Origin of the sequence: Micromonospora sp. HUAS YX12 (assembly GCF_040215685.1) — a bacterium.
Classification (GTDB): Bacteria; Actinomycetota; Actinomycetes; order Mycobacteriales; family Micromonosporaceae; genus Micromonospora; species Micromonospora tulbaghiae.
The window spans coordinates 960,182-1,182,595 of sequence record NZ_CP157974.1 but is presented as its reverse complement, the minus strand read 5'-3'; the positions used below and the strand labels follow the sequence as shown (position 1 = coordinate 1,182,595).

Annotated in this window: 226 protein-coding genes, 2 tRNA genes, 5 pseudogenes and 1 riboswitch (2 of these 234 only partly in view); of the genes and pseudogenes, 133 read left to right on the top strand and 100 right to left on the bottom strand. The window is 72.0% G+C overall.

Translation table 11 applies throughout. The features are described from left to right. A protein-coding gene (locus ABIH81_RS05910) for an amino acid deaminase/aldolase (protein WP_349879387.1) crosses the window boundary here: on the bottom strand, positions 1-80 show its beginning. Its footprint begins 1,129 nt before the window's first position; the window shows 80 of its 1,209 coding nt (coding positions 1-80); the start codon lies at positions 78-80; its stop codon lies off the left edge, out of view. A gap of 307 nt (positions 81-387) precedes the next feature. Here ABIH81_RS05910 and tmk point away from each other — a divergent pair, with 307 nt between their 5' ends. The 6 genes from tmk to ricT all read left to right on the top strand — a co-directional run bounded on the left by tmk (position 388) and on the right by ricT (position 6,259). Then, positions 388-2,454, top strand: a complete 2,067-nt coding sequence (gene tmk / locus ABIH81_RS05905; RefSeq protein ID WP_349881018.1) for a dTMP kinase — start codon at positions 388-390, stop codon at positions 2,452-2,454. Beyond that, positions 2,451-3,719, top strand: coding sequence for a DNA polymerase III subunit delta' (locus tag ABIH81_RS05900; protein WP_349879386.1), 1,269 nt, complete (start codon positions 2,451-2,453; stop codon positions 3,717-3,719). The genes tmk and ABIH81_RS05900 overlap by 4 nt, the downstream gene beginning before the upstream one ends. A gap of 132 nt (positions 3,720-3,851) precedes the next feature. Next, positions 3,852-4,181 (top strand): YbaB/EbfC family nucleoid-associated protein, encoded by a 330-nt coding sequence (locus ABIH81_RS05895; RefSeq protein ID WP_013473591.1) that lies wholly within the window; start codon positions 3,852-3,854, stop codon positions 4,179-4,181. Between the two features lies 1 nt (position 4,182). Then, positions 4,183-4,488 carry a hypothetical protein gene (locus tag ABIH81_RS05890; protein ID WP_349879385.1) on the top strand — a complete coding sequence of 102 codons (306 nt, stop codon included), beginning with the start codon at positions 4,183-4,185 and terminating at the stop codon, positions 4,486-4,488. After that, positions 4,488-5,156 carry a hypothetical protein gene (locus tag ABIH81_RS05885; protein ID WP_349879384.1) on the top strand — a complete coding sequence of 223 codons (669 nt, stop codon included), beginning with the start codon at positions 4,488-4,490 and terminating at the stop codon, positions 5,154-5,156. Before ABIH81_RS05890 ends, ABIH81_RS05885 begins: the two co-directional genes overlap by 1 nt. A 260-nt stretch (positions 5,157-5,416) precedes the next feature. Next, the gene (gene ricT / locus ABIH81_RS05880; protein ID WP_349879383.1) at positions 5,417-6,259 is read left to right on the top strand and encodes a regulatory iron-sulfur-containing complex subunit RicT; all 843 of its coding nucleotides are present in this window, start codon (positions 5,417-5,419) and stop codon (positions 6,257-6,259) included. Between the two features lie 106 nt (positions 6,260-6,365). Here the strand turns inward: ricT and ABIH81_RS05875 are convergent, their stop codons facing one another. After that, complete coding sequence (locus ABIH81_RS05875; protein ID WP_349879382.1) at positions 6,366-8,096, bottom strand: metallophosphoesterase; 1,731 nt, start codon at positions 8,094-8,096, stop codon at positions 6,366-6,368. A gap of 133 nt (positions 8,097-8,229) precedes the next feature. Here ABIH81_RS05875 and ABIH81_RS05870 point away from each other — a divergent pair. Further along, a tRNA-Thr gene (locus ABIH81_RS05870) sits at positions 8,230-8,306 on the top strand. 92 nt (positions 8,307-8,398) lie between these two features. Here ABIH81_RS05870 and ABIH81_RS05865 read toward each other — a convergent pair. Together ABIH81_RS05865 and ABIH81_RS05860 are read right to left on the bottom strand one after the other, a co-directional pair. Beyond that, the gene (locus tag ABIH81_RS05865) at positions 8,399-8,902 is read right to left on the bottom strand and encodes a site-specific integrase (protein WP_349879381.1); all 504 of its coding nucleotides are present in this window, start codon (positions 8,900-8,902) and stop codon (positions 8,399-8,401) included. A 56-nt stretch (positions 8,903-8,958) separates the two neighbouring features. Next, on the bottom strand, positions 8,959-9,375 hold the full coding sequence (locus ABIH81_RS05860; protein WP_349879380.1) for a GyrI-like domain-containing protein: 417 nt from the start codon (positions 9,373-9,375) through the stop codon (positions 8,959-8,961). Positions 9,376-9,862: 487 nt separating this feature from the next. Between ABIH81_RS05860 and ABIH81_RS05855 the strand changes: the two genes are divergently transcribed. Then, positions 9,863-10,537: an HAD-IA family hydrolase gene (locus tag ABIH81_RS05855; protein WP_349879379.1), complete on the top strand. Its 675-nt coding sequence runs from the start codon at positions 9,863-9,865 to the stop codon at positions 10,535-10,537. A 204-nt stretch (positions 10,538-10,741) separates the two neighbouring features. After that, positions 10,742-11,125, top strand: a complete 384-nt coding sequence (locus ABIH81_RS05850; protein WP_349879378.1) for a hypothetical protein — start codon at positions 10,742-10,744, stop codon at positions 11,123-11,125. A gap of 215 nt (positions 11,126-11,340) precedes the next feature. Here the strand turns inward: ABIH81_RS05850 and ABIH81_RS05845 are convergent, their stop codons facing one another. The 5 genes from ABIH81_RS05845 to ABIH81_RS05825 all read right to left on the bottom strand — a co-directional run bounded on the left by ABIH81_RS05845 (position 11,341) and on the right by ABIH81_RS05825 (position 15,280). Further along, entirely contained in the window at positions 11,341-11,502 is a 162-nt protein-coding gene (locus ABIH81_RS05845) for a hypothetical protein (protein ID WP_349879377.1), read from the bottom strand. 217 nt (positions 11,503-11,719) lie between these two features. After that, positions 11,720-12,646 (bottom strand): carbon-nitrogen hydrolase family protein, encoded by a 927-nt coding sequence (locus ABIH81_RS05840; protein WP_349879376.1) that lies wholly within the window; start codon positions 12,644-12,646, stop codon positions 11,720-11,722. 30 nt (positions 12,647-12,676) lie between these two features. Next, positions 12,677-13,441 carry an alpha/beta hydrolase gene (locus ABIH81_RS05835; RefSeq protein WP_349879375.1) on the bottom strand — a complete coding sequence of 255 codons (765 nt, stop codon included), beginning with the start codon at positions 13,439-13,441 and terminating at the stop codon, positions 12,677-12,679. A gap of 145 nt (positions 13,442-13,586) precedes the next feature. After that, positions 13,587-14,318, bottom strand: coding sequence for an LPXTG cell wall anchor domain-containing protein (locus ABIH81_RS05830; protein ID WP_349879374.1), 732 nt, complete (start codon positions 14,316-14,318; stop codon positions 13,587-13,589). Positions 14,319-14,452: 134 nt separating this feature from the next. Continuing rightward, complete coding sequence (locus ABIH81_RS05825; RefSeq protein ID WP_349879373.1) at positions 14,453-15,280, bottom strand: TrmH family RNA methyltransferase; 828 nt, start codon at positions 15,278-15,280, stop codon at positions 14,453-14,455. A gap of 128 nt (positions 15,281-15,408) precedes the next feature. Between ABIH81_RS05825 and ABIH81_RS05820 the strand changes: the two genes are divergently transcribed. Both ABIH81_RS05820 and ABIH81_RS05815 read left to right on the top strand, forming a co-directional pair. After that, positions 15,409-17,583 (top strand): acyltransferase family protein, encoded by a 2,175-nt coding sequence (locus ABIH81_RS05820; protein WP_349879372.1) that lies wholly within the window; start codon positions 15,409-15,411, stop codon positions 17,581-17,583. Positions 17,584-17,626: 43 nt separating this feature from the next. Next, positions 17,627-18,127: a DUF3592 domain-containing protein gene (locus ABIH81_RS05815; RefSeq protein WP_349881017.1), complete on the top strand. Its 501-nt coding sequence runs from the start codon at positions 17,627-17,629 to the stop codon at positions 18,125-18,127. On the opposite strand, the gene ABIH81_RS05810 is transcribed toward ABIH81_RS05815, so the two are convergent. After that, positions 18,118-18,681, bottom strand: a complete 564-nt coding sequence (locus ABIH81_RS05810) for a pyridoxamine 5'-phosphate oxidase family protein (RefSeq protein WP_349881016.1) — start codon at positions 18,679-18,681, stop codon at positions 18,118-18,120. The two genes, ABIH81_RS05815 and ABIH81_RS05810, sit on opposite strands and share 10 nt — an antisense overlap. A gap of 224 nt (positions 18,682-18,905) precedes the next feature. Here ABIH81_RS05810 and ABIH81_RS05805 point away from each other — a divergent pair, with 224 nt between their 5' ends. From ABIH81_RS05805 to ABIH81_RS05795, 3 genes are read left to right on the top strand one after another with little or no spacing between them, the layout of a single operon-like run. After that, complete coding sequence (locus ABIH81_RS05805; protein ID WP_349879371.1) at positions 18,906-19,412, top strand: DUF2231 domain-containing protein; 507 nt, start codon at positions 18,906-18,908, stop codon at positions 19,410-19,412. Then, the gene (locus ABIH81_RS05800) at positions 19,409-19,945 is read left to right on the top strand and encodes an Hsp20/alpha crystallin family protein (protein WP_349879370.1); all 537 of its coding nucleotides are present in this window, start codon (positions 19,409-19,411) and stop codon (positions 19,943-19,945) included. Before ABIH81_RS05805 ends, ABIH81_RS05800 begins: the two co-directional genes overlap by 4 nt. A gap of 7 nt (positions 19,946-19,952) precedes the next feature. Then, positions 19,953-21,074 carry a glycosyltransferase family 9 protein gene (locus ABIH81_RS05795; RefSeq protein ID WP_349879369.1) on the top strand — a complete coding sequence of 374 codons (1,122 nt, stop codon included), beginning with the start codon at positions 19,953-19,955 and terminating at the stop codon, positions 21,072-21,074. On the opposite strand, the gene ABIH81_RS05790 is transcribed toward ABIH81_RS05795, so the two are convergent. Together ABIH81_RS05790 and rfaE2 are read right to left on the bottom strand one after the other, a co-directional pair. After that, a complete protein-coding gene (locus ABIH81_RS05790; protein WP_349879368.1) occupies positions 21,049-21,921 on the bottom strand; it encodes a glycosyltransferase family A protein in 873 nt (290 codons plus the stop codon). The two genes, ABIH81_RS05795 and ABIH81_RS05790, sit on opposite strands and share 26 nt — an antisense overlap. Next, positions 21,918-23,789, bottom strand: a complete 1,872-nt coding sequence (gene rfaE2, locus ABIH81_RS05785) for a D-glycero-beta-D-manno-heptose 1-phosphate adenylyltransferase (RefSeq protein WP_349879367.1) — start codon at positions 23,787-23,789, stop codon at positions 21,918-21,920. Before rfaE2 ends, ABIH81_RS05790 begins: the two co-directional genes overlap by 4 nt. A 118-nt stretch (positions 23,790-23,907) precedes the next feature. Here rfaE2 and ABIH81_RS05780 point away from each other — a divergent pair, with 118 nt between their 5' ends. Then, complete coding sequence (locus tag ABIH81_RS05780) at positions 23,908-24,465, top strand: type 1 glutamine amidotransferase domain-containing protein (RefSeq protein ID WP_121685807.1); 558 nt, start codon at positions 23,908-23,910, stop codon at positions 24,463-24,465. Positions 24,466-24,518: 53 nt separating this feature from the next. Then, positions 24,519-26,186 carry an MDR family MFS transporter gene (locus tag ABIH81_RS05775; protein WP_349879366.1) on the top strand — a complete coding sequence of 556 codons (1,668 nt, stop codon included), beginning with the start codon at positions 24,519-24,521 and terminating at the stop codon, positions 26,184-26,186. Between the two features lie 7 nt (positions 26,187-26,193). Here the strand turns inward: ABIH81_RS05775 and ABIH81_RS05770 are convergent, their stop codons facing one another. Continuing rightward, positions 26,194-26,685 (bottom strand): NUDIX domain-containing protein, encoded by a 492-nt coding sequence (locus ABIH81_RS05770; protein WP_349879365.1) that lies wholly within the window; start codon positions 26,683-26,685, stop codon positions 26,194-26,196. 85 nt (positions 26,686-26,770) lie between these two features. On the opposite strand from ABIH81_RS05770, the gene ABIH81_RS05765 reads away from it, so the two are divergent. Then, positions 26,771-28,420 (top strand): fatty acid--CoA ligase, encoded by a 1,650-nt coding sequence (locus tag ABIH81_RS05765; protein WP_349879364.1) that lies wholly within the window; start codon positions 26,771-26,773, stop codon positions 28,418-28,420. A gap of 180 nt (positions 28,421-28,600) precedes the next feature. On the opposite strand, the gene ABIH81_RS05760 is transcribed toward ABIH81_RS05765, so the two are convergent. The 5 genes from ABIH81_RS05760 to ABIH81_RS05740 form a co-directional block, all read right to left on the bottom strand. Next, the gene (locus ABIH81_RS05760) at positions 28,601-29,614 is read right to left on the bottom strand and encodes an NADPH:quinone reductase (RefSeq protein WP_349879363.1); all 1,014 of its coding nucleotides are present in this window, start codon (positions 29,612-29,614) and stop codon (positions 28,601-28,603) included. A gap of 90 nt (positions 29,615-29,704) precedes the next feature. Continuing rightward, a complete protein-coding gene (locus tag ABIH81_RS05755; protein WP_349879362.1) occupies positions 29,705-30,841 on the bottom strand; it encodes a glutathione-independent formaldehyde dehydrogenase in 1,137 nt (378 codons plus the stop codon). A 41-nt stretch (positions 30,842-30,882) separates the two neighbouring features. Further along, positions 30,883-31,536: an HAD family phosphatase gene (locus tag ABIH81_RS05750; protein ID WP_349879361.1), complete on the bottom strand. Its 654-nt coding sequence runs from the start codon at positions 31,534-31,536 to the stop codon at positions 30,883-30,885. A gap of 31 nt (positions 31,537-31,567) precedes the next feature. Further along, a complete protein-coding gene (locus tag ABIH81_RS05745) occupies positions 31,568-32,416 on the bottom strand; it encodes a hypothetical protein (RefSeq protein ID WP_349881015.1) in 849 nt (282 codons plus the stop codon). 139 nt (positions 32,417-32,555) lie between these two features. Then, positions 32,556-33,215, bottom strand: coding sequence for an FKBP-type peptidyl-prolyl cis-trans isomerase (locus ABIH81_RS05740; RefSeq protein ID WP_349879360.1), 660 nt, complete (start codon positions 33,213-33,215; stop codon positions 32,556-32,558). Between the two features lie 157 nt (positions 33,216-33,372). On the opposite strand from ABIH81_RS05740, the gene ABIH81_RS05735 reads away from it, so the two are divergent. Further along, positions 33,373-33,765 carry a PPOX class F420-dependent oxidoreductase gene (locus ABIH81_RS05735; RefSeq protein WP_349879359.1) on the top strand — a complete coding sequence of 131 codons (393 nt, stop codon included), beginning with the start codon at positions 33,373-33,375 and terminating at the stop codon, positions 33,763-33,765. Between the two features lie 49 nt (positions 33,766-33,814). On the opposite strand, the gene ABIH81_RS05730 is transcribed toward ABIH81_RS05735, so the two are convergent. Continuing rightward, entirely contained in the window at positions 33,815-34,834 is a 1,020-nt protein-coding gene (locus ABIH81_RS05730; RefSeq protein WP_349879358.1) for a Ku protein, read from the bottom strand. 87 nt (positions 34,835-34,921) lie between these two features. Between ABIH81_RS05730 and ligD (ABIH81_RS05725) the strand changes: the two genes are divergently transcribed. Together ligD (ABIH81_RS05725) and ligD (ABIH81_RS05720) are read left to right on the top strand one after the other, a co-directional pair. Further along, complete coding sequence (gene ligD, locus ABIH81_RS05725; protein WP_349879357.1) at positions 34,922-35,860, top strand: non-homologous end-joining DNA ligase; 939 nt, start codon at positions 34,922-34,924, stop codon at positions 35,858-35,860. Continuing rightward, complete coding sequence (gene ligD, locus ABIH81_RS05720; protein WP_349879356.1) at positions 35,850-36,764, top strand: non-homologous end-joining DNA ligase; 915 nt, start codon at positions 35,850-35,852, stop codon at positions 36,762-36,764. Before ligD (ABIH81_RS05725) ends, ligD (ABIH81_RS05720) begins: the two co-directional genes overlap by 11 nt. Here ligD (ABIH81_RS05720) and ABIH81_RS05715 read toward each other — a convergent pair. Beyond that, positions 36,691-37,206, bottom strand: coding sequence for a hypothetical protein (locus ABIH81_RS05715; protein ID WP_349879355.1), 516 nt, complete (start codon positions 37,204-37,206; stop codon positions 36,691-36,693). The genes ligD (ABIH81_RS05720) and ABIH81_RS05715 overlap by 74 nt on opposite strands. Before the next feature lie 186 nt (positions 37,207-37,392). Between ABIH81_RS05715 and ABIH81_RS05710 the strand changes: the two genes are divergently transcribed. From ABIH81_RS05710 to ABIH81_RS05685, 6 genes are all read left to right on the top strand, one after another. Beyond that, positions 37,393-38,088, top strand: coding sequence for a TIGR03089 family protein (locus tag ABIH81_RS05710; RefSeq protein WP_349879354.1), 696 nt, complete (start codon positions 37,393-37,395; stop codon positions 38,086-38,088). Positions 38,089-38,380: 292 nt separating this feature from the next. After that, positions 38,381-39,238 carry a GNAT family N-acetyltransferase gene (locus ABIH81_RS05705; RefSeq protein ID WP_349879353.1) on the top strand — a complete coding sequence of 286 codons (858 nt, stop codon included), beginning with the start codon at positions 38,381-38,383 and terminating at the stop codon, positions 39,236-39,238. Continuing rightward, complete coding sequence (locus tag ABIH81_RS05700) at positions 39,231-39,527, top strand: hypothetical protein (protein ID WP_349879352.1); 297 nt, start codon at positions 39,231-39,233, stop codon at positions 39,525-39,527. Before ABIH81_RS05705 ends, ABIH81_RS05700 begins: the two co-directional genes overlap by 8 nt. A 332-nt stretch (positions 39,528-39,859) precedes the next feature. Next, positions 39,860-40,684 (top strand): transposase family protein, encoded by an 825-nt coding sequence (locus ABIH81_RS05695; protein WP_349881014.1) that lies wholly within the window; start codon positions 39,860-39,862, stop codon positions 40,682-40,684. A 169-nt stretch (positions 40,685-40,853) separates the two neighbouring features. After that, entirely contained in the window at positions 40,854-41,195 is a 342-nt protein-coding gene (locus ABIH81_RS05690; protein ID WP_349879351.1) for a toxin-antitoxin system HicB family antitoxin, read from the top strand. Positions 41,196-41,338: 143 nt separating this feature from the next. Continuing rightward, on the top strand, positions 41,339-42,292 hold the full coding sequence (locus tag ABIH81_RS05685; RefSeq protein WP_349879350.1) for a zinc metalloprotease: 954 nt from the start codon (positions 41,339-41,341) through the stop codon (positions 42,290-42,292). 73 nt (positions 42,293-42,365) lie between these two features. Here ABIH81_RS05685 and ABIH81_RS05680 read toward each other — a convergent pair whose 3' ends face one another. Continuing rightward, positions 42,366-43,841, bottom strand: a complete 1,476-nt coding sequence (locus ABIH81_RS05680; RefSeq protein WP_349879349.1) for a pentapeptide repeat-containing protein — start codon at positions 43,839-43,841, stop codon at positions 42,366-42,368. 39 nt (positions 43,842-43,880) lie between these two features. Further along, on the bottom strand, positions 43,881-45,560 hold the full coding sequence (locus ABIH81_RS05675) for a DNA repair helicase XPB (RefSeq protein WP_349879348.1): 1,680 nt from the start codon (positions 45,558-45,560) through the stop codon (positions 43,881-43,883). 188 nt (positions 45,561-45,748) lie between these two features. Here ABIH81_RS05675 and ABIH81_RS05670 point away from each other — a divergent pair, with 188 nt between their 5' ends. Further along, the gene (locus ABIH81_RS05670) at positions 45,749-46,624 is read left to right on the top strand and encodes a L,D-transpeptidase family protein (protein ID WP_349879347.1); all 876 of its coding nucleotides are present in this window, start codon (positions 45,749-45,751) and stop codon (positions 46,622-46,624) included. 134 nt (positions 46,625-46,758) lie between these two features. Then, entirely contained in the window at positions 46,759-46,995 is a 237-nt protein-coding gene (locus ABIH81_RS05665; RefSeq protein ID WP_349879346.1) for a hypothetical protein, read from the top strand. A 1-nt stretch (position 46,996) separates the two neighbouring features. Here ABIH81_RS05665 and ABIH81_RS05660 read toward each other — a convergent pair whose 3' ends face one another. Beyond that, positions 46,997-49,462, bottom strand: coding sequence for a helicase-associated domain-containing protein (locus ABIH81_RS05660; protein WP_349879345.1), 2,466 nt, complete (start codon positions 49,460-49,462; stop codon positions 46,997-46,999). Between the two features lie 37 nt (positions 49,463-49,499). On the opposite strand from ABIH81_RS05660, the gene ABIH81_RS05655 reads away from it, so the two are divergent. Further along, a complete protein-coding gene (locus tag ABIH81_RS05655) occupies positions 49,500-50,123 on the top strand; it encodes a haloacid dehalogenase-like hydrolase (RefSeq protein ID WP_349879344.1) in 624 nt (207 codons plus the stop codon). A 28-nt stretch (positions 50,124-50,151) separates the two neighbouring features. After that, positions 50,152-50,538, top strand: a complete 387-nt coding sequence (locus ABIH81_RS05650) for a cold shock domain-containing protein (RefSeq protein WP_026267952.1) — start codon at positions 50,152-50,154, stop codon at positions 50,536-50,538. Here ABIH81_RS05650 and ABIH81_RS05645 read toward each other — a convergent pair. Beyond that, on the bottom strand, positions 50,499-51,329 hold the full coding sequence (locus ABIH81_RS05645; protein WP_349879343.1) for a 1,4-dihydroxy-6-naphthoate synthase: 831 nt from the start codon (positions 51,327-51,329) through the stop codon (positions 50,499-50,501). The genes ABIH81_RS05650 and ABIH81_RS05645 overlap by 40 nt on opposite strands. Before the next feature lie 34 nt (positions 51,330-51,363). Then, positions 51,364-52,074, bottom strand: coding sequence for a TetR/AcrR family transcriptional regulator C-terminal domain-containing protein (locus tag ABIH81_RS05640; protein ID WP_349879342.1), 711 nt, complete (start codon positions 52,072-52,074; stop codon positions 51,364-51,366). 118 nt (positions 52,075-52,192) lie between these two features. On the opposite strand from ABIH81_RS05640, the gene ABIH81_RS05635 reads away from it, so the two are divergent. Further along, the gene (locus ABIH81_RS05635) at positions 52,193-53,176 is read left to right on the top strand and encodes an NAD(P)-dependent alcohol dehydrogenase (RefSeq protein ID WP_349879341.1); all 984 of its coding nucleotides are present in this window, start codon (positions 52,193-52,195) and stop codon (positions 53,174-53,176) included. A gap of 56 nt (positions 53,177-53,232) precedes the next feature. Here the strand turns inward: ABIH81_RS05635 and ABIH81_RS05630 are convergent, their stop codons facing one another. Then, a complete protein-coding gene (locus ABIH81_RS05630) occupies positions 53,233-53,916 on the bottom strand; it encodes a futalosine hydrolase (protein WP_349879340.1) in 684 nt (227 codons plus the stop codon). Next, positions 53,913-55,526 carry an MFS transporter gene (locus tag ABIH81_RS05625; RefSeq protein ID WP_349879339.1) on the bottom strand — a complete coding sequence of 538 codons (1,614 nt, stop codon included), beginning with the start codon at positions 55,524-55,526 and terminating at the stop codon, positions 53,913-53,915. Before ABIH81_RS05625 ends, ABIH81_RS05630 begins: the two co-directional genes overlap by 4 nt. 87 nt (positions 55,527-55,613) lie before the next feature. Between ABIH81_RS05625 and ABIH81_RS05620 the strand changes: the two genes are divergently transcribed. Then, positions 55,614-56,453, top strand: a complete 840-nt coding sequence (locus ABIH81_RS05620) for a DUF3027 domain-containing protein (RefSeq protein ID WP_349879338.1) — start codon at positions 55,614-55,616, stop codon at positions 56,451-56,453. A gap of 4 nt (positions 56,454-56,457) precedes the next feature. Here ABIH81_RS05620 and ABIH81_RS05615 read toward each other — a convergent pair whose 3' ends face one another. Continuing rightward, the gene (locus ABIH81_RS05615) at positions 56,458-56,721 is read right to left on the bottom strand and encodes a DUF2530 domain-containing protein (RefSeq protein ID WP_135242968.1); all 264 of its coding nucleotides are present in this window, start codon (positions 56,719-56,721) and stop codon (positions 56,458-56,460) included. 94 nt (positions 56,722-56,815) lie between these two features. On the opposite strand from ABIH81_RS05615, the gene ABIH81_RS05610 reads away from it, so the two are divergent. The 5 genes from ABIH81_RS05610 (at position 56,816) to thpR (ending at position 61,316) form a co-directional block, all read left to right on the top strand. Continuing rightward, positions 56,816-58,297 carry an NCS2 family permease gene (locus ABIH81_RS05610; RefSeq protein WP_349879337.1) on the top strand — a complete coding sequence of 494 codons (1,482 nt, stop codon included), beginning with the start codon at positions 56,816-56,818 and terminating at the stop codon, positions 58,295-58,297. Positions 58,298-58,358: 61 nt separating this feature from the next. Next, entirely contained in the window at positions 58,359-58,808 is a 450-nt protein-coding gene (locus tag ABIH81_RS05605; RefSeq protein ID WP_349879336.1) for a MarR family transcriptional regulator, read from the top strand. 68 nt (positions 58,809-58,876) lie between these two features. Continuing rightward, positions 58,877-60,163 (top strand): MFS transporter, encoded by a 1,287-nt coding sequence (locus ABIH81_RS05600; RefSeq protein WP_349879335.1) that lies wholly within the window; start codon positions 58,877-58,879, stop codon positions 60,161-60,163. Positions 60,164-60,238: 75 nt separating this feature from the next. Further along, a complete protein-coding gene (locus ABIH81_RS05595) occupies positions 60,239-60,748 on the top strand; it encodes a hypothetical protein (RefSeq protein WP_349879334.1) in 510 nt (169 codons plus the stop codon). 4 nt (positions 60,749-60,752) lie between these two features. After that, positions 60,753-61,316, top strand: coding sequence for an RNA 2',3'-cyclic phosphodiesterase (gene thpR, locus ABIH81_RS05590; RefSeq protein ID WP_349879332.1), 564 nt, complete (start codon positions 60,753-60,755; stop codon positions 61,314-61,316). A 72-nt stretch (positions 61,317-61,388) separates the two neighbouring features. Here the strand turns inward: thpR and ABIH81_RS05585 are convergent, their stop codons facing one another. The 3 genes from ABIH81_RS05585 to serC form a co-directional block, all read right to left on the bottom strand. Next, a complete protein-coding gene (locus ABIH81_RS05585) occupies positions 61,389-62,375 on the bottom strand; it encodes an aldo/keto reductase (protein WP_349879331.1) in 987 nt (328 codons plus the stop codon). Between the two features lie 63 nt (positions 62,376-62,438). Continuing rightward, positions 62,439-63,518: a septation protein SepH gene (gene sepH / locus ABIH81_RS05580; RefSeq protein WP_349879330.1), complete on the bottom strand. Its 1,080-nt coding sequence runs from the start codon at positions 63,516-63,518 to the stop codon at positions 62,439-62,441. Positions 63,519-63,709: 191 nt separating this feature from the next. After that, on the bottom strand, positions 63,710-64,837 hold the full coding sequence (gene serC, locus ABIH81_RS05575; protein ID WP_349879329.1) for a phosphoserine transaminase: 1,128 nt from the start codon (positions 64,835-64,837) through the stop codon (positions 63,710-63,712). A 234-nt stretch (positions 64,838-65,071) separates the two neighbouring features. On the opposite strand from serC, the gene ABIH81_RS05570 reads away from it, so the two are divergent. Next, the gene (locus ABIH81_RS05570) at positions 65,072-65,473 is read left to right on the top strand and encodes a DUF3592 domain-containing protein (RefSeq protein ID WP_349879328.1); all 402 of its coding nucleotides are present in this window, start codon (positions 65,072-65,074) and stop codon (positions 65,471-65,473) included. A gap of 67 nt (positions 65,474-65,540) precedes the next feature. On the opposite strand, the gene ABIH81_RS05565 is transcribed toward ABIH81_RS05570, so the two are convergent. Then, positions 65,541-66,647, bottom strand: a complete 1,107-nt coding sequence (locus ABIH81_RS05565; RefSeq protein WP_013283721.1) for a citrate synthase 2 — start codon at positions 66,645-66,647, stop codon at positions 65,541-65,543. Positions 66,648-66,920: 273 nt separating this feature from the next. On the opposite strand from ABIH81_RS05565, the gene pdxH reads away from it, so the two are divergent. From pdxH to ABIH81_RS05530, 7 genes are all read left to right on the top strand, one after another. Further along, on the top strand, positions 66,921-67,550 hold the full coding sequence (pdxH, locus tag ABIH81_RS05560) for a pyridoxamine 5'-phosphate oxidase (protein ID WP_349881013.1): 630 nt from the start codon (positions 66,921-66,923) through the stop codon (positions 67,548-67,550). Further along, positions 67,547-68,839, top strand: coding sequence for an MFS transporter (locus ABIH81_RS05555; RefSeq protein ID WP_349879327.1), 1,293 nt, complete (start codon positions 67,547-67,549; stop codon positions 68,837-68,839). The genes pdxH and ABIH81_RS05555 overlap by 4 nt, the downstream gene beginning before the upstream one ends. 16 nt (positions 68,840-68,855) lie before the next feature. Then, positions 68,856-69,782: an aldose 1-epimerase family protein gene (locus ABIH81_RS05550; RefSeq protein WP_349879326.1), complete on the top strand. Its 927-nt coding sequence runs from the start codon at positions 68,856-68,858 to the stop codon at positions 69,780-69,782. A 2-nt stretch (positions 69,783-69,784) separates the two neighbouring features. Further along, complete coding sequence (locus ABIH81_RS05545; RefSeq protein WP_349879325.1) at positions 69,785-70,387, top strand: nitroreductase family protein; 603 nt, start codon at positions 69,785-69,787, stop codon at positions 70,385-70,387. Between the two features lie 53 nt (positions 70,388-70,440). Then, positions 70,441-70,746 carry a type II toxin-antitoxin system VapB family antitoxin gene (locus ABIH81_RS05540; protein WP_349879324.1) on the top strand — a complete coding sequence of 102 codons (306 nt, stop codon included), beginning with the start codon at positions 70,441-70,443 and terminating at the stop codon, positions 70,744-70,746. 31 nt (positions 70,747-70,777) lie between these two features. Next, the gene (locus tag ABIH81_RS05535; RefSeq protein ID WP_349879322.1) at positions 70,778-71,938 is read left to right on the top strand and encodes an acyl-CoA dehydrogenase family protein; all 1,161 of its coding nucleotides are present in this window, start codon (positions 70,778-70,780) and stop codon (positions 71,936-71,938) included. A 115-nt stretch (positions 71,939-72,053) separates the two neighbouring features. After that, entirely contained in the window at positions 72,054-72,830 is a 777-nt protein-coding gene (locus tag ABIH81_RS05530; protein WP_349879321.1) for a DUF4230 domain-containing protein, read from the top strand. An 80-nt stretch (positions 72,831-72,910) separates the two neighbouring features. Here ABIH81_RS05530 and ABIH81_RS05525 read toward each other — a convergent pair whose 3' ends face one another. Next, positions 72,911-73,114, bottom strand: coding sequence for a PspC domain-containing protein (locus tag ABIH81_RS05525; protein WP_349879320.1), 204 nt, complete (start codon positions 73,112-73,114; stop codon positions 72,911-72,913). Positions 73,115-73,989: 875 nt separating this feature from the next. Here ABIH81_RS05525 and ABIH81_RS05520 point away from each other — a divergent pair. The 6 genes from ABIH81_RS05520 to ABIH81_RS05495 all read left to right on the top strand — a co-directional run bounded on the left by ABIH81_RS05520 (position 73,990) and on the right by ABIH81_RS05495 (position 82,637). After that, positions 73,990-75,360 (top strand): L-serine ammonia-lyase, encoded by a 1,371-nt coding sequence (locus tag ABIH81_RS05520; protein ID WP_349879319.1) that lies wholly within the window; start codon positions 73,990-73,992, stop codon positions 75,358-75,360. A gap of 64 nt (positions 75,361-75,424) precedes the next feature. Further along, a complete protein-coding gene (locus ABIH81_RS05515) occupies positions 75,425-76,252 on the top strand; it encodes an ABC transporter permease (protein ID WP_349879318.1) in 828 nt (275 codons plus the stop codon). Beyond that, positions 76,253-76,996: an ABC transporter ATP-binding protein gene (locus tag ABIH81_RS05510; protein WP_018785720.1), complete on the top strand. Its 744-nt coding sequence runs from the start codon at positions 76,253-76,255 to the stop codon at positions 76,994-76,996. It begins immediately after the preceding gene. Further along, a complete protein-coding gene (locus ABIH81_RS05505) occupies positions 76,993-78,978 on the top strand; it encodes a DUF5941 domain-containing protein (RefSeq protein ID WP_349879317.1) in 1,986 nt (661 codons plus the stop codon). The genes ABIH81_RS05510 and ABIH81_RS05505 overlap by 4 nt, the downstream gene beginning before the upstream one ends. A 16-nt stretch (positions 78,979-78,994) precedes the next feature. Then, entirely contained in the window at positions 78,995-81,166 is a 2,172-nt protein-coding gene (locus ABIH81_RS05500) for a bifunctional glycosyltransferase family 2 protein/CDP-glycerol:glycerophosphate glycerophosphotransferase (RefSeq protein WP_349879315.1), read from the top strand. 157 nt (positions 81,167-81,323) lie between these two features. Next, entirely contained in the window at positions 81,324-82,637 is a 1,314-nt protein-coding gene (locus ABIH81_RS05495) for an ABC transporter ATP-binding protein (RefSeq protein ID WP_349879314.1), read from the top strand. A 47-nt stretch (positions 82,638-82,684) separates the two neighbouring features. On the opposite strand, the gene ABIH81_RS05490 is transcribed toward ABIH81_RS05495, so the two are convergent. Next, positions 82,685-83,032 carry a hypothetical protein gene (locus ABIH81_RS05490; protein WP_349879313.1) on the bottom strand — a complete coding sequence of 116 codons (348 nt, stop codon included), beginning with the start codon at positions 83,030-83,032 and terminating at the stop codon, positions 82,685-82,687. Continuing rightward, positions 83,029-83,313, bottom strand: coding sequence for a hypothetical protein (locus tag ABIH81_RS05485; protein WP_349879312.1), 285 nt, complete (start codon positions 83,311-83,313; stop codon positions 83,029-83,031). The genes ABIH81_RS05490 and ABIH81_RS05485 overlap by 4 nt, the downstream gene beginning before the upstream one ends. A 158-nt stretch (positions 83,314-83,471) precedes the next feature. On the opposite strand from ABIH81_RS05485, the gene ABIH81_RS05480 reads away from it, so the two are divergent. Genes ABIH81_RS05480 through ABIH81_RS05465 form a run of 4 tightly spaced genes read left to right on the top strand, consistent with a single transcriptional unit; the run spans position 83,472 to position 85,605 of the window. Further along, positions 83,472-84,272 carry a helix-turn-helix transcriptional regulator gene (locus tag ABIH81_RS05480; protein ID WP_349879311.1) on the top strand — a complete coding sequence of 267 codons (801 nt, stop codon included), beginning with the start codon at positions 83,472-83,474 and terminating at the stop codon, positions 84,270-84,272. Continuing rightward, the gene (locus ABIH81_RS05475; RefSeq protein ID WP_349879310.1) at positions 84,263-84,451 is read left to right on the top strand and encodes a DUF397 domain-containing protein; all 189 of its coding nucleotides are present in this window, start codon (positions 84,263-84,265) and stop codon (positions 84,449-84,451) included. The genes ABIH81_RS05480 and ABIH81_RS05475 overlap by 10 nt, the downstream gene beginning before the upstream one ends. Before the next feature lie 57 nt (positions 84,452-84,508). Beyond that, on the top strand, positions 84,509-84,697 hold the full coding sequence (locus ABIH81_RS05470; RefSeq protein ID WP_349879309.1) for a DUF397 domain-containing protein: 189 nt from the start codon (positions 84,509-84,511) through the stop codon (positions 84,695-84,697). Then, positions 84,694-85,605: an aminoglycoside phosphotransferase family protein gene (locus ABIH81_RS05465; protein WP_349879308.1), complete on the top strand. Its 912-nt coding sequence runs from the start codon at positions 84,694-84,696 to the stop codon at positions 85,603-85,605. Before ABIH81_RS05470 ends, ABIH81_RS05465 begins: the two co-directional genes overlap by 4 nt. A gap of 12 nt (positions 85,606-85,617) precedes the next feature. On the opposite strand, the gene ABIH81_RS05460 is transcribed toward ABIH81_RS05465, so the two are convergent. The 4 genes and pseudogenes from ABIH81_RS05460 to ABIH81_RS05445 form a co-directional block, all read right to left on the bottom strand. Further along, positions 85,618-86,001: a nuclear transport factor 2 family protein gene (locus tag ABIH81_RS05460; protein ID WP_349881012.1), complete on the bottom strand. Its 384-nt coding sequence runs from the start codon at positions 85,999-86,001 to the stop codon at positions 85,618-85,620. Positions 86,002-86,034: 33 nt separating this feature from the next. Then, positions 86,035-86,721: pseudogene (locus ABIH81_RS05455) on the bottom strand (AAA family ATPase); the annotation flags it as partial. A gap of 34 nt (positions 86,722-86,755) precedes the next feature. After that, a complete protein-coding gene (locus tag ABIH81_RS05450) occupies positions 86,756-88,291 on the bottom strand; it encodes a DUF6297 family protein (protein WP_349879307.1) in 1,536 nt (511 codons plus the stop codon). A 1-nt stretch (position 88,292) separates the two neighbouring features. Beyond that, on the bottom strand, positions 88,293-88,925 hold the full coding sequence (locus ABIH81_RS05445) for an ABC transporter ATP-binding protein (RefSeq protein ID WP_349879306.1): 633 nt from the start codon (positions 88,923-88,925) through the stop codon (positions 88,293-88,295). 149 nt (positions 88,926-89,074) lie between these two features. Between ABIH81_RS05445 and ABIH81_RS05440 the strand changes: the two genes are divergently transcribed. Genes ABIH81_RS05440 through ABIH81_RS05430 form a run of 3 tightly spaced genes read left to right on the top strand, consistent with a single transcriptional unit; the run spans position 89,075 to position 92,711 of the window. Beyond that, a complete protein-coding gene (locus tag ABIH81_RS05440) occupies positions 89,075-89,542 on the top strand; it encodes a DUF4442 domain-containing protein (RefSeq protein ID WP_349879305.1) in 468 nt (155 codons plus the stop codon). 47 nt (positions 89,543-89,589) lie between these two features. Then, positions 89,590-90,342, top strand: a complete 753-nt coding sequence (locus tag ABIH81_RS05435; protein ID WP_349879304.1) for a beta-phosphoglucomutase family hydrolase — start codon at positions 89,590-89,592, stop codon at positions 90,340-90,342. Continuing rightward, the gene (locus ABIH81_RS05430) at positions 90,339-92,711 is read left to right on the top strand and encodes a glycoside hydrolase family 65 protein (protein ID WP_349879303.1); all 2,373 of its coding nucleotides are present in this window, start codon (positions 90,339-90,341) and stop codon (positions 92,709-92,711) included. Before ABIH81_RS05435 ends, ABIH81_RS05430 begins: the two co-directional genes overlap by 4 nt. A gap of 42 nt (positions 92,712-92,753) precedes the next feature. On the opposite strand, the gene ABIH81_RS05425 is transcribed toward ABIH81_RS05430, so the two are convergent. The 3 genes from ABIH81_RS05425 to ABIH81_RS05415 form a co-directional block, all read right to left on the bottom strand. Further along, positions 92,754-92,933: a hypothetical protein gene (locus ABIH81_RS05425; RefSeq protein WP_349879302.1), complete on the bottom strand. Its 180-nt coding sequence runs from the start codon at positions 92,931-92,933 to the stop codon at positions 92,754-92,756. A gap of 61 nt (positions 92,934-92,994) precedes the next feature. Continuing rightward, on the bottom strand, positions 92,995-93,342 hold the full coding sequence (gene trxA / locus ABIH81_RS05420; protein WP_349879301.1) for a thioredoxin: 348 nt from the start codon (positions 93,340-93,342) through the stop codon (positions 92,995-92,997). Further along, positions 93,312-93,704, bottom strand: a complete 393-nt coding sequence (locus ABIH81_RS05415; protein ID WP_349879300.1) for a MerR family transcriptional regulator — start codon at positions 93,702-93,704, stop codon at positions 93,312-93,314. Before ABIH81_RS05415 ends, trxA begins: the two co-directional genes overlap by 31 nt. A 244-nt stretch (positions 93,705-93,948) precedes the next feature. On the opposite strand from ABIH81_RS05415, the gene ABIH81_RS05410 reads away from it, so the two are divergent. Next, the gene (locus tag ABIH81_RS05410) at positions 93,949-94,602 is read left to right on the top strand and encodes a dienelactone hydrolase family protein (RefSeq protein ID WP_349879298.1); all 654 of its coding nucleotides are present in this window, start codon (positions 93,949-93,951) and stop codon (positions 94,600-94,602) included. 9 nt (positions 94,603-94,611) lie between these two features. On the opposite strand, the gene ABIH81_RS05405 is transcribed toward ABIH81_RS05410, so the two are convergent. The 9 genes from ABIH81_RS05405 to eccB all read right to left on the bottom strand — a co-directional run bounded on the left by ABIH81_RS05405 (position 94,612) and on the right by eccB (position 102,521). Beyond that, positions 94,612-95,763, bottom strand: a complete 1,152-nt coding sequence (locus ABIH81_RS05405; RefSeq protein ID WP_349879297.1) for an AI-2E family transporter — start codon at positions 95,761-95,763, stop codon at positions 94,612-94,614. A 246-nt stretch (positions 95,764-96,009) separates the two neighbouring features. Continuing rightward, positions 96,010-96,621, bottom strand: a complete 612-nt coding sequence (locus tag ABIH81_RS05400; protein WP_349879296.1) for a C39 family peptidase — start codon at positions 96,619-96,621, stop codon at positions 96,010-96,012. Positions 96,622-96,767: 146 nt separating this feature from the next. After that, a complete protein-coding gene (locus ABIH81_RS05395) occupies positions 96,768-97,181 on the bottom strand; it encodes a pyridoxamine 5'-phosphate oxidase family protein (RefSeq protein WP_349879295.1) in 414 nt (137 codons plus the stop codon). Between the two features lie 31 nt (positions 97,182-97,212). Beyond that, complete coding sequence (locus tag ABIH81_RS05390; RefSeq protein ID WP_349879294.1) at positions 97,213-97,548, bottom strand: YkvA family protein; 336 nt, start codon at positions 97,546-97,548, stop codon at positions 97,213-97,215. A gap of 189 nt (positions 97,549-97,737) precedes the next feature. Then, positions 97,738-98,568 carry a hypothetical protein gene (locus ABIH81_RS05385; protein ID WP_349879293.1) on the bottom strand — a complete coding sequence of 277 codons (831 nt, stop codon included), beginning with the start codon at positions 98,566-98,568 and terminating at the stop codon, positions 97,738-97,740. 157 nt (positions 98,569-98,725) lie between these two features. Further along, positions 98,726-99,124 carry a hypothetical protein gene (locus tag ABIH81_RS05380; RefSeq protein WP_349879292.1) on the bottom strand — a complete coding sequence of 133 codons (399 nt, stop codon included), beginning with the start codon at positions 99,122-99,124 and terminating at the stop codon, positions 98,726-98,728. Positions 99,125-99,284: 160 nt separating this feature from the next. Continuing rightward, positions 99,285-100,571: a WXG100 family type VII secretion target gene (locus ABIH81_RS05375; RefSeq protein ID WP_349879291.1), complete on the bottom strand. Its 1,287-nt coding sequence runs from the start codon at positions 100,569-100,571 to the stop codon at positions 99,285-99,287. Then, positions 100,564-100,902 (bottom strand): hypothetical protein, encoded by a 339-nt coding sequence (locus tag ABIH81_RS05370; RefSeq protein WP_230651192.1) that lies wholly within the window; start codon positions 100,900-100,902, stop codon positions 100,564-100,566. Before ABIH81_RS05370 ends, ABIH81_RS05375 begins: the two co-directional genes overlap by 8 nt. Positions 100,903-101,051: 149 nt before the next feature. Then, entirely contained in the window at positions 101,052-102,521 is a 1,470-nt protein-coding gene (gene eccB / locus ABIH81_RS05365; RefSeq protein ID WP_349879290.1) for a type VII secretion protein EccB, read from the bottom strand. Positions 102,522-102,683: 162 nt separating this feature from the next. On the opposite strand from eccB, the gene ABIH81_RS05360 reads away from it, so the two are divergent. Beyond that, a complete protein-coding gene (locus ABIH81_RS05360) occupies positions 102,684-103,856 on the top strand; it encodes a type VII secretion protein EccE (RefSeq protein ID WP_349879289.1) in 1,173 nt (390 codons plus the stop codon). On the opposite strand, the gene eccD is transcribed toward ABIH81_RS05360, so the two are convergent. Further along, positions 103,840-105,237 (bottom strand): type VII secretion integral membrane protein EccD, encoded by a 1,398-nt coding sequence (eccD, locus tag ABIH81_RS05355; protein ID WP_349879288.1) that lies wholly within the window; start codon positions 105,235-105,237, stop codon positions 103,840-103,842. The genes ABIH81_RS05360 and eccD overlap by 17 nt on opposite strands. A gap of 169 nt (positions 105,238-105,406) precedes the next feature. Between eccD and eccCa the strand changes: the two genes are divergently transcribed. From eccCa to ABIH81_RS05320, 7 genes are all read left to right on the top strand, one after another. Further along, positions 105,407-109,372, top strand: coding sequence for a type VII secretion protein EccCa (gene eccCa, locus ABIH81_RS05350; RefSeq protein WP_349879287.1), 3,966 nt, complete (start codon positions 105,407-105,409; stop codon positions 109,370-109,372). Positions 109,373-109,446: 74 nt separating this feature from the next. Continuing rightward, complete coding sequence (locus tag ABIH81_RS05345; protein ID WP_349879286.1) at positions 109,447-109,857, top strand: YbaB/EbfC family nucleoid-associated protein; 411 nt, start codon at positions 109,447-109,449, stop codon at positions 109,855-109,857. 18 nt (positions 109,858-109,875) lie between these two features. Then, on the top strand, positions 109,876-110,169 hold the full coding sequence (locus tag ABIH81_RS05340) for a hypothetical protein (protein WP_349879285.1): 294 nt from the start codon (positions 109,876-109,878) through the stop codon (positions 110,167-110,169). Between the two features lie 31 nt (positions 110,170-110,200). Beyond that, positions 110,201-110,929 (top strand): hypothetical protein, encoded by a 729-nt coding sequence (locus ABIH81_RS05335; RefSeq protein ID WP_349879284.1) that lies wholly within the window; start codon positions 110,201-110,203, stop codon positions 110,927-110,929. A gap of 12 nt (positions 110,930-110,941) precedes the next feature. Beyond that, positions 110,942-111,211, top strand: a complete 270-nt coding sequence (locus ABIH81_RS05330; protein WP_128137804.1) for a hypothetical protein — start codon at positions 110,942-110,944, stop codon at positions 111,209-111,211. A gap of 212 nt (positions 111,212-111,423) precedes the next feature. Further along, entirely contained in the window at positions 111,424-111,732 is a 309-nt protein-coding gene (locus ABIH81_RS05325) for a WXG100 family type VII secretion target (RefSeq protein ID WP_349879283.1), read from the top strand. Positions 111,733-111,760: 28 nt separating this feature from the next. Beyond that, positions 111,761-112,042, top strand: a complete 282-nt coding sequence (locus tag ABIH81_RS05320) for a WXG100 family type VII secretion target (RefSeq protein WP_018785753.1) — start codon at positions 111,761-111,763, stop codon at positions 112,040-112,042. A 61-nt stretch (positions 112,043-112,103) separates the two neighbouring features. Here ABIH81_RS05320 and mycP read toward each other — a convergent pair whose 3' ends face one another. Together mycP and ABIH81_RS05310 are read right to left on the bottom strand one after the other, a co-directional pair. After that, positions 112,104-113,342 (bottom strand): type VII secretion-associated serine protease mycosin, encoded by a 1,239-nt coding sequence (gene mycP, locus ABIH81_RS05315; RefSeq protein WP_349879282.1) that lies wholly within the window; start codon positions 113,340-113,342, stop codon positions 112,104-112,106. 56 nt (positions 113,343-113,398) lie between these two features. Further along, on the bottom strand, positions 113,399-113,740 hold the full coding sequence (locus ABIH81_RS05310) for a MarR family winged helix-turn-helix transcriptional regulator (RefSeq protein ID WP_349879281.1): 342 nt from the start codon (positions 113,738-113,740) through the stop codon (positions 113,399-113,401). Between the two features lie 156 nt (positions 113,741-113,896). Between ABIH81_RS05310 and ABIH81_RS05305 the strand changes: the two genes are divergently transcribed. After that, positions 113,897-114,550 (top strand): carbonic anhydrase, encoded by a 654-nt coding sequence (locus ABIH81_RS05305; protein ID WP_349879280.1) that lies wholly within the window; start codon positions 113,897-113,899, stop codon positions 114,548-114,550. A gap of 56 nt (positions 114,551-114,606) precedes the next feature. Here the strand turns inward: ABIH81_RS05305 and ABIH81_RS05300 are convergent, their stop codons facing one another. The 3 genes from ABIH81_RS05300 to ABIH81_RS05290 form a co-directional block, all read right to left on the bottom strand. Further along, on the bottom strand, positions 114,607-115,635 hold the full coding sequence (locus ABIH81_RS05300; RefSeq protein ID WP_349879279.1) for a hypothetical protein: 1,029 nt from the start codon (positions 115,633-115,635) through the stop codon (positions 114,607-114,609). A gap of 3 nt (positions 115,636-115,638) precedes the next feature. Continuing rightward, positions 115,639-115,770, bottom strand: a riboswitch (cyclic di-AMP (ydaO/yuaA leader). Between the two features lie 154 nt (positions 115,771-115,924). Then, positions 115,925-117,199 carry a YibE/F family protein gene (locus tag ABIH81_RS05295; RefSeq protein WP_349879278.1) on the bottom strand — a complete coding sequence of 425 codons (1,275 nt, stop codon included), beginning with the start codon at positions 117,197-117,199 and terminating at the stop codon, positions 115,925-115,927. 131 nt (positions 117,200-117,330) lie between these two features. Beyond that, positions 117,331-117,630: a metal-sensitive transcriptional regulator gene (locus ABIH81_RS05290; RefSeq protein ID WP_013283780.1), complete on the bottom strand. Its 300-nt coding sequence runs from the start codon at positions 117,628-117,630 to the stop codon at positions 117,331-117,333. An 80-nt stretch (positions 117,631-117,710) separates the two neighbouring features. Here ABIH81_RS05290 and ABIH81_RS05285 point away from each other — a divergent pair, with 80 nt between their 5' ends. From ABIH81_RS05285 to ABIH81_RS05240, 10 genes and pseudogenes are all read left to right on the top strand, one after another. Then, a complete protein-coding gene (locus tag ABIH81_RS05285) occupies positions 117,711-117,917 on the top strand; it encodes a heavy-metal-associated domain-containing protein (protein ID WP_349879277.1) in 207 nt (68 codons plus the stop codon). Positions 117,918-117,954: 37 nt separating this feature from the next. After that, complete coding sequence (locus ABIH81_RS05280; protein ID WP_349879276.1) at positions 117,955-118,929, top strand: hypothetical protein; 975 nt, start codon at positions 117,955-117,957, stop codon at positions 118,927-118,929. Positions 118,930-118,946: 17 nt separating this feature from the next. Further along, positions 118,947-121,202 (top strand): heavy metal translocating P-type ATPase, encoded by a 2,256-nt coding sequence (locus ABIH81_RS05275; RefSeq protein ID WP_349879275.1) that lies wholly within the window; start codon positions 118,947-118,949, stop codon positions 121,200-121,202. Positions 121,203-121,269: 67 nt separating this feature from the next. Next, positions 121,270-121,443: a CsbD family protein gene (locus ABIH81_RS05270; RefSeq protein WP_349879274.1), complete on the top strand. Its 174-nt coding sequence runs from the start codon at positions 121,270-121,272 to the stop codon at positions 121,441-121,443. A 173-nt stretch (positions 121,444-121,616) separates the two neighbouring features. Further along, a complete protein-coding gene (locus ABIH81_RS05265) occupies positions 121,617-122,033 on the top strand; it encodes a YbaB/EbfC family nucleoid-associated protein (protein ID WP_349879273.1) in 417 nt (138 codons plus the stop codon). After that, positions 122,033-122,356 carry a hypothetical protein gene (locus ABIH81_RS05260; RefSeq protein WP_349879272.1) on the top strand — a complete coding sequence of 108 codons (324 nt, stop codon included), beginning with the start codon at positions 122,033-122,035 and terminating at the stop codon, positions 122,354-122,356. Before ABIH81_RS05265 ends, ABIH81_RS05260 begins: the two co-directional genes overlap by 1 nt. A gap of 2 nt (positions 122,357-122,358) precedes the next feature. After that, a pseudogene (locus ABIH81_RS05255) lies at positions 122,359-122,853 on the top strand (hypothetical protein). A 6-nt stretch (positions 122,854-122,859) separates the two neighbouring features. Further along, positions 122,860-123,384 (top strand): EndoU domain-containing protein, encoded by a 525-nt coding sequence (locus ABIH81_RS05250; RefSeq protein ID WP_349879271.1) that lies wholly within the window; start codon positions 122,860-122,862, stop codon positions 123,382-123,384. Between the two features lie 5 nt (positions 123,385-123,389). After that, positions 123,390-123,824, top strand: a complete 435-nt coding sequence (locus tag ABIH81_RS05245) for a hypothetical protein (protein ID WP_349879270.1) — start codon at positions 123,390-123,392, stop codon at positions 123,822-123,824. A gap of 31 nt (positions 123,825-123,855) precedes the next feature. After that, positions 123,856-124,299, top strand: a complete 444-nt coding sequence (locus ABIH81_RS05240) for a hypothetical protein (RefSeq protein ID WP_349879269.1) — start codon at positions 123,856-123,858, stop codon at positions 124,297-124,299. A gap of 22 nt (positions 124,300-124,321) precedes the next feature. Here ABIH81_RS05240 and ABIH81_RS05235 read toward each other — a convergent pair whose 3' ends face one another. From ABIH81_RS05235 to ABIH81_RS05225, 3 genes are all read right to left on the bottom strand, one after another. Next, on the bottom strand, positions 124,322-125,563 hold the full coding sequence (locus ABIH81_RS05235) for a sigma-70 family RNA polymerase sigma factor (protein WP_349879268.1): 1,242 nt from the start codon (positions 125,561-125,563) through the stop codon (positions 124,322-124,324). Next, the gene (locus ABIH81_RS05230) at positions 125,560-125,919 is read right to left on the bottom strand and encodes a YciI family protein (RefSeq protein ID WP_258545409.1); all 360 of its coding nucleotides are present in this window, start codon (positions 125,917-125,919) and stop codon (positions 125,560-125,562) included. The genes ABIH81_RS05235 and ABIH81_RS05230 overlap by 4 nt, the downstream gene beginning before the upstream one ends. A gap of 101 nt (positions 125,920-126,020) precedes the next feature. Continuing rightward, positions 126,021-127,211 (bottom strand): DUF2786 domain-containing protein, encoded by a 1,191-nt coding sequence (locus ABIH81_RS05225; RefSeq protein WP_349879267.1) that lies wholly within the window; start codon positions 127,209-127,211, stop codon positions 126,021-126,023. Between the two features lie 126 nt (positions 127,212-127,337). On the opposite strand from ABIH81_RS05225, the gene ABIH81_RS05220 reads away from it, so the two are divergent. Further along, positions 127,338-128,198 carry a DUF3152 domain-containing protein gene (locus ABIH81_RS05220; protein WP_349879266.1) on the top strand — a complete coding sequence of 287 codons (861 nt, stop codon included), beginning with the start codon at positions 127,338-127,340 and terminating at the stop codon, positions 128,196-128,198. 42 nt (positions 128,199-128,240) lie between these two features. Here the strand turns inward: ABIH81_RS05220 and ABIH81_RS05215 are convergent, their stop codons facing one another. Both ABIH81_RS05215 and ABIH81_RS05210 read right to left on the bottom strand, forming a co-directional pair. Next, a complete protein-coding gene (locus tag ABIH81_RS05215) occupies positions 128,241-128,666 on the bottom strand; it encodes an ATP-binding protein (RefSeq protein WP_349879265.1) in 426 nt (141 codons plus the stop codon). Between the two features lie 38 nt (positions 128,667-128,704). Further along, positions 128,705-129,460, bottom strand: coding sequence for a class I SAM-dependent methyltransferase (locus tag ABIH81_RS05210; protein WP_349879264.1), 756 nt, complete (start codon positions 129,458-129,460; stop codon positions 128,705-128,707). Positions 129,461-129,545: 85 nt separating this feature from the next. On the opposite strand from ABIH81_RS05210, the gene ABIH81_RS05205 reads away from it, so the two are divergent. Then, positions 129,546-129,764, top strand: a complete 219-nt coding sequence (locus ABIH81_RS05205) for a hypothetical protein (protein WP_349879263.1) — start codon at positions 129,546-129,548, stop codon at positions 129,762-129,764. A 157-nt stretch (positions 129,765-129,921) separates the two neighbouring features. Here ABIH81_RS05205 and ABIH81_RS05200 read toward each other — a convergent pair whose 3' ends face one another. Beyond that, positions 129,922-130,371: an STAS domain-containing protein gene (locus tag ABIH81_RS05200; protein ID WP_349879262.1), complete on the bottom strand. Its 450-nt coding sequence runs from the start codon at positions 130,369-130,371 to the stop codon at positions 129,922-129,924. A gap of 194 nt (positions 130,372-130,565) precedes the next feature. On the opposite strand from ABIH81_RS05200, the gene ABIH81_RS05195 reads away from it, so the two are divergent. The 11 genes from ABIH81_RS05195 (at position 130,566) to ABIH81_RS05145 (ending at position 142,777) form a co-directional block, all read left to right on the top strand. Next, complete coding sequence (locus tag ABIH81_RS05195) at positions 130,566-131,270, top strand: GAF and ANTAR domain-containing protein (protein WP_349879261.1); 705 nt, start codon at positions 130,566-130,568, stop codon at positions 131,268-131,270. A gap of 211 nt (positions 131,271-131,481) precedes the next feature. Next, on the top strand, positions 131,482-131,862 hold the full coding sequence (locus ABIH81_RS05190; RefSeq protein ID WP_349879260.1) for a hypothetical protein: 381 nt from the start codon (positions 131,482-131,484) through the stop codon (positions 131,860-131,862). A 184-nt stretch (positions 131,863-132,046) separates the two neighbouring features. Further along, positions 132,047-132,136, top strand: a complete 90-nt coding sequence (kdpF, locus tag ABIH81_RS05185) for a K(+)-transporting ATPase subunit F (RefSeq protein ID WP_036343797.1) — start codon at positions 132,047-132,049, stop codon at positions 132,134-132,136. Further along, positions 132,136-133,791 (top strand): potassium-transporting ATPase subunit KdpA, encoded by a 1,656-nt coding sequence (gene kdpA / locus ABIH81_RS05180; RefSeq protein ID WP_349879259.1) that lies wholly within the window; start codon positions 132,136-132,138, stop codon positions 133,789-133,791. The genes kdpF and kdpA overlap by 1 nt, the downstream gene beginning before the upstream one ends. A 20-nt stretch (positions 133,792-133,811) precedes the next feature. Next, positions 133,812-135,986, top strand: coding sequence for a potassium-transporting ATPase subunit KdpB (gene kdpB, locus ABIH81_RS05175; protein ID WP_349879258.1), 2,175 nt, complete (start codon positions 133,812-133,814; stop codon positions 135,984-135,986). After that, positions 135,986-136,867 carry a potassium-transporting ATPase subunit C gene (locus tag ABIH81_RS05170; protein ID WP_349879257.1) on the top strand — a complete coding sequence of 294 codons (882 nt, stop codon included), beginning with the start codon at positions 135,986-135,988 and terminating at the stop codon, positions 136,865-136,867. The genes kdpB and ABIH81_RS05170 overlap by 1 nt, the downstream gene beginning before the upstream one ends. 81 nt (positions 136,868-136,948) lie before the next feature. Next, positions 136,949-139,495: a DUF4118 domain-containing protein gene (locus ABIH81_RS05165; protein ID WP_349879256.1), complete on the top strand. Its 2,547-nt coding sequence runs from the start codon at positions 136,949-136,951 to the stop codon at positions 139,493-139,495. Beyond that, entirely contained in the window at positions 139,492-140,172 is a 681-nt protein-coding gene (locus ABIH81_RS05160; RefSeq protein WP_349879255.1) for a response regulator, read from the top strand. The genes ABIH81_RS05165 and ABIH81_RS05160 overlap by 4 nt, the downstream gene beginning before the upstream one ends. A gap of 58 nt (positions 140,173-140,230) precedes the next feature. Beyond that, positions 140,231-141,337, top strand: a complete 1,107-nt coding sequence (locus ABIH81_RS05155) for a magnesium and cobalt transport protein CorA (protein ID WP_349879254.1) — start codon at positions 140,231-140,233, stop codon at positions 141,335-141,337. A gap of 234 nt (positions 141,338-141,571) precedes the next feature. Continuing rightward, positions 141,572-142,396, top strand: coding sequence for an ion transporter (locus ABIH81_RS05150; RefSeq protein WP_349879253.1), 825 nt, complete (start codon positions 141,572-141,574; stop codon positions 142,394-142,396). A gap of 111 nt (positions 142,397-142,507) precedes the next feature. After that, positions 142,508-142,777 (top strand): GlsB/YeaQ/YmgE family stress response membrane protein, encoded by a 270-nt coding sequence (locus tag ABIH81_RS05145; RefSeq protein WP_349879252.1) that lies wholly within the window; start codon positions 142,508-142,510, stop codon positions 142,775-142,777. Between the two features lie 63 nt (positions 142,778-142,840). On the opposite strand, the gene ABIH81_RS05140 is transcribed toward ABIH81_RS05145, so the two are convergent. Continuing rightward, on the bottom strand, positions 142,841-144,424 hold the full coding sequence (locus ABIH81_RS05140) for a DUF4139 domain-containing protein (protein WP_349879251.1): 1,584 nt from the start codon (positions 144,422-144,424) through the stop codon (positions 142,841-142,843). Positions 144,425-144,561: 137 nt separating this feature from the next. Between ABIH81_RS05140 and ABIH81_RS05135 the strand changes: the two genes are divergently transcribed. Further along, a complete protein-coding gene (locus tag ABIH81_RS05135) occupies positions 144,562-144,903 on the top strand; it encodes an STAS domain-containing protein (RefSeq protein WP_349879250.1) in 342 nt (113 codons plus the stop codon). Here ABIH81_RS05135 and ABIH81_RS05130 read toward each other — a convergent pair. Then, positions 144,883-145,494, bottom strand: a complete 612-nt coding sequence (locus tag ABIH81_RS05130) for a PP2C family protein-serine/threonine phosphatase (protein WP_349879249.1) — start codon at positions 145,492-145,494, stop codon at positions 144,883-144,885. The two genes, ABIH81_RS05135 and ABIH81_RS05130, sit on opposite strands and share 21 nt — an antisense overlap. A 52-nt stretch (positions 145,495-145,546) precedes the next feature. On the opposite strand from ABIH81_RS05130, the gene ABIH81_RS05125 reads away from it, so the two are divergent. The 6 genes from ABIH81_RS05125 to ABIH81_RS05100 all read left to right on the top strand — a co-directional run bounded on the left by ABIH81_RS05125 (position 145,547) and on the right by ABIH81_RS05100 (position 151,484). After that, the gene (locus ABIH81_RS05125) at positions 145,547-146,248 is read left to right on the top strand and encodes a hypothetical protein (RefSeq protein WP_349879248.1); all 702 of its coding nucleotides are present in this window, start codon (positions 145,547-145,549) and stop codon (positions 146,246-146,248) included. Positions 146,249-146,356: 108 nt separating this feature from the next. After that, positions 146,357-147,952: an ABC transporter substrate-binding protein gene (locus ABIH81_RS05120; RefSeq protein ID WP_349879247.1), complete on the top strand. Its 1,596-nt coding sequence runs from the start codon at positions 146,357-146,359 to the stop codon at positions 147,950-147,952. Further along, positions 147,949-148,953: an ABC transporter permease gene (locus ABIH81_RS05115; RefSeq protein ID WP_349879246.1), complete on the top strand. Its 1,005-nt coding sequence runs from the start codon at positions 147,949-147,951 to the stop codon at positions 148,951-148,953. Before ABIH81_RS05120 ends, ABIH81_RS05115 begins: the two co-directional genes overlap by 4 nt. Then, complete coding sequence (locus ABIH81_RS05110; protein ID WP_349879245.1) at positions 148,946-149,812, top strand: ABC transporter permease; 867 nt, start codon at positions 148,946-148,948, stop codon at positions 149,810-149,812. The genes ABIH81_RS05115 and ABIH81_RS05110 overlap by 8 nt, the downstream gene beginning before the upstream one ends. Continuing rightward, complete coding sequence (locus ABIH81_RS05105; RefSeq protein ID WP_349879244.1) at positions 149,809-150,777, top strand: ABC transporter ATP-binding protein; 969 nt, start codon at positions 149,809-149,811, stop codon at positions 150,775-150,777. Before ABIH81_RS05110 ends, ABIH81_RS05105 begins: the two co-directional genes overlap by 4 nt. Next, complete coding sequence (locus ABIH81_RS05100; RefSeq protein ID WP_349879243.1) at positions 150,774-151,484, top strand: dipeptide/oligopeptide/nickel ABC transporter ATP-binding protein; 711 nt, start codon at positions 150,774-150,776, stop codon at positions 151,482-151,484. The genes ABIH81_RS05105 and ABIH81_RS05100 overlap by 4 nt, the downstream gene beginning before the upstream one ends. 115 nt (positions 151,485-151,599) lie before the next feature. Here the strand turns inward: ABIH81_RS05100 and ABIH81_RS05095 are convergent, their stop codons facing one another. Then, a complete protein-coding gene (locus ABIH81_RS05095; RefSeq protein ID WP_349879242.1) occupies positions 151,600-152,397 on the bottom strand; it encodes a serine protease in 798 nt (265 codons plus the stop codon). A gap of 199 nt (positions 152,398-152,596) precedes the next feature. Here ABIH81_RS05095 and ABIH81_RS05090 point away from each other — a divergent pair, with 199 nt between their 5' ends. After that, positions 152,597-153,664: a DUF2855 family protein gene (locus ABIH81_RS05090; protein ID WP_349879241.1), complete on the top strand. Its 1,068-nt coding sequence runs from the start codon at positions 152,597-152,599 to the stop codon at positions 153,662-153,664. A 116-nt stretch (positions 153,665-153,780) separates the two neighbouring features. Further along, positions 153,781-153,999: a hypothetical protein gene (locus tag ABIH81_RS05085; protein WP_349879240.1), complete on the top strand. Its 219-nt coding sequence runs from the start codon at positions 153,781-153,783 to the stop codon at positions 153,997-153,999. Between the two features lie 76 nt (positions 154,000-154,075). Here ABIH81_RS05085 and ABIH81_RS05080 read toward each other — a convergent pair whose 3' ends face one another. Continuing rightward, positions 154,076-154,303, bottom strand: coding sequence for a hypothetical protein (locus ABIH81_RS05080; RefSeq protein ID WP_349879239.1), 228 nt, complete (start codon positions 154,301-154,303; stop codon positions 154,076-154,078). Between the two features lie 180 nt (positions 154,304-154,483). Here ABIH81_RS05080 and ABIH81_RS05075 point away from each other — a divergent pair, with 180 nt between their 5' ends. The 5 genes and pseudogenes from ABIH81_RS05075 to ABIH81_RS05055 all read left to right on the top strand — a co-directional run bounded on the left by ABIH81_RS05075 (position 154,484) and on the right by ABIH81_RS05055 (position 158,350). Continuing rightward, the gene (locus ABIH81_RS05075) at positions 154,484-155,854 is read left to right on the top strand and encodes a glycoside hydrolase family 6 protein (protein ID WP_349879238.1); all 1,371 of its coding nucleotides are present in this window, start codon (positions 154,484-154,486) and stop codon (positions 155,852-155,854) included. 31 nt (positions 155,855-155,885) lie between these two features. Further along, positions 155,886-156,317 (top strand): annotated as a pseudogene (locus ABIH81_RS05070) (sporulation protein); the annotation flags it as partial. 679 nt (positions 156,318-156,996) lie between these two features. Further along, a complete protein-coding gene (locus ABIH81_RS05065; protein ID WP_349879237.1) occupies positions 156,997-157,293 on the top strand; it encodes a helix-turn-helix domain-containing protein in 297 nt (98 codons plus the stop codon). A gap of 248 nt (positions 157,294-157,541) precedes the next feature. Continuing rightward, positions 157,542-158,006, top strand: a complete 465-nt coding sequence (locus tag ABIH81_RS05060) for an ATP-binding protein (RefSeq protein ID WP_123109932.1) — start codon at positions 157,542-157,544, stop codon at positions 158,004-158,006. 2 nt (positions 158,007-158,008) lie between these two features. Then, positions 158,009-158,350, top strand: coding sequence for an STAS domain-containing protein (locus ABIH81_RS05055; RefSeq protein ID WP_349879236.1), 342 nt, complete (start codon positions 158,009-158,011; stop codon positions 158,348-158,350). A gap of 71 nt (positions 158,351-158,421) precedes the next feature. On the opposite strand, the gene ABIH81_RS05050 is transcribed toward ABIH81_RS05055, so the two are convergent. Next, positions 158,422-159,615, bottom strand: coding sequence for a PP2C family protein-serine/threonine phosphatase (locus ABIH81_RS05050; protein ID WP_349879235.1), 1,194 nt, complete (start codon positions 159,613-159,615; stop codon positions 158,422-158,424). A 334-nt stretch (positions 159,616-159,949) separates the two neighbouring features. Here ABIH81_RS05050 and ABIH81_RS05045 point away from each other — a divergent pair, with 334 nt between their 5' ends. Continuing rightward, positions 159,950-160,153 carry a cold-shock protein gene (locus ABIH81_RS05045; protein WP_007074326.1) on the top strand — a complete coding sequence of 68 codons (204 nt, stop codon included), beginning with the start codon at positions 159,950-159,952 and terminating at the stop codon, positions 160,151-160,153. Positions 160,154-160,340: 187 nt separating this feature from the next. Here the strand turns inward: ABIH81_RS05045 and ABIH81_RS05040 are convergent, their stop codons facing one another. Next, complete coding sequence (locus ABIH81_RS05040; protein WP_091330282.1) at positions 160,341-161,186, bottom strand: SDR family oxidoreductase; 846 nt, start codon at positions 161,184-161,186, stop codon at positions 160,341-160,343. A 120-nt stretch (positions 161,187-161,306) separates the two neighbouring features. On the opposite strand from ABIH81_RS05040, the gene ABIH81_RS05035 reads away from it, so the two are divergent. After that, on the top strand, positions 161,307-161,663 hold the full coding sequence (locus ABIH81_RS05035) for a helix-turn-helix domain-containing protein (RefSeq protein WP_349879234.1): 357 nt from the start codon (positions 161,307-161,309) through the stop codon (positions 161,661-161,663). A gap of 443 nt (positions 161,664-162,106) precedes the next feature. On the opposite strand, the pseudogene ABIH81_RS05030 reads toward ABIH81_RS05035, so the two are convergent. The 6 genes and pseudogenes from ABIH81_RS05030 to ABIH81_RS05005 all read right to left on the bottom strand — a co-directional run. Next, a pseudogene (locus ABIH81_RS05030) lies at positions 162,107-162,745 on the bottom strand (nucleotidyl transferase AbiEii/AbiGii toxin family protein); the annotation flags it as partial. A 10-nt stretch (positions 162,746-162,755) separates the two neighbouring features. After that, positions 162,756-163,322: a hypothetical protein gene (locus ABIH81_RS05025; RefSeq protein ID WP_349879233.1), complete on the bottom strand. Its 567-nt coding sequence runs from the start codon at positions 163,320-163,322 to the stop codon at positions 162,756-162,758. Positions 163,323-163,578: 256 nt separating this feature from the next. Next, the gene (locus ABIH81_RS05020; RefSeq protein WP_349879232.1) at positions 163,579-164,808 is read right to left on the bottom strand and encodes a TIGR02679 family protein; all 1,230 of its coding nucleotides are present in this window, start codon (positions 164,806-164,808) and stop codon (positions 163,579-163,581) included. A gap of 53 nt (positions 164,809-164,861) precedes the next feature. Beyond that, positions 164,862-168,989, bottom strand: a complete 4,128-nt coding sequence (locus ABIH81_RS05015; RefSeq protein WP_349879231.1) for a TIGR02680 family protein — start codon at positions 168,987-168,989, stop codon at positions 164,862-164,864. Positions 168,990-169,001: 12 nt separating this feature from the next. After that, positions 169,002-170,393, bottom strand: coding sequence for a DUF2398 family protein (locus ABIH81_RS05010; protein WP_349879230.1), 1,392 nt, complete (start codon positions 170,391-170,393; stop codon positions 169,002-169,004). Next, positions 170,390-171,958, bottom strand: coding sequence for a TIGR02677 family protein (locus ABIH81_RS05005; protein ID WP_349879229.1), 1,569 nt, complete (start codon positions 171,956-171,958; stop codon positions 170,390-170,392). The genes ABIH81_RS05010 and ABIH81_RS05005 overlap by 4 nt, the downstream gene beginning before the upstream one ends. Positions 171,959-172,319: 361 nt before the next feature. Between ABIH81_RS05005 and ABIH81_RS05000 the strand changes: the two genes are divergently transcribed. The 4 genes from ABIH81_RS05000 to ABIH81_RS04985 all read left to right on the top strand — a co-directional run bounded on the left by ABIH81_RS05000 (position 172,320) and on the right by ABIH81_RS04985 (position 175,405). Beyond that, the gene (locus tag ABIH81_RS05000; RefSeq protein ID WP_349881011.1) at positions 172,320-172,694 is read left to right on the top strand and encodes a hypothetical protein; all 375 of its coding nucleotides are present in this window, start codon (positions 172,320-172,322) and stop codon (positions 172,692-172,694) included. Positions 172,695-172,700: 6 nt separating this feature from the next. Next, positions 172,701-173,852, top strand: coding sequence for a hypothetical protein (locus tag ABIH81_RS04995; protein WP_349879228.1), 1,152 nt, complete (start codon positions 172,701-172,703; stop codon positions 173,850-173,852). A 129-nt stretch (positions 173,853-173,981) separates the two neighbouring features. Continuing rightward, entirely contained in the window at positions 173,982-174,563 is a 582-nt protein-coding gene (locus ABIH81_RS04990) for an RNA polymerase sigma factor (protein WP_349879227.1), read from the top strand. After that, complete coding sequence (locus ABIH81_RS04985) at positions 174,560-175,405, top strand: hypothetical protein (protein ID WP_349879226.1); 846 nt, start codon at positions 174,560-174,562, stop codon at positions 175,403-175,405. The genes ABIH81_RS04990 and ABIH81_RS04985 overlap by 4 nt, the downstream gene beginning before the upstream one ends. A gap of 39 nt (positions 175,406-175,444) precedes the next feature. Here ABIH81_RS04985 and ABIH81_RS04980 read toward each other — a convergent pair whose 3' ends face one another. Continuing rightward, complete coding sequence (locus ABIH81_RS04980) at positions 175,445-176,005, bottom strand: hypothetical protein (RefSeq protein WP_349879225.1); 561 nt, start codon at positions 176,003-176,005, stop codon at positions 175,445-175,447. 549 nt (positions 176,006-176,554) lie between these two features. Here ABIH81_RS04980 and ABIH81_RS04975 point away from each other — a divergent pair. Continuing rightward, positions 176,555-176,974: pseudogene (locus tag ABIH81_RS04975) on the top strand (IS110 family transposase); the annotation flags it as partial. Between the two features lie 289 nt (positions 176,975-177,263). Further along, positions 177,264-177,746 (top strand): transposase, encoded by a 483-nt coding sequence (locus ABIH81_RS04970; RefSeq protein ID WP_349879224.1) that lies wholly within the window; start codon positions 177,264-177,266, stop codon positions 177,744-177,746. A gap of 332 nt (positions 177,747-178,078) precedes the next feature. On the opposite strand, the gene ABIH81_RS04965 is transcribed toward ABIH81_RS04970, so the two are convergent. Genes ABIH81_RS04965 through ABIH81_RS04950 form a run of 4 tightly spaced genes read right to left on the bottom strand, consistent with a single transcriptional unit; the run spans position 178,079 to position 181,418 of the window. After that, on the bottom strand, positions 178,079-178,384 hold the full coding sequence (locus tag ABIH81_RS04965) for an acyl carrier protein (protein ID WP_349879223.1): 306 nt from the start codon (positions 178,382-178,384) through the stop codon (positions 178,079-178,081). Position 178,385: 1 nt separating this feature from the next. Continuing rightward, positions 178,386-179,585 (bottom strand): aminotransferase class I/II-fold pyridoxal phosphate-dependent enzyme, encoded by a 1,200-nt coding sequence (locus ABIH81_RS04960; protein WP_349879222.1) that lies wholly within the window; start codon positions 179,583-179,585, stop codon positions 178,386-178,388. After that, a complete protein-coding gene (locus ABIH81_RS04955) occupies positions 179,578-181,146 on the bottom strand; it encodes an AMP-binding protein (protein WP_349879221.1) in 1,569 nt (522 codons plus the stop codon). Before ABIH81_RS04955 ends, ABIH81_RS04960 begins: the two co-directional genes overlap by 8 nt. Before the next feature lie 2 nt (positions 181,147-181,148). Next, complete coding sequence (locus ABIH81_RS04950) at positions 181,149-181,418, bottom strand: phosphopantetheine-binding protein (RefSeq protein ID WP_349879220.1); 270 nt, start codon at positions 181,416-181,418, stop codon at positions 181,149-181,151. 581 nt (positions 181,419-181,999) lie between these two features. Between ABIH81_RS04950 and ABIH81_RS04945 the strand changes: the two genes are divergently transcribed. From ABIH81_RS04945 to ABIH81_RS04900, 10 genes are all read left to right on the top strand, one after another. Continuing rightward, entirely contained in the window at positions 182,000-183,649 is a 1,650-nt protein-coding gene (locus ABIH81_RS04945) for a carbamoyltransferase C-terminal domain-containing protein (protein ID WP_349879219.1), read from the top strand. Beyond that, on the top strand, positions 183,646-184,431 hold the full coding sequence (locus ABIH81_RS04940) for a sugar phosphate nucleotidyltransferase (RefSeq protein WP_349879218.1): 786 nt from the start codon (positions 183,646-183,648) through the stop codon (positions 184,429-184,431). The genes ABIH81_RS04945 and ABIH81_RS04940 overlap by 4 nt, the downstream gene beginning before the upstream one ends. After that, positions 184,413-185,543: a CDP-glucose 4,6-dehydratase gene (gene rfbG, locus ABIH81_RS04935; protein WP_349879217.1), complete on the top strand. Its 1,131-nt coding sequence runs from the start codon at positions 184,413-184,415 to the stop codon at positions 185,541-185,543. The genes ABIH81_RS04940 and rfbG overlap by 19 nt, the downstream gene beginning before the upstream one ends. Beyond that, entirely contained in the window at positions 185,540-186,826 is a 1,287-nt protein-coding gene (locus tag ABIH81_RS04930; protein WP_349879216.1) for a glycosyltransferase family 4 protein, read from the top strand. The genes rfbG and ABIH81_RS04930 overlap by 4 nt, the downstream gene beginning before the upstream one ends. Continuing rightward, a complete protein-coding gene (locus ABIH81_RS04925) occupies positions 186,819-187,913 on the top strand; it encodes a nicotinate-nucleotide--dimethylbenzimidazole phosphoribosyltransferase (protein ID WP_349879215.1) in 1,095 nt (364 codons plus the stop codon). The genes ABIH81_RS04930 and ABIH81_RS04925 overlap by 8 nt, the downstream gene beginning before the upstream one ends. Then, entirely contained in the window at positions 187,910-188,560 is a 651-nt protein-coding gene (locus ABIH81_RS04920) for an HAD family phosphatase (protein ID WP_349879214.1), read from the top strand. Before ABIH81_RS04925 ends, ABIH81_RS04920 begins: the two co-directional genes overlap by 4 nt. Next, the gene (locus ABIH81_RS04915) at positions 188,557-190,038 is read left to right on the top strand and encodes a fatty acid--CoA ligase family protein (protein WP_349879213.1); all 1,482 of its coding nucleotides are present in this window, start codon (positions 188,557-188,559) and stop codon (positions 190,036-190,038) included. Before ABIH81_RS04920 ends, ABIH81_RS04915 begins: the two co-directional genes overlap by 4 nt. Further along, positions 190,035-190,637: a chorismate pyruvate-lyase family protein gene (locus ABIH81_RS04910; RefSeq protein WP_349879212.1), complete on the top strand. Its 603-nt coding sequence runs from the start codon at positions 190,035-190,037 to the stop codon at positions 190,635-190,637. The genes ABIH81_RS04915 and ABIH81_RS04910 overlap by 4 nt, the downstream gene beginning before the upstream one ends. Next, positions 190,631-191,944, top strand: coding sequence for a daptide-type RiPP biosynthesis aminotransferase (mpaD, locus tag ABIH81_RS04905; protein WP_349879211.1), 1,314 nt, complete (start codon positions 190,631-190,633; stop codon positions 191,942-191,944). Before ABIH81_RS04910 ends, mpaD begins: the two co-directional genes overlap by 7 nt. 233 nt (positions 191,945-192,177) lie before the next feature. Continuing rightward, entirely contained in the window at positions 192,178-193,134 is a 957-nt protein-coding gene (locus ABIH81_RS04900; RefSeq protein WP_349879210.1) for a cytochrome P450, read from the top strand. A gap of 40 nt (positions 193,135-193,174) precedes the next feature. Here the strand turns inward: ABIH81_RS04900 and ABIH81_RS04895 are convergent, their stop codons facing one another. Then, the gene (locus tag ABIH81_RS04895; protein ID WP_349881285.1) at positions 193,175-193,360 is read right to left on the bottom strand and encodes a hypothetical protein; all 186 of its coding nucleotides are present in this window, start codon (positions 193,358-193,360) and stop codon (positions 193,175-193,177) included. Between ABIH81_RS04895 and ABIH81_RS04890 the strand changes: the two genes are divergently transcribed. The 3 genes from ABIH81_RS04890 to ABIH81_RS04880 all read left to right on the top strand — a co-directional run bounded on the left by ABIH81_RS04890 (position 193,301) and on the right by ABIH81_RS04880 (position 196,413). Continuing rightward, a complete protein-coding gene (locus ABIH81_RS04890; protein ID WP_349879209.1) occupies positions 193,301-194,260 on the top strand; it encodes a 2OG-Fe(II) oxygenase family protein in 960 nt (319 codons plus the stop codon). The two genes, ABIH81_RS04895 and ABIH81_RS04890, sit on opposite strands and share 60 nt — an antisense overlap. A 13-nt stretch (positions 194,261-194,273) precedes the next feature. Then, a complete protein-coding gene (locus ABIH81_RS04885; protein WP_349879208.1) occupies positions 194,274-195,290 on the top strand; it encodes a 3-oxoacyl-[acyl-carrier-protein] synthase III C-terminal domain-containing protein in 1,017 nt (338 codons plus the stop codon). 94 nt (positions 195,291-195,384) lie between these two features. Further along, positions 195,385-196,413 (top strand): MupA/Atu3671 family FMN-dependent luciferase-like monooxygenase, encoded by a 1,029-nt coding sequence (locus tag ABIH81_RS04880; protein WP_349879207.1) that lies wholly within the window; start codon positions 195,385-195,387, stop codon positions 196,411-196,413. Between the two features lie 88 nt (positions 196,414-196,501). Here the strand turns inward: ABIH81_RS04880 and ABIH81_RS04875 are convergent, their stop codons facing one another. Then, positions 196,502-198,310: an ABC transporter ATP-binding protein gene (locus tag ABIH81_RS04875; protein WP_349879206.1), complete on the bottom strand. Its 1,809-nt coding sequence runs from the start codon at positions 198,308-198,310 to the stop codon at positions 196,502-196,504. Then, on the bottom strand, positions 198,291-200,087 hold the full coding sequence (locus ABIH81_RS04870) for an ABC transporter ATP-binding protein (protein ID WP_349879205.1): 1,797 nt from the start codon (positions 200,085-200,087) through the stop codon (positions 198,291-198,293). The genes ABIH81_RS04875 and ABIH81_RS04870 overlap by 20 nt, the downstream gene beginning before the upstream one ends. Before the next feature lie 357 nt (positions 200,088-200,444). Here ABIH81_RS04870 and ABIH81_RS04865 point away from each other — a divergent pair, with 357 nt between their 5' ends. The 3 genes from ABIH81_RS04865 to ABIH81_RS04855 all read left to right on the top strand — a co-directional run bounded on the left by ABIH81_RS04865 (position 200,445) and on the right by ABIH81_RS04855 (position 204,544). Next, positions 200,445-201,512, top strand: coding sequence for a hypothetical protein (locus ABIH81_RS04865; RefSeq protein WP_349879204.1), 1,068 nt, complete (start codon positions 200,445-200,447; stop codon positions 201,510-201,512). A 400-nt stretch (positions 201,513-201,912) separates the two neighbouring features. Beyond that, positions 201,913-202,695 carry a transposase family protein gene (locus tag ABIH81_RS04860; protein WP_349879203.1) on the top strand — a complete coding sequence of 261 codons (783 nt, stop codon included), beginning with the start codon at positions 201,913-201,915 and terminating at the stop codon, positions 202,693-202,695. Positions 202,696-203,338: 643 nt separating this feature from the next. Next, positions 203,339-204,544 carry an IS110 family transposase gene (locus ABIH81_RS04855; RefSeq protein ID WP_349879202.1) on the top strand — a complete coding sequence of 402 codons (1,206 nt, stop codon included), beginning with the start codon at positions 203,339-203,341 and terminating at the stop codon, positions 204,542-204,544. A 112-nt stretch (positions 204,545-204,656) separates the two neighbouring features. Here ABIH81_RS04855 and ABIH81_RS04850 read toward each other — a convergent pair whose 3' ends face one another. The 4 genes from ABIH81_RS04850 to ABIH81_RS04835 form a co-directional block, all read right to left on the bottom strand. Further along, the gene (locus tag ABIH81_RS04850) at positions 204,657-205,970 is read right to left on the bottom strand and encodes a reverse transcriptase family protein (RefSeq protein WP_349879201.1); all 1,314 of its coding nucleotides are present in this window, start codon (positions 205,968-205,970) and stop codon (positions 204,657-204,659) included. 325 nt (positions 205,971-206,295) lie between these two features. Further along, positions 206,296-208,560, bottom strand: coding sequence for a hypothetical protein (locus ABIH81_RS04845; protein WP_349879200.1), 2,265 nt, complete (start codon positions 208,558-208,560; stop codon positions 206,296-206,298). A 5-nt stretch (positions 208,561-208,565) separates the two neighbouring features. Then, entirely contained in the window at positions 208,566-209,147 is a 582-nt protein-coding gene (locus tag ABIH81_RS04840; protein ID WP_349879199.1) for an ATP-binding cassette domain-containing protein, read from the bottom strand. Between the two features lie 208 nt (positions 209,148-209,355). Continuing rightward, entirely contained in the window at positions 209,356-209,742 is a 387-nt protein-coding gene (locus ABIH81_RS04835; protein WP_349879198.1) for a peptidase inhibitor family I36 protein, read from the bottom strand. A 559-nt stretch (positions 209,743-210,301) separates the two neighbouring features. Between ABIH81_RS04835 and ABIH81_RS04830 the strand changes: the two genes are divergently transcribed. Together ABIH81_RS04830 and ABIH81_RS04825 are read left to right on the top strand one after the other, a co-directional pair. After that, positions 210,302-210,820 (top strand): RNA polymerase sigma factor, encoded by a 519-nt coding sequence (locus ABIH81_RS04830; protein ID WP_349879197.1) that lies wholly within the window; start codon positions 210,302-210,304, stop codon positions 210,818-210,820. Positions 210,821-210,878: 58 nt separating this feature from the next. Beyond that, positions 210,879-211,730: a hypothetical protein gene (locus ABIH81_RS04825; RefSeq protein WP_349879196.1), complete on the top strand. Its 852-nt coding sequence runs from the start codon at positions 210,879-210,881 to the stop codon at positions 211,728-211,730. 34 nt (positions 211,731-211,764) lie between these two features. Here the strand turns inward: ABIH81_RS04825 and ABIH81_RS04820 are convergent, their stop codons facing one another. Continuing rightward, positions 211,765-212,325, bottom strand: coding sequence for a hypothetical protein (locus tag ABIH81_RS04820; protein ID WP_349879195.1), 561 nt, complete (start codon positions 212,323-212,325; stop codon positions 211,765-211,767). A 542-nt stretch (positions 212,326-212,867) separates the two neighbouring features. Here ABIH81_RS04820 and ABIH81_RS04815 point away from each other — a divergent pair. Next, a complete protein-coding gene (locus ABIH81_RS04815) occupies positions 212,868-214,058 on the top strand; it encodes an IS110 family transposase (RefSeq protein WP_349879194.1) in 1,191 nt (396 codons plus the stop codon). A 195-nt stretch (positions 214,059-214,253) separates the two neighbouring features. Next, positions 214,254-214,326: transfer RNA gene (locus ABIH81_RS04810), tRNA-Arg, on the top strand. 134 nt (positions 214,327-214,460) lie between these two features. Here the strand turns inward: ABIH81_RS04810 and ABIH81_RS04805 are convergent. From ABIH81_RS04805 to ABIH81_RS04750, 12 genes are all read right to left on the bottom strand, one after another. After that, positions 214,461-215,924 (bottom strand): tyrosine-type recombinase/integrase, encoded by a 1,464-nt coding sequence (locus ABIH81_RS04805; RefSeq protein ID WP_349879193.1) that lies wholly within the window; start codon positions 215,922-215,924, stop codon positions 214,461-214,463. Further along, positions 215,921-216,109 carry a helix-turn-helix domain-containing protein gene (locus ABIH81_RS04800; RefSeq protein ID WP_151010809.1) on the bottom strand — a complete coding sequence of 63 codons (189 nt, stop codon included), beginning with the start codon at positions 216,107-216,109 and terminating at the stop codon, positions 215,921-215,923. The genes ABIH81_RS04805 and ABIH81_RS04800 overlap by 4 nt, the downstream gene beginning before the upstream one ends. 24 nt (positions 216,110-216,133) lie before the next feature. Beyond that, positions 216,134-217,918 (bottom strand): replication initiator, encoded by a 1,785-nt coding sequence (locus ABIH81_RS04795; protein ID WP_349879192.1) that lies wholly within the window; start codon positions 217,916-217,918, stop codon positions 216,134-216,136. Beyond that, entirely contained in the window at positions 217,918-218,184 is a 267-nt protein-coding gene (locus ABIH81_RS04790; RefSeq protein ID WP_349879191.1) for a hypothetical protein, read from the bottom strand. Before ABIH81_RS04790 ends, ABIH81_RS04795 begins: the two co-directional genes overlap by 1 nt. Then, positions 218,181-219,017 carry a DUF2637 domain-containing protein gene (locus tag ABIH81_RS04785; protein WP_349879190.1) on the bottom strand — a complete coding sequence of 279 codons (837 nt, stop codon included), beginning with the start codon at positions 219,015-219,017 and terminating at the stop codon, positions 218,181-218,183. Before ABIH81_RS04785 ends, ABIH81_RS04790 begins: the two co-directional genes overlap by 4 nt. Further along, positions 219,004-219,300, bottom strand: coding sequence for a hypothetical protein (locus ABIH81_RS04780; protein WP_349879189.1), 297 nt, complete (start codon positions 219,298-219,300; stop codon positions 219,004-219,006). The genes ABIH81_RS04785 and ABIH81_RS04780 overlap by 14 nt, the downstream gene beginning before the upstream one ends. A gap of 70 nt (positions 219,301-219,370) precedes the next feature. Next, the gene (locus tag ABIH81_RS04775; protein ID WP_349881010.1) at positions 219,371-219,766 is read right to left on the bottom strand and encodes an RRQRL motif-containing zinc-binding protein; all 396 of its coding nucleotides are present in this window, start codon (positions 219,764-219,766) and stop codon (positions 219,371-219,373) included. 5 nt (positions 219,767-219,771) lie between these two features. Then, positions 219,772-220,074: a hypothetical protein gene (locus ABIH81_RS04770; protein WP_210895680.1), complete on the bottom strand. Its 303-nt coding sequence runs from the start codon at positions 220,072-220,074 to the stop codon at positions 219,772-219,774. Then, entirely contained in the window at positions 220,071-220,514 is a 444-nt protein-coding gene (locus ABIH81_RS04765; protein ID WP_210895679.1) for a hypothetical protein, read from the bottom strand. Before ABIH81_RS04765 ends, ABIH81_RS04770 begins: the two co-directional genes overlap by 4 nt. Positions 220,515-220,600: 86 nt before the next feature. Further along, entirely contained in the window at positions 220,601-220,810 is a 210-nt protein-coding gene (locus ABIH81_RS04760) for a hypothetical protein (RefSeq protein ID WP_210895678.1), read from the bottom strand. Next, positions 220,807-221,682 carry an FtsK/SpoIIIE domain-containing protein gene (locus ABIH81_RS04755; RefSeq protein WP_349879188.1) on the bottom strand — a complete coding sequence of 292 codons (876 nt, stop codon included), beginning with the start codon at positions 221,680-221,682 and terminating at the stop codon, positions 220,807-220,809. Before ABIH81_RS04755 ends, ABIH81_RS04760 begins: the two co-directional genes overlap by 4 nt. Before the next feature lie 84 nt (positions 221,683-221,766). After that, positions 221,767-222,414, bottom strand: the 3' portion of a protein-coding gene (locus ABIH81_RS04750) for a hypothetical protein (protein WP_349881009.1). Its footprint extends 246 nt past the window's final position; the window shows 648 of its 894 coding nt (coding positions 247-894); its start codon lies beyond the right edge, outside the window — the gene reads right to left on this strand; the stop codon is at positions 221,767-221,769.

Here is a 222,414-nt window from a genome sequence, read left to right as displayed (position 1 = left end):
TCGACCACGGCGTACGGCGGGTCGAGGTGAGCGGTCGCCCGGTCGAGACGATCGCGAGTTTTGTCACGGTCGATGGCCACGTCTGCACGCTAACTGTCTGGACGGCAATGCGAAATACCCTCGCGTCTGTCCGGGCTGCGGGCGGTGGTCCCGGCGGCCTAGGCTCGGCGAGCAGGTGAATGTCGCAGGGGACGACCCCTCCTGCGCGACTAGAGTGTTCCACCGGGGATGCCCAGACCTGGGCCGGCACGTGGAGGTACGGCCATCGAAAGCCAGAACAACGGCGAGTCGCCCGGCGTGTCGTCGCCCGGGACAGCCGCCGACCACTCCGGTGTCGCCGCCATCCGGTCGGTGCTGCGCATCCGGCCGTTCCGCAGGCTGTGGATCGTGCTCAGCGCCGCATCCTTCGGCGACTGGCTCGGCCTGCTCGCCACCGCGCTGTTCGCCGCCTCCCAGGTCTCCGGCAGCACCGCCCAGGGCGCCGCGTTCGGTGGCGTGACAGCGATCCGGCTGCTCCCGGCGCTGGTGCTCGGCCCGGTGGCGGGCGTGTTCGCCGACCGGTTCGACCGCCGGTGGACGATGGTCATCTGCGACCTGCTGCGCTTCGTGCTGTTCGCCTCGATCCCGCTGTACGCGCTCACCGGCGCCGCGGGCGGGCTGGTGGTCGGCTGGGCGCTGATCGCCACGTTCCTGATCGAGTCGCTCACCCTGCTGTGGATCCCGGCCAAGGAGGCGGCGGTCCCCAACCTCATCCCGCGCACCCGGCTGGAGGCGGCGAACCAGCTCACGCTGATCACGACGTACGGCCTGACGCCGGTGGCCGCGGCCATCGCCCTGGCCGTGCTGGACCGGGGCGTACGCGGCGCGGTCGGCGGCGACCTGCCCGACTGGGCCGAGCCGGCCCAGCTCGCGCTCTGGTTCAACGCCTTCTCCCGGCTGGCCACCGCGCTCGTGGTGGCGTTCGGGATCAAGGAGATCAGCCACGCCCAGCGCGGCGAGGCCGAGCGCTCCGAGCAGAGCATGTTCCGGCAGTTCTCCGAGGGCTGGAAATACATCGGCCAGACCCCGCTCGTCCGCGGCCTGGTGCTGGGCATCTTCGGCGCGTTCGCCGGCGGCGGCATCGTGGTCGGCACGGCCAAGTTCTTCGCCAACTCGCTCGGCGCCGGTGACGCCGCGTTCTCGCTGCTGTTCGGCGCGATCTTCGTCGGCCTGGCGCTCGGCATCGGTCTCGGGCCGATGATCGTGCGGGACATGTCCCGCCGCCGCTGGTTCGGCATGAGCATCGTGCTCGCCAGCGCCTCCGTGCTGGTGCTCGCGTTCGCCATCCACCTGTCGATGGCCATCCTCGGCGCGATCCTGGTCGGCGCCGGCGCCGGCATGGCGTTCCTGGCCGGCACCACGCTGCTCGGCGGCGAGGTCGCCGACGAGGTACGCGGCCGGGTCTTCGCGGTGGTGCAGATCGGCACCCGGCTGGTGCTGATCCTGGCCATCGCGCTCAGCAGCCTCCTGGTCGGCGTCGGCGGCTCCCGCCAGCTCACCATCGCCGACCTGGGCATCTCCATCTCCTCGACCCGGCTGCTGCTGCTGGCCGCCGGCGCGGCCGGCATCATCGCCGGGATCAGCGCGTTCGGCCAGATGGACGACAAGAAGGGCGTACCGGTCCTCGCCGACCTGTGGGGCTCGATCCGGGGCCGCCCGCTGATGCCGGCCGAGCCGTTCGTCTCCAGCGGCCTGTTCGTGGTCTTCGAGGGCGGCGAGGGCGCCGGCAAGTCCACCCAGCTCGCCGAGCTGGCCGAGCGGCTGCGCGCGCAGGGCCGCGACGTGGTGGTCACCCGCGAGCCGGGCGCCACGCCGGTCGGCGAGCGGATCCGCTCCCTGGTGCTCGGCACCGCCCCCGGCGAGGCGCCGTCGCCGCGCGCCGAGGCGCTGCTCTACGCCGCCGACCGGGCGCACCACGTGGCCACTGTCGTCCGTCCGGCGCTGGTGCGCGGCGCGGTGGTGATCAGCGACCGGTACGTCGACTCGTCGCTCGCCTACCAGGGCGCCGGCCGGACGCTGCCGGTGGACGAGGTCTCCTGGCTCTCCTCCTGGGCCACCGGCGGTCTCAAGCCCGACCTGGTGGTGCTGCTCGACGTCGAGCCGCGGACCGGCCTGAGCCGGGTCGAGGACCGCAACGAGGGCACCGACCGGCTGGAGGCCGAGTCGCTGACGTTCCACGAGCGGGTCCGGTACGCCTTCCTCGACCTCGCCGCCGGCGACCCGAAGCGCTACCTGGTGCTCGACGCGTCCCGCCCGGTCGAGGAGACTGCCGACGCGGTCGCCCGCCGGGTGGGCGAGCTGCTGGCCGATCCGGGCGGCATCGTGCATCCCCGTCCGGCGCAGGGCCCGGACACCTCGGTCCAGCCCGAGTTATCCGACGCGGAGCTGGTGACGATGGAGCAACCCCGACGATGACCGACGTCTTCGGCGATCTGGTCGGGCAGGACGAGGCGGTGGCCATGCTGCGGCGGGCCGCCGCCTCGGCCGCCGCGCAGCTGCGCGCGCCGGTGACGGCCACCGCGGGCGGGCACGACGACCTCGACGCGCTCGCCGAGGAGTACGACGGCGACCCGGGTCCGGCGCCGGCCGATCCGGGCGCCGGCATGACCCACGCCTGGATCTTCACCGGCCCGCCCGGATCGGGCCGCTCGGTGGCCGCCCGCGCGTTCGCCGCCGCCCTGGAGTGCGTGCACGGCACCGGGTGCGGTAGCTGCCCCGGCTGCCACACCACGCTCACCGGCACCCACGCGGACGTACGCCTCGTGGTGCCCGAGGGCCTGTCCATCGGCGTCAACGAGATGCGCGCGCTGGTGCTGCGGGCGGCCAGCGCGCCCTCCGGCGGCCGGTGGCAGATCGTGATCATCGAGGACGCCGACCGGCTCACCGAGGCCGCCGGCAACGCGCTGCTCAAGGCGATCGAGGAGCCGCCGCCGCGTACCGTCTTCCTGCTCTGCGCCCCGTCCACCCACCCGGACGACATCTCCGTGACCATCCGGTCGCGGTGCCGGGTCGTACCGCTGCGGCAGCCGCCGCCCACCGCGGTGGCCGAGGTGCTGGTCCGCCGCGACGGCATCGCGCCGGACGTGGCCGAGTGGGCCGCCGCGGCGGCGCAGGGGCACGTGGGCCGGGCCCGGCGGCTGGCCCGCGACCCGGAGGCCCGGCAGCGGCGTGACGCGGTGCTCGCCGTACCGCGCCGGCTGACCGGCGTGGGCGCGGCGTTCGACGCGGCCTCGGCGCTGATCGAGGCCGCCGAGGCGGAGGCCGCCGCCTCCGTCGCGGAGATCGACGAGGCGGAACGTACGGCGTTGCAGACAGCGCTCGGCGCGGGCGGCACCGGCCGGGGCGCGGCCGGTGCCATGCGCGGCGCTGCGGGCCAGCTCAAGGATCTGGAGAAGCGGCAGAAGTCGCGGGCCACCCGCGCCCAGCGGGACGCGCTGGACCGCGCCCTGGTCGACCTGGCCGGGTTCTACCGGGACGCGCTCATCATGGCGTTGCGGGCGCCCGTGGCCCCGGTGCACACCGACACCGCGTCGCTCGCCGCGGCGGGCGCGCAGAAGTGGGACGCCGAGGGCTCGCTGCGCCGCCTGGAGGCGGTGCTGGAGTGCCGCGCGGCGATCGAGGCGAACGTCAAGCCGCGGATCGCTGTGGAGGCGATGATGCTGGCCCTCTGGCGCGGCTGAGCCGGGCCCTTCCGCACTGTCCACAGGGCATCGACACGCGCGATTGACGTGCGGTACGGTCCGGTGATGCCGTGGTGACCGAGGCGGCACGCTCAGTGAGGGTCGGGCCGACCGGCCGGGAGGAGTCCGCCGATGCCGCGGGGTGAGATCGACGAGGCCTGGATCGAGGAGGCGGTGCGGCGCTACCGCCGGATCGAGAACCTGCAGGCCGAGTTCGACCAGGCGGTCGCGACGGTCGAGGTCACCGTCCGCTCACCCGACGGGCTCGTCGAGGTGGTGGTGACCGCCGGCGGGCGGATCACCGACGTGCGTTTCCTCGGCCCGCTGCACCACCGCAGCCCGCGCGACGTGGCCGGTTCGGTGCAGGCCGCGGTCACGGCCGCCGCCGACGCGGCGCAGTGGGCGCGGGAGAAGCTGCACAACGAGACGTTCGCGGCCTACCGGCCGCTGGCGGGGGCCTGACATGGAGACGCTGCGTGCCCTGGCCGCCCGTCTGGACGAGGCCGGCGCGACCCTCGCCACGCTCGCCCGCACGGTGACCGCCACCGACCCGCCGCATCCCGCGTTCGGCGCGCACGCCACCGGCCGCCCCGGCGAGGTGGGCCGCGCGCTGCACCGCCAGTGGACCCTTGCCACCGCCGACCGGGCGCGCGAGGCGCAGGCCGCCGCCGCCCGGATGGCCGCCGCCGCGGCGGCGCTGCGCAGCGCCGCCGACCGCTACGCCGCCGCCGACGACGCGGTCGCCCGGCGGCTGGCCCGGGAGGCCTGATGGACGCGCTCGACCGCCTCGCCGAGCCGGGCCTCGACCTGCTCGCCCGCGTCGACACGCTGCTGGCCGCCGGTGCGCCCGAGGGGCACCGGCTCTGGCCGCTGCTGCGCCGCATGCAGGTGCTTCCCGGCGGGGCCGTGCGCGAGTTCCTCGACCTGCATCCGGCGCCGCTGACCGGCGCCGGCCACGTGGTGCGCCGGCTCGTCCGGGGGTACGACGACACCTCCGCCCTGCTGGCCGACCAGGTCGCCTGGTCCGGCGCCGCCGCGTCGGCGTACGACGAGGCACGTGCCGCCCTGCTGCGGCACCTGGACGAGGGGCCGGAGAGCCTGGTCGGGCGGCTGGAGTCGACGGCGGGCTACGCCGACGCGCTGGCCGGCTGGGTGGAGGGCAGCCGGGCCGCGCTGGCCCGGGCGCTGGCCGAGGTGCTTGGCTCGGCCGAGGCGGTCGCGGTGCACGCCGCGACCCGGCCCGGCGCCGAGGCCGGACGGGCCGGGGCGTCGGCCGCGGCGGAGATCGCCACGAGGATCCTGGGCGTGCTCGGGGTGGCCTACGACGGTGCCGAGACGCTGCTGCGCCAGTGGGGGCCGAGCCTGGCCGAGACGCCGTGGCGGGATCGCGCCACCACCGCCCCGCGCTACGGCGGCACCACCCGGATCGGCTACTGACGGTCCACGGCGCCGCGCGCCGGACCGGCCGTGGCCGGTGACGGCGGCGGCGCCGTGGCCTTCCCCTGCACCCCCCGCAGGTATGCCTTCACTCAACGCGCCCGGACCGGTGTTTGTCAGGGGCCCGCCGCAGATTCAGCCGTCCGGGCGAGGCGATGGGGCCGGTTCGGCCGGATCGACGACGATGATCGCTGCGGTGGGTGACGGTGCGGCGACCGGTGCGCGGTGCGGCGGGCGCCGATCCGCGTAGGGTGGGGCGCATGGGCATGCTCTGCGCGGTCAGCTTCAACCGGTACGGGCGCCTCTACTACCTCGATCCGGGCGAGCTGCGCCCGCAGGTGGGTGACCGGGTGCTGGTGCCCACCGACGAGGGGCCCGAGGTGGCCGAGTGCGTCTGGGCCGCGCAGTGGGTCAGCGAGGACACCGACAGCTTCCCGAAACTCGCCGGGATCGCCGGTGACGACGACCTGCGCCGCGACGAGATGCTGCGCCGGCGCAAGGCCGAGGCGAAGGTGGCCGCCAAGCGGCTGATCCGCGAACACGGCCTGCCGATGAAGGTGGTCGCCGTCGACCACGTCCTCGCCACGCCGGAGAACGGCAGCGACCGCACCACCATCTACTTCACCGCGCCGCACCGCGTCGACTTCCGCTCCCTGGTCCGCGACCTCGGCGCGACGCTGCACTGCCGGGTCGAGCTGCGGCAACTCTCCGCCCGGGACTCCGCCCGCGTGCAGGGCGGCATCGGCTCCTGCGGGCGCGACCTGTGCTGCGCCACGTTCCTCACCGACTTCGAGCCGGTGACCATCCGGATGGCGAAGGACCAGGATCTGCCGCTCAACCCGCTGCGCATCTCCGGGGCGTGCGGGCGGCTGATGTGCTGCCTCAAGTACGAACATCCGCTGTATCAGAAGTTCCAGGAGACCGCCCCGGCGGTCGGCAGCCGGGTGTCCACGCCGCAGGGCGAGGGCAAGGTGGTCGGCCACAGCGTCCCGCGCGACGCGGTCACGGTCCGCCTGGACGCCGACGGCTCCCGCTCGATGTGCTCCCGAGCGTCGGTCTGTGGCCCGAGGCAGGCCCACGACGAGCACTACCCCCAGCCCTGACCCTCCCGCTCCCCGCCCGCGTTTTCCCCGGTGATCAAGGAGTTTGTGTCTCCGATCGCGCCCGGACAGGACACGAACTCCTTGATCACGGGGGTGATCGGTGGGGTCAGCGGATGACGATCGGGGGTTCGGCGAGGCGCGGGGTCAGCGGGGTCTTCGGGGTCAGCCAGGGGGCGGTGGGGGACTGGTCGGGGTTCAGCTGCCAGTCGTGGGACACCTTGTCCACGGCGATCGGGTAGATCGTCAGCGTGCCGTCCGGGTCGATCCGGAACCGCAGGAACGCCTTCGAGTCCTCGATGCCCTGCCCCGCGAACAGCTCGTTCAGGTTCACCCCGAACGCGCCCGCCACCAGCAGATAGAGCGCCACGAGCTGGCTGGCGACCAGCCCGCTCACCGGCCCGTAGAGCACCACGGCGGCGACCGCCGGCAGCGGCCACGGCCAGTCGTAGAACGGCAGCTGCAACCAGACCCACGTGCCCCCGGCGGCGAGCGCCACCTGGGCCAGCCCGTGCGCCACCCCGAGGATCCAGTGCCGGGCGTGCCGTTTCCCGCCCGCCGTGGGCGGCTTGGCGAAGAACACCGCGCCCATCATCGCCACCACCAGCATGATCGCCAGCGGCACGCTGAACAGCCGTTGCTCGGTGGTGCCCACCCGCTGCACCGCCACCCCGGCCATGGCCAGCATCAGCAGCGTGTGCAGCGTGCCGAGCAGCGTGGTGAAGCCCGGGTTGCGGAACGGCAGCCGGGCGAAGATCCCCCAGCCGTACCGGCGGGAGCGCGCCTTGTCCGGATAGCGCGCGGCCAGGTCGTACTCCCGGGTGTTGCTGGCCCGCCGGGTCAGCGTGTCACGCGGCGGCACCTCCAGCTTCTCCGGCAGCCGGTGCGTGGGGTACAGGTAGGCGCCGCCACCACCGCACGTGATGAGCTGCCGGTCCGGCCCGGCGTAACGGGCGTAGTGGTGCAGGTCGCCGGAGACCAGCACCCGTACCTGCGCCCCGGTCGGCGCCACGAGGGTGCGGATGAAGTAGTCGATCGAGTCGTACGCGTTGGGGTGGTCGACGGCCTTGACCCACGTCGGCGCCGGCACCGCCAGGATCACCTTGGATTCCGGAGTGAGCCTGCGGGCCACCTCGTCGAAGTAGGTGAGCTGCGGGTCGTCCAGGTACGACCCGGACTGGTCGTCGAGGCCGAGCAGCCACCAGCCGGCCGGCAGCTCGACAGCGAAGTACGAGCGGGACTGGCCGGTGCCCCAGCCGGCGAAGTGCCGGTCCCGGGTGCGCACGAACAGCCGCAGGAACGCGGTCAGCCCGTCGTACCAGTCATGGTTGCCCGGCACCGCGAACAGCGTCGGGCGCTCCGGCGGGGCGACCGGCAGCGCCGCCTGGTACGGGCCCTTGCAGCGATCCTCGTACGCCTCGTAGCCCGCCGCCGGGTAGACCTGGTCGCCGCCCATCACCAGCGTCTGCGCACGGGGAAGCCGGTGCCCGTCCACGGTCAGCTCCGGCTGGGCGAGCAGGTACGCCACCGAGTACGTGGCGTCGAAGCCGTCACCCAGGTCGGCCACGTAGTCGAGCCAGAGCCCACCGTCCGGCCCGACCTGCCGGAACGTGCCGTCGCTGAACGCGTTCTGCAACTCGCGCTTGTCCAGGTACGCCCCGAACAGCATGGCCAGCAACGTACGCAGGCCGGTGCTGATCAGCAGCAGTGGCGCGAGCCAGGGAACCGGCCGGCGCGGGGTGAAACCCAGCTCCCGGGGGTCGATGCTGCGGGGGCGGCGGGTGGCCCGCTCGCCGGGATGCGCCTCGGGAGCCGGTGGTCGCGGCGGTTCGTCGGTCACCCGCCGCAGGGTAGTCCGGAGCGGGCGCGAAGTCTCTCCCGTGACGGGGTGGATGTGGTCCGGTGTCCGGGTTCCGGGGCGGGGGGATCCGGTTCGGCTTCCGGCGGGGTGTGCCGTACACTTGACGATCGTTGCCGCCTTAGCTCAGTCGGCTAGAGCGACGCACTCGTAATGCGTAGGTCGACGGTTCGATTCCGTCAGGCGGCTCCACGGAAAGGCCCAGGTCACCGGCTTGATCGCCGATCATGACCTGGGCCTTTTGCCTGCCCTCGCGAGGCCGGGCAGCCGAGCGAGCAGCCAACCTACTCACCCGACCACAGCGCCCCCTCCAACCGCGAAGCCGCTTCCCGCGCGATCTCTCGAGCTACGTGGGCGTAGATGTTGAGGGTGACGCTGATCTGCGAGTGGCCGAGGATCTCCATGACCACGCGGGCGGGCACGCCCTGGGCGAGTAGGACGCTTGCCGCTGTGTGCCGCAAGTCGTGAAGGCGGACCTGCCGTAGGCCCGCCCGCCGGATGATCTCCCGGAACGACCGGTAGTCGTTGCGCGGATGGATGGGCGTGCCAACGGCCGTCGCGAAGACCAGAGCCGGATCAGCCCAGCTGTCAGCGTCGAACCGTTCCGCTGCCTGGCGTTCCTGGTGGCGACGAAGTGCCTCCAGCACAGTGGGCGGCAGCGGGAGAGTTCGACGAGACCGGGCAGTCTTCGTCTCCACGAAGTCCAAGTTCCCCGTGTCGGGATTGCGCTGCAGTTGCCCCCGCACACGCAGCGTCCCAGAAACCAGGTCGACGTCATCCCACCGCAATCCAAGGACTTCACCTTGGCGGAGCCCGAGGGGGTCCGCTGTAGCGGCCGGTCGATTCAGGCTCTGCCTCGTATGGGCATCAGCAGGTCGATGCGGTCGTGGCGGCGGTAGTGCTCGATGCTGGGGCGAGTGTCGTCTCGGTCTCCCGAGCGCCGCAACCTTTCAAAGGTCGGGGTTAGCAGAGCATAGGCGGCGGGTTGGGGACCACGCACGGTTGCGCTCAGGTATTGGCCTCCTGGCACGACGCCTGATTGCAGGCCGAGTTGGTCAGGGTCGTCGCCGACTCGGATTTGGACGCAGCAGCGGTAGATGCCGGAGCCGTCGAACACGCCGAGGAATTTGCGCCCGCGCAGCGACCCGAGCAGCGTCTCCAGGCGGTCCCAGGCTGGCCCGATCTCGTCTGATCCGTCTTTGGCGGCCACGAACATGACCGGCGTCTCGGTGCGCTCGACTCGCCTGAGCGGTAGTTCCATCTGTGGCCTTTCTCCGGCGTGTGGTCCGTGTTGCATAGAAGCTACTCACCGCCTCTGACACGGCGTGTCCCGCGAATCAGGTTCCTGTGGTCCGGCCGGCGCTTCCACGCCGAGGCAGCCGCACGCCCTCTGCAGGATTCCGCAAGCGGGCCGCGCCGGACGCGCTCGGCCTGCTGGCGGCGCAAGCGCCGGCATCGGCCGACGCGCCGGCCAATTAAGGACATGCCTCCGGCGGGGGCCAGACGACTCCGAGATGGAGTTGCCGAACGGTTCCGGTTCGTGGGTGGTGGGATGCCATCCCGCCAGCCACCGACCCAGGCAGAGCCGAGCAGACCAGGGCCAGGGCGACAAGGTCGTTCGGTAGGGCGCTCCACCTTGTCGCCCTGGCCCTGGCCCGCTCCACGGTGTGTGGGTCGGCGGCAGACAGGGATGGCGAGCAAGGTGAGAGCGGTTACGATCTCAGTAGGATGCTGAGATGTCTCGACCAGTGATCTTCGACCTCTTCCATACCTTGATCCACGGGGCTGACGAGGAGCGTGACCGGGTAGTCGGCGAAATGGCGGTCATGGTCGGCGTGGCTCCTGCCGAGCTGGTCGCCGCGTACCACGCCACCTGGCGGGACCGGCTGGTCCGGTGGGACGTGGAGGAGACCATCCGCATCCTCGCCGCACGCCTCGGCGGCACGCCGACCGACGCACAGGTGGCACGGGCCGGTCAGCATCGGCGAGCCCTCGGACGCCGGGTGCTGGACAGCGTCTCGCCCGCCACCCTCGACGTGCTCGACGCGCTACGCGCCGATGGTCATCCGCTGGCCCTCATCAGCAACGCCACCTCGGACACCTCCGAGCCGTGGCCCCAGAGTCCGCTTGCCCGACGGTTCGATGTCGCGATCTTCTCCTGCGATGTCGGGCTGGCCAAGCCCGATCCGGCGATCTATCACCTTGCTGCCGAGCGCCTGGGGGTCGAGCCGGCGGAGTGCTTCTTCGTCGGTGACGGCTCAGACGGGGAGCTGCCCGGGGCGGCAGCGGTGGGTATGACCGTCTTCCGGACCACGGAACACAACGACACCGACCCGAGCTGGGGCGGGCCTGTTATCCGTGCCTTGGGTGAGCTGCTCGCCAAACTCCGAGAGCCGTCCAAGGTCATGGAGCCGGCCGAGTAGAGCGGTCAGTACAGCCAGTCGTACAGCCAAGACCCCGGCTAACGCCGACGCCATCCGACAACGGCGGACGGGCTGACCAGGTGCGCAACCACCCGACCAGCCTTCCGCGGCCTTCTTCTAGTCCCAAGGCCGCAGGTTCGACTCCTGCCAGGCACACAGGTACTTCCCTTCGGACATCAAGGGCGGTTGATGCACTCCGCGCCCGTGGAGAAGCGCTACGCAGCAGCCGCCCTGTCCCTCGCGGCACTTCTCACCGCCTGCACCAGCGGTGCGTCGCATGACGAGCAGATGGAGTACCTGCGCAAGATGGCTCAGCGTGGGGCCGAAGTGCATGCCGTGGAGAAGAGCCGGCCATCGGGATCCCCCGGCGACTCGGAAATGTGCTATGACGCCTACGATCATTTCTACGGTGGACCGAACGGCCACGATGCGCCCCACGTCGGGAACTACGACGAAAAAGTCGCCTTGCTGAAAGAAGGCGAGGGGTTGTTCATAGAGAGCTGCATGAACGGCACGCCGTCGCCGGTATCCGCGCGGAGTGAGCCCGCCAGCCCTTCCGCCCCACCGGCATCCCGGGCGACTACGTAAGCATCCCGTCGGCTGATGCCAGCGCCCCGACCGGTGGGCAGTCCGCATCTGGTCCGCAAGAGACTCACAGACGGCAGGGGAGTGGTGAGAGATGTCGAGAGGCGTTTCCGCTGCTAGAAGCCAATTCGCGGAGCCTGCGGGGTCGCCAGTTTTGATCTCGTAATGCGTAGGCCGACGGTTCGATTCCGTCAGCCGGCTCGGCACCGGAGCCCAGGTCATTGGCCTGGGCTTCGCCGCTTTCCCAGGTCCACGACAGCACCGCCGGCCGTGCCAGTCCGCAAATAGTCCGCATCCCGCGCCGCGACCGCCTCGTCCAGCCGGTTGGCAACGGCGTCCAGGTCGTCACCGAACAGTCCGGCGTTCACGTCCAGCGTCATCGACGCCGAGGCCGACCGCACACGCCGGAGTCATGGCCCTGCGTCACGCGGGCAGCAACCTCGGACGACACCTCTTCGAAGACGGCATCATGTACGCCAGCAGCGAGCCGGCACGCATTTCTCGCCTGATCTTCGGAGCCACCAGCACGATGTAGCCACCTACGGATTCGAAGACCTCCAGTTCTACCGCGAGGTCGCTCAACCGACCGAGCGCCGTTCACTGCGCGAAGAGGTTGCCGAAGGAGCCCTCCTGGACCGGGCCGTCGACGTGTTGCCCAAGTGGGTCGACCTGCGTCTCGGATATCTCATTTCCCTGGTATGCGAGGGAGAGCAGGTCCTGACGGCGTTGCCCGAGGTACCAGCTTGCGACCTGGTCCAGGTCGATGGTCTGCCGGAGTACGTCGGAGTGCCCGGGACGAAGTTCTCCGAGCACTTCGCCTCGCGGCGATACCACCATGCTGGGACAGTGCTGGTCGGGGTGGGCGATGTTGGCGGAGGCGAGGAAGCGCTGGTTCTCGGCAGCCCGGCTGATCAGGTGGCTACGCCAGACGCCATTGACCTCGCGGGTGTTGGCGGCATTGGTGAGATAGAAGAACACCTGGGCTCCCGCCGAAGCCAGGTACTGCCACTGCTCCGGGAAGCGGATCTCACGGCAGAGCTGGACGCCCACGGTCACCTCCCCGTCTGGCTGCCTGAGGTCGATGGTCGGCAGGCGATCGCCGGGGCGCAGGCGACCACGTTCGTTCATCGCGAGGTTGATCTTCCGGTAGACCTGATGGTCTCCGTGGGGCGGGAAGAACAGGCCGGCGTTGCACCACCCGCCCTGCCACGGCAGTAGCGATCCGCAGAAGATCTGAACCTGCTTCTGCTGGGCAAGCTGGGCCACTTGTGCGACGGCCTGGTTCACCGCGGCGGGCTCCACAGTGGCCAGCGGCGCCAGATCCTCGCCGTAGCCGGACAGCATTCCTTCGGGCAGGAGGACAACGTCACCCGCGCGCGTCTCGCTGAGGACCTCCCGCACGGTGATCAGATTGGCGTCTACGTTCCAGGCGGGTGAGACCTGGGCAATCACGATCGACATGTGCACCCGGCAATCCTGAACGACTGCCAGATGTCCATGCCTGCGGGGTTCGATCAGCGGCATGGCCGGCGCATCTCCGAAAACTCCCCTGGCTCAGCCGGATCCGGACAAGAAGGCGCGAACGGCGGCGGCGAACTGTGTTCGAGCGTCGTGATGCACCACGTGACCGGCGGGCAGCTCGGCAAGGCGAGCGTGGCCGCCGCGACGGGCGATCATCTCGCGAGCGTGGCCCGCATCCAGTTCATCGCTACGCGTTCCACGAATCAGGAGAGTCGGGCAGCTCACCGAAACCCAGTCCTTCCAGTGGTCACCGTTGAGTGCCTTCTGGGACACCACCGTGTCGTCGATGTCGAATGAGAAGCCCCAGCCGTCGTTGGACCGGCGGACGGAACATTCCAGGTAGGGTGCCGCCGCGCCCAGGGCCGCGGCCAGCGCGTCGTGGGTCGGCGCGTGGCGGGGGAGGCTGGTCGTGAACGACCAATCGACGTCTACGACCGCGCCGGCGTCCTCGACGATGAGCGCGGTGACCCGGTCGGGGTGCCGCCCGGCGTACTGGTAGGCGTTCACGCCGCCGAGCGAGTGGCCCAGCACCACCGCAGGGCCGACGTTCAGATGCTGGTGGAACGCGGCGACGTCGGATACGTAGTCGTCACGCTCGTAGCTCTCGGCACGGTCCGACGCTCCGTGGCCGCGCTGATCGAGTGCGATCACTCGCCAGCGGGGTGCCAACGCCTCGGCCAGTGGTGCGAATGCCGACGCTTCGTTGTAGTGCCCGTGAAGAGCCAGGAGCGGGGCGCCCGAACCACCGAAGTCCAGATAGGAGAGCTTACGACTCTCAACCGCGAAGAACCCACGCACGACCTGGGATGCTAGACCCCACCGTTGTCGGCGGTCGGGCAGCGCCGAGCGGTCGGTCGCACGATCGGCTCAGACGAGACTCGCCAAGCACACCGCTGATCGCGCCCAGCTCGACGAAGCGTCGAGCTGGGCGCGGCGGGTCGAGCTATGCCACGAAGCGGGAACGGCGGCGGCGTCCGAGCAGGTAGCCCGCGCCGCCGAGGAGCAGAAGCGCACTGCCGATGCCGGCCACGGTCGCGGTGTCGTCGCCGGTCACGGGCAGCCCACCGCCCTCGCCGCCACCGGGAGCGGCCGGGCTGGCGGAGGGAGCAGGCGGCGGTGCGACGGTCGTCGTGGCGCTGGGCGTGGCGCTCGGTGCCGACGTGGGCTGCGACGTCGCCGTCGGAGTGGGCGAAGCCGCGCAGTCAAGTGCTCGTGCGGCGTACACGCCCTTGTTCAGGTAAGCCAGGTAGGCATCGACGGACGGGTCGTCGAGCACCTTCTGTGCGGCCTCTCGTACGTTGGTGCCGGCGCCCGTCATCGTCTGGCCCACCTTGATTCGCAGAGCCGTCGCCCAGATGTCCTGCACGTCCTCCTTGAGGAACGCGTGGAGGTCTTCCGCGCTGCCGTTCAGCCGTTCCTGAATCGCGCCGGGCAGGACGGGCAACGAGTCGGCCTCCGCCGCGGCCAGGATCTGGTAGGCCAGCAGGCGCACCTGGCCGTCGGTGGCGGCATCCAGGTCGATGGTGACGAGTTCGCGGATGTCCTTGTAGACCTTGCGCTCGACCGTCTGGCAGGCCTCGTTGAGCACTGGCGGCTCAGTCTGAGCCGTCGCCGGCGCCGCCGGGAACAGAAAGACCAGCGCCACTAAAGCGCCGGCCGGGATCTTCCACCGCATTTGGTACTTCCTCCCCGTGTAGATCAAAACACGCAGATGTTACCGGCGGTGGGCGGAAAGCAATGTGGTATCGATTCCGGTGTTCGTGGCGACGAATTCGGTGAGGCACCGGACGGCGGAGCGACTCCGCCCGCCTACCGGCGCCCGGCGCGCTGCCGGGCGGCCTCGTACAGCGCCACCGTCCCGGCTGCCGCCGCGTTCAGCGAACTCGCCGCCCCCACGATGGGGATGCGCACCATCCGGTCACTGGCCTCCTGCCAGCCCTTGCTGAGCCCGTGCGTCTCGTTGCCGACCAGCAGGAGAGTGGGGCCGGTCAGGTCGTGCTCGGCGACGTCGACGTCCCCGTGCTCGTCCGTACCGATGATCTGGACCTGCGGAAGTCCGTCCGCACGCACCGCGGCGACCCAGTCCAGGACGTCGCGGTGGCCGGCGGCGCGCACCACCGGTACGGCGAACAGCGAGCCGGTGCTGGCCCGGACCGCCTTCGGGTCGTACGGGTCGGCGGCGTGGCCCGTGATGATCACGCCGGAGGCGCCGAAGGCGTCAGCGGAACGGATCAGCGTGCCGATGTTGCCCGGGGTCTTGGGGCGGTCGAAGACCACCACGAGCATCGCCGGCCCGACCGGGATGCGCGCCAGGTCGTCATCGGGCTGCGCCACGACGGCCAGCAGCTCGGGTGACTCCTCGTCCTTGCCGCTGAGTTCCCGCATCAGTTCCGGCGCGAGCGCGACGCGCCTGGCGTCGGTGCGGTCGAGCAGGTCACGGCACCAGCGGGACAGCGGCTGCCGGTCCGGGTACAGGAGCGCGCGGATCTCCCAGCCCTGCTCCAGGGCCACCGTGATCGGGCGGACCCCCTGCACCAGGAACTCCCCGGCACGCTGCCGCTTGGTGCGGTTGGTCAGCAGCGCCTGCCACTGCTGGAAGCTCGCGTTGCGGGTGGTGATCGTCAGGGTCTTCGCCACGCAGCCGATTCAACCGCATCGGGGTTCGAGGCCACGCGCCGGTGAGGTGCCGACGCGGCGTGATTGTCCAGGCGAGCGACCAGCCGCTATCGTTCCCTCGCCCCCAGCCGCAGAGTTTGAGGATCGCGATGACTTCCCCGCCGTTGACGAAGGTTGCCGATCGGGAAGGTTCACCAGCCGAGGAACCGGGCGGTACGGCGACCGCGCGCGAGCCGGGCCGGGAGGCGACGCCGAGCCGGTTCCGGGCCGACGTCGCCGGGCTCCGGGCCGTCGCCGTGGGGCTGGTGCTGCTCTACCACGCCGGGCTGCCGTTCATCCCCGGTGGCTTCGTCGGCGTCGACGTCTTCTTCGTGATCTCCGGCTTCCTCATCACCGGGCAGCTCATCTCCGAGATCGAGCGCAGCGGGCGGGTCTCGCTCACCGGTTTCTACGCGCGCCGGGCCAAGCGGATCCTGCCCGCGGCCACCGTGGTGCTGGCGGCCACCGCCGTTGCGGTCCGGCTGTTCGTACCCCGGGGTGAGTGGCAGGTCGTCGGCGGCGACATCGCCGCCGCGGCGACCTACGTCGTCAACTGGCGGTTCGCCGACCGCGCGGTCGACTACCTGGCCGAGGACGTCGCGCCGTCGCCGGTGCAGCACTTCTGGTCACTCGCCGTGGAGGAGCAGTTCTACCTGCTCTGGCCCCTGCTGATCGTGCTGGCCATCCTCGCCGCGCGCCGGCTCCGGCGGGCCGACGTACGGCCGGTCCTGTGGGTCGGTCTCGCGGTGCTGGCGGTGCCGTCGTTCGTCTGGTCGATCGTCGAGACGGCGAACTCGCCGGAGCGCGCGTTCTTCGTCTCCACCACGCGGCTGTGGGAGCTCGCGGTCGGCGCGGCGGTCGCGCTGCTGGCGGTCCGCGCCGCGCGGATGCCCCGGTCGGTGGCGGTCGTCCTCGGGTGGCTCGGCCTCGCCGCGATCGTGGCGGCGGCGCTGCTGGTGAGCGGGAAGACCGCATGGCCGGGGTACGCGGCGGCGCTGCCCACGCTCGGCGCGGCGGCGGTGATCGCGGCCGGTGCGGCGGCCGGCTCCCGGGGGCCGGTGATGGTGCTCGGCCTGCGTCCGTTCCAGTGGATCGGTGACCTGTCGTACTCGCTGTACCTGTGGCACTGGCCGATGCTCGTGGTGGCCGCCGCGCACTTCGGTGACCTGTCGGTGACCGAGGGCCTGGTGGTGGCGCTCGCCTCGGTGATCCCGGCCTGGCTCACGTTCCGGCTGGTGGAGAACCCGCTTCGCTACTCGCGGAAGATCTCCACGTCGCCGCGCCTGGCGTTGAGCCTGGGCGGCAACTTCACACTCGCCGGCATCTGCGCCGGGATGGTCCTGGTGCTGATGGGCGCGTGGGCCGCCGCCGCGACCACGACCAAGGGCCGGTACGCCCCGGGCGCCGCGCTGCTGTCGACCGCGCCCGGTACGGCGCCGATCGGTCCGGTCCCGGAGCGGTTCGACGTGATCACGCCGGACCCGCTGCAGATCCGGCAGGGCTTCATGGACGTGCCCGACACCAACCGGGACAAGTGCTTCCAGCAGGTCGAGGGCGCCGAGGTGCTGTCCTGCACGTACGGCAACCCGAACGCGTCCACCACGGTCGCGCTCGTCGGTGACTCGAAGATGGACCAGTGGCTGCCCGCGTTCCAGGTGCTCGCCGCGCAGAACGACTGGAAGCTGCTGATCATGGCGAAGGCGGGATGCGCCTTCACCAGCGCCCAGGTGCTCAAGGGCGACGGGTCCGGCAAGCCCTACACCGACTGCATCGAGTGGAACCGCGCGCTGCTGGACCGCCTGGTGCAGGAGCGCCCCGACTATGTGGTCACCTCGCAGTCGGCGTCGACGGCCCTGGACAGCGGGGGCAAGCGCGCCACCGTCGCCGCGATGGTGTCCGGCGTACGGGCCTCGTGGAAGAAGCTCGACTCGGTGGGGACCAAGGTCGTCGTCCTCGCCAACAACCCGCATCCGGGCGCGGCGGTGGCCTGCGCCGACAAGAACCGCAAGCGCCTGTCGGCCTGCGCGTTCGACCGGGAGAAGCACGACCAGGACCCGGGCTACCGGATGCAGCGGCAGGCGGTCGCGGGCGCGCCGAAGGTCAAGATGATCGACCTGTTCGACGCCGTCTGCCCGACCGACAGGTGCCCGGTGGTGTTCGGCAACGTGCTCATCTACCGGGGTGGCTCGCACATCGGCGCGGCGTACGTGAAGACGACCGCACCGCACCTCGCCCGCGCCCTGTCCGACGTCGGCGTACCGGCGCGTTTCACCCCGGCCGGATAGCTCGCCTCGGGTTGCGGCGCCCGGCCACGATGGCGGCGTGATCATGCGTCGGCCGTCCTGGCTCAGCCTCGCGTACGTGCTGCTGGCGGTCGCCGGTGGCGCCCTGCTCTGGCTGCCGTTCCACACCCAGACGGCGCTCGACGACTGGGGGGTGACGCTGCGCGAGCGGGGTACGCCCGCACAGGCGGTGGTGGTCGACCAGGTGACGGAGAGCGGCGGAAACCGGAGTTCCTCGTCGAGCACCATGTACTTCAGCTACGTGGTCGACGGCCGCACGCACTCGCAGGAGGTGCCCTGCTTCGAGGTGTGCCGGGCGGCGGGCACCGAGGTGCCGATCTGGGTCAACCCGGCGGACCCGGGCGACTTCGTCACCGACTTCGGGCAGCTCAGCGGGCACCGCGGGCGCGTGCAGGGCGTACTCGGCGTGGTCGGGCTGGTCGCCCTGGGCGCCGGGGTGGTGCTGACGCTGTCCCGCATCGGACGCCGGCGGCGCACCGGTCGGCCCGGCCACGACGGCGCCCGCCGGCGACGGGGTCAGCGGTAGAGCGTCTCCAGGTAGGCCGGGCCGTAGTGGCGTTCCAGGTCGGCCAGGCTCTCCGCCGGGGCCTCCACCTCCTTGATCAGCCGGGCCCGGGTCGGCAGTACGTCCGGCTGCCACGTCTCCGGCTGCCACAGCTCCGAGCGCAGGAACGCCTTCGCGCAGTGGTAGAAGATCTGCTCGATCGCGACCTCGACGGCCAGCACCGGCCGGTGGCCCTTGACCTCCATGTCGGCGAACCACGGTGCGTCGGCGATCAGCCGGGCCCGGCCGTTGATCCGCAGTGTGTCGGTGCGGCCGGGGATCAGGAAGATCAACCCGACGTGCGGGTTGGCCAGGATGTTGCGGTAGCCGTCGGCCCGCCGGTTGCCGGGCCGCTCCGGAATCGCGATCGTGGTGTCGTCGAGCACCAGCGCGAAGCCCGGCGGGTCACCCTTGGGGGAGACGTCGCAGGTGCCGTCCGCGCCGGCGGTGGCGATCAGGCAGAACGGCGCGGCGGCGAGCCACTCCCGGTCGCGTTCGTGCAGCGTACGACGGTCCTTGGCGGCCGCCCGCGGCATCGGTGTGCCGATCAGCTCGCGTAGTTCGGCCTCGCTGGTGATCTCCCGGGTCGTCACGTCTTCCTCCCCCGTCCGTTGACCTCGACGGCGGTTCCGCCCCGCGACGGGCCGTGATCCGCCACTGTCAGCCTAGGAGAGTGCGTCGAGCGCCGGGTTTGCCCCCGGGGCCGGCGGGTAGGGACCGGTTCGCAGCGTGCGTCCGGACGCGACGGATGGAGGCCGAGATGGAGAGCCGGCTCAAGGTGCTCGGCCATCCCGTGCACCCGATGCTCGTGATGTTCCCGGTGGCGCTCCTCGTGACCGCCGTGATCTTCGATGTGGTGGACACCGTGGGCGGGCCCGGCTTCCTGGCCGAGGTCGCGTACTGGAACATCACGGTCGGTCTGATCGGCGGCCTGCTGGCCGCGGCGGCCGGGGCGTTCGACCTGCTCGCCCTGCCGGCCGGCACCCGCGCCAAGCGGGTCGGGCTCACCCACGCCGCCGCCAACGTGGCGGTCATCCTGCTGTTCGCCGCGGTCTGGGCGGTCCGGCTCAACGCCGACTCCCGCGCGGCCGGTGGCGCGCTGATCGCCATCGAGGTGGTCGCCGTGGCGATCCTCGGCGTCAGCGCCTGGCTCGGCGGCGAACTGGTGGACCGGCTCGGCGTCGGCGTCGACCCGGAGCACGATCTGAACGCGCCCAGCTCGCTGCGACCCCCCTCGGCGACACAGCGGATCGGAGACGTGCGATGACCGAACAGAGCGGCGGACGGGGCTGGCGTGGCCGCCAGCAGGGCTGGGATCCGATGGGCGAGCTGCAGTCGCTGCGCTCCGAGCTGAGCCGGCTGGTCGGCGGACGGTCCGGCAGCCCGGACGTGGAACTGGCCGAGACGGCCGACGGCTGGGAGGTCGTCGTCCGGCTTCCCGGCGTGGCGCCGGAGGAGGTCGCCGTCGAGCTGGACGACCGGGAGCTGTGCGTCCGCGCCCGGTCGGAGGCCGAGGTGAACGCCGACCACGGCATCCCGGGCGGGTTCACCACCCGGGGCTTCGAGTACCGCGTGGACCTGCCGTCCCGCGTGGACCCGGACCGGATCGACGCGGTGATGGACCACGGCCTGCTCCGGGTGCGCCTGCCCCGGGCGTCCCGGCCCGCGCCGCGCACCATCACCGTCGGCCGTACCGGCCCGCGACCGGGCGCCGACCGTACGCCGATGCCCGCCGACCCGGCCGCGGACCGGGAGCTGCACCACCCGGACACCGCGCTCGACGAGATCGACAGGCCGTAGGGGCCGCGTGACAAGAGCAGCGGTGCTCGGCCCGGTCGGCGAGCGCGTCCCGGACGTCGAACGGATCGCCGTGCTGCGCGCCAACGCGCTCGGTGACTTCATCTTCGTGCTGCCGGCGCTGGACGCGCTGCGGTCCGCGTACCCGTCGGCCGAGATCGTGCTGCTCGGCGCGCCGTGGCACGCGGCGCTCTGGCGCGACCGGCCCGGCCCGGTGGACCGGGTGCTGGTGGTGCCGGCGGCGCCGGGCATCCGCGATCCGGGGCCCGGCGAGTCGCCCGGTGACGTACCGGCGTTCCTGGCCACCGCCCGCGCCGAACGGTTCGACCTGGCGTTGCAGGTGCACGGCGGCGGCGGCAACTCGAACCCGTTCGTGGCCGGGCTGGGCGCCCGGGTCACCGCCGGCCTGCGGGCCGAGGGCGCGCCGCCGCTGGACCGGTGGCTGCGCTACGTCTACTACCAGCACGAGGTGATCCGCTACCTGGAGGTGGCCGCCCTGGTCGGAGCGCCGGCCACCACGATCACCCCGGCGCTCGCGGTCACCGCCGCCGACCGGGCGGAGGCCGCCGCCGTGCTCGGCGAACCCACCCGGCCCAGGGTCGCGTTGCACCCGGGCGCCACCGACACGCGGCGCCGCTGGCCGCCGGAACGCTTCGCCGAGGTCGCCCGCGAGCTGACCGGAGACGGGTACGAGGTGCTGGTCACCGGCACCCCCGCCGAGCAGGAGACGGTCGACGCGGTGGTGGCGGCGGCCGGAGTGCCGGTGCGCCCACAGGTCGGCACGCTCGGTCTGGGCGCGCTCGCCGCCGCGTACGCGGACTGCGCGCTCGTGGTCTCCAACGACACCGGCCCGCTGCACCTGGCCGCCGCCGTGGGCGCGCCGACGGTCGGCGTGTTCTGGGTCGGCAACCTGATCAACGGGGCGTCGCCGCTGCGCGGGCGGCACCGCCCGATCGCCGCCTGGACCACCAACTGCCCGGTCTGCGGCGTGGACTGCACACCCGGGATCTACCCGCACCGGCCGGGCGACGGCGAGTGCCCGCACCGGGTGTCGTTCGTGGCCGACGTGCCCGTCGCCGAGGTGGTCGAGGCGGCCCGCGAGCTGCTCACACCTCCGCCGGCGACTCGCTGAGCACCACTTCCCACGCCTCCACGTCGCGTTCGGTGACAGTGGTCGGCGACTCCAGGTGATAGGCCCCGCTGGGCAGCACACCGGCGCCGCCGTGGCGCTCCAGCACGGCGAGCTGGGCGGCGACGTCCTCGCCCTGGTGCCGCTCGGGCAGCCGCTCCCAGAAGTCGAAGCCGCCGGAGTCGACCAGCTTGGCCCGGTCGTAGAGCACGCACCCGCCGATCCAGGAGATCTTGTACGCCCGCCACTCGTCCGCCGCCAGGTCCAGCTTCTCGGTGACGTGCAGCAGGTTCGCCGCCGGGTGGATGGACGCCCGGTGCCATTCCGGCGTGCCGGGCTGGATGCGTTCCGGCACTGGTGGACCGGTCCACTCCTCGTAGTGCCGGTGCGTCTCCGGGCGCACGTCGTCGGTGTAGGAGAGGCCGTGCACCGCGTTGCCGACGAACCCGCAGCCCAGTTCGTCCAGCGCGATGACCAGCCGGGACAGCGCGCCCGGCTCCAGCCACACGTCGTCGTCGAGGCAGAGCACGGCGTCGGCCGCCGACTGGGCCAGCAGGTAGGACCGGTGCTCGGCCAGGCCGCGCCGGGGCAGCCGCCGGGTCAGCAGCACCGGGTGCCCCCGGTGCCGCAGCGCCCGGACCATCGTGGCGGCGGCCGGGTGGGCGTACGCGGGCTCGCCGTCGGACTGGTCGCTGACCACCACCCCGAACCCGGGTACACCCTCCTGGGCGGCCAGCCCGGACAGCGTGACCGCCAGTTCGGCGGGCCGGTTGCGGGTGGGGATCAGCACGTCGAGCCGCCGGTGGTGCCGGAACCGTTCGGGCGTGCCCGGGTCGAGCGGACGGGTCACGCCGGCCTGCCCTCGCCCACGGCGGGGCTGTGCTGCTGGTCGGGCACGGCCTCACGGCCCTCGCTCATGCTGTGCGACTGGGCGCGGATCCGGTCGATGATCGCCGAGGTGGAGCGGTCCGGCACGTACCCGAGCGTGCGCACCTGCCCGCCCAGCCGCCGTACCAGCGGCGCCTCCGGCACCATCTCCGGCGGGTAGTCGCCGCCCTTGACGTAGACGTCGGGGCGGACCGCCTCGATCAGCCGGGCCGGCGAGTCCTCCTCGAAGACGACCACGTGGTCGACGCAGGCCAGTGCCGCCAGCAGGGCGATCCGGTCCTCGACCGGGTTGACCGGCCGGTCCGGGCCCTTGAGCCGCCGTACGCTGCCGTCCGAGTTGACCGCCACGATCAGCAGGTCGCCGAGCGCGCGGGCCTGGGTCAGGTAGCGGACGTGCCCCGGGTGCAGCACGTCGAAGCACCCGTTGGTGAACACCACCGACCGCCCGGCCTGCCGGTGCTCGTCCACCAGCGCGGCCAGCTCGTCGGCGCCGACCAGGGCCGGGTGCCCGCCCTCGTCCGCGCCGGTGCCGAGCGCGGCCAGCAGATCCTGCCGCCGGCACACGCAGGTGCCGGTGTCGGCGACCGTGATGGTGGCGGCGAGCTGGGCGAGCTGGGCGGCGGTGGGCAGGCCCGCGTCGGCGGCGAGCGCCAGCGTCATGGCCGCCAGGTACGCGTCCCCGGCGCCCACCGCGTGACTGGCCGGGACGGGGGTGCTGTGGCTGCGCCGGGGTGCGCCCTCGGCGCCGCCGACCACCGCGCCCTCGGTGTCCAGGGTCACCGCCACCACGTCGGCGCCGGTGTGCGCGCGCAGCTCGGGCAGGCGGGACTCGGCCAGCACCGCCCGGTCCACTCCGGTGCCGGCCGCCGCGCTCACCGTCACGCCGGTCCCGGTGACGCTCAGCCCGTCGCCGGTCAGCGCCACCCGCTCCTCGCCCGGCATCGGCTCGCCGGTCGGGCCGGTCGGGGCCTCGGCCGCCGGTGTGCCGGAGGCCGGGTGCGGGCTGCCGGGTACGCGGTCACCGGACCCGCCGGGCGCGGCGCCCACCATCAGCTCGGACGGGCCGTCCGTCTCCGCCGGGTGGTTCAGGTGCAGGTCGTCGCCGCCGGGGACGGCATCCCGTTCGGCGTGCGCGAACCCGGCGGCGGCGCGGGCCAGCAGCCGGGTCGCCTCGGCGAAGCTCGGCGTCACCACCGTCGGGTTCAGTCCCCGCCAGTCGGCCAGGTCGTGCGCGTCGAGCGCCACGGTGCCGTACCGGTCGCGGTTGGCGACCAGCCAGGCGCGTACCGCCGAGGGCAGCGCGCCCAGGCCGTAGTCGCACACCACGAGCGTGAGCGGCTGACCGGCGGCCACCGCGCGCAGCTCCTCGGTGGCGCAGTGCAGCGCGGTCAGCAGGCGGGCCACGCCGTCGGCGTCCAGCCCGTCCTCCGGACCGCCGGAGTCCTCGCGGAGCAGGATCTGGTTGCCGGCGAGCATCCGCCGCTTGACCGGCGTGGGCCGGCCCGGCTGGCTCACCGTACGGTCCCAGACCGCCGCCCGGTCCAGGCAGTCGTGCAGTTCGTCGCCGGCCACGTCGGCACCGACCGGGGCGACGAGCGCGGCCCGGCCGCCGAGCGCTGCGACGTTCACCGCCGTGTTGGCGGCGCCCCCGGCCGCGGAGATCCGCCGCCGCAGGGTGAGGACCGGTGCGGGCGCCTCACGGCAGAGCCGCTCCGACTCGGCGAATCGCCACTCGTCCAGCATGGCGTCCCCGACGACCAGCACGGGACGCTGCTGCCAGCTCGCCACGACTGTGGCGAGCCGGCGCTCTTCCGCTGCTGCTCCTGCCATGCCTCTGCGGATCCCCTCGGGCCGTCGGGCCAAACGCGACGCGGGCCACCCGATGCGTCCGGTTTCGCGGCATCGGGCGGGGGAACCGTGCAGACGTACCCCGGAGAGGAGAAGCAGCATGGCAGCGACACTTCAGGGCAAGCGCATCGCCTTCCTGGCCGCCGACGGCGTCGAGGAGGTCGAGTACACCAAGCCCCGGGAGGCGGTGGAGAACGCCGGCGCCCAGGTCGAGCTGGTCTCCATCGAGTCCGGCACGATCCAGGCGTTCAACCACCTCGACCACGGCAAGCAGTACCAGGTCGACGTCACCACCAAGGAGGCGGACGCCGGGGCGTACGACGGCCTGGTTCTGCCCGGTGGCGTGGCGAACCCCGACTTCCTGCGGACGGACCCGGAGGCGGTCCGGTTCGTCAAGGCGTTCTTCGACGCCGGCAAGCCGGTCGGCGTGATCTGCCACGGCCCGTGGACGCTCGTCGAGGCGGACGTGGTGCGGGGCCGCACCATCACCTCCTGGCCGAGTCTGCGCACCGACCTCACCAACGCCGGCGCGAACTGGGTCGACCAGGAGGTCGTCACCGACAACGGGCTGGTCAGCAGCCGCAAGCCGGACGACCTGCCGGCGTTCTGCGCGAAGATCGTCGAGGAGTTCGCCGAGGGGCGGCACACGGCCCGCTGAAACTCGTCCGCCCACCGGGGGCATGATCCGCCCCCGGTGGGATAGGAAGCGGGATGACCGCCCAGGCCGCCCCGCCCGCGTTGCCCGCCCGCCAGATCCGCCTGCTGATGTTCGGTCTGATGACCGGCATGCTGCTGGCGGCGCTGGACCAGACGATCGTCGGCACCGCGTTGCCGACGATCGTCGGCGAACTGGGCGGCATCAACCACTACTCGTGGGTGGTCACCGCGTACCTGCTGGCCTCGACCGCCTCGACGCCGCTGTACGGCAAGATGGCCGACCTGTACGGGCGCCGGCCGGTCTTCCTGTTCTCCATCGGGATGTTCCTGCTCGGCTCGTTGCTGGCCGGGCTGTCGCAGAACATGACCCAGCTGATCGTCACGCGGGGCGTGCAGGGTCTGGGCGCGGGTGGCCTGATGACGCTGGCGTTCACCATCATCTCGGACGTGGTGTCGCCCCGGGAGCGTGGCCGCTACCAGGGGTTGTTCGGCGCGGTGTTCGGCGTGTCGTCGGTGGCCGGGCCGCTCGTCGGCGGTTACTTCGCGGAGACCAACTGGCGGTGGATCTTCTACATCAACGTGCCGCTGGCGATCCTCGCCATCGTGGTCTGCTGGCACGTGATGCGGCTGGTGCCGTTCGAGCGGCGGGAGCACACAGTCGACTGGATCGGCGCGGCGCTGCTGGTCGCCGGCGTGAGCTGCCTGCTGCTGGCGCTGAGCTGGGGCGGGGCCGAGTACTCCTGGGATTCCGGCGTGATCGTCGGGCTGTTCGCCGCAGGCGCGGTGCTGGGTGTGCTGTTCGTCGTCCAGGAGGCCCGGACCAAGGAGCCGATCCTGCCGCTGCGGCTGTTCCGCAGCGCCACGTTCGCGCTCGCCAACGGGGCGGGTTTCGTGCTCGGCCTGGTGATGTTCGGGTCGATCATCTTCATCCCGCTCTACCTGCAGATCGTCAAGGGTGCCTCGCCGACCCGCAGCGGCCTGCTGATGCTGCCGATGATGGCCGGCGTCATCGTCACCTCGGTGCTCACCGGCCGGGCGATGAGCCGGATCGGCCGGTACAAGTGGTTCCCGGTGGCCGGCGCGGCCGTGCTGGTGGTCGGCATGCTGCTGTTCCAGCAGCTCCGGGTGGCCACCTCGCTCTGGGCCGCGTTCGGCTACATGGTGGTGATCGGCGTCGGGCTGGGCCTGTGCATGCAGTCGCTGATCCTGGCCGTGCAGAACGCGGTGAGCCCCCGCGACCTGGGCGCGGGCACCTCGTCGGCGACGTTCTTCCGGTCGCTCGGCGGCTCGTTCGGCGTGGCCATCCTCGGCGCGGTGCTGTCGTCCCGGCTCACCGCCGAGATGTCCGCGCGGCTGCCGGGCGCGCTGGCGCAGCTTCCGCCGGAGCAGCGGGCCGCGGTGACGGCCGGCGGAGACTTCTCGATCAACGACCCGGCGGCGATCCTCGCGCTGCCCGCCCCGGTACGCGCCGCCGTCCAGGCCGCGTTCGTCGAGTCGCTGCACCTGGTCTTCCTGACCACCGGGCTGATCGCCGTGATCGCCGTGCTGGTCACCCTGGCCATGCCGAACCTCCAGCTGCGCGGCACCGGCCCGCAGGGCGCCACCGGCGGCGCCGACCCGCTCGGCGGGAAGGCGCCCGCGCCCGGCGGCAAGCCGCTGACGAAGGAGTCGAAGGAGGAGGCCGCCGCCGACATGGAGGCGAAGTCGCAGACGATGCTGTGACCTGGGGCTACTTGAGGATCAGCCGGTTGGTCTGCTCGAACACGTCCAGGTCGGCGAGCGTCTCGTGCACGCTCGACGACAGCGGATGCGGGAAGTCCTCCGGGTGGAAGAAACCGGAGTCGGTGGTCTCGTCGGTGAACCGGGCCAGTTCGCCGTCCCACTCGTCGACCCGGAAGGCCGTGGTGAAGACCTGGTACGTGTGCCCGTACATGTTGGTGTGGGTGCGGTCCGGGCCGGTGTAGAGCGCGAACGCGCTGACCCGCAGCGCCCGCAGCCCGGTCTCCTCCCGGACCTCCCGGACCGCGCAGTCGGCGATCGACTCGCCGAGTTCCATGGCGCCGGCCGGCAGGGCCCACTGGCCGTTGTCGGAACGCTGGATCAGCAGCACCCGGGCGGCGTTGTCGCGGACCACGGCGCGGGCACCGACGAACATCAGGGTGCGGTCACCGGCCAGGGCGCGGAGTTGCCCCACGTACGAGTCGGCCCACGAGATGCTCACCCGGACAATCTACGCATCATCCGTGATCACCTCCGCGATTCCGGGGGGTTCCGCAGATGTGACCGCCGCCACTACGTTGTTACCCATGCGTAGCACGATGATGGATGCCCCTCTCCAGGTAGCCCGGATCCTCGAACACGGCTCCACCGTGCACGGCGCGGCGGAGGTGGTCACCTGGACCGGCGCCGAGCCTCGCCGGATGACGTACGCGGAGGTCGGCCGCACCGCCGCCCGGCTGGCCCACGCGCTGCGCGACGAGTGCGGGGTGACCGGCGACGAGCGGGTCGGCACGTTCATGTGGAACAACAACGAGCACCTGGTGGCGTACTTCGCCGTCCCGAGCATGGGCGCGGTGCTGCACACGCTCAACATCCGGCTCTTCCCCGACCAGGTCGTCTACATCGCCAACCATGCGCAGGACCGGGTGGTGCTCGTCGACAGCACGCTCATCCCGCTGCTCGCCCGGGTGATCGGCGAGATGACCACTGTCACCCACGTGGTGGTGGCCGGCGGCGGCGACCCGGCCCCGCTGCTGGCCGCGGCCGGCGACCGGATCACCGTGCACCACTGGGACGCGCTGCTGGCCGGCCGCCCCGACCACTTCGACTGGCCGGAGGTGGACGAGCGCGACGCCGCCGCCCTCTGCTACACCTCCGGGACCACCGGCAACCCCAAGGGCGTCGCCTACTCGCACCGCTCGATCTACCTGCACTCGCTCCAGGTGTGCATGCCGGAGGGCTTCGGGCTCGGCCCGAACGACAGGGAGCTGGCGATCGTGCCGATGTTCCACGCGATGTCGTGGGGCCTGCCGTACGCGGCGTTCCTCTCCGGCGCCTCACTGATCATGCCGGACCGGTTCCTCCAGGCCGAGCCGATCGCCGCGATGATCGCCGCCGAGCGGCCCACGCTCGCCGGTGCGGTGCCGACCATCTGGACCGACCTGCTGGCCTACGTGGACGCGCACGAGGTGGATCTCTCCTCGCTGAAGGAGGTGATCGTCGGCGGGTCGGCCTGCCCGCCGTCGCTGATGCACGCGTTCCACGACCGCTACGGCATCGACGTCATCCACGCCTGGGGCATGACCGAGATGTCGCCGCTGGGCTCGGTCTCCCGGGCGCCGGCCGGCGCGACCGGCGACGACGCCTGGCGCTACCGCTACACGCAGGGCCGCGTCCCGGCGGGCGTGACCGCGCGGATCGTCGGCCCGCTGGGCGAGCCGCTGCCCGCCGACGGGACGTCGGTGGGCGAGCTGGAGGTACGCGGGCCGTGGGTGACCGCCCGGTACATCGGCGACGACGCCCCGGAGGAGGAGAAGTTCCGGGACGGCTGGCTGCGTACCGGTGACGTCGGCACGCTCTCGCCGGACGGCTACATCACGCTCACCGACCGCGCCAAGGACGTGATCAAGTCGGGCGGGGAGTGGATCTCCTCGGTCGAGCTGGAGAACGCCCTGATGGCTCACCCGGCGGTGCTGGAGGCGTGCGTGGTGGGCGTACCGGACGAGCGCTGGGACGAGCGGCCGCTGGCCACTGTGGTGGTCCGCGAGGGCGCCTCGGTGACCGCCGAGGAGCTGCGGGACTTCCTCGCCGGGTCGGTGGCCCGCTGGCAGTTGCCGGAGCGCTGGGCGTTCGTCGACGCGGTGCCGAAGACCAGCGTCGGCAAGTTCGACAAGAAGGTGGTGCGCTCGCGGTACGCCGACGGCGGGCTCGACGTGCGCGAACTGACCGCGTCGTAACGTTTCGCGGCGTACCGTCGCCTACACGGGCAGGAACACGTTTCCAACGGGCATTCCTCCCAGAGGGCGGCCCCGGCGTTCGCACCGCGCCGGGGCCGCCCGTCCGTTACGGGATGACCCGCACCGTCATTGTTGCGAAACTTGTTCGCGTCTGTCCGGCTGTCGGGGAAATCCGGTCGCCTACTCGTCGGCGGTGCTCACCAGCACCTTGCCCACCACGTTGTCCTGCACCGCCTGCTGCGCGGCGGCGGCCTCCGCCAGCGGATACCGGTGCAGCGGCAGCCCCGCCTCCTCGCCGACCCGGATCGCGCCCTGCGCCACCGCCGCCGCGATGTCGGTGACCGCCTGTGCCTTCGCCACCTTCGGCGCGGTGTAGATCAGCACGAACTGCCAGCGCGCGTTCGGACCCATCAGCGGCCGGATCGGCAACGTCACCTCGGCTCCGCCGTCGTCGGCGTACACGCAGACGGCCCCACCGGTGCGCAGCATCCGTACGTCGGCGGCGGCGTTGCGGGCGGCGGACACCTCGACGATCGTGTGCACCCCGTCGGGCGCGACCTTGCGGACCTCCTCGACCACGTCCTGCTCGCGATAGTTGATCACGAAGCTGGCCCCGGCCGCCGCCGCGAGCTGCGCCTTCTCCGGGCTGCTCACCGTGGTGATCACGCACGCGTCGGCCCAGCGGGCGAGCTGGATCGCCGCGTTGCCCACCGCGCCCGCGCCGCCCTGCACCAGCACCACGTGGTCGCTCAACGCGCCCGCGTGCAGTTTGTCCGGCATGAACTCACCGGCGGTCAGGCAGCGGTGCGCGGTCATGAACGGGATACCGAGCGCCGCACCCAGGTCGAACGAGGCCGGACCGAGCGGCACCGCGTGCCGGACCGGGACCAGCGTGTACTCGGCAGCCGTGCCCCACGGGCGCTGCCACGCCGCCTCCCACACCCAGACCCGCTCACCGATGAGCGTCTGGTCCACGCCCTCGCCGACCGCCTCGATCACCCCGGCACCGTCCTGATGCGGGATCTGCCAGCCGGCCGGCAGCGGCCACGCCTGGCGAGCCTTCCAGTCGGTCGGGTTCACCCCCGACACGGCCATCCGGACCAGTACCTCGCCCGGTCCGGGTTCCGGCACCGGCCACTCGACCACCTGGAGCACCGAGGCGTCCCCGGTGCGCTCGTACACGATCGCCTTCATCGCCGTCCCTCCGCCGTCCTCCCGGGTGCGCTACCCGGCCGCCGCCCGAACATTCGGCCCGGGCACACCCGGCCACCGTACGACGGGCCGTCAGGCGGCCGGCTTGAGCACGACCTTCGAATAGCCCGGCTCGCGGCGGTCGAAGTGCTCGTACGCCTCCGGCGCCGCGTCCAGCGGCAGCTCCTTGCTCACCACGAAGCTCGGGGTGGCCCGCCCCGCCATGATCAGGTTGCGCAGGTACGCGTTGTAGGTCTTCACGTTCGCCTGCCCGGTGCCGAGCCGCAGGCCCTTCTCGAACAGCTTGCCCACCTTCAACAACAGCTCACCCCGGGCGGAGTGCTCGTCCGGGGCGCCCGGGTCCGCCGAGAGGTAGAGCCCGACCACGCCGATCGCGCCGGTCGCGCGCACCACCTCCACGAGCGTGTCGAGTATCAGCGCCGGCTGCTCCTCGCCGGTGGGCGCGGTCGCCTGGTATCCCACCGCGTCCACGCCGTGATCGGTCCCCACCCCGGCGGTCCGGTCCCGGATCTGCTCGACCGGGTCACCCGCGCTGAAGTCGATCGGGGTGGCCCCGATCGACTCGGCCAGCCGCAGCCGGTCCGGCACCCGGTCCACCACGAACACCTCAGACGCCCCGATCAGCACCGCCGAGTACGCGGCCATCAGCCCGACCGGCCCGCCGCCCATCACGGTGAGGTTCTCGCCCGGCCGCAGCCCGGTCATCGCCACCCCGTGGTAGCCGGTCGGGAAGACGTCGGCGAGCATCGCGTAGTCGTTCTCGTGCTCGGTGCCCGGAGGCAGCTTCAGGCAGTTGAAGTCGGCGAACGGCACCCGCAGGTACTCCGCCTGCCCACCCCGGTACGGCCCCATCGACACGTAGCCGTACGCGCCGCCGGCGAAGCCCGGGTTCACCGTCAGGCAGAAACCGGTGCGCTGCTCCCGGCAGTTGCGGCAGAACCCGCACGCCACGTTGAACGGCATCGAGACCCGGTCGCCCACGCGAAGGCTCGCCACACCCGGCCCGGTCTCGACGATCACGCCCATGTTCTCGTGGCCGAACACGATGCCCGGCTCGGCGGCCGTCCGTCCCTCGTACATGTGCAGGTCCGAACCGCAGATGGCGGTCGTCGTGACCTGGACGACCACGTCGTTCGGATCCTCGATCCGCGGGTCGTCGACCTCGTTGACGGCCACGTTGTGCGGCCCCTCGTACACCACAGCCCTCATGTCACCGACCGTAGGCCGGGTGGTGGCGGCAGGTGGGTGGTTCAGTCAATCCCCGCCACCACCTCGGGGGTGAGCGCGCCGATCGAGGGCAGCAGCACGGCCGCGAGCGCCTCCGCGTCCGGGTCGAGCGGGTACGACCGGTGCGGCACCGCCACCACCCGGCACCCGGCGGCGGCCGCCGAGCGGACCCCGTTCGACGAGTCCTCCACCGCCACGCACCGGGCCGGGTCGACGCCCAGCCGCTGCGCCACCGCGAGCCACACGTCGGGCGAAGGCTTGCCCCGGGCGGTCTCCTCGGTCGACAGCGTCGCGCCGAACGCGCCGGCCAGGCCCGTCGCGTCCAGCGCCGCCGCGATCAGCCGGGTCGGTGAGGAACTGGCCAGCCCCAGCGGCCACCGCGCGGCCATGCGGCGCACGACCGCGTCGGCGCCGTCGATCAGCGGTACGCGCTGCGCGTACCGCCGGGCCATCTCGGTCACCACCTCGGTGGCGACCTGCTCGGCCGGCCTGTCGACGCCCAGCTCACCGCTCAGGTAGCCGGCCCACTCGGCGGTGCTCATGCCCATCAGCCGACGCTGGGTGTCCGGCTGCCAGACGCCACCGTGCTCGGCCACGTACGCCCGCCGGACCTCCTCCCAGACCGGCTCCGAGTCCACGATCACGCCGTCCAGGTCGAAGAGCACCGCGTCCACCACGAGACCATCCTGCCCCAGCCGGCGGCCGGACTCACCGCGGCAGCGCCGCTCCGGCCGAACGCTGCGCCGGAAGACCGATCGGGGCCTGGGCCGGGATGATCGTGCGGCAGCGCATCGCGATCGGTTCCAGCAGTTCCCGCAGCCGGGCGGTACGCTCCGCGCCCAGCGCCCGCCACGGGCCCGACGCGGCCCGGTCGGTGGCCTCCTCGACCGCGCGGAACGTCTCGGTGGCGTACGGCGTGGGACTCAGGTCGGCGGTCAGCCAGCCCTTGTCCACCAGGCGCTGCTCGGCAGCGGTCCACTGCTCGTCGGTCCAGCCCCGGGCCGGCTGGTGGAACTCGCGGGACTGGTCTACCCGGCACCGCCAGGCCACCACCTCGACCGGTTCCAGCCCGGTCGTGACCAGCGCCGCCACGTGGCCGTCGCCGCGGTGCTCGCGCAGCGTGGTGGCGGCCTGCCAGAGCCGGGCCAGCGGGTACTCGCCCCGGGGCAGCGCGGCGTTGACCGCGCCGAGCACCCGGCCGGCGACGTCCACCCGGCCGGCCGCCTCCTCCAGCAGGTCGGCGGCCTCGACCAGGTGCGACTCGGGCAGCTCGTAGGTGAACTCGGCGAGCGCCTGCACGCCACCGGTGAGCCGGGCCCGCAGCGCCTCCTCCGGGGTGGCCAGGCGCCACACCGAGGGCAGCGCGCGGGCCACCATGGCCGGCGCGAAGCTGAAGAACGCACCCGTGACCGTCGGCGCGTCGACCGGCCCGAGCGGCGCGGCCCGGCCGGCGAAGTAGCCGCGCCAGTAGCCCCGCAGCCCGACCGCCTCGAACGCGGCCCGGGCACGGGGGTGGAAGTAGGTCACCGCGTGGACCGGCTCGTAGAGCGTCCACATCTGCCGGGTCGCCCCGGCCTCGTCCAGCGCCGCCACGTGCACCTCCGCGTCGGTGGGCAGATCACCACGGGCGGACGTGCCGCCCGTGGTGACCATGAACCTACTGCCGCTGGGTGACCGGACGGAAGCCCGGAGTGATCTACTGCGCAGCCAGCACGTCGACGACGAAGCGCAGCGGCCCGGCCGGGCGACCGCCCGCGGCGTCGTTGCCGTACGCCAGCTCGGCCGGGAGGTCCAGCTGGACCCGGCTGCCCACCGGCACGCCGACCAGGCCCTGGTCCCAGCCCTTGATGACCTGGCCCACGCCGATCTGGAAGGTGGCCGGCTGGCCGTTGTCCCAGGACGCGTCGAACTGCTTGCCATCCTTGTAGAACACGCCCACGTAGTTCGTGGTGATGTTCTGGCCGGCCTTCACCGCCGGGCCGGTGCCCTTGACGAGCGTGGTGACTGTGAGCTTCTTCAGCTCACCGGTGCCGGCCTGCACGGTCGGCTTGGTCTTCAGCGCCGGGTCGATGCCGGCGGGCAGCTCCGGAGCGGGCATCGCGGTCGGCTCGGCCGGCGAGGTGGGGCTGGCCGAGGAGCCGGCGGTGGACGCCTTGTCGTCGTCCCCGCTGTTCAGCCAGACCAGGCCGCCGACCAGGGCCACCACCGCGAGCACGCCGACCGCCGCGCCGAGCATCGACTGCCGGCGGCGACGCGCCTCGGCTGCCTTCTTCTCGGCCAGCTGGGCGGCCAGCCGCCGCTGTGCCTTGGTGGCCGGGGCCTGGCCCGCCGACCGGTTCTCCACTCGCTCGCTCACGTCGACTCCCTGCAGGGTGGGTGGGTGCGCCCCCGGCGGGCCGCCGCCGAGGCCAGCGCACACGGTACCCGCCCGGAGCCCCAGCGTGCCCGTACGGCCGCCACGAACCGGACTCGAAGCCCGATACGAGGGCGCCGCGCGAGGTACGTTTCCGACCATGGCGATCCTCAGCGAAGAAGACCTGGCCCTGCTCGGCGAGCCGCAGCTCGCGCACGTGGCGACGGTCGAATCCGACGGCACCCCGCACGTCACCCCGGTCTGGGTGGACACCGACGGCGAGCACATCGTGTTCAACACGGCCAAGGGCCGGCAGAAGTACCTGAACATGTCCCGCAACCCGGTGGTCGCGGTGTCGGTGGCGGACAAGGCCGACGACTTCCGCACGCTCTGGGTGAAGGGCACCGTCGAGTTCGTCACCGAAGGCGCCGACGAGCACATCGACCGGCTGGCGAAGAAGTACCTCGGCCAGGACACCTACCCCTGGCGCCGCCCCGGCGAGGAGCGCGTCATCGTCCGCATCACGCCCACCGAGAAGCTCGGCCGCGGCTGAGCGGCACGGGCCCCGCCCTCCACCGGGGGCGGGGCTCACGCCGTACGCGTCAGGCGCTCTTCTTCGCGGCCGTCTTCTTCGCCGGTGCCTTCTTGGCGGCGGTCTTCCTGGCCGGTTCGGCCTTCTTCTCCGCCGTCTTCTTCGCGGGCGTCTTCTTGGCGGCCGTCTTCTTCGCCGGTTCGGCCTTCTTCTCCGCCGTCTTCTTCGCCGGCGCCTTCTTCGCGGCCTTCTTCGCCGAGCGGGCCGACGAGATCGGCGTCGGCTCGGCACCGCCACCGGACGGCGCCTCACCCCGGGCCGCCCGGGCCCGCTCGACCGACGCCTTCAGCGCTGCCATCAGGTCCACCGCGGCGGCCGGCGCCGCCTCTTCCTCCTCCGGCTGCACCACCTCGCGGCCCTCGACCTTGGCGTCGATGACCTCCTGCAACGCCGCCCGGTAGTCGTCGGTGAACGCGTCCGGCTCGAACTCCCCGGCCATCGAGTCGATGAGCGAGCTGGCCATCGCCAGCTCGGGCGGGCGGACCTTCAGATCCTCGTCCAGGAAACCGAAGTCCGGCCGGCGGATCTCGTCCGGCCACAGCATGGTGTTGAGCAGCAGCACGCCCTCGCGTACCCGCAGCGTGGCGAGCTGCTCGCGCTGGCGCAGCGCCACCTTGACGATCGCCACCCGCTCCGAGTCGGACAGCGCGTCGCGCAGCAGCACGTACGGCTTGGTCGCCGAGCCCTCCGGCTCCAGGAAGTACGCCTTGTTGTAGAGGATCGGGTCGACCTGCTCGGCCGGTACGAACTCCAGCACGTCGATCGCGTGCGAGGTGCTCAACGGAAGTTCGGCGAAGTCCTCGTCGGTGAGGATGACCATCTCGCCGCCGCCGATGTCGTACCCCTTGGCGATGTCGTCGTAGGTGACCTCCTCGCCGCAGACCGAGCAGGTGCGCTTGTAGCGGATCCGGCCGCCGTCCTCACGGTGCACCTGGTGGAAACGGATGTCCTTCTCCTCGGTGGCCGAGTAGACCTTCACCCCGATCGACACCAGGCCGAACGACACCGCTCCTTTCCAGATCGCCCGCATTCCCGCGCTCCTCTCCCCGGTTGAAGACCAGAATCGCAAACGATCGAACGGGACGCACGCGCTTCAGTGCGCAACTACAGTCAGGAGGTGCCCGGCGCGCCGTTGAAGCCGATGCTCGCGACGACCGGGCAGCTCCCGGCCGGCGCCGCCTGGTCGTACGAGTTCAAGTGGGACGGCGTACGCGCGCTCGCCGACATCTCCCGCGGCGACCGGCACTTCTACGCCCGCTCCGGCGTCGAGATCACCACCGCGTACCCGGAACTGCTCAACCTGGCCGAGCAGGTCGACGACGCGCTGCTCGACGGCGAGGTGGTCCTCTTCACCGACGGGCAGCCCTCGTTCACGGCGCTCGCCGAGCGGATGCACGTCCGCAACCCGGCCAAGGCGGCGCGGCTGGCGGCGACAGTACCCGTCACGTACATGATCTTCGATCTGTTGCGGCTCGACGGCGTCGACCTGACCGCCCGGCCGTGGCGGGAGCGGCGGGCGGCGCTGGAGTCGCTCGGGCTCGGCGCCGCCCGGTGGGCGGTGCCGCCGGTCTTCGGCGACGGCCCGGCCACCTACGCGGCGGCCGGCGAGCACGGGCTGGAGGGGGTGATGGCCAAGCGGGCCGACTCGCTCTACCGGCCCGGCGTGCGCTCGCCGGACTGGGTGAAGGTCAAGCTGGAGGTCACCGCCGACTTCGTGGTCGGCGGCTGGCGACCCGGCGCGCGGCGCGTCGGCGGCCTGCTGGTCGGCGTGCCCGGCCCGGACGGGCGGCTGATCTACCGGGGGCGGGTCGGCGGCGGGATCGGGGCGGCGATCGAACGGGAACTGCTGCGCGAGCTGGAACCGCTGCGCGCCACCGACTCGCCGTTCGCCGCCGGGGTGCCGCGCGAGGATGCCCGGGGCGCGATCTGGGTAACTCCCCGGATCGTGGTGGAGGTCAAGTACGGCCAGCGCACGCCGGACGGCCGGCTGCGCTTCCCGCGCATCCTGCGCCTGCGCCCGGACAAGCCGCCCGAGGAGGTCGACGATGCCGTCTGACCGGCTCAAGGTCGAGGTCGAGGGACGCTCACTGGAGTTGTCCAACCTGGACAAGGTGCTGTTCCCGAAGGCCGGCTTCACCAAGGGCGAGGTGATCGACTACTACACCCGGATCGCCCCCGTGCTGCTGCCGCACCTGCGCGACCGCCCGCTGACCCGGATCCGGTTCCCGAACGGCGTCGACGGCGGCTCGTTCTTCGAGAAGAACGCACCCGCCGCGACCCCCGGTTGGGTACGCACCGAGAACCTGCCCGCCCCCGGGTCGACGAAGGGGCGGGAGACCATCGACTACGTGGTCTGCGACGACCTGCCCACGCTCGTGTGGCTGGCCAACCTGGCCGCGCTGGAGCTGCACACTCCGCAGTGGAAGATCGGCGCGCACCCGGACATGATGGTCGTCGACCTGGACCCGGGTGCCCCGGCCACGCTCAAGCAGTGCTGCCGGGTGGCGCTGCTGATGCGCGACCGGCTCACCGACGACGGGATCTCCTCGTTCCCGAAGACGTCGGGCAAGAAGGGCATGCAGCTCTGCTGCCCGATCGCCGGCAGGCAGGACGCCGAAATCGTCTCCGACTACGCCAAGCGCATCGCGCAGGAGCTGGAGCAGGCACACCCGAAGCTGATCGTGTCGAAGATGGCGAAGAACCTGCGCCCCGGCAAGGTCTTCATCGACTGGAGCCAGAACAACGCGGCGAAGACGACGGTGGCGCCGTACTCCCTGCGGGCCCAGCCGGTGCCGGCCGTGTCGACGCCGCTGACCTGGGACGAGGTGGAGGCCGGGGCGGCGGGGAAACGGCCGTCGACGCGGCCGTACACAGCGGGCGAGGTGCTCAAGCGGGTGGAGAAGCAGGGCGACCTGCTGGCCCCGCTGCTCGACGGCGGTCCCGAACTGCCGGCCCGCTGACCCGCCACCATGCGCCGCCGACCAGCAGCAGCACGATCACGCTGATCGCCACATCACCGACCAGGTCCGCGGCCGGGCTCGACGGGGAGTAGGTCGGCACCTCGTACGCGAACGCGGCCGCGACGAGCACGCTGGCCGAGCCGGCGGCGAGCACCTGCCGCTGTCCCCAGCCGGGCCGCCGGGACCAGCGCGTCAGCAGGACGGCGGTGGCCGCGGCGAGCGCGAGCGCGAGCCCGATACCCGGCCAGCCCGGCACGATGCCGGCCCCCACGTAGGTGACCAGCACGACCAGCCCCGCCCAGACCGGGCGTGGCGCGGTCGATGTGTCGGCGGCGGGGGCGTTCTGCGCGACGTCGTCTCCGGGAACCGGTGCCGGTCCGTCGTGCCCGTCGGCGGCGCGTCCGCTGCGCCGCAGGGCGATGGCGACCAGGGCCAGCGCCACGCCGGCCGCGACCGCGAGCTGAACCGGCGAGGCCAGGAAGCCCTTGCGGCCGCTGTCGTCGCTGAAGATCAGCAGGCTATCGCACGAGCACGACTCAAAACCGCAGCCTGAAAACCTGACTCAGCTGTTCAGATTCTCGAACCCAAGGATCTAGGGTGAGCTGACCGCCAGGGAGGAGCACATCCGATGGCCACCCGCGCACCCGCCGCCGTCGCGTCCGACGTGCCGCTGCTGACCTACCTCGACGACGCCACGGGCGAGCGCACCGAGCTGACCGGGCCGCAGCTGGGCCAGTGGGCGGCCCGCAGCGCCGGGCTGCTCCGGGACGGGTGCGGGCTGCGCCCCGGTGACCGGGTGGCGGTGCTGCTGCCGCCGCACTGGCGTACCGCGGCCGTGCTCATCGGCGCCTGGTCGGTCGGGCTGACGGTTTCCTTCCGGCCCCGCGCGCTGGCCGGGCTGCCGGTGCTCGAACCGGGCGCGGACCGGCCGTACGACGCGGTGTTCGTGACCCCGGAACGCCTTGACGACTGGCTGGAGGACGTTCCCGAGGGGACGCACCGCTATCTGGTGGGCACCGGGCCGGGCCCGCTCGCCGAGGTGCCGCCGGGCTGGCTGGACTGGTCGGCAGAGGTGCTGCGGCACCCCACCGACCCGCCGGACTACACGGCGGTCGACCCGGCCGGCCCGGCCACACCGGACGGCACCAGCTTCGGCGCGTGGCGGCGCCTGGCCGCCGAGATCGCCACCCAGCTCGACTTGCACCCCGGTGACCGCCTGGTGATCGACCCGACCGAGGAGCAGCCCGTGAAGTGGCTCCTGGCCCCCCTCTCCGCCGGAGCCACGGTCCTGATCCACGCCAACCCCGCCCCTTCACCTCGCTGATCTTGCAGTTGCGGCCCTTTCGGTGCCGGATTTGCGGCTCTTGTCGGGGCGGCAACTACATGATCAGCGGGGCGTGTCGTTTGACCCGCCTATCCCGCCCCGCCTTTTCGTTGATCATGGAGTTGTGGCACCTCGCGTAAGCCGCGAAGCGGGCATCTGAGGCGCCATAACTCCAAGATCGGCGCAGGCTGGGCGGGCGAGCGGGCGGGGAATGTGGTTGACCTCGGGGGGCGGGTGGGGCCTACTGCCTCGGTGAGCCGGACCGTGGGTCGGGCGGGTGACGGGAGTGGGCGTGAGCGGGACGGGTGCGCTGGTCTGGCGGGAGTTCGGCGACGACGACCTGCCCGCGTTGACCGGCCTGGCGCAGGCGTGCCTCGCCACTGACGGCGGGTTGCCGCTGTTCGGGCGTACCCCGTTGGCGCGGGCGCGGCTGCTGCAGACGCGTACCCACGGCGCCTGGTCGGGCGGCGACCTGGTCGCGGCCGTCGGAGTCGGCACCGGGCGGACGCCGGCCACCGCCACCGGGGTGGTGCACCCGGCGTGGCGCGGGCGCGGGCTCGGCGGCGCGCTGCTGGACTGGGCGGAGAAGCAGGCGGGCGACGCTGGTCTGCTGGTCACCACCGAGACGTGGAACGCGGGCGCGGAGGAGTTGTTCGTGGCGCGCGGCTACACGCGGACGTTCCTCGAGTGGGTGCTGCGGCACGACCTCGACGCGCTGCCCGAGGTCACGGCGCCGGACGGCGTGACTGTGGAACGGGCCACGCTGGGGCCGGAGCTGTTCGCCACCTACCGCGCGTCGTTCGCCGACCGGCCCGGCTTCGTGGAGCCCGAGGCCGACGAGTGGCTGGGCGACCTGCGTGACGACGACGACTTCCGCCCGGAACTGACGCTGCTGGCGCGCGGCCCGGACGGTGAGGCGGCCGGCTTCGTCACCGTGCTCGACGACTGGATCGACCAGGTCGGCGTCGTGCCCGGGTGGCGCGGCCAGCGGGTCGGCGCGTACCTGGTGGCGCGCGTGCTGCGCGGCCTCGCCGGCGCGGGCGCGGACGCCGCGTGGCTCTGCGTCAACGACGACAACCCGGCGGCCGGCCTGTACCGGCGGCTCGGCTTCCGCGACTTCGGCCGCCGCGCCCGCTACCTCCGTGACTGACCCGACCCGGGCGGCGATCGTGCGGGCCCTCGCCGACCTGTGGGCGAAGGGCTGCCCGGTGCCCGCGCCCGAGCACCAGGAACGGCTCGCCGACGTCGGCATGCGCCGCTGGCGCAGCGTCGCGCGCCGGCACCGGGGGCGGCGGCTCAGCCCGGACCAGCGGGTCCAGGATCTGGTACGCGGCCTGGTCGCCGCGTTCGAGCCGGACCGTGCGCTGGTCGGGCCGCTGGTACGCGACTACGAGTGCGTGGCGCGCGCCATCGCCGACGTCATGACGTCGACCGATTAGCGCCCTCGTCTCCTGCCGAGCCGGTCGGCGCTTTCGCTTGTTGCACTGACTGGCTGGGAAATGGTACTGCTTGCGGTACCATGTGTTGTGCCCTCCATAGCCAGGATCGTCGAAGCGATGCGGAAGACCCAGCAGAACGTGGCGTACAACGATCTTTACCGGGTCTGTGAGCACTGAGCTGATCTCAGCAACGCGAATGTGTTGATTGGTGCGACACGGATGAAGGCGCTCAGACCGGACAGCGCTGGAAGTGGACGTGAGGTCCTCGGTAGGTAGTTCTCACCACAAGATCACCCACACGGTGAGGACCCCACGTGATCGCATATCGTGCCATGGTCGACGTCCCGAGGGAACTCGTGCAGTACCTCGGCCGGCTGCTCGCCGCGGAACGCCGAGCCAAGGGGACACGGCGCGGCACCCGCGCGTTGACCTGCTTCTACCAGGCACTGCTGGTGCTGGTCTGGTTCCGCAAGGCCGAGGACATCACCCTGCTCGGTGCCGGGTTCGGCATCTCCCGGGCGACCGCGTACCGCTACCGCGACGAGGGCATCGCCGTGCTCGCCGCGCAGGCGCAGGACCTGCACACCGCGCTGCGCCGAGTCGCCGACGACGGCTGGTCCCATGTGATCCTCGACGGCAAGCTGTTCGACTGCGACCGGCTCACCGAGACCACCCTGTCGGTCAAGGGCGAGACCATCGACGCCTGGTACTCCGGAAAGCACCGAGACTTCGGCGCGAACATCCAAGCGATCATCCGTCCGGACGGACTGCCGATCTGGACATCGACGGCGATGCCCGGGCACCTGCACGACACCAGCTGTGCCCGCGAACTTGGGGTGACCGCTGCGCTGAACTGGTCCGCCGCCGAACTGGACCTGCCCGCCCTGGCCGACTCCGGCTACGAAAGCGCAGGTCATGGCATCAAGACTCCGGTCAAGCAGCCTGCTGACGGCAGCCGTCTCGCACCCGACAACCGCGCCTACAACCGGCTGCTGCGCGGGCTGCGCTGGCAAGGCGAACGCGGCTTCGCCATCCTGATCGGACGCTGGAAAACGCTACGCCACACCACCGCCAGCCCACGCCGGATCGGCGACATCGTCGCAGCCGCGCTGCACCTGACTCATTTCGAATACAAATACCTACCGCAAAGTCGCTGAGATTACTTCACTACTTCGGTAAGCCCAGGCAGTCTGGAACATCCCATGCGGTGTTCAAGATGCCCTGGGCTGGCGACCCGCGCGTCAACATCCAGGACGACAAGGGCAAGGCCAAGGCTTACCAGGTACGGCAGGTGCTCAAGGCGATCGACAAGAAGGAGGCCATGTGATGTCCGATTCCCGTCCGGAGATCTCGCACTACACCTACCGCGTCACGTGGTCCGCCGACGATCAGGAGTTCGTCGCCACCTGCGCCGAGTTTCCGTCTCTGTCGTGGCTCGCGACCTCGCAGATCGAGGCGCTGCACGGGCTCCAGGAGATGCTGCGTGAGGTGATCGGCGACATGGCGGAACAGGGCGAGCAGATCCCGGAGCCGCTGTCCGAGCGCAGTTACTCGGGCAAGTTCAACCTTCGGGTCGGCGAGAGCCTGCACCGCGAGCTGGCCATCCATGCCGCCGAGGAAGGCATGAGCCTCAACCAGTACGTGCTGCGGAAGCTCAGTGCCGCCTGACCTGTCCCAAGGCCGCGTCCCCCGCCGGGGTCTGTTGCGGACGGCCGTTGACGTGGTCTTATGGCGGGACGACGACGTCATCGATCCGCAGCTTTGACAACCCCGCGTCGGTACTCCTTTCATGCCTCTCGAAAGGTGCAACGATGCACAGGAAACCGACGATCCACCTGGCAGTACTCGTCGCTGCCGCCGCCACCTTCCTGACCGCCGGAGGCGCCTCCGCCACCACCGCACCCGTGGCCGCCTCTCCCGCCCTCGCCGAATGCGAGCCGGGCGCCGACAACCACAGCGCCGCCCGGGTACGCGAGGGCGCCACCGCCCAGGAGCCGGCGCTCTACTCGACGAACGAGGCCAAGGCGTACGGCGTCATCAAGGACTCGCCGCGCCTGGCGAACGGCAGCGTCACAGTGCCGACGATCTTCCACATGATCTCGGACCACGAGCTGAGCGCGGCCGAGAAGGCCCGCTGGAACACGCTCATCGCGGCGCAGATGACAGTGCTCAACGACTCGTTCGCGGGCCGTACGGCTGCGGACGCGTCGGACACGCCGTTCCGCTTCTCGCTCGTCGACACCACCTGGACCGTGAACAGTGCCTGGTACACGGTGGTGCCGGGCAAGAACGAGCGGGACATGAAGAAGGCGCTCTACACCGGCGACTCCCGCACGCTGAACGTCTACGCGGCGAACATCGGTGGCGGGCTGCTCGGCTGGGCGTACTTCCCGAAGGGCTACAACAACGGCCGCGACTACATCGACGGCGTGGTGATGCTCGACGAGTCGATGCCGGGTGGCACGGCCGGCAAGTACGCGCTCGGCGACACGCTCACGCACGAGGTCGGGCACTGGCTGATGCTGGAGCACACGTTCGCGCACGGCTGCTCCGCGTCCGGCGACTTCGTGGCCGACACGCCACGTGAGGCGGCGCCGCAGTTCAACTGCCCGATCGGCGCGGACACCTGCACCGCGCCAGGGCTCGACCCGATCCACAACTTCATGGACTACACGCAGGACTCCTGCATGAACATGTTCACCCCGGGCCAGGCCGACCGGATGAGCGACGCCTGGGTCGCGTTCCGCGCCAGCGGCAACGGCTAGACCCGAAAGCGACTACCGGATGGGCGGACATCCGACCCCGTGTGGGGTCCGCCCATCCGGCCCGTCGAGTGGTTCACCAACGCTCGTCGGCTCCGGCTTGCAGTCGAGGGGGAAGCCTCGTGCTGTGGTCGGTCCTGGCAGTTGCGAGATCATTCGCGTCCAGCCCTTCGACGGGATTCTTGCCGCCGGCGTCGCAGAGCCGAGCCATCCGCAGGTCGGCGCCCCTGATGTCCGCGCCCGACAAGTTCGCCCCGGCCAGATCGGCGCCGATGAGAGCAGCGCCCCGGAGGTCCGCCTTGCCCAGGTCGACCCGTCTCATCTGGGCTCCCACGAGACGCGCGTCGCGCAGATCGGCCGATTCGAGAACCGCCTGGTTCAGACGAGAGAAGCCGAAGTTCGCCTTCGCCGCCGAGATGTGGGCCATGTTGGCGCCGTCGAAGTGGGAATCACGTGCCTCCGCCTGCCGGAGAGAGGCGAAGCTCAGGTTTGCGTTGTGCAGGCGGCAACGGTTCAGACGCGCGTGGCTCAGGTCTGCCCGGGTCAGATTCGCCAACTGCAGGTCGGAGAAGGAGAGATACGCGCCGTTCAGTCTGCATTCGGACAGGCAGGCGTCGAGCAGCAGCGCGTGAGAGACATTCGCACCCGTCAAGCTGGACATGGAGAGGTCCGCGCCGCTGAGCGACACCGCGAACAGATCGGCGTGATCGATCAAGGCCAAGTGCAGTGTGGCGTGCTTCAGGCTGCTCCGGTTGAGTTCAGCGCCTCGCAGGTCAGCTCTGCTCAACTCGGCGTAGTCCAGCATCGCCCGGTGCAGACGGGCTTCCCGCAGTCTGCATCCGGAGAAGTCAGAGTTCTGGAGTCGTCCGTACGGGGCATGCAGGTGGTCGAGCCTCAGGTCGTGCAGGTCCAGGCCCGCGCGCTCGGCGGCACGTCGCCGTGGCCGGTAGGCAAGCGCAGTGACGGTTGCCTGGACGTCTTCCGGTAGTTCCTGGGGCAGGTCCTCAGGCGGCTGATCCGCCGAACCGGGACTAGGTGCGCTGCGGTCACGCAAGAAGGCGATGAGCACGTCGACCGTGTCGTTGTGGTGAGACGGCGAATCCTGTAGCACCCGAGCAAGCGCGTGGACGCCGCCGATCCGGATATGGGCTTTCGTGGAGTCCAGCCGCTCGAGCGCCTTGGTGAAGCGATCGGTGACCTGACCTCGATTGGCCAGCCGGTAATTGCGGGCGGTGTACAACAGGCCGATGGCGACGACGATCGCCCCGCCGAGCGACGTCACCAGTAGCCGGGCATTGTGATGAGCGCTGAGGCGGGCATCTGGGCTCGCCTGGCGCACCGAATTGCTGTCCAGCATCCGTGGTGCTTCGGCAATCGCCCAGCCGTAGGCTACGAACGCCGCGCCGACGAGGAGCGCTGTCAGCAGCAGCACCCACCGCCGGTTGACGTCCCGGACGACGATGGGCCGGCGCGGTCTGCCCCAACCGAGGTCCCGGGCGAACAGACGGACTGCTGCTTTGATCCGCCACCAACGCGCCCGGAGTCTCGCCATGACACAGTTCTAACGCACCACCGCTAGAACCTAGAACCGTCAGTCGACAGTGGGCAGCTTCGGCCCGAGCACGTCGTCGGCGTCCACGATGGTGTACGCGTACCCCTGCTCGGCCAGGAACCGCTGCCGGTGCGCGGCGTACTCGGTGTCGATGGTGTCCCGGGAGACCACCGTGTAGAAGTGCGCCTGCCGGCCGTCGGCCTTCGGGCGCAGCACCCGCCCGAGCCGCTGCGCCTCCTCCTGCCGCGAGCCGAACGTGCCGGACACCTGGATCGCCACCGCCGCCTCCGGCAGGTCGATGGAGAAGTTCCCGACCTTGGAGATCACCAGCGTCCGCACCTCGCCGGAGCGGAACGCGTCGAACAGCCGCTCGCGCTCCTTGTTCGTGGTGGAGCCCTGCACGATCGGCGCGTCCAGGTATTCGCCGAGCTGGTGCAACTGGTCGAGGAACCCACCGATGACGAGGACCTGCTCGGACGGGTGCCGGTCCACCAGGGCCCGCACCACCGGCAGCTTGGTGCGTGCGGTCGCCGCCATCCGGTAGCGCTCCTCGGCCTCCGCCGTCGCGTACGCCAGCCGCTCGGCGTCGGTGAGCGTCACCCGTACCTCGGTGCACTCCGCCGGGGCGATCCAGCCCTGCTGCTCGATGTCCTTCCACGGCGCGTCGTACCGCTTCGGGCCGATCAGGCTGAACACGTCGCCCTCGCGGCCGTCCTCGCGTACCAGGGTCGCGGTGAGGCCGAGCCGGCGGCGGGCCTGGAGGTCCGCCGTGAAGCGGAAGATCGGCGCGGGCAGCAGGTGCACCTCGTCGTAGACGACCAGGCCCCAGTCGCGGGCGCCGAACAGGTCCAGGTGGGTGAACGCGCCGCCGCGCCGCGAGGTGAGCACCTGGTACGTGGCGATGGTGACCGGGCGGATCTCCTTGCGCTCGCCCGAGTACTCGCCGATCTCCTCCTCGGTCAGCGACGTGCGCGCGATCAGCTCCCGCTTCCACTGCCGTCCCGCCACCGTGTTGGTGACCAGGATCAGCGTGGTCGCCTTCGCCTCGGCCATCGCCGCCGCGCCGACCAGCGTCTTGCCGGCGCCGCAGGGCAGCACCACCACGCCGGACCCGCCGGCCCAGAACGCCTCCACCGCCTCCCGCTGGTACGACCGCAGCGTCCACGGCTTGCCGCCGTCCTTGCCGGACTCGGCCAGCTCGATCGGGTGCGCCTCGCCGTCCACGTACCCGGCCAGGTCCTCGGCCGGCCAGCCCAGCTTGAGCAGCGCCTGCTTGAGCCGTCCCCGCTCGGACGGGTGCACCGCGATCGTGTCGTCGTCGAGCTTCGCGCCGAGCATGCCGGCGAGCTTCTTGCTCTTGGCGACCTCGATCAGCACCACCCGGTCCAGGGCGCGCAGCACCAGGCCGTGCACCGGGTCGTTGGCGAGCTGGAGCCGGCCGTACCGGTCCATCGTCTCGGCCACGTCGACGAGCAGCCCGTGCGGTACCGGGTAGCGCGAGTACTTGATCAGCGAGTCGACCACGCCCTCGGCGTCGTGGCCGGCGGCCCGCGCGTTCCACAGGCCCAGCGGCGTGAGCCGGTAGGTGTGCACGTGCTCGGGGGAGCGTTCCAGCTCGGCGAAGGGCGCGATCGCCATCCGGCACGCCTGCGCGTCTGGGTGATCCACCTCCAGCAGCAGCGTCTTGTCCGACTGCACGATCAGTGGTCCACCGCTCACGCCAGCGTCCTCTCGCATCGCCCGGAACCCCGCCGCCCGGTACCCCCGTCGCCACCCCGGCTGACCTGCCGCAGGCCGACCATCCAGTGTTGCACGCCGGCGGGCGCCGCAAAAAAGTCTCGGTGGACAGGCAACGTCATACTCGTCCCACACGTCTAGCAATCGGGACGACTGTCCAGGGAGGGCCCATGCAGCGTGTCCGGTTTATCGCCCGGGTCACCGCCCTGGCGGTGGTCGTGCTGGTCGGTGTCGGCGCCTGTGCGCTCGATCCGCAGGCGGAAGGCGCCGGGGGGAGCACCCCCGGCCCGGTCGGGCTGACGGAGGGAGCATCGGGGGCGAGCGCGTCGCCCACGCCGGAACAGCCGGCCACGTCCCCGTCGGCGCAGCCGAGCCGGACGGCCTCGCCGAAACCCTCCCGGTCGCCCGAGGCGGCAAAGACGACGAAGCCCAAGCCGAAGCCCAGCGCGTCCGCCGGGTGCCCGCAGGGGGAGCACCAGCGGGCCGTGGAGACGTACCTGACCCGGCTGGGCGGCTTCGGGACGCTGACCGTGGACGGCGAGCAGTCCACCGCCGACTGCGCCGCGATCAAGAAGTTCCAGATCCGGTACGGGATCAGCCCGTCCTCCGGCCGCGCCGGCCCCACCACGTACGACGTGGCGAAGCGGCTCGCCGCCACCGACACCACCCGGTGCAAGGCCGGTTCCCGGCTCACCTTCTGCGTCGACCTGACCCGGCAGACGGTCTGGGCGATGCGCGGCGGCACTGTGGTGATGGGTCCGACCGTCACCCGCACCGGCATGTCCGGCTACGCCACCCCGGCCGGCACGTACTCGGTGGGCCGGAAGAACCCGCGCGAGTGGTCCAACCCGTACGAGGTGTGGCTGCCGTACTGGCAGCAGTTCAACGGCGGGATCGGCTTCCACGAGACCACCACCTACCTGCACAACGGCGCGATCGGCTCGCACGGCTGCGTCAACCTGCTGCACCGCGACGCGGTACGCCTGTGGGAGTTGGGCTCGGTCGGCACCCGCGTGGTGGTGATCGGCCGCCGCCCGGGCACCTGAACCGGCCGGCCCGGCCGGAACCCGGCCCCTACCCGTGACCGGAGCGCCCGGATCAGGGTTTTAACCCCTGTCCGCGCGCTCCGGTTGGTGTAACCCTGGAAGCCGGGTCCATGCCGGGACGGGGAGGGACTGCCATGACCGTTGACCGGGACGTGCTTCCCGAGGACGAACGGACGCGGCAGCAGGAGGTGCCCACGGCAGTAGTGCTCGCCTACGCGGCCGCCGCCGCGGGGGTGTTCGGCTGGTTCCTGTTCGGGCTGCTGGTGCAGCAGCAGGGCTTCGTCGACTCGGTGGGCGAGTCGGCCGGCGCCGCGTTCGCGTTGCTGCTGGCCGTGTCGGTGATCGGCACGCTGCGCCGCAACGGGGAGTAGCTCACTCCTCCAGCACGGCGGCCGTGATCCGGTGCAGCGCGAACGTGTGCAGCATCTCCGTCCGGTCGTCCTCGGCGCGCAGGTAGCCGGCGCCGATCGACACCGGCCGGACCAGCCGGGACGCGGTCGCCCCGTGCGCGTCGACGTAGCCCACCCAGACCAGCGCCTTGTCCCGTACCGCCTGCTGGAGCACCGCCAGGGCGTCGCCGTGCCCGGACACGGGTGTGGGACCACCCGCCGCCGCCGGGGCGCCGCGGACCACCGCCGGGGCCCGCCGTGCCGCCCGGGCCGCCGCCTCGCCCCGGCGGATCTGCTCCACCACGCCGAGCAGGCGGGGCATCGGCAGCTTCGGCGTGGCGAGCGGATCCACCGCACGGCCGATCGCGGTACGGGCCGGCGCCCGCCGGGTCTTCGGCCGCGCCAGCACCGTCGCTCCGCTGGCGTCCTCGGGCACCGGGGCGTACCCGGCGTCGCGCAGCGCGGTCAGCATCCGGTTGACCTGGTACGGGGTGACCAGCACGGTGGGCGCGAGCCGGCGGAACGCCAGCGGCTCCAGTCGCCGGTCCGCCTGCACCTCGCTGAGCAGCGCCTCGTCGTCGCTGCGCACGTACGCCCCGGCCGAGCCGACGCGCAGCCCGCCGTGCTTGCGGGCCACGTCGTCGACGAGATAGGTCAGGCCCTGCGGCACCGGGGTACGCGACCGGCGGCGGAACAGCGCATGCAGGTCGTCGGCGGTGTACCCGGCGTCGAGCGCCCGCCGGATGCTCGCCGTGGTGACCCGGTGCACGCTGGCTCCGCCCGCCGACTCGTGCTCGGCCACCACGTCCAGCTCGGCGGCGAGCGCCGGGTCGGGCGGGCCGGGCACCACCACTGTCAGGTCGGCCTGCACCAGCACGTGGTCGACCGGGGCGGGCAGCAGCCCGTCCAGCGCCCGTACGGTCGTCGACGCGTCGCCCGACTCGGCGTCGGAGCGCAGCCCGAGCGGGTCGTCACCGCGCTCGTCGGCCTCGGTCAGCTCGGCGAGCAGCAGCCGCCCGTACGAGGTGAGCGCGCCGAGCCCGGTCACGCCCAGCGTGGCGGCCTCGGCCAGCACCTCCCGGTGCGCCGCCTCCCGCCCCCGGGCCCGCCGGGGCGCGCGCCAGTCCAGCAGTTCCAGCACCTCGTCGGTGGTCGGCGCGGTACCGGGCGGCAGATCGGCCAGCACGGCCAGCACCGCACGCCGGGCGGCGGGCGCGCCGGCCCGTTCCGCCTCGGCGGAGAGCACCGAGATGGGCCGGTCCCGGTCGTCGCGCTGCCCGATCAGGCCGGCCTGGCGGGGCATCGACGTCCAGGCACGGGCGAGCTGCTCCCAGCGCTGGGCCAGCGACACCGCGCGCCACACCTCGTACCCGCCGGTGGGCAGGATCTGCTGGTCGCCGCCGTAGCGGGTGGTGGCCGCGCCGGTCAGCTCCATCTCCCCGGTCAGCCCCGCCGCGTACGCCACCTCGAACAGCAGCGCCGTGGTCGGCTCGTCCAGCCCGAGGCCACGGGCGAGCCGCCGCAGGTCGCGTACGCCGACGCCGCCGGAACGCAGCACCGGTGCCGGTTCCGCGGTCAGCGCCTCCAGCATCGCCTCGGTGTGCCGGACCACCTCCATGGCCTGCCCGGCCCCGGCCGAGTCGACGGACTTGACCTCGCGCGGCGGCCCGGACACCACCGGCGGGCTGGTGCGCAGCGGGCCGAGCGGACCGGCGTCGCGGCGCAGCACCAGCCCCACCTCGCGGGGCAGCTCGACGGTGCCGTTGCGGCCGCCGGACATCCGGACCAGGAGCCGGTGCTCGACCAGCCAGCGGATCGGGGAGCCGGTCGGCGCGCCGCCGTTGACCAGGTCGGGCGGGAGCACGTCCTCGGCGCCGGTGGCGGGGGCCTCCAGCGCGCCGGGGGCCACGGTCCCGACCGGCGGCCCGGCGGCGAGCCGGTCCAGGACCGCCCGGGCCGAGGGCGGCGCGGACAGCAGCGTCCGCCGCAGCTTCGCCGGATCCGCGCAGAGCGCCGCCGCGCGCGGGTCCAGCTCCGCCGCCGGTCGGCCCAGCCCCGCCGGGTACGGGGACACCTCGTCGATGCCGCCGGCCACGCACAGGTCGTGCTCGGGGCCGTACAGCAGGAACCGGGCCCGGAGCCGGTCGACGGCGACGCGGACCGCTGTCGGTGCGGGCGGCTGCGGCCCGGCGGTGGCCATGGCCAGGATCTGGTCGGTGGAGGTGGCGCCCTCGGGGCCCCGGGTGAGCCGGGCGGCGTCGAGGATCTGGAGGGTGAACTGGTCCAGCCCGTCGAGCGCCCGGGCCACGGAGACCCGGGACTGGGCGCGCAGGGCGAGGGCGGACATGTCGGCCGGCACCGGCACGACGAGGTCCGGCCGCAGTTGGAGCAGCGCGGCGAGGGACTCGTCGGGGAGGGCCCGCAGGTGGTCGGCGAGTGAGGTGGTCATCGTCGTACCACGCTAGCCCGCTGGGTAGGTTCTCGGCATGTCTCCGCTGATGGTCGGCTTCGACCTCGACATGACCCTGGTCGACTCCCGCCCCGGGATCGCGGCCGCGTTCCGGGCGCTGACCGCGCGCACGGGCGTGCACGTGGACGGGGAACTGGCCGTCTCCCGGCTGGGCCCGCCGCTGCGTACCGAGCTGGCGCACTGGTTCCCGCCGGAGCGCCTGGAGGAGGCGGTGACGCTCTACCGGGAGCTGTATCCGGCGTACGCGATCACCCCGACCGTGCCGATGCCGGGTGCGGAGGCCGCGTTGCGCGCGGTGCACGCGCGCGGCGGCCGGACGATGGTGGTGACCGCGAAGATCGGCCGGCTGGCGAAGCTGCACCTGGACCACCTCGGGCTGCCGGTGGACGAGCTGGCCGGGGACGTGTTCGCCGAGCAGAAGGCGGTCGCGTTGCGCGAGCACGGCGCCACGTTGTACGTGGGCGACCACGTGGCCGACATGGCCGCCGCGCGAGCCGCGGGAATCCCGGGCGTGGCAGTGGCGACCGGCCCGTGCCCGGCCGACGAACTGACCGAGGCCGGGGCGTACCTGGTGCTTGATGATCTCGTCGAATTCCCGAGGGCGCTGGACCGGATCATCGGGCTAGCCTTGGAGGGGTAGACGGTTCGAGTGGAGCGGGGTTCAACAGGTGCCGACGGGTCGAGTGAAGTGGTACGACGCCGCCAAGGGGTACGGGTTCGTCACCAGTGACGAGGGTGGCGACGTGTTCCTGCCGAAGGGCGCGCTACCGGCGGGTGTCGCCGACCTGAAGGGTGGCCAGCGGGTCGATTTCAGCGTGGTCGACAGCCGGCGGGGCGCCCAGGCGATGGGGGTCAAGCTGCTGGAGGCGCCGCCGTCGGTGGCGGAGCTGCGCCGCCGGCCGGCCGAGGAACTCCACGGCCTGGTGGAAGACATGATCAAGGTGCTGGAGGCGAAGGTCCAGCCGGACCTGCGCCGGGGGCGCTTCCCGGATCGGAAGACCGCCCAGAAGATCGCTCAGCTGGTCCACGCGGTGGCGCGCGAGCTGGAGGTCTGAGGGACGAGCCCGGCGTCGGCGGCCCGGCCCAGCAGCGCCTCCACGGCGGCGAAGCCGGCCTCTCCCAGGTCGGCGGTGAACTCGTTGACGTAGAGGCCGATGTGCCGGTCCACCACGTCGGGCTCCATCTCCTGCGCGTGCGCGAGGACGTACTCGCGGCTGGCCTCCGGGTCGGCCCACGCCTGGCGTACCGACTCGCGGATCCAGGCGGTGGCCTCGACCGGGTCGACAGCGCCCCGGCGGGCCAGGATCGCGCCGAGCGGGATCGGCAGCCCGGTGTCGCCCTCCCACCACTCGCCCAGGTCGACCAGTGCGGTCAGCCCGTGCCGCGGGTAGGTGAAGCGCGCCTCGTGGATGACCAGGCCCGCGTCGTACCGGCCGGCGGCCACGCCCGGCATGATCTCGTGGAACGGCACCACCTCGATGCGCGCCGGGGCCTGGCCGGCCGCCCAGAGCCGGAACAGCAGGTACGCGGTGGTCCGCTCGCCGGGCACCGCCACCGTCGCGCCGGACAGGTCGGTCCGGTCACCCCGGGTCAGCACCAGCGGGCCGCAGCCCCGGCCCAGCGCGCCGCCGCAGGGCAGCAGGTGGTAGTCGTCGAGCAGCCACGGCAGCGCGGCGTAGCTGACCTTCACCAGGTCGAACGCCCCCCGCTCGGCGGCGGTGTTGGTGACGTCGACGTCCGCGTAGGTCACCTCGACCGGCGGTGCGCCGGGCACCCGGCCGTGCACCAGGGCGTCGAAGACGAACGTGTCGTTGGGGCAGGGGGAGATCGCCAGGGAGAGCGCCACGCTCCCACCGTAACCCCGGCGCCCGGCCCGCCCGTCACCCCGTCCGGTGTGACGTCCAGCCGTCCCGGTGCAGCCGCTCGATGCCGTCCAGCAGCAGGTCCAGCGCGAACTCGAACTCGAACTGGTCGTCGCAGCCCGGCCCGACGACCGAGTCGCCGTCGTGGGACGCCGCGGTGGCGATGGCCGCGAGGTTCGGGAACCGGGCGGCCATCTCCGGCGGCAGGTCGGCCGGCGCCTCGGGCACCGTCGCGCCGGACCGGCCGGCCTGCCGGGAGGCGTCGAACAGTTCCTGGCTGAAGCCCAGCACCCGGCTGCCCAGCGCGTGCATGACGTGGTGGGCCAGGTCGGCGGAGAATCCGCTCGCCCGCAACGCGCCGACGGTCGAGTCGAGGTAGGCGAGCACGGCGGGTGTGGCCATGGTCCGGGACTCGATCGCCAGCGAGGCCCAGGGGTGGCGGAGCAGCACCTGTCGCGCCGACAGGACGCGCCGGCGGATCACCTGCTTCCAGTCGCCGGCCGCCGGCGGGTCGATCTCCCCGACGACGATGTCGATCATGCCGTCGAGTAGTTCGTCCTTGTTGGCGACGTGCTTGTAGAGGGCCATCGGCACGACGCCCAGATCCTGCGCGAGGTTGCGCATGCTGAGCGACTCGATCCCGGTCCGGTCGGCGAGCGCGACGGCGGCACGCAGGACGCGGTCCCTGGTCAGGGGCGCCCGGCGCACCGTCTCCACCTGCTCAGCCATGTCGTCCCCAGTCCTTCCGGTGGCCGTTGACACAGTAACCGCCTTGACTGGTGTACGGCGTACACCTAACCTGGTGGGCATGAAGGTGTACGCCGTACACTTGGGAGGGAGTGGCGACATGAAGGCGATCGTCCAGGACCGGTACGGCCCGCCCGAGACACTCACGCTCGCCGACGTCGAGACGCCCGAGCCCGGCCCCGGCGACGTCCTCGTCCGGGTCGAGGCCGCCGCGTTGAACGCGTGGGACTGGCATGCCATGCGCGGTGACCCCCGGCTGTCACGGCTGGCGTTCGGCCTCGGGCGGCCCCGGGCCCGCGTCCGTGGCCGCGACTTCGCCGGCCGGGTCGAGGCCGTCGGCGCCCAGGTGCGGCAGGTACGCCCCGGCGACGCCGTCTTCGGCGACCTCGGCGAGGCCGACGGCGCGTTCGCCGAGTACGTGCGCGTACCCGAGCACCTGGTCGCGCCGCGGCCGGCGAACCTGACGCCGGGGCAGGCGGCAGCCCTGCCGCTGGCAGGAGTCACCGCGCTCCAGGGGCTGCGCGACGCCGGGCAGGTCCGGCCCGGTCACCGCGTTCTGATCAACGGGGCTTCCGGCGGCGTCGGCACGCTCGCCGTCCAGCTCGCGAAGGCGCTCGGCGCGACGGTGACCGGCGTGTGCAGCACCCGCAACGTCGCACTGGTCCGCTCGCTCGGCGCGGACCACGTGGTCGACTACACCCGCGACGACTTCACCCGCGCGGGAGACCGCCACGACGTGGTGTTCGACCTGGTCGGCAACCGCTCCCTGGCCGCGCTGCGGCGGGCGCTGACGCCTTCCGGGACGCTCGTGCTCTCCGGCGGCGGCGTCTACCGCGGCGGCAGCCTGCTCGGCCCGATCGGGCTGGTGGCGCGGGGACGGCTGCTCGCGCCCTTCGTCCGGCAGCGCGTCGTCGTCCTCGCCACGTCACCCGGCCGGGCGCACCTCGACGTGCTGCGTGAGCACGCCGAGGCCGGCCGCCTCACGCCGGTCGTCGACCGGACGTACCCGCTGCACGAGGTGCCCGAGGCCATCCGGTACCTCGAAGCCGAGCACGCGCGAGCCAAGGTCGTCATCACGATCTGACCCCGCCGTCCCCAGCCCGACGGGTTGTCCACAGGGTTGTCCACAGGTGGACAAGATCAGTGGAGGGCGGCCGCGGCGGCGGTGAGCGCGGCGAACGCCTCCCGCATGCGCCACGCACTGCGGTCGCGCGGGCCGATCGGGTTGGAGACGGTACGCAGCTCGGCGAAGGGCACACCGGCCTGGGCGGCGGCGACCGCCACGCCGTACCCCTCCATGGCCTCGGCCACCGCGTCCGGGTGCCGTTCGGCGAGCGCCGCGGTGCTGGCGGCGGTGCCGGTCACCGTGCTGACGGTGAGCACCGTGCCGACTGTGGCCCCGGGCAGCGCGGCGCGCAGACGGGCCAGCAGGCCCGGATCGGCGAGCACGGTCCGGCCGCCGCCCAGCAGCTCGGGGGGCATGCCCAGCTCCTCGACCGGGATGAAACCGGCCGGTGACTCGGCACCGAGGTCGGCGGCGACGCTGCGATCGGCGAGCACCGTGCCGCCCACAGCGACCCGGCCGGCGAAACCCCCGGCGATGCCGGCGCTGACCACCGCCCGGTACGGCCGCCCGGCCGCCTCGGCCAGCGCCAGCAGCCGTGCCGTGGCGGCCCCGGCGACGGCCGGGCCGACCCCGACCGGCAGCACTGTCACGTCCGGCGCCGTCCGGTCCGGCGGCGTCGGCGCGGCTGACGCGGTGAGGCCGGCACGGATCGCCTCGGCCTCGGCCGGCACGGCCGTGACCACGAGCAGGCCGGTCACGCCACCGGCCCCCGGGGATCGCGCCGTTCGGTGTCCTCGACGCCGCCGGGCCCGCCCACCGAGGAGGACGGCCGGTAGATGTGGAAACCGGGCGGCGCCAGCCCGTCGTCGTCCGGCGGGCCGGAGCGCTGGGGCGCCGGTGACGTGGGCGCCGGGTCGTCGAACGAGGTGACGGCCGGTTCCTCGGCCCGGGTGGCCTGTTCCGTCGCCAGCTCCTCGTCACCGAGCGGCCGGCCGGCCAGGTGCTCACCGCGTAGCTTGCCGGCGACCAGCACCCCGCGTACGGCCACCAGCGCGGCCACCACGGCGGCGACTGTCACCCCGATCAGGCCGGTGAACGGCACCAGCCCGAGCCCGCCCCCGGCCACGAACGCGAGCATCAGCGCGGTCTCCGAGTGCGCGAACGAGCTGGCCCGCAGCCGCTCCGGGATGCGTTCCTGGATCGAGGCGTCCACCGCGAGCTTGGCGATCCCGCTCATCATCGCGGCCACCAGGCAGAGCAGCGCCACCATGGGCAGCGAGAACTTCAGCGCGGCGAGCACCGCCACACCGGCCACCACGATCGTGCCGCTGGACTGGAGCGCTGTCGGCCGGTGGATGCGCAGACGGGTGCCGATCGCGGTGGCCAGGAACGTGCCGACCGCCAGCGCGCCGCCGACCAGGCCCAGCGCGCCCTGTGCGCCGAGGTCGCGGCCGAAGAAGTCGGTGGTCAGGTCACCGGCCTTGATCGCGAAGGCCAGGAACAGCAGCAGGAAACCGTAGAGCCCGCGTAGCGCCGCCGCGCCGATCAGCGTGGCGATCACCAGCCGGCCGCTCGGGCGGCCCCGGCCCAGCGGGCGTTCGCCGTCGCGGCGGCGCATCGCGCGCAGCGGGTGCGGCATCCGCTCCGGCGGCTCGGAGTCGGCCTTCGGCGGCAGCCGGAGCGAGATCACCATGCCGATCAGGAAGATCACCGAGGCGACCCGCAGCGGCCACTGCGGCCCGAACCAGAACGCGGCCAGCCCGATCGGCGCGACGAGCGCACCGGCCACCGTGCCGTAGACGCTCGCGCGCGCCCCGACCTGGGACAGCCCCAGCCCCTCGGGGAGCAGCCGGGGGACCGCCGCCGAGCGGGCCACCCCGTACGCCCGGGAGAGCGCGAGCACACCGAACGCCGCCGGGTAGAGCCCGAAGCCGCCGATGTAGTCGGAGATCAGCCAGGCCAGGAACGCCCGGCCGAGCATGGTGGTGGCCAGCGCGTACCGCCGGCCGTGGCGGAAGTGGTCGAGCAGCGGACCGACCACCGGGGCGAGCATGGCGAACGGGACCATGGTCACCAGCAGGTAGAGGGCCACCTTGTTGCGCGCCTCGCCCAGCGGCACGTCGAAGAAGATCGTCCCGGCCAGGCCGATCGCGATGAGCGTGTCACCGGCGCAGGAGAGCGCGTGCAGGTCGAACAGGCGGACCATGCCCACCTCGTTGCCGGCACTGCGGGCCCGGGCGGTGCCGGCCCGCCGGGTCATCCAGCGCCCGCCGTGCAGCGACCCCCGCAGCAGCAGCCGGGTGGCGCGGATGCCGGTGCCGACGGTCCGCCCGAGGAAGGAGCGGCCGGAGCGGGAGGACAGCGCCATGCGTCCCATCCTCGCCCATCCGCTCCGCGTGTGCCGCATCACCCGGAGAGAATGACTCCGGGGAGTGCCTGTCGCCCGTGGACGGGCATGGGGAACAATGGTCCGGTGACCAGGCCCGCCTCCGCCCGCGCTCCCCGGCTCGACCAGGTCTGCGCCGCCGCCGTCGAGGTGGCCCGCGACGCGATCACCGAGGTGGAGCCCACCGACATCGGCGATCATCTCCAGGCGGTCGCCGAGGGCGACCGGCTCGTCACCCACTACTTCGAATGCCGGATGGCCGGTTACCGCGGCTGGCGCTGGGCCGTCACGGTGACCCGGGTGCCGCGCAGCCGGCACGTCACCATCTGCGAGACGGTGCTGCTGCCCGGCCCGGACGCGCTGCTCGCTCCCGGCTGGTTGCCCTGGCAGGAGCGGCTCAAGCCGGGCGACCTGGGCCCGGGCGACCTGCTGCCCACCCCGGCCGACGACGAGCGGCTCGCCCCCGGCTACCTGCTCTCCGACGACCCGGCCGTGGAGGAGACCGCCTGGGAGCTGGGCCTGGGCCGGCCCCGGGTGCTGTCCCGGGAGGGCCGCACCGAGGCCGCCCAGCGCTGGTACGACGGCGACCACGGCCCGGACGCCGCGATCTCGGTCGCCGCGCCGGCCGCCGCCCGCTGCGGCACCTGCGGTTTCTACCTTCCGCTCGCCGGTGCGCTGCGCCTGGCGTTCGGCGCCTGCGGCAACTTCTACGCCCCGGACGACGGCCGGGTGGTGAGCGCCGACCACGGGTGTGGCGCGCACTCGGAGACGCTGGTCGAGTCGGCCGAGACGCCCGTCGACGAGCTGCCCACCGTGTACGACGACAGCGCGGTCGAGGCCATGACGGTCAGCCGGGCCCCGGGTTCGGTGGAGGCGGCCGAGCCGGCGGAGCCGTACGGCCACCCCTGACGGGTCAGCGCTGTCGCTGCGCGGCGGCCGCGCGCCGGCGACGCCGGTTGGCGTCGTGCCGCATCATCACCGCGAGGCCGGGAAAGCCCCACAGGAAACCGGCGAGGCAGGTCCAGAGCCAGTTCTGACGCCCGGATTCGGTGAGCCAGTCCCGGAAGAAGATCAGCAGCACCAGGCCGGCCACCGCCCAGGCGATCAGCCCGGCGACGGCGAACGGCACCATCGGCGGGTCGAGCGGCTCCGGCCGCGGCTGTTGCTCCTGTGACACCGGCCCAGCGTACGTGATCGTTCTTCCCTGTCTGCCAGGTGATCTGGGACGATGCGCGCGACAAAGCCCGGCCGATGACCTAGATGAGGACCCGATGTCCATTGCTCCGCCGCCGGATCACGGCACACCGCCCGATCCCGCGCATCCACGAAACGCCTTCGACCGCTTCTTCGAGATCTCGGCGCGCCGGTCGACGCTGAGCCGGGAGCTGCGAGGCGGCTTCGCCACGTTCTTCACGATGGCGTACATCGTGGTGTTGAACCCGCTGATCCTGGGCAGCGCGAAGGACGGCGACGACCGTTCGCTGGCCATTCCGGCGCTCGCCGCGGCGACCGCGCTCGTCGCCGGCCTGATGACCATCCTGATGGGCGTGGTGGCCCGGTTCCCGATCGCGCTCGCGGCCGGCCTGGGCGTGAACGCGCTCGTCGCCTACGAGATCGCGCCGCAGATGACCTGGGCGGACGCGATGGGCCTGGTGGTCATCGAGGGTGTGCTGATCGGCATCCTGGTGCTCACCGGGCTGCGTACCGCGGTGTTCCGCTCGGTGCCGACGCAGCTCAAGACCGCGATCGGCGTCGGCATCGGTCTGTTCCTGACCATCATCGGCCTGGTCGACGCCGGTTTCGTCCGGCGGGTGCCGGACGCGGCGAACTCCACGGTGCCGGTCGGGCTGGGCATCAACGGCAAGATCGTCAGCTGGCCGATGCTCGTCTTCGTGGTCGGCCTCCTGATCACCCTGGTCCTGGTGGTACGCCGGGTCCGGGGCGCGATCCTGATCGGCATCCTGGCCTCCACCGTGCTGGCCATCGTGGTCGAGGCGATCGCCAACGTCGGCCCGTCGTTCGTCGACGGCAAGCCGAACCCGAAGGGCTGGGCGCTGAACGTGCCCGAGCTGCCCAAACAGATCGTGGACCTGCCCGACCTGTCGTTGCTGGGTCAGTTCAACGTGCTGAACTCGTGGAGCCGGGTCGGCTGGCTGGTGCCGCTGATGTTCATCTTCACGCTGCTGATCACGGACTTCTTCGACACCATGGGCACGATGGTCGCGATCGGCCAGGAAGGGGACATGCTCGACGAGACGGGCACCCCGCCGAAGGCGAAGGAGATCCTGCTCGTCGACTCGATCGCCGCCGCCGCGGGTGGCGCCGCCTCGGTGTCCAGCAACACCTCGTACATCGAGAGCGCCGCAGGTGTCGCGGAGGGTGCCCGGACCGGCGTGGCCAACCTGGTCACCGGCGCGTTGTTCCTGTTCGCCATGTTCCTGGCGCCGCTGTCGCTGATCGTGCCGTTCGAGGCCGCCTCGACGGCGCTGGTGGTGGTCGGCTTCCTGATGATGACGGCGGTCCGCACGATCGACTGGACCGACTACGAGATCGCCATCCCGGCGTTCCTCACCATCGCGCTGATGCCGTTCACCTACTCGATCTCGAACGGCATCGGGGCCGGCGTGATCAGCTTCGTACTGCTGAAGGTGGCCAAGGGTAAGGCCCGGGAGATCCACCCGCTGCTGTACGCGGTCGCCGCGCTGTTCATCCTGTACTTCCTGCGCGGGCCGGTCGAGTCCGTGGTGCTCTGACGCTGGTGAGCCTGGTCATAACGCATGTCGTTAGCCAGGCTCATTAGTTAAGCTAACTAGTGTGACGGAGCGGACGGTGACGGCGAAACGCGTGCCACCGGCGCAGCTGGCTCCTCAGCTGCGAGATGCGATCACCCGGCTCAACCGGCGGGTCCGACAGGCCCGGCCGGTCGGCGACCTCACGGTCACCCAGCTGTCGGCGCTCACCAGCCTCAAGCTGGCGGGCGCCCTCACGCCACGGGAACTGGCTGACGTCGAACGGGTGCAGCCGCCCACGATGACGAAGATCGTCGCGAAGTTGGAGGAGCGCGGCCTCGTGCAGCGCACCCCCCATCCGACCGACGGACGGCAGGTCATCCTGGCGGCGACCGAAGGGGGAAGGGCCGTACTCGACCAGTTCGAGCGGGCCCGTAACGAGTGGCTGGCCACCCGGCTGGCCGCGCTGACCGAGGACGAACGCGAAACGCTACGGCGGGCCGCGGAGATCCTCCAGGGCATCGCTCGCGCCTGACACCGCCGCCCGCGGTTCGCTTCGTCAGCTGTGGATGAAGCGTACCGACGCGAGGAGGCGCACCTAGAGTGCAGGCCAAGCTGAGCACGATGTTCCAGTCCCTACGAGTCCGTAACTACCGGCTCTTCGCCACCGGACAGCTGATCAAACTGATCGGCGTCTGGATGATGTTCATCGCCCAGGACTGGCTCGTCCTCGAGCTCAGCGACAACTCCGCGACCGCGCTCGGCGTGGTCACCGCGTTGCAGTTCACGCCCGTACTCCTGCTCACGCTGCTGTCCGGCCGGCTCGCCGACCGCTACGACAAGCGGATGCTGCTCTTCGTCGCCAACGCGTTCTGGACCGTGCTGTCGCTCGCCATGAGCGTCCTGGTCCTCACCGGCCTGGTGCAGCTCTGGCACGTCTTCGCGTTCGCCGCCCTGCTCGGCGTCTCCAACGCGGTCGAGACGCCGGTCCGCCAGGCGTTCGTCTCCGAACTGGTCGGCATGCCGCTGCTGCCGAACGCGCTCTCGCTCAACGCGGCCGTGTTCAACTCCGCCCGGATCGTCGGCCCGGCCGTCGCCGGCCTGGCCATCGCCGTCGTCGACGTCGGCCCGGTCTTCCTGGTCACCGCGCTCAGCTCGATCGCCCCGCTGGTGAACGTGGTCCGGATGCGTACCGGCGAGCTGCACCGCACGGACCTGCCGCCGGCCGGCGAGCGGGACCAGGCCCGGGTGGTCGACGGCCTCCGGTACGTGGCGCGACGGCCCGACATCCTGCTGCCGATGGTCCTCATGTCGGTGATCGGGATGAGCCTGTTCAACTTCCAGCTCACCCTGGCCGCGCTCGCGAAGACCGTGTTCAACACCGGCGCCGCCTCGTTCGGCCTGTTCAGCACCGCACTCGCGGCCGGCGCGCTGGTCGGGGCGCTGGCCGGCACCGGCCGGCGCAGCCGGCCCTCGGTCTGGCTCGTGCTCGGTGCCGCGATCGGCTGCGCGGTCTTCGGCACGCTCGTCGGGCTCGCCCCGGCGTACTGGCTGGTCGTGACGCTGCTGCTGCCCGCCGGGTTCTTCATGGTCTACTTCGCCCAGGCGGCCAACCAGCGGGTGCAGCTCGGTGTCGACGCCTCCTTCCGGGGACGGGTGATGGCCCTGTGGGTGCTGGTGTTCCTGGGCACCAACCCGGTCGGCGCGCCGCTGATCGGCTGGGTCGCCGAGACGTACGGCGCGGGCGCGAGCATCTGGGCCGGCGGCCTGATCTCGCTGACCGCCGCGCTGCTGGCGCTCACCTGGCAGCTTCGCCGCTCCGGCGCCCGGCTGCGGATGCGGGTGCTGCCGATGCCCCGTTTCTACGTGGTTTCGCCCGGAGCCAAGTAGCCCCGATAGCCGGTCGTACCGGCCCGATTACCCAAACGGGTGGCGGGCCGGTGCGGCAGGGCTTAGCGTCGATGTGTGGAAGTGGGGCAGGGGCTGCTGCTGGCGCTGGCGATCCTCGCCGTCTGCTGCCTGCCTGCCCTGTTCGCGCTGCTGTTCTGCGCCGACGAGATCATCGATCGGGTCGCCTGCGGATGGGCCGAGTGGCGGGAGCAGCGCCGGGAACGCCGTACCATCGCGCGGCTCGACCGGGCCATCGAGGCCGAGGCGCTGACCCGCGACATCGACCTCACCGAGTTCGACAAGGACGGCCGCCGCCCGTTGGAACAGCTCGCCACCGACCTGCGCCGGCTCGGCGGCCACCGGCTCGCCGCCGCCGACCGCAGCGTGGTGTGGCACGGCGCGGTCATCATGGCGTACGACGAACGGCTGCGCGCCGCCTGCCACGCGCTCGGCATCGCCGAGCACCTGGCCGAGCTGGAGGGCGTCGACCGGGAGATCGAACGGGTACGCGTCGAAGGGCTGCTGCACGCCGCCGGGCTGACCCTGCCGGCCGCCCGCGCCGCGCACCACCAGCGGCACCGCTGACCGGGTGCGTCTCTTCGCGGCGATCTACCCCCCTGCCGTGGCCGTCGCGGAGCTGACCGCCCGGATCAAGGGCCTGCGGATCGCGGCCGCCCGCCACGCCCGGCTCACCGATCCGGCGAACCTGCACCTCACGCTCGCGTTCCTCGGCGAGGTGCCGGACGTCCGGCTGCCCGACGTGGAGTGGGCGCTCGCCTCGGCCGCCCGGACGGCTCGCGCACCTCGGCTACGCCTCGCCGGTGGCGGCAGTTTCGGTCAGGACCGGTCCACAGTGCTCTGGATCGACGTACGCGGCGAGGTCGAGGCGCTCGACGCGCTCGCCCGGTCGATCCGCGACGGGCTGCGCGAGGCCGGGCTGCCCTGCGACGACAAGCCGTTCCGGCCACACCTGACCATCGCCCGCCCCGGCGACCGGGTACCCGAGGCCGACCTCCGCACCGACCTGGAGACCCTGGACGACTACGCCGGGCCGCAGTGGGCGGCCGGCGAGTTGCTCCTGATCCGCAGCCACCCGGGCCGTACGCCGCGCTACACCCGCGTCGCCGCGTGGGCGCTGGCGGCGGGGCGTTGATTCGGGCAGGCGGGGCGTTAAGAAGGGGCCCCTCCTCTACCGGAGGCGTTAAGAAGGGGCCCTTCCTTACACCTACCAGGCCCAGGCCTCGGGGCCGGGGCCGCCGTTGCCCACGGGCGGGAACAGCTCGTCCAGGCGGGTGAGGGTGGGCTCGTCCAGGTGGACTTCGAGGGCGCCCAGGTTGCGGTCGAGCTGGTCCACGGTGCGGGGGCCGACGATCGGGGCGGTCACGCCCGGCCGGGACAGCAGCCACGCCAGCGCCACGTCGGCCGGGTCGTGGCCGAGGTCGGCACAGAGCTTCTCGTACGCCTCGATGGTGTTCCGGTGCTCGGCCAGCGCGTCGGCCGAGCGGCCGGTGGTGCCACGCGCCGCGCTGCCGTCGGCCATCTTGCGGATGATGCCGGAGAGCAGCCCGCCGTGCAGCGGCGACCAGGGGATGATGCCCAGCCCGTATTGCTGGGCGGCGGGCACGACCTCCAGTTCGACGTACCGGGTCAGCAGGTTGTAGATGCACTGCTCGGAGACGAGGCCGAGGAAGTTGCGCTTGCCGGCCGCGGCCTGCGCCTGCGCGATGTGCCACCCGGCGAAGTTGGACGAGCCGACGTAGAGCACCTTGCCCTGGGCGACGAGCGTCTCCATCGCCTGCCAGATCTCCTCCCACGGCGTGGTCCGGGAGATGTGGTGCATCTGGTACAGGTCGATCGTGTCGGTCTGGAGCCGGCGCAGCGAGTCCTCGCAGGCCCGGATGATGTGCCGGGCGCTCAGGCCCTGCTCGTTGGGCCACTCGCCCATCTTGCCGTACACCTTGGTGGCGAGGACGACCTTGTCGCGGCGCCCGTCGCCCTGCGCGAACCAGCGGCCGACGATGTGCTCGGTGACGCCCTCACCGAGCTTCCAGCCGTAGACGTTCGCGGTGTCGAAGAAGTTGATCCCGTGTTCGAGCGCGCGGTCCATGATGGCGAAGCTGTCCGGCTCGTCGGTCTGCGGACCGAAGTTCATCGTGCCGAGGCAGAGTCGGCTCACGGACAGACCGGTGCGTCCCAGGTTCGTGTACTCCATGCCTCCACCCTGGCACGCCGGCACTTCGAGTGCCTCGCCGACGAGCCAGGGGGGAGCGATGGATTAGGATGATTCGCGGGCCGCCGGACCGGTGCCGAACAGCACGTCGTCCCAGCTCGGCAGCCGCTTGCGCGGCTTGCCGCCGGCCTCGGCGGACTCTGCGGCCGCACCGCCGGTCGCCGCCGCGGGGCCGGTGCGGCGGGGCCGCAGCACGGCAAGCGAGGGTACGGCGGGGATCTCCTTCGGCGCGTCCGAGTCGTCGTCGAAGGCCGAACCCTGCCCACCACCGAGCAACGCGGCGGCACCACCGGCGACGGCTCGCTGCCGGGGCGCCTCCTGCGCGGCCGGGGACCGGGTGTCGAGACCCCGCCCGGACGTGCCGCCGAGCGGCCGGTCCAGCGAGGCGAGCAGCGCGTCCCGGCCGGCGCGGATCGGGTCACGCCCCGGACGGGCGTGCTCGGCCGCGGCCGGCAGGCCGTGCCCACCCCGGCTCGGCTCACCGCGCGACGGGCCGGGCAGCGCGTGGCCGCCCCGCTCCGGCGCCGGCTCCTGGCCGAGGATCGGCGTGGGCCGCTCGGCGCACAGGTATTGCGCCATGTCGTCGTGCGGGGCGACGTTCTGCCGGGTCTTGTCCAGATCCCATACCGCCTGCGCGGTGGCCTTGCCGGACGGCCAGGTCGCGATGATCCGCCAGGTGCCGTCGTCGCGGCGGTAGGCGTCCCACGAGATCTTCTCGGTGTCGATGCCGTGCTGGGCCAGCCGGCCGTTGACGACCTCGGCCAGCGGGGTCGGCTTCTCCGCGCCCTTGAGCCGGGTGCGGCGGGCGTGCTGGGCGAGCATGGCCCGCTCCTGGAGCACCGGGCCGGCGTAGCGCAGCACCCGGTCGACGGGGACGCCGGCGATGCGGGCGACGTCCTCCGCGGACTCGCCGGACCGGATCCGGGCCTGGATGTCACGCGGGGACAGCGACGGCGTCAGGTCGGTGGCGCTCGGCACCACCGCGAGCGGCGGGGCGCCCGGCTCGGCGTGCAGCGCCGACGCGATCCGCTCGTCGATGGGCAGCGCCAGCAGGCGCCCCACCTCGTCGGCGAGCACCAGGGCCTGGCCGTCCTCGGAGAGGGCGACGAAGCGTACTGGGCGCATGGGCTTGCCTCCGTCCCGCTTCGCTGGCCGTCACGCCACGGGAGCCGGCCACCCGGGCGTCTCGCACCACCGTACGCTCATCTACCCGCCGATGGGGATTGCGACACCCCGGCATGTCGTGACTGAGCTGCGGTAATGATCACGGTGGGTGGCCGCCGGAGCCCCGACGGCCACGCACCGTGACCAAGTGATCAGAGTCGCTCGACCACGTAGTCGATGGACGCGGTGAGCGCCTCGACGTCGGCCGGCTCGACGGCCGGGAACAGCGCCACCCGCAGCTGGTTGCGGCCCAGCTTGCGGTACGGCTCGGTGTCGACGATGCCGTTGGCGCGCAGCGCCTTGGCGATCGCCGTCGCGTCCACCCCGTCGGCGAAGTCGACGGTGGCGACCACGTTGGACCGCAGCGCCGGGTCCGACACGAACGGCGTGGCGAACGACGAGCGCTCGGCCCAGCCGTACACGATGCCGGCGCTCTCGGCGGTGCGCTTGGCCGCCCAGGCCAGCCCGCCCTGGGAGTTCATCCAGTCGGTCTGCTCCGCGGCCAGGAAGATGGTCGCCAGCGCCGGGGTGTTGTACGTCTGCTCCAGCCGCGAGTTGTCGATCGCGGTGACCAGGTCGAGGAAGGCCGGGATGTAGCGGCCCGACTCCTTGACCTCGGTGGCCCGGGCCAGGGCGGCCGGCGACATCAGGGCCAGCCAGAGCCCGCCGTCGGAGCCGAAGCACTTCTGCGGGGCGAAGTAGTAGACGTCGGTCTGGGCGACGTCCACGTCCAGCCCGCCCGCGCCGGAGGTGGCGTCGACCAGCAGCAGCGAGCCCTCGTCGGCGCCCGCCACCCGGCTGATCGGCACCGCGACACCGGTGGAGGTCTCGTTGTGCGGAGTGGCGTAGACGTCCACGCCGGCCTCGGCCACCAGCGCGGGGGCGCTGCCCGCGTCGGACTTGCGGACGGTCGGCGCACCGAGGAACGGCGCGTCGGAGACCGACTTGGCGAACTTGGCGCCGAACTCGCCGAAGCTGGCGAACTGGGCCCGGTCGCGGATCAGGCCGAACGTGGCGACCTCCCAGAACGCGGTGGTGCCGCCGTTGCCGAGCACCACCTCGTACCCCTCGGGCAGGGAGAAGAACTCGGCCAGGCCGCGGCGCAGCCGGGCCACCTGGTCGCGGACCGTCTTCTGCCGGTGCGACGTGCCCAGGTAGCTGGTGGCGACGTCGGAGAGGGCGGAGACCGCGGCCGGACGGACCTTGGACGGGCCGCAGCCGAATCGTCCGTCGGCGGGCCTGATCTCGTCGGGAATCCGGATGGTCGGTGCGTCAGCCACGGTCTTGAAGATCCTTCCGCATGGGCGAGAGGTGAGCTGGCAGGGCGCGGACGGTGGCCTGCCGCGTGGCGGCGGGCGGCGTCCGAGCCCGTTCCGGCGACACTGCCACGGCCATCCTCGCACCTGCCCGGGCACGTCCGGCGGGCTGTCCCACCCCGGTCGGTGAGGCGTCCGCCACACGCCCGGCGACCGCGGGTTGCCCGCGTCCGCGAGCATGGGCGACGGAGGTGACGGATGGGCCGAGGACACCGCCGTGCGTTCGGGGAGTGGCTGGCGCTGATGTTCGGCGTCGTGGCGGCGACGGTCTTCCTGACGGTCGCCGTCGTCCAGGCGGACCAGGACGCGCGCCTGCTCGGCGCGGAGGACACGGCCACCGGCACGGTTCTGGGGTTCACGGGCGATCCGGCGCGGGTGGCCTTCGTGACCGCCGAGGGCCGGGAGGTGGCCGCCGAGATCGACGTCTACTCCGGTACCCGGATCGGCGACGAGGTGCCCGTGCGCTATCACCCGGACGATCCGACCTGGTACGCCATGGACACCCGGACCCACCATGTGCCGTTCCTCCTGCCGGCCATCGCGCTGACCGGAGCGGTGGTCCTGGGCGGGATGACCTGGCGCCTGTGGCGGCGGCGCTGACCGGGTGGCCCGGACATGCCTGGGCCCCGCTCCACCGGCAGGCTGGGAGCGGGGCCCGGGCGAGACGTCAGACGCCGTGCGGGATGGCGTCCCAGCCCTCGACCTGCTGCGGCTTGCGCGGGCCGTGGCCGACGTACGTGGCCGACGGCCGGACCAGCCGCTGGAGCTTCTTCTGCTCCAGGATGTGCGCCGACCAGCCGCCCATCCGGGCGCAGGTGAACATCGAGGTGAACATGTGCGCCGGCACCTCGGCGAAGTCCAGCACCACGGCCGACCAGAACTCGACGTTGGTGGCGAGGACGCGGTCCGGGCGGCGGGCCTGGAGCTCGGCCAGCGCGGCCTTCTCCAGCGCCTCGGCGACCTCGAAGCGCGGCGCGCCCAGTTCCTTGGCGGTACGCCGCAGCACGCGGGCGCGCGGATCCTCGGCCCGGTAGACCCGGTGGCCGAAGCCCATCAGGCGCTCGCCCCGGTCGAGCACGCCCTTGACGTACCCGTCGGCGTCGCCGCTGCGCTCGACCGCCTCCAGCATGCTGAGCACCCGGGACGGTGCGCCGCCGTGCAGCGGGCCGGAGAGCGCGCCGATGCCGGAGGAGATGCAGGCCGCGGCGTCCGCGCCGGTGGAGGCGACGATCCGGGCGGTGAAGGTGGAGGCGTTCAGGCCGTGCTCGGCGGCCGAGATGAAGTAGGCGTCGACGGCCTTGACGTGCCGCGGGTCGGGCTCACCGCGCCAGCGCTTCATGAACCGCTCGACGATGGTCTCCGCCTTGTCGATCTCCTTCTGCGGCACGGCCGGCAGGCCCAGGCCGCGCGCCGACTGGGCGACGAAGGACAGCGCGGTGACCGACACCCGGGCCAGGTCCTCGCGGGCCTGCTCGTCGGAGATGTCGAGAAGCTGGTTGAGCCCCCAGTACGGGGCCAGCATGGCGACCGCGGACTGCACGTCGACGCGGATGTCACCGGAGTGCACCGGCACCGGGAACGGCTCGGCCGGCGGCAGGCCCGGGCCGAACCGGCCGTCCACCAGCAGTGCCCAGACGTTGCCGAACGAGACCTGGCCGATCAGGTCCTCGATGTCCACGCCCCGGTAGCGCAGTGATCCCCCCGCGCGGTCGGGTTCGGCGATCTCGGTCTCGAAGGCTACGACGCCCTCAAGGCCCGGTTTGAAATCGGACATGTGGTCTCCTGGCTTCGGCTCGGCGCGCCCGGGCGGGCTGATCGAGCCCCGCAGCTCAGGCGACCCTTCAGGGATGTGGTTCGTGACATCTTGCCCGGTGGTTGACGCGCTGCGCGACCCACAGCCACTGTGCGCCACGTGACATCCCCGCCGGTGGACGCCCGTTCGGGAAGGAGAAGACTGGGTACCGGGGCCTGGCCAGCGTCGGGGGACGCCGGTACGCCCGGGAGAGGGACTACCACAGTGACAGGCGACACACCCGCCCCGGCCGACATGCGTAACGAGTACGCGGCCGACCTGGGCCTGACCGAGACGGACCTGGCGCCGGACTGGCACACCCAGTTCGCCCGCTGGTTCGCCGACGCGGTGGCCCATCCGCTGCCGGAGCCGAACGCGATGGTGCTCGGCACGGCCGACGCCCAGGGCCGGCCCAGCGGGCGCACCGTGCTGCTCAAGGGGTACGGCCCGGAGGGCTTCGTCTTCTACACCAACCACGGCTCGCGCAAGGGCGCCGAGGTGACCGGGAACCCGTGGGCCAGCCTGGTGTTCCCCTGGTTCCCAATGCAGCGGCAGGTGATCGTGACCGGCCGGGTCGAGCCGGTGGACCGCGCCGAAACCGAGGCGTACTTCGCCGGCCGGCCGCGCGGCTCGCAGCTCGGGGCGTGGGCCAGCGCGCAGTCGACGGTGGTGCCGGACCGGACCGCGCTCGACGCGGCGTACCGGGCGGCGGCCGAGCGGTTCGCCGACGTGGAGCCGATCCCCGCGCCGTCGTACTGGGGCGGATTCCGGGTCCGTCCGGAGACTGTCGAGTTCTGGCAGGGCCGGGCCAGCCGGCTGCACGACCGGCTGCGCTTCCGGCGTACCGGGGACGGGGTCTTCGTCGTCGAGCGGCTCGCACCGTGACCGACGTCACCTCGGCCCGGCGGCGGGGAGCGCGCCGCTGGGCGATCGACCTGCGCCCGCTGCGGGTGCCCGCGTACCGGCGGGTCTGGACCGGCAACGCGATCGCCATGTTCGGTTTCCAGTTCACCGCCGTGGCGGTGCCGGTGGAGATGTTCGACCTGACCGGCGGCTCGCTCTGGGTCGGCCTGCTCGGCATCGCCGGCTTCGTACCGCTGCTGATCTTCGGGCTGTGGGGCGGCGCGGTCGCCGACGCCCGGGACCGCCGCCGGGTGCTGCTCGTCGGCGGCTGCGTGCTCTGGGCCTCGACGCTCGGGCTGCTGGTGCAGTCGCTGGCCGGCGCGCGCAGCCCGCTGCTGCTCCTGCTGCTCGTCGGCCTCCAGTCGACGGCCTTCGCGATCACCTCGCCGGCGCGCAGCGCGATCCTGCCCCGGCTCGTGCCGGCCGAGCTGGTCCCGGCGGCCACGACGCTGAACTTCACCACGTTCACCGCCGCCGCCGTCTTCGGCCCGCTCGCCGCGGGTCTGATCTTCGCCGCCTGGCAGGTCGGGGTGGCGCTGCCCATCGCGTACGCGGCGGACGCGCTGCTGTTCACCGCGTCGCTCTGGGCCACGCTGCGCCTGCCCGCGATGCCGCCCGCGCCGGACCCGGACGGCGGTGTCCGTAAGGCCGGGTTCGCCAGCATCGTCGACGGCTTCCGCTATCTGGCGACCACGCGGGTGCTGCTGCTCTCCTTCGCCATCGACCTGATCGCGATGATCCTGGCCATGCCGCGGGCGCTGTTCCCGGAGCTGGCGCAGGAGCGCTTCGGCGGCGCCTCGGCGGTGGGCTGGCTCTACAGCTCCATCGCCATCGGCGCGATGCTCGGCGGCCTGACCTCGGGCTGGATCGGCCGGGTACGCCGCCAGGGCCTCGCGCTCACCGTGGCGGTGGTCGGCTGGGGCGTGGCGATCGCGCTCGCCGGGCTGGCCGGCCAGTTGTGGGTCGCCGTGGTGCTGCTGGGCGTCGCCGGGGCCGCCGACCTGGTCAGCGCCACGCTGCGCCAGTCGATGCTGCTGGTCTACGCGCCGGACCGGATGCGTGGGCGTCTCCAGGGCGTGAACACGGTGGTGGTGGCCGGCGGCCCGCGTCTGGGCGATCTGCGTGCCGGTGCGATGGCCGCCGGTTTCGGCACCGGCTTCGCCATGGTCGGTGGCGGTCTGGCCGCCGCCGTACTCGCGGTGTTGCTGGTGGTGGCGTTCCCGGCGCTGCTGCGCTACCGCTCGACCACTCCCGCCGAGGAGCGCCGCTGACGGTAGGGTCGCCGACATGGGGATCGACGTGCAGCCACCGTCCGGTACACAGTGGACCATCGCGGCCGACGGCCACGAGGCCGTCGTGGTCGAGGTGGGCGGCGGGCTGCGGGCCTACCGCTACGACGGCGTGGACCACCTCGACGGGTACGCCGAGGACGAGGTCTGCCCCGGCTCGGCCGGGCAGGTGCTGGCGCCCTGGCCGAACCGCATCCGGGACGGCGTCTACACGGTCGGGGAGCGGTCGTTGCAGCTCGACCTCACCGAGCCGGAGCGGCACAACGCCCTGCACGGCCTGGTGAACTGGGTGCGGTGGCAGCCGATCGAGCAGTCGGCGGACAGCGTGACCATCGGCTACGACCTGCCGCCGAGCCCCGGCTACCCGTGGGCGCTGCGGCTGCGGGCCCGGTGGAGCGTCGGCCCGGACGGCCTGCGGGCCGAGCACGAGGCGACGAACCTCTCCGACGAGCCGGCGCCGTTCGGCTTCTCCGTACACCCCTATCTGCAACTGCCGAAGGTCGGCGTGGACGAGCTGCGGCTGCACCTGCCGGCCCGGCGGCGGGTGCTGGTGGACAGCCGCCTGCTGCCGGTCGCCGCCGCGGAGGTGACCGGCTCCGAGTTCGACTTCACCAGCCCGCGCCCGATCGGTGACCTGGTCCTCGACACCGCGTTCGGTGACGTCGAGCGGGACGCCGACGGCGGCTCGGCGGTGGTGCTGAGCGCGCCGGACGGCTCGTCCGGGCTGCGGATCTGGGCGGACCGCGAGTTCGGCTGGTGGCAGGTGTTCACCGGCGACACGCTCGGCGGGGAGCGGCACCGCCGGTCCGTGGCGGTGGAGCCGATGACCTGCCCGCCCGACGCGTTCCGCTCCGGCAAGGACCTGATCATGCTGGAGCCGGGGCAGAGCTGGCGGGGCGCCTGGGGCGTCCGCCCGGAGGTCTGAGCGTGGAGTTCGCCGATGTCGTCCGGCGCCGCCGGATGGTGCGCAACTACGACCCCGACCGGCCGGTGCCGCCGGAGGTGGTGGACCGGCTGCTGGACCACGCCGTCCGGGCCCCGTCGGCCGGGTTCTCGCAGGGCTGGGGCTTCCTGGTGCTGGAGGAACCCGAGGACCGGGAACGGTTCTGGACCGCGACCACACCGGGTGGCGGCGGCCGGGAGCGCTGGCTCGCCGGGATGCGCCGGGCACCGCTGATCGTGGTGCCGCACGCCAACCGCGACGCCTACCTGGACCGCTACGCCGAGGCGGACAAGGGCTGGTCGGACCGCGCCGAGGATCGCTGGCCGGTGCCCTACTGGTACGTGGACACCGGTTTCGCGGCGCTGCTGATGCTGCTCACCGCCGTGGACGAAGGGCTTGGTGCCTGCTTCTTCGGCATCCCGCCGCAGCGCATCGGGGCGTACCGGGACGCGTTCGGGGTACCGCCGGAGCTGCACCCGATCGGTGCGATCACAGTAGGTTACCGAGCCGTCGACCACCGGTCACCATCGCTGCGCCGGGGGCGGCGTCCGGTGCAGGATGTGGTGCGGCGGGGACGGTGGACCTGAGCGGTTAGGCTGACATCCACATTGTCAGCCTGGCCTGGGGAGGAGAGCACGCCGTGATCTTCAGGGCGGTCCGGGACGGGCGTCCCTACCCGGAGCACAACCTCACGCTGAAGCAGTGGTCCGAGATTCCGCCGCGCCCGCTGCGGCTTGACCAGCTCATCACCACCAAGCGTGAACTCGCGCTGGACAAGCTGCTCGCGGAGGACTCCACCTTCTACGGCGACCTCTTCCCGCACGTGGTCCAGTGGAACGGCGGCCTCTACCTGGAGGACGGCCTGCACCGGGCGCTGCGCGCGGCGCTCCAGCAGCGCAACCAGATCCACGCGCGGGTGCTCGTGCTCGGTGACCAGGGCGAGTGACGCCTCCCTGAGTCTTGGTTAAGGTGACGCCATGACTCCTCTCGACCTGCTCGACATCGATGCGTCGCTCAGCGACGAGGAGCGGCAGATCCGCGCCGTCGTGCGCCGGCTCGTGACCGACCGGGTACGCCCGCACGTCGCCGGCTGGTACGAGGACGGCCAGGTGCCGGCCCGGGAACTGGCCCGCGAGTTCGGCAAGCTCGGCCTGCTCGGCATGCACCTGACCGGGTACGGCTGCGCCGGCTCCTCGGCCGTCGCGTACGGGCTGGCCTGCCTGGAACTGGAGGCCGGCGACTCCGGCGTCCGGTCGCTGGTGTCGGTGCAGGGCTCGCTGGCCATGTACGCCATCTGGCGCTTCGGCAGCGAGGAGCAGAAGCAGCGCTGGCTGCCCGCGATGGCGGCCGGCGAGGCGATCGGCTGCTTCGGGCTCACCGAACCCGACCACGGCTCCGACCCCGCCTCGATGGCCACCCGGGCCCGCCGCGACGGCGACGACTGGATCCTCAACGGCAGCAAGCTGTGGATCACCAACGCGCCGATCGCCGACGTGGGCGTGATCTGGGCGCGTACCGACGAGGGGGTGCGCGGCTTCGCCGTACCGATGGACACGCCGGGGGTGACGGCGCGCGAGATCCGGCACAAGATGTCCCTGCGCGCGTCCCTGACCGGCGAGATCGCGCTCGACGACGTCCGGCTGCCGGCCGACGCGCGACTGCCCGAGGCGATCGGGCTGAAGGCGCCGCTGGGGTGCCTGACCGAGGCCCGGCACGGCATCGTCTGGGGCGCGCTCGGCGCGGCCCGCGACTGCCTGGAGACGGCCCTGGAGTACGCGACCACGCGCACCCAGTTCGGCCGCCCGCTCGCAGGTTTCCAGCTCACCCAGGCCAAGCTCGCGGACATGGCGGTGGAGTGGAACAAGGGGATGCTGCTCGCGCTGCACCTGGGCCGCCTCGCCGACGCCGGCACGCTGCGGCCCGACCAGGTGAGCGTGGGCAAGCTGAACAACGTCCGCGAGGCGCTCGCCATCGCCCGGCAGTGCCGCACGATCCTCGGCGCCAACGGCGTCTCGGGCGAGTACCCGGTGATGCGGCACGCCAACAACCTGGAGAGCGTGCTCACCTACGAGGGCACCTCCGAGATCCACCAGCTCGTCATCGGGCAGCGGCTGACCGGCGTGTCCGCGTTCACCTGACCTGCGGTTTCACCCGATCAGGGCGCTCGGCGAGCGACTGTCGCACGGTGGCCGTAACGTCATTGTCAGTCGATGTGTCGGACGAGGACTCTGTCGGACGAGGACGGTGAGGGCGATGGCCCGCGACGGTGACATCAACGAGCCCACCCGGGAGTTCCCGGACTACCCCACCAGCGCGTCCCTTCGCGACCGGGCGGAGGGCTCGCCCGACCACGACCGCGAATACGCCCCGGGCGCCCCGGCGTCGGGCGGCGGCCCGGTGCGCGGCCTGCTGTGGGTGCTCGGCGCGGCGGCGCTGGCGGTGGTGGTGCTGCTCGGCGTGCAGGCCACCGGTCTGCTGCCCGACTTCCGCAACCCGTTCGCCAAGGAGCAGACCGACCGCAGCCAGCCGCCGCTGCTCAAGTCGATCCGTGACCTGAGCCGCTACGTCGCCGCCGAGGGCAACTTCCAGGTCGTGGTCGACGTGCAGAACGACAGGCGCAACGTGCCCGACTTCCTGCTCAACGAGCGCACGCTGTTCGTCGGGGCGGGCCGGGTCGAGGCGTACGTCGACTTCGCGAAGATCGCCGACGGTGCGGTGGTGGTCTCCGAGGACGGCAAGTCCGCCGAGATCAAGCTGCCCGCGCCGCAGCTCGGCGAGACCGACCTGGACATGGACAAGAGCTATGTGTTCGCCGAGCAGCGCGGCCTGATCAACCGGCTCAACGACCTCGTGGCCGGCGATCCCAACCGGCAGCAGCAGATCTACAAGCTCGCCGAGGACCGGATCACCGCGGCGGCCCGGGACAGCGGGCTCACCGCCCGGGCCGAGGAGAACACCCGCAAGATGCTCGAAGGGCTGCTGCGCTCCCTCGGGTACGAGAAGGTGACAGTCACCTACACCGCGCCCTGACCTGCCTGACGTCGCGCGCCCGCCCCGATGGTCCGGGGCGGGCGCGTCGCGTGTGTGCCGGTGTCCCGGCTCGTGTCGCGTCAGCGGGTGGCGAGGTGGCGGTCCTCGTTCGGCATCAGGATCCACAGGATCAGGTAGACGATCACCTGCGTGCCGGGCAGCAGCAGCGACAGCAGGAACAGCAGCCGGACCATCCCGGCCGACATGCCGAACCGCTGCCCCAGGCCGGCGCAGACACCGGCGATCATGCGCCCCTGGCGGGGCCGGACCAGTTTGCGACTCATCGTCGTCTCCCACTTCTGCGGCGATCCGCCGCGCTGATTCCACGGTAGGAAGGGGTGCGCGCCGTGCCCTCAGCCCCGAGGAGGATCGGCGACCCGGGCACCCGTAGGTGCTTACCCCGGCCCCTCCCCACCGACGCCCCCGCTCCCCGCCCCCCCGCCCCGCTCCCCGCTCCCCGCTCCCGTGATCTTGCACTTGTGGCCTCCGTTGTGCCCGATTCGCGCCGTTATCGAGGGCCGCAGCTGCAAGATCGCGGGGATGGTGGGGGTGGCGTGGGCGGGAGCGCTGTTCGGCGAGGGCTGCTGTGTCGAGCGCCTTCCATCTTGCGGGACAGGTGTTCCAGGCGGTGGGATCAGGGGAGATCTTGGTAGGAAAGGGCCCCTATGGGGGCCGTTTGGTACCAAGATCTCTCGCCGAGCGCCGAGCGCCGAGCGCCGAGCGCCGAGCGCCGAGCGCCGAGCGCCGAGCGCCGAGCGCCGAGCGCCGAGCGCCGAGCGCCGAGCGCCGAGCGCCGAGCGCCGAGCGCCGAGCGCCGAGCGCCGAGCGCCGAGCGCCGAGCGCCGAGCGCCGAGCGCCGAGCGCCGAGCGCCGAGCGCCGAGCGCCCCGGTGCGGCGATCTTGGAGTTGTGGCAGGTTATAGATGCCGCAAAACCATTCATTCCGGGTGCCACAACTCCAAGATCGGCGTGGGAGAGGGCGGACCGTGTGCCCCGGGGCGGGTATGTGGCGGAGTGGGGGCGGGTATTCACGGGGGCGAGGTAGGCTCGCCGGTCGGGCGCCCCACCCCGGGGGCCGGCCGTCTACCCGCCCGGCGGGCGCGGCACCCACGCACCGGCTCGGATCCGCACCACGGGGACGACGGCGAGGAAAGCAGCCAATGATCAGTGTTTTCGATCTTTTCAGCGTCGGCATCGGGCCGTCCAGCTCGCACACCGTCGGGCCGATGCGGGCCGCCCGTATGTTCGTGGCGGGCCTGAAGGCCGACGGGCAGCTCGCCGACGTGGCGCGGGTACGGGCGGAGCTGTTCGGTTCGCTCGGCGCGACCGGTCACGGGCACGGCAGTGACCGGGCGGTGCTGCTGGGGCTGGAGGGCGAGGTTCCGGAGACTGTCGACACCGACTCGGTCGGGCCGCGTGTGGAGCGGATCCGCACGCAGCGGCGGCTCGACCTGTTCGGCAGCCAGGGGATCGACTTCGACCCGGACACGGATCTGGTGCTGCATCGCCGACGCTCGCTGCCGTACCACCCGAACGGGATGACGTTCGCGGCGTACGACGCGGCCGGGAACGAGGTGCGCACGCGCACGTACTACTCGGTCGGCGGCGGGTTCGTGGTGGACGAGGCGGCGGCCGGGGCGGACCGGATCAAGGCGGACACCACCCGCGTGCGGCACCCGTTCCTCACCGGCGCGGAACTGCTGACGGTCACCTCCGGGACCGGCCTGTCGATCAGCGAGGTGATGCTCGCCAACGAGCTGTCCTGGCGCAGCGAGGCGGACGTACGGGCGGGGCTGCTGGAGATCTGGCGCGTGATGCGCGAGTGCGTGGAGAACGGCTGCACCCGCGACGGCGTACTCCCGGGTGGGTTGAAGGTCCGGCGGCGCGCGGCCGAGATGCGGCGCAGCCTGGAGGCGGAGACCGGCAGCGGGGATCCGCTGCGCGCGATGGACTGGGTGACGCTGTTCGCGCTGGCGGTCAACGAGGAGAACGCGGCCGGCGGGCGGGTGGTCACCGCGCCGACGAACGGCGCCGCCGGGATCATCCCGGCCGTGCTGCACTACTACACCCGGTTCGTGCCCGGCGCCTCCGAGGAGGGCGTGGTCCGGTTCCTGCTGGCCGCGGGTGCGATCGGCGTGCTGTTCAAGGAGAACGCGTCGATCTCCGGGGCCGAGGTCGGCTGCCAGGGTGAGGTGGGCTCGGCGTGCTCGATGGCGGCGGCCGGGCTGGCCGAGGCGCTCGGCGGTACGCCGGAGCAGGTGGAGAACGCCGCCGAGATCGGCATGGAGCACAACCTGGGGCTGACCTGCGACCCGGTGGGTGGCCTGGTGCAGATCCCGTGCATCGAGCGCAACGCGGTGGCGAGCATCAAGGCGATCACCGCGGCCCGGCTGGCGTTGCGCGGCGACGGGGTGCACCACGTGTCGCTGGACAAGGTCATCAAGACCATGCGGGAGACCGGCGCGGACATGAAGGTGAAGTACAAGGAGACCGCGCGGGGCGGGCTCGCCGTCAACGTGATCGAGTGCTGACTCCGTTGGGGTGACCCGGCGCGGACCGCCGTCGCACCGGCACGAACGGCGCGACGATGGTGCGGTGACGTCAGGCGTCGCGGCGCTCTGGTCCGCCCGCACCTCGCTGCGCATCCTGGTCCGGCGGGATCTCGCGGTGAAGTACCAGCAGTCGGTGCTGGGCTACTTCTGGTCGCTGATCGAGCCGCTCGGCATGGGCCTGATCTACTGGTTCGTCTTCGGCGTGCTCTACTCCGGCGCGACCCGGCGGCACCTGGGCGAGGCGGCCGGGTCGTACCCGCTGTTCCTGATCACCGGGATCTTCGCCTGGATGTGGGCGAGTTCGGCGCTGACCGAGGCGGCGAACGCGCTGACCGGGCAGTCCCGGCTGATCACCACGATGAACCTGCCCCGGCCGATCTTCCCGATCGGGCGGGTCACCGGCCGGTTCGCCGAGTACCTGGCCGGGCTGCCGATCCTGGCCGCCGTCGCGGCGATCTACGCGAGCCAGGGGAAGATCCGCCCCGGCTGGAGCCTGCTCGCGCTGCCGCTCGCGGTGGCGGTGCAGTTCGTGCTGCTGGTGGGCCTGGCGCTGCTGCTGTCGGCGGGCAACGTGCTGATGCGCGACATCGAGCGCATCATGCGGCTGGTGATCCGGCTGCTGTTCTACGCGACCCCGATCATCTATCCGCTCGACCTGGTGCGGGAATCGGGCATGCCGGGCTGGCTCAAGATCGGGTACGAGCTGAACCCGCTGGTCGGGATCTTCCAGCTGCACCACGCGGTCTGGTATCCGGACGAGTTCCCTGATGCCCGGCTGCTCACGATCACGGTGTCCGGCAGTGTGCTGGTGCTGGCGCTCGGCTGGTGGGCGTTCCACCGCCTCGAACCGGCAGTGCTGAAGGAACTCTGAATGGCGCCGATCATCGAGGCGGACGGGCTCGGCATCCGGTTCGTCCGCAACCGGCGCCGCCAGCTACGGCTGCGGGAGCTGATCGTGCACCGGGGCGCCCGAGACCCGGACGCGGGCCGGTTCTGGCCGTTGCGCGACCTGTCGTTCCGGATCGAGCCGGGCGAGACGGTGGGCGTGGTGGGGCGCAACGGCACCGGCAAGAGCACGCTGCTGCGGCTGATCGCCGGTGTGCTCATCCCGGACGAGGGCTCGATCCGGGTGCGCGGCCGGGTGGCGCCGCTGCTCGAACTGTCCGCCGGGTTCTCCGGCGACCTGACCGGCCGGGAGAACCTGTACCTGGTGGGCGGGCTGCACGGGCTCTCGTCGGCGTACCTGCGGGAGCACTTCGACGAGATCGTCTCGTTCGCCGGTGAGCAGGTGGAACGCGCGATCGACACGTCGGTGCGGCACTACTCGTCGGGGATGAAGGTGCGGCTGGGTTTCGCGGTGATCGCGCACCTGCCGCATCCGGTGCTGCTTGTGGACGAGGTGACAGCGGTCGGGGACGCGGAGTTCCGCGCGAAGTGCTATGCGACCATCGAGCGACTTCTCGCGGAAGGGCGCACGCTGGTGCTGGTGTCACACAACGACAAGGACCTCACCCGGTTCTGCCGTCGGGGGCTCTACCTCGACGCCGGACGGCTGATCGTCGACGGGACGATCGACGAGGCGCTGGCCGCCTACGCCGACGCGGCGAAGCGGTGACGCTCGCGATCGTGCTCGCCGCCGAACCGGCGGCGGGCCGGCTCAACGGGGAATCGCTCACCGAACGTCTGGCCGCGCAGTGGCGCCGGGCCGGGGCGGACGACGTGCGCATCGCCGCCGACCTGACCGAGCTGGCCGACCTGGTGGCCGCCGCTACCGGCCCGGTGCTGGTGAGCGGCGCTGATCTGGTGGCGCACACGGCCGTACTCAAACACCTCGCGACCAGCCCGGTCGGGCCGACGGTGGCGCTGGTGCTCACCGATCCGCCCGCTCCCGGGCAGGCCACCGTGCGCGAGGAGCGCGGGCAGGTGGTCGAGGTCTGCGCCGCCGACGCGAGCGGCGTGTTCGGCGGCGCGCTGCGGGTGGGCGCGGCCGACCTGCCCGCGCTCGCCGACGCCGCCCGCCACGCCGCGGGCGCCGTCCCCGACGCGCCGCCGTTCGACCAGGCCGGCCCGGCGGCGCCGGACGCGCCCGGCGCCGCCGGGGGCGGGCCGCTGGGCGCGGTGGACCGGCTCGTGGCCGGCCTCGCCGCCCGCGGCACGCTGATCTTCGCCCAACGGGTACGTCTGCTCGTGGCGCACCGGGTCGGCGACGAGGCGCAGCGGAAGGCGGCCGAGGCGGCGGTGGCCGCTGTCGACGAGGACCGGGCCGAGCTGAAGCTGTCGGTGAAGGAGCGGGACGACTTCTTCACCACATTCTTCGTCAGCACCTGGTCGCCGTACGTCACGAAGGCGGCGGCCCGGATCGGGATCGGCCCGACCGGCGTCACCATGGTCTCGGTGGCGTTCGCGGTGGCCGCGGCGGTGCTGTTCGGCGTCGGTGAACGGCCCGCGCTGGTGGCCGGCGCGATTCTGCTCTACCTGGGTTTCGTGCTGGACTGCGTGGACGGGCAGCTCGCCCGCTACACCCGGCACTTCAGTGCCTGGGGCGGCTGGCTGGACACGATGGCCGACCGGTTCAAGGAGTACGTGGTCTACGCCGGTCTCGGCTTCGGGGCCACGCACGCCGGGTTCCGGTACGGCTGGGCGCTGGCGCTGGCCGCGATGACGTTGCAGACGGTGCGGCACATGACCGACACCTGGTACGGCGCGCTGCACGACGAGGCGGCCCGGCGGCCGAAGGTGGTGAGCGCCGACGCGGGCGGCATCGGCGGGAAGCTGAACGCCGCGTCGACGCGGGTGCAGGCGGACACCGGCTCGGTGTCGTACTGGCTGAAGCGCACAGTGGTGTTCCCGATCGGTGAGCGGTGGGCGTTGATCGCCATTGCCGCCGCGCTGTTCGGGCCGCTGGTGGCGCTGGTCGCGGTGCTGGTCTGGGGGACGCTGGCGTTCGCGTACACCGGGGGGTTGCGGACCTTGCGGGCGCGGTGGATGCGGGTGCCGGTGCTGACCACTGTGGACGCGGGCCTGCACCGCGACGACGGCCCGCTGGCCCGGACGCTGCCGACCGCGCGGCGGCCGCTGCTGCTGGCGGTGCTCGCCGCGCTCGGCGCGGCGGGGACGCTGGTGTGGGCGCTGCTCGCGGTGCACGGCGGCGGCGACCTGCCGGTCTGGGTGCCGGTGCTCACGCTCGTGCTGCTGCTGGGGGCCGCCCAGGCTTCGCGGGCGCCGCACGACGGGTCGCTGGACTGGCTGGTGCCGGCCGCGCTGCGGGCCGCCGAGTACCTGTTCGCCATCGCGGTCGGGGTGGCGGGCCGGGCGCCGGCCTGGCTGATCTTCGGGTACGTCCTGGTGCTCACGCTGCTGCACTACGACCTGACCGCCCGGCTGGAGAAGCGGCAGTCGGCGCCGCCGCTGCACGCCGCCACGCTGGGCTGGCCGGGGCGTTCGCTGCTGCTGGCGATCGGGCTGATCGCCGGATATGCGAGTATCGCTCTGGCTACACTCGGTGCGTACCTTCTCGTGGTTTTTGTCGCGAGCGTGGTCCTCGCCTGGGTGGTCCTGCCGGCCCGCGCCCGTGGGGGTGTGCGCTCGCCGGGCTGACGGAGGGCGGGCCGGGGTGACCTTGATCAGCTTCGTCGTTCCGGCCTTCAAGGTGCAGGGCTACCTGCGGGAATGTCTCGACTCGATCCTCGGCCAGCCGTTCGGCGACATCGAGGTGATCGGGGTCGACGACGCCTCTCCGGACGACAGCGGCGAGATCCTGGCCGAGTACGCGCTCCGCGACCCCCGGGTCCGCCCGGTGCTCCTCGCCGAGAACGTCGGGCTCGGTCCGGCCCGCAACATCGGGCTGGACCGGGCCGTCGGCGAGTACGTGTGGTTCGTCGACGGGGACGACTGGCTGGTGCCCGGCTGCCTGCCGCACGTCGCGGACCGGCTCCGCGACACCGCGCCGGACGTGCTGGTCGTGGACCACGTCCGGGCGCACTGGAACAACATCGGCACCCGCAGCGCGATGCGCGACGTGTTCCCCGTGCCGCCCGGCGCGGCGACGTTCGCGCTGCGGGACCGGCCGGAGACGCTGAAGTTGCTGCACACCGCGTGGAACCGGGTGGTGCGCCGGGAGTTCCTGCTCGAACGCGGGCTGCGCTTCGAACCGGGCTGGTACGAGGACGTCTCGTTCAGCTATCCGGCGCTGATGGCGGCCGGGCGGATCGGCGTACTCGATCGGATCTGCCTGAACTACCGGCAGCGCCGCACCGGCGCGATCACGAAGACCCGGGGGGACCGGCACTTCGAGGTCTTCGCGCAGTGGCACCGGGTGTTCGCGCTGATGGACCGCTGGAAGGTGACCGGGCTGCGGCCGGCGGTCTTCGAGCGGATGATCTGGCACTACCTCACGGTGCTCGGCAACGGCGACCGGATCGCGCCCGAGCTGCGGGCGCCGTTCTTCGCCCAGATGCACGCCGACTACGTGCGGTTCCTGCCGCCCGAGGGCTATCCGGTCCCGCCCGGCGCGGAAGGGCTCAAGCACCGGCTGGTGGCGGCCGGGCGCTGGCGGACGTTCACCGCGTTGCGCGAGGCGCACCAGGCGGGGGAGACCGCGCGGCGGGCCCGGCGACGGGTGACGCCGGTGGTGCGGCGTACCGCCCGGCGGGCCCGTGACCTGGCGCTCGGCGAGTACTACCGGGCCGAGCTGCATCGTCCGATCGACCCGACGCTCGCCGTGTACGCGGCCTACTGGTACCGGGGTTACGCGTGCAACCCGGCGGCCATCTACGAGGCGGCCCGCCGGCTCGCGCCGCAGGTGCGCGGCGTGTGGATCGTCAGGCGCGACCGGGTGTCCGCGTTGCCGCCGGGTGTCGAGTACGTGGTGGCCGGCACCCGCGAGTACCACCGCGTCCTGGCCCGCGCCCGCTGGCTGGTCAACAACGTCAACTTCCCGGACTTCGTCCGCAAGCGGCCCGGCTCGGTGCACGTGCAGACCCACCACGGCACGCCGGTGAAGGTGATGGGCCTGGATCAGCAGCGCTACCCGGTGGGCGCGATGGGGATGGACTTCGCCGGCCTGCTGCGCCGCGTGGACCGCTGGGACTACAGCATCACCTCGAACAGCTTCTCGACGCAGATGTGGGAGCGGGCGTACCCGGCGGACTACACCACCCTGGAGGTCGGCTACCCCCGCAACGACCGGCTGGCGCTGGCCACCGCCGAGGATCGCGGCCAGGTGCGCGCCGCGCTGGACATCGCACCCGACGAGTACGTGGTGCTCTACGCCCCCACGCACCGGGAGCATCTGCCCGGGTGGCGGCCACCGTTCGACCCGGACCGGATGCTCGACGTCCTCGGCCCCCGGGGCCGGCTGCTGATGCGCAGCCACTACTTCCACGACCGGGAGCGGCACCCCCGGGGACCGGCGGCGGACGGCGTGCGGGACGTGAGCGCGTACGACCGGGTGGAGGACCTCTACCTGGCGGCGGACGTCCTGGTCACCGACTATTCCTCGGCGATGTTCGACTACGCCGTGCTGGACCGGCCGATAGTGGTCTACGCGCCGGACTGGGACGCCTACCGGGTCGCCCGTGGCGTCTACTTCGACCTGCTGGCCGAGCCGCCCGGCGCGGTGGCGCTGGACTTCCCCGGGCTGCTCGACGTGTTCCGTTCCGGTGCGGTCGACGACGAGGTGGCCGAGCTGGCCCGGACGGCGTTCCGGGCGCGGTTCTGCGCCCTCGACGACGGGCACGCCGCCGAGCGCGTGGTGCGCCGCGTGTTCCTCGACGAAACGCCGTAAAAGCGGTTACTGGCTGGTCACTTAACCGTGGAGTCCGTCGAATACCGCTTAATAGGACTGTCACGAGCTGAACATGGCACGTTTACCCGATGTGCGAATCAGATGATCCTGGTCACAGTCATTCCCGGGTTTGGGGCGAAGAACTGGGGAGGTGACGGTGGCGACCGTCGCGCTCAAGGATGTCACCAAGGTGTTCCCGGACGGGACGATCGCGGTCGACACCATCAATCTGGACGTCAACGACGGCGAGTTCATGGTGCTGCTCGGCCCGTCGGGATGCGGGAAATCGACTGTGCTGCGCATGGTGGCCGGGCTGGAGGATCCGTCCTCCGGCGCCATCATGCTCGGCGGTGAGCTGGCGAACGACCTGCCACCACGCGACCGGAAGATCGCCATGGTCTTCCAGGACTTCGCGCTCTATCCGCACATGACAGTCGGCGACAACATCGGCTTCCCGCTGCGGCTCTCCGGCGTCGAGCCCGGCCCGCGCGGCGAGCGGATCCAGGACGTGGCGAGCGCGCTCGGCATCGGCGACGTGCTCGGGCGCAAGCCCAGCCAGCTCTCCGGCGGGCAGCGGCAGCGGGTCGCCATGGGGCGGGCGATAGTGCGCCGGCCCGGCCTGTTCCTGATGGACGAGCCGCTGTCGAACCTGGACAGCGGGCTGCGCGCCGAGCTGCGGGCGGAGATCTCCGGACTCACCCGCGAGCTGGGCGTCACCACCATCTACGTGACCCACGACCAGGCCGAGGCGCTGACCATGGCCGACCGGGTCGCCATCATGCGCAAGGGCGTGCTCCAGGACGTGGGCACCCCCACCCAGGTGTACGGGCGGCCCGCCACGCTCTACGTCGCCGCGTTCCTCGGCAGCCCGAGGATGAACCTGCTGGAGGCGTCGGTCTACGTCCACCTGGACCGCTACGTCACGCTGAACCTCGGTGAGCAGGCGCTCTACCTGCCCTGGGACGACATCCGCAGCCGGGCGGTGGCGCACTACCACGGCGAGCGGATCGTGGTCGGCATGCGCGCCGAGGCGCTCACGCCGGTCGCCCCGGACACCGCCGGTGACGTCCTGCACGGGCGCATCCGCTACCTGGAGCACCACGGCCACGAGTCGCTCGCGTTCCTCGACATCGGCGCCACCGCGATCGTGGTGGACGAGATGGGCACCCCGGTCGAGCAGGCCGCACCGGGCCAGCGCGGCCTGCGCCGGTTCAACCAGGTGATGCAGCGGCTCACCGGCCGCGCGACGGAGGCGCCGGCCCCGGCCCCGGAGGCCGGCGGGGGCGGCGGCAACCGCACCAGCGTGCTGCCCGACCCGGGCCGCCACCACCGTCGTCCGGCGGAACTGGCGGTACGGCTCGCGCCGTACCCGCAGGTGTCGCCCGGGCACCCGCTCGCCGTGCAGGTACGGATGGACGCGCTGCACTTCTTCGACGAGCGTGGCGACCGCATCGACGTCGGCTGGCGGTGAAAGGAAGGGCACCCTATTAACGCCTCCGGTAGAGGAAGGGCCCCCTATTAACAATCACCGCCCGGCGGGACGGGCCGGTGACGGCGGTACGGGCCCCAGCCGACGAAGCGGGCGAACAGGTCGGTGGGGACGGGCGCGTCGTCCGGGTTGAGCCGGTAGAGGTCGCGCGTCGCCTCGTAGAACAGCCCGCACAGGTAGATGGCCAGGCCGATCTGGTTGTCCTCGTACTCGGTCTTGAGCAGCAGCCGGGCCATCGGGCACGGCCACGGCCGGCCGCAGGCCCGGCAGCACCACATCGGACGCAGCGGCGTGTGCGGGGTGGCGTGCAGCGGGTACGGCCGGGGGCGATCCGGCGTGGGCCCGTCCGGCGGCTGCCCGAGCTGGTGGCTGATCACTGGCGCTCCTCGTGCTGCTCCCGGGCGGTCCGGCCGCCGTCGGCTCCGCGTTGGTCCGGCGGCCGGTGGCCGCCGTCGGCTCCGCGCTGCTGAGGGGCGGACCAGCGGCCGCCGTTGGCCCGCCACTGCTGGGCCGGGGTGAGGTTGCCGACCCGGCCGGGGCCCATCGTCGGCAGTGGACGCGTCGGCTGCCGCATCCACTCCGGCAGGTTGTCGCCCCGTACCCGGTGGGGCAGTGTCGGTGCCGACGCACCCCGGCAGCGGAACCAGCGCAGTCGCACGGCGCAACTCCTCTCGGTAGCGGGAACCGGACGAATTCGGCTCCACTGCGTGACAGTCTCGTCACCGCGCCGCTAGGGTCGGAAGGCGTTCCACCCCCACCTTCCTGGCCGTCCTACCGGCCGCCTTTCCGTGTGCAGCCGTGTGCAGAGGTGTGCAGATGATCCGTGTGCCGTTGTGGGAACTGTTCGCCGGCGAACTGCGCCGGTTACGTACCGATGCCGGGCTGACCCAGGAGGCGTTGGGCGAGCGGGTGAGCTATTCGGCCTCGCTCGTGGCGGCCGTCGAGCAGTGCCGCCGGGCGCCGCGCGCCGAGTTCACCGAGCGCTGCGACGAGGTGCTGAACGGCGGTGGCCTGCTGGTGCGCATCCGGGACGCGCTGATGCAGGAGGCGCTGATGCCGTGGTTCCGCGAGTGGGTGAGCATCGAGCAGGAGGCTGCCTCACTGCGTAGCTTCGAGCCGCTGGTTGTTCCCGGTCTGTTGCAGACCGAGGAGTACGCCCGCGCGCTCTACGAGGGAGCCGCGCAGTTCGTCGGCGAGGCTGTCGAACAGCAGGTGGCCGCCCGGCTTGCCCGGCAGGCGGTGCTGGAAGGCCCCACGCCGCCGCAGCTCGTGGTGGTGCTCGACCATTCGGTGTTGAGCCGCCCGGTCGGTGGGCCGAAGGTGATGCGGGAGCAGTTGACGCACCTGGTCGAGATGGGCCGGCGACCGCGGGTGCACCTGCATCTGGTGTCGGAGACGGTCGGTGCCTACCCCGGGCTCAACGGCGCGTTCGTGCTCGCCACCCCCGCCGACGGCGATGACGTGGGCTACCTCGATAACCAGTTGCACGGCACAATCGTGGAGCGGACGGTGGATGTGAACTCACTGCGACAGACCTGGGAGTCCGTCCGCGCGGAGGCGATGCCGCACGGGGCGACCCTGGCGGCGATCTCGGAGGCGGCGAAGCGATGGAGTTGACCGGCGCGACCTGGCGCAAGAGCACCCGCAGCAGCGGCAACGGTGGCAACTGTGTCGAGGTGGCGGACAACGTGCCCGGTGTGGTGGGGGTGCGGGACAGCAAGGACCGGCAGGGGCCGGTGCTGACGTTCACGCCGTCGAGCTGGACGGCGTTCGTCGCGCACACCAAGCGCACCTGACCCTGATGCGATGCCGCACGGTGCGACCCTGGCGGCGATCTCGGAGGCGGCGAAACGATGGAGTTGACCGGCGCGACCTGGCGTAAGAGCACGCGCAGCAGCGGCAACCAGGGTGACTGTGTTGAGGTGGCGGACAACGTGCCCGGTGTGGTGGGGGTGCGGGACAGCAAGGACCGGCAGGGGCCGTTGCTGACGTTCACGCCGTCGAGCTGGGCGGCGTTCGTCGCGCACACCAAGCGGGCGTGACTGACGTACCGGATCTCGGTCCCCCGCCACGGCGCATCCCCGTTGACGCGGCGCAGGTGCGTCGTCTGGTCGCCGACCAGTTCCCGCACCTGGCCGGCCTCCGGATCGAGCCGGTCGCCAACGGCGGCTGGGACAACTGGACCTTCCACCTCGGCCCCGAGCTGCTGGTACGGCTGCCCAGCGCCGCCGAGTACGCCCTGGCCGTCGACAAGGAACATCGCTGGCTACCGGCCCTCGCCGCTCGGCTGCCGCTACCCGTCCCCGGCCCGGTGGCGAGAGGCGAGCCGGGTGCCGGCTACCCCTATCCGTGGTCGATCTACCGATGGCTCGACGGCGAGACCGCGCGGCCGGACCGCATCGCCGAACCGGTGCGGTTCGCGCTCGACCTGGCCGGATTCCTCGCGGCCCTGCGGAACGTGGACGCCGCCGGTGGTCCGCAGCCGGGTGTCCACAACTGGTTCCGGGGCGGCACGCTGCGCACGTACGACGGGAAGGTCGAGCAGGCGCTCGTGGCACTGGACGGCCATGTCGATGCCGAGTTGGTACGCGAGATCTGGGCGCGGGCGGTGGGCGCCCGCTGGGACGGGGTGGACCGCTGGTTCCACGGCGACATCGCCCCGGGGAACCTGCTGCTCACGCACGGCCGCCTGGCGGCCGTCATCGACTTCGGGACGTGCGGCGTCGGTGACCCGGCCTGCGACCTGGCGATCGCCTGGACGTTGCTGACGGCTGAGGGGCGGGAGGCGTTCCGCGAGCGGCTGCCGGTGGACGACGCGACGTGGGCGCGCGGACGTGGCTGGGCCCTCTGGAAGACGCTGTCCACCTACTCCCGCACCTTCGACGACCCCGAGGACGCGGAGGAGGCAGCCGAGGCGCAACGCATTCTCGGGGAGATATTCGCCGGATAGCTGACCGGTCTCTCACCCGGCGTCGGTGGTCCGCTGATCCGGCGCGAACGGCCACTCCTCGAACGACAGGCACCGGCCGTCCTCGGCGAAGCGCATGATCCAGAGGTCGCGCCACTCCTGGTGGACGGGGTCGCCGTACCGCACCTGCACCCGTGCCACAGCGGTGTCGCCGTCGACCGCGACGACCTCCGAGGTCATCTCGAAGACCTCGTCGGGTCCGTCGCGGTGGCTCTCCCACATGCGGGCGATGGCGGGCAGGCCGACGACCGGATCCCGGTACGGCCCCTGCCGGTAGCTCGCGTCGGGAGTGAACATCGTGCCGAGCGCTGTCGTTCCCGGTGTGCGCCACGCCTGCTCGTACGCCGCGATCCAGGCGGCCACCCGATTCCTGTCCATGGTTGCCAGCCTGCCATGCGCGTGTGTCCGGGGCTCCCAGGTCGGCCGCCGGGGGTCGTCGTTGTGCACGACGACATCGGCGTGCTCGGCCGGGCGGGCCGTGGCGAAGTAGAGCCGCTGGGCGGGGAGGTAACGCTCCCGCCAGCGCCGTTCGACGTCCGCCGGGGACGACACCTGGCGCTCACGGATCACGGCACGATCCACGGTCTTGTCGAGCGCGGTCGACACGAAGACGCGCAGCTCCCAGCGGTCGACCAGTTCCGGGCGCAGGAGGAAGACGCCGTCGACGATCAGCACGGCGTCGGCGGGGGCGGTCGTGAGCGGCGGAGACAGCACCGTATCCGTCGCGTGGTCGTAGACCGTGTGCCGGAAGCGCCGGTCTCCGTCCGGGCCGAGCGGATCGAGCAGCACCCGGTTCAGCGCCCCGTGGTCGTGGGTGTCGACGTAGCAGCCCTCGGCCGAGAACTCGCCGCGCCGGTAGCGCCGCGCCCGGGGGAAGAGGAAGTCGTCGACAGTCGCCCGGATGACGCTGCGGCCCCGCGTACGCAAAAGGGAGGCCAGCTCGTCGGCGAGCGTGGTCTTGCCGGCGGCGGGCGGCCCGTCGACCGCGACCCGCGTCGGGTGCGGCACGGTGACGGACCCGACCGCGTCGGCCAGGTGGGCGAGCAACTCGTCCCGGGAGCCCCCCTGAGTCGGGGCGGGAGTTTGACTGCCGTCCATGCCGTCCCCCTCTCCCATGCGGCAGAGCATGCGATCAGAGTGAACCGGCCGTGGTGCCGGACCGCCGGACCAGCAGGGCGCACCCCACGGCGGAACTGACCGCCTGCGCGAGCAGCAGATGCCAGCCGAGCGCCTCGTGCGCCTGCACCGTCACCAGGCCGACCGAGACCGGCAGCGTCAGGACGGCGAGGACGTCGATGCCGTTGAGGAGCCACAGCAGCATGCCGGCCGGGAACGCCCCGAGCGGCGTGTCGATCAGGATGGTGCCGATCGAGGCGGCGCTCGCCTTCGCCCGCTGGTAGGCGCCCACCGCGACGGCCGGGCCGGCCAGCAGACCGAGCGCCCACCACGGTCCGGTGAGCGCGCCGGAGACCTGGAGCACGGCCAGGGTGATGGCGAGCCACACGCCGGCGACGGCGGCGGGGACCGCGAGCCGCTGCGCGGTCACCAGGCGCCCTGTGGTGCCGAGCAGCCGCAGCATCGCCGGGTTCGAGGCGTCGCTGTGGGTGGACTCCGCGGTGAGACCGGCGGCGGCCAGCGCGCCGATCAGGACCACGCCGAGAAGGAGCCACGTGGGGCCGTCGGCGAGGTAGACCGGGACGGCGGCCGTGCCCACCAGCCACCAGAGCCGCGCGGCCTTACGGCGCAGGATGATCAGATCCTGGGCGACGAACGGCGGCACCCGGCGGGCGGACAGCAGGCGCGTCGTCCGTACCCGCGTGCGGCTGCGCCAGAAACGGCGGGCGCTCATCTCGGTCAGGTAGGAGGGTTCGACCGCGTAGACGACGTCGGCGTAGGCGCCCGCGTTCATCGACGCCTCGGCGATCGGCGCGGTCGGCCAGTCCTCCAGCGCCCGCCAGGTCAGCACGACCGCGATCAGCCCGGCGGTCAGGGCGGCGGCGCCGGTGACGAGCACCGCCACCGGCGGTACGAGCGACGAGGGCAGACGATGGTCGCCGGTGACGCGCAGCGCGGCGGCCAGGACGAGGCAGCCCGCGCCGGTCGCGATGCCGATGCCGTCGGCGATCCGGGCGGCGGAGGGCCGCCGCTGGCACGCGAGCGCGAGCAGCGCCGCGAAGACCGCGACCGCCGCGCCGGTGACGCCGCTGGCCGCCACCGTCAGGAGCCCCGCCGGGCGAGCGGCGACATGTCCGGCCACGGCGATACCGGTGACGGCGCCGACGACGAGCGCGGCGACGGTGGTCAGCGTGAGCGCCGGCGCCAGCAGGGAGCGCCGGGGCAGCGGGGCCGGCAGCAGCCAGGTGGCGTCGCTGCGGCTGACCGACAGCGGGCCGAGCTGACGCAGGACGACGAAGAAGGCGGCCAGGACGGCCACGGCGCCGACGAACGGGGTCACCGCCGCGTCACCGCCGGGCGCGTCCGGCGGCCAGACGACACGGACCAGCGGTTGCCCGAGGAGCGCGGCGGCCATCAGGACGGCGAGGGTCGCCGCGTAGACGGTGCCGATGTCGGCGCGGCCCTCGGCGGCGATCCGGCGGCGGCGGATCCAGCGGCGGGCGTCGACAGCGACAGGGGAGTCCGGCCGGACCGGAGCCTCGATCGGCGTCACCTCAGCTCTCCGGGCGGGTGAGCACGAGTTCGTCCGCTCCGACGCCGCACCGGAACCCGTCGTCGTGGCTGGCCATGACGAGCGTGCCGCCGCTCTCCACGTACGAGCGCAGGTGCGCGGCGATCGCGCCCTTGATCCGGGTGTCGAGGCGCTGCTCGGGCTCGTCGAGGACGAGCAGCCGGCTGGGCCGCACCAGGGTCGCGGCGAGCAGGAAGCGCTGGCGCTGCCCGGAGGAGAGCGTGATGGGCAGGCTGTCGGAGAGACCGGTCAGGCCGAGGGTGGCGCAGAGTTCGTCGATGTGCCCGTCGTCCGGGTCGCCGCCGTTCACCACCCGGACCAGTTCGAGGTGCTCGCGCACGGTCAGACCCTGGTACCAGCTCGGCGACTCCACAGTGGTGGCGACCTGCCGCCAGAAGTCCGCGCCGCGGCCGGGCACCGCGTCGAAGACGGAGATGTCGCCGGTGGACGGCTCCTGGAGGCCGGTGATGCAGCGCAGCAGGGTGGACTTGCCGGCACCGTTCTCGCCGACGAGCGCGACGGCGGCGCCCTCGGGCACCCGGAGGTCGATGCCGTCCAGGACCAGCGTCGAGCCGTACGTGACAGTCACCTGCCGGACGTCGACAGCCGGGGTCATCGCGAGATTCTCAAGATCAGGACTCCGTGGGAATAGTCGCATTTCGCCCGGGCATTATCGCAGTCTGCCGCTGTGCGAATGGTCAGTGCTCGGCGATGGCATCGCGTCACCGCCTTGCCGACGTTGTTACTGGCTAGTAGCGTTCGGGCATGAGCATCGACTCTCGCCAGGTGGCGGCCGGTCTCCTCGACGCCGTGCCGTTCGCCCGCACGCTCGGAATCGAGTTCGTCGAGGTGGCGCCCGACGCCGAGAGCGGGGTCCGGGCCGTGGTCCGGCTCCCCGACGACCCGGCGCACCACAACCACGTGGGCGGCCCGCACGCCGGCGCCATGTTCACGCTGGGGGAGACCGCCTCCGGCGCGGTTGTCCTGGCCGCGTTCGGGCAGGTGCTCGACCGGGCCGTACCCCTGGCCGTGACGGCGACCATCCGCTACCTCAAGGTGGCCATGGGGCCGGTGCTGGCGACCGCGCGGCTCGGCGGCACGCCGGCCGAGGTGCTGGCCGAGCTGGACGCCGGACGGCGGCCGGAGTTCCCCGTCGAGGTGGAGGTCCGCACCGAGGACGGCACGCTCACCTCCTCGCTCACCGTGATCTGGACGCTGCGCCCGCACCGCTGAGCCCCGAATGGTGTTTGCCCGGCGCGGGGGCTGGATAGATTCAAGCGATGCTGGGCCTCCCCGCGCACGTGAGCGCGTGTCTCTTCGACCTGGACGGTGTGCTGACGCAGACCGCCAAGGTGCACAACGCCGCCTGGGCGGAGACGTTCGACGCGTACCTGCGGCGACGGTCGGCCGAAACCGGCGAGCCGTTCCACCCGTTCGACCCCGGACCGGACTACAACCGGTACGTGGACGGCAGACCGCGCGCCGACGGGGTGCGCACATTCCTGGCCTCGCGCGGCATCACGCTGCCCGAAGGATCGCCGGACGACCCGCCCGAGGCGGACACCGTCAACGGCCTCGGCAACCGTAAGAACGCCGTCCTGCTCCAGCGGATCGAGCAGCACGGCGTCGAGGTGTACGAGGGTTCGGTGCGCTACCTGGAAGCAGCCACCACGGCCGGGCTGCGCCGCGCGGTCGTCTCGGCCAGCGCCAACTGCGCCGCCGTGGTGCACGCCGCCGGGCTGGACCGCTGGCTGGAGGCGCGGGTGGACGGCGTGGTCGCCCGCGAGCGCGGGCTGCGCGGCAAACCGCACCCGGACACGTTCCTGGAGGGCGCGCGGATGCTCGGCGTCGAACCGGCGCGGGCCGCCGTCTTCGAGGACGCCCTGGCCGGGGTGGCCGCCGGGCGGGCCGGCGGATTCGGGTACGTCGTCGGCGTCGACCGGGTCGGCCAGGCCGACGAGCTGCTGGCGCACGGCGCCGACGTGGTGGTCACGGACCTCGCCGACCTTCTCGCCGCGGAGCCGGCCGCGTGATCCGGGAACGGGCGTACCCGGTCGAGCCCTGGCACGTCCGGGAGATGCAGCTCGACATGGACGTGCTGGCCCAGTCCGAGTCCGTGTTCGCGCTGTCGAACGGGCACATCGGGTTGCGGGGCAACCTCGACGAGGGCGAGCCGCACGGGCTGCCCGGCACCTACCTGAACTCCTTCTACGAGCTGCGCCCGCTGCCGTACGCGGAGGCCGGCTTCGGTTTCCCCGAGTCCGGGCAGACCATCGTCAACGTCACCAACGGCAAGCTGATCCGGCTCCTCGTCGACGACGAGCCGCTCGACGTGCGCTACGGCGAACTGCTCGCCCACGAGCGGGTTCTCGACATGCGCGCCGGCACGCTCCAGCGGGCCCTGCACTGGCGCTCCCCGGCCGGCCGCGAGGTCAAGGTCCGCACCACCCGGCTGGTGTCGTTCACCCAGCGCTCGGTGGCAGCCATCCACTACGAGGTGGAGCCGGTCGACGGGCCGCTGCGCCTGATCCTCCAGTCCGAGCTGGTCGCCAACGAGTCGCTGCCGCCGCAGAGCCGCGACCCCCGGGTGGCCGCCGTACTGGAGTCGCCGTTGCAGGCCGAGGAGGAGCTGACCACCGACGACGGCGGCCAGCTCATCCACCGCACCAAGGTCAGCGGCCTGCGGGTCGCCGCCGCGATGGGCCACGACATCGACGGGCCCGAACGCACCACGATCGAGAGCGAGGGGTACGAGGACTGGGTCCGCACCACCATCGGCTGCGTGCTCAAGCCCGGCCAGACGCTGCGGGTGGTCAAGTACCTCACGTACGGCTGGTCCAGCCGCCGGTCCCTCCCGGCGTTGCGCGACCAGGTCGGCGCGGCGCTCGCAGCGGCCCGGCTCGACGGCTGGGACGGCCTGCGCCGGGCCCAGCGCGAATACCTGGACGCGTTCTGGGACGCCGCCGACGTGCGCGTCGAGGGCGACCCCGAGGTGCAGCAGGCCGTCCGGTTCGGCCTCTTCCACGTCCTCCAGGCCGGCGCCCGCGCGGAACGGCGGCCGATCGCCGCCAAGGGCCTCACCGGCCCGGGGTACGACGGCCACGCGTTCTGGGACACCGAGATGTTCGTGCTGCCGGTGCTCACGTACACGCAGCCGGGAGCGGTGCGGGACGCGTTGCAGTGGCGGTACGACACGCTGGCCCAGGCGCAGGAACGCGCCCGCACGCTGAACCTCGAAGGCGCCGCCTTCCCGTGGCGCACCATCGAGGGGCCGGAGTCGTCGGCGTACTGGCCGGCCGGGACCGCCGCGTTCCACATCGCCGCCGACGTCGCCGACGCGCTGCGCCGCTACGTGCTGGTCACCGGCGACGAGGCGCTGGAACGGGAGATCGGACTGGAACTGCTCGTCGAGACCGCCCGGCTGTGGCGCTCGCTCGGCCATCACGACCGCGCCGGACGGTTCCACATCGACGGCGTGACCGGCCCGGACGAGTACACAGCGGTGAAGAACGACAACGTCTACACCAACCTGATGGCCCAGCGGAACCTGCGTACCGCCGCGGACTGCGCGATGCGCTACCGGGACCAGGCGCTCGACCTCGGCGTCACCGAGGAGGAGGCCGCCGTGTGGCGGGACGCCGCGAACGACATGCACGTCCCGTACGACGCGGAGACCGAGGTGCACGAGCAGGTGGAGGGGTTCACCCGCTTCCAGGAGTGGGACTTCGAGCACACGCCGCCGGAGAAGTACCCGCTGCTGCTGCACTACCCGTACTTCGACCTCTACCGCAAGCAGGTCGTCAAGCAGGCCGACCTGGTGCTGGCCATGCACTGGCGGGGCGACGCGTTCAGTGCCGCCGAGAAGCTGCGCAACTTCGTCTACTACGAGCGGCGCACCGTACGCGACTCGTCGCTGAGCGCCTGCACCCAGGCGGTGCTGGCGGCCGAGGTCGGCTACCTCGAACTGGCCCACCGCTACCTGCGCGAGGCCGCGCTGATGGACCTGCACGACCTCAACGAGAACACCCGCGACGGCGTGCACATGGCGTCCCTGGCCGGCGCCTGGATCGCGCTCGTCGCCGGGTTCGGCGGGCTGCGGGACCACGACGGGACGCTCTCCTTCGCGCCCCGGCTCTCCAGCCGCCTCAGCCGCCTGGAGTTCTCGCTCCAGTGGCAGGGGATGCGGCTGCGGGTCGACGTCCGGCCGCACCAGACGACGTACTCGCTGCGCAACGGCAGCCCGGACACCGTCGTGGAGCTGCGGCATCACGGCGAGCCGCTGCGGGTCACCTCCGCGCAGCCGGTCACCGTGGCGGTGCCCCCGATGCACCCGCGCGAGCCGCAGCCGGAGCAGCCGCAGGGCCGCGCGCCGCTGATGCACCTGCCCGAACGCATGGACTGAGCGGCCCCGCCACGAGGGGCGGGACCGCTCGGTGCGCGTACCTCAGAACTGGCGGCCGTTGGACGGACGCCCGCCGGCGTCGCGCGGCGCCGTGGCCCGCGGATCGTCGGCGGTACGCGCCGTCGAGGCGCGGTCGGCCCAGTCCGGCGAGCCCTTCAGCTCCTGCTTACGGCGTTCCTGGTCGGTGAGTTCCTGTTCCCGGGACCTGTCCTGTTTCGCCATGACGATCCTCGCGATCGGTCGGGGTCCGTGGTCACCCCGCGCGTTCCCGCCCGGCGGCGGCTCAACCCTCCAGGTGCCGGGCGAAGCTGCGCCGCAGGTGGTCCTTCGGGCGGGAGCCGACGATCGAGCCGACCACCTCGCCGCCCCGGAACACGAGCATCGTCGGCGCGGACATGATCCGGTGGGCGCGTGCGGTGGCCGGGTTCTCGTCGGTGTTGACTGTGACGAAGCGCAGCGCGTCGCCGAACTCCTCGGCCAGCTCGGCCAGGTGCTTCGACACCACCCGGCACGGCGGGCACCACTCGGCCCAGAAGTCCACCACCACCGGCCGGTCGGCGGCCAGAACGGCGGCCGCGAAGGTGTCGTCGGTGACCGGGGTCAGCCGGCCGGTCCCCGTGTCCTGAGGCATGTTTCCTCCCGCTGGGCGATCGCGTGGGCGAGCTGGTCGTGCAGTCGGCGGCGGACGTCGCCGAGCCGGTCGAGGTAGTCGTCCACCTCGGCGAGCTTGCGCCGCAGCACCGCGACCGAATCGGGGCAGACGTCGCCGGAGTCGTGCCCGGCGCGCAGGCAGGCGACGAACGGGCGGATGTCGTCCAGGCCGAAGCCGATCGCCAGCAGGGACCGGATCTCGCGGACGACGCGCAGCTCCGCCTCGTCGTAGACCCGGTATCCGTTGGCGGACCGGTTCGGCCGGACCAGCCCGTGGGCCTCGTAGTAGCGCAGGGTGCGAGTGCTCGTACCGGCCCGCTGCGCCAGCTCCCCGATCCGCATCCGCCGCCCCCGTTCCTCTCTGTGGGTCGACGCTAAACCTTTCCGCCGACGTCAACGCAACCCCGCACGCGTCGGGTCTCCCCTGGTCTCCCCGTCGATCATGAAGTTAGCGGCCTTGTGGATCTCGGAATCTGCCGCCAACTTCATGATCGACGCGATCCTGGGCGTGAGGGGTGCGGCTGATCGTCGGGGTGGGGGGTATGCGGGGAGGGAGAGCGGGAGGGGACAGCGGGGGGTGAAGGAAATGCGTGAGGTTTCGGTGCCTGTGGTGGACGGCGGGCTCGTGGGGGACGTGGTGGTGCCTGCCGAGGCGCAGGGGGTGGTGCTGTTCGCCCATGGGAGCGGCAGCTCCCGGCACAGCCCGCGCAACATGGCCGTCGGGCGCGCGCTGAACGAGCGTGGACTCGGCACGATGCTCGTCGACCTGCTGACGGCCGACGAGGAGGCTCGGGACGAGGTCACCGCCGAACTGCGCTTCGACATCGGCATGCTGGCCGAACGCCTGGCCGGGATCGTCGACTGGATGGGCGCCGACCCGGAGCTGGGACGGCTCCCGATCGGGCTGTTCGGCGCCAGCACCGGCGCCGCCGCCGCACTGGTCGCCGCCGCGGCCCGGCCGGACCGGGTGGGCGCTGTGGTCTCCCGGGGCGGCCGGCCCGACCTGGCCGGCAGCTCACTGACTGCGGTACGCGCACCGACGCTGCTGCTCGTCGGCGGCCTGGACGAGCAGGTGATCGTGCTCAACGAGCAGGCCCGGGACGCGCTGGGCGAGGTGGCCGAGCTGCGGATCGTCCCCGGCGCCACGCACCTGTTCGAGGAGCCCGGCACGCTGGAGCAGGTGGCCGACCAGGCAGGTAGGTGGTTCACCACGCACCTGCGCCAGCCGCACCCCGCCTGACCGGCGCCGTCAGCCCGCTGCCTCGGCGGCGCGGCCGGGATCGGCGGCCGGGCCGGACTCGGCGGCCCCGCTCCGGTCGGCGGCGCGGTGCCGCTGCACGGTGTCCAGCACCCGCCACAGCACCGCCGCGATCGGCACCGACACGAACGCCCCGGCCACCCCGGCGACCAGCGTGCCGGCGGTGACCACCACCAGGATGACCGCCGGGTGCAGCTGCACCTGCCGCCGCATGACGAGTGGTTCCAGCAGGTTGCCCTCGATCTGCTGGACGGCGATCACGGCGGCCAGGGTCAGCAGCGCGGTGGTGGGACCGTTCGCGGCCAGCGCGACGAGTACCGCCACCGCACCGGCCACCGTGGCGCCGATGATCGGCACGAACCCGCCGAGGAACGTGATCAGGGCGAGCGGCAGGGCCAGCGGGACACGCAACACGACGAGCGCCAGCCCGATCCCGATGGCGTCGATGGCCGCGATGATCATCGTGCCCCGGCTGTACGCGCCGAGCGTCCGCCAGCCCGCCCGTCCCGCCTCGGCGGTCAGCTCCCGGCGCGGGCCGGTCAGCCGGCGCAGCACCCAGTGCCACATCGAGCGGCCGTCCTTGAGCAGGAAGAACAGCAGCACCAGGGCGAGCAGCACCGCGCCCGCGACCTCGGCGACCTTGCGCGCCCCGGCGACCGGGTCGGGCGCGCCGCTGCTCAGGCCCTGCCGGATCTGCTCCACGAGCCGGTCGAGCTGCTGGTCGGTGACCGGCAGGCTGGACGTGACGAAGTCCCGGGTTCGCTGCAACCCCTCGTCGAGCTGCTGGCTCAGCTCGCCGAACTGGCTCGCGGTGAGGTTCCAGACCAGGACGCCGGCGCCGCCCAGGATGCCGAGCAGCAGCAGGATGCTCAGCAGCGCGGCGAGCCCGGCCGGCACCCGCAGCCGGCGCAGGCGTACCAGCACCGGGTCGAGCAGCGCGGCGAGGAAGAGCGTGCCGGCCAGCGCCACCGCCAGCGGCGCGAGCAGTACGGCGATCTGCCCCAGCAGCCACAGCCCCGCCGTCACCACCAGCAGGCAGGCGCTCCAGGTGACCGCCGTCCGTACCGGCCAGGGCAGTCCGGCCCAGGTCTGCCGCGGTCCGGCGGTCGGTGCCCGCCCGGGTATACCAGCGTCGTCGTCCACGTCGCCCTCCTCGATCGAGGCCGTTGGTACCCGACGCGGGCCGATCCGACACCAGGGCCGCAACCGCCCACCCGGCGTTCGTGCCCCCGGCCTTAGGGAAGGCATTCAACGTATCGAAGGGAGATCCACCATGGGCGACTTCATGAACAAGGGTGTCGACATGGCGCAGCGGCGGGGGAGCGTGGCCGCTGCGGCGTCGGGCCGGCCTCCACAGGGGAGACCGGCCCGTTCGTCAGGGGTCGCGGGTCAGGAGCTGTAACCCCGGCCGGCGATCCAGTTGGCCAGCTCGGCCACGTCCATCCAGTACGTCGGCTCGTCCGGCCGGGCCGGGTCGGCGATCAGCACCCGGTCGCCGTCGCCCTCGTACCGCACGACAGTCACGTAGTGGCCGGGGTAGCTGTGCTCCACCCCGTCGATGTCCCGGGCACCGCCCAGGATGTTCGCCACCACCGGCCGGTCGTCGTCCACGGCGCTACGGATGTCCGCGCGCAGGCGTTCGACCTGCTCCCGGGTGGCCACGTCGTCGCGGATCTCGGTGGTCCGGTACTTGCCACCGGTGTACTCGTTGAGCACCCGGGTGATGTCGATGGCCGAGTCGGTGCCGTTCTCGGTGGTACCCAGCTTGGCGGCCAGCTCGTCCTGGCTCACGTCCTTGCCTTCGGCCGACAGCGCGATCCGGGTCGAGGCGGGACCGCAGTAGAAGAAGTTGGGCTGCGCCTGGTACTCGTAGTCGGCGGTGCGGTCACCCTTGCCCTTGACCGGGGCGGCGTGGGCGGCGGCGGCCGGACCGGCGATGGCACTGCCGGCCGCGGCCAGACCGGCGACGGACAGCACACACTTACGGATGATCGGGTTCATGGTCGAGGCTCCATTCGGGGGTCGTCGGCTCCGTACGGGAGACGCGGCACCAGGAGTGGCGCTCGGCGTATGGAGAGTTCAACCGCCCTGCCGCGGCAGCCCATTTCCGGGCGTGACCGGGGCCACCGCGGAACCGGACAGACGCCTCAGCCGGGGAGGCTTCCCAGGAGCCCGGTCACCGCGATCTCGATGACGACCCGCGCGGGATTCGGACGCGGCGTGCGATACCGCTCGGCGTACCGGCGCTCGGCCTCGGCCACCGACTCCGGGTCACGGCGCAGCACCGCCCGGCCCTCCACGGTCAGCCACCAGCGGCCGTCGACCTGGCACACCGCGACCGGGACGCCGTCCGGCCCGGCCGCCGCGACGTGCCGGGCCTTGGCCGACCCGGCTGAGGTGATCACCCGGGCCAGCCCGGCCGCCGGGTCGAAGGTCACCCCCACGGGTACGACGTGCGGGGTGCCGTCGGCACGCGGTGTGGTGAGCGTGGCGAGGTGCCGGTCCGCGAAGAAACGGGCCACCCGTTCGTCGTGCGGATCCAACCGGTGCCGTCCCGCCATGTCGTCTCCTCGCTCGCGTACCGGTGACGCCTCAGCGGCGCGGCGCCGTGCCGGGCGGCAACGTCGCCACCGGGGACTCCCCGGCGGCCCGCTGCTCGGCGCGGTGCTTGGCGACCAGCCGGCCCAGGTAGAACAGCGCGCCGGCCAGCACGCCCATGTCGTCCAGGTAGATCGGGTCGGGCAGCAGGTCCACCGGCAGGATCGTGTAGATCAGCGCGCCGTAGAACGCGACCTTGCCGCCGGCGCCGAGCGCGCCGAGCATGCGGCGGGTGCGGACCACCCGGATGGCGAGCAGCACCGCCCCGGCCAGCATGGCCGCCGCGAGGACGGCGGCGAGGACGACCAGCACCCAGGCTTCACGGGACACGCCACCACGCTAGCCGAGCCGCGCCCGGGCCGCCCGCGGGCGCGGTCCTTGACCCCGCCCCGCTCGGGAAAGCGTCCGCTACTCGCCGTAGCCGCCGCCGGGAGATGACTCCCGGGAACGCATATGACTGAGAGGCATAAATATGCTTCTCAGTCATATCGCTCGGAAGGCATGCAGCGCGGAGCCGGCTCAGGTCGCGACGGCCGCCCGGCCGCGAGCCACCGGCGGCAGCTCCCGGGTGACGTCGGCGACCGTGCCGACCGGCAGTTCCCGGGTGGTCTCCGGTCCGGCGAAACCCACGATGGAGAGCGCGGTCGGTGGCTCGGCGACCGGATGCAGCGCCGCGAACGCCTCGTCGCGCAGGCTCTGCGCCGCCGCCGCGGCCCGCTCGGCGGTCTGCCAGGCAGCCTGCTCCCGCTGCGTGGCGGCCCGGTGCCGGGCCGCCATGTTGTCCCGGACCAGCCGGCGCAGCAGCAGTTCCTGCTCCACCGGGTGCCGGCTCGGATCCCAGCCGTTGCCGCCGAGGATGTCGCTGAGCTGCCGCACCGTGATCTCGTCGCGCCACTGGGCGTCCATCGCGGCCCGGTGCAGCCAGCGCTCCCGGTCGGCGTACTCGGCCGGGGTCTTGGCGGTCCGGGGCAGCGGCAGCGCCGCGGCGGCGGTCAGGCGGCGGACGTCCTCCTCGGCCGCCTGGTACGCCTGCCAGGCGGCCTCGGCCGCCTCCTGGGCGGTCAGCCACTCGGCGCGGCTGCGCTCGGCGGTCGCCGTCGCACGGGAGGCCGCCACCGCCACCTCGTCGGCGTAGCGGAACTGCTCGCGGTCCCGTACGCGGGCTCGCTCGGCGCGTTCGATGCTGCTCGGCCGGGCGGCGTCACTGATGCGGTCGACCAGTTCCGAACGGAACCGGGACGGGCGGACGATCAGCGCGGCGACCACTGTCGCGGCCACGGCGAGCAGGACCAGCCAGATCACGGCGGCCGCGGGCATGTCGGGCAGGACGGTGGAGAAGACGGTCTGCATCACCAGCACCTCGTGGTGGAACGAAGGACGATCAACGGTTGTGGCCCGGACGTCCGGGCGGGTGCGCGTCGTGACTTCAGACGCGACGGGACGCGCGGCAGGGCGCGAGGCGTGCGGCCCGTGGGGCCGCGCCGGGGCGTACCGGAAGGGCGCCCGGTCAGGCGCGCGGTGGACCGCGACGGGCGATCTCCGCCCGGCCGGGGTCGGCGGCGGCGACGACCTCGACGCCGGGGACGCGCCCGGCGGAGTCGGCGGAAGGGGTAGCGGTGACGGCCGGGCCGGCGCCGGGACCGGTGGTCCGCAGGGCGGCGGTCGGGGCGTCGGCCGCCTGCCGCGTCGCGGCGTGCTCGACGGCGGCGACGTGCCTGATCGCCGCGACGTGCTCAGTCGCGACGGCGTGCGAGGCGACGGCGGCGCGCGAGGCCGGGGCGGCGTGCGCGGGTGCGGCGGCGATGCCCTGGAGGCCGGCGATCAGCACCAGGCCGGCGACAGCCGTGCGGGCGATCCGGCGCAGCGTCGCCGTCCAGGTGGACGGGGCGAACGCTACGGGCAGCACCGTTTCAACCTATCGGTCGGCCGAGGATCTCGCAGCTCAAGGATCTTGCGGTTTACGTGAGCCACCCCACGGGTCGGTGTGGACGGAGACCCACGCGGGGCCCGACGCGCGACGGCGCGGCACCCCGGCCGGGGCGCCGCGCCGTCGCGTGGATGCCGTGTCAGTTGGCGCCGAGCACCGGCGGCGGGGCGGCGTCGCCGTCGCCCCAGACCATCTCGTCCTCGGTGAGCCAGGTCAGCCGGCCGTCGGACTCGTCGTCGCCGTGGCCGCCGCGCCCGCCCAGCACGCCGCTGCGGCCGGCCATCGCGGGCCGCCCGGTGGCGCCGCCGGTGCGCTCGGCGGACTTGCTCCCGGCGTCGACCACGAGACCGCGACCGGAGGTGAGCCGGCCGGTGCCGGCGGCGGAGCGGTTGTCCGCGCCGGGCATGCCGCCGAGGCGAGCCGCCGACGCCGAGTTGGCGCCGGTGCCGGCCAGCGAGCCGGTGCTCAGGACGCCGGGGGCGCCGTAGAGCCCGCCTCCGGGACCGCCGGCGCTCATCGTCGTCGGGCCACCGCCGCCGGGACCGAAGCCCGGGCCGCCGCCGATCGTCGGACCGCCGGCGGTGCTGGTCAGCGGAGCGGCGCCGGCGAGCGAGGTGCCGGTCGGGTCGACGATGCCGCCGGCCGGCACCGATCCCGGAGCGCCCGCGCCCGGCTGGCCGCCCGGAGTGCCCGCACCCGGCGTGCCCTCGCCCGGCGTGCCGCCGGTCGGGGCGGTGTGGTGCACGCCCGACGTGGTGGCGGTGGCGTTCGCGCCCGGGCCGGAGCTGCCCAGGCTCGGGCCGGACGACGGCGTCTTCACCGACGGCCCGTTCTGCAGCGTCGGGTCACCGTTGCCGGGCTGGTCGGGCAGCTCGGTCTCCGGCGGGTCCGGCACGACGATCCGGCCGTACGCCGAGAAGTCGTAGCCCTCGGCGAGCTTCGCCACGACCTGCACCATCCGCTGGTGCGCCTTCTCCTGCTCGGCCTTGTCCTGCTGGTGGCCGACGATCCCGCCGATCACCGCGCCCGGGGCGCCACCGATCAGGAAGCCCTTACCGGCGCCGGAGAGCAGCTTGTCGTTGTCGTCGGTCTTCTCCGGGCTCTCCGCCTTGGACTGCGCGGCGCGCAGCTCGCTGGACATCATGTCGAGGCCCTGCCGGATGCCGGTCATGCCCTCGGCGAGGTTGCCGGAGTAGCGGACGACCATGTCCAGCCGGCGGTGGAACTCGCGCGCGGCGTCGCCGGTCCAGGTCTTCGCAAGCGCGTCCAGGTCGGCGGTCAGGTCGCGGCCGAGATCGTCGAGCGTGCCCTTCAGGGAGGTCCACTGGGCGCTGAGCGCCTCGATCTGCTTCGGGTCACCGGCGTTGACGCCCTGGTAGAGCTCCTCGTGACTGACGTGCTCGTAGCGCCGGGTGTACTCAGACACGCGGGTCCTCCTTCGGCTGCTTCATCGCCTCGTTCAGCCCGGAGAGGGCGGCGGCGATGTCGGCCGCGGCGGCGGCGTTGCGGGCCTCGGCGGTCTTGTAGTTCGTCATGATCTTGTGGGTCGCCTCGCGGGCGGCCAGGATCGCCCGGCGCAGCCGGTCGACGTGGTTGACGTAGCTCTGGTGGGTCTCGGAGTAGCGACGTGCGTTGTCGGTCGCGTCGGTGAACGTGCCGAGGGCCGGCGGGCGGCACTGCATCTGGGTGTTGAGCTTGCGCAACACCGACTCCGCCTCGTGCAGGCGCCGTTCGAGCCGCTGGTGAAAGTCCTCCAAGGACAGTACGTCTACTGTCGTGCGCCCCGTCATGGCTGCATCCCCGTAGTCATCGTCGATAACCGTTCGCCGTACTCAGGTTAGTCGAAGCGAGCCAACCCGGGCGACCCGTGACGGAGTTCCTCCACTTCGGATCCGGTGACGACCGGTCAACCGCCCTGGACCTGCGTCGCCGCGCCACCGGCCGAGGGCGTCGCGGTGGCGCCCGGGGGTGTCGACGCATCGAAGTAGGTCATCGCGTCCTCGCGGGACAGCGTCGGGCCGGTCGGCACCAGCGCCAGCAGCGAGGCGGGTACGGCCAGCGGCGTCACGTCGCCGTACCCGAGCGCGCTCTTCGCGTCGCCCCCGGCGGTGCCGAGCGGATAGCGGATGCCCTGGGCGGTCATCAGGTAGACCGTCGAACCGGCCGCCGCCTTGCCGCTCTCCCCGGCCGTGGCCTGCACCAGCACGCCCTTGCCGCCGGGCAGCAGCACGTTCTCGGCGGTGCGTACCGCGTCCCGGGCGCCCTGCCGGGCCGGCATCGCGGTCGCCGAGGTCAGCTCGGCCGGCGGGGAGTCGAAGACCTCCAGCGTGGTGATCGGCGGCTGACCGGCCGGGCCGGGCCGGTAGGTGGCGCAGAGCACCGTCCGCCCCGGACGGACCTCGTGCAACGTCGGCAGCCGGGCCGGCAGGCCGTCCGCGTCCAGGCGCTGGTCGGTGAGGAGCCGGCCCGCCTCGTCCGGAGTGATCTGCGTCACCTCACCGCCGCTGCCGAGCAGCAGCAGCGCGGTGACCTCGCGGACGGTCGCCAGGCCCTGCCGGGTGAGCACGTAGTACTGGCCGGCGGCCTGGTAGACCTGGCCGATCCGGGCCGGCCGGTCGGCCACTGTGAGCCCGCTCGCGTCGCCGTCCCCGGCGATCGCCGGCTTGCGCAGCACCGGCCCGACCGGCACCGCGTTCAGCAGTTGCTGCCCGACGGTCAGGTTCGTCGCGCCGGCCATCTTCAACGCCACCAGCGCCTGCTCGTCACCGGCGACCCGCAGCCGGGAACCGCCGGTGAGCAGGTAACGGGCGTCGCTGGTCCGCACCACCACGGCCCGGTCGGTGAGTGCCGTGCCGCCGGGCAGCGCGCGGTCGATCACCAGGTGCGTGGTGGAGCGCTGCGGGTCGTTCGGATCCGGCACGTCGCACACCGACCAGGGGAGCCCGACCAGTGACTTGCGATCCGGCAGGTCGTCCGGGGCGCCCACGATGCCGACCAGCCGCCCGCGTGGACGGTCCTTGATCGACGCCTGGGACATGGTGCGCGGCTGCGCCGCGGCGTCGTTGACGATCAGCCGCGCCGAGGCGTAGTTGAGCGTCGGGCGCAGCACCTCGTCCTCGCCGAAGTAGTACGTCGCGCCGGTCTCCCGCTCGATCACCAGCGTGTTCGGCTCCAGCGGCGCGGAATTGCTGGTGAGCTGCCCGTACGCGCCCACGCCGCCGAGCACCACGGCCGCCGCGATGACGCTGCCGAACACCGCCATGCCGAGGCGGCGCATCGGCAGGTCGTTGGTCTCCGGATCACCGGAGAGCAGCGCCGAGACGATGCGGCGGGTGACGAAGCGGTACGCCTGCACCTGATCGCGGCGGGTCCGCATGACTAACCTCCGGCGGGGGTGGGTCCACGGCGACAGGTCCGAACAGCGCCGCGGGCTTCCCTACGATAAGGGGCCGTCGGGGGTGCGCCGGACCCCGTCCGCCGCCCGAACGACCGCACCCGCCCGGCGGATGCCCAGGATGTCCAGAAGGGACGCACACCGATGACGCAGCTCCAGGCGCCACCCGGTCGTACCGCCACCGTTCCCGCCGTACCGCCGGACCGGCCGGTCACCCCGGCCGACAAGCGCCGCCGGGGACGGCTCGGCCCGGTCGTGGTCGGGCAGCTCGTGGTGGTGGAGTGCGCCGCGCTCGCGGTCTGGTTCGCCACCGCCGGCCCGGCGTGGCTGCTCGGGGTGGTCGCCGTCCTGGCGGTGCTGGCGGTGGTCGCGGCGTTCGCGCGCCGGGGCGGCCGCTGGTGGTACGAGGATCTGATGCTCCGCCGCCGGCTGCGCCGGCGCCGCGACCGGGCCCGGGGCGCGGCGCCCGGTGGTGACCCGAGGCTGGCCGCGCTCGCCCCGGAGCTGACGGTGGTGGAGCTGACCGAGCGCGGCACCCGGCTCGGCATCGGGCAGGACGACCGGGGCTGGTTCGCCGCCCTGGCGCTGACCGGCCGTCCCGGCGCGCCCGCCGGCTCGATCGAGGCGGCGGTGGTGGACCGCGCGCTCGCGGTGCTCGCCGACTTCTCCGGCCCGGTCACCCAGACCCAGGTCGTCTCGCACACCCTGGTCTGGTACCCGGCGCCCGGCGCGCCGCCGTCGGCGTACCGGACCGTGTGGGTGGCGCTGCGACTGTCGGTGTCCGACGCGCGGGCCGAGGCGGTGAGCCGGGGCGGCGGCCTGCCCGGCGTGCACCGCACGGTGGCGGCCGGGGTGGGCCGGCTCGGCAAGGCACTCAACGCCGCCGGCCTCGGTCACCGGGTGCTCGACCGCAACGAGCTGCACGCGGCGGTGGTGTCCGGAGCCGGGCTCGACCTGGCGCCGGAGTCCCCGGTGGAGACGTGGACCAGCCTGCGCGGGGGCGGCTGGACGCAGCGCTGCCTGGCCCTGCGGGTACGCCCCAACGGCTCGCTCGGCGCGCTGGTGGACGCGGTCACCGCCACCTCCGCGCCCTCGCACACGGTCGCCGCGGTGGTGCTCCCGGGCGGCCGGCGGGTGCCGCCGCTGCTGCGGGTGGCGGCCATGGACGGGCACGCCGAGGCGCTGGTGAAGGCGGTCCGGGAGATGGCCCGGCGCGCGGGCGTGCCGGCCCGCCCGCTGGACGGCCAGCACGGCCCCGGCGTCTACGCCACCGCGCCGGTCGGCACCGCCATGGGGACCGTCACGGTCGAAGGTTGACGATCCAGCCGTACGCGCCGCAGACCCAGACGGCCAGCGGCACCAGCGCGATGATCAGCAGGATCTCGACGATGTCCAGGGTCCGGCCCCAGACCGGGGAGATCCGCTTGCCGGCCACGGTCAGGCCGTAGACCAGGCTGATCACGGCCACCACGGCCAGACCGCCCAGGATCAGCCCGAGGCGTACCGCCAGCGAGCCGGCGGCGAACGTGGCGGCGGCGACCAGCCCCAGGCCGACGGTGCCGGACAGCAGCACCGGCGTGCGCTGGGCGCGGCTGAGGAACGGGCGTGCCCGCAGCAGCGACAGCAGCGCCAGCACCAGGCAGAGCAGGACCGCCGGGAGCCGGCCGTTCCCGGCCAGCACCACCTCGCCGCCGAGCACCAGCAGCGAGACGGTCCAGAGCAGACCGGTGAGGAACGCATCGGCGCGCTCGCTGTTGCGCAGCACCGACGGCCCGTCCACCGACTCGGTGTCGGTCTTGAGGTCGTCCGGGCCGGTGGGGATGGACGGCACCGGCAGCCGGGCCAGGCGGTAGGCGAGCATCGGCAGCGCGGGCAGCGCGCCGAACGCGACCGTCGCGACCACCGCCGCGGAGGCCGCCGCGCCGATGCCGAAGGCCAGGCTGAGCACCGCGCCGAGGCCGACCGCCGCGCCCACGCCCACCGCGCCGAGGAACAGCGGCAGGCGGTCGCCGACGGCGAGCGCGGCGATCGCGCCGAAGACCACCACGGCGGTGCCGGCGAGCAGGACGTGCGGACTGGCCAGCTCGCCGAGCGTCCGGTCCCCGGCGAGTACCAGCAGGCCGCCGACGCCCGCGTAACCGACCCCGACCAGGGCCAGCACCGCGCCGGTACGGCTGTCGCCGCCGGCACGGGACAGCACCGCGGCGCCGACCAGCAGCGCCACCGCGACCACGAACGCGGCCGCCGCGCCCGGTAGCTGCGGCGGGCCGGTGAGCAGCGCCGCCACCGCGCCCGCGGCGAGCGCCGACGCGGCCAGCAGGACCGCGAACACCCGCGTGGTCCCGACCTGCCAGGCGCCCGCCCGCTGGGTGGTGGAGGTGGCGACCGCGTCCACCACGTCGTCGAAGACGATCTCGGGGGCGGTCGCGGCGCGCGGGTTGAAGTAGAGCACCTCGCCGTCGCGTACGCCGAGCTGCGCGGCGGTCCGGCCGCCGTCGAGCGGCTGACCGCCGAGCCGGGACAGGGCCCAGCCGCCGTGCCGCACGCCCTCGTCGGCCAGGTCCTCGCCCGCGTACCGCAGCAACGTGGGAAGCAGATCGGCGAGCGGCACGTCGGACGGCAGCGCCAGATCCATCCTGGTACGCGGCGCCACGATGGTGATCCGGCTCAGCCCACCGGTCGCCGTCTTCGTCGCCACAGTGGCCTCCTCGTGCTCGCATACGATCCGCTGGGCCGTCGGCGTCGCCCCCACGGGTCCACGACGCCACCGGGAGATTACCTACGATGGCGGTCGCACAGGTTGCCCACCCGACGCTCACCGGCGGTGGCAGACCACGATCAGGGCCACTTCTGGGGAGGGGAGAGCCGTGAGTACGGTGGTGTTCCGCCGACTTCCGCGTCAACCGGGGCCCGCGCTGCCGCGCGGCGAGGTGCTGCTGGAATCCCCGCCCGAGCTGCCGGAGCCGCAGGCCAAGGGCATGGGCCAGGTGCTGATGATCCTGCCGATGCTCTGCGGCGTCGGCGCGATGGCGTTCCTCTACGCCGGCCGGGGCGGCGGCATGATGACGTACGTCGCCGGTGGCCTGTTCGGTGTGTCCATGCTGGGCATGGCGATCGGCACGCTCGGCAACGGCGGCAACGACAAGGCCGAGCTGAACGCCCAGCGGCGCGACTACATGCGTTATCTCGCGCAGATGCGCAAGCGCACCCGGCGGGCGGCCGAGCAGCAGCGCGCCGCGATGACCTGGCGGCACCCGGAGCCGGACGCGCTCTGGTCGATCGCCGCCTCCCGCCGGCTCTGGGAGCGGCGGATCACCGAGGACGACTTCGGCGAGGTGCGGATCGCGCTCGGCCCGCAGCGGCTGGCGGTGGAGATCGTGCCGCCGGAGACCAAGCCGGTGGAGGATCTGGAACCGATGAGCGCGATCGCGCTGCGCCGGTTCGTCCGGGCCCACTCCAGCGTGCCGGACCTGCCGACCGCGCTGTCGCTGCGCGCGTTCAGCCGGATCGCGTTGCGCGGCGACCGGGAGCCGGTGCTGGACCTGACCCGGGCCGCGCTGGGCCAGCTCGTCACGTTCCACGCCCCGGAGGATCTCCTGGTGGTCGTGGTGGCCGCGCCGGACCGGCAGGCGGCCTGGGACTGGGTGAAGTGGCTGCCGCACGCCCAGCACCCGGGGCGTACGGACGCGGCGGGCGCGCGCCGGATGGTGTTCGCCGCGCTGGACGAGGCGGAGACCGCGCTGGCCCAGGACCTGGGCGGGCGGCCCCGGTTCGCGCCGGAGGCGAAGCCGCTGACCACCGCGCCGCACGTGGTGGTGGTGCTGGACGGCGGTGAGGTCTCGGCGACCTGCGCGCTGACCGGGCCGGGCCTGCTCGGCACGACCGTGTTCGACCTGTCCGGCGCGGTCCCCCGCGACGCCGGGCGCTGGCTGCTCTGCCTGGACGCCGGTGACGGCACCGGGCTCGACCTGGTCCGCGGCACCGCCACCTCGCGGCTCGGCCGGCCGGACCGGCTGTCCCTGAGCGGGGCCGAGGGGCTGGCCCGGCAGATCGCCCCGTTCCGGCTCTCCCAGCAGCAGGGCGCCAGCACCGAGGAGCCGCTGGCCCGGAGCATGGAGCTGCCCGACCTGCTCGGTGTCGGCGACGCGGCCACGGTGGACACGCGGCAGACCTGGCGTCCGCGCAGCCACCGCGACCGGCTGCGCATCCCGCTCGGCCTGGGACCGGACGGCAACGTGGTGGAGCTGGACTTCAAGGAGTCCGCGCACGAGGGCATGGGCCCGCACGGCCTGGTGATCGGCGCGACCGGTTCCGGCAAGAGCGAGCTGCTGCGTACGGTGGTCGCGGCGCTCGCGGTGACGCACTCGTCGGAGGAGCTGAACTTCGTCCTCGTCGACTTCAAGGGCGGCGCCACCTTCGCGTCGCTGGACGCGTTGCCGCACACCAGCGCGGTGATCACCAACCTCTCCGACGAGCTGCCGCTGGTCGACCGTATGCGCGACGCGCTGGCCGGTGAGATGAACCGCCGGCAGGAGGTGCTGCGGGCGGCGGGCAACTACGTCTCCCGGTACGACTACGAGAAGGCGCGGGCCGCCGGTGAGCCGCTGGAGCCGATGCCCAGCCTGCTGATCATCTGTGACGAGTTCTCCGAGCTGCTGGCCGCCAAGCCGGACTTCATCGACCTGTTCGTGATGATCGGCCGCCTCGGCCGGTCGCTCGGCGTGCACCTGCTGCTCGCCTCGCAGCGGCTGGAGGAGGGCAAGCTGCGCGGCCTGGACACGCACCTGTCGTACCGGATCGGTCTGCGCACGTTCTCGGCGGTGGAGAGCCGGATCGTGCTCGGCGTGCCGGACGCGTACGAGCTGCCCAGCGCGCCCGGTCACGGCTACCTGAAGACGGACACCGCGACCATGCTGCGGTTCCGGGCCGCCTACGTGTCCGGCCCGTACCGGGCGCCGGGGCAGGTGCAGCGCTCCACCCGGGCGCAGGTGCAGCGCCGGATCGTCCCGTACGGCATCGACTACGTGCCGGTGCCGGCCCAGCCGAGCCCCGCCGAGGCCGCCCCGGAGCCGGAGCAGAGCGGCGACGGCAAGGCCGTGGCGATGCTGGACGTGCTGATCGACCAGCTCAAGGGCCGGGGCAAGCCGGCGCACCAGGTGTGGCTGCCGCCGCTGGCTGAGCCGTCCGGGCTGGCCGAGCTGCTGCCCAAGCTGAGCGTGCACCCGACGTACGGCCTGACCACCGCCGACTGGCCGGGCCGTGGCCGGCTCGCCGTGCCGGTGGGCATCGTGGACCGGCCGTACGAGCAGCGCCGCGACCCGATGATGGTCGACCTGGCCGGGGCCGGCGGCAACGTGGTGATCGTCGGGGCGTCGCTGAGCGGCAAGAGCACCATGCTGCGCTCGATGCTGGCCTCGCTGGCGCTCACCCACACGCCGCGCGAGGTGCAGTTCTTCTGCCTGGACTTCGGCGGCGGCGCGTTGCGCAGCCTGGACGGGCTGCCGCACACCTCGGGTGTCGCGGGCCGGCGGGACGTCGAGGCGGTCCGGCGGACGGTGGCCGAGGTGGTCGCCGTGATCGACGAGCGGGAGAACCGGTTCACCCAGCACGGCATCGACTCGGTGGCGAGCTACCGGCGCCGCCGGGCGGCCGGTGAGTTCGCCGACGACCCGTTCGGTGACGTCTTCCTCGTGGTGGACGGCTGGAACACCCTGCGCCAGGAGTACGAGGAGCTGGAGCAGACGATCACGAACCTGGCGAACCGGGGCCTCGGCTTCGGCGTCCACGTGGTGATCACGGCGGTGCGCTGGGCGGAGATCCGGATCAACATGCGGGATCTGCTCGGCACCAAGCTGGAGCTGCGGCTCGGTGACCCGTCCGAGTCGGAGATCGACCGGCGGGCCGCGCAGAACGTGCCGGTGGGCGCGCCCGGCCGCGGCCTGACCCGGGACAAGCTGCACTTCCTGACCGCGATCTCGCGGATCGACGGCAAGCGCGACATCGAGGATCTGACCGAGGCGTCGGTGGCGCTCGCCGGTCACGTCGCGGCGAACTGGCCGGGGCAGCCGGCGCCGAAGGTCCGGCTGCTGCCGCGCAAGCTGGCCGTCACCGAGCTGGCGAAGGTGGTCGACCGGTCCGCCCCGGGCATCCCGATCGGCGTCAACGAGTCGGCGCTCGCCCCGGTCTACCTGGACCTGGCCGGCGAGCCGCACCTGACCGTGTTCGGCGACGCCGAGTGCGGCAAGACCAACCTGCTGCGGCTGATCGCCCAGGGCATCGCCGAGCGGTACACCCCGGCCCAGGCGCGGCTGGTCATCGCCGACTACCGGCGTGGCCTGCTGGGCGCGGTCGAGGGTGACCACCTGCTCGACTACGCGCCGTCGAACCAGGTGTTCAGCCAGGGGCTCGGCTCGATCCGCAGCGCGTTGCAGAACCGGCTGCCCGGCCCGGACGTGACCACCGCGCAGCTGCGCGACCGGAGCTGGTGGAAGGGCCCGGACCTGTACATCCTGGTGGACGACTACGACCTGGTCGCCTCCGGCGGCAGCAACCCGCTGAGCGCGCTGCACGAGCTGCTGCCGCAGGCGCGGGACATCGGCCTGCACCTGATCATCACGCGCCGGGTCGGCGGTGTGGCCCGGGCGCTGTACGAGCCGGTGCTGCAACGCCTGCGCGAGCTGGACTCGCCGGGCCTGCTGATGTCCGGCAGCCGGGAGGAGGGAGCGGTCTTCGGCAACCTGCGGCCGACCCCGCAGCCGCCGGGCCGGGGCACGCTCGTCCGCCGCCGCGACGGCCAGCAGCTGATCCAGACCGCGTGGACCGAACCGGCCTGACGGGACGGACGGCGAGCGGCCCGGTCCGGTAGCGTCGGCCCGATCGATCGTCGCGAGTGGAGAGGGGCGCGCAGGTGAGCAGCCCGTCGGGTTTCGGTGCGGCCATGGAGGGCCTGCTGCGGCAGGCGCAGGAACAGCAGCGCCGGCTCGCCGACCTCCAGCGGCAGCGCGCCGAGCTGCGGGTGACCGGGGAGAGCCCGGACGGGCTGGTGCGGGTGACGGTGAACGGCGGCATGAAGGTCGGCGACATCGAGCTGAACGCGCGGGCGATGCGGCTGGACAGCTTCTCCCTGGCCGAGGCGATGCAGGCGGCGATCGACGCGGCCTACGCGGCCTTCGAGGAGCGCCAGCGCGAGATGCTGGGCGAGATGCTCGGCGACTCCGAGATGGTCCGCCGGGCGCAGGACGGCACGCTGACCCCGGAGGACTGGTTCCGTCAGTTCGGGGTGGACGTGTCCGACCCGACGCGCAACCTGCGGCGCTGAGCGAGAGGAAGGCCGGCGATGCCGAACACCGTCGACGTCGACGCGATCCGGAAGGCGGGCCGGATGCTCGACGCCCCGGACGGCCCGATTCAATACCTCCGCAACGTCGAGACGTTGCTGGCCGAGGTCAAGCTGCCCAGCCGCGCGCTGAGCTGGTTCGGCACCGGCGCGGTGGAGCGGCACAACGCGGCTGTGGACGGGCACCTGGACAACGTCCGCACCGGCGTGGAGCATCTGCGCAAGGCCGCCGCGCAGCTCGAACAGAGCGCGAAGAACTGGGAGAGGTCGGATCAGCCCTGGGTGGTCAAGTGACCGGCCGGCTCCGCCTCGGGAGGGACGCCTGATGCCACCGGAGATCCTCATCGCCAACGCCTCGGGGGCGGTGACCGGCACCGTGACGGTCGCCGAGACCACGGCTCCGGTCCGGTCGGCGGCGGCCATCGCCAAGGGCAACCTGGTCTGGATCGTCGGCTCGGCGGCGCTGATCGGCACGATCCTCTACCTGGAGTCGTTCGACAACCAGCAGGTCAACGAGTCGATCAAGAAGTGGGACGAGGCGGCCCGCCTGCTCGGCGCGGACCAGTTCGGCGCGGCCATGGCGGCGGTTCCGCCGGACGCGGCGGAGTGGGACTTCGACGACCGCGACGCGTTCGACCTGTTCCTCCGCAAGCTCGGGGCGGAGATCAACTCGCTGGCCGAGGCGTTCGCCGCCAACCGGGACACGCTCACCGCCGCCCGGGACGCGTACAACGACGCGATCTCCGGGCTCGCCCAGGCGCTCATGCCGATCCTGGTCGCGGTGATCGCCTCGATCGCGCTCCAGTTCTTTCCCGCCACCACCGCGCTGGCCCAGGCCATCGGCATCGTCGGCCTGACCGCCACCGCCGCCGTCCTGGTCCTGGTCTTCGGCGAGATCAGCGCGCTGCTGCACGCGCTGCTGGCCGCCTTCCACACCGACAACCGGTTCACCTTCACCGCTGACTCGCGCCCCGGCTGGGCGCCGACCGGCACGGACCCGGACATCAAGGACATCAAGATCGACTGGGTGCGGGACGCCAAGTTCTACGGGTGACGGGAGCGACGCATGGACACCCTGCTCTTCTCGCTGTTGCTGTACGTCCTGCTGACCATCCCGGTCTTCGTGGTCCTGATGCTGTTCGCCGCGCTGACCCGCTCGGCGCGGCTGCGGCGGGCCGCCGAGGTGGTGTCGCTGAGCACCTGCGCGGCGCTGCTGGTGCTGTCGTTCCAGCGCGCGTTCGAGAAGCCGGTGCTGTGGGCCGTGGTGGTGCTGCTGGTCGCGGTGCTGGTCTTCGGCGTGTCGACGATCGTCAAATCGTCACGCGAACGATCCTGAGCTCAGAAGGGACCGTCCAACTCGTACGGAGAGTGCCGGATCGCGTTGTCGGTTCTGGCCTGTCGGAATACGACGATGGGACAGCAGGGCTGCGCGGGTTGGACATCGTCCGCTACGGTTCGGATGAAGTGTCCGTCGGTGGGGTGTGTTCGCCTTGCCGCGGGGGAGGGCGCGGCGGATCCGCCGCCACAAATGACGGAAGGGTGTGAAGCATGGCGTTCGAGGTCAGTGCAGCGACTCTGCACACCGCCGCGAGTGACGTGCGGTCCACGCGCAGCGACGTCGACGGCGAGCTCAAGAAGCTGTGGAACGTGGTCGACGACCTGGCGATGGCCTGGAAGGGCGGGGCGTCCACGGGCTTCCAGAGCCTGATGACTCGCTGGAACGAGGACACCACGAAGCTGCTGACCGCGATGGACAACATCGCGGACCTGCTCGACAAGTCGGGCACCACGCACCAGGTCAACGACGAAGAGCAGCAGCAGATGCTGGACAAGTTCCACGCTGCTCTCAACCCGTGATCCGCGAAGACAGGCAGAGGAGGAATCGATGAGCATCAAGGTTGACTACGCTGTTCTGGAGAGCAGCAACCAGCAGATGCAGGCCATCTCGCGGACCATCGACGAGAAGCTGGACACCCTGCGGGCGATGCTGAGCAAGCTCGAGTGGGAGGGCCAGGACCGGGTCGCCTACGAGCAGCACCAGGCCCAGTGGGACGCCGCCGTGCGGGACATCAACAAGGTCCTGAACGAGATCGGCGGCGCCGTGGGCATCGCGCGCGAGAACTACATGACCACGGAGATGAGCAACTCCAAGGTCTGGGGCAACTGACCCCCGACCGGTCCACAGCGGCTCCGCTCCGGCTCGTGCCGGGCGGAGCCGTCGTGCGTTGTCAGGCGTCCTGCGGGACATCGCGCCGGCCGGGCCGCCACCCGCGCCGGCGCCCGCGTACCACGATGGGGCGCAGCGTCAGCAGGACGCCGGCCAGCAGCGCGCCGACGACAGCGACCCAGATCGCGACGGCGCGCTGCCAGCCCAGCGGGTCGGCGGGCGGCGCCGGTGCCGGCATCGCGCCCAGCGGCGGATCGGTCCGGGTGCCCAGCAGGCTGGTGACCGCCCGGTACGGGTTGACCATCCCGAAGCCGACCTCGGCGTTGTGCCCGTCGGGCGGGTTGTCGGCGGTACGGGTCAGCCGGTAGGCGACCTCGTCGGCGCTGATGTCCGGGTGTGCGGCCCGCACCAGCGCGGCCACCCCGGAGACGTACGCGGTGGCGAAGCTCGTCCCGCCCTGCGGCTCGGCCCGGTATCCCGATCCCTGCGGCGCGGGCCCGACGATGTTCAGGCCGGGCCCGGCGATGTCCACATAGTCCCCGCTGACCGAGCTGCCGACGTGCCCGCCCTGCTCGTCGATCCCGGCGACGGCGACGACGCCCTCGTACGCCGCCGGATAAGCGGGCCGGTCCTCCCGGTTCTCCTGCCGGTTGCCGGCGGAGGCGACGACTACCACGTCCTTGCCGAGCGCGTACCGCACCGCGGACTTCAGCGCCGGGTCGTCGAGCGTGACCAGGGACAGGTTGATCACGTCGGCGTCGTGGTCGACCGCCCAGCGGATCGCCTTGCCGATCTCGGCCGGCACGTCCGGGTCGAAGTTCTCCTTGTTCTCGGCCAGCACCCGCAGCGGCAGGATCTTCGCCTCCGGTGCGATGCCGGTGTACGGCGAGCCGGTGCCCTCCCGGCCGGCGATGATGCCCGCGACCATGGTGCCGTGGCCGACCAGGTCACACTGCCCCTTGAGGCGGACGAGCTGGTTGAAGTCCTCACCCGGCAGCACCCGCCCGCGCAGCAGGGGATGGGCCGGCGAGACGCCGGAGTCGATCACCGCGACGGTGATCCCCGCGCCCTTGCCGATCCGCCACGCGGCGGCCGGGTCGAGGCGGCTCAGCGCCCACGGCACCTCGGCGGGCGCGGGGCCGCCGGCCGGGCCGCACGCCGGGGCGGCCCGCGCGGGCGCGGGCACCGCCAGCGCGCCGCCGAGCAGGGCGGTCACCGCCGCTCCGGAGAGGACGGACCTGATCCGGTGTCCGGCCCGGACGCGTCCCGTGGTCGCGCCCGGCCGCAAGCTGTCGCGCACGCGGTGAGATTACCCGCCGCGCCCGCCCGCGCGGGCACACGTGGTGCCGGCCCGGGTCACCTGCCGGCGGTGGCGTCGCCGGCCGGTTCGGCGGCGAAGAGGGCCAGCAGGGCGCCGACCTGCTGGTCGGCCTCGGCCGGGTGCCGGAAGCGGCCCTTCGGGTTGAGTGTGTACTCGTTGCGCCGTCCCACCCGCGTACGCCGCAGGTAACCCCCGGCCTCCAGGTCGGCCACGATGGCCTGGGCCGCCCGTTCGGTCACGCCCACCTCGTCGGCCACGTCCCGCAGCCGGGCGGTGGGATTGCGTGCGATCGCCAGCAGCACGTGGCCGTGGTTGGTGAGGAAGGTCCAGTTACGGCGGCTCCCGGGCTCAACTGGTGTGGTCGCCATGTCGGTCATGCTAGGCCCCCTGCTCGGTTGCCCCGACCCGGCGCGGGCCGGCACGGGAAAGTATGAAATGCGTATCACGAATCTTGACGGACTACGAGGTGCGTGTGACCGTGGGTCGCGAGGCCGTTCGGCCTGCTGGTTCCCCAGGTAGACGAGGTGAGGGACATGACGCCGAGCACCCCGGAGCAGGCACTGACCGAGCTGCGTGCCGGTAACCACCGGTTCGTCACCGGCGTCCCGCAGCATCCGAATCAGGACGCCGGGCACCGGGCGGCGGTCGCCGACGGCCAGCATCCCTTCGCGGTGATCGTCGGCTGCTCCGACTCGCGGCTCGCCGCCGAGATCATCTTCGACCGTGGTCTCGGTGACCTCTTCGTGGTGCGTACGGCCGGGCACACCGCCGGGCCGGAGGTGCTCGGCAGCGTCGAGTACGCCGTCACAGTGCTCGGCACGCCGCTCGTGGTGGTGCTCGGGCACGACTCGTGCGGCGCGGTCCAGGCCGCCCGGGAGGGGTTCCGGACCGGCTCCGCCCCGGTCGGGCACCTGGGCGCGGTGGTGGACGCGGTCTCGCCCAGCCTGCTGCGCGCCGCCCGCCAGGGCGTCGACGACCTCGACGGCATCATCGACGTGCACATCGCGCAGACCGTCGAGACGCTGCTGGCCCGGTCCGCCGTGCTGGCCGAGCGGGTGGCGGCCGGGCGGTGCACTGTGGTGGGCATGTCGTACCGGCTCGCCGGCGGCGAGGTGCGGACCGTGGCGCAGGCCCCGGCCCCGCTGCCCGCTCCGGCGGCGCCCGCCGACCCGGCGCTGGCCGGCTGACCCGGGGTAAGACGAGAAGGGGCCGCCCTCGGGCGGCCCCTTCTGCTGTGTCCGGGTCAGAGCAGCGACATGTGGACGTGGTCGGTGTGGTTCGACGGTCCGCTGTACGAACTCCAGCCGGTGGCCGGGAACCAGATCTGCCGGTTCCAGATGACGTAGTAGATGCCCAGCCGGTCGGCGTTACGGATGAGGAAGGCGGTGACCTCGTTGCCGTACCGGCGGGTGTCGTTGTTGTGCCAGGGCGCGAAGCCGCTGTTCTGGAGCGACCAGTCGCACGCCTTGCCCTTGGGGTGCTCCCACGGCCCGCCGGGCCGGTAGCAGCCCACGAAGCGCTTGAAGCCCGCGCGGCGGACCTCCTTGTACGCGTGCAGCGTGCGCGGCGTGACGCAGCCCGAGGTGGTCGGGTCGGGTTCGCTGCACGACTCGGCCTTCCAGCCGCCGTCGGCGGTGCGGCCGGGGGCGATCTTGGCGACCGGTGAGGTGGCGGAGACCAGGCCGCCGGTGAAGCCGAGACCGCCGACGAGCTTCAGCGCGCGCTCGGCCTGCACCTTCTCGCGCTCCATGGCGTTCTTCTGCTTCTCCTGCTCGCGCACCTCGGCGTCGAGCGCGATCTTGGCCTGCTCGGCGCGGGTCTTGACCGCGTTGATGGCGGCCAGGCGCTGCGCGTTGAGGAGGTTCAGCTCGTCCAGGGCGTTGACCCGGCGGACGAACGAATCGGGCGAGTTGCTCTCCAGCAGCATCGCCATCGCGCCCATCCGGCCGGTCCGGTAGGACTGGGCGGCGAGCTGGTTGACCTGCGGGCTGAGCGCCTCGAGTTCGGCCTGTGCCGTCTTCACCTCGGCCGCCAGCCGCCGCTGGCGGTCCTGGGACTTGGCGAGCTTGGCCTTGGCCTGGAGGAAGTTCCGGTTGGCGGCGTCGATCGCCTCGGTGATGAGCGGCGGGTCGCCGTCCTCCTCGTGTCCCGAGGGGGTGCCGGGGGCCGCCGCGGTGGGGGCCGCGGTCGCCGGGGTCGGCCCGGCCAGCACGGCCAGCGAGGCCAGCACGGCCACCACGGGTGTCAGCCAGCGGCGCAGGGGTGCCGTCACAGTGTTCCCTTCCGTCGGCCGCCGACCGGGTTAGCTGACGGGTTCGGGACGGAAGTGGCCCCTACCGCTGTCGCGGATTCACCCCATGTACCTGGTTCCCCGGCTCGCCCGCGGGCGATTGGGCGGCGGCACCGCTGGCGCCGGTGCGCGCCTTCGGCGGTGACCGGCAGCGAGGTTACCTGACAGCACTCCTGAGGATCTACGTCCGGAAGCCGACCAATAGCGAGATTTCGCCGTGGCATACCGTGACCAGCGTCGCGTTTGAAATCGATGGTCACGCTGCGCAGTGTCACCATGCGGCCTCCGTGCTCTTCCCGCCGCCGAGCGCCTCCAGCGCGTCGTCCCGTCCGGCCGGCGGCCGGGCCGCCGGTGGCGCCGGCTCCGCGCCGTGCGAGCGCCGCCCGGCGGTGGTCACGATCGCGGCCAGTCCGGTCGTCAGCGGTACGGCGGCGATCAGGCCGAGCGTGGCCACCGCGCTGCGGACGATCTCCTGGGCGAGGAACTCGCTGGTGAGGATCTCGCTCACCGGGCGGGAGTCGGCGACCAGCAGGAGCAGCAGCGGCAATGAGGCGCCCGCGTACGCCAGCACGATGGTGTTGACGGTGGACGCGATGTGCGCCCGGCCGACCCGGGTCGCCGCCCGGTAGAGCTGCCGCCGGGACAGCCCGGGGTTGGCGTGCGCCAGTTCGGTGACGGTGGCCGCCTGGGTGACTGTGACGTCGTCCAGCACGCCCAGCGAGCCGATGATGATGCCGGCCAGCAGCAGGCCGTGCAGGTCCACGTCGCCCTGGAACATGGACAGCGTGGTGGCGTCCTCGCTGCCGAAACCGGTCAGGTGGGTGGCGGACGTGGCGAGCAGGCCGAGCACGCCGGTGACCACCAGGCTGCCGAGCGTGCCGAGCACCGCCACCGACGTCTGCGCCGTGATCCCGTGGGTCAGGTAGAGCACCACGAACATGATCAACGCGGCGCCCACGATCGCCACCAGCAGCGGTGGCTGGCCGGCGCCGATGCCCGGCAGCACGAAGCCGAGCAGGATGGCGAAGCTGGCCACCAGGCCGCCGAGCGCGGCGAGCCCGCGCCAGCGGCCGAACGCCACGATCGCGGCGGCGAAGAGCACCATCAGCCAGATCAGCGGCGTACCGCGCTGGTGTTCGGCGATGTTGTAGGACTTCACCGCCGGATCGGCCGGGTCGGTCAGCTCGACCAGGACGACCTCGTCGCCGACCGCGACCCGGGGCGCGCCCGGCCCGGCCGGGATCGGCGTCTCGACCTGCCGGCCCGCGTCCGGGCCCTGCTCGGCGGTGACGGTCACCGTGCCGCAGGGGCCACGTCCGCCGTCCGGGGCCTCCGGGGTCGGCGGGCAGGGCTCGGTGACCACCCGGGTCACGGTGCCGTGGTAGCGGGGGACGTCCGCGCCGCCGATCGGCTCCCGGTCCTGCCGGGGCCAGAGCACCAGCGCCGCGATCACGGTGAGCGCGAACAGCGGCACCACCACGGCGACGAGCAGCCGTCGTACGCCCGGCGGCGTGGGTGGTGCGGGGCGGGTGTGGTCGGCACCCATGGCGTCTCTCCCAACGGTCGCGGCGACGCCTGGTCCGCCGGACCGGTCTGGTCACCCGGCCGGCGCGGACGTGTCGACCACGTCCGGGTCGTCGCCCGGCCATGGTAGGCGGCCCGGCCGGAGGTCCCCGTTCAGCCGCGCTTCATCAGGCGGCCGACGGCGGCCATCATCTCGGTCGCCATCTCGTCGGCCCGGCCCTCGGCGGCGCCCTCGTGCATGCAGTGCCGGGCGTGTCCGTCGAGCAGGCCCAGGCCGACCTTGTCCAGCGCCGCCTGGATGGCCGAGATCTGGGTCAGCACGTCGATGCAGTAACGGTCGTCCTCGACCATCTTCTCGATGCCACGGACCTGGCCCTCGATCCGGCGGAGCCGGGCCAGGAGCTGGTCCTTGCTGGCGGTGTAGCCCCGGGTCGGGCTGGACGGCGCGGTCATGAAACCGAGGATAGCGTACCCCTCGGGGGTATGCTAACGTTCCGAGCGTACCCCTGGGGGGTATCAGATCGGAGGGCGAGATGGAGACCACCTACCAGGTGAGCGGCATGACCTGCGGGCACTGCGTCAACTCGGTGAGCACCGAGCTGAGCGCGCTACCGGGCGTCACCGACGTCCAGGTCGACCTGGCCACCGGCCGGGTCACCGTCACCAGCCAGAACCCGCTGGACGCGGACGCGGTCCGCGCGGCGGTCGACGAGGCCGGCTACGACCTCGTCGGTGCGTGACGGGTCCGACGGGCCCGCGGAAACCGAGGAGAACACCATGAACACGGCGACGAAGCTCAGCGGCTTCGCCCTCGGCCTCGTGGCGGTGTTCGGCGCGGCGTACGGGATCGGCAACCTGGCCGATCCCGTCGCCCCGGCCGCCGAGACACGCCACGACGACAGCGACAGCGACCACGGGGCCGGCGACGACACCGGCCACGGTGACGAGAACGGCCCCTCCGCGCACCTGCCCGGCGGGCTGCTCGTCTCCGAACGCGGCTACACGTTCCAGCCCGCCGCCGCCCCGGCCGGGCAGTTCGCCTTCCGGATCACCGGCCCGGACGGCGCGCCGGTCACCCGCTTCGAGGTGGCCCACGACAAGCGCATGCACCTGATCGTCGCCCGCCGGGATCTGTCCGGGTTCCGGCACGTCCACCCGGAGATGACCGGCGACGGCACCTGGCGGGTCGCCTCGCCGCTCGGCGGCCCCGGCGTCTGGCGGGCCTTCGCCGACTTCACCCCGGAAGGCGGCGAGCCGCTGACCCTCGGCCTGGACGTCACAGTCCCCGGCGAGCTGGCCGCCCGGCCGCTGCCGGCGCCGGTGACCAGCACAACAGTCGACGGCTACACGGTCACCCTGACCGGCACCCCGGAGCCCGGCCGCACCAGCCGGCTCACGCTCTCCGTCAGCCGCGACGGGCGGCCGGTCACCGACCTCGCGCCCTACCTCGGCGCGTACGGGCACCTGGTGGCGCTGCGGCAGGGCGACCTGGCGTACCTGCACGTGCACCCGGAGGGCACGCCCGGCGACGGGCGCACACCGGCCGGTCCGGCGATCACGTTCGCGGCCGAGGTGCCCTCGGCCGGGGCGTACCGTCTCTACCTGGACTTCCGCCACGGCGACGCGGTGCACACCGCCGAGTTCACCGTCCTGGCCGGCGACCAGACCGCGCCGGCGCCCGCCGCGCCGGCATCCACCACCGCACCGACCCCGGACGCCGGACACGGCACCCCGGGGCACGGGCACAGTTGAGCGCCGGAGGTGCCGCGATGACTACCACGGGAAAGGCGCTGCCCACCGCGCCGAACCTGATCGAGCTCGCGATCGGCGGGATGACCTGCGCGTCCTGCGCCGCCCGGATCGAGAAGAAGCTCAACCGGATGGACGGCGTCGAGGCGACCGTGAACTACGCCACCGAGAAGGCCACCGTCCGGTACGCCGACGACATCGCGCCGGCCGACCTGATCGCCACGGTCGAGAAGACCGGCTACACCGCAGTGGTGCCGCCGCCGCCCGAGCAGGCGGAGACGGCCCCGGCCGGGGAGCCGGTGGACGAGCTGCGCACCGCGCGTACCCGGCTCTGGGTCTCCGCCGTGCTCACCCTGCCGGTGGTCGTGCTCGCCATGGTTCCGGCCTGGCAGTTCGACTACTGGCAGTGGGCCTCGCTCACCCTGGCCGCCCCGGTGGTGGTCTGGGGCGGGCTGCCGTTCCACCGCGCCGCCCTGGTCAACCTGCGGCACGGCGCGGCGACCATGGACACGCTCGTCTCGCTCGGCACGCTGGCCGCGTTCGGCTGGTCGCTCTGGGCCCTGTTCCTCGGCGACGCCGGCATGCCCGGGATGAAGCACCCGTTCAGCTTCGACATCACCCGCGGCGACGGCGCCGGCAACATCTACCTGGAGGCCGCCGCCGGGGTGACCGTGTTCATCCTGGCCGGGCGGTACTTCGAGGCCCGCTCCAAGCGCACCGCCGGCTCGGCGCTGCGCGCCCTGCTCGAACTCGGCGCCAAGGACGTGGCGGTGCTGCGCGGCGGGCAGGAGATCCGGATCCCGGTCGGCGGGCTCGCGGTCGGCGACCGGTTCGTGGTCCGGCCCGGCGAGAAGGTCGCCACCGACGGCGTGGTCGAGGAGGGCACGTCGGCGGTCGACGCCAGCATGCTCACCGGCGAGTCGGTGCCGGTCGAGGTGGGGCCCGGCGACGCCGTGGTCGGCGCGACCGTGAACGCCGGCGGCCGGCTGGTGGTCCGTGCCACCCGGGTCGGCGGCGACACCCAGCTCGCCCAGATGGCGCGCCTGGTGGAGCAGGCGCAGACCGGCAAGGCGGCGGTGCAGCGGCTCGCCGACCGGATCTCCGGCGTCTTCGTGCCGATCGTGATCGCGCTGGCCGCCGGCACGCTCGGCTGGTGGCTCGGCACCGGCTCCGGGCCGACCGCCGCGTTCACCGCCGCGGTGGCCGTACTGATCATCGCCTGCCCGTGCGCGCTCGGCCTGGCCACGCCGACCGCGCTGCTGGTCGGCACCGGGCGCGGCGCGCAGCTCGGTGTGCTGATCAAGGGGCCGGAGGTGCTGGAGTCCACCCGCCGGGTCGACACCGTGGTGCTGGACAAGACCGGCACCGTCACCACCGGCCGGATGGCGCTGGCCGAGGTGCTGCCCGCCGGCGGCGAGGACGCCGCCGAGCTGCTCCGGGTCGCCGGCGCGCTGGAGGCCGCCTCCGAGCACCCGATCGCGCGGGCCGTCGCCGAGGCCGCGGCCGAGGCCGGGCCACTGTCGCCGGTCGGCGAGTTCGCCAACGCCGAGGGGCTGGGCGTTGCCGGCACCGTCGACGGCCGGACCGTGGTGGTCGGCCGGGCCCGGCTGCTGCGGGAGCGGGGTCTCGACGTACCCGAGGAGGTCGTGCGGGCCGCGACCGGCGCGGAGGCCGCCGGGCGGACGGCGATCCTGGCCGGCTGGGACGGGCGGGCCCGGGGCGTGCTCGCGGTGGCCGACGCGGTGAAGCCGACCAGCCGGGCGGCGGTCGCGCGGCTGCGTGAGCTGGGCCTGAAGCCGGTGCTGCTCACCGGCGACAACACCACGGTGGCGAAGGCGGTGGCGGCCGAGGTCGGCATCGACGAGGTGATCGCGGAGGTGCTGCCCGCCGACAAGGTCGACGTGGTCGAGCGGCTCCAGCGCGAGGGCCGGGTGGTCGCCATGGTCGGCGACGGGGTGAACGACGCCGCCGCGCTGGCCCGGGCCGACCTCGGGCTGGCCATGGGCACCGGCACCGACGCGGCCATCGAGGCCGCCGACCTGACGCTGGTCCGGGGCGACCTGATGGCCGCGGCGGACGCCATCCGGCTCTCCCGGCGGACGCTGGCGATCATCAAGGGCAACCTGTTCTGGGCGTTCGCCTACAACGTCGCGGCGCTGCCGCTGGCGGCGGCCGGGCTGCTCAACCCGATGCTGGCCGGGGCGGCGATGGCGTTCTCGTCGGTGTTCGTGGTGGGCAACAGCCTCCGGCTGCGGCGCTTTCGCCCGATCGGGTGAGGGGATTGGGCGGACCGCCTCCGGGGTAACCAGTTGTCGTCAGGCAACCGCATCAGTGGAGGTCATCATGGGTCTGGACGACAAGATCGACAACACGTCGCAGGACGCCACGGGCAAGGTCAAGGAGGGCGTCGGCCGGGCGACCGACAACGAGCGCCTCGAGGCCGAGGGCCGCAACGACCAGGCCGGTGCCAAGCTCAAGCAGGCCGGCGAGAAGATCAAGGACGCCTTCAAGAGCTGAGTACGCGAGCACACACCCACCGGGTCGGCCCACGGGCCGGCCCGGAGTGCTGTGTACGGACGGTGAGAATCCTGAGTGGCGGATGCCACCGTCCACATCGATCCGGCGGGACCATCGGGACCGGCTCCGGTGCATAGGATGCGAAGCGACCTCGAATGCGGAGGAGCTCGTCGATGGCCGATCCTGCCGACCCGTCCGGCTTCGGGCGGGTGCTGTCCGAAACCATGGCCGCGCTTCTGCGGCAGACCGCCGCGGGCGAGCAGCCGGCACCGCCGGAAGGCGTGGGCGAGGCCGCGGACGGCCTGATCCGGGTGACCGTCGGCCCACCCGGGCAGGTCACCGGGCTGACGCTCGACCCCCGAGTCATGCGGATGGCCAGCGAGACACTCGCCGAGGAGATCGAAGCGGCGGTCAACGCCGCGCTCGCCGACCTGCGGGAGCAGGCCGCCACCGCCCCCGGCGAGGTCGACCTGGGTTCGCTCGGTGAGCAACTGCGCCGCATCCAGGCCGACGCGGGGCGCCAGTTCAGCATGTTCACCGACGCTCTGATGCAGGCCCAGGACCGGCTCGCCCGCCAGGACGGGCGCTGATGCCGGTCGAGGTCGATCCGGAGCGGCTGGGCGCCTCCGGGTCGGCGCTGGACGGCGTCGCGACCCGGTTCGGTGCGGCGTTGACCGCCTTCCGGGCCGAGCTGGCCGGCTTCGGCCGGCCCTGGGGGTCCGACGACATCGGCTCACTGATCGGCGCCGCCCACGACGAGGTCTCCGCGTTCGCGTTCGAATGCTTCGACAGCGCGCTCGACGAGATCGCCGCCGCCGGTGCCGACCTCGGCAGGATGGCCGTCCGCTACGCCGAGACCGAGGCGGCCATCACCCGCAACCTCGACGGCCTTCGGCGGATGCTGGGAGGCTGAGCATGGGCATGGAACTACCCGGCGAGCTGCGGTCGCTGCTCGGTGTCCTCGGCTACACCTGGCCCGAGGCGGACGAGACCAAACTCTTCGAGATGGGCAATGCCTGAATCCGGTTCTCCGGCACCCTCTCCGGCGTGGTGAGCGAGGCGAACACCGGGGCGGCCACGGTCTGGACCCAGCACACCGGGCAGGACATCACCGCGTTCCAGACCTGGTGGAACAAGGAGGACAGCCCGGCCGACAGCCTGCGCGACGGCGTCACCGCCGCCGTGCTGACCGGCACCGGCCTGATCATCTGTGGCGCGATCGTGCTCGCACTCAAGGTCGCCGTCATCGTGCAACTGGTCATCCTGGCCATTCAGATCGCGCAGGCCATCGCCACCGCGGCGGTCACCTTCGGCGCCTCGCTGCTGGAGATCCCGATCTTCCACGCGCTGGCCCGGACCATCGTCGGCAACCTCGTCCAGGAAGCCCTCTGGAAACTCGTCGACGGGTGAGGTGACATGGGCGGGGGTAAAGCAGGCGGCCGGCTGATGCGGGCCGCGTTGCGCTTTCTCAAGCGGACGAAGACGCGTAACCGGCCCGACCGGATGAACCCGCACTTCACCGAGCATGTGATGGGCGGCCACGTGAAGCCGGGCATGCCCAAGGGGTCGGGCTACCACTACCGGCCCGGCGGGCAGGACTTCCCCGACCGGCGGATCAAGCCGGGCACGACCCAGCGCGACACCCGCACCGGCGTCTACACCGCTGAACCCGAGTTCTTCGACCCCACACTGGACCCGCCGAACGGAAGGTGGAAGGCCAAGGCGGGCAACGGCGGCGTCAGCACGTTCTTCCCCGACCACTGGACCCCGGCGCAGGTCGACAACGCCATCCCCGCCGCCTTCCAGAATGCCGTTCCGGCCGGCCCGAACAAGTGGCGCGGGACGTACAAGGGGGTAACGATAGAAGGCTTCTACAATTCGTCCGGCGGGTTCACCCATGGATGGCCTGTCTTCCCGACGGCAGGAGGCGGTCACCCGTGAGCTTCATGCGGTTCGCATACGATCAGTTCGGACTCCCGGTCTTCCAGGCCGACGGCAAGCGCTTCGACGCGCTAGGCTCATGGCTCACCACCGACATCTCCACCCATGCCCTGGTCGCATTGGACGCGCTGGCCATGCTGGCGGACGTGGCTCAGGGCCGACCGCCGTTCGAGGAGTGGAGCAGCGAGAACTACGAGGTGACCTTCGAGCCGGAGGGCGTCTCCATCAGCAACCAGTGGGTCGACAGCGAGCACGGCCGGTACCCGCTCCCGGAGTTCCGGGAGGCGCTGGAACAATACTGGGCGTTCCTGCGCAACAGCCCCGACAATCCGAACGTGGTGCGGGACTTCCACCCCGACCTGCCGCACTGGGAAGCGGCGTTGCTGCGCTGGGAGGAGAAGTGGGGCCGGCCGCACCCGGACCGGGGACGTTTGTTCTGAACGGACTCGTGGGCACGGCTCGGCGGTTGCCGTGAGTTCGATCGCGTTCTCCAACGACGAGTTCCGGCTACCGCTCTACCGCGTCGACGACGCCCGGTACGAGACGTTGGCAGCGTGGTTGATCACCGACATCTCGGTCTCCTTCAGCGCCTGCCTTGCCGCGCTGGCCCTGGTCGACGACGCGTCGAACGGCCGGGCGCCCGTCGAGGAGTGGGACAGCGACAGTTTCGACGTCCAGGTGGACCGCTGTCGCATCAGGTTCCAGAACCAGTTGCTCGAGTCCCAGCACGGCGAGTATTCCGTTCCGGAAGTTCGCGATGCGGTGGAGCGGTACTGGGGCTTCCTGGTCGGCCGGCCGGAGCGCGCCGACCTGATCCGGGAGTATCGCCCGGACCTCCCATGGTGGAAGGCGGAGCTGCTCCAGTGGGAGGAACGGTGGGGCCGGCCGCATCCGTACCGGGGACGGTTGTTCTGACCCGAGCCGGTCCGCGCGGAACTCACCGGCCGGCCAGGCGCGCGGCGCGTACCTCCAGGTAGCGCCGCTCCGGCAGGCTCGTGGTGGCCCGCGCGGCGGCCAGGTACGCGGCCCGGGCCTCCGTACGGTCGCCGGCCATGTCGAGCAGGTGCGCGCGGACGGCGGCGAGCCGGTGGTGGCCCGCGGTCCGGTCGTCGGTGTCGAGCGTGGCCAGCAACGCCAGCCCGGCACGCGGGCCGTCCACCATGGCCACCGCGACGGCCTGGTTGAGCGTGACCATCGGGTTCGGCGCGACCCGCGCCAGCACCCGGTAGAGCGCGACGATCTGCCGCCAGTCGGTGTCCTCCGCGGTGGGCGCCTCCGCGTGCACCGCGGCGATCGCCGCCTGCACCTGGTACGGCCCCGGCGCCGACCAGGTGAGCGCCTCGGCCACCAGCGCCACCCCCTCGGCGACGGCGTCCCGGTCCCACCGGCCTCGGTCCTGCTCGGCCAGCGGCACCAGCTCACCGTCCGGCCCGGTACGGGCGGCCCGGTGCGCGTCGGTGAGCAGCATCAGCGCCAGCAACCCGGCTACCTCGCCGTCGTCCGGGAGAAGCCGGCGCAGCTCCCGGGTCAGGCGGATGGCCTCCCCGGTCAGCTCGGCCCGGTGCAGCGCCTCGCCGCTGGACGCGGTGTAGCCCTCGTTGAAGATCAGATAGAGCACGCGCAGCACGGCGCCCAGCCGCTCGTCCCGGTCGGCCGGCGACGGCAGCGTGAAACGCGCACCGGCCGCCTCGATCCGCTGCTTCGCCCGGCGGATCCGCTGGCTCATCGTCGCCTCCGGCACCAGGTACGCGCGGGCGATCTCGGCCGTGCTCAACCCGCCCACGGCGCGCAGCGTGAGCGCCACCTGCCCGCTCACCGGCAACGCCGGATGGCAGCAGAGGAACAGCAGCCGCAACGTGTCGTCCCCGCTGGGCGGCTCCTCGTCGGCGGGCGGCGCGACCGCCGCGTACGCGGGCTGCCGGACCGCCACCGCCACCTCGCGTTCCCGGCGGGCGTGCTCGCTGCGCCACTCGTCGGTGAGCCGGCGCGTGGCGACGGTGACCAGCCAGGAGCGGGGGTGGTCCGGCAGGCCCTGCTGCGGCCACTGCACGGCGGCGGCGAGCAGCGCCTCCTGGACGGCGTCCTCGCAGGCGTAGAACTGGCCGTGGCGGCGGACGAGCACGCCGAGGACCTGCGGCGCGAGCGTACGCAGCAGGTCCTCGACCACCCCGGAGGTCACATCTCCGTCCCGGCCTGCTCCATCACCGCGCGCACCTCCAGCACGCCGAAACCGTGCCGTACGTCCGGCCAGCGCGCGGCGATCTCGGCGGCCCGCTCCGGGGTCTCGCAGTCGACCGTCAGGTAGCCGGCGAACTGCTCCTTGCTCTCCATGAACGGCCCGTCGGTGACCTCGACGCCGCCGGCCGCCGGACGTGCCGTGCGGGTCTGCGAGGGGTGGGCCAGCGCCTCCCCGCCGACCAGCTCGCCGGACTCGGTCAGCTCCTTCATGATCTCGTCGACCTCACCGAAGATCGCGGTGCGTTCCGCCTCGGACAGCTCCTCCACGAAGCCGGGCCGGTTCCAGATCAGCAGCATGTACTTCACGGTGCACTCCTCGGGTGCGGGCCACCGGCGGTGGCGCCTCGCAGACGGGTCGGAGCCGGTCCGCCCGATCCGACATCATCCCCCGGGAGAGTTCAGCGACCCCCGCGAAGCGGACGGCGTGCCGGGCGGCCCGGGTCGAGCGAGGCCCGGTCGGCCGCGCTGGTGCCGGAGACCCAGCCCTGCTCGTCGCGCACCTGGAGCCGGTGCCGGGTGGTGCCGGGAAAGAGCTGGTCGGCCCGTTCCCGGACGGCGTCCGAGCGGGCCGCGAGCACCGGCAGCAGCCGGTCGTCGTCGAGTTCGTCGACCGCTGCCGCGCTCGCCTCCCGCAGCCGGTCGCCGATGCGCAGCGCGAACGCGTTGAGGAACGACTCGTCGTAGCCCTTGGTACGCCGCCCGCCGGACTTGCCGCGCTCACCCCGGCCGCGCAGCATCGCGGCGGTGGCCTGCACGAGCAGTGAGGTGTGCAACAGCTCGACCGCCGCCAGGTCGGCCGGGAAGCCGAGGACCGTGGCGAAGCCCAGGTCGTCGGACCACACCGACTCGCACCGGTTCGCCGCCGCCACCTCCTGGATCAGCAGCGCCTTCGCCGCGGCGTACGGGGCGTCGACGCCGATCCGTACGCCGCCCGGGCCGCCGGACCGCTCCGCCCCGGCGTCGAGCAGTGCCGCGTCGATGCTGTGCCGGGCCATCAGCTCCTGCGCCTTCGCGGTGAACGCCTCCGCCTCGGCCGGGTAGCCGGTCGACTCGGCCTTGGCCAGTAGCGCGCGTACCCGGTCGAGCATCCGGGAACCGCTCGGTGCCGCGGCGGCGAGTGCGGTGCCCGCCGAGCCGGGTGGCGGGCGGAGCGCCGCGATCGGCGGCAGCCCCGCCACCAGGACGACCGCGTCGACCGCGTCCCGCAGCGCGGTTATCCGGTCACCGTCGGCCCGCCGCTCCAGCCAGCCCGCGTCGTCGTCCCAGCGGGCGCCCGTCTCGGTGAGCTGTTCGTCGAACCAGGCCGGGACCGGCGCGGGCAGGGCGCGCCGCTGCGCGGCCATCGCGTCGCGCAGCAGCCGGGCGCCGCGTGGGGTGAGCCGCCGGGTGGCGAGCCGGTCCAGGTCGGCGGGCTGCCAGCCGCGCGGCCAGAGCCGGCCCACGTCCCGTGTCAGCCGGGCGAGCAGCGCCGCGTCCACCGCCGCGCCGTCGGCCACCACGAGCCCGTCGAGGGCTCGCTCGGCAGCGTGTACGTCGGTGCCGCGCGCGGTCGCGACGGCGGCGTCGAGCAGTCGCTCGGCTGGTGACACGGGTGGCTCTCCCTGAACTCCGACAGGCGGCAGGTCGCCCACCCCGGCACCGACGGTACCCGGCCGCCCGTTCAACCGTCCGGGCCCGGCGTCCGTACTCCTGCCCGGAGCGGGGCGGCGCGACGGATGGAGATCGACGTGGGCGGGCATGACCGGGGGCTGCACCGGCGACGGCGGAGGTCGCGCTCGGGGCGGTTCCTGGCGGTGGTCCTGGTCGGGGCCGCGCTCGCCGTCGGCGGGTACGCCGCGCGGCACCCGGACCTGCTGGACCGCATCGAGGTGCGGCGGACCGTGCCGGCGGCGGCACCGAGCGCGCCCGCACCGGACGCCCGCCCCACGCCGACGGCCGCGCCGACGCCGGTCCCGGCGGCCGGCCGGGTGGCCCCCGGCATCGGCTACCCGGCCCGGGGCGCCGGCACCTTCCGGACCGCCGACACGGTGGGCGCGGTCGCCGGTAGCTCCGGTGAGCTGCTGCGCTACCGGGTCGCGGTCGAGGACGGCATCCGCGACGTGGACGTGGAACGCTTCGCCCGGGAGGTGGCCGCCACCCTCGCCGACCGGCGTGGCTGGACCGGCGACGGCCGATGGCGGCTGCAACGGGTGGGCCGCGACGACCGGGCCGACTTCACGGTGCTGCTCACCACACCGGTGACGCGGGGGCGGCTGTGCGGCGACCCGGCCGACCGCTACACGTCCTGCCGCAACGGTGACCGGGTGGTGATCAACGTGGCCCGCTGGGTGTACGGGGTGCCGCACGTGACCGACCTCTCCCGGTACCGGCAGTATCTGCTCAACCACGAGGTCGGCCACCGGCTGGGCCGCGGCCACGAGCGCTGCCCCCGAGCGGGCGGTCCGGCGCCGGTGATGGTGCAGCAGACGCTCGGCCTGCACGGCTGCACGCCGAACCCGTGGCCGATCGTGGGCGGCGAACCGCTCGCCGGGCCGCCCGGCCAGTACGACGACCCGATCCCGGCCGGGGACCGCTGAGCCGGCCCGGTGGCCGGGCCGACGGGTCGGCCCGGCCGGCCGTCAGCGGGAGAACGAGGCCCAGATGTTCTTGGTCGTCTCGGTGGCGTACCAGCCCACGTCGAGTGAGACCGACTGGGCCAGGAACAGACCCCGCCCACCCGAGTCCGTCGGGCTGATGTCGTTCAGTTCCGGCACGGTGCTCACGTCGTGGTCGGCCACGTCGAGCAGGAACCGGTCGTCGGTGGCGAGCAGCGTGATGATGGTGGGCGGGCGGCCGTGCCGCAGCGCGTTGCTCGCCAGTTCGGTGGCGACCAGCACGACCAGGTGCGGCACCTCGTCCAGATCCTCACCCTGCACCAGGCCGTGCCGGTTCAGCGCGTCGCGGAGCGAGGCGCGCAGCCCTCGAAGATCCTCGGGACTGTCCAGCACCCACTGCTCCAGCTCCGAGGCCTGTGGTGGCGGCGGCGAGGTGCGCAACTGTCCCATGATCTGGCTTTACCCTGCGTAGCCGTTCGCTAAGCAGGTCAGCGCCGCAGCAACGCGAACACGCCCCACCCCAGGTACTCGCGCTGGAAGCGGACGTACCGCAGCGGATCCTCGGTCAGTTCCCGCCGCAGTTCCGGGGCCAGTTCGTCGTCCGGGTTGGCGTCGAGCCAGCGGCGCAGGTTCAGCCAGTGCGCGGCGGCGTACCGGTCCCAGCTGTCCTGGTCGGCGAGGACCATCTCGACCAGATCCCAGCCGCAGTCGCCGAACGACTCGACCAGGCCGGGCAGATCCTTGAACTCGTCACGGGACCGGGCGTGCGAGCCGGTGACGGCCTCGTCGTCCGGCGGGTCACGCCGCCAGTAGGGCTCGCCGACGAGCGCCATGCCGCCCGGCCGCAACGCCCGGTCCAGCAGCTCCAGCGTGCCGGGCACCCCGCCGCCGATCCAGGTCGCGCCGACGCAGGCGGCCACGTCGACCGGCCGCTCCGAGGTGTACGCTGCGGCGTCGCCGTGCACGAAACGTACCCGGTCGGTCACGCCCAGTTCGGCGGCGCGCTCCCGGGCGGCGGCGGTGAAGGCGGTGCTCAGGTCGACCCCGGTGCCGGTGATCCCGTGGTCGCGGGCCCAGGAGCAGAGCAGTTCGCCCTTGCCGCTGCACAGATCGAGCAGCTCGTCGCCGGGGCGCAGCCGGATCGCCCGGCCCAGCGTGGCCAGCTTGACGTCGTCGATCGGGTTGAGGATGCGCAGCTCGCCTTCGCGGATGGTGAACTGGCGCGGCAGGTCCGGTGAGGTCATCCGTGGAGGGTGCCGCCGCCCGGTGACGCGGAGCAACGGAATTCCGGTCTGGGCCGGTCCGGGTCTCCTGGGGTACGGTCACCGCATGGTGGTCGAGGAACACTGGTGGAACGGCGTCAGCAACCCGCGCGGACGGCGTGACGTCTACATCTGCACCGACGGAAGCCAGTGGCAGGTTCAGGCGCAGATCGGTGGGGCATCCGGCCGATCCAAGATCCAGCAGTGCCCGAGCCGAGGCTCGGCGAGCATCCTCGCCGGGGCGTGGCGTGCGAGCGGCTCCGGCTGGCGGGCGATGCCGCGCTGACCGTACGCTCAGTCACGAGGGCCGTGCGCAGCGCGATCGACGAGTGGCTCGGCGACCTCGCGCGACTTGCGGTTGGAGTCCTGGGACGCCCGGGCCGGGATGGGCCTGCGGCATGAGCTGTGACGTCCTCGTGCGAAGCGACGCCGTCGGCCCGCCCCTACGACCCGGAGCGGGCGGGTACGACGGGACGTGCCGACCTCTCGCTGGCGGCCGGTAGCGCGGGGCGATCGACGACCTCGAACGCGGTGAGTGTGCCGGTGACGCCGAGGACGCGCCGGACCACCGGAGAGGGCCGGTGCAGGATCAGCCGCCGCCCGTGCTCGGTGAGGATCCGCTGCGCCAGCACCAGCGCGCTGGTGCCGTACGCGCCGAAGAAGCCGACCTCCGACAGGTCGATCACCACGAGTGGGGCGGACGCCGCGACGGCGGTCTCGACGAGTTCGGTGAGCAGGTGCGCGTTGCTGAGGTCCACCTCGCCGGCCACCGCGATCCGGGTCACGTCGACGCCCGTGTCGCAGCTCAGCCACATGATCGGCTCGTCCGGGCGGAGCGCCCCGGACGCCGTGGAAACGTGATGACAGCCGAAGACCGGCCGTTCGTCCGACATGGCACCTCCCGCCTCAGATCCGAGGAGGCTCCCGGCGGGATTCGCCGCGAGCAGGAGGGCGCATGTCTTGACCCGTACCCAACATACGTCGACCGGGTGGACATCGCAGCGCGGGACGCGTTCGGACCCGCCCGTGCCGGGTACCGTCAGCGGAACGACAGGCACCGATGACCCCGCCCGGACAGGACACGAGAATGGAATCCGCCCGCATGGACCCAGCCGACGCCCTCGCGGAGCTGAGCCGGATCCGGCTCGACGAGGTGGCGCTCGACGACGTCCTGGCACGCGTCGCCGAACTGGCGAACCGGGCGGTACCGGGCAGCGTGGACGTCTCCGTCTCCCTGGTGCAGGCGGGCGCGAACCGGGCCGTCGCCTACACCAGCGACCTGGCCCGCAGCCTCGACGAGTGGCAGTACGAGCACGACGACGGCCCCTGCCTGGACGCCTCGGTCAGCGCGGTGAGCGTCTCGCTGCCCGACCTGGCGGAAGAGCCGCGCTGGCCGGGCTGGGCGGCCCGGGCGCGGGCGGCGGGTGTGCAGAGCTCGCTGTCGATCGGGTTGCCGATCCAGGAGGCGGTCACCGGGGCACTCAACGTCTACGGGGGCACGACCCACGCGTTCGACAAGGCGTCGATCGAGTTGGCGGAGGAGTTCGCCGCGTACGCGGCAGTGGCGCTCGCCAACGCGCACCTCTACGAGAGCACCGCCACGCTGGCCAGGCAGATGCAGGAGGCGATGCGCAGCCGGGCCGTGATCGAGCAGGCCAAGGGCATCATCATGGGGCAGCGGCGCTGCTCGGCCGAGGAGGCGTTCACGCTGCTCGCCAAGCTCTCCCAGGACTCCAACCGCAAGCTGCGCGAGGTGGCCGAGGCGCTCGTCTCCCGCGCCGCCGCCCGCTGAGGTCCAACGCCTCGCCGCTCGTGACTTCGCCGCCGCTCGCGACGGCCGCCGCGCGTGAAGGCGGTGTGAAAAGCGGCGGTGATCCCGTACCGGATCCGTCAAAGCCGTCGACCGTGCACACCCGGCCCGGCTGGTATGGCCCGCGAAGGACGTACTGACGCGGGAGGCGGAAGTGGTACGAGATCGGGCGGACGGGTGCACCGGATTCCGGGTGGCGACCGGCGCCGTCGTGGTGGTCGGCGCGGCACTGGTGGCGGCCGGGGTGTTCGCACCCGGCGAGCGGCCGGGGCGCGTCCTGGTGATGGCGGGCGTCGTCGGGGCGTACGCCGCTGTGGTGGCCGATCTGCGCGCGGTCGCGGCGGTGGCCGCGCTGGGTGCGGCGGTCTTCGTCGGGTTCCTCGCGCACCGCTACGGCGAGCTGACCGGGCCGGGCGACGCCTGGTCCCAGGCCGTGCCGATCGGGTTCGCCGCGGTGCTCGGTGCCGGCTACCGGCACCTCCGGTCGATCGGCGCCGAGGCCCGTCCGGTGACCCGGATCACCGGCGCCGGAGGCGGCGTGAAAAGCGCGTCAAGAAACCGCGGCCGCGCGTGATGGTCGCGTCAAGACCCCTGTCCGTCCGGCGGATACGGCGTTGTGATTGCCCGGCGCGGCCGGGAGGCGGTCGCGAGGACATCTTCCGCTAGGAGAGATCAGCCGTGTCTGACGTGCTGTTCGTGTTGCTGACGGTGGGGCTGTTCGCGGCTCTCGCCCTCGTGGTGAGGGGCGTGGAGAAGCTGTGAGCGCCGTCAACGCCGTCGGCCTGGTGCTGGCGATCGGCCTGGGCGTGTTCCTGGTCGTCGCCCTGCTGTTCCCGGAGCGATTCTGATGAGCATGACGACAGCCGGCGTGCTCTTCGTCCTGTCGCTGGTGGCGGCGCTCGTCGCCGTGCACCGGCCGTTCGGCGACTACATGCACCGCGTGGTCGCCGGAACCCGGTCGTCCCTCCTCGAGCGGGGGATCTACCGGCTGGTCGGGGTCAACCCGGCCGCCGAGCAGACCTGGGGCGTGTACGCCCGCTCGGTGCTGGCCTTCTCGGCCGTCTCCCTGCTGTTCCTGTACGCCTTCCAGCGTCTGCAGAACCACCTGTGGCTCTCGCTGGGCTTCGACCCGGTGGTGCCGCACGGCGCCTGGAACACCGCTGTGTCGTTCGTGACCAACACGAACTGGCAGTGGTACTCGGGTGAGTCGACGATGGGCCACCTGGTGCAGATGGCCGGCCTGGCCGTGCAGAACTTCGTCTCGGCCGCGGTCGGCATCGCCGTGGCGGTGGCGCTGGTCCGGGGCTTCGCCCGCAGCCGCACCGGCGAGCTGGGCAACTTCTGGGTCGACCTGACCCGGGTCACGCTGCGGATCCTGCTGCCGATCGCGGTGCTCGGCGCGCTCGCGCTGATGCTCGGCGGCGTGGTGCAGAACCTGTCCGGCGGGACCGACGTGACCACGCTGACCGGAGGCACCCAGACCGTCACCGGCGGGCCGGTGGCGAGCCAGGAGGTCATCAAGGAGCTGGGCACCAACGGCGGCGGCTTCTACAACGTCAACAGCGCCCACCCGTTCGAGAACCCGACCACGTGGACGAACTGGCTGGAGATCTTCCTGATCCTGCTGATCCCGGTCAGCCTGCCCCGGGTCTTCGGCCGGATGGTGGGGCAGAAGCGGCAGGGCTACGCGATCGTCGCCGTGATGGCGATCCTGGCGCTCGCCGGCATCACCCTCACCAACGTCTTCGAACTGACTGGCGACGGCACGGTGCCGCAGGCGGTCGGCGCGGCGCTGGAGGGCAAGGAGGTGCGCTTCGACGTGTCGAACTCGGCCACGTTCGCGGCGGCCACCACGCTCACCTCGACCGGCGCCGTCAACTCGTTCCACGACTCGTACACCGCGCTGGGCGGCATGACGGTGCTCGGCAACATGATGCTCGGCGAGGTCGCCCCCGGCGGGGTCGGCGCCGGCCTGTACGGGCTGCTGATCCTCGCGGTGATCACGGTGTTCGTGGCCGGCCTGATGGTCGGGCGCACCCCAGAATACCTGGGCAAGAAGATCGGCTCGCGCGAGATCAAGTTCGCCTCGATGTACTTCCTGATCACCCCGGCGCTGGTGCTCACCGGCACCGCCGCCGCGTTCGCCACCGGCAACGACTCGACAGCGCTCAACGTCGGGCCGCACGGGCTGTCCGAAGTGCTCTACGCGTTCACCTCGGCGAGCAACAACAACGGCTCCGCGTTCGCCGGCATCACGGTGAGCACGCCGTGGTGGAACATCGCGCTCGGGCTCTGCATGCTGCTCGGCCGGTTCCTGCCGATCATCTTCGTGCTCGCGCTGGCCGGCTCGCTGGCCCGCCAGCAACCCACACCCGCCTCCGAGGGCACCCTGCCGACCCACCGGCCGCTGTTCGTCGGCATGGTCGTCGGCGTCACGGTGGTCCTCGTCGCGCTCACCTTCCTCCCCGCACTCGCGCTCGGCCCGCTGGCCGAAGGGCTGTGACCACCATGAGAGACAAGGACATGACAGCACCTGTTCAGACCGCCGACGCGCCGGTACCCGGCACACCGGACCGCCGGGACAACCGGGTCGGCGGCGGGCTGCTCGACCCTCGCCAGTTGCTCCGGTCGCTGCCGGACGCGCTGCGCAAGCTCGACCCACGCACCCTGTGGCGCAACCCGGTGATGCTGATCGTGGAGATCGGCGCGCTGTTCACCACTGTGCTCGCGGTGGCCGACCCGTCGGTCTTCGCGATCGCGATCACCGTCTGGCTCTGGCTCACCGTGATCTTCGCGAACCTGGCCGAGGCGGTCGCCGAGGGGCGCGGCAAGGCGCAGGCCGACACGCTGCGCCGGGCCAAGCAGGACACCATCGCCACCCGCCTGGTCGGCTGGACGCCCGGTGCCGCCGCGAACGCGTACCGGGACGAGGCGGTGCCCGCCCCGCAACTGCGTCAGGGCGACGTCGTCCTGGTCGAGGCCGGGCAGGTCATCCCCGGCGACGGCGACGTGGTGGAGGGCATCGCCAGCGTGGACGAGTCGGCGATCACCGGCGAGTCCGCCCCGGTGATCCGGGAGTCCGGCGGCGACCGCAGCGCGGTCACCGGCGGCACCCGGGTGCTCTCCGACCGGATCGTCGTCCGGATCACCCAGAAGCCGGGCGAGAGCTTCATCGACCGGATGATCGCGCTGGTCGAGGGCGCCAACCGGCAGAAGACGCCGAACGAGATCGCGCTCAACATCCTGCTGGCGGCGCTGACGATCATCTTCCTGCTCGCGGTCGTCACGCTCCAGCCCATGGCGATCTTCGCGAAGGGCTACCAGGCCGCCGCGCCGGACACGGCGGCGATCACCGACTCCGGCGTCACCGGCGTCGTCCTGGTGTCGCTGCTGGTCTGTCTCATCCCGACCACGATCGGCGCGCTGCTGTCCGCGATCGGTATCGCCGGCATGGACCGTCTCGTGCAGCGCAACGTGCTGGCGATGAGCGGCCGGGCGGTCGAGGCGGCGGGCGACGTCAACACGCTGCTGCTGGACAAGACCGGCACGATCACGCTCGGCAACCGGCAGGCCGCCGAGTTCCTGCCGGTGACCGGTGTGGACGCGGCCACGCTCGCCGACGCGGCGCAACTGTCCAGCCTGGCCGACGAGACCCCCGAGGGCCGGTCGGTGGTGGTGCTGGCCAAGAACGAGTTCGGGCTGCGCGAGCGCGAGCCCGGCCTCATCCCGCACGCCACGTTCGTGCCGTTCACCGCGCAGACCCGGATGAGCGGCGTCGACCTCGACGCCGACGGCGACGTCCGGCACATCCGCAAGGGCGCCGCCGCCGCGGTGATGAAGTGGGTACGCGAGAACGGCGGCCACCCGACCGAGCAGGTCGGTGAACTGGTCGACGCGATCAGCGGCACCGGCGGCACGCCGCTCGTGGTGGCCGAGCACGTGGCCGGGGAGCCGGCCCGGGCGCTCGGCGTCATCCACCTCAAGGACGTGGTCAAGGCCGGGATGCGGGAGCGCTTCGACGAGATGCGCCGGATGGGCATCCGGACCGTGATGATCACCGGTGACAACCCGCGTACCGCGAAGGCGATCGCCGACGAGGCGGGCGTGGACGACTTCCTCGCCGAGGCCACGCCGGAGGACAAGCTCGCGCTGATCAAGAAGGAGCAGGAGGGTGGCCGGCTCGTCGCCATGACCGGCGACGGCACCAACGACGCGCCCGCGCTGGCCCAGGCGGACGTCGGCGTCGCCATGAACACCGGCACGTCGGCCGCGAAGGAGGCCGGCAACATGGTCGACCTCGACTCCGACCCGACCAAGCTGATCGAGATCGTGGAGATCGGCAAGCAGTTGCTGATCACCCGGGGCGCGCTGACGACGTTCAGCATCGCCAACGACATCGCGAAGTACTTCGCGATCATCCCGGCCATGTTCGCCGGCATCTACCCCTCGCTGGACCGGCTCAACATCATGCGCCTGGCCGGCCCCGAGTCGGCGATCCTCTCCGCCGTCGTCTTCAACGCGATAGTCATCGTGGCGTTGATCCCGCTGGCCCTGCGCGGCGTGCGCTACCGCCCGGCCAGCGCCTCGACGCTGCTGCGCCGCAACCTGTGGCTCTACGGCCTCGGCGGCATCGTGGTGCCGTTCGTCGGCATCAAGCTCATCGACCTGCTCGTCCAGTTCGTCCCGGGGATCTCGTGATGCGCCTTCCCAGTTGGCTCTCCCAGCACCTGGCCGCCCTGCGCGCGGTGCTCGTCTTCACCGTGCTGCTCGGCCTGGTCTACCCGCTCGCCCTGGTCGCCGTGGGCCGGTTGCCTGGCCTCGACGGCAGGGCGGACGGCTCGCTGCTCACCGTCGGCGGCCGGACCGTCGGCAGCTCGCTGATCGGCCAGTCGTTCACCGACGCGGACGGCAACCCGATCCCGCGCTACTTCCAGTCCCGCCCGTCGGCCGCCGGGGACGGCTACGACCCGACCGCCACCGCGGCGGGCAACCTCGGCCCGGAGAGCGTGGTGGACACGCTCACCGGCGACGAGGAGACCTCGGCGCAGAGCCTGCTCACCCAGGTCTGCGCCCGCAGCAAGGCGGTCGGCGAACTGGACGGCGTGGACGGGCGGCGCCCGTACTGCACGCCGGACGGGGTGGGCGCGGTGCTGGCCGTGTTCCGCGCCGACGGCCTCACCGGCCGGATCACCCGCGTGGTGAGCGTCAACCAGGCCGCGCCCGCGACGCCGTTCGTCACCACCTGGCAGGGCGTACCGGTGGAGGCGGCCCAGCCCGGCCACGACTACGTAGCCGAGGGCGGCATCGTCACCCCGGTCCGCGGGGACGCCCCGGCGAGCCCGGCCGTACCGGCCGACGCGGTCACCGCCAGTGGCAGCGGCCTCGACCCGCACATCTCTCCGGCGTACGCCCGGATCCAGGTGGCCCGCGTGGCGCGGGAGCGCGGCGCGGACCCGGCGGCGGCGCGGCGGCTGGTCGCCGAGCACACCACCGGGCGGGCGCTGGGCTTCATGGGCGAGCCCGGTGTGAACGTGCTGGAACTCAACCTCGCCCTGGACGAGGCGTTCCCGGCGCGCTGACGGAACTGTTAAGAAGGGCCCCCGCCACCTTGCGAGGCGTTAACAGGGGGCCCTTCCTTCCACTCAGGGAGGATGGACGCTGTGGGCAGGGGTGAACTGCGGATCCACCTCGGGGCCGCCCCGGGCGTCGGCAAGACGTACGCCATGCTCGAGGAGGCCCAGCGCCGGGCCGAGCGCGGCACCGACGTGGTGATCGGCCTGGTCGAGACGCACGGCCGCCGGCACACCGCCGAGATGATCGGCGACCTGGAGGTGGTGCCGCGCCGGTCGATGACCTACCGGGGCGTCGAGTTCACCGAGATGGCCCTGGACGCGGTGCTGGCCCGGCGGCCCGAGGTGGTCGTGGTGGACGAGCTGGCCCACACCAACGTGCCCGGCTCCCGCCACGACAAGCGCTGGCAGGACGTGCAGGAGCTGCTCGACGCCGGGATCAGCGTGCTCTCCACGGTCAACGTGCAGCACCTGGAGTCGCTCAACGACGTGGTCGCGCAGATCACCGGCACCACCCAGCGGGAGACCGTGCCGGACCAGGTGGTCCGGGCCGCCGAGCAGGTCGAGCTTGTGGACATGACGCCGGAGGCGCTGCGCCGCCGGATGGCGCACGGCAACATCTACCGGCCCGACAAGATCGACGCCGCGCTCGGCAACTACTTCCGGGTCGGCAACCTCACCGCGCTGCGCGAACTGGCGCTGCTCTGGCTGGCCGGCAAGGTCGACGAGCAGCTCGACGCGTACCGGGCGCAGCAGGGCATCTCCGACACGTGGGAGGCGCGGGAACGGGTGGTCGTCGCGCTGACCGGCGGGCCGGAGGGCGAGACGCTGATCCGCCGGGCCGCCCGGATAGCCGCCCGAAGCAAGGGCGCCGACCTGCTCGCCGTGCACGTGGCCCGCAGCGACGGGCTCGCCGGGGCCGACCCGGCCCAGCTCGCCCGGCAGCGGGTGCTGGTGGAGAGCCTCGGCGGCACGTACCACCAGGTGCTCGGCACCGACATCCCGGCGGCACTGCTCGACTTCGCCCGGGGCGTCAACGCCACGCAGCTCGTGCTCGGCGCGAGCCGCCGGGGCCGGTTCGCGCAGGTGTTCTCCCGGGGCGTCGGGGTGACCACCACCGCGCTGTCCGGCCCGATCGACGTGCACCTGGTCACCCATCCGGAGGCGGGGCGCGGGCGCCGGGGCACGTCGGTGCCCGCCGCGCTGTCGCGGCGCCGGCGGCTGATCGGGTACGCGCTCGCGGTGCTCGGCATGCCCCTGCTCACGCTCGTGCTGCGGACGCTGCCCGATCTCACCCTGACCAACGACATCCTGCTGTTCCTCGCCGGTGTGGTGGGCGTGGCGCTGGTCGGCGGGCTGTGGCCCGCGCTGGTCGCCGCGCTGGGCGGCTCACTGCTGCTCAACTGGTTCTTCACCCCGCCGTACCGGACGCTCACCATCGCCGAGGCGGACAACCTGCTCGCCCTGGGCGTGTTCGTCGGCGTCGCCATCGCGGTGAGCTGGGTGGTCGACGTGGCGGCCCGGCGTACCCGGGAGGCGGCGCGGGCCTCCGCCGACGCGCAGACCCTGGCCACCGTCGCGGGCAGCGTGCTGCGCGGCGAGCGACCGCTGCCCGCGCTGCTGGACCGGCTGCGGGAGACGTTCGGGCTGCGCGCGGTGAGCGTGCTGGAGCTGACCGACGAGGCCGGGGGACGCCCGGCCCGAGCCCGGGGGGCGGACGCCTGGCGGGTGGTGGCGAGCGTCGGCGAGCGGCCGCCGGGCAGCCCGAGCACGGGCGAGACGGTGGTGCCGGTCGACGACCGGCTCAGCGTGGTGCTCGCCGGCCGGCGGCTGGAGGCGGCCGACCGCCGCGTGGTGGAGGCGTTCGCCGCGCAGGCCGCCGTCGCGCTGCGCCAGGAACGGCTGGCCGAGGAGGCCGCGACCGCCCGCCCGCTGGCCGCCGCCGACCGGATGCGGACCGCGCTGCTCGCGGCGGTCAGCCACGACCTGCGTACGCCGCTGGCGTCCGCCAAGGCGGCGGTGAGCAGCCTGCGCAGTCACGACGTCGAGTTCGACGCGGACGACCGGGAGGAGCTGCTCGCCACCGCCGACGAGTCGCTGGACCGGCTGGGCCGGCTGGTGGCGAACCTGCTCGACATGAGCCGGTTGCAGGCCGGCGCGCTGGGCGTGAGCGCCACCGCGATCGGGCTGGAGGACGCCGTACCCCGGGCCCTCGACGAACTGGGCCCGGCGGCGGCCGAGGTGACCACCGACATCCCGGCCGACCTGCCGGCGGCGCTGGCCGACCCGGGCCTGCTGGAGCGGGTGCTGGTCAACATCGTGGCGAACGCGCTGCGGCACAGCCCGCCCGGCCGGCCGCCGGCGATCACCGGCAGCGCGCACGCCGGGCAGGTCGAGCTGCGGGTGATCGACACCGGGCCGGGCATCCCGGAGGACCAGTGGGAGCACGTCTTCCTGCCGTTCCAGCGCCTCGGCGACCGGGACAACCAGACCGGGGTGGGCCTGGGACTCGCGCTGTCCCGGGGGCTCGCCGAGGCGATGGGTGGCAGCATCACCCCGGAGACCACGCCCGGTGGCGGTCTCACCATGGTGCTGCGGCTGCCGGCCGCCACCCAGCCGGAGGGGCCGCAGGAATGACCCGGATCCTGGTCGTCGACGACGAGCCGCAGATCCTGCGCGCCCTGCGGATCAACCTGCGGGCCCGGGGCTACGACGTCGAGGTGGCCGGCACCGGCGCCGCCGCGCTCAAGGCCGCCGCCGCGCACCCGCCGGACCTGGTGGTGCTCGACCTCGGCCTGCCCGACCTGGACGGCACCGACGTCATCCGGGGCCTGCGCGGCTGGACCGCCGTGCCGATCATCGTCCTCTCCGGGCGGGCCGGCAGCGAGGACAAGGTGGCCGCGCTCGACGCGGGCGCCGACGACTACGTGACCAAGCCGTTCGGTGTCGACGAACTGCTGGCCCGCATCCGGGCGGTGACCCGGCGGCTCGCCCCGGCCACGCCCTCCGTCCCCGCGCTGCGGATCGGCCGCAACACCGTCGACCTGGCCGACCGGACCGTCACCCGGGACGACGGCGCCGAGGTCAAGCTCACCCCCACCCAGTGGGCCATGCTGGAGAAGCTGCTGCGCAACCCCGGCAAGCTGGTCAGCCAGCGCCAGTTGCTGCACGACGTGTGGGGACCGGAGTACCACCACGAGACCAACTACCTGCGGCAGTACATGGCCCAGCTGCGGCGCAAGCTGGAGGACGACCCGGCCCGTCCCCGCCACCTGATCACCGAGCCGGGCATGGGCTACCGCTACCGCCCCTGACGTTTGCGCGAGCGCCGGCGGGGGACTCGGCGACCCGGCCGAGCAGCGGGGGAGGGGCATGGCGGACAACCGGTCCTCGGAGGGGTTCGGCCGGCGCCTGGACGAGCACGCCATCGACGCCGGCGCGGCCGAGCCGGAGCGACCCGACGGACTGGTCGACAGCGGCGTCTACGTCGGCGGGGTACGCCGGGCGTCCCCGGTCAGCCTCGCCGACACGTTCCGCTGCCTGCAAGAGCTCGACGACGCGATGGCCTGGATCGGGCTGCGCCGGCCGAGCCGCGAGCAGATCGCCTCGCTCGCCGCCGAGTTCCAGCTCCCCGACCTGGCCGTCGAGGACGCGATCAACGCCCATCAGCGCCCCAAGCTGGAACGGTACGGCGACACCCTGTTCGTGGTGCTGCGCGCCGCCCGCTACCTGGACGAGCGGGACGCGGTCGAGTTCGCCGAGCTGCACCTGTTCCTCGGCCCCGGTTTCGTGATCACGGTGCGGCACGGCGGCACACCCGACCTGGCCGGGGTACGGCGGCGGCTGGAGGCCGAACCGGAGGTGCTCGCGCTCGGCCCGGAAGCCGTGCTCTACGCCGTGCTCGACCGGGTGGTGGACGGCTACGCGCCGGTGGTCGCCGGGCTGGAGAACGACATCGACGAGATCGAGACCGAGGTGTTCGGCGGCGACCCGAACGCCAGCCGCCGCATCTACGAGCTGAGCCGCGAGGTGATCCAGTTCCAGCGGGCCGCCCGGCCGCTGCTGAAGGTGGTCGACGCGCTCACCCACGGCTTCGACAGGTACGGCACGGACGAGGAGCTGCGCCGCCGGCTGCGCGACGTGGCCGACCACCTGACCCAGGTGGTGGAGCGGGTGGACGGGTTCCGGCACCTGCTCCAGAACATCCTCACCGTCAACGCCACACTGGTCTCGCAGGCGCAGAACGAGGAGATGCGCAGCCTGACCGCGGCGAGCTTCGAGCAGAACGAGGAGATCAAACGGGTCTCCGCGTGGGCGGCGATCCTGTTCGCGCCCACCCTGATCGGCACCGTCTACGGGATGAACTTCACCCACATGCCGGAGCTGGACTGGCGGTTCGGCTACCTGTTCGCGGTGGCCCTGATGCTGGCCGTCTGCGGCGCGCTCTACCTGCTGTTCAAGCGCCGCGGCTGGCTGTGATCCGGGCCGGGCGCGCCGCGGCCGGAACAGTTCGCCATCGGTGATCCACTAGAGTGTCCGGGTGGCAACCCCCTGTCGTCCGCACGTTGCCCGGATCGCGCGTCGTGGAGGGAAGCGCTGATCGGCGACACGGTTCCGGCACCGCGCGACGGGCACCGGACCGCCACCGGAGAGCGCGGGCTGGCCGGCCACTGTGCCCGGATCGTCGCGTCCCGGCCGTTCGAGGTGGCCATCGTGGTGCTCATCATGGCCAACGGGGTCGTGCTGGGCATCGAGACGTACCCGAACCTCGGCGCCGCCGGGCCGGTGCTGCGGTGGACGGAGTGGATGTTCCGCGCGGTCTTCGTCGTGGAGATCACCATCCGGGTGCTCGCGTACGGCCGCCGCCCGCAGGACTTCTTCCGGCACGGCTGGAACGTCTTCGACCTGCTGGTCACAGCGGCCATCTTCATCCCGGGCCTGCACGGCGACTCCGCGGTGCTGCGATTCATCCGGGTCGCCCGGGTGCTGCGTCTGGTCCGCTTCTCGCCCGGCCTGCGGACCATCGTCGCGGCGCTGTGGCGCAGCCTGCCCGGCGTCGCGGGTTTCCTCGCGCTCGCCGCCGTCACGCTCTACGTGTACGGCATGGCGGGCTGGCTGATCTTCGGCGACCGCTACCCCGAGCAGTACGGCGACATCGGCCGCTCGCTCGTCACGCTGTTCGTGCTGCTGTCCCTGGAGACGCTGCCGGACCTGCTGGAACAGGGTCTGGAGGTGTCGCCGTGGACGCTGCTCTACTACGTCAGCTTCGTGATGATCGCGGTCAACCTCCTGCTGAACATCCTCATCGCCGTCATCGTCAACTCGATGGAGGAGGCGCGCCGGCTGGAGATGACCGAGGGGCTGGCCCCGGACTACGACTCCGACGGCGACGGGATACCGGACGAGGTGGACCGCATCGCGATCAGCCAGCGCCTGGACGACCTCCGCATGGTGATCGCCGAGCTGGAGCGGGAACTGCGCATCGACCGGGAGGAGGCGCCGGGCGCACACCGCCGCCGCCAGCCCTCGGAGCACTGATCAGGGACGGTCATGACAGTTCCGTGACGAAAGCAGCTCCCGGGTTTGGCCGAGTGGTTGATCCGGGCAACCAGCGAGGCGTCAACACATCCGAGGGAAGGGACGCCTCTCGTGGAGATCACCGGCTTCTTCGCCGCGCTCATCATCGGCCTCGTCATCGGTGCGCTCGGGCGCCTGGTGGTGCCGGGCAAGCAGAACATCCCGATCTGGCTGACCCTGCTCATCGGTGTGGTCGCCGCGCTCGTCGGCACCCTGGTGGCCGGCGCGTTCGGCGTCGACGACACCCCCGGCATCGACTGGATCGAGCTGGCGCTCCAGGTCGGCTTCGCCGCCATCGGCGTCGCCGTCTTCGCCGGCTTCTACGGTCGTCGCCGCGTCTGAGATGTAAGGAAGGGGCCCTTCTTAACGCATTCTGCATAGGAAGGGCCCCTTCCTAACGCCTGGCTACTCCCGCCAGCCGGTCAGCTCGACGCCCTTGGCCAGCTCCACCCGGAAGCCCAGGGCGATCTCACCGCTCTCGCCCGGCGCCAGCGTCAGCCGCCAGGTCAGCTCGCCCAGCTCCGTACGCTCGGCCGGCGGCGGCGCCAGCGCGGTCTCGCGTACCACCACCGCCTCGTCCCGGGACACCGGCATCTGGTCCCGCACCTCGACAGTGGCCGGACGCGGAGTGTGGTTCGCGACCGTGATCCGGTACTCCACCTCCCGCCGCCGCGTCGACCCGAGCGTGGCCCTGCTCTCGGTGCGCCGGGTCAGCTTCCGCTCCACCCGCACCCGGTCGTCGATCCCGAGCGCCAGCTCCGTCTCCTCGCCCGGCGCCCACGTCGTCAGCCGCGTCGCCGCCACGAAGTCGGCACCGTGGAAGACCGACGCCGGGCCGGGCAGCAGCGTGTGGTCCGACGTGTTGCGTACCGTGGCCCGCAGGTGCGCCTCGGCGGCGCGCACCGGCACGCTCACGTGATCCAGCCGGGCCGGCAGCTCCAGCACCGCGATGGTGACCCGGTGCGCGCTGCCGTCGGCCGGCACCGCCACCGGCCGGGCGGGCCGGTAGGTCGCCGCCGTCACGCCCTGCTCGACCTCGGCGACGCTCTCCCGCACCGCCGGCGCCGCGGACCGCGCCGCGCGCGCCCGGCCCGCCGGCGCCGCGCCGGGCGCCGGGGGCGGCACCATGCCGGCGAACGACGCGGCCGACACGGCCATCGGCGGCTCCGGCCGGAGCCGGTCGAGATACCAGGGCGACAATTCGGGTACGCCGCTCGCCGCCGCCGGGCGGGCGGTGGAGAGCTGGAGTTCGCACTCCGGCCAGTCCTCCCCGGTGCCCTGGCTGACCAGCCCGAACCAGGTGACGGTCATGGTGTCCTCGACCAGCCGCAGGTCGTAGGAGGGCGTCCAGCGGGCACCGTCCACCAGGTACGTCAGCTCCAGGTCCACCTCGGTGTCGTCGGCGTCCACCGAGACGGACACCTCGGCGGCCAGCCGGTCCGGCTCCCGCTTGCCGCGCGCCGCGTCCAGCTCCCGGTCGGCAGCGGCCAGCTCCTCGGCCAGCTCGGTGCGCCGCCGGGCCAGCCCGCGCCGCCGGGCCCGTGACTCGGCGAGCTGACCGGACACCGAGTCGGTGAAGGCCGCGACGTCAGCCGGGGCCGCGTCGCCGGCGGCCAGCGCCCGGGCGTACGTACCCCCGGCCCGCTCGGCCAGCCGGGTGAGGAACTCGCCGCGCTGTTCCTCGATCGCGTCGGTGTCGCCGGCCTCGGCCAGCTCGTCGGCCAGTTCCCGGCGCCGCCGCTCCAGCTCGACGACCTGGGCGTCGGTGCTGCGGGCCTGCCGCCACGCGGTCACGTCCACCCCGAGCACAGTCACCGCGCCCCGGCCACCCACCCGGATCGAGTCGCGGCGCAGGCCCAGCGGGAGCGGGGCGACGCGTACCCGGTGGTCGCCGGCGGTCAGCCGGACGCGGCCGCGGCGGGTGACCCGGGCGCGGTCCGGGTAGACGGTCACGCCGACGACTGGCGCATCGATCTCCACAGTGTCCACGGCGGCGAGGGTAGTTCAGGCGCGCTCGGCGGGCCGGGCGAGCAGCCACGGGAGGCGATCAGGGCGGATTTCTGGCACGGTGGGTGGAAGTGAGATGTCGTCGGCGGCGCGGTTGAGGGGGAGTGGTGGAGTTCTCGGTGACGACCCGGCAGGGGCGCGTCGGCCCGGTGGTCGAGGTCGCCGGCGATCTGGACATGGCCGGCGCGCCGCAGCTGCGTGACCGGCTGCTCCAGGTGGTGGAGACCGGTGCGCGGACGGTGGTCGTCGACCTGACCCAGGTCGGGTTCGTGGACTCCAGCGGCCTGGGCGCACTCGTTCTCGTCTACAAGAACCTGCGGGAGCGCGACGGCTGGCTCGGTCTGGCCGTCGTCCGCCAGTCGATCCGCAACGTCTTCTCGATCACCTCGGTGGACCGCGTCATCCCGCTCTTCGGCACGGTGCGGGACGCCGAGGACGGCTCACCGGCGGCGGTGCGCTGAGCGCTCCTCGTCCGGACTGACGCGGGCGGTGTCGGCGCCGGCGGTGCTGCGCCGCGGCCCGTGGTCGCCGTACCAGTCGATGACGAGCAGTGTGGCGTCGTCGGTCAGCGCCGGCCCGGCGATCTCCAGCACCGCGTCGGACAGCGCCCGGACCGCCTCTCGGGGGTGCAGGTGGGCGAGGCGGAGCAGGGCGGCGGGCAGGTCGAGGTCGGCGGCGTTGCGTTCGCGCATGCCGTCGGTGACCACCACCAGCCGGTCGCCGGGCAGCAGGGCCAGCTCTCCGCTGCGGTAGCTCTCCTCCGGGAACATGCCGAGCGGGAAGTTGCCCGGCAACTCCACGAGTACGACGCGGCCGTCCCGGACCAGCATCGGTGGTACGTGCCCCGCGTTCACCAGTTCGCAGCGTCCCGTGGTCAGGTCGATGCGGCCCAGTACGGCGGTGACGTACGCGCCGCGCACGTTCGCATGCTCCGCGACGGCCCGGTTGGCCTCCTCGGCCTGGGCGACCAGGCCGGCGCCGCGCCGGCGGGTGTTGCGCAGGCTGCCCACGCCGAGGGTGGCGGTGAGCGCGCTCGCCACGCCGTGGCCCATGGCGTCGGTGACGCTGAGGTGCAGCAGGTCCCGCGCGAGGCTGTAGTCGAAGGTGTCCCCGCCGACGCTGGCGGCGGGTTCCAGCCAGCCGGAGAGGGTGAAGGCGCCGCCCTCGCAGGTGAACGAGGCGGGCAGCAGACGGCGCTGGATCTCGGCGGAGAGGCTGAACGGGGTGGTCCGCTGCCCCCCACTCGAACAGGTCGGTGTGCCTGCGGTTGGCGATGACCACGAACGCCAGCGCGTGCGCGGTGCGGGCGACCCAGTTCACCACGTCGTGGTCCGGCTCGTCGGGCAGGTCGATCTCCAGCAGGCCGATCACCTCTCCGCGGTCGGTGACCGGTGCCAGCACGGTCCACGTGCCGTCGCCGGGGACGACCTCGGGGGCCTGCTGCCGGAGGGCGCGTTCGTAGGGCCCGCCGTCGAAGGGGAGGACCTCGGCGTCCTCCTCGCCGTGGCGCCGGCCGGGACCGCCGCCGGTCGGCTGGTGGGTCAGCCGGACCAGCGCACGGCCGCTGAGGTCGGCGATCAGCAGCGAGACGCCGAGCGCGTTCAGCGCCGCGGCGATGACGCCGGTGACGGCCTCGACCGCCTCCACCGGGGCGGCGTCCTCGGCCGACTGCAACATCCCGGCCAGCACGGCCTGCTCGCTGTCCTCCACGCTCCGAGCATATTCAGCGCGCGGGGGTGCCGCCTCACGAGCGGACGCTCGCGCCCGGAGGGTCGTGAGCGTCCGATGGTTCCCTATTGCATATAGTTGGCAACTGCCGAATAGTGGCAGAAGCGGGCGGGTGCTCGGGCATGCGGTGATCTGATCTTCGCCGGAGCGCCCGCCCGGCCGGAGGACGAGTTCAAGGGGTTGCCGGTGGCGATCAAGCCCAAGCCCGTACGCGTGGCCGCGATGCTCGCCGCCCTGCTCGCCACCGTGGGGTGCTCGTCGCCCACGGCGTCGACCGGCGGCACGGGCAACGCCGGCACGCTGGTGGTCGCCACCGCCGGTGAGCCGGACACGCTCAACCCGGTGCTCAACTACGGTGTCGACGGCGCGTCGCTGATCTTCGACGGGCTGGTCGCCCGGGACGCCCGCAACGAGCTGGCGCCCGCCCTGGCCCGTGAACTGCCCACCGTCTCGGCGGACGGGAAGACGGTCACCGCGAAGCTGCGCGAGGGCGTGCTGTTCCACGACGGCACTCCGCTGACCGCCCAGGACGTGGTGTTCACCTACCAGGCGGTGCTCGATCCGGCCGTCGACTCCACGCTGCGCTCGGACCTGGACATGCTCGCCTCCGTCACCGCACCCGACCCGGCGACAGTCGTGTTCACCCTCAAGTACGCGTACGCGCCGTTCCTGCAACGGCTGGCGCTGGGGATCGTTCCGGCGAAGGCGTTCGCCGGGCAGGACGTCAACAAGGCCGGCTTCAACCGCAAGCCGGTCGGCACCGGCCCGTACCGGGTCACGTCCTGGACCCCGGGCGACCGGCTCGTGCTCGCGGCGAACGAGACGTACTGGGGCGGCAAGCCGGCGAACTCGGGCGTGGTGGTGGCGTTCGTCGCCGACGACAACGTCCGGGCCCAGCGGATGCGGGCCGGCGAGTTCGACGCGGCGGAGCTGGCGCCGAAGCTCGCGTCCGGGTTCGAGGGCCGGAACGGCTACCGGGTGCACAAGGTGCCGACCGCCGACTACCGGGGCGTCATGCTGCCGATGGGCAACCCGGTCACCGCCGACCTCGCGATCCGCAAGGCGCTGAACGTCGCGGTGGACCGGCAGGCCATGGTGACCGGCGTGCTCGGCAGTGCGGGCGAGCCCGCGTTCGGGCCGGTGCCGCCCACGTCGCCGTACGCCGAGCCGTCGATCGCCGGCAGGCCCGCCGCCGACATCGCCGCGGCGACCGCCGCACTCGACGCCGCCGGATGGACGCCCGGCCCGGACGGCATCCGGGTCAAGGACGGGCGGACGGCCGCGTTCGCGCTCATGTACCCGGCCACCGACAGCCTGCGCAAGGAACTGGCCCTGGCCGTCACCGCTGATGCGAAGAAGGTCGGCATCAAGGTCACGCCGGAGGGCCTGACCTGGGACGCGATCACGCCGCGAATGAAGAGCGACGCGCTGATCATGGGCTACGGCACGCCGTACGACCCGGACTTCGTCTCCTACAAGCTGTTCAGCTCGGCCTTCGCCGGGCAGGGCTTCTTCAACCCCGGTTCGTACCGCTCGGCAATCACCGACGCCGCGTTGCGGGACGGGCGGGACAACGCCGACCCGGCCGCCCGCAAGGCCGCGTACGCCACGTTCCAGAAGCAGCTCGCCGCCGACGTGCCGTGGGTGTTCCTCACCTACCTCCAGCACACCTACGTGCTGAAGGACGCCGTGACCGGGGTGACGCCGCGGGTCGAGCCGCACGAGCACGACGTCGCCAACAGCATCTGGTGGAACGTGCACACGTGGACGAAGAAGTCGTGACGGCGCCCGTGACCGGCCGGCGGCGGCCGGCCGGGGCGGGCGCCGTGGTCCGGCGGCGGCTGCTGGTCGCCGTACCGGTGCTGGCCGCGACCAGCATGGGCATGTTCGCGCTCGGCGCCGCCTCCCCGATCGACCCGGCCCAGCAGTACGCGGGCGCGGCGGCGTTCACCACCAGCGAGGAGAACCTCGCGCAGATCCGCGCCAACTGGGGCGTCGACGACCCGCTGCCGGTGCAGTACGCCCGCTGGATCGGCAACCTGCTGCGCGGCGACCTCGGCTGGTCGACGAGCCGGCACGAGCCGGTCACCTCGGTGCTCGCGTCCCGGGCCGGCTGGACGCTGTTGCTCGTCGGCACCGCGCTGGCCCTGGTGCTGGTGGCGAGCGTGCTGCTGGGCACGCTGGCCGCGTACCGGCGTGGTGGCTGGTTCGACCGGGGGCTGCGCGCCGTCGCGTACGCCGTGCAGTCCATGCCGGTGTTCTGGATCGGCCTCGCGGCGATCGCCGTGTTCGCCCTCAGCCTCGGCTGGCTGCCCGCCGGCGGGCTCACCGACATCACCGCCACCGGCACCGACCCGGCCGACGTGGCCCGGCACCTGGTGCTTCCGGTGACCGTGCTGGCGATCTCCCAGGCGCCCTGGTTCGTCCTGTTCGTCCGCGACGCGGTCGCCGAGAGCCTGCGCGACGACCACGTCCTGGCCGCCCGCGCCCGAGGGCTCCCCGGCCGGGTCGTCCTGTTCGGACACGCGTTGCGTACCGCGCTGCTGCCGTTCCTCACCCTGGTCGGCACGCACCTGCCCGAACTCGTCGGCGGCGCGGTCCTGGTGGAGACCGTGTTCTCCCTGCCCGGCCTCGGCGCGGTCACCGTCGAGGCTGCGCTGGGCGCTGACTTCCCGCTGCTCGCGGCCACGACCCTGGCCACCACCGTCGTGGTGCTGACCGCGAACCTGCTCACCGACCTCGCCTACGCCGCCGCCGACCCCCGGGTACGCCTCGATGACTGATCTCGCCCTTCCCGCGCGCGTCCGGCGCCTGCGCCGCCCCGGCAGCGTGGGCACGGCAGTCGCCGTCGTCGTGCTCGCCGGTGTCGTCGCCGCCGCGCTGCTCGCCCCGGTCCTGTGGCCGCTGGACCAGAGCGCCGTCGACCTCTCCCGTACCCGGCTCGCGCCCTCGGCGGACCACCTGGCCGGCACCGACGACCTCGGCCGCGACGTGGCGGTGCGCAGCCTCTACGGCCTGCGCGTCTCGCTGCTCGTCGGCGCGGTCGCCGCGCTCGTCGCGGCGGTCATCGGCGGGCTGGTCGGGGCCGTGGCCGGCAGCGTCGGCGGCTGGGTGGACCGGGCGCTCATGCGCGTCGTGGACACCGTCGCCGCGCTGCCGCACCTGCTGCTGGGCATCTTCATCGTGGCGATGCTGCGCCCCAGCCTGGGCGCGGTGATCGCCTCGATCGCGCTGACGCACTGGCTCTCCACCGCCCGGATCGTGCGGTCCGAACTCCTCAGCCTGCGCAACCGGCCGTTCGTCGACGCCGCGATCTCCGGCGGCGCCGGGCGCGTCCGGGTGCTCACCCGGCACCTGCTGCCGCACGTGCTGCCGCGCCTGGCGCTGGCGACCACGCTCATGGTGCCGCACGCCGTCTGGCACGAGACCGCGCTGTCCTTCCTCGGCCTCGGCCTGCCCCCGCACCTCGCCTCGATCGGCAACATGATCAACGACGGGCAGCGGTCGCTGCTCACCGGCGCCTGGTGGGCCAGCATCGTCCCCGGTCTCCTGCTCGTCGCGGCCACGCTGGCGCTCGCCGTGCTCAGCGGCCGGTGGCGCGACCGCCTCGACCCGCGCGTACGAGCGGAGCTGCACCTGTGACCGCCCCGGCGCTGCTGACCGTCGACGGGCTGACCGTCCGCTTCCGGCTGCGCGACGCCGTCGTGCACGCCGTGACCGACCTGAGCCTCACGCTGCGGCCCGGCGAGCTGCTCGCGGTGGTGGGCGAGTCCGGGTGCGGCAAGTCCGTCCTCGCGCACGCCCTGCTCGGCCTGCTGCCGGGCAACGCCACGGTCACCGGGCGGGCCCGCCTGCACGCGCCGGGACGCCACGAGGCCGACCTGATCGGCGCGGGGGAGCGGCACCTCGCCCGGCACGTACGCGGCCGGGGCGTCGGCCTCATACCGCAGAGCCCCGCCACCGCGCTCACCCCGGTGCGTACCGGGCGGAAGCTGCTGGAGGAGACGCTGCGCGCCCACGGACACACCCGCCGCGACGCACCAGCCGCCGCCGACCGGATCGCCGCCGACGTCGGCCTCGACCCGGCCGACCTGGACCGGTACCCGCACGAGCTGTCCGGCGGCATGGCCCAGCGGCTCGCCACCGCGCTCGCGCTCGCGCCCGACCCGCCGGTGCTGCTCGCCGACGAACCCACCACCGGCCTCGACCGGCCGCTCGTCGACCACACGCTGGACCTGCTGCGCCGCCGCTGCGACACCGGCGCCGCCGTCCTGCTCATCACGCACGACCTGGCCGCCGCGCGCCGTGTCGCGGACACCGTCGCCGTGATGTACGCCAGCCGGATCGTCGAGCACCGCCCCACCGGGGCGCTGTTCGACCGCCCGGCCCACCCGTACACCGCCGGTCTGCTCGACGCCCTGCCCGACCGCGCCTTCGTGCCGGTGCCCGGGCATCCGCCCACGCTCACCGACCTGCCCGGCGGCTGCGCCTTCGCCCCGCGCTGCGCCCGCGCCACCGACACCTGCGGCACCCTGCCCCGCCTCGCCGCCGACGGCTCGGGCCGGGTCGCCTGTCACCACCCGCTGCGCGAGGAGGTACCGGCATGACGATCACGGCTTCGGGCCCCACCGACGCCGCCGCCCCGGGCGACGCGCCGGCCGGCGGGCTCGCCGCGCACCAGGTCTCCGTCGCGTACGGCGGCCAGCGCGTCCTCGACCGGGTCGACCTGCACATCGCCCCCGGTGAGACGGTCGGGCTGCGTGGCCCCTCCGGCAGCGGCAAGTCCACGCTCGCCCGCGTCCTCGCCCTGCTGCACGCCCCGGACAGCGGTCACGTCACGATCGACGGTCAACCGCTCGGCGGCGTCCGCTACCGCCTGCCGGCGGAACTGCGCACCCGCGTCGCGATCCTGTTCCAGAGCCCGCGCGCCGCCACCGACCCGCGGCTCAGCCTCGCCGACATCATCGCCGAGCCGCTGCGCGCCACCGGCACACCGCGCGAGCAGGCCGCCGCCCGTACGGCGGAGCTGGCCGACCTGGCCGGACTCACATCCGACCTGCTCACCCGCCGCCCGCACGCGGTGAGCGACGGGCAACTGCAACGCGCCTGCCTGGCCCGCGCCCTGGTCCACCGGCCGGACTACCTGCTCTGCGACGAGGCCACCGCGATGCTCGACGCCTCCACCCAGGCGCACGTCGCCGCCGTCGTCACCGACTACCAGCGCCGGCACTCCGCCGGGGTCCTGGTCATCACCCACGATCCGGCGCTGATGGACCGCTGGGCCACCCGGGTGGTGGACCTGCCGGCGGTGTGACGTCACGTCACCGGGCGGCCGGGCGGCGTACGGCGCCCAGCGCCCCGGCGGCAGCACGTCGGGGGCCGGGCGGTGGCCCGGCCGCTTCGCCGCGACCGGGCCACCGCCGGCGGGCTCAGCCGCCGAGGCTCGCCGCGGCGGACTGGATCGCCGAGGCGAACGTGCTGACCTGGGTGTAGACGCCGGGGTAGTTGGGGCGGGCGCAGCCGTTGCCCCAGCTCACGATGCCCACCTGGATCCAGGCGTTGGTGGCGTCCCGGCGGAACATCGGGCCACCCGAGTCGCCCTGGCAGGTGTCGACACCGCCGCTGGCGTAACCGGCGCAGATCTCCTCGCTGGGGATGACGTCGCCGCCGTAGTAGCGGTTGCAGGTGGTGTCGTCGACGAACGGCACGGTGGCCTTGAGCAGGTAGCGCTGCTGCGCGCCGCCCTCCCGCGCGGCGCCCCAGCCCGCCACCGTGAAGGTGCCGTTGTCGTACGCCGTGGTAGTGGCGATCTTGAGCGTGGCGAGCGAGGTGACCGGGGTGGCGAGCCGGATCAGCGCCCAGTCGTCGCCGTTGCCGTTGTAGCCGGGGGCCCGGTAGACGTAGTTGGAGCGGACCTGGATCCGGCTGGAGGACTGGAGGTCCACCACGCCCAGGGTGGCGGTGATGCTGGTGTTGGCGCCGGTGCGGCCGACGCAGTGCGCGGCGGTGAGGACCAGTCGCGGGCTGTAGAGCGCTCCGCCGCAGCCCATCGAGAGCCGGACCATGAACGGGAACTCGCCCTGCGCGGCCCGGGTGCCGCCGACGACGTACGGCGTCATGTCCCCGGCGGGCGCCGCTCCGGCCGGTGCCACCACGGTGACCGCTCCGGCCGTGACCACTGCCAAGACGGCCGCCATCCGGCCGAGGAATCTACGCCAACGGACCATGGTCCCTCCAGACATCGACTGTGTGCCGCCCGGCCAGGCCGCACTCGAGGTGGCAGGAGCCTATGGGTACGTATCGATGATCGGCAATGGATGCGGGCATCCCGTCTGTGTCATACGTCGCCCGCGACGATGCGGCCGAGTGGGATTTTGCACTCCCAGTGCACTTGTCTCCGGTTTCGCGGCTGCCTAGCGTCAGGCCATGGCTGACTCGTGGACGTTCGCTGTGGCCCGTGACGACCTCGCTCGCACCACACTCCGCGACGGCGCCGTGCCCGGCCTCGCCGACGGAGAGGCGCTGCTGCGCGTGGACCGCGTCGGCCTGACCGCCAACAACGTCACCTATGCGGTGCTCGGCGAGGCGATGCGCTACTGGGAGTTCTTCCCGCCGCAGCCCCGTGGGCTCGACGGTGGGTGGGGACTCCCGCCACTGTGGGGCTTCGCCGAGGTGGTCGCGTCCACAGTGGGCGGCGTCGAGCCCGGGCACCGGGTCTACGGCTACCTGCCGCCCGCCGGCCACCTGGTGGTACGCCCGGACCGGGTGGACGCGTCCGGGTTCCGCGACGCGAGCGCGCACCGGGCCGCCCTGCCCTCGCCGTACAACTCCTACCGGTCGACCGGCGGCGACCCCGCCTACCGGGCGGAGCAGGAAGACCTGCTGATCCTGTTCCGGCCGCTGTTCTTCACCTCGTTCATGCTCGCCGACCAGGTCGTCGACGAGGACGGCTACGGGGCGCGGGCGCTGGTGCTGTCGTCCGCGTCGAGCAAGACGGCGTACGCCACCGCGTTCGAGCTGCACGGCCGCGGCCCGCGCCTGATCGGGCTCACCTCACCCGGCAATCTCGCCTTCACCCGGTCGCTGGGCTGCTACGACGAGGTCATCTCCTACGACGACATCGGCGCGCTCGACGCCGTTCCGACCGTCTACCTCGACCTGTCCGGCTCACCCGCGACCCGCGCCGCCCTGCGTGCGCAGCTCGGTGACCTGCTCGTCCGGGACATCGCCGTCGGTCTGACCCAGCAGACGCCCAACGCCGGCGCCGCCGGGGAGGTCTTCTTCGCGCCGGTGCGTATCCGCAAGCGGAGCCAGGACTGGGGCCGGGCCGGTCTCGACGAACGGTTCGCCGACGCCTGGCAGCGGTTCTCCCAGGTGGTGAGCGGCTGGCTCGACGTCCGGGCCGGCACCGGCCCGGAGGCGCTGCGGGACGCGTGGCTCGACGTCCTCGCGGGCCGTACGCCGCCCCGGGTGGGCCACGTCGTGCAGCTCTGAGACGTCGCCGATTTCGGCCGCGACGCGCCCGCTCGGCCGATGCGCGCTAGGCTGTCCACGCGGGGTACCGATGACTGATCGCCACCCCCTGCTTCTCCCACGGTTTCCCAGCCGCGATGACTGAGTCGAGCGCTGCCGTGCAGATTTCCTTGGAGCACCACGTGCCCGACAACACGTTCACCCTGAACCCCTTCCGTGTGGAAGGCCTCGGGGCCACCGACGACGAGCGCAGTCCGATCGCGGACATCAGCGCCGAGTCCATGACCCGCCTGCGGAGCCCGTTCACCGCGGCGCGCCCCGCTCGCGAGTCGGCCGGCGCGCCGGCCCGGCGCTAGGCCGGTAACCGGGCGTGACGGCCCCGGCCGCGCGCACCGGTCCGTGACGCCACCGCCGGGCGTGATCGGCCAGTGGTCAGCGGTTGAGGTAGGCGGCCAGGCCGCCGAGTTCCTCGTTGGCGATGAAGACCGAACGGACGTTGATGAACGCCGGGTTCGCCGCCTCCACCACGTGCGTCGGTCCGGCAAGCGCCGCGAAGACGGCGATGGACTGCCCGAACAGCGTCCGTAGATCCTCGTCGGCGGGCCGCCCGGCGACCGGCGAACTCACCGCGGTCGGACGCCGGCCCGGTAGCGCCGTCATGCCTGGTCTTCCTCCCACGCCGGCTCGTCGGTCGGCTGGCGGGCCTTCGTCCGATGATCGCCCCAGATTACGGGGCAGTGTCCGGCGTTCACATCTTGGCATCGACGCCTGCCTCCGTTACCGTCGTGGGAACGCTCCCATGAACTTAGATACGTCTATGTGATCAGGAGGAAACACGACGTGGCTATCCTCTCGTCCCGCCGCAGATCAGCGGCCATCAGTGTGGCCGCGGTCGCGGGGCTCGCCGCGGCCGGCGTCGGTCTCGCCGTCGGCGGCGCGTCCGCCGGCACAGTGTCCGGATCGCTCTACCGCGACCCGTCCTCGGCGGTCGTCCGCTGGGTCGCCGCCAACCCCGGCGACTCGCGTGCCGCCGTCATCCGCGACAAGATCGCGAGCCAGCCGCAGGCCCGCTGGTTCGCCAACTTCAACCCGTCGACCGTTCAGTCCGAGGTCTCCGGGTTCGTCGGCGCCGCCAACGCGGCACAACAGATCCCGGTGCTGTCGGTGTACGAGATCACCAACCGGGACTGCGGCGGTGCCAGCGCCGGTGGGGCGCCGGACCTCAACCAGTACCAGACCTGGGTGTCCAACTTCGCCCGCGGACTCGGCAACCAGACCGTCCTGATCATCCTGGAGACCGACTCGCTCGCGCTCCAGACCTGCCTGAGCACCGGTGAGCTGAACGCCCGCAACCAGGCGCTCACGACGGCGACCCAGACCATCAAGTCGGCGAACCCCAACGCCAAGGTGTACCTCGACGGCGGCCACTCGACCTGGAACAGCGCCAACGACACGGCCAACCGGCTCCGGGCGGCCGGCGTGCAGTACGCCGACGGCTTCTTCACCAACGTGTCGAACTTCAACCCCACCTCCAGCGAGGCGAACTTCGGCCGGGCGGTCATCTCCGCGCTCAACGGCATGGGCATCTCCGGCAAGCGTCAGGTCATCGACACCAGCCGCAACGGGGGAGCCGCCGGGGACTGGTGCGCCGACGACAACACCGACCGGCGCATCGGGCAGTACCCGACGACGAACACCGGCGACGCCAACATCGACGCGTACCTCTGGGTGAAGCCGCCGGGTGAGGCGGACGGCTGCCGCTACACGGCCGGTTCGTTCCAGCCGGACCTGGCCTTCAGCCTGGCGAACGGCGCGCCCAACCCGCCCACCACCGCGCCGCCGACGACCAACCCGCCGACCACCGCCCCGCCGACGACCGCGCCGCCCACCACGGCGCCGCCGACCACGGCGCCGCCGAACGGTAACGGCTGCTCCGCGTCGGTCGCGATCAACCAGTGGAACGGCGGCTTCACCGCGAGCGTGAACGTCACCGCCGGCTCCGTGGCCATCAACGGCTGGACCGTGACCGTCGCGCTGCCCGGCGGCGCCGCGATCACCGGCACCTGGAACGCCCAGGCCAGTGGCACCAGCGGCACCGTCCGGTTCACGAACGTGAGCTACAACGGACAGGTCGGCGCCGGGCAGACGACCAACTTCGGCTTCCAGGGCACCGGCACCGGCCAGGGCGCGACCGCCACCTGCGCGGCCTGACCGGACCCGATGCCAGGGCCCGGCGCGGAGGATCGCTCTCCGCGCCGGGCCCTCGTCGTCGGCCCTGGTCCTCCCCGTCGACGTCGATACGCTCCTGTCCAATCCGAGCACCCGTCCGGGGCTGATGCTGGGCGGGCAGGTGAACCTGACCGGCGGCAGCCATGACGTGGAGATCGACCACATCGCCGTCGGGCTGGTCACCCGCGTGGAGATCGACGGCGCGGAGGAGGAGTACGACGCCCTCGTCGAGTTCCACCGCCTACAGGTCGCGGGTGGTCTGCACCTGCACCAGGGCCGGCAGTTGTCGCTGCCGTTCCAGGTGGCGATGCCGTGGGAGACCCCGGTGACCGACCTGTACGGGCAGCACCTGCACGGCATGACGATGGGCCTGCGCACCGAGGTGACGATCCGCGGCGCGATCGACAAGGGCGACCTGGACCCGGTGTCCGTGCACCCGCCGCCGGCCCGGGTACGGCGGTCTTCATCGCCCGGTAGGTGGCATCGGCGTCGGGTCGTTGTCGCCATGGCTCGCGCCTGCTTGCTCGGCGGACCCGTCATCCTGAGGACCGTCGGCCAGGAAATCTAGGTTGGAACGGCTAGACATCTTCTGCGGTGTGGCATACTCTTCTTCGAGTCGAGAGGAAAGATCCGTCAAGACGCAGACGGGCTGTCCGGCCGTGAGGACACGACGGGCGGCTAGGAGAGGAACATGCTTCACCGTTCCTCCCGAGAGGCAGTAAGAGCACGTCAGTTCCGGCGTGACACACGCCGGGGTGCAGGTGGGGCCGAGGTTCTTTCAGGGCTCCAGCTGATGTTCGCCGCACGTGTCGGGGCTGTGAAGTCGCGTGGGCTCCGGCGCCGGCGGACCGTACGACAGCAAGGGAAGAAGTAGCAGAGGAAAGGGAGGGCCGTACACCGTTGGATCGCCCGCCGTCGGCCGTCATGTCAGGCCGGGCGGACACCGCAGTTTCCATCGAACGAGAGGTGGTCTCCGGTCACGCATATGCGATCCTCGCACCCGAAGCCGTCGATGACGGCTGGTGCGGATACGACAAGCCGACGTTCCGGTCGGTAGATGGTGTTCTGACCCGTAACCCTGGGCCCCGGCGCTTGTGCGCCGGGGCCCTCGACGTGGAGGTGACATGGGGCAAAACCCCGAAGACATGTTCGGCGATGAGAACTACCCGGCCTACACCATCGGGCAGGCCGCGGAGATGCTCGGCACCACTCAGGACTTCCTGCGCCGCCTGGACGAGGCGAAATTGATCAACCCGCACCGCTCCAGCGGCGGGCACCGCCGCTACTCCCGCTACCAGCTGCGCCTGGCCGCCCGGGCCCGCGAAATGGTCGACGACGGCACCGCCCTGGAGGCTGCCTGCCGGATCATCATTCTGGAGGACCAACTCGAGGAAGCCCTCCGGCAGAACGAGAAGCAGTAGCGGGGCCGCGGCGACAGGACTGACCGGCCCCACCGTCGTGCGAGGTCGTCGGCGGGCGATGAGCCGGCCGGCCGGCCAGGCGAACGTCCGGGTTCCCGCCTCGGTCCGGGCAGCCCCGCTCGTCGCACCTCTTCACATCCCGGCCGGCGACCGGGATGCTGTGCGTGACCGGCGGTCCGAGGCGTCGCCGGCCTACGCCGGCCGGCGTAGGCCGGGCGCGGCGGATCGGCGGCGTGTAGCGTCCGATCATGGGCAGCGGCGGAACGGACGACGTGGGTGCCGGGCGGAGCACCGCTCGCGGCGCCGGCGACGTGGCGTTGTTGTCGGAAGAGATCACCGCTGCGCGGGTTACGGCGCTGCGTCACGCGGTCGCCGCGGCAGCCCGTTCGGCGGGTCTGGTCGGCCCCGGGCTGGAGGACTTCGTATTGGCGGTGCACGAGTTGGTCACCAACGTGGTGCGCCATGGCGGGGGCAGCGGCGAGGTGCGTCTGTGGCAGCACCACGACCTGCTGACCTGCCAGGTCAGCGACAACGGACCCGGGCTGGGTGGGATGGCCGTCGCCCGGCCGTCGCCCGGGGAGGTCGGCCACCGGGGACTGTGGCTGGCACAGCAGCTCACCGAAGGACTGATGATCGACAACTCCGGACAGGGAACGACCGCCTCGGTGACAGCGCAGCTACGCCCTCGATCCACCGTGTACGAGGAAGGGTGACAGTGGCCACGGAGCAGACCTGGCACTGGCATGTCGACGTCGGTGCTGATCGTCGTGTCCTGGCGCTGTCCGGCGAGATCGACATGTCGGGCGTCGATCGGCTCGATGACCTGCTGCACGAGACCATCGCCCAGGCCGGGACGGTGGAGATCGACCTGGCGGGGTTGACCTTCATCGACTCGACCGTACTCAGCATCCTGGTCGGAGCGCACCACCACGCGGCCGACCGGGGAGTGGATCTCACCCTGCTCAACGCCACTGGGCAGGTCCGCCGGATCCTCGACATGACCGGCATCATGCAGCTGTTTGGCCGGGGGGCAGATCCGCCACCCACCGCGGTCTGAGTGCGCAAGGCGGGGAATCTCGTCGCGGCGGGCGGCGGAACAGCCGTTGCGACGCTGGGACTGCGGGGCGGTCAGGCCCCGCCTGCCGTGGGCTCACGGAAGCGGACCATGAGTACGGTGGCGTCGTCCTGCAGCCGGTCATCCTGGTAGGCGAGGATCGCGTGAACGAGGCGCCGCGCGGTCTCTGGTAGCGGCAGCCCGTCGGCCAGTGCCCGGACGGTGAAGTCGACCAGCCGTTCGGTGCCGAACCGTTCCCCGTCGGCCGAGCGGGCCTCGATGATGCCGTCGGTGTAGAAGAGAACGTCGTCGCCGGGTTCGAGGGCTTCCTCGACCACCACCGGAGGACGCCGGTCGCCCAGGGCCACCGGCAGGGCGGTGGGCGTGGGCAGGACGGTGGCGACCCTGCCGCGGCGGAGCACCAGCCCGCTCGGGTGCCCGGCGGAGATGACCCGCAGCCGGCCGGTGCGCTGGTCGAGTTCGGCCAGCACCCCGGTGATCAGCCCGCGCCGGTCGTGGTGACGCACCGCGGTGTCGATGTGATGGTAGGTCTCGACCAGGTCGAACCCGCCCCGACGGGCATTTCGGTAGGCGGCCAGGGCCAGGCTGGCGAGCATCACGGCGCGCATCCCGCCACCGGAGCCGTGCCCGACGGCGTCGAACAGGGCGAGGTGGGCGATGTCGCCGTTGACCGCATAGTCGAAGGCGTCGCCACCCACGTCGTAGCAGGGCTCCAGGATCCCACTGATGATCATGCTGCCGGTGGAGAAGGTAAGCGGCGGAAGTTGGGCGCGCAGCATCTCGGCGGGCAGGCGCATCGGCTCGCGGCGGCGGACCCGCTCGATCGTGTCGCTGTGGTGCGATCGCGTGATCACCAGCTCGGCGAGCAGAGAGGCCACCGCCTCGAACGCGGCCACCTCGGAGTCAGGCACGGCAGCCGGGGCGACCACCTCCGCGACGCCCACGCGCTCCAGACCATTGAGCAGCGGCAACCACAACCGCGCACCGTCGTCCACCGGGCCGCCGAACGGGCGCAGCATGCTGAACGCCCGGCCGGCCATGGTTCCCTCGATGGCCAGCGAGACCCGACGCGGTGCGTCCGGACCGGGCAGCGCGAGCAGCTGACGCTGCTCGTGGTCGACCACATAGAGGATCATGTCGTCGGCGCCGAGCTGCCGGGCGGCCCGCCGTGCCATCCCCGGCAGGTCCTCAGGCCGGGCGTGGTGCGACTGCCACAGCAGACCTCGCAGTGCGTCCCGCTCGCTCATACCCACCGACCTTCGCCCCCGCCCACGCGGGGCTGCCCGAGCGGTCAGAGTACGCGGGCGCTCCACCCATCACGCGCTGGTGCGCCACGGTCTTGTTCGTCGGGGTCGGTGCCGGTTGCGGCCAGATCCACTCACCGCCATCGGATCGACGGATGGTGTGCTACGGTAGCCGAGTTGCAGTTTTGATTTCCGTAGACGTTTTCCGGCGCCTGATGGGGCATCTGAAACCCATCCAGGCGCTTTTCGTTTTTCGTGTCGTTTCGACGCGGGTGATCAACGCGGCGGCGTAAGGGTCCGCACAGTGCGGTCTCTAACAGCCTGCGAAGGAGCAGACATGACTACAGGTACCGTGAAGTGGTTCAACGCCGACAAGGGCTTCGGCTTCATCAGCCCGGACGGCGGCGGCGCCGACGTCTTCGCCCACTTCTCCGCGATCTCGGCGAGCGGCTTCCGCAGCCTCGACGAGAACCAGAAGGTGGAGTTCGACATCACCCAGGGCCAGAAGGGCCCGCAGGCGGAGAACATCCGCCCGCTCTGATCCACATTCTCTGAACGGCGGCCCGACTGGTTCAGCGGGCCGCCGTTCGGCGTTTCATGCGCTAACCACGCCATCGCGAAAGTCATGGCCGACGACGTGGAGGCCCTCGTCGACAACCTGGTGAAGCAGCGGGCCGAGCCGGCCTGACCGCCTACCCGCAGCGAGGGGCGGCGGCCAGGGCCGGGCGTCAGAGTGCGGCGCGGATCGCCTCGGCGAGCGTTGTGGGGGTGCGGCCGAGCAGGCCGGCCAGGTCGTCGCCGACCTCCAGCTCGCCCTGGGCGAGGCCCCGGTCGCCGTCGGCGAGCACTGCCGCGTACCCCTCGGGCAGGCCGGCCGCGACCAGCAGTTCGGTGTACTTGTCCACGGGCAGGTCGAGGTAGGAGATCGTGCGACCGGTCTGCCGGGAGATCTCGGCGGCCAGTTCGGTCAGCGTGAAGGGCACACCGCCCAGCTCGTACACCTTTCCGGCCTGGCCCGCTGCGGTGAGCACCGTGGCGGCGGCCTCGGCGTAGTCCGCGCGGGTGGCGGCGCTCACCCGCCCGTCACCCGCCGCGCCCGCCACCCCGTGCTGGAGGTACGTGGGAAGCTGGCCCGTGTAGTTCTCCAGGTACCAGCTGTTGCGCAGGAACACGTGCGGCAGGCCGGAGTCGCGGATCAGCTGCTCGGTCGCCTTGTGCTCGGCGGCGAGCACGAGGCTGGAGGTGTCGGCGTGCGCGATGCTGGTGTAGGCGACCAGCCCGATCCCGGCCTCCTTGGCGGCGGTGACCACGTTGCCGTGCTGCACGATCCGCTTGCCGACCTCGCTGCCGGAGACGAACATCAGCTTCTCGGCGCCCGCGAAGGCCGCCTGGAGCGACGCGGGGTCGTCGTAGTCGGCCCGCTGGGTGACCACTCCCAGCGCGGCGAGGCCGGCGAGCCGGTCGACGTTCCGGCCGAGCGCCACGATCTGGTCGGCGGGTACGCCCCGGTCGAGCAGCGCTTCGACGATCAGGTGACCGAGGGGACCGGTGGCGCCGGTGACGACGATGGACATGAGCACTCCTGTTGGTTGCGTATCAACTGTCTTCCCACGCCAACGGGAACAACGTCTCATTACTTCCTGTTGGAGAGTGGGCACCTTCGAGTTCGGTACGCACTGAAAGAGAGTGACAACATGCAGGCCGACCCGTTCAACCGGAACTGCGGCAGCCGGAAGGTCCTCGACCGGATCGGTGACCGCTGGAGCGTGCTGGTCGTGCTCACCCTCGCCGCCGGCGACAAGCGCTACGGCGAGCTGGCCGAGCGGATCGACGGGATCAGCCAGAAGATGCTCACCCAGACCCTGCGCGGCCTGGAGCGGGACGGCATCGTCACTCGCACCGTGCACGCGAGTGTGCCGCCCCGGGTGGACTACGCGCTCACCGACCTCGGCCGCAGCCTGCTGGAGCTGATCGCCGCACTGGAGGCGTGGGCGACCACCCACCTCGTCGAGGTCGAGGCCGCCCGCGCCCGCTACGACGCCCGCAGCTAGGTGTACTGCCGTGTCTCGTGGATCTTGGACGAGATCGCGTAGCCGGATCTTCGCCGTGACGGCCCGGGCAAACCGGTGCCAACGGGGGTCATCCCGGCCGACCGCCGGTCGCAAACAGGGGTTCGTGTGCTCGGCGTGTGGTCGTGGGCTGGGCGAACAGGGGTCCGGGGAAGTGGGTGAACGCCTGCCACTCCCTGCCACCCCAGGTGAACCCCCAGGTCGCTGGACTGTGTCCGCGCGCCCTCGTAGCTCAGGGGATAGAGCATCGGTTTCCTAACCCGACGCTCCGCCGGTGTCCGCAGGCCGATGACCTGCGGCCTTCCTATCGTCCCCGTTGTGTGCCGGTCGCTTCGCGGGCTCGCTGCGATCGCTTGCCGAAGATCATCTGGAGCGTTGTGGGCCCTGTGGGTGCCGGCTTGACGTAGCCGCGAGTCGGGGCCGAGTCATCGTTCCTCGTCGTCGAGCAGTTCGCGGCGCCACTCCGCGAACCGGCTTCGGAGATCGTCCAGCGCTGGGCCGGTGACGCCGTACTGGGCGAAGTCGTCGGGATCGAGCTGGGCGGCTTGTCCGAGGGCCTCGGCGAAGATGCGCGGGTCGAAGCCACGGTCGGCGCGCTGCGCGAGAGCGAGGAGGGTGTCGGGGGTGTAGCGGCCGGATCGGAGGGTGGCGTCGATGTCGATGAAGTCGCGGGCGAACGCTCGCCCGTAGAGGGCGCTCATCTTGTTCGCGACCGCGTCGTCGGGGTGTAGTACGGGTCCGATCGCCATGAGGATCGGTTCGTTGGCACGCCAGTCCACGCCGAGTTCGACCTTGGAAACCCGGGTGCCGTCGGTGACGGCCAGCCGGGCGAACGTGTCGTACTGCCGCTCAATCTCGACGGCGAGGCCGTCGTCTCGGTAGGCGTGCACGACGGCGGCGACCGCGACGGTGAACTCGTCGTGGCGGTCCCAGGCGGTGAATAGGTCGACGTCCTCGCTGGGCCGTTCCAGAAGCCCGGCGGCCTGGACCGCGTAACCGCCGGCGAGGGCGAAGCCGTATCGATCGGCCGAGCCGAGCCCGGTACGGGCGAGGAGTTCGTGGAACGATCCACCGCTACGCCGCGTTGCTGCGGGTCGCGGCGAGTTCGGGGAAGGCGTCCTCCCAGCGCTGGCGAAGCTGGGGCGGCAGCCAGAGAGTGGGCCAGAGCCGCCGGAGAAGGTCGGCGTCGAGCCACGTGTTCAGGTCCTCGACGGTACTGGCTTCGGTGAGGACGACCTTGTACATGCTGGCCAGGCGCGCATTCCGGTTCAGGTCGTACTCGGCGTGCCCGGACCAGTCGAGATGGCGCGGAAGCGTCACCATGCCCTCGGTGGGGCCGTGCAGCGCGGCGAGAGTTTCGGCCACGACGTAGGGCTTGCGGTCGCCGTAGGGCCGGTAGTCCGCTGGCGGCCGGGGTGCCGTCCTGCGCCGGCTGAGATTGGTTGCCCGCCGGACCTCCGGTCGGAGCGCCTGCCGGATCGTCTCCCGGCTGTACCCGGTGACCCGCTGCAGATCCACCGGCCGCCACCCGGCCGCATGAAACGCCCGCAGCTGCTCGTCCCGCTCGGTCAAGGCAGCCGCCCGCGTCGCCTCGTACCGGGCGACAACCGCATGCAGTTCGTCTTCGGAGAACCGGCTCATTCCCGTCAGCCTACCACGCTAGGCCAAGCACGCTTGGCTTCGCTGTCATTCGGATTCGGGTCCTCACCGACGGCTGCCTTGATGGCCGGCAGTTCCGGGGCGAGTCGTACCTCGTCGATGACCGGTCAACTCAACCAGCGCACGTTCGATCTGCGAGGAGGCGCACTTTCGATCTGCGGCGACACCCGTGTTCGATACGCGGGCCTGCGGCGTTCGACCTACGGCATCCAGCAGGTTGGTCAACTCCTGCCAGCCGTTACCCGGCTCCGGTCACGCGCAGGTCGGCGATCAGCAGGTCGAGCAGCCGCTCCTCCATCACCGCGCGGCCGGTCCGCCGCATCGACTCGCCCAGCGACTCGTCCCACGGCGTCCGGGTGGGCGTACCGATCAGTGCCGTGCCGGTGCCCGCCCCCGGCAGGTAGTCAGCCGCGGTCATCCGCCACGGAACCGCGCCCGGATACCGCTGGAGAGCCGCCGCCGTCAGTCGTACGCCGGTCCAGTCGAAGTCGTTGCGCCACCGGATCGCCGCCCCGGGAGCGGCGCCGAGCAGTGTGTGGACGGCGACCGACGGCACTCCTTCGGTGCAGATCAGCGGTGGGGCCTGGGCACCGAGCGTGGTGGTGGCGGCGCGCAGCACGGCGGGGTTTTCGCAGACGTATACCTCGTCGCAGTTCAGGGTGAGCGGTGCCAGGCGCAGTTGGTGCAGGGTGACCCGCATCGGAACACCTGCCCGCGCGGCTTCCGTCAGCCACCTTCCGACCAGCCCGCCGGTGGCCGGTGCGTTGAGCACCAGCACCTGGCTGGCGAGGTCGTCCGGGACCAGACCAACCGATTCCCACAACGCCCGTTCCCGCTCGCCGTCGACCGGGAGCGCCGTCTGCTGCCAGATGGCGACGGCCCGGAGGACGAGCCCGCGCAGCGGCCCGTCGGTGAGGGCCTTCGTGTCGTCCAGCACCCGGTCGGCGAAGACCGGAATTGGTTCGTCGGCCGCGGGCAGCGCATCCAGGACGCGGACCACGTCCTCGAACGGCAGTCCGGTGCGGACGATGCGGGTCAGGGTGCCGTCGCGGCGCAGGCCGTCGAGCCATCCGGTATACCAGGCGGTGCCGGCGTGCCGGCCATCGAGGGCCAGGGAGAGGACGGCGTCGCGGGCCACTGCCTCGCGTGTCCGGTCGGACGGTCGGTTGCGCAGCGGGGCCATCGTGGTGAGCACCTCGACCAGGCCGACTCCGTGCGCGCCGCGCAGGTGCTCGTCCACCTCACCGAGTCGGATGCTGAGGCGGGCCGCTGCGGCCGAGCGGTGGGTGCCGGTGATGCCGATGATCACGAGACGTTCGTCGTCGGTGGGGGCGGAGAGCGTCACGGTGGTGTCGAGCCGGCCACCGCTGCGTTCCAGGCTGCGCCGGGCGGCCGCCAGCAATCTCCGCCAGCCGGGCTGCTCGACGAGATCCGCCGGACCGCCCGGCCGATCCCGCCCGGTCGGCATGAGCGACGGATGTGCAGCGGACCGCTCCGACGGCTGTTCGCCGCGCCCGTCTGTCATTCGCCTGTGAGGTCGAGCAGGACACCGGTCCGGTCGGTTCCGGCTTGATTACCGGGGGCGCGGCGGGTCTCCGGGGAGCCGAGCGCACGGGCCAGGGTTCCGTCGAAGTCGGCGATGTTGGTCGAGCCGTCCCAGACCAGCAGCACAGTGGACACGGCGTGTTCCACGGCGGAGTGCGACAGGTCGTAGTGGGCGGCGCCGCTGACCGCCGGGTGGGTGGCCCAGAGGTCGTAGCCCGTCATGAACAGGTCCAGGTCGAACTGTTTCGCCAGCGCCATCAGCTCACCCCGGCCGGTGTCGTCCACGCCGGCGAACGCCTCGTCGAGGCCGAGCAGCCGGGGTGCGTCGGGTCGGGCCGAGCCGAACAGCGCATTCGCGGCGGCGAACAGCGGCAGGTGCAGGGAGACCGACTGTTCGCCGCCGGAGAGCTGGCTGTGTCGGGCCCGGGTCAGCGCCTCCGTGCCGCCGCCGGGGCGGTGGAGGGTGAACGCGAACGTCCGCCACTGCCGGTAGTCGAGGACGTCGCCGAGCAGTTCCCGGTAGGGCCGTTCGGGCGCGGCGGCCCGCGCCGTCTTGATCCGGGCGGCGAAGTGCCGGCGCATGGTGGTGAGCTGGGCCGGCCCGAGCCGGGCCGGGTCGCGTTCGAGGAGCTTGCAGACGTCGCGTTGCTCGGCGTCGAGGTCGTCGGCGAGCCGCCAGCCGACGCCGACGGTGAGCCCGGAGGACATCCGCCGGGCGCGCATCTGGCTGTCCATCGCCGCCACCAGGTCGCGGGCCTCAATGGTCCGGTGGTGGATCTGTCGGGCGAGTTGCCCGAGCAGGGCGTCCTCCAGCACCCGCTGCTCGGAGTCGGTCAGCAGTTGCTCCTGGTCACGACGTTCACGGGCGATCCGGTCGGCGAAGTGGGCGACGGGGGTGAGGCCCTGCTCGTCGGCGACCCGGACCACGATCACCCCGTCGTCGGTGTCCCACTCGGGCCGGTGGTCGAGGCCGGCGGCGGGAAGTTGCGCCTGCAGCTCGGTCAGCGCGGTGGTGAGCCGGGTGGCGCTTTGCTTCAGCGACGTCTCGGTGGGGCTCAGCTCCCGGGTCGCGGTGAGGATCGCCTCGTGCAGGGCCGCCACCTGCGGATGCAGTTCGTCGTCCGGGGTCAGCGCCGGCCAGCGCAGGTCGGCGGGGCAGCGCAACAAACCCAGCAGGTCCGGCTGGGCGTACGGGCGCAGCCGCTGGGCGTCGTGCTGCGCCTCGGCGACGGCGGCGACCAGGGCCTGCTCGCCCAGCTCCACCCGGGTTAGCGCGGCGACCCGCCGTTCCCGGGCGGCGCCGAGTTGGTTGCGGGCCTGCTCGACGGCCTGCTCCGCCTCGATGATCGCGTCGGCCGTCCGGGCCACGTCGGCCAGCACCCGTTCCGCGTCGGCGCCCACGCTGTCGCGCAACGTCCGGTACGCCTCCGCCTTCTCCTGGTGCCGCCCGCGGGCGGTGCGTGCGGTCTCCGCCGCGGCGGTGAACCGGTCGACTGCCTCGTCGTGGCGCTGCCGGGCCTGGTCCTCCTGCTCGGCGGCACGTACGGCGGCGGTCCGCGCGCCCTCCAGGCGTACCCCTCGTTTCTCGAAGCGGCTCACCGCTTCGGCGGTGTCGTCGAGCCGGTCGACCGGCAGCGACCGCTCGGCCACGCTGCGGCGCAGCGCGGCCGCGGCGGCGGCCCGTTCGGCCAGGGACTGGTCGAGGCGGGCGGCCGCGGCCGCGCTGGCCTCCAGCCGGGCGCGCAGCGTCGCGGCGGCCCGGTCCAGTTCGCGCAGCGCGGTGTGGACCGGCGCGGGTGCCGGCAGGTGCGCGGCGGCCGCGTCCACCGCCGCCAGCAGCGCCTCGACGGACGCGCGGTCGCGGTCCACCGCGTCGAGGTCGGCGCCGATGACGGTCAGCAGCCGGTCGCACTCGGTGACCCGGGCGGCGCGGCGGGTGGCCCGGGCGGTCGCGCCGATGTACTCGCAGGAGGTCTTGGCGAAGCGGCCGGCGGCGATGCCCTGGACGTACCGGCCGTCGACGCCGATGGTGACCGGCGAGGTGTCGGGCGTGGTCACGTCGGCCAGGGCCACCGAGGTGAGCACCTCGATGATCCGCGCGGCGGACACGTCGTCCTGTTCTTCGGGGGCCAGCACGTCGGCGAGGGTGGCCCCGGCGGGCCGCCGGTGCGGCGGCAGCGGCAGCAGGTAGCCGTCGAGGTCGTCGCCGGCCAGCGCGCTCGCCGTCGTCCCGGGGTCGGGGTGCAGCCAGGCGTCCAGCAGCCCGGCCGCGTGCAGCGCCGCCTCGACGGCCGCCGCGTCCGCGCCGCTCACCCCGTCGGCGAAACGGACCAGTCGCCACAGCGGCGCGCCGGGCCGGCCGGCGCGCGTCGCCGGCCGGGTCACCGGAGCGGGTGGGGCGTCGTCGTGCTCGGCGGCGATCCGGTCCCGCTCGGCGGCCACCTCGGCCCGGCGGTCGGCCAGCGCCGCCCGCTGCGCCGCCAACGCCGCGAGTCGATCCCGCCGGTGGGTCACCGCGATGGCGGTGGCGTCGGCGTACACCTCGCGCAGGATCCGCGCGCCCGGCTCGCCGATGGTGTCCACGGCGGCGCTCAGCCCGGCGGCCAGGTCCGGGCCCGCGATGTCAGCCAGCAGCCCGGCATTGCCCTGCGCCCACTGCTCGAGCTGGGCGCGCAGCCGGGCGCGGGCCTGCGTGACGGCGTCCTCGGCGCGCCGCTCGGCCTGCTCGCCGTCGGCGACGGCGGCGGTGGCGCCGGCCGCGTCGGCGGCGGCCCGGGCGTGGTCCCGGTCGGCCTGGTCATGCCGCGCCACCTGCGCGCGGACGGCGCGCACATCGTCGCGGCGGCCGGCGGCCCGCGCGGTGATCCGGGCCGCCAGGTCGTCGAGGGCGGAGTCGTCGGCGTTCCAGGTGATCCCGGCTGCCTCGGCGTCTAGCAGGAGATCGTCGGCGAGCCGGTCGGCCGCCGTCCGCGTGTCCCGGGCCGCGACCGTCGCCCGTTCTGATTCGGTACGCCGTCGCGCCACCGCACTCTCCTCGGCGACGACGGCCTCGTCGGCCCGTCCGGCCGCCTCGGCCAGGTCGTGCACGTGCCGCTGCAGGTCGGCGAGCTGCTCGTGGGACTGGTATGCCGCCGAGGCCTTCAGACTGTCCAGGTGGGCGCGGAGCCGTCCGGGCTCGCCCTCGACGGCCCGTAGCCGCTGACCCGCCGCGGACTCCGCCTCGGCCGCCGCGCCGGCCGCGTGTCGGGCGTCGTCGAGTGCGGTCGACCGGCTGGTGACCGCGTCGCGGCGGGCGGTCAGGGCGTCGGCGGCGGCCCGCGCGTGGGTCCGCAGATAGGTGGAGTAGACCGTCAGGAACGCGGCGGTGGTGCCGTCCGCCGCCACCAGTCCTTCGAGGGTACGGGCGACCGCCTCCATGTCGTCGAAGGAGCGGGCGGCCTCCACCAGCAGGTGGTCCTCGACCGGGCGCAGCCCCCGTTGCAGCGTGCGGGACAGCTCGACCGGGTTGAGGTCCTTGGCCAGTTGCGGCTTGCGCAGGGTCAGCACCAGGTCCAGCAGTTGCTCGTAGCGGGCCGGGCCGAGGCCGAACAGCCTGTTGTCGACGAGCTGCCGGTAGTCCTCGGCCGAGTCCCGCACCGCCTCGGCGCCCAGCCGGTCGATCAGGTCGCGGCGGGTCAGTGGCCGGTCGTCGGCGTCCAGCAGGGAGAAGTCCACCCCGACCCGGCCGTCGACCACGAAGTGCCAGCGGGTGACCCGGTCGATGTGCCGGTGTGCCCGCAACCCGATGCCGACGGTCACGTACTCGTCGCCATCGCCGAACTCCATCCACACGTACGCGTGGGTGACCTCCTGCCCCCGGTAGAGCAGGTTCGACTTCATCGTCCGGTCCTCGCTGGCGAACGGGTTGAGCCGGCGCGGTTCGATCCGCCCGTCGAGGACGAACGGGAACAGCACCTCCAGCGCCTTGGTCTTGCCGGATCCGTTGGGCCCGCGCAGCACCAGCCACCCGTCGACGAAGCTGAACTCCTCGTCACGGTAGTCCCACAGGTTGATGATCCCGGCGCGGGTGGGGGCGAACCGGTGGACGGCGCGTTGCTCGATCACGATCGACTTCCCTCAGAACAGGGTTTCGGTGGAGGCGCGGGGCTTGACCGTGGCGACGGTGTGGCGGTAGCGGCCCACCAGCGGCCGGACGAGCACCCCGCCCGGCACGGCGGTGACCGCGCCGAACCGCTCCAGCAGCGCGACCGCCTCGGCGCGCAGGCGCTCCGGGTCGGCGTGCCACTGGGCGCCGAACGCGGTCCCGTACCGCTGGAGGATCTCTCCGACGGCGGTACGCAGGAAGCTGTCGGTGATGAACGGCAACCGGCCGGCGCTGTCGGTCTCGTCGAGGCCGCTCTCGCCTTCGACAGTCCAGTGCTCGTCCGAGCCGGCGTCGTCGAGGCGTATCAGGGTGGCCGTGGGCAGGCCGGTGTCGATGTGGCTCGCCAGCGCCTGCTGCCGGGCCCGCCCGTCGGGCGGGGTCAGCCGCTTGACCCGGCGGCCGTCGGGGTCCGCCACCCGGTCGGCCATCTCCACCGCCAGCAGCACCGCGGCCTGCGCCACCGAGCCGGTGCCCGGGAACCGCTCCGCGGTGAAGCCGGCGGTGTCCACCAGCAGCACGCCCTCGGCCCGCCGTTCCACCCGCAGCCCGGTCAGCCGGGCCAGGTCGGTGGCGAGCGCGGAGCCGCGCAGATGGTTGGCGACCGCCGGCTCGACGTCGGTGTGGTAGACGACCGGTAATTCCACCACCGCCCGCCGGGCCGCCTGGGCCGCCTGCCGGCGCTCGGCGTTGCCGCTGCTGCTCATCGCCCGATCGAGCATCGCCGACACCGAGTCGATGTGCTGCAGCACCCGGGTCGGGCGGAACAGCGCGAACACCACGTCCCGCGCCACGTCGTACAACGCCTCACCCGCCCCGGGGTCACTGGCCCAGGCGGCGCTGGAGCCGTCGGCCAGCCGCAGCACGCCCCGCTCCTCCAGCCAGCCGACCGCGTCCACGAACGCCCGTCGGTCCGGGCCGTGGTCCGGATCCAGCCCGAGGCCGGTGATCCGGTTCGCGTCGCCGGCCACCGAGTCGGCCAACTCGCTGAGGGTGATCTGGATCCCGGCGCGGCCCAGCACCGCCAGGCACAACGACAGGTACGCGTAGCGCTGCCGGTCGAACGGTCGCCCGGTGCGCGACACCGCCGGTTGGGTGCCGTCGAGCTGGTCCTTCGCCCGTACCAGCCGGGCCGTGGAACCGTGCAGCTCCAGGCGGTATCCGAACGCCTCGGCGAGATCCCGACGCAGGGTGGCGGCGAACCGTCGTAGCCGGGGCAGCGCCCGCTCGTCGGGCCAGGTCGCCGTGATCAGCGGGTGGCGCAGAATCAGCCGAACCGCCCGCTGGTAGTCCGCCAACTCCAGCTCCGGGACATCGACGGCGAACCGGTGGACCGCCGGCCGGAGCGCGCTCGGTTCCGCGGTCACGCCGGCACCAGCTCGGGACGGCGGACCGCGGTGTGCTGGGCAGCGGTGACCGTCAGCGTGTACCCGTCCAGATGCAACTGGCCCTCGGCGGTGCGCACCGTGGTGAACCGGCCCGGCGTCGGGGTGAGGGTGAGCCGCACGCCGTGCGCGGCGGCTGCCAGCGGCACCCCCGTTCGGCCACCCACCCGGGCCGCCAGTGCGATGTCGAGCAGGCGCAGCAGGACCTGGGTCTGCGATCCGTCCAACTGGTGACCGTCCACGCCCTCGGCGGCCAGCGCCGTCGCCGCGTCGGCCAACCGGCGCTCTCGGGCGAGCTGGTCGCCGCGCAGCCGGTGCCGCCGGTCGTCGACCCGGTCCAGCCGGGCCGGCCGTCCCCGACCCTGCCCCGGTGCCCGGCCGGTGGTCACCAGGGTGCGGGACAGCTCCACCGCCGGCGCCTCCCACCACGACAACCGGCCGGCGATCGCCTCCGGATCCGGGTGCGCCACCCCGGCGTGGCGCGGAGCGCCGAGGCCGAACACGACGTCGAACAGGGCGTGCGCGGCCTCCTGGGTGCCGGTGTGGGTGAACCACGCAGCCAGGTGCCGCAACTGCGACTCCCGGCTGACCCCGCCGCGTCGCGCCTCGGTGACCCGGCGCAGCAGAGCCAGAACGTCACCGATCGCGGCGATGGTGGCGTCCGACAATCGGTCCGCCTCGCTGGGCTGCTCCGGGCCCGGCGGCGCCAACCAGGACCGCAGCCCCGCCCAGCGCCGCCGCCAGTCCTCCAGCCGCTGCACCGGGGTGTGGAACAGCCGCTCGTCGGCCTCGGCGGCCGCCTCGATCAGCCGCTCCAGCCCGGTCGCCTCCACCTCGTGCACCGCCGCGCGCAGCCGGGGCGTGTACCGCTGTAACTCGTCGTGGAAGTCGCGTAGGTGAGCCAGCAGGGCGTCCTTGTGGGCGAGGAACACCTCCGGCCGTATGTCGTTGGTCCGTCCCAGGTCACCCAGCATGTGGTAGAAGCGGGCGGCCCGCTCGGCGATGTCGGCCAACGCCCGGTCCAACCGGTTGAACTTTCGGTAGACCTCTTCCGCGTCCCCGGCCTCGTTGGCCGCGGCGAGCGCGTTCAGGTCCGCCAGCAGGTCGGCGAAGACCAGCCGGGACAACGTCGAGTCGTCCATGCTCGCCGACAACACCGCCTCCACCGCCCGGTGGGCCCGGTAGCCGGCCTCGGTGAACTGGTACACCGAGTGCCGGTTGCGGTATTCCGCCAGCGTCGTGGCCCGGGAACCGTCCTGTCCCCGGTCGAGCACCCCCCACTCCACCAGGGCGTCGAGCAGCCGCGGCAACTCCAGCCCGGCCGGATCCGGGCAGTCGGCGTCCGCCTCGTGCAGCGTCGCCAGCGCGGCGGCCACGTCGGAGGTGTGCAGCACCACGTGGTAGCTGGACCGTGCCGAGTCGAACGCCCGCAGCAGCCACAGATAGGCGAACCGGTTCTCCGCCGTCACGTAACCGAACAGCCGCATCCGGTCGTCCAGCCCGAAGTCGTCGAGGCCGAACGTGGGCCTGGATGGCTGCGCGGTCATCGTTCTCCTCACGGGACGCGAACGGCTACCCACCCTACCCACCCGGTCTCGAAGGGCGGTGAGAACAGGCTGGCCATGTATGCGAGCTGGCCGGCTGTACCTTTTTGCGCTCCAAGTGGGCCTGTTCTCGCGCCGCACGGCGTACACGTGGGCCCGGAACCGGTCGGCGAACAACGCCAGCTTGTCCCGAGTCGGCGAAGCCATGGTGACCAGCCCCGGCGGTTCCAGCGGTGCGGACAACTGCTCCGGCGCCGCAGTCGTGTCCTGGCCGCGCAACTCCAGCAGACGTCCCAGCCGGGCGTTCTCCGCCCGTAACCGCTCCACCTCCCGCCGAAGATCGACGAACTCGGCCACCGAACCCATGCCGACCATCCTCGCGCATCAGGCTCCGAACACCCCGACACCGGTCCGCTATCCTCCGCCGATGGCATCGAAGGGCAGCGCCGCGCTGGAGGCGATGATCGAGGAAGCCACGGTCGACACGGACGATTACGACGATGAGCGCGCCGGCCTGTTCAACATGATCGAGGAGCATCTGGCGGTGCCGTTCACCACCACCGTCCTCGGCGTCGAGGTCACCGTGCGCAAGATCGAACTGACCGTGGACAGCATCGTCGCGCTCTGCACCCGAGGCCGCCACCGGCAGCGGGTCGGCCTTCTCGACCTTCCGCTACCCACCCCGCCGCCGTACGGCGCCGCGTGGATCGACGCCTACCGGCACTGGGCCGGAACGTAGACCGCGATGAGCGAGTACCAGTACTACGAGTTCACCGCCGTCGACCGGCCCCTCACCGGCCGGGAGCGGGCCGAGCTGCGGTCGCTGTCCACCCGGGCCGACATCACCGCCACCAGCTTCGTCAACACCTACGAGTGGGGCAACTTCAAGGGCGACCCGCGCACGCTGATGGAACGGTACTTCGACGCGCACCTGTACCTGGCCAACTGGGGCACCCACCAGCTCATGCTCCGGCTACCGAAACACGTGCTCGACCCCGCCACCGTCGCCCAGTACTGCCAGGGCGACAGCGCATCCGCGTGGACCGCCGGCGAGCACGTCATCATCGACCTCCACGACGAGGACGAGGACGGCACCGACGAGTGGGACCTCGACGGCCACGGCCTGCTCACCTCCATCATCCCGGTCCGGGCCGACCTCTCTGCCGGCGACCTGCGCCTGCTCTACCTCGCCTGGCTGCGCTGCGTACAGTCCGAGGACATCGCCGACGACGAGCCCGAACCGCCCGTCCCCGCCGGGCTGGACACCCTCGACGCGCCCCTCACCGCCGTCGCCGAGTTCCTGCGCATCGACCCCGACCTGATCGCGGCCGCGGCGGCTGGGTCGTCGCCGGCCGCCTTCGGCGAACCGACCGCCGCACAACTACGGAAGTGGGTCGTCGGGCTACAAGCCCGGGACAAGGACGCCATCCTGACCGACCTAATCACCAGCGGCGAAAGCCACCTGCGCAACCGACTGCTGCGCCGCTACCGCGACGCGCATCCCGTCGACGCGTCTACGCCGACGGCCGTCCGTACTGCCGGTCAACTGCTCGCAGCCGCTGCGGACCTGCGCGCCGTGCGGGAACGACGGGATGCCGAGTTGCGCGAACACGACCGGGTCCGCCGGGAACGCTCCGCCGCAGCCGCCCGGCAACGGCACCTCGACACCCTCGCAGTCGACCAACCCACCGCCTGGCAACGGGTCAACGAACTCATCGCCACAAAGAAACCCCGCGAATACGACACCGCCGTACAACTCCTCGTCGACCTGCGCGACCTCGGCGAACGCGACGGAGACAGCGCATCGTTCCAACACCGGCTGGCCGAGCTGCGGGCGGCGCACGCCCGCAAGCCCAGCCTGCTCGAACGCCTCAACCTCGCAGGCCTCGACACCTGACGCCTGGTCCGCCGCCCGGTGGACTGGCCACCATCGTCTTCACGCGCTGCAGCTCTCGCGCCGGCGCCACGACCTCGGACGTTGACCGTCGGCCTGCAACAGGGCCGGCGTGGGCGGCCATAGTGTGGTGTGAGGCATCAGCTACGGCCGTCGGACGAGGAACTGTGGTCTTCGATCGCCGCCGGTGACGAGGCGGCGTTCGGTCGGCTCTTCGACCGGTACTCCCGCCCGGTCTACAACCACGCGTTCCGGCTGACCGGGTCGTGGCCGACGGCTGAGGACGTCACTCAGGCGACGTTCCTCGTCGCGTGGCGCCGCCGGCACGACGCCCGACTCGTGGACGGATCGGCGCTGCCGTGGCTGCTGGTCGTCGCCACGAACGCGGTCCGCTCCGAGTGGCGGTCGGCGCGCCGGTGGCTGGCGCTGCTACGGCGTCTACCGGGAGAGCGGTACGCCGATGGTGACCTCGCCGAGGACGTCTCTGCGCGGCTCGACGACGAAAGGCGGATGGCCGAGGTCCTCTCGGTGGTCCGCGGGTTGCCGCCGGCTGAGCGGGAGGCGGTGGCGTTGTGCCTGTGGTCCGGAGTGTCGTACCCGGACGCGGCAGCCGTGTTGGGCATCAGCGAGGTGGCGGTGCGGTCGAGAGTGAGCCGTGCGCGCAGCCGCCTGGCCCGTCTGATGCCGCAGGAGATCCAGGAGGGGAAACGGTGAACGACATTCTCGACCCGCCCGCGGAACGGGACCTGCCGCCAGAGGCGGCGCACGCGATGCGGGCCCAAATTCTCGGCTTCGTGAACCCGCCTCCTGCGCGTACCCCACGACTGCGGATCGCTATGGCTGCGGCGGTGCTGCTGGCCGCGGCGTCCGGTGCCGTAGCGGTGGTGTGGGACCGGCCGGACCGATCGACCGTACAGGTGCTGGCCATGGGGCCCGGGGAGCTGTCGCCGACGCTGCAGAAAGCGGCCGAGCGGTGCCTGCAGTGGAACTCCCCGCAACGACAGACCCGCCAGGCACCAGGGGAGCGACCCGTCCCGGTGTCCTTGGCCGACCTCGCGGTGGCCACCGAGCGAGGTGACCGCGCGCTGGTGTTGTTCATGAACGACGTCGGCTACGCCACCTGCGACGTGGACGGGGCGGGAACACCCCGGGAGTCCGGCGGGGGCGCCACTGAGCCGTGGCCGCACGGTGACCTGCTGCCCGGGCCGGTGCAGCGGCTGTTGCTGACCTCCACCGAGTTCGACGGCGGGGACGTCAGCGTCAGCGGCCGGGTCAGCAGCCGCGTCCACCGGCTCGTGCTCGACCACGGCGACGGGCGCAGCACAACAGCTCGGCTCTCCGGGGGAGCGTTCGGCCTGATGACCAACGACGCCCGACTCAAGGCCGGCAACGACCCTGAACTGATTAGCTACGACGCCCACGGCACGGAGATCGACAGGCGTCCGCTGTTCCAGGCCGAAGACCAACTCGAGCACTGCTACGCGGACCCGGACGGGAAGCGGATCTACGGCAAACCGACCAGCGACTGCCGTCCCGCCGAGACGTGGGGGCGTTAGCCATGATCGGAGGCTGCCCGCTGCCCGGGGCGTGGGTCGTCACTCGCGGGTCAGCCCCGGTGGCAGCGCGTCCTCGCCAGGTCGGACCTGGCGGGCACTGGCCACCGGGTCATGTTCCAGGGTGTGGATCAGTGGTGCCGGGCCGCCGACGCAGGTCCAGGTGTCGTCCCAGAGAGCGGAGACCAGCCATGACCGGTCGGCGGGGAAGAACATGTCCGGCAGCGCGCCGTGCGGGTGGCGGATATGACCACCGGTCCGCCAGGTGAGGGCCTGTTCGGGGCCGGCCTGGACCAGCACGTACGGCCAGTTCCAGTAGAGGAACACCCTCGGGGCGTGGGGGAAGACGACGTCGTGGGCGCCGGTGTCGAGGTAGGCCAGCCACCACGCCTGGTCGGGGGTATGCGTGGTGAGCTCCTCGATCAGGGCCTGCTCGTAGGCGGCGGCGGTGACGTCGTCGGTCTGGTACGTGGTGGCGTAGGCGTCGAAGATCGGCGGGATGGCGGTGGTGATCGAGACGCCGGCAGTGGTGTGCCCGGCGATCCAACCCACGTCGGCGGCAGTGCCGACGCACCAGCCCCGCCCGTCCTTGGTGACCTGCACATCGCTATTCAAGCCGCTGCGGCGACGGTTGGCGTGGCAATCGGGCCGGTCGCGGAGCGGCGGCCGGCGACCAGCCGTCGTGGGCCACGATGCCCAACGCCTGCCCCGCGCTCGGTGGAGCGCTGATGCTCGCAGGTCCCGCACATCGTGTCCGGGGTGCCGGCCGGCGACGGCGGCAGGCTCAGGGGTTGCCGCGCCCGCGGAGTCCGAGGGCGGGGATGGCTGAAGTGTGTTCCGCCGTGATCGTGGCTGAGCCTCGAGGTGCCACCCACTTCTCGCTCCGCGGGCGGGCCGGGTTGAACGGGCGCGGCCCTGGCGGGCCGTAGACCCGGAGATGCCCGAGAGCGGTGGGTATGGCTGCGTGTGCTTCGTGGAGATCGCTTGGCTCACGGTAGGAGATGCCACCCGCCGCTTCGTCGTCTGTGAGATTCGGTAGACCGCTGATGGAGATCCGCGACCTGCGTTCGCATCGCTAGAAGATGCCGGCAAACCCGAACCCCAGACGAGGCGCATTCGAGAAAAAGCCGACCGACGAAGGAGAGCACGACGGTGGCGAAGCTGTGGATCGGCGTGGACATCGGCAAGACCCACCACCACGTCGCCGCTGTCGACGGTGACGGCCGGCTCGTCTACTCCCGCCGAGTAGCCAACGACGAGACCGCGCTCCTGACAGTGATGGCCGAGGTGTCAACGCACGGCCGTGGGGTCTGCTGGGCGGTCGACGTCACGACCGGCCTGTCGGCGCTGCTGCTGACCTTGCTGTGGCGGCGGCAGGTGCAGGTTCGTTACGTCTCCGGCACCGTCGCGTTCCACATGGCCGCCGCGTTCGCCGGAGAGAACAAGACCGACGCCCGCGACGCGGTCGTCATCGCCCAGACCATCCGCCTGCGCCCCGACATCCCGATCCTGGAACCCTCCGACCGGCTCCTCGCCGAACTCACCGTGCTCACGAGCTACCGCGCCGACCTCGTCGGCCAGCGCGTCGCCACCCTGTTCCGGCTGCAGGAACTCCTCACCGGCATCAGCCCCGCCCTGGAACGCGCTGTGGACCTGAACCGGAAGGCCCCGATGATGGTCCTCGCCTGTTGGCAGACCCCGGCCGCAATCCGGCACGCCGGCGTCGACCGGATCACCGCCCTACTCCGACGCGGTCACGTGACAAACGCCGTCCAGGTCGCCGAGGCGATGGTGGCCGCCGCCCGCCAGCAGACCGTCACGCTCCCCGGCCCAACGTGCCGCGGCCGTGGTGGTGGGGCAGATGGCCACCGAGATCCTCGCCATCGACCAACGCATCGCCGCCGTCGACGACCTCATCGCCGAACAGCTCGACCAGCACCCCCTCGCGCCGATCATCGGGAGCCTGCCCGGCATGGGCCCACTACTGACCGCCGAATTGCTCGTCCACACCGCCGGCATGACCGAGTACGCCAGCCCCGCGAAACTCGCCGCCCACGCCGGCCTGGCACCCGTCTCCCGCGACTCCGGAACGATGTCCGGCAATCACCGTCAGCCCCGCCGCTACCACCGAAGACTGCGACACATCCTGTGGATGGCCGCTTTCACCGCCGCCCGAGAATGCCCCACCTCCCGCGCCTACTACGAGAAGAAACGCGCCGAAGGCAAGAACCACCGCCAAGCCATACTCGCCCTCGCCCGGCGACGCGTCGACGTCCTCTGGGCACTCATCCGCGACCGCAAGACATTCACTCGACCGGCACCGGTGATCCGCGCGGCAGCCTGAACCAATCGGCTCCCCGCCGGCGCGAGCCCACGCGCCGGCCGATCCACCCTGCCCGCCAAGATCACCCGGAGTCACATGGAGACTCCTAACCCGACGCTCCGCCTGCGTCCTCAGGCTGATGACCTGCACTTTCTTGTTTCCCGCCATTGCGTGCCGGTCGCTGTGCTGCCCTGCTGCGATCGCTTGCTGAAGGTCAGCTGAAGCGTTGCGGCTGCTGCGTGTACAGGCTCATCGCTTCTTGCGATGACCCTTCCGTAGGGCCGACTCGGCTTCCTGGCGTCGACGGATGGCAGCCTCGTCGCGCGGAGGAACAATGGCCACGTCCCGCTGGCTCATCGGGCGACATCCGCCTGGGTCTCCGGTCCCACCAGGCGCAGGGCGCGTGAGATGAGCCGGCTCATGCCGTCGATCGTGACGAAGTCGGGGTCGATGAACGCTTCGTCATCGAGCACCACGCCGAAATCCTGCTCAAGGTAGGTGATCAGGTGCAGGAGGCCAAGCGAGTCGAGGTAGCCGGCGCTGAAAAGATCCACTTGGCGGTCGAAGTCGGAGTCGCTGGGTGCGACCCTCCCCTCGTGCCGGATGAATCGTTCGAGGCGGTCGGCGACCGCGGGATCGGGATCGGTCTCGCTGCTCATGTCAGGCTCTCCCCTGGATTGAACCGGCATCGGCGGCATCGGCGGCGGGATGCGCCTGGCGCAGCCGTTCGGTGGCCACCGCGAGGCGCTCGCCATCGACGTTGAGGGCGAGCCGGAACCATCCCGGCTCATGGAAGATCGAGGACGGCATCACCAGCAGACCGCGGTCTGCGAGGCGGTGAACGAAGGTCCAGTCGTCGAGCCCGGCCGGACAGCGGACATAGACAAACGAGGTGGCGCGCCCCGCGGTGACCTCGTACCCCATGCGCGACAGCAGGCTTCTGACCCGGTACTGGTCGGTGCCGAGTGTCCGGTTGTCCGGCTCCAGGTCGACGGTCTGCAAAACGAGCTGTTGCATGAGGGCAGTGGGTGCGCAGAATGCCGTCGCGCGCAGCGCACGGTCCAGAGAGCGGAGCAGCATCGGGTCGCGGAGGCCGGGGCCGAGCGCCAGGTAACCGGTGCGCTGTCCCTGCAACGACCAGCTCTTGCCGAAGGAGTACACGCTCACCGTGTCGGGGTGGTAGCTGACCGGCAGGGGGATGTTCGGATCGTCGTCCCAGACCTGGTCGCGGTGCACCTCGTCGCTGACGAGCACGATCCGGCGCCCGGCCCGGTCGGCGGCGGCGCGCAGCAGCCGCGCCAGCTCGGCCAGTTCAGCGGCGTCGTGCACCACGCCCGTCGGACACACGGGCTGGCTCAGCACGATGCCCGCCGGCGGATCGTGAAGGGTGTCGGCTAGCGCATCGAGATCGAGCCGCTTGTCCGGCCCCGACGGGATCCCCGTCAGACGTAGGCCAAGTCGATTGGCGTACAGCGGGTAGTCCATCCAGCAGGGCACCACCATCGCGATGCGGTCACCTGGCCGGAACAACGTGGAGAGTGTGACGGTCAGCGCGGCGGTCGCCCCGGGAGTGAGGGCGACGTCCCGGTGACCAAACGGGACCCCGGTACGTCTGCGAACTGCGGCGGCCACCCGTCGGCGTACCACGGTGCCGCCTCCGAACGGCGTGTACTGGAGGTCGGCCGCCTGCAGGGTGGCCGTCAGTTCCGTGAGTGCCGCGTACGGCCGGAGGTCACGGTCGGCCCGCGGGTTCGGGTACGACAGGTCGATGAGCCGCGTGCCGGCCCTGCGCACCGTGGTCTCGTGAAGCTGCGCGAACCGCTCGAGTGGGGCGCAGAGTTCGGCTTCAGGGTCAGTCACGCGGCACCGCCTCCTCGGCGGCGATCCGGGCCCTGATCGCGGTGCGGTCGATCTTGCCGGAGGACGTGCGCGGCACGTCGTCGAGAATGACGATGCGGGACGGGATCTGGTATGCGGGCATCGTCGCGCTGCAGTGCTCCAGGACGTGGCGCTCATCGCATGAGCCGGGCGTGGCCGGTACGATCGCTGCCACGATGGTTCGCTCGCCGTCGCCTGCCGGCAAGGGGAAGACGATGGCGGCCGTGATCGCCTCGGAGGCTGTCAGGGCCCCCTCGATCTCGGTCGGGTTCACCCGGTAGCCGCGGGACTTGAACTGCTCGTCGCGCCGGCCGACGTAGTAGATCAGGCCCTGTTCGTCATGGCGCACGTAGTCACCCGAGTAGACGACGCGTTCCCCTGCCGGCCGGTCGGCGCCCGGTGGCCAGGGACGGAAGACCGCGGCGGTGGCCACCGGGTCGTTCCAATAGCCGGCAGCCACGGTCGGACCTCGGTGCACCAGTTCGCCGACGTGCCCAGGAGGGCAGGGCTGGCCGTCCTTGTCGAGCACCATCACCTGGCACTCGGGTATCGCCTTGCCGATCGAGTCCGGTCGAAGGTCAACCAGGTGCGGAGGCAGGTAGGTCGAGCGGAATGCCTCGGTCAGTCCGTACATGAGGTAGACGGCGGTACCGGGATGCGCCGCGCGGATCCGCCGGATCGTCGCTGGCCGCAGGGCTCCACCGGTGTTGGTGACGTAACGCAGCTGCGGCAGGTCGAGTGAGAGGAAGAGAGAGGGGCGGCCAACGAGGGCCTCCCAGAACGGCGGCACCCCGGCGAGGCCGGTGGCCTCGTGCGCGACGAGTTGGCGGCACACGTCCGGTGGGTACGGGGAACCGCCGATGATCACGCTGCCGCCGGCCCAGAAGGTCGCCAACACCTGGTTCAGCCCGGCGTCGAAACTCCAGGGCAGGACGGACAGGGTCCGGTCCTGCGGGCCGAGATCCAGGTATTGGGCGACGATCCTCGCTCCGGCGAGGAGATTGCCGTGGGTCACCATCACGCCCTTGGGGGCGCCGGTGGAGCCCGAGGTGTAGATAAGACCGGCGAGGTCGGCAGGGGCGTCCGCCGCGTCATCGCTGGTGGTGCCGGTTTCGGTCGTTCCGGGCAGCGGGTGCCCGGAGCCGATGTCGACCGGCAGCACCCCGCCCAGGTCGGAGTCGTCCATGAGGCTGCGCAGCCGTTTCGTCGTGACGAGTACCCGGGCGCCGCTGTGCCGAAGGATATGGGACACCTGACGGGATCTCAGCGAGTCGTTGACCAGCACAGCGACGGCGTCGCACTGGAGGGCACCGAAATACCATGCAATGGCTTCCATGGAATTTCTCGCAAAAATTGCAACCCGATCACCGATCTTGACGCCGTGGTTGCGAAGTAATGACGCGTGGTGCTCGGCAATCTCCGCCAGCTCGCGGTACGTCACGCGTCGGTCGCCCTGGATCACGGCGGCCGACGCGGCGCCGGGGCCGCCGGCGCGCTGGGCCACCAACTCGGGCACCGTCAGCGGAAGTGCGAGGTTCGGCATGCTCAATCGACGACAGCCGTGCTGGAGCGCGCGACGACGTAGTCGGCCATCTTGCCGACCGTCGTGAAGTTGTCGACGATCAATTCCTCATCAGGAATAGACACGGAGAATCGGCCCTCCAGCCACACCAGCAATTCCAGCACGCCGAGAGAATCGAACGCCGCAAAGTCGCGGAGGTCTCTGTCCTCGGTCAATTCGTCAACTGGGGTGTCGGGTAGCAGTTCCCGCAGACGCGCAACTACGGCGTTGACGACTTCCTCGTGTTCGGCCATGTGCATCTCCATTCCTCCGGGCCGGGCGTGGTGTCCCGGCCCTTTTGGCGCTTCACCGGACGACCTTGTCGGTGCAGCGTTCTGGCAGGTGAAGCCAGTCATCGGGGACGCTGCGGCACGCGGCGACCGGGGGCTGCGTCGAGTGACGCGAGCGCTTCCGCGAAATGCTGTGCCGTTCGGCCCGACCTTCGCGGTTATACGGCGGCGAGCCTGTCCTGCAAACCCCGTTGACAGAGAATGGCCCGCGCTCGGGCCATCCGAACTACAGCTAACACGACGGTTTCCGATCGATCAAGCCTCATGCTGAGATTGGCGGTGTTGACTTTGCTGTGGCGATCGTGTTCGATCAAGACATCGATCCGGCGCCATGCTGAACGGGTTGACACCTCAACGGGGGAGGTGCGTCATGTCCGCTGTCATTCGATCCGCCTACGCCGCCGCGTCGCAGCGCCGCGGAGATCGGCGGCCGTCCGCCCGGTGAGGCGTCGTCACTCGCCCGCCCGTCGTTCCCGACGGTGGCTACCGCCCGTCGCAACGGCTTTCAGCTGCCGCAATGGCTTTCAGTCTGGGGGTAGTCCACCATGCGCATCCTCGGTCTCGGGGGATCCCATCACGACTTCTGCGCCTGCCTCGTCCAGGACGGCAGGGCGATCTCGGCGATCGAGGAGGAGCGCCTGACCCGGGTGAAGCTCGCCTTCGGCCTCGGTCCGCGCCTGCAGCGGTGCCTCGCCGCCGACTACGTCCTCGGCGAGGGGGGCATACGTCCCGACGAGGTCGATCTGATCATCGCGAACGACTTCATCAACCGGGTCTACACGCTCAGGTTCGGCGACCGGGTCCACTGGATCGGTCATCATCTGTCCCACGCCGCGAGCACCTTCTACACGTCGCCGTTCGAACAGGCTGCCGTCCTGGTCATGGACGGGCGCGGCTCCGAGGTCGGCACCGCGCAGCAGCGGCGGGGCGAGACGATAACCCACTACACGGGCGACGCGGCGGGCCTGCACATGGTGCACGCCGTCAACGGGCGGGTCGCGGCGGCCGCCCGGCGGCTCGACGACGAGTACGAGGACTCGGTCGGTGGAATGTACGAGGCGGTCTCCAAGGCGATCGGCTTCCACACGGTCGGTGGCATGGGTGCCCCCGGCAAGACCATGGGCCTGGCCCCGTACGGCAGCCCCCGCTACGTCGAGGACGTGGCAGCCCGTTACCGGTTGGCGGACGGGGAGTTCCGGCAGAGCACCGCCGAGCGCGACGCGCTGTGCTCCCTGATCAAGGCGGAGCTGGCGCGTGCCGGTGACGGGCCGGGCACCGACGAGATCCGTGCCGACTTCGCCTTCGCCGTCCAGGCGAACACCGAACGGATCGTGCTGGAGCTCGTTCGCTGGCTGCATCGCCGTACCGGTCTGCGCACACTGTGCCTGGCCGGTGGCGTGGCGCTCAACAGCGTGGCGAACTTCAAGATCCTGCAGGACACGCCGATCGAGGAGATTCACATCGTTCCCGCGGCCGGTGACCACGGCACCGCGCTGGGCGCCGCGCTCCACGGCCACTACGGGGTGGCGGGCAATCCCTGGACACCGGCCCCGACGCCGTTCTCGCCTTACCTCGGCCGCGAGTACGACGACGCCGACGTCAAGGGCGCCCTGGCTCCCCACGCCGAGCGGATACGCGTCGAACGACCCGACGACGTGCTCCACCGGACAGCGCAGGCCCTGGCCCGCGGCGAGGTCGTCGGCTGGTTCCAGGGCCGGTCGGAGATTGGCCCCCGCGCCCTGGGGAACCGCAGCATCCTCGCCGACCCGCGGAACCCCGACATGAAGGACCGCATCAACGCCAAGGTCAAACACCGCGAGCCGTTCCGCCCGTTCGCCCCGGTCGTGCCGCTGGACCGGCAGGCCGACTGGTTCGAGTCGGCGGTCCCCGCCCGGTACATGCTGTTGGTGCCCCAGGTCCGGGCTGATCGCCGCCAGTGCATCCCGGCCGTCACGCACGTGGACGGCTCGGCACGCCTGCAGAGCGTCGTGGCGGACCTCAACCCCCGGCTGTACGGCCTGCTGGGGGCGTTCGAGCGGCTCACCGGCGTGCCGGTGCTGCTCAACACCTCGTTCAACGACAACGAGGAACCCATCGTGGAGACCCCGGCGGATGCCGTGCGCTGCTTCCTCAGCACGGACCTCGACATGCTGGTGCTGGGTGACACGGTCATCACAAAGGATCACAACCGGTGATCGCCGACGCCGGGGCGGACCGGCCACCCGTCGTCCTGCTCTGCGGTGGCCTCGGCCTGCGGCAACGCGCTGACGGCGACGACATGCCCAAGCCGCTGCGTCCGCTGCCCGACGGTCGCGCGCTGCTGCTGCACGTCCTGGACTACTACCGCCGCTTCGACCTCCACGAGTTCGTGCTCTGCGTGGGATACGGCGCCGACCGGATCCGGGCCCTGCTCGCCGCCTACTTCAGCACGCCGGAGGGCGACCTGGTCACCGGCCCGGGGTGGCAACGGTTCACCGCCGACGGCTTGCAGGTCACGCTAGTCGACGGTGGGCCGTACGCGGAGAAGAGCGACCGCCTGCTCGCGTCCCTGCCGCACATCGGGCCGCGACCCTTCCTCCTCGGCTACGGAGACGTGCTGTCCGACCTCGACCTCGACCTGCTGCTGCGCACACACCGCGCCGCGGGCGGCGTCCTGACGTTGGTCGCGACACGGGTGCGGTCGCCATACGGCGAGCTGCACATCGACGGAGGCACTGCCGTCACCTCGTTCGTCGAGAAGCCGATGCGGTCGTCGCTGATCTCCGCCGGCTACTTCATGTGTGAGCCGAGCCTGTTCGCGATGCTGTCACCCGGCGAGCCCCTGGAGGACTCCGTCCTGCCGCGACTGGTGGCACGAGGACGGGTGCACGCGGTAGTGCACGACGGGCTGTGGCTGCCGTTCGACACGTACAAGGACTTCATTGACGCGAGTCTGATGATCGAGGAGAACGGATTCCCGTGGTTGACACCAGCCTGACCACGGCGGCCACGCCTGCCGCCTTTCCATGGCGGGACCAGCAGGTCCTGGTCACCGGGCACAGCGGTTTCGTCGGCTCCTGGCTCAGCGCGGCGCTCTGCCGCCTAGGCGCCAGGGTCACCGGCTTTGGCCTCGACGCGGACCGGCACACGAAGGCCCGCGCCCACGACCTCGCGGCGCTGGGCGCCAAGTGCGTCGTCGGTGACATCCGGGACTTCGCCGCCGTCGACGACGTGATGGCCACGGCCGACTTCGACGCGGTGTTCCACCTCGCGGCTCAGCCGCTGGTCCCCGTTGGCCAGCGTGACCCGCACGGCACCCTGACCACCAACATCCTCGGATCGGTGAACGTGCTGGAGGCGGCGCGACGCAAGCGGGCGGGCGTGGTCGTACACGTCACGTCGGACAAGTGCTACCGCAACCGCGGATGGATCTGGCCGTACCGGGAGGCTGACGAGCTGGGCGGCGGTTGCCCGTACAGCGTGTCGAAGGCGGCCGCCGAACTGGTCTTCGAGGCGTACCACGAGGCGGGACGCCGTACGCCCGACAGTCGGCCACGGACCGCGTCCACCCGATTCGGCAACGTCATCGGGGGCGGTGATCACGCCGCCAGCCGGCTCGTCCCGGACACGATGGCGGCGCTCCGGGCGGGCATCCCCGTCGAGTTGCGGAACCCGGACGCCGTACGCCCCTGGCAGCACGTGTTGGACGTGGTGCACGGACTTCTACGGCTCGCCGAGCGCCTGTCCGACGGTCGGGTCGGCTCCGGCGAGGTCTTCAACTTCGCCCCACCGGGTGACGGCGCGTCCGTCGAGGCGCTGGTGCGCGCCCTCGGTGCCGCGTGGCACGGCGGCCAGGGATCGTTGCCCGTGGTGCTGCGCCGCGACGACAGGATCGTCGAGGACACCGTGCTGCGTCTCGACGGGCGTAAGGCGGCTGCGGCTCTCGACTGGCGGCACCACTTCGACATCCACACCGCGTCCGCCGCGATCGTGGCATGGCAGCGCGGCGTCGACGCCGGCCGGTCGCCCATCGCGGCGACCACGAAGCAGATCGACGAATTTCTTGGCGCCGCGGGTTACCCGCGGCTTGAGCGGAACGGGATCGCATGAGCAGCATCGGCACGCGGCGCGCCCTCGTCTTCTCCCGCGAGTACCCGCCCGTCACGGTCGGCGGCACCAGCACCGTCGCACGCAGCCTCGCGGTCGGTCTGGTCGCCGAGGGCTGGGACGTCGCGGTGCTGTCGTCCCAGCCGGGCGGGGAGGACGTTCGTGACCGGATCCAGGGCGTTGACGTGCTCCGGGTCGGAACCGGCACGGTCTACAACGCAGACACCGGCCTGGCCGACGACAGCCTGCGGGCGCACCGCCGGCTGTTCACCGCCGCCGAGCAGCTGTGCGCGGAGTTCGGCATGCCGGACCTGGTCGCGCTGCCGGATCTGTTCTGCTTCCCGGAGGCGGCGCTGTTCAGCCGCCGGCACCGCCGGCCCCTGCTGAACATCCTGTTGCAGGACTTCCGGGCGATCACCCCGTACGACCGGGACGCGCACCGGGTGACCAACGGGGTGACCGCGTCTCGGACTCACCTGCTGGAGCTCGAGGAGAAGTCGCTGGCCGAGAGCGCTTACACGGTCTTCATCAGCCACGCGCTGTCGGATGCGATCACCGGCTACTACCCCCACCTGGAGACGCGACACGAGGTGGTGCATCTCGGCATAGACACGGTGGAGATCGCCGCGGTGGCGGACGATCCGCAATGGCCGCAGGCCCGGGCCGAGCTGCTGGCTGGTGTCCCCGGCGCGCCGCTTCTGGTCGCCTGCGGAAGGCTCGTGCCGGTCAAGGGCTTCGCACAACTACTGGCCGCGCTGGCCCACCCCGTTCTCGCGCCCGTGGCGGGCTCCGAATCGCCTCCGCCGCGCCTGGTGCTGATCGGCGTGGGCCCTGAGGAGGCGCATCTACGCCGGCTCGCGGCCACCTTGGGAGTGTCCGATCGGGTGTCGTTCCTCGGCGACGTGCCCCGCCGTGAGGCGCTCGGTTGGATGTCGGTGGCGGATGTGGCCGTGGTGCCGAGCCTGTGGGAGTCCTTCTGCTACGTGTGCGCCGAGATGATGGCCTTCGGGCGCCCGGTGGTGGCCACGGCGGTCGACTCGCTGTACGAGCTGATCCCGGATGACCGGTACGGCTATCCGGTCCCGGTCCAGGGCCCGTCCGGGGATCGCCGTCTCGACCCGGCGGTACTCGCCGCCGTCCTGCGGGACGCGCTCGCCGATCCCGAAGGGCGACGCCGGCGTGGTGAACAGGCTCGGAACCGGGTCATGGAGCGCTTCACCAATGACCGCTTCGCCCGTGGCATCGCGACACTCGGCGCGCGGCTGACGGCCGGTGCCCATGCTTGACCAGAGGGAGGGCGCCGGCCGGGGTGCGACGTCGGAGACCGTGGCCGGACTCTGCGCCGCGGTGCCGCTGGTCGACGCCCGGTGCGCCCGGCTGGCGAAGATCATGCAATTGACGCGGGCCCTGCCGGCCGGCAGCCTGGGCGTGCTGGACGACCTGACGGGCCGGATCGCCGCCATCCGGGCCGAGCCTACGTCCGGCGCTCTTCCCGCGATCGTCAGCGTCCTCGCCGGCGATCACGGGGTCGCGGTGCACGGCACGTCCGCCTACGAGCACGGGTTCACCGGGCGCGTCCTGCGGCTGATCGCCAGCGGGCGGGCACCGGTGAACATCCTCGCCGCGCAGGTCCCGGCACGCGTGGAGTACGCGGACGTCGGCCTCGTCGAACCGGTCGGCGACCCCCGGTACCGGGTGGCTGCCGGCACCGCCGACCTGAGCCGGCAGGACGCAATGACCGGGGAGCAGGCGCACCGGGCCGTGCTGACCGGCGCGCGGTACGCCGCCGAACGGCTGGCCGACCGGCCCCTGCTGGGCATCGGCGAGATCGGCGTGGGCAACACCACCGCCGCCACGGCGCTGGCCGCCCGGCTGCTCGGCGTACCACCCACCGATCTGGTCGGACCGGGTTCGGGAGTGGGGCCGGCGGTTGTCCAAAGCAAACGCACTCTCATCGAGGCGGCGCTGGACCGGATCGGCCGACTGCCTGACGACCCCATCCGGATACTCGCGGCCGTCGGAGGACTGGAGATCGCCGCGAATGTCGGCGTCATCCTCGCCGCGGCGGCCAACCGTCAGGTGATCGTCTTCGATGGCACCATCACGGCGGTCTCGGCGCTCACCGCGGTGCGGCTCTGCCCCGCGGTGGCCGGCTATCTGATTCCCGCCCACTGCTCCACCGAGCCCGTCCATAGGCACCTACTCGAGGCGCTCGGCCAGCCACCACTGCTGGATCTGGGAATGCGTCTCGGCATGGCGTCCGGAGCGGCCCTGGCGCTGTCCCTGGTCAATGGCGCTCTCGCGGTCGCGCACCTGACCCCGGAAGCTCGTGCGGTCGACCTGGCGGTCCCCCGAGGAAGGGAGAGCCGATGAGCGGCACACCCGGCGCGAGCCGGTTCGCCGGCGGAGTCATATTCGACCTGGACGGCACCCTGGTGGACTCCTGGGCTCTGCACCGGGACTGCCTGAGGGCGGTCGCCGTCAACGTACACGGAATCCCCGCCAGTGCCGCCGAGATCGCCGCCGCCCAGCGGCCGACCGACCGGGCCACCCTCGCGGCCCTGGTCGGGCCCGACCACCTCGCCGAGGCCGAGCTGATCTATCGCCGGGTTCTCCGGGAGCGCCTCACCACCACGGCGGTGGCGCCCATGCCGTACGCGGCCGAGGCGGTTCGGCGACTGCGCCGCGACGGCAGACCCGTTGGCGTCTGCACCGGCCGCTCACGATCCGACGCCGAAGCCCTCATCCGCGCGAGCGGGCTGACCGTCGACGTGACCGTCGCCCGGGAGGACGCCGCCCGTCCCAAGCCGGCGGCGGACGGCCTCACCCTCGCCATGGCGAGACTGGGGCTGACCGCCGACCGGACGGTGTACGTGGGCGACACCGCCGCTGACGCGTCACAGGGGGCCGGGGCCGGGGCACGCACCCTCGTGCTGTCCCGCCTGCCGGCCGCGCACGGCGCCGAGTGGCTCCGCAGCCTGGCCGACCTGCCGGCCGCACTCGATGGGAGGAGCCGATGAACGCCACCATCCTGGCAGCGGTGCGCGAGGCCGGCGTGCCCACCTCGCCGGCGATCGTGACCGACAGCGGGTCTTGGACCTTTCAGGAGTTGTGCGACGCCGCCGAGCGGCTCGCCGGTGAACTCGCGGAACGCCATGACACGGCCCGCCCGTTGGCCGTGCGGCTGGCCGACCCGGTCGCGGCGACCGTTACGGTGCTCGCCAGCGACGCAGCCGGGATTCCCCTCATCCACTGCGATCCGGCTACGGCCGCGAGCTTCGCCGCCGCGACGGTCGGGGACCGGCGAACCACTCGCGGAGCATCGTCCGGGCTCGGCGCGCAGCCGGTGCCGCTCCGGTCCGGTGTACCGGGCATGACGCTGCTGCCACCGCCGGTCGACGGGTCTGGCATACCCGCCGCGCCGCCGCGCAGCACCCAGACGTTCCTCACCTCCGGCTCCACCGGCCGTCCGGTCGGCGTGGTCCGCACCGCCGCGGCGATCCTCGCCGACGCCCGCCGGGTGGCGGCGTTCCTGGCGTACGGGGCTGACGCGCCCGTGGTGGTGGCCGCACCGCTGTTCCACGCGTACGGCTTTAACTATGGTCTGGTCGGACCGATGCTGGCGGGGGCGCCGGTCCGGCACTGTCCGGCCCGGTCGGTGCCGTCCCAGCTGGCGCGGGTGGTACGCGCCGTTCAGGCTCGCACGCTCATCGCGCTGCCGTTCCACTACGGGCTCCTCGCGGACGCGCTCGGCCAGTCGGCCGCCCACGCGGGTGGCACGCGGGCGGAACCGGCGAGCGCCCTCGCCGGCCTGGTCCGCGCGGTCTCCGCCGGTGGCCCGCTGCCGCCCGGCGCCCCCGGTCGGATCGCCCGGCAGGCAGCCTTCCAGCTCTACAACTGCTACGGATCCTCGGAGGCGGGTGCCGTCACCCTCAACATGGTCACCGGCGCGGAAGCGGACGGTGAGATCGGCACCCCGCTGCCGGGCGTGTCCCTGCGGACGACCGAGCCGGTGGATCCGACGCTACCGGGTGAGTTGCTGCTGCGCAGCGAGTCGCTCGCAGTCGGGCGGCTCGGGCCGGACGGTGGGTTGGTTCCTCTGCCCACCCGGGACGGCTGGTACGCCACCGGAGACCTCGCCCGGCCGTCCACCGGCGGCGGCGTTCGCCTGGCCGGCCGCCTCGACGCCGTCATCAACGTCGGGGGCAGGACCGTCAGCCTCGTCGACATCGAACACGTCCTCCGGGCGCACCCCGGCGTCGCCGACGCGCACGTGCAGGCCGAGGACGACGGACTGCGCGGGCAGGTACCAGCGGCTCGGGTGGTCCTGCGGAGTGCCGCCGAGTTGGGGCAGGTGCTGCGCTGGTGCCGGGACCGGCTCGAACCGCACCAGATGCCACGACGTATCGAGGCGGTCACGGTCCTGCCCCGCTCGGCCACCGGAAAGGTCCTCGCAGGTCACGGAGGGCCGGCGCCGGCCATGGAGGTGTCGCGATGAGAGCGCAGCACGCCGCGGCGCCGCTGGCGGAACGGGTCGACCTGGTGGGGATGCTCCTGCTGACCTCGGACGGCACGCTCACCCCGATGCTCGAACGAGTGGTGGGGGAGCGGATCGTCACTTCTCAACTGGTGCGTACGGAGACCGCCGCCGACTCGGCCGAGGCCGCGTTGCTGACACCGGTCGAGGGTGATCGGCCTGTGTCCCGGACGACCCGGCTGGTCGGTGCCAGCAGCAAGCGTGTCTACCTGCTGGCCCGGTCGGTCATCCAGCCGGGACTACTGCCTCCGAGTTTGCGGGCGGAGCTGTCCATGACGGACGTGCCGATCGGGCGGCTGCTCCGCCGGCACCGCGTCGAGACGTTCCGTGAGCTGCTCTCGCTGCACGTGTACGACGACGCGGACCATCGTACGGACATCGATCCGGAGGGCGGGCACCAGGTCGCCGCGCACCGCCGTTACCGGATGTGGACCGGCGGATCAGCCGCCCTTCTGATCGACGAGTACTTCACGCCGGCGGGTGTGCACGACAGGTCGCCGCAGGCCCTGGACGAGGACGGCCTGCCGTCCGAGAAAGAAGGAGACCCGACCAGATGTTGACACCGACCGCTCCGGAAGCCGGTACACCCAGCGCGGGCGCCGACCCGCTGTGGGAACTGCTCATTCCGCCCAGCCGGCACGGTCGGCACGACCGTACCGCGGTCGAGGCCGCGGGAACCCAGATCCTGTTCGCGGACGGCGTCTGGCGACTCTGCGCCACCAGCGGGCTCTGGAACGCCAACCTGGGGTACGGGAACACCGTCATCGCGGACGCGGTGGCCGAGGCACTGCGGACCGCCTCGTATCTGACGCTCTTCCGCTCCGGGCACACCTGGGCGGTCGCCGCCGCCCGGGCGCTGCTGCGGGTGGCCGGTCCGGACCGCTTCGCGCGGGTGCTGTTCTCCACCTCGGGCAGCGCGGCCAACGACATGGTGATGAAGCTCGCGCGGCAGTACTGGGCCCTGCGCCGGCAGTTCGGCCGTCGCGTCGTCGTCGGCCTGCGCGGCAGCTACCACGGCCTGACCTACGGTAGCCACGGCCTGACCGGGATGGCCCTCGGGCAACGTTACTACGGTGTCGACCAGAGCCTCATCCGGCACGTCGACCACGTCGACGACGGCGCGGAACTGGCCGATCTGCTGAGCCGTGAGGGTGACCGGGTCGCCGCCGTCGTCGTCGAACCGGTCCTCGGCACCGGAGCTGCCGCGCTCTCTGATCGGATGATCGCCGAGCTAGGGCGCCTGCGCCAGGAGTACGGGTTCCTGCTGGTGGCCGACGAGGTGGCGACCGGCTTCGGCCGGACCGGACCGTACTTCGCCTCGCAGCGGTGGACCACCGCACCCGACGTACTGGTGGCCTCCAAGGGCATGACAAACGGCACCTGCGCCGCCGCGGCGGTGCTCGTCTCGTCCGAGGTGTGGGGCGCGTTCGCCCGCTCGGACGCCGCGTTGACACACGCCGAGACCCAGGCCGGCACGCCCCCGACCTGCGCCGCGATCGTCGCCACCATCGCCGAGATGGACCGGCTCGGGGCGCTGGAACGCGGTGCGGACACGGCGCGGCACCTCGACCTGCTCATCGCCGACATCGTCGGGCACCCGTTGGTCACCGGCGACGACGGCCGGGGCTGCTTCCGAGCGCTGCGGCTCGGACGTGACGGCGAAGCGCTGTCCGACGCGGAGGTGGCGCTGGTCGGTGACGAGATCCGTGACGCCGGTGCTCTGGTGTCACTCGGGCCGAGCTGCGTGCAGTTGGCCCCGGCGCTCGTCTACCGCGATGAGGACGCGGCGCGGCTCGGCGCCGCGGTGCGTGCCGGGCTCGACCGGGCGGCCGACCGACTCGCCGGGAAGCGCGTGGTGCGGGCATGACCACCTCCACCAAGCTGGTGTTTCCGCTCCGACGGCACGACCCGCACCGCCCACCACCCGAGTACCGTGAGGGCGGCGCCGAGCTGCGCCGGTGCGCTCTCGCGTACGGCGGGGAGAGCTGGCTGGTCACCGGACACCGTACGGCGCGGACGATTCTCGCGGATAGCGCCACGTTCAGCTCCGACCCGCGCCGTCCCGGCTTCCCGGCTTTCCCGCTCACGTCGAAGCGGCCGGTGCCGGGCCACTTCCTCGCGATGGACCCCCCCGCGCACACCCGGCTACGCAGGCTTGTCGCAGCTGAGTTCAGCGCGGGGCGCATCGACGCCCGCCGGCCCCAGATCACCGACGCGGTCGGGGAGCTGGTACGCCAGTTCGCAGCCGGTCCCCGCCCTGCCGACCTGGTCGCGGCCGTGGCCGTCCCGCTGCCAGCGATGACCGCCTCCGAGATGCTGGGAACGCCGCTGGGCGACCGCGAGTTCTTCATGACCTGTGCCAGGGACCTTCAGGTGCACGATGCGACGGTGGCGCAGCGGGTGGCCGCGGCCGGCCGGATGACGCGATACCTGGAGGGCCTCATCAGCCGGAAGCGGCGCGATCCGGGCGACGACGTGCTGAGCCGGCTCGCGGCCGAGCTGGACCGGGATCCCAGTCTTTCACTGGCCGAACTGGTCGGCGTGGTCAATCTGGTCATCGTGGCGGGCCTTGAGACCACAGCGGGCCTGGTGTCGCTGGCGACACTGTCGCTGCTCACCGATCCGGCCCAGTTCGCGCTGGTCCGTTCCAATCCGGTGCGCTGGGCCCGGCCGGCCGTGGTCGAGGCGTTGCGGTTTTGGACGGTGGTGCAGCACGGAGTGGCCCGCGTCGCGACCCGCGATGTGACGGTGGCTGGCCGGTTGATCCACGCCGGAGACGCGGTGATCGTGAGCCTGGCCAGCGCCAACCGCGATCCCGCCGTCTATCCGGAGGCCGACAGGTTCGACATCACCCGGGACGCTCGGCAGCAGATCGCCTTCGGTCATGGGGTACACCGCTGTCTCGGCAGTTTCGTGGCCGAGGTGCAGGCGGAACTCACTATTACCGAGCTGGTCTCGCGGCTGCCCGGGCTGCGCCTGGATGAGGCCCCGGACCGCCTGACCTTCCTCGACGACATGCTTGTCTACGGCCTGCGCGAACTGCCGGTCGACTGGTGACAGACCGACGGGCAAGCCCGCCGGCGCAGAACGAATGGAGTCATCGATGACAGATCTGTCCGCGGTCGCCGCCTCCAGGACGCATCCCGTGACACTCGTAAACGGATACGTGCCAGTGATCGATCTCGGCCTTGACCACCACGATGCGACCGATCGTCGGCAGGCCGTGGCCGAGGCGGTCGGCGCCGCCTGCCGCACAAGCGGATTCTTCGTGGTAGTCGGACACGGCGTTTCCGAGCACACGATCAGCCGGATGTACGAGGTGTGCCGGGCGTTCTTCGCTCAGCCGGCAGAGCTCAAGGACGAGGTCCGTAACGACCCACGAGATCCGCTGCAGCGGGGCTTCGGCCGCTATCCCGCCCTAGAGATGTTCTGTGCGACCCGGCTGGGCGAGGATGCTCCGGCCGACACACCGCCGGACGCGCCGGGCGCGCTGGAAGGGCCGAACCGATGGCCGGCGCTGCCCGGCTTTCGGGAGGCGTACTGGGCCTACTACATGGCCGTGGAGGGTCTCGCCCTTGAGCTGATGCGGCTGGTCGCGCTGGCGCTGGGCCTGCCGTCGGACTGGTTCGACGACAAGTTCGACCGGCACATGACACCGTTGGCGGTCAACTACTACCTGCCCCGGGACACCCCGCCCCGGCCCGGCGAGGTCCGCAACGACCCGCACACCGACTTCGGCACCGTGACCGTTCTCTATCAGGATGACGCCCCTGGAGGGCTGCAGGTCCGCGACGAGGCCGGGAACTGGCTCGACGTACCGCCCATCCCCGGATCATTCGTGATCAACTTGGGTCGCCTCATGACGATGTGGACGAACGACCGCTGGACCAGCACGGTGCACCAGGTCGTCTACCCGCCCGCCGCCCAGGCGCACCTGGACCGGATCTCCATCGCCTTCTTCCACCAGCCCAATCCTGACGCGGTGGTGAGCTGCATCCCGACGTGCACGAGCGCCGACGACCCACCGCACCACCGGCCGGTGACCTCCGGCGAGTTCTTCCTGGTCCGGTCGCGCCGCGCCTACGTACGCCGTAGCCTCCAGCAGAACCCCGACCGGCTGGCGTCCCGGAGCCACGCGGCCGGCTCATCCGGGGGCAGTGGCGCCGGCACGGGCGCCGGCTGAGGACCGACTGATCATGTCCTTCGGCATCCTTGCCATCGACCACGCGCTCGGTGAGCCACGGTCCGTCGCCGACGACGCAGCTGCGTACGTCGGTGCGGACGCGGACGTCGCCGCCTGGGGGTACCAGACCTTCTACCGCGCGCCGGACGGCGTCGGCGTCACCGACCTGGCAGCGCAAGCCGGCCAGGCCGCACTGGACCGTGCGGGAATATCCGCTGCCGACGTTGACCTGGTGCTGCTGGCGATGGCCGATGTCGCGGAGTACCTGTACTGGGACCCCGCCGCAGCCACCCAGGCCAAGTTGGGGGCGTTGCGTGCGGAGGCGTTCCTGGTCAATCAGGCCTGCAGTAGCGGAGTGGCGGCGTTCGACGTCGTGGCGGGCAAGTTCGCCACCCATCCCGACCACCGGGTGGCCCTGCTGGTGAGCGCGAACCGGGTCTGCGAGTCGTACTGGAACAGGATGGACTCCAGCGCGGCGATTACCTCCGACGGCGCGGCCGCGGCGGTGCTGGTACGCGACCACGACGCCTACAGGTGGCTGACCACGGAAGTGGTGTCGGACGGCCGGTACGCCGACTTCTGCCGACTTCCCACCGGCGGCGCGGCGCGCCCCTTCACCTCGGCGGCCGATGTGCCAGAGCAGATCGGCAATCCGGCGACGCTCATGAACCGGTTCCTCGGCGGCGACCGCCTGGCAATGATCCGTTACCTGCGCCACGACCGTGCCTGCAGCCGGACGGTGGTGGAGCGGGCATGCGACCGCACCGGGATCCATCTCGCCGACATCCGGTACGTGCTGCACCTCAACGGCACGAGCAAGGGCCTTCAGGACTACGCGGAGCAGATCGGCATTCCGCTGGAGCGGACCAATCACCGGCTCGCCCGGCGATACGGGCACTTCGGCAGCGCCGACCAGATCTTCACACTTGGACGACTGCGCGACGAGGGTGCGCTGCACCCGGGTGACATCGTCGCGTTGACCAGCACCGGTAACGGCATGCACTGGGCCTGCACGTTGCTGCGCGTATGACAACGATCCCGCGGCCACGGCCGGGTCCAGCCGGATCCTGCCGTGATCGGGGTCGGCGAGGCAGGGCCTGGCCGAGTGGACCAAGGAGACATCGATGGATTTCAGCCTCTTCTACTTCGCGGACGGCGGGCTCAGCACCGCCGAGGCGTACCGGCTACTGATCGAGGGTGCCCGCTTCGCCGACCGCCACGGCTTCACCGCGGTGTGGACCCCGGAACGCCACTTCCATCAGTTCGGTGGTTCGTACCCCAACCCCGCCGTGACAGCGGGCGCACTGTCCGCGATCACCGAACGGATCGGGATCCGCGCCGGCAGCGTCGTCGCACCACTGCACCACCCGCTGCGGATCGCTGAGGACTGGGCGGTGGTGGACAACCTGTCCGGCGGGCGCGCCGGGCTCTCGCTCGCATCCGGATGGCACCCACACGACTTCGTGTTCCGACCGGAGGCGTACGCGGACCGTCGTGATCTGACGATCCAGGTGATCGACACCCTGCGCGGGCTTTGGCACGGCGAGCCGTACTCGGGCGACGACGTCCCAGGCGATGCGGTCCTGCGGGTACACCCCCGACCCGTGCAGGACCCCATTCCGCTGTGGCTCACCAGCGGCGGCGCGACCGACACCTTCGAGGCGGCCGGCAAGTCGGGAGTCGGGGTGCTGACACACCTCATGTCACAGTCGGTCGACGAGCTGGCCGGAAAGGTGGCCGCCTACCGCACTGCCTACGCCGCCTCCGGGAGGCCCGGTCGCGGGCATGTCGTCCTCATGCTCCACACCTACCTCGACCACGACCTCGACGCCGCGCACCAGGTCGTCAGCGAGCCGCTGCAGCGCTATCTCGTCAGCGCGCTCGACCTGAGCCGTAACTCCGGCGGTCGTGGTGCGGCCGCCCGGCCCGCACCGACCCCTGCCGCCGCGCGGCTCGGCGTCCGCGCGGCGTACGAGCGTTACTTGCACCGTGACGGCCTCTTCGGTTCGGTCGGCCACGCCCGGGACATCGTCGAACGGGTCGCCGGCGCGGATGTGGACGAGATCGCCGCACTGGTCGATTTCGGCGTGCCGGTCGACGCGGCGCTGATCGGCCTACGGCCACTCGCTCAGCTGCGCGAGGCGTGCCGGTAGCGGGCGCCCGACCCGGGCGGCGGTACTCCCCGGGGCGGGCGCCGGTCCGCTCACGGGCGGACGGCCGTCACGACGTCGACCGTGACGCTCATCGGTAGGACGCCTCCTGGATCCGATAGAGCTCAGCGTACTTGCCGCCTAGGGCGATCAGTTCGTCGTGGGAGCCGGCCTCGAGCATCCGCGAGCCGTCGAGGACGATGATCAGATCCGCCATCCGCACCGTCGAGAAGCGGTGTGACACCAACACGGTGATCCGGCCGGAGTCCCGCCCGCCGGGGGCCCGGGCTGCGGCGGCGTATCGCTCGAAGAGTTCGTGTTCGGTCTCGGCGTCCAAGGCCGCGGTGGGCTCGTCCAGGATGAGCAGCAGCGGATCGTCCCGCATGAAACCACGCGCCAGCGCCAGCTTTTGCCACTGACCGAAGGAGAGCTCGGTGCCGTCCGTCCAGGTACTGCCCAGCTGAGTGTCGAAGCCGTCACGGAGCTGCCGCACCACGTCTCCGGCGCCCGCCCGCTCCACCGCCCGTTCGAGGGCGGGCCGCTCTTCGATGCGGCCGACGTCACCGAGTCCGATCGTGCGACCGGCGCGTAGCTCGAACCGGACGAAATCCTGGAACGCCCCGGCGATGCGCTCCCTCCAACCGGTGGCGGGCAGATCAACCAGATCCACACCGTCCACGGTGATGCGACCCGAGGTCGGGTCGTAGAGCCGGCACAGCAGCTTGACCAGGGTGGTCTTGCCGGCGCCGTTCTCGCCGACGATCGCGACGACGCTACCGGCAGAGAGGTCGACGGTCACCTCCTCCAACACCGGTTTCTTTGTGCCGGGGTAACAGAACGTCACCCCTTCGAGCCGGATGCCCCCGCGCAGTCGGCCGGGCACCGGCAGGTTACGGCTGGCGGCTCGGGAGACGGCGAAGTTTTCCAGCCAGGTCAGGCGGCGCGAGGCATCCAACCAGATGCTGCGGAAGTAGTGCGACTCGGTGACGGTGTCACCCACGTACTGCGAGAGCCGGCTACCGGCGGCCAGGACGAGCGTGACGGAGGCCGCACGTGTCGCGGGCGTCCCGTCGTCGTACGCGGCGTAGGCGACGCTGCCCACGAAGGCCGCGCCGAAGAGCGCCCAGGCGCCGACCTGGAACCAGGTGCTGATCCAGCGGGCCCGAGCCAGCGGCCGGTAGGCCCGCCACCATGCCTGCCACCACCCCTGCCGCAGCCGCTCCGCCATCCGGGTCACCCGTATCTCTTTGCCGGGAGAAGCGGTCGACCCCAGCACGAACCAGTGCCTAGCCAGCCGCCGGTCGGGGGCACCTGCCTGTTCGGCGTGGGTCTCGGCGGCGGCGCGGCGGACCGAGACCAGAACGGTCGGAACCGCGAAGACCACGAGCAGGCCCAGAACCGGGCTTACCGAGATCAGCAGGCCCACGGTCAGCACCAGGCGGATCACCGCACCGACGGTCACGAACAGTGACCGGTAGAGCTGACTCAGTGCGCCACCGTGCTCGCGCAGAACCCACAGCAGGTCGACGTAGTCCGGACGTTCCTGGTGTTCGACGGTGACCACCGAGGACTGAAGGCGGGCGACGTACGACTCGATCTCGACGGCCGCGCGCTCGGCGAAGACCAGGTTGACCCGCTCGCTCGCGACGTTGAGCAGCCAACTTCCCGCGGCCAGGGCGGCCAGCAGCAGCCCGACCGTCATGATGTTCCGTTCCCCGCCCGCGAGCACGGCCTTCGTCAGTTCGGCGAAGCCGAGGGCGAACAGGGCATCCGGCACGGCCGCGGCCACGGTGGTGCCGGCGCTGACCACCAGCAGCAGCGGTTCCGCTCGGTATCCCAGGCGCAGTGCGCGCCACACCGCCGTGAACGACGACGGCAACTCAGGAGTGGACGCGCTCATCAGACTCCTCCCCGACCGACTCGAAGCGAGACGCCTGCAGGTCGAACATCGTGCGGTACCGGCCGCCGGCCGCCATCAGCGTGTCGTGGTCGCCCAGTTCGGCCACCCGGCCGTCGTCGAGCACGCAGATCAGGTCGGCATGCCGGACCGTCGAGAACCGGTGCGAGATCAGCACCGTGGTGCATCCCCGGGTCGAGGCGAGCAGGTGTTCGAAGATCTCAGCCTCACCCCGTACATCGAGCTGCGCCGTCGGTTCGTCGAGGATCACCAGGCCGGCGCCGTCACCCACCGCCTTCAGCAGCCGGGCGAGCGCCACGCGCTGCCACTGGCCGCCGGACAGGTCGACGCCGCCGTCGTAGCCGGCCGCGAGCACGGTGTCCAGGCCGGCGATCCCGTCGGCGCCGGCCCGCCCCAGGGCATCGCGGACCGCTGGGTCGTCCGCGTCGCCAACCGGGGCGACGTTGTCGCGCAGCGGCAGTTCGTAGCGGATGTAGTCCTGGAAGATCGCGGTGATCCGGCCACGCCAGGAGGTCAGGTCCAGTTCGCGCAGGTCCACGCCGTCCACCTCGACGGCGCCCTCGGTGGGATCGTAGAGCCGGCAGAGCAGCTTCATGAGGGTGGTCTTACCGGCGCCGTTCGCACCCACGACTGCGATCGAGGAGCCGGCCGGTATGAACAGGTCGAGGCCGTCCAGCACGGGGCGGCCGTCGGACGCGTACGCGAAACCGACGTTCCGCAGGCGGATCCCCGTCGCCGGCATCCCCGTCGCCGGCCGGTCACCGTCGGGCAGCCGCCCCGCCTCCACCATCGCCGGCCGGAGCCGGGACACTGCGGCCGCCCCCGCCGCGGCATGGGGCAGTGCCCAGTTCAGGCCGCCGAACGCCAATGCGCTGGCACCGATGCCGGCCTGGGCGAACGTCACCACCGCCCCTAGGCCGACCGCGCCAGCGGCGGCATCCCTGGCCAAGGCGACGAAGAAGGCGGCATTCGCAACCAGCAGCAGGCCGATCGCCGCAACCAGCTGACCAGGGCGAATCCTCGTGTCCCGCCAGCGCACCTCGACTAGGTGCCGGCGGGCATCCCGGAAGCGCGTCACGATCCAGTCGGTGAGCCCGAAGAGCCGGACCTCCTTGGCCGCCGGTACGTCCATGGCCAGGCGGTAGGAGTACTCCGCCACCCTCTGCGCCTCGCGCACCTCACCCGTCGTGCGGTCCCAGGCAGTGGAACGGCGGAGCAGCCAGTGGGTGGCGCCCCAGGCGCCGCCCACCAGGAGCGGCGCCCACCACCGGTATGCCGCGAGAACGACTAGCTGACCGACACCCGCGACCAGCAGTGCCAGGCCGCCGGCGATGAAGCCCATGGCCAGGGACATCGGCGGGCCAGTTTGCCCCAGTTCGAAATCGCGCGCCATCGTGAGGTCATCGGTCAGCTCGGGCGACTCCAGATGAGCCAGGCCGGCCGGCCCGGTGGTGGCCTGGAGCAACTCGTCGTTGAGTGACGCCGTCAGCCGGTCGCCGAGGTTGGCGCCCACCTGGGTCTGCACCGGCGCGATCGCCTGCATGAGGACGAACAGCGCGCCGACCCCGACCAGCACCACGCTGACCTGGCCACCCCGCTGCACTGCGGCCACGAGCGCGCCGACGGCAACGGCGAAGAGACCCGGCAGGGCGCCACGGAGGATGATCACCGCCCACCACGAGACGGCCAGCACCGGGCTGGCCTTGAAGACGGCTCGGGCGAGGGCCCATTCGTCCCGCCCCCGTATGGCTTTCTTCACGATGCGGCCCCTCCTTGCCGCCAGGCGTTCCCGCCCGCGGGCTGGCTGTGGTGTGCGACGATCGTTTGCGATGGCCCGACTTGCGGTCGCGGCACCTGGCGAAATGCAGCACTAACGGCATCAGTCACATCTGCGGGACTGCAGCGCGGATCACTGCAGAAATAACGGCGCTGCGATGAATTAAAATATCATGGCTGATCATGGCTGTCAAACGCGCTTCGCGATTATCCAGCAGTGTCGGTCATGGTCTGGTGTCAGCCGCCTCCGTTGTCTAGGCTCGTATCGGTCGGCGTCTTCGTTCCTGACGTCGGCCGTACAAGACGTACGGGGAATCTATTGGGACGCGAAGGGTGACGCATGGGGGACGATACGGCGATTTATCTTCCGGTCGGGGATCCGCTCGCCTTCGGATATCAGTTCTACGCTTTTCCGCTCGCCATCCAGGCGGCCGACTCCCGTACGGCCGATTGGGTGCTCAGCAACTTTATCCAGGTCGAGTTCGACCGACGGGGCCAGGAATGCGACGTTCCCTTCTCGTTCTACCTGTACGACTACGCCATCTCCCCGTGGCTGGAGGTTGTGCGGGGGACTCGCCGCTGGTACTCGTCGTCGACGATGTGCGACGTCATTCGCGAAGGGCTCACCAAGGGCTACTACGCCTACACCATCGTGGATGAATATCACATCCCCAATCGCGAGTCGTCCGGGATCGAGCATTTCCCGCACGACATTCTCGTGCACGGCTTCGATCATTCGACCGACTCGTTCACGGTGCTCGGCTTCGATCAGCGCATGCATTTCCGGTCGACATCGGTGGGTGGCGCCGAATTTGCCAAGGCGTACGCCCGGCTCGACGGCCCGGACATGGAGAACGCGCCCGTCCTGTTCTACCGGCTCAGGAACCAGCCCGACTTCGGCTACCAGCCCATCACCTACGAACTGAACCTGGAACTCATCCGCCGGACGATCGACGAGTACCTGCGGTCCTGGGACACCTCGCGTCACTTCGAGGCACTCCGGCGGCCACGTGACTGCGCATACGGGCTCGAGTGCTACACCCTCCTCGAGAACTATCTCCGGTCGTACGCGACAGGGCAGAACCCCTACGACATCCGTCACCTGCACGTGCTGTGGGAGCACAAGCGGTTGATGACCGCGCGGGTCCGGCGCATCGGTGAGGTCAGCCGTCCCCTGCCCGACCTAGAGGCCGCCGCCGAGCGCATCGAGTCGATGTCCTTCGCGCTGCGCAACGCGATGATCCGTAACCACATTCGCGGCGAACGCCAGGATTTCCTGGACAACGCGGTGGGGATGCTGGACCGGATCCGGTCGGCGGAGGAGGCGATGCTGCGAACCCTGCTGGCCCGGCTCCCTGACGGAGGCCCGGCGCCGGAGCGGGCACGAGCCCGGATCGGAGGCCGGTGAATCGGAACTTCGTGTCGGGCGCAGGCTGACGGCCTCGCGCGCGACGCCGTCTCCTTCGTGCTTGCCAGGCGAGGCGGGTTGCCCCAGTCGTGGTTCGCCCCCGACCGGATCGGTCGCACTCGCCACTGGTCTTGACCCGCTTCGACGGGCAGGGTTCAGGATCGACCTCGAGTTAACTTTGATGACCATCTGTGGCATTTGCGGCGGTTTTGTACGCGGCAGGGCTGAGGTAGCCGAGGCTGGAGTACCGCCGGCGGGTGTTGTACCAGCTCTCTATGAGCCATTTTCATCGTGACGGTGCAGGTCACGGGCGGTGCGGGAGGCCGGTGTCCATGTAGGACGAGGCTCCCGGTAAGACAGCAATCGACCAAGATCAGATGCCCCAACCGGGAGCCTCGCTGTGCTGTCTTACCCTGCCGCGATTCCGTTGTCCACCGCCAGCCTGAACCACCTCGCTGCCCTCATCCGAACCCGCCGCCAGCAGCGACGGTCCCGGTGGCGACGCCTCGACCCCGGCCGGCAAGCCCTGCTCGCCCTGGCCCACCTGCGCAATGGCGACACCCTGACCCGCCTGGCCGCCGGATTCGAGATCGGCGTCACGACGGCCTGGCGTTATGTCCGCGAGGCCATCGACCTCCTCGCCGCGACCACCGACGACCTGGCCACGGCCATGACCAGGATCCGGCTGCTCGCCTACGCAATCCTCGACGGCACCCTGATCCCGATCGACCGGGTCGCCAACCAGAAGCCGTACTACTCCGGGAAGCACAAGCGTCACGGAGTGAACGTGCAGGTCATCGCCGACGCGGCCGGGCGTCTCGTCTGGGCCTCGGCCGCGCTGCCCGGCTCGACGCATGATCTGACCGCCGCCCGCACCCACGGCATCATCGACGCCCTGACCAGCGCCGACGTGATGACCTTCGCGGACAAGGGATATCAAGGCGCCAGCGGCAGCGTGCGCACCCCGTTCAAGCGGCGCCGCTTCCGGCCGAAGCTGTCACGCCGGCAGAAGGCCGTCAACCGGGCCCACGCGAAGATCCGCGCCCGTGGCGAACGCGCGATCGCCACACTCAAGACCTGGAAAATCCTGACCAAGCTGCGCTGCTGCCCACACCGAGCGACCGCGATCGTGCAGGCCATCCTCGTCCTGCACCGCGTCGAAGCCGACTGCTACGCAGGATGAAAATGGCTCTATGTATTCGAAGATCGTCCGGCGGGTGGCGGTGCGGGTAGGCCAGGACTGCCAGTGCAGCAGCTCGGTCTTGATCGTGATGGAGAGCGATTCGGCAACAGTCACAGCACTGTCCCAGCACTGTCCCCGTCGGCCGACCGATAGTCGGATCTTGTGACGCTTGGTGGGATGGGCGTGCTGGGCCTTATCGTGCTGACCGCCGCGGTCGCATTGAGACATGGGCCTCGGTGCCGGCCGGCGCTGCACGAGGCGTCGCTCAGGGCGTCGTCGACGAGATCGGTGCGGAAAGGATCGGCGACGGTCAAGCCGACGATGCGGCGGGAGGCCGACCCGTTGCCTGCGGCGGAGCCTGGGTGGCGACGACCGGTGCGGCCCCGGTCTTGTCACCGGTTAACCGGAACCATGCATCCAACCCGAACGTTATCCCCTAGGACCCGGAGGGTCGGGTGACTGTCTGGGTGTGTGCTGCCGATGTCATGGCCAGCTTGGAGTAGGACGCCCCGGCCCTCGCTGATGACCGCTGTATCAGCACTGGATGGAGACTTGCGACCGATCGCCCTTTCCGAAGTTGTGACTACTGAACCGCGGCGGGTCCACGCCCCTTGACCAGCACGAGCGAAGAGGGTGATGCCCGATGGGCAGCCTGTGGGCCGGCGTCGACGTCGGCAAGACCCACCACCACGTGTGCGTCGTCGACGACGACGGCACCGTAGTGATGTCCGAGAAGATCCCCAACGACCAGCAGGCCATCTCCGGCATCGCCGGACGGCTCGGCAAACGCCGCAAGCCGATCCGCTGGGCCGTCGACCTCCGAGGCGGACCCGCCTCACTGCTGCTGGCGGTCCTGGTCGACCGCGGCGCGGACGTGCGCTACGTCAGCGGCACGGTCACCTCGCGGATGGCGGAGGCGTTCCACGGCGAACGCAAGACCGACGCCCACGACGCCTACGTCATCGCCCAGACCCTGCGCATGCGCAGCGATCTATCGACCCTCACCCTCGCGGACGGGGTGCAGCAGCAGTTGAAGCTGCTCGTCTCCCGCCGCCTCGACCTAGTCGCCGACCGGGTCCGCATCACCGCCCGCATCCAGGACCTCCTGGCCATGATCAGCCCCGCCCTGGAGAAGACGCTGAACCTGCGCAGCAAGGGCGCGCTCCGGCTCCTCGCGCAGTGGCAGACACCCGCCGGGCTACGCCGCGCCGGCGAAGCCCGCGTCCTGGCCTACCTGCGCCAGCACGGCGTCCGGGCCGCCAAGGCACTCACCGCCAAAGTCCTCACCGCTGCGCGGACGCAGACCGTCGCCGTCGCCGGAGAGGCCACCGCGGCCAGGATCGTGGCGCAGATGGCCACCGACCTGGAAGCGGTCAACGACCGGATCACCGCCATCGAGGAAACCATCGCCGGCATCGTCGCCGAGCACGAGCTGGGAGAGATCGTCACCAGCCTGCCCGGCATCGGCACCACCCTCGCCGCCGAGTTCCTCGCCCACGCCGGCACCCTCACCACCTACCCCAGCCCCGCGGCACTCGCCGCCCACGCGGGCCTCGCACCGATCTCCCGCGACTCCGGACGCAGGCAGGGCCACCAGGTCCGGCCCCACCGCTACCACCGTGGTCTACGTCGGGTGTTCAGCATGTCCAGCTTCACCGCCCTGACCCACTGCCCACGATCCCGCGCCTACTACGACAAGAAGAGAGCCGAGGGAAAGACCCACCGCCAAGCCACCGCCGCCCTGTCCAGACAACGCCTCAACGTCCTCTGGGCCTGCCTCCGCGACAAGACCCCCTACCAGCCCAAACACCCAAGATCAGCAGAGGTGGCGACGTGCGAACTCGCGTAGAGACTCCGCTTGCTGAAGATCAGCAGAACAGACGTAAGTCCTGCTCGGCCCTGCTTCGGTCGGCTCGACGCGTCCTCGCCAAGATCCGGCGAAGTTGTCGCGCCGCGTCAGTTTACGGTGCCGCGAGTGCGTGGGCCAGCAGCGTGGCGAGTTTGGCTGCGCGTGCCGGGTGGTGATGGCTGACCCAGGTAACTCGTCCGATGAGGTATTGGGCGAAGTCGGGGTGGCCGGTCCGGTTCTGCGCGGCGAGGCCGGTGCGGGCGGCGTTGTGGAGGATGGCGCGGAGCTGGTCGTATTCGTCGCGTGGTGTGGCGGGTTGGCGGTTGACGACGAGTCCCGCGAGGAGTTGCCGGTCGGCGCGCCCACGGACGCGGGTCTTCCCTGTGTGGACTCGGAAGCCCTCGTCGCGGGCGATGTGGGTGACGGCGGCGATCAGGTCGGCGACGCGTCGGGAGGTGAGGTCGCCGGAGAAGGCGAGGTCGTCGGCGTACCGGGTGTAGGTGATCTCGAAGGCGTCGGCGAGGCCGGTGAGGCGTCGGTCGAGTCGGTAGGCACACAGGTTCGCCAGCGCGGGCGAGGTCGGCGCGCCTTGGGGCAGGTGCCCAGCACGCAGCGCGGCGAGCCGCGCCGCCCGCTGCGGTAGGTCGGCGGGTGCGCGGCGCAGGACGGGGTTCGGGGTGCGGGTGGTGCAGAGTCCGGTGAGGGTGTGGGCGACGGGTTCGGGGTAGCCGGCGGTGCGGAACAGGCCGTGGACGCGGGTGGCGGGGATGTGGGTGAAGAAGGCGAGCAGGTCGATCCGGACGACGACTGGCTGCGCGGTGTGGGCGGCGGCGAAGGTGTGGGCGGAGCGGCCGGGGACGAAGCCGTGGGCGGCGGGGTGGACGGGGATGGGGCCGAGGATTTCGGTGAGGAGCCGGCGTTGCAGGGCGCGCAGCCGGGACTTCGGTGCCTCGATCAGGCGGCCGCCCTCGGTCCAGCGGTAGTGGTAGTGGTGCAGCCGGTGGGTGGTGGCGCGGCGGTTCATGGCGCGTCGGTCGGCGTACCAGTCGAGGTGCTCGATGCTCAGGTCGAGCATCGCGGCCAGGTCGCTGACGGTGTCGATGGCCGGGGTGTGCCAGGGGCGGCGGACGGTGCGGGTCGGCGTCACCTGCCGAGCGCGGATGAGGATCGGCTGCTGGTGCTGGCGGGCGGCGGCGACTGCCGCGCGTAGCGGGTCGAGGGTGCTCAGGAACCCGGCGAGCTCGCGTGGCCGGTCGGTAGGTGGGCGTGGGTAGGCGGCCAGCACCGCGTCGGCGACGGGCCACAGCCAGCGGCGTCGCACGCCGAGGACGAGCCCGCCCTGGTCGACGAGATCGCCGCGGTGCCAGCCCTTGCCGGCGAGGAACGCGTCGGCGAGCGCGATGGTGAGGGCGTGATTGGTGGTCACGACTGGGCCGGTGGTGGCAGCGTGTCCCGACGATGCCCGGTCGTGCGGGTGCACAGGCTCGCGGAGCGTGCCGACGCACCTGTGGTGTGGTGCCGAGGTGAGTGTCGCGTCCCCGGGGTTGCCCCGGAGAGACCGTGACCGGACCCCACGTGGGGGAGCGGCCTGGTCAGCTCGGGACACGCTGCCATGGGGGCAGCGTAGAGAACGGAGACCGTCATCGGTGTCCGCGATGCGTGTGGCGCGGCGAGGATTTCCGATGAGAGAGGTCGCGCCCGATGAACGGCGCGGCCTCAACCATGACGGTCTCCTGATCGGTGTGCGATTGCTATTCGTGGCGCAAGAGCGCGGGGGTGGGGCGGCCGGCGGACGTGGTGGCCAGGACGGTGATCAGGGTGCCGAGGACGACCCCGGCGGCGGCAAGAGTGAGCATGGGCCTGATGGTGTCGAGCAGGTCGGCGAAGCTCGCGGTGCGCAGTACCGCTGCTGCCGTCGCGGCGGTCAGAATGACGGACGCGGCAGTGACGAGTTGACCGAGGATCAGACCACTGACTGACTCGGTGACGTCCGCGGCCGCGAGGGTTCGCCGGGGCGCGCCGATCACCGCGAGGGGGACGTTCGCGCGGCGGGTGGCGATCCTGCGGTCAACGGTGGACATGGCGAAGGCGATGAAGCCCATGGCGGCAGTGATGAGCAGCCCGGCGGTGACGAGGACGATGACGGCGCCGGCGTCGAAGCCGGTCGGGATCTCGCGGTATCCCTGCACCACTGCGGTGGGGGCGAGGGCGGCGGTGACGGCGTACCAGTCCTCGAGCTTGCCCTGGTCGGCGGTGACCTTCGCGACGATGGTCCCCTGCCGGGGCGTCTCTGCGACGACGATGTCGGTGCCTTGCCCGAACGGTGAGGTGTTCAGCGGGGCGGTGTCGGCAGGAATCGTGAAGGCCGTGACCGCGGCATCTCCGTCGTCGGCTGGCCTCAGGGAGGCCCCGGGCGGTAGCTGGTCGGACCACTTCGCCCGGTACGCCTTACCCGGTGTGCAGGTCCAGGTGCTGTCGAACAGCACGGCGAGGCTGGCGCAACTGCCCCGTACGACCGAAACCTGTTGCTGCTGCCCGGCGACGGTGGCGATGCCGCTGAGGTTCTCGTAGTAGGCGATGTTGCCGGCGCCGACGACGGGGGTCAACTTGCTGGCGAGGGCTTGGTCACCGGTCAGGATCGTCTGCGGCAACCACCCGGTGTCGGACACCTGCCGGGCGGTGTTCGCCGCCTGATAGGCGGCAGTGCCGATGGTGCCCACGCCACCGATGAACAGAGCGACCATCAGCGCGCCGACCAGACGCGACGCCAGGTCAGGCGCCTGCAGGACGCGACGTGCCGCGAGGGTCACCCACACCGGTCGGGCGGTCCACCGCAGCAGTGGTGCCCAGAGGCGGGTGAGCAGCGCCGGCAGAACCAGCGGCAAGGTGAGCGCCACGCCCAGCATCCCGGCGGCGAGCAACGCCAGTGCTGGCATCGTCGTGTCACCGAGCCACATCGCAGCCAGCAGTGCCGTGACCGATGCGATGAAGGCGAGCAGCCGCCACATGCGAGGTGCCGAGGCCGCGGTCCTACGGCGGGTGGCCACCGGGCGCAGAACAGCGGGCGTTGCCCCTGCCACGGCCACCATGACCGCGAACACCACGATCATCGCTCCGGCGGTGGCGGCTCGACCAGCGCCGACGTGCACGTCCGTGGCGTACCAGCGGAAACGGCCCAACGACCAGTCGGCGCTGACGGCCCGTAGCAGCGGGAACGCCGCATAACCGAGTACGACGCCGAGGGTGGCGGCAACACCGGTCTCGACCGCATTGACAGCCTGTGCCTGTCGCGCGGACGCCCCGAGTAGCCGGAGCGCGGCCAGCCGCTGCTCCCGCGCGGAGGCTGACAACCCGGCAGCGGTGGACAGCAGCACCGCCAGCGGCGCGAGGAGGAAAAACGCGAACGCGAACGCGACCACCCGCCCAGGAGTGAGCAGTCGCTCCAGGTCAGAGGTGCCTCGCTGCACCGCCAACCGCCGGTTGGCATCGGGATCGCCGAAGCCCACCACCGGCGCGGCGTCCGCCGGCATTCGAGCCGCGTCCACACCCACGTACGCGATCAGCTCGTCCGGCGCGGTCAGGCCCGCAGCGCCGATCGTGCCGACCACCCGCTGCGGGAAACGCTGCCGCGCGTGCGGGTTGGCGGCGATGAGTTCACGCAGCGCCGGGGAAACCACCACCTCGCCGGCGGCCGGCAACTGACCGACCCCGGGCGGAACAGGAGCAGCAGCGCTCGCCCCACTGACATTCACCCGACGTAGCAGGCGACCGGCCACCGCGTCATCGATCGCCAAGACCCGCAACCCCTGACCTGCGCCGGGCTGCGTCACCGGGGTCCGGGAGATGACCCGCAGGTCCTGTGCGTCCACCACCGTCGGCACCGCGAGCGCGCCGAGGACCAGCACGATGCCGACCGCTGCGCCGGCACCGAGCAGCACCGTGCGCACCAGGGCCCGGCGGCCACCGCGCACCGTCAGCCGCAATCCCAACCACATCCACGGCAGATACCGGCGCACGGCCCTCATCGCGCAGCCACCGCTTCCAGCACGCGGCCATCGCGCATGCGCACCACCCGGTCCGCTCGCTGCGCCACCTCCGCGGCGTGCGTCACCACGACCACGGCGGCACGCCGCTGCCTCGCTGCGGCGAACAAGCAGTCCAGGACCGCCTCGCCGCTGGTGGAGTCCAGCGCGCCAGTCGGCTCGTCGGCGAAAACCACCTGCGGCTCGTGCACCAGCGCACGAGCCACCGCGGCCCGCTGCGCCTGCCCACCCGACACCGCGCCCGCCTGCCGCGACGCCAGATCCCCGATACCCAATTCCTCCAGCAGATCCAACGCCCGTCGGCGAGCCACCGCTGCCCGTACCCCGGTCATCCGCAGCGGCAGCTCCACGTTCTCGCCGAGCGTCAACTCGGGCACCAGATCACCGAACTGCAACACGAACCCGAACGAGGTCAATCGAAGGCGGCTGCACGCCGCGTCCGACTCGCCTGACAGCTCCCGCGACCCGAAGTACACCTCGCCCGCGTCGGGACGCAGCAGGCCCGACAGCACATGCAGCAGTGATGTCTTGCCGCATCCGGAGGGCCCGGTGATCGCCACCGCCTCACCCGGCTCGACGGCGAACGAGACGTCATCGAGCGCGACGGTCCGGCCGAAGCGGAGCCGGACGCCTCGACAGCCAGCGAGACCGGGAAACGTCGTACGAGACAGCTTCATAGATGAACCTTATAGCCCTTCCGTTGTCGCATGCGGGTATGAATCGCCGAACGAGCGGCCGCCGACAGACGGCCGCTCGTCCTGCTGCGGGTTAGCAGCTCACCAGAGCGAAGCTCTCCGCCTCGTTGTCGAAGTTCGCGAACGTGCGCAGGTTGCTCACGGACGTGTTCTTCGAGATGGTGATCCGGGTGCCCGAGAAACCGTCGTTGTCGTACAGGACCGCGCACTTGCTGGTGTTGTTGATGACCGAGCTGATCTCGTTGTCCCCGTTGAATCCGTTGATCTCATACCGGTCATTCGAGATGGTGCCCGGGACGTAGTCCACGTACTTGCTGCCGGTGTATCCGAAGTCTTCCCACATGCAGATCCGGCCGCTGGAACAGGTTCCTGCGGCGTACGCCGGAACCGCGAACCCGGCCACACCGAGGAGGATTCCCGTGGAGGTGGCGGCCAAGAGCCGCTTGACACGGTGCGACATGTCGCTCCTTCTGCTGTGGTGGACACGGGCTTTGCCCGCATCCACCTTCGACGGAAACTTATTTGCTCGCGCCTCATGGCCGACCAAACGCTGCTGCAGTCAACGTTCGGCAGGCTGAAAGGTGAGGTGCCCTCGATCCGAGTGAAGATTCTGTGGCACACCTAAACACGGATACTGACGCTCACATGCCGGCCTGGGCGGTACTTCAAAAGTCGCAACTGAATCAGGCCGATGAATGCGGCAACGTCTGCTCAACGTATCCCCCGTGGATGTCGCGGTGCCGACGTCCATGAGTCTCACAGATCACATCCATCGATGCAACCCTTTGTAATCGGCCGGTTGCAGTGTGCTTGTTGCGTGCGCATGGCCCACGTCGGGATCCACGCGCCTCACCTCACCGCGCGTCTGCTCGGTGCCGCGCGGATGCCACAACCTGGTGTCCGGAACCCTGACACCACGCCGATTCGCGTCACACGGCGACGTGGCCGGCCCTCAAATCCGGCTTCGGCTATGGGTGGCCGATCTGCAACAGAGTCGGCGTGGGCGGCCATAGTGTGGTGTGAGGCATCAAATACGGCCGTCGGACGAGGAGCTGTGGACCTCGATCGCCGCCGGTGACGAGTTGGCGTTCGGTCGGCTCTTTGACCGGTACTCCCGTCCGGTCTACAACCACGCGTTCCGGTTGACCGGGTCGTGGTCGACGGCCGAGGACGTCACGCAGGCGACGTTCCTCGTCGCGTGGCGCCGTCGTCACGACGTCCGGCTGGTGGACGGCTCGGCGTTGCCGTGGCTGCTGGTCGTCGCCACCAATGCGGTCCGTTCCGAGTGGCGGTCGGCGCGCCGGTGGCTGGCGCTGCTCCGGCGCCTGCCGGCGGAGCGGTACGCCGATGGTGACCTCGCCGAGGAGGTTTCCGCGCGGCTGGACGACGAGCGGCGGATGTCCGAGGTCCTCGCTGTGGTCCGCCGGTTGCCGTCGGCCGAGCGGGAGGCGGTGGCGTTGTGCCTGTGGTCCGGCGTGTCGTACCCGGACGCGGCAGCGGTGTTGGGCATCAGCGAGGTGGCGGTGCGGTCCGAGTGAGTCGGGCGCGCAGCCGCCTGGCGCGGCTGTTGCCCGAGGAGATTCAGGAGGGGACGCGGTGAACGACATTCTCGACCTGCCCGCGGAGCGGGACCTGCCGCCGGAGGCGGCGCACGCGATGCGGGCTCGGATCGTTGGTTCTGTGCGCCCGCGCCCGGCTCGTACGGCACGACTGCGAGCCGCCGTGGCGGGGGTGGTGCTGCTGGCCGTGGCGTCCGGTGCCGCGGCGGTGGTGTGGGACCGGCCGGACCGATCGGCCGTGCAGGTGTTGGCCATGGGATCGGGTGAGTTTTCGCCGATGCTGCGGGATGCGGCCGAGCGGTGCCTGCGGTGGAACTCCCCGCAACGGCAGGCCCGGCAGAATCCGAGTGAGCAACCCGTCCCGGTGTCCCTGGCCGACTTGGCGGTGGCCATGGAGCGGGGTGACCGCGCGTTGGTGTTGTTCATGAACGACGTCGGCTACGCCACCTGTGACGTGGAGTGGGCGGGCACGGGCCGGGAGTCCGGTGGAGGCGTCACCGAGCCGTGGCCGCACGGTGCCTGGCTGCCCGGTCCGGTGCAGCGGCTGTTGCTGACCTCCACCGAGTCCGACGGTGGGGACGTCAGCGTCAGCGGCCGGATCAGCGGGCGCGTCCACCGGCTCGTGCTCGACCACGGTGACGGCCACGCCACCGCGGCCCGGCTCTCCGGAGGCGCGTTCGGCCTGATGACCAGCGACGCCAGACTCAAGGCCGGCAACGCCCCTGAACTGGTCAGCTACGACGCCAAGAATGTGGAGATCGACAGGCGCCCGCTGTTCCAGGCCGAGGACCAACTCGAGCACTGCTACGTGGGCCCGAACGGGAAGCGGATCTACGGCAAGCCGACCAGCGGCTGCCGTCCTGCCGAGAAGTGGGGGCGTCAGCCATGATCGGAGGGTGGCTGCTGCCCCGGGACGTGGGTCGTCACTCGCGGACCAGCCCCGGTGGTAGCGCGTCCTCGTCGGGTTGGACCTCGCGGGCATTGGCCACGGGGTCGCGTTGAAGGGCGTGGATCAGTGGTGCGGGGCCGCCGACGCAGGTCCAGGTGTCGTCCCAGAGCGCGGAGACCAGCCATGACCGGTCGGCGGGAAAGAACAGGTCGGGTAGCGCTCCGCGGCCGTGGCGCATGTGACCGCCGGTGCGCCAGGTGAGGGCTTGCTCGGGGCCGGCCTGGACCAGCACATACGGCCAGTTCCAGTAGAGGAACACTCTCGGGGCGTGGGGGAAGACGACGTCGTGGGCGCCGGTGTCGAGGTACGCCAGCCACCACGGTTGGTCCCGAGTGTGCGTGGTGAGGTGCTCGACCAGGGCGTGCTCGTAGGCGGCGGCGGTGGCGTCGTCGGCCTGGTAGGTGGTGGCGTAGGCGTCGAACGCCGGCGGGATGGCGGTGGTGACCGAGACCCCGGCAGTGGTGTGACCCGCGATCCAGCCGACGTCGTCGGCGGTGCCGATGCGCCAGTCCCGCCCGTCCTTGTTGACCTGCACACCGCTATTCAAGCCGCTGCCCCGGTGGTTGGCGTAGGAATCAGGCCGGTCGCGAAACGGCGGCCGGCTACCAGCCGTCCTGGGCCACCGTGCCGTACGCCTGCCCCGCGCTCGGTGGAGCACGCGGCGTGGGTCCCGCACATCGTGTCCGAGGTGCCGGCCGGTGACGGCGGCAGGATCGAGGTTGCCGCGCCCGCAGGGTCGGGAGTGGGGATGGCTGTGTGTGTTCCGCCGTGATCGTGGCTGAGCCTCGAGGTGCCCACCCACTTTCCCGCCTCGCGGGCGGGCTGGTTGAACGGGCGTGGCCCTGGTGGCCGTCGACCCTGATGCCCGGGAGGGGTGGGTATGGCTGCGTGTGTTTCGTCGAGATCGCTTGGCTCACGGTAGGAGATGCCACCCGCCGCTTCGTCGTCTGCGAGATTCGGTAGACCGCTGATGGAGATCCGCGACCTGCGTTCGCATTCGTAGAAGGTGCCGGCAAATCCGAACCCACAGACGACGGCCCGACAGAAGTCCCGATCGGATGAAGGAGAGGCGCGAGGGTGGCGAAGCTGTGGATCGGCGTGGACATCGGCAAGACCCACCACCATGTCGCCGCCATCGACGGCGACGGCCGGCTCGTCTACTCCCGCCGAGTAGCCAACGACGAGACCGCCCTGCTCACCGTCATGGCCGAGGTCTCGACGCACGGCCGCCCGGTCTGCTGGGCGGTCGATGTCACCACCGGGCTGTCGGCGCTGCTGCTGACCCTGCTGTGGCGCCGACAGGCCCAGGTCCGCTACGTCTCCGGCACCGTCGCCTTCCACATGGCCGCCGCCTTCGCCGGAGAGAACAAGACCGACGCCCGCGACGCCGTGGTCATCGCCCAGACCATCCGCCTGCGCCCCGACATTCCGATCCTGGAACCCTCCGACCGGCTCCTCGCCGAACTCACCGTCCTCACCAGCTACCGCGCCGACCTCGTCGGGCAACGCGTCGCCACCCTGTTCCGCTTGCAGGAACTCCTCACCGGGATCAGCCCCGCCCTGGAACGCGCGGTCGACCTCAACCGGAAGGCGCCCATGATGGTCCTCGCCTGCTGGCAGACCCCGGCCGCGATCCGACACGCCGGCATCGACCGGATCACCGCCCTGCTCCGCCGCGGCCACGTCAAGAACGCCATCCAGGTCGCCGAAGCGATGGTCGCCGCCGCCCGACAGCAAACCGTCACCCTGCCCGGCCAACGCGCCGCCGCCGTGGTCGTCGGGCAGATGGCCACCGAAATCCTCGCCCTCGAACAACGCATCGCCGCCGTCGACGACCTCATCGCCGAACACCTCGACCAGCACCCCCTCGCACCGATCATCGAAAGCATGCCCGGCATGGGGCCCCTGCTCACCGCGGAACTACTGGTGCACACCGCCGGCATGACCGAGTACGACAGCCCCGCGAAACTCGCCGCCCACGCCGGCCTGGCACCCGTCTCTCGCGACTCCGGTACGGTTTCCGGCAACCATCGGCAGCCCCGCCGCTACCACCGCAGGTTGCGGCACATTCTCTGGATGGCCGCATTCACCGCTGCTCGAGAATGCCCCACATCGCGCTCCTACTACGAAAAGAAACGCGCCGAAGGCAAGAACCACCGCCAAGCCATACTTGCCCTCGCGCGACGACGTGTCGACGTTCTCTGGGCACTCATCCGCGACCGCAAAACCTTCATCCGACCGGCACCAGCGATCCGCGCGGCTGCCTGAACCAGACTGCTCCCCGTCGGCGAGACCGTGATCCCGCCGGCCACTCCACCGTGCCCGCCAAGATCAACCGGAGTCACATCGAGACTCCGGGTGTGCTCCTGGGCTGGGAGAACGGCGGTCCGGGTGACGTGGGTGAACGCGGGCCACTCCCTGCCACCCCAGGTGAACCCCCAGGTCGCTAGACTAGGCCCTCGCGCCCTCGTAGCTCAGGGGATAGAGCATCGGTTTCCTAAACCGTGTGTCGCAGGTTCGAATCCTGCCGGGGGCACCTCGATACACAGCAGAAACGCCGCCTGAGCTGGCAATACGCACGTCGTTCAATTAGAACAGGTGTGCAGTCGTAGGTCACCGGAAGCCGCCGTTTGTCGTAGGTCGCGGAACAGGTGCGGAATGACCTTGAAGTCATCTGCCCAGGTCAGCCGACGTGATCGGGGAAAGATCCGGAACGACGGCGATCATACGGGCCCACGTCACGCCGGTCAGAGCCTCAGAGATCCTGTCGTTGACGGTGGCCTCCGCGCCGTCGATGCACTTGGCGTAGACCTTCAGCAGTACGTCCACGGAGTGCCCGGCCCGGTCGGCTACCTCGGTCGCTGGCACACCAGCGTTGAGCCACAGCGACACGGCAGCGTGCCGCAGGTCGTATGGGCGACCAGCGAGCGGAGAGTCAACCTGGCGTGGTGTCAACGCCAGTCGACGCGCCTCATCCCAGACGCGGGAGTACGTCGAGGCCGCAACCACGTTGCCCCGCTCGCTCTGGAACAGCCGGCCGTCCTTGGCGACCCCGAACCGCTCGATGTGCGCATGCAGGATCGCTACGAGCGCGGGCGGGACGGGCACGCTACGCGGCTCATCCTCGGCGCGGTGCTTCAGCCCTCGATCGTCATGAACCTCGCCGCTGTCGGTCCACCGCTTGCCCGCCTGGGGTCGACTCTTGGCCAGCGTCAGCCGACCCCATCCCTTCTCGGGGAGGTCGCAGTCCTGCTCACGCAGCGCCAACGCCTCTGCCGGACGGAGCGCGGCGAAGTACAGGCAGGCGAAGAACGCCACCAGGCGCTCACCACGCTTTGCCTTCCGCCCCCGCTGACCGACGTAGGTGACAGCGATCAGCAGTTCCAGGGCCTGGCGCTGGTTGACGACCACCCGGCGATCGACGACCTCGGCAATCTTCTTCCGCTGTGACCGCACCCGAAGCTTGTCGATCGGGTTGAACTCCAACTCTTCCATCTCGACGGCGTACTGAAGCGCGTTGTAGAACACCGACCGCTTTCGACGTGCGGTGGTCGCGGCGGCCGGCTTGCCGTCGAGCTTCACCACCAGGACGTCGAGCGCACTCCGAACGGTCCCCGCCTCCCGGAGATCAGGCAGCGGCACGGAAGCGTGGCGCAGCCAGCGCACCGCGTCGGCGATGTCCGGTGGCATGTCCAGGCCACGAGCTGGCGGCGGCAGCACGTGGTTGCGCAGGGCTTGGCGAAGCAGCTCGACTGGCGGCCGGCCGGTGGCGTCCCTGACGAGTGCCGCTGTGACGGCGGCGAGCGCTTCGGTCATGCTGTCGCGGGATTTGGCGGCAGCGCCCGCCCACTTCATGTCGACGTATTTCTTGGCGAAGTCCAGCCAGGTCGTAGCCGCCGGGGATTCCGTCAGCGAGTCCGGTAGCCCGGTTTCTGTGTCGAACGCCTCGCCCTGGTTGGCTGCCTGCATCAGGCTGGCGCGGAAACTGTCGGCCAAGGCCCGGGTGACGAACGTGCGGGACTTCTCGCGGCCAGCCACCACCCACCGGACGGTGTACGACCGCTTGGCTTTCTTCGACCCGACACCTCCGGCGTTCGGTTTGAGCGCCCAGACGCGGACGCGATGGGACTTCACGCCGCCACCTCGCGCCGCTGCTCCAGCCAGATCCGGAGGTCTTTCCTCGCAATCCGAAGCTCTCCGTTGGGAAGCCGGATGCAGGCCGGGGCTATGCCGAGTTCACGCCACCGGTAGAACGTCCGGCGGGACACGTTGTTGAGCGCGGCGAGCACCTCCGGAACGGTCATCAGGTCGTCATCCACGGTCGGGTCCTTCCTCCTGTCGAGTCAAGCGGCGGCCGGCGTGGAGCCAGCCGGAGTGGTGGCGAGTTCGTGGGCGAGTTCTTCGCGGCCGGTGGTTCGTCGCTCGCGGGCCATGGCGGCGGCGGTGTTGGCGAGGAGGGCGTCTCCGGTGGTGTGCCAGCCGACTCCGGCGAAGGTGAGGGTGCCGACGGTGAGCGTGGTGTCCTCGTCGACCTGCTCGGTGGGTGGTCCGGCGGTGGTGGGGTGTTCGTGGTCCTGGTGCTCGTGGCGCCGGAACTGAACGCGGGTGTCGCGCAGGAGTTGGAAGGTCACCGAGTAGCGGCGGGCTTTGGTGAGGAAGTGGCCGCCGTAGCCGAGCATGTGCGCCCACCGGCGCAGCCGGGTGTAAGGGTTGGCGTTGGCCGGTTTCGGCGATTCGGCGTCAAGGGCGGCTTGACGGTCGGCGACGCACACGGGGCAGGCGGCGTAGCGGGTGCGGGTGCCGCAGTCGGGGCACTCCCAACGCGGGACGAAGCCGGGTCGTGGCCGGGGTTCCCGGGGCCGGTCGGCTAGTGGGGCTGGGGTGTGGACGGGTCGGCCGATGCGCCAGCAGGCGTCGATGAGGCGGGCGGTGTGGTCGCCGTCGGGGTCGGCGTAGTCCCCGATCGTGTCGGCGGTCAGGCGGGTGGAGGTGTGCCCGGTGGCCTCGGTGCTCTTGGTGGCGTACTTGGCAAGGTAACCGGCGACGAGGCTATCCGTGACCTCCCCGGTTCCGTCGGTGGTGATCGGTTCCAAATCGAGCTGCTCGCCCCAGGCGAGCGACCAGCCGTCGGGCCGGTCCGGGTGCGCCGGGGTGTGGAAGGTGACCTGCCGGGCGGCGTGCTGGAGCGCGTCGACGAGGTCGACGACGGTGAACCCGGCCGGTGGCGGGACGATGGCGTCGGGGTCCTGGCCGTCCACGCCGTCGAGCCGGGCGATGGCGTGGAAGTGCACCGCCCCGCGTGCTTGCAGTTCGGCGACCTTGCCGGGCGAGAGCCGGACTGGGGCGACCGTGCGGGTGTTGCCGGAGGCGGTGCGGATCTCGACGCGGGGGATGCCGCGGCGGTGAGCGAGTTGCGCGAGGTGGCGTTCCGCGGCTTGTTTGGTGCGGTGCCACAGCTTGCCGGAGAAGATGTTCCAGACGACCTGGTGGGCATGGTCGTAGCAGTCCAGGCACAGCGGGCGGCCGATGACGGTGTCGCCCTGCTCGTGGCGGGCCCAGCAGACCGCCGGGCGGCCGTGGACGCAGAGGCCGGTGTCGCGGCGGGCGTGGCAGGGCTCGGCGCGGCAGTCGCAGCGGCGGCGGTTGCCGCAGGTGTGTCGCTTGACAACCCGGGCGTGGACCGTGCCGAACGACGGCGCGGTGAAGGTCGCGAATACCGCCGGATGCCCGGCAACGCTGTCGGGGACGCCTTTGCCGCCGACGAGGCCGGCGCGCAGGAGTTGGAAGGCGTCGCGCTGGTAGGTCTGTGCGCAGGCGGGGCAGACTCTGGACCGGCGGTTGCCGCACGCCTTGTAGATGGCGGCATCGGGCATGGCGTCGGTGTGCCGGGAGTCGAGGATTCGGCCGCTGGCGGGTTCGATGGTGTGGAGGCTGCCGGCGAGCCTGATGGGGCGGGTGCAGCCAGCGGCGGCGCGGACGTGTTCGATCCAGCCGAAGTAGTTGGGCTGCTGCGCGCGTTGGAAGGCGGAGCCGGCGGCGGTGTAGCCGTAGACGGTGGCGGTGGTGTCGGCGTTCGAGCCCACCCCCCGGGCCGAGACACGGGGGGTGAGGTCCAGCGTCGAGGCCATCAGGCGGACACCTCGTCGAGGTGTCGGGTGGTGATGGTGTGTTGGGTGACGATGATCCGGCAGGCTCCGCACTGGCGGTCGGCCGGTTCGTGCCGGTAGCAGGGGATGACGGCGGTGGTGTCGCCGCAGCGGATGGTGACCGGGGTCCGGCAGGGGCCGCCGGGGATGATGTCGATGACGGTCCGGCGGGTGTCGAAGATGTGCGGCACGGTGTAGGCCGGGCAGGTGTGGGTGACGTACTCGATGTCGACGACGTAGATGGTCATCGGGCACCACCGGCTACGGGGGTGCCGTTCACGGCCGGTGTGTGGCCGTTGATCGAGTGCAGCAGTTCCCGGGCAATCGCCGGGGTGACGGTGAGCAGGGCGGCGAGTTCGTCGGTGGTGATGGGTCGGCCGTTGGTCTGCTCGTGCTGGCGGATGGCGAAACGGGCGGTGGGCACCAGGTGCGCGGGGACCTCCGGCCGGGCGGCCGGGATCGGGGTGACCGCTGGTGCCTCGATGACAGCCGGCGCGGCGGCCGGCGGGATGTCGACGACGGCGGTGGCGTCGGCGGCCGGCGCGGTGGTGTCCGGCGTGACAGCCGGCGGTTCGGTCGGCTGCTCAGGGGTGGCCGTCAGGTTGCGGGCGGCGGTGAGCAGGGCGGCGGCTTCGGCTTCGATGGCGGCGAAGTCGGGTCGGATGCGTCCGGCGACGAGTTCCACGCCGATGACGAGGACGACGACCAGGGCGAAGACCAGGCGTAGGCCGAGGCTGCCGGGGGAAGCGAAGTTGATGGTTGCCGACAGCAGCGCGGCGCAGGCGAACACGACCAGTGCTCCGCGCTTGGCGTCTTTGGCGATGCCGGAGGTGCGGACGACGGTCAGCATCGACACCATCGCGGCGTCGAAGATCAGGGGGACGAGGTAGGCGAAGTAGCCGGCGTTCTGGGTCCACAGGTAGTGGGCTTGGTGTAGGTAGCTGGTCAGCAGCGCACCGAGCAGAACGAACCGGTTGTACCGCTTGATGGAGCCGATCGCCTTGAGCATGGCGGGTACGGCGTTGCGGGCGTACTCGGAGGCGAACTCCTGGGTGAAGGTGCTCGGGTCAGTGCTCGACATGGGGAGTCACCTCCGGTGCCGGGATGCTGTCGAGGGGGATGAGGTCGACCACGCCGGAACAGTGGGCGCACATGATCGGGGCTAGGCCCTGGCCGGCGAGCTGCTGCCGGAAGCAGGGCAGGCAGGTGAAGTCCGCCGGGAACAGCCCGTCGCCCTCGCAGAGGACGCAGGTCCCGAGGCAGACGGGGCAGGGCTTGAAGACCGGGCCGAGAATGTCGTGGATGCCGGCAGGGCTGCTGCCCTCGATGCACCACAGGCACGGGTCGGTGAGGTGGAAACTCATCGCACGCCTCCCATGTAGGCCATGGCGATGCCGATGAGCAGGACGACGGCGAAGGTGATGAGGACAGCCATCAGTTACCTCCGGTGCAGTCGAGGCAGGAGCCGGTACGGCGGGGGATGTAGTAGGGCTTGAGCAGGCCGCAGTGGCGGCAGGTGCGACGGGCACGAAGCGCCTTGGCGATGGCCTCGCGCTGGGCCGGAGTGGCGGTGCGCTTGGGCGCGGCCAGGTCCAGGCGGTAGAGGTAGGCGACCCGGCGCTGTTTGCGGTGACGCCAGTAGATCTGCGCGATCGGGTCTTGGCCGTTGGGGCGAAGGCCGGCGGCGCGGAGCTGCCGCACGGTGGCCAGGCCGGAAGGTGCGGCGTGGTAGGGAAAGGTGGGGAACCCGTAGCGGGTGCCGTCCGGGTCGTAGAACTCGACCCGGATGCCGGTGCGCTCGGTGAGCGCGTCGAGGTCGTTACTACGCAGGTCGGTCACGGCTTCTCACCGCCCCATCGCTGTTGGGCGGCTTGCTTGGAGATGCCGAGTCGGGTGCCGATTTCGGACCAGGAGTAGCCGAAGGCGCGAAGGCCCACGACGGCCTCTCCGATGGCCTCGTCGATGTTGGTCGACAAGGCGACCAGGTCGCGGAGTGCTTCGACATCGCCAGCGGCGACGCGGCGACCGTGAGCGCGGATGATGCGCCGGGCAAACGCGGCGAACTCGTCGTTCTCGACAACGTCCCGGCGACGCTGCGAAGGAACACGCGGCGTCAAGGGCTTCTTGACGGTGTTCATCGGTTGCCGCCCCCTTCGGTGTGGAGGCGGTCCCACTCGTCGGCAGCGGCCTCAAGGGCGGTGACGACCTGCTCAGCGGTGCGGGCCGGGTCGTCGTTCCACGAGTAGGGGGAGATGTGCTCGTCGAGCAGGTAGCCGTCCTCGTCGATGCAGAACAGCGGGTAGAAGACGTCGAGGTAGTCGACGAACGCGGCCATGGCCGCGAGGTAGTCGGCGAGCGCGCTCGGGTCGAGCTGGGAGAAGTGCTCCACGCGGTGGCCGGCGCAGGCGATGCCGATAGCCCCGGCGGCACAGGCCGGCGGGGTGGGCGTGTCGGCGGTGGTGGGTGCGTAGTAGGTGCCCTGGTGCCAGCCGTGCCGGCGCAGGTAGAGGGCAGCCATTTGCAGCAGGTCAGCAGGGGTGACCGGTGCGGTGGTGGCACGGTTTTGGGTAGCCTTCATGGCAGCCACGTCCTTTCGGGGCTGTTGGCGGAAGGTCGGCAGGACCAGCGGTTGCTGGCAGGCGCTTTCTGGTCCTGTCGACCCGGTTACTTGGTGCGCAGCCGCAGGTAGCGGCGCTGCCGGGTGTCGTCGCCGCCCATCGAGCGCGGGGCGGACAGATAGACGAGTCGGCCGCTGGCCGAGGCGACCTGGACCATGGCGGCGATGTCCTCGGGACGGCCGACGATCCACAGTTCGGTGAACTGGGCGGCGCGCTGGTTGTTGGCCTTGGCGTAGGCGTGTTCACGGGTGGTCATGCCGCTGCCTCCATGTCGACACCGCTGAGGTCAGGAACGAGGTCCGGTAGCGGCCGGGGCCGGCGGGTCCAGGCGGCGTAGTCGGCGATGTTGTAGATGTCGGTGTCGGTGAGGTAGGCCGCCTTGATGCGGCGGGGAACGCCGCCCTCAGCGAGGAGGTAGGCCGCGCCCTGGTTGGTGGGGGCGATGTCGGAGGCGGTGTAGCCCTGCTCGGCCCAGCCCTGGCCGAGGATGATGTTCGAGCTGTTCAGCGAGGTGCACCGGAACGCGGCCCGGTAGCCGAACAGGTCCCGCAGACTGGCGGGGATGATGTCCCACGACGGCCGCTGCGTCGCGGCGACCACCGGCATGCCGCAGGCGCGGCCGAGGGAGACGAGACCGCGCAGCAGGGTGGAGAACTCTTCCTGCTGGGCCTTGGTGCCCAGGACGGTGGAGAACATGGCGAGCTCGTCGATGACGGTGAGGATGACCGACATGCCGTCGCCCGGGGCGAGCTTGCGGCGCCGGTTGGCGAGCAGCCAGGTGTAGCGGTTGGTGGCCACGACCAGGAGGCGGCGCAGCACGTCGATGCCCTGCTCGATGTCGGGGCCGATGAACGCATCGGCCAGGTCGCGCCAGGGGCCGAGTTCGACGAGCTTGGCGTCGAACAGCACCAGGCGGGTGTTGTCGCACAGGACGCCGTGGCCGCAAATGTTGTTGACCAGGCCGGACTTGCCGCCTCCGGGCTCACCGGCGGCGAGCAGGTTGTGGTAGACGATGTCGAGGTAGACGGGCTGGCCGAACTCGTCGATCCCGATGAACACCGGGTCGAACATCGACAGGCCAGCACCCACCGGCACCGCAGCAGCGGGAGCGGGGGTCGTGGTGGTCATGAGATTGCCCTCCCGGGGCGTTGTGGACGCGGGAAGCCACACGAGCGAGCCGGTGAGGCTCCCCGCGTCGAGGTGGGTTGGGTGTCAGATCCAGTCGGAGGTGTCGTCGTCCGGCAGGGACGACGCGGAGGAAGCCGCGGGCTTGCTGCCGTTGGCGGTCGTGGCCGGCGGCTTCTTGCCAGCGGCCCTGCCCTGGGTCGGAAGGGTGATCGTCGGGGCGTCGACGTCCGGCAGGTCCAGGGCGGTGGGCACCGTCAGCGGCGACGCCGACACGGGCGCATTACGGTCGATTGCGTCGACCAGCGGGGAGCCCACTCGGGCGTTGAGCACCTCACGGCGCTTGATGTCGAACCGCAGGTACGCGGCGTTGCTCTCCCCGGCCCGCTCGATGAGCACGGTGGAGGCGTGGCAGGTCACGGCGATCTTGTCGAGCCGCGATTCCAGGTCCTTGGCCGACAGGCCCGGGCGCAGGTACACCCAGACCCGCTCACCGACCGGCGTGGGACGAGCCCACAGGATCAGCGGCAGCGAGCCGGACTGGTTGGCGATGATGAACTGCGAGAAACACACCCGCAGCCGATGCCTCACCACGAGGCACCATCCCCACGCCTTGACCTGGCGGCGGACCGGGCCGATGGCGGCCGGAACGCCGACGACCAGGGCGACCACGATCAGGGTCACCACGGTCGGGGTGTGGTTGGCCAGCTGCACCCAGCCGGTCAGCAGCCCGGC

Excerpts from the sequence above, each read along its gene's own strand:
- ABIH81_RS05900 (WP_349879386.1), top strand. The coding sequence starts at position 2,451 with ATGACCGACGTCTTCGGCGATCTGGTCGGGCAGGACGAGGCGGTGGCC.
- ABIH81_RS05895 (WP_013473591.1), top strand. The coding sequence starts at position 3,852 with ATGCCGCGGGGTGAGATCGACGAGGCCTGGATCGAGGAGGCGGTGCGG.
- ABIH81_RS05890 (WP_349879385.1), top strand. The coding sequence starts at position 4,183 with ATGGAGACGCTGCGTGCCCTGGCCGCCCGTCTGGACGAGGCCGGCGCG.
- ABIH81_RS05885 (WP_349879384.1), top strand. The coding sequence starts at position 4,488 with ATGGACGCGCTCGACCGCCTCGCCGAGCCGGGCCTCGACCTGCTCGCC.
- ricT (WP_349879383.1), top strand. The coding sequence starts at position 5,417 with ATGGGCATGCTCTGCGCGGTCAGCTTCAACCGGTACGGGCGCCTCTAC.
- ABIH81_RS05860 (WP_349879380.1), bottom strand. The coding sequence starts at position 9,375 with ATGGAACTACCGCTCAGGCGAGTCGAGCGCACCGAGACGCCGGTCATG.
- ABIH81_RS05845 (WP_349879377.1), bottom strand. The coding sequence starts at position 11,502 with ATGACGCTGGACGTGAACGCCGGACTGTTCGGTGACGACCTGGACGCC.
- ABIH81_RS05840 (WP_349879376.1), bottom strand. The coding sequence starts at position 12,646 with ATGCCGCTGATCGAACCCCGCAGGCATGGACATCTGGCAGTCGTTCAG.
- ABIH81_RS05830 (WP_349879374.1), bottom strand. The coding sequence starts at position 14,318 with ATGCGGTGGAAGATCCCGGCCGGCGCTTTAGTGGCGCTGGTCTTTCTG.
- ABIH81_RS05820 (WP_349879372.1), top strand. The coding sequence starts at position 15,409 with ATGACTTCCCCGCCGTTGACGAAGGTTGCCGATCGGGAAGGTTCACCA.
- ABIH81_RS05815 (WP_349881017.1), top strand. The coding sequence starts at position 17,627 with ATGCGTCGGCCGTCCTGGCTCAGCCTCGCGTACGTGCTGCTGGCGGTC.
- ABIH81_RS05810 (WP_349881016.1), bottom strand. The coding sequence starts at position 18,681 with ATGCCGCGGGCGGCCGCCAAGGACCGTCGTACGCTGCACGAACGCGAC.
- ABIH81_RS05805 (WP_349879371.1), top strand. The coding sequence starts at position 18,906 with ATGGAGAGCCGGCTCAAGGTGCTCGGCCATCCCGTGCACCCGATGCTC.
- ABIH81_RS05800 (WP_349879370.1), top strand. The coding sequence starts at position 19,409 with ATGACCGAACAGAGCGGCGGACGGGGCTGGCGTGGCCGCCAGCAGGGC.
- rfaE2 (WP_349879367.1), bottom strand. The coding sequence starts at position 23,789 with ATGGCAGGAGCAGCAGCGGAAGAGCGCCGGCTCGCCACAGTCGTGGCG.
- ABIH81_RS05780 (WP_121685807.1), top strand. The coding sequence starts at position 23,908 with ATGGCAGCGACACTTCAGGGCAAGCGCATCGCCTTCCTGGCCGCCGAC.
- ABIH81_RS05775 (WP_349879366.1), top strand. The coding sequence starts at position 24,519 with ATGACCGCCCAGGCCGCCCCGCCCGCGTTGCCCGCCCGCCAGATCCGC.
- ABIH81_RS05765 (WP_349879364.1), top strand. The coding sequence starts at position 26,771 with ATGCGTAGCACGATGATGGATGCCCCTCTCCAGGTAGCCCGGATCCTC.
- ABIH81_RS05760 (WP_349879363.1), bottom strand. The coding sequence starts at position 29,614 with ATGAAGGCGATCGTGTACGAGCGCACCGGGGACGCCTCGGTGCTCCAG.
- ABIH81_RS05755 (WP_349879362.1), bottom strand. The coding sequence starts at position 30,841 with ATGAGGGCTGTGGTGTACGAGGGGCCGCACAACGTGGCCGTCAACGAG.
- ABIH81_RS05745 (WP_349881015.1), bottom strand. The coding sequence starts at position 32,416 with ATGTGGACGCTCTACGAGCCGGTCCACGCGGTGACCTACTTCCACCCC.
- ABIH81_RS05735 (WP_349879359.1), top strand. The coding sequence starts at position 33,373 with ATGGCGATCCTCAGCGAAGAAGACCTGGCCCTGCTCGGCGAGCCGCAG.
- ABIH81_RS05730 (WP_349879358.1), bottom strand. The coding sequence starts at position 34,834 with ATGCGGGCGATCTGGAAAGGAGCGGTGTCGTTCGGCCTGGTGTCGATC.
- ligD (WP_349879356.1), top strand. The coding sequence starts at position 35,850 with ATGCCGTCTGACCGGCTCAAGGTCGAGGTCGAGGGACGCTCACTGGAG.
- ABIH81_RS05710 (WP_349879354.1), top strand. The coding sequence starts at position 37,393 with ATGGCCACCCGCGCACCCGCCGCCGTCGCGTCCGACGTGCCGCTGCTG.
- ABIH81_RS05695 (WP_349881014.1), top strand. The coding sequence starts at position 39,860 with ATGGTCGACGTCCCGAGGGAACTCGTGCAGTACCTCGGCCGGCTGCTC.
- ABIH81_RS05690 (WP_349879351.1), top strand. The coding sequence starts at position 40,854 with ATGTCCGATTCCCGTCCGGAGATCTCGCACTACACCTACCGCGTCACG.
- ABIH81_RS05685 (WP_349879350.1), top strand. The coding sequence starts at position 41,339 with ATGCACAGGAAACCGACGATCCACCTGGCAGTACTCGTCGCTGCCGCC.
- ABIH81_RS05680 (WP_349879349.1), bottom strand. The coding sequence starts at position 43,841 with ATGGCGAGACTCCGGGCGCGTTGGTGGCGGATCAAAGCAGCAGTCCGT.
- ABIH81_RS05670 (WP_349879347.1), top strand. The coding sequence starts at position 45,749 with ATGCAGCGTGTCCGGTTTATCGCCCGGGTCACCGCCCTGGCGGTGGTC.
- ABIH81_RS05665 (WP_349879346.1), top strand. The coding sequence starts at position 46,759 with ATGACCGTTGACCGGGACGTGCTTCCCGAGGACGAACGGACGCGGCAG.
- ABIH81_RS05660 (WP_349879345.1), bottom strand. The coding sequence starts at position 49,462 with ATGACCACCTCACTCGCCGACCACCTGCGGGCCCTCCCCGACGAGTCC.
- ABIH81_RS05655 (WP_349879344.1), top strand. The coding sequence starts at position 49,500 with ATGTCTCCGCTGATGGTCGGCTTCGACCTCGACATGACCCTGGTCGAC.
- ABIH81_RS05640 (WP_349879342.1), bottom strand. The coding sequence starts at position 52,074 with ATGGCTGAGCAGGTGGAGACGGTGCGCCGGGCGCCCCTGACCAGGGAC.
- ABIH81_RS05635 (WP_349879341.1), top strand. The coding sequence starts at position 52,193 with ATGAAGGCGATCGTCCAGGACCGGTACGGCCCGCCCGAGACACTCACG.
- ABIH81_RS05625 (WP_349879339.1), bottom strand. The coding sequence starts at position 55,526 with ATGGCGCTGTCCTCCCGCTCCGGCCGCTCCTTCCTCGGGCGGACCGTC.
- ABIH81_RS05620 (WP_349879338.1), top strand. The coding sequence starts at position 55,614 with ATGGGGAACAATGGTCCGGTGACCAGGCCCGCCTCCGCCCGCGCTCCC.
- ABIH81_RS05610 (WP_349879337.1), top strand. The coding sequence starts at position 56,816 with ATGTCCATTGCTCCGCCGCCGGATCACGGCACACCGCCCGATCCCGCG.
- ABIH81_RS05585 (WP_349879331.1), bottom strand. The coding sequence starts at position 62,375 with ATGGAGTACACGAACCTGGGACGCACCGGTCTGTCCGTGAGCCGACTC.
- sepH (WP_349879330.1), bottom strand. The coding sequence starts at position 63,518 with ATGCGCCCAGTACGCTTCGTCGCCCTCTCCGAGGACGGCCAGGCCCTG.
- ABIH81_RS05570 (WP_349879328.1), top strand. The coding sequence starts at position 65,072 with ATGGGCCGAGGACACCGCCGTGCGTTCGGGGAGTGGCTGGCGCTGATG.
- ABIH81_RS05565 (WP_013283721.1), bottom strand. The coding sequence starts at position 66,647 with ATGTCCGATTTCAAACCGGGCCTTGAGGGCGTCGTAGCCTTCGAGACC.
- pdxH (WP_349881013.1), top strand. The coding sequence starts at position 66,921 with ATGCGTAACGAGTACGCGGCCGACCTGGGCCTGACCGAGACGGACCTG.
- ABIH81_RS05550 (WP_349879326.1), top strand. The coding sequence starts at position 68,856 with ATGGGGATCGACGTGCAGCCACCGTCCGGTACACAGTGGACCATCGCG.
- ABIH81_RS05535 (WP_349879322.1), top strand. The coding sequence starts at position 70,778 with ATGACTCCTCTCGACCTGCTCGACATCGATGCGTCGCTCAGCGACGAG.
- ABIH81_RS05530 (WP_349879321.1), top strand. The coding sequence starts at position 72,054 with ATGGCCCGCGACGGTGACATCAACGAGCCCACCCGGGAGTTCCCGGAC.
- ABIH81_RS05525 (WP_349879320.1), bottom strand. The coding sequence starts at position 73,114 with ATGAGTCGCAAACTGGTCCGGCCCCGCCAGGGGCGCATGATCGCCGGT.
- ABIH81_RS05520 (WP_349879319.1), top strand. The coding sequence starts at position 73,990 with ATGATCAGTGTTTTCGATCTTTTCAGCGTCGGCATCGGGCCGTCCAGC.
- ABIH81_RS05510 (WP_018785720.1), top strand. The coding sequence starts at position 76,253 with ATGGCGCCGATCATCGAGGCGGACGGGCTCGGCATCCGGTTCGTCCGC.
- ABIH81_RS05480 (WP_349879311.1), top strand. The coding sequence starts at position 83,472 with ATGATCCGTGTGCCGTTGTGGGAACTGTTCGCCGGCGAACTGCGCCGG.
- ABIH81_RS05475 (WP_349879310.1), top strand. The coding sequence starts at position 84,263 with ATGGAGTTGACCGGCGCGACCTGGCGCAAGAGCACCCGCAGCAGCGGC.
- ABIH81_RS05470 (WP_349879309.1), top strand. The coding sequence starts at position 84,509 with ATGGAGTTGACCGGCGCGACCTGGCGTAAGAGCACGCGCAGCAGCGGC.
- ABIH81_RS05460 (WP_349881012.1), bottom strand. The coding sequence starts at position 86,001 with ATGGACAGGAATCGGGTGGCCGCCTGGATCGCGGCGTACGAGCAGGCG.
- ABIH81_RS05445 (WP_349879306.1), bottom strand. The coding sequence starts at position 88,925 with ATGACCCCGGCTGTCGACGTCCGGCAGGTGACTGTCACGTACGGCTCG.
- ABIH81_RS05440 (WP_349879305.1), top strand. The coding sequence starts at position 89,075 with ATGAGCATCGACTCTCGCCAGGTGGCGGCCGGTCTCCTCGACGCCGTG.
- ABIH81_RS05435 (WP_349879304.1), top strand. The coding sequence starts at position 89,590 with ATGCTGGGCCTCCCCGCGCACGTGAGCGCGTGTCTCTTCGACCTGGAC.
- ABIH81_RS05425 (WP_349879302.1), bottom strand. The coding sequence starts at position 92,933 with ATGGCGAAACAGGACAGGTCCCGGGAACAGGAACTCACCGACCAGGAA.
- trxA (WP_349879301.1), bottom strand. The coding sequence starts at position 93,342 with ATGCCTCAGGACACGGGGACCGGCCGGCTGACCCCGGTCACCGACGAC.
- ABIH81_RS05415 (WP_349879300.1), bottom strand. The coding sequence starts at position 93,704 with ATGCGGATCGGGGAGCTGGCGCAGCGGGCCGGTACGAGCACTCGCACC.
- ABIH81_RS05410 (WP_349879298.1), top strand. The coding sequence starts at position 93,949 with ATGCGTGAGGTTTCGGTGCCTGTGGTGGACGGCGGGCTCGTGGGGGAC.
- ABIH81_RS05400 (WP_349879296.1), bottom strand. The coding sequence starts at position 96,621 with ATGAACCCGATCATCCGTAAGTGTGTGCTGTCCGTCGCCGGTCTGGCC.
- ABIH81_RS05395 (WP_349879295.1), bottom strand. The coding sequence starts at position 97,181 with ATGGCGGGACGGCACCGGTTGGATCCGCACGACGAACGGGTGGCCCGT.
- ABIH81_RS05385 (WP_349879293.1), bottom strand. The coding sequence starts at position 98,568 with ATGCAGACCGTCTTCTCCACCGTCCTGCCCGACATGCCCGCGGCCGCC.
- eccB (WP_349879290.1), bottom strand. The coding sequence starts at position 102,521 with ATGCGGACCCGCCGCGATCAGGTGCAGGCGTACCGCTTCGTCACCCGC.
- ABIH81_RS05360 (WP_349879289.1), top strand. The coding sequence starts at position 102,684 with ATGACGCAGCTCCAGGCGCCACCCGGTCGTACCGCCACCGTTCCCGCC.
- ABIH81_RS05340 (WP_349879285.1), top strand. The coding sequence starts at position 109,876 with ATGCCGAACACCGTCGACGTCGACGCGATCCGGAAGGCGGGCCGGATG.
- ABIH81_RS05335 (WP_349879284.1), top strand. The coding sequence starts at position 110,201 with ATGCCACCGGAGATCCTCATCGCCAACGCCTCGGGGGCGGTGACCGGC.
- ABIH81_RS05330 (WP_128137804.1), top strand. The coding sequence starts at position 110,942 with ATGGACACCCTGCTCTTCTCGCTGTTGCTGTACGTCCTGCTGACCATC.
- ABIH81_RS05325 (WP_349879283.1), top strand. The coding sequence starts at position 111,424 with ATGGCGTTCGAGGTCAGTGCAGCGACTCTGCACACCGCCGCGAGTGAC.
- ABIH81_RS05320 (WP_018785753.1), top strand. The coding sequence starts at position 111,761 with ATGAGCATCAAGGTTGACTACGCTGTTCTGGAGAGCAGCAACCAGCAG.
- ABIH81_RS05310 (WP_349879281.1), bottom strand. The coding sequence starts at position 113,740 with ATGACCGACATGGCGACCACACCAGTTGAGCCCGGGAGCCGCCGTAAC.
- ABIH81_RS05305 (WP_349879280.1), top strand. The coding sequence starts at position 113,897 with ATGACGCCGAGCACCCCGGAGCAGGCACTGACCGAGCTGCGTGCCGGT.
- ABIH81_RS05295 (WP_349879278.1), bottom strand. The coding sequence starts at position 117,199 with ATGGGTGCCGACCACACCCGCCCCGCACCACCCACGCCGCCGGGCGTA.
- ABIH81_RS05290 (WP_013283780.1), bottom strand. The coding sequence starts at position 117,630 with ATGACCGCGCCGTCCAGCCCGACCCGGGGCTACACCGCCAGCAAGGAC.
- ABIH81_RS05285 (WP_349879277.1), top strand. The coding sequence starts at position 117,711 with ATGGAGACCACCTACCAGGTGAGCGGCATGACCTGCGGGCACTGCGTC.
- ABIH81_RS05280 (WP_349879276.1), top strand. The coding sequence starts at position 117,955 with ATGAACACGGCGACGAAGCTCAGCGGCTTCGCCCTCGGCCTCGTGGCG.
- ABIH81_RS05275 (WP_349879275.1), top strand. The coding sequence starts at position 118,947 with ATGACTACCACGGGAAAGGCGCTGCCCACCGCGCCGAACCTGATCGAG.
- ABIH81_RS05270 (WP_349879274.1), top strand. The coding sequence starts at position 121,270 with ATGGGTCTGGACGACAAGATCGACAACACGTCGCAGGACGCCACGGGC.
- ABIH81_RS05265 (WP_349879273.1), top strand. The coding sequence starts at position 121,617 with ATGGCCGATCCTGCCGACCCGTCCGGCTTCGGGCGGGTGCTGTCCGAA.
- ABIH81_RS05260 (WP_349879272.1), top strand. The coding sequence starts at position 122,033 with ATGCCGGTCGAGGTCGATCCGGAGCGGCTGGGCGCCTCCGGGTCGGCG.
- ABIH81_RS05250 (WP_349879271.1), top strand. The coding sequence starts at position 122,860 with ATGGGCGGGGGTAAAGCAGGCGGCCGGCTGATGCGGGCCGCGTTGCGC.
- ABIH81_RS05245 (WP_349879270.1), top strand. The coding sequence starts at position 123,390 with ATGCGGTTCGCATACGATCAGTTCGGACTCCCGGTCTTCCAGGCCGAC.
- ABIH81_RS05230 (WP_258545409.1), bottom strand. The coding sequence starts at position 125,919 with ATGCTGCTGATCTGGAACCGGCCCGGCTTCGTGGAGGAGCTGTCCGAG.
- ABIH81_RS05220 (WP_349879266.1), top strand. The coding sequence starts at position 127,338 with ATGGAGATCGACGTGGGCGGGCATGACCGGGGGCTGCACCGGCGACGG.
- ABIH81_RS05215 (WP_349879265.1), bottom strand. The coding sequence starts at position 128,666 with ATGGGACAGTTGCGCACCTCGCCGCCGCCACCACAGGCCTCGGAGCTG.
- ABIH81_RS05210 (WP_349879264.1), bottom strand. The coding sequence starts at position 129,460 with ATGACCTCACCGGACCTGCCGCGCCAGTTCACCATCCGCGAAGGCGAG.
- ABIH81_RS05205 (WP_349879263.1), top strand. The coding sequence starts at position 129,546 with ATGGTGGTCGAGGAACACTGGTGGAACGGCGTCAGCAACCCGCGCGGA.
- ABIH81_RS05200 (WP_349879262.1), bottom strand. The coding sequence starts at position 130,371 with ATGTCGGACGAACGGCCGGTCTTCGGCTGTCATCACGTTTCCACGGCG.
- ABIH81_RS05195 (WP_349879261.1), top strand. The coding sequence starts at position 130,566 with ATGGAATCCGCCCGCATGGACCCAGCCGACGCCCTCGCGGAGCTGAGC.
- kdpA (WP_349879259.1), top strand. The coding sequence starts at position 132,136 with ATGAGCATGACGACAGCCGGCGTGCTCTTCGTCCTGTCGCTGGTGGCG.
- kdpB (WP_349879258.1), top strand. The coding sequence starts at position 133,812 with ATGACAGCACCTGTTCAGACCGCCGACGCGCCGGTACCCGGCACACCG.
- ABIH81_RS05170 (WP_349879257.1), top strand. The coding sequence starts at position 135,986 with ATGCGCCTTCCCAGTTGGCTCTCCCAGCACCTGGCCGCCCTGCGCGCG.
- ABIH81_RS05160 (WP_349879255.1), top strand. The coding sequence starts at position 139,492 with ATGACCCGGATCCTGGTCGTCGACGACGAGCCGCAGATCCTGCGCGCC.
- ABIH81_RS05155 (WP_349879254.1), top strand. The coding sequence starts at position 140,231 with ATGGCGGACAACCGGTCCTCGGAGGGGTTCGGCCGGCGCCTGGACGAG.
- ABIH81_RS05130 (WP_349879249.1), bottom strand. The coding sequence starts at position 145,494 with ATGGGCCACGGCGTGGCGAGCGCGCTCACCGCCACCCTCGGCGTGGGC.
- ABIH81_RS05110 (WP_349879245.1), top strand. The coding sequence starts at position 148,946 with ATGACTGATCTCGCCCTTCCCGCGCGCGTCCGGCGCCTGCGCCGCCCC.
- ABIH81_RS05100 (WP_349879243.1), top strand. The coding sequence starts at position 150,774 with ATGACGATCACGGCTTCGGGCCCCACCGACGCCGCCGCCCCGGGCGAC.
- ABIH81_RS05095 (WP_349879242.1), bottom strand. The coding sequence starts at position 152,397 with ATGGTCCGTTGGCGTAGATTCCTCGGCCGGATGGCGGCCGTCTTGGCA.
- ABIH81_RS05090 (WP_349879241.1), top strand. The coding sequence starts at position 152,597 with ATGGCTGACTCGTGGACGTTCGCTGTGGCCCGTGACGACCTCGCTCGC.
- ABIH81_RS05085 (WP_349879240.1), top strand. The coding sequence starts at position 153,781 with ATGACTGAGTCGAGCGCTGCCGTGCAGATTTCCTTGGAGCACCACGTG.
- ABIH81_RS05080 (WP_349879239.1), bottom strand. The coding sequence starts at position 154,303 with ATGACGGCGCTACCGGGCCGGCGTCCGACCGCGGTGAGTTCGCCGGTC.
- ABIH81_RS05065 (WP_349879237.1), top strand. The coding sequence starts at position 156,997 with ATGGGGCAAAACCCCGAAGACATGTTCGGCGATGAGAACTACCCGGCC.
- ABIH81_RS05060 (WP_123109932.1), top strand. The coding sequence starts at position 157,542 with ATGGGCAGCGGCGGAACGGACGACGTGGGTGCCGGGCGGAGCACCGCT.
- ABIH81_RS05050 (WP_349879235.1), bottom strand. The coding sequence starts at position 159,615 with ATGAGCGAGCGGGACGCACTGCGAGGTCTGCTGTGGCAGTCGCACCAC.
- ABIH81_RS05045 (WP_007074326.1), top strand. The coding sequence starts at position 159,950 with ATGACTACAGGTACCGTGAAGTGGTTCAACGCCGACAAGGGCTTCGGC.
- ABIH81_RS05040 (WP_091330282.1), bottom strand. The coding sequence starts at position 161,186 with ATGTCCATCGTCGTCACCGGCGCCACCGGTCCCCTCGGTCACCTGATC.
- ABIH81_RS05035 (WP_349879234.1), top strand. The coding sequence starts at position 161,307 with ATGCAGGCCGACCCGTTCAACCGGAACTGCGGCAGCCGGAAGGTCCTC.
- ABIH81_RS05025 (WP_349879233.1), bottom strand. The coding sequence starts at position 163,322 with ATGAGCCGGTTCTCCGAAGACGAACTGCATGCGGTTGTCGCCCGGTAC.
- ABIH81_RS05020 (WP_349879232.1), bottom strand. The coding sequence starts at position 164,808 with ATGCCGACCGGGCGGGATCGGCCGGGCGGTCCGGCGGATCTCGTCGAG.
- ABIH81_RS05005 (WP_349879229.1), bottom strand. The coding sequence starts at position 171,958 with ATGACCGCGCAGCCATCCAGGCCCACGTTCGGCCTCGACGACTTCGGG.
- ABIH81_RS05000 (WP_349881011.1), top strand. The coding sequence starts at position 172,320 with ATGCCGACCATCCTCGCGCATCAGGCTCCGAACACCCCGACACCGGTC.
- ABIH81_RS04995 (WP_349879228.1), top strand. The coding sequence starts at position 172,701 with ATGAGCGAGTACCAGTACTACGAGTTCACCGCCGTCGACCGGCCCCTC.
- ABIH81_RS04970 (WP_349879224.1), top strand. The coding sequence starts at position 177,264 with ATGGCCACCGAGATCCTCGCCATCGACCAACGCATCGCCGCCGTCGAC.
- ABIH81_RS04965 (WP_349879223.1), bottom strand. The coding sequence starts at position 178,384 with ATGAGCAGCGAGACCGATCCCGATCCCGCGGTCGCCGACCGCCTCGAA.
- ABIH81_RS04955 (WP_349879221.1), bottom strand. The coding sequence starts at position 181,146 with ATGCCGAACCTCGCACTTCCGCTGACGGTGCCCGAGTTGGTGGCCCAG.
- ABIH81_RS04950 (WP_349879220.1), bottom strand. The coding sequence starts at position 181,418 with ATGGCCGAACACGAGGAAGTCGTCAACGCCGTAGTTGCGCGTCTGCGG.
- ABIH81_RS04945 (WP_349879219.1), top strand. The coding sequence starts at position 182,000 with ATGCGCATCCTCGGTCTCGGGGGATCCCATCACGACTTCTGCGCCTGC.
- ABIH81_RS04930 (WP_349879216.1), top strand. The coding sequence starts at position 185,540 with ATGAGCAGCATCGGCACGCGGCGCGCCCTCGTCTTCTCCCGCGAGTAC.
- ABIH81_RS04925 (WP_349879215.1), top strand. The coding sequence starts at position 186,819 with ATGCTTGACCAGAGGGAGGGCGCCGGCCGGGGTGCGACGTCGGAGACC.
- ABIH81_RS04920 (WP_349879214.1), top strand. The coding sequence starts at position 187,910 with ATGAGCGGCACACCCGGCGCGAGCCGGTTCGCCGGCGGAGTCATATTC.
- ABIH81_RS04915 (WP_349879213.1), top strand. The coding sequence starts at position 188,557 with ATGAACGCCACCATCCTGGCAGCGGTGCGCGAGGCCGGCGTGCCCACC.
- ABIH81_RS04910 (WP_349879212.1), top strand. The coding sequence starts at position 190,035 with ATGAGAGCGCAGCACGCCGCGGCGCCGCTGGCGGAACGGGTCGACCTG.
- mpaD (WP_349879211.1), top strand. The coding sequence starts at position 190,631 with ATGTTGACACCGACCGCTCCGGAAGCCGGTACACCCAGCGCGGGCGCC.
- ABIH81_RS04885 (WP_349879208.1), top strand. The coding sequence starts at position 194,274 with ATGTCCTTCGGCATCCTTGCCATCGACCACGCGCTCGGTGAGCCACGG.
- ABIH81_RS04880 (WP_349879207.1), top strand. The coding sequence starts at position 195,385 with ATGGATTTCAGCCTCTTCTACTTCGCGGACGGCGGGCTCAGCACCGCC.
- ABIH81_RS04875 (WP_349879206.1), bottom strand. The coding sequence starts at position 198,310 with ATGAGCGCGTCCACTCCTGAGTTGCCGTCGTCGTTCACGGCGGTGTGG.
- ABIH81_RS04865 (WP_349879204.1), top strand. The coding sequence starts at position 200,445 with ATGGGGGACGATACGGCGATTTATCTTCCGGTCGGGGATCCGCTCGCC.
- ABIH81_RS04855 (WP_349879202.1), top strand. The coding sequence starts at position 203,339 with ATGGGCAGCCTGTGGGCCGGCGTCGACGTCGGCAAGACCCACCACCAC.
- ABIH81_RS04835 (WP_349879198.1), bottom strand. The coding sequence starts at position 209,742 with ATGTCGCACCGTGTCAAGCGGCTCTTGGCCGCCACCTCCACGGGAATC.
- ABIH81_RS04795 (WP_349879192.1), bottom strand. The coding sequence starts at position 217,918 with ATGGCCTCGACGCTGGACCTCACCCCCCGTGTCTCGGCCCGGGGGGTG.
- ABIH81_RS04790 (WP_349879191.1), bottom strand. The coding sequence starts at position 218,184 with ATGACCATCTACGTCGTCGACATCGAGTACGTCACCCACACCTGCCCG.
- ABIH81_RS04785 (WP_349879190.1), bottom strand. The coding sequence starts at position 219,017 with ATGTCGAGCACTGACCCGAGCACCTTCACCCAGGAGTTCGCCTCCGAG.
- ABIH81_RS04780 (WP_349879189.1), bottom strand. The coding sequence starts at position 219,300 with ATGAGTTTCCACCTCACCGACCCGTGCCTGTGGTGCATCGAGGGCAGC.
- ABIH81_RS04770 (WP_210895680.1), bottom strand. The coding sequence starts at position 220,074 with ATGAACACCGTCAAGAAGCCCTTGACGCCGCGTGTTCCTTCGCAGCGT.
- ABIH81_RS04765 (WP_210895679.1), bottom strand. The coding sequence starts at position 220,514 with ATGAAGGCTACCCAAAACCGTGCCACCACCGCACCGGTCACCCCTGCT.
- ABIH81_RS04760 (WP_210895678.1), bottom strand. The coding sequence starts at position 220,810 with ATGACCACCCGTGAACACGCCTACGCCAAGGCCAACAACCAGCGCGCC.
- ABIH81_RS04755 (WP_349879188.1), bottom strand. The coding sequence starts at position 221,682 with ATGACCACCACGACCCCCGCTCCCGCTGCTGCGGTGCCGGTGGGTGCT.